Origin of the sequence: Pseudomonas syringae CC1557 (assembly GCF_000452705.1) — a bacterium.
Taxonomy (GTDB): domain Bacteria; phylum Pseudomonadota; class Gammaproteobacteria; order Pseudomonadales; family Pseudomonadaceae; genus Aquipseudomonas; species Aquipseudomonas syringae_F.
Window position 1 is genome coordinate 5,319,214 of record NZ_CP007014.1, and the last position, 230,686, is coordinate 5,549,899.

A 230,686-nucleotide genomic window follows, 5' to 3' on the forward strand; every position below is an offset into this window, starting at 1 on the left:
CACGTAGACCAGGCTTTGGCGGCATGCATCTGGGCGATCTGATCCGGGCCGGTGAGACGCTTGTGGAAGGCCGTGAGAATATCGTCGCGCTCATCGAGCGGGATCGGCGCGAGGTAATCCTGCCAGTAATCCGGGAACAGGCGGCTGGCACCGGCTTGATAAAACCAGTCGATTTCCTGCTGACGGGCGAGAAATACGCCGCGCAGGATCAGCGCATGCACGCGATCCGGATGGGTCTGGGCGTAGGCCAGCGCCAGCGTCGAACCCCACGAACCGCCGAACAGCACCCATTTGTCGATACCCAGATGCTCACGAATCGCTTCAAGGTCTTCGACCAACTTCCAGGTGGTGTTGTTTTCCAGGCTGGCGTGCGGCGTCGAGCGACCGCAACCGCGCTGGTCGAAGGTGACAATGCGGTATAGATTCGGATCGAAATAGCAGCGGCTGTTTGCATCACACCCGGAACCCGGACCACCGTGGATGAATACCACTGGCAGACCTTCAGGCGAGCCGCTTTCGTCGACGTAGAGCACATGCGGTTGTTCCACGGCCAGATCGTGCCGGGCGTAGGGTTTGATCTGCGGGTACAAAGTCTGCATAAGTGCTCCATAAGTCCGGTTAAGAGGCTTCTGATGTCCTGCCAACGGGCATCATAAACCCGAAACGAAGAATCAGCATGCTGCACGTCATTGATTAACATGGAACAATCAATGCAAGCGTTTTGCCAATTTGCCAGGTTCGCGAACCAGAACAGTCAGGCTGGGTCGAAGCGTGAGTCGTAAGCCGATTTATTTCTCTTTTTACAGGAAATAACTGACGACACGCCTACAGTCTAAGAATCCCATATCCCATTCGTCAGACTACTTGAGGTTGTATCGATGTCTCAGGAACCACTTGTTCGTGACGCTGACGTGGCTGCATTCCGCGCCGCTGTGCTCGCCAAACTCACCTATTCGGTGGGCAAGGACCCCGACCATGCGTTTGAGCATGACTGGTTTGAAGCCACCGCCCTTGCCGCGCGCGACCACATGGTCGAGCACTGGATGGATCACACGCGACAGATCTACCGCAAGGTGCAGAAACGGGTTTACTACCTGTCGCTGGAATTCCTGATCGGCCGGCTGTTATACGACAGCCTGAGCAACCTCGGGTTGCTCGAAGTCGCTCGTGAAGCACTCACCGAGCTGGGCGTCGATATTGAACGCATCCGCTTGCTGGAACCGGATGCAGCCTTGGGTAACGGCGGCCTGGGTCGCCTGGCGGCGTGCTTCATGGAAAGCATGTCGACCCTCGGTGTTGCAGCTCACGGTTACGGCATTCGTTACGAGCACGGCCTGTTCCGTCAGGGCATCGTCGATGGCTGGCAGCAAGAGCAGACCGAGAACTGGCTGGACTTCGGCAACCCATGGGAATTCGAACGCCCTGAGGTGGTGTATTCCATCGGTTTCGGCGGCAGCGTCGACACCATCACGTCGGAATCCGGTGAGCCGCGCCATGCATGGCGTCCGGGCGAAACCGTCCGCGCCATCGCCTACGACACCCCCGTAGTGGGCTGGCGCGGCAAGAGCGTGAACACCTTGCGCCTGTGGCGTGCCCGTGCAGTCGAAGATCTGCACCTGGAGCGCTTCAACGCAGGTGACCACTTTGGCGCGGTCGCCGAAGTGGTGCGCGCCGAAAGCATTTCCCGCGTGCTCTATCCCAACGATGCGACCGAAGCGGGCCAGGAACTGCGCCTGCGTCAGGAATACTTCTTTGTTTCCGCATCGCTGCAGGACCTGCTGCGTCGCCACCTGAACCAGCATGCGACGCTGACCGATCTGGCTGATCACGCTGCGATCCAGATGAACGATACGCACCCTTCGATCGCCGTGGCCGAACTGATGCGTCAGTTGATCGACAACCACAACATTGCGTGGGACACCGCCTGGAAAATCACCGTCGGCACCCTCGGCTATACCAACCACACGCTGCTGCCGGAAGCGCTGGAGACCTGGTCGGTCGGCCTGATGGAACGGATGCTGCCGCGCCACATGCAGATCATCTACCTGATCAACGCGCAACATATCGATACGCTGCGCGCCAAAGGGGTCGACGACGTCAACGTACTGCGTTCGGTGTCGTTGATCGAAGAAGACAATGGCCGCCGCGTGCGCATGGGCAACCTGGCGTTCCTCGGCTCGCACAGCGTCAACGGTGTGTCGGCGTTGCACACCCAGTTGATGCGCAAGACCGTGTTCGCCGAGCTGCACAAGATCTATCCGGACCGGATCAACAACAAGACCAACGGCATCACCTTCCGCCGCTGGCTGTTTCAGGCCAATCCGAAGCTCACCGAGATGCTCGTCGAGGCGCTGGGTGAAGATGTACTGGATAACGCCGAGACTCGGCTGAAGGAGCTTGAGCCGTTCGCCGAGAAGTCCTCGTTCCGCAGGCAGATGGCTGATCAGCGCCTGCACAGCAAGCGTGCACTGGCAGCGATCATTCACGAACGCCTGGGTATTGCCGTCAATCCGGCGGCGATGTTCGACGTTCAGGTCAAGCGTATCCACGAATACAAGCGCCAGTTGCTGAACCTGTTCCATACCGTGGCGCTGTATCAGGCCATTCGTGCCGAGCCAGGTACGGACTGGGTGCCGCGTGTGAAGATCTTCGCGGGCAAGGCGGCGGCCAGCTATCACTCAGCCAAGCTGATCATCAAGCTGACCAACGACATCGCGCGGACCGTGAACAGCGACCCCACAGTACGTGGCCTGCTGAAAGTCGTGTTCATGCCCAACTACAACGTCAGCCTGGCGGAAAGCATCATTCCGGCAGCCGACCTTTCCGAGCAGATTTCCACTGCCGGCCTGGAAGCTTCCGGCACCAGCAACATGAAGTTCGGCCTCAACGGCGCGCTGACCATCGGCACGCTGGACGGTGCCAACGTGGAAATGAGCGAGCAGGTCGGGCTGGAACACATGTTCATCTTCGGCATGACCTCGCAACAGGTCGAAGCCCGCAAGCAGGCCGGCGACTTCAGCGCGCATGCCGACGTGGCGGCTTCGGGACGCCTGAATGATGTATTGCAGGCGATTCGCGGCGGGGTGTTCTCGCCGGATGATCCGAACCGTTATGTCGGACTGGTCGATCAGCTGCTGGCGTATGACCGCTTCCTGGTCTGCGCTGACTTCGATTCGTACTGGGCAGCCCAAGCCAAGGTCGAAGAACGCTGGCACGACTCCAAGGAATGGTGGCGCTCGGCGGTACTCAACACTGCGCGCATGGGCTGGTTCTCTTCGGACCGGACCATTCGTGAGTACGCCGGGGATATCTGGAAGGCGCTGGACTGACGTTAAAGCTTGAAATACGACAGTTCCGTAGTGTGGGAGCGAGCCGGGCGACGCCCGGCTTGCTCCCACTCGGATGTGTCTTGAGCTGAAAGTTTGATTACAGCGCTCATGGCGCTGAATCTCGTTACCACTCCTGGACTGCCCCCCCCGAAAGGCGTCCAGAACTCCCGTGTCTGCGGGCCGCATAAAACATACAAACGATCTCAGCCCGCCTCTATATACTGCCCTCGATAAACCTTCACACACCGAAAAGGATGTCGTCGCGTGCTCTGGATTTGTCTGTTGGTGGGCGGTGCGCTGCTGGGCTACTCGTTGAGTTATGACGAGTGGACGGGCACGTTGATTGGCGCGGTCATGGGCTGGGCTGTCTGGGCAGGCATTCGTGTACGCCTGCTTGGCAGGCAATCTGCCGATCAGTTGCAGCAACTGCTCGCCACCCGCACATCCCTTGATGCTCTTCAGCAGCGCCTGAGCGTGCTCGAACGTCAGTCCGCGCCCGGTGTGCCGCCCGCTCAGGACAACGCGCCGCTGCCGCTGGATGCCGTCATTCTCGCAGCGCCAACCGAAGGCCCCGAGCTGATCTGGGACCTGCCCGACGACACGCCGCAGTCCGCACCGACCGTTGAGCCCGTCATACCGGCCCGCCCATCATTACCTTCTGCACAGCCCAATCTGCTGGACACTGCCATCAACCGCGCCAAAGACTGGTTACTGGGCGGCAATACCGTATTGCGGGTCGGCGTGGTCTTGCTGTTTCTCGGGCTGGCTTTTCTGCTGCGTTACGCCACCGAAGGGATGGTGGTGCCGATTGAGGCTCGCTACGCCGGAGTTGCCGCCAGTGCGTTGGCGTTGCTGGGGCTGGGCTGGTGGCTGCGACTGCGCAACGGGTCTTATGCGCTGATCCTGCAAGGCGCGGGTATCGGCGTCTTGTACCTGACCGTGTTTGCGGCGATGAAACTGCACGCACTGCTGGACCCGGCACCGGGCTTTGCCTTGCTGGTGGCCATCACCACCTTTTCGACCATTCTCGCGCTGACCCAGAACTCGCTGGCACTGGCCTGCGCCGGCGCGCTCGGCGGGTTCGCGGCACCGCTTCTGGCCTCGACCGGACAAGGCAGCCACGTTTCGCTGTTCAGTTATTTCGCCCTGCTCAACGCAGGCATCATCGCCATCGCGTGGTTCAAGGCCTGGCGCATTCTCAACCTGATCGGCTTCTTCGGCACGTTCGGCATCGGCTTCGCCTGGGGCATCAGGGCCTACACGCCCGAGCTGTTCTGGAGCACCGAACCGTTCTTGATTCTGTTCTTCCTGATGTACTTGGCCATCGGCCTGCTGTTCGCCCGCCGCACGCTGCTTGAAATCGCCGCGCCGCCGCCAGACGAGACCCGAGAAACCCTGCTGCGTTGGTCCGCACGTCAGGGCGATTATGTCGACGGCACGCTGCTGTTCGGTACGCCTATCGTCGGTTTCGGCATTCAATACGCACTGGTCGAGCACCTGGAACTGGGTGCCGCATTCAGCGCGCTCGTGCTGGGCCTGATCTACATGGGGCTGGCGCGTTGGCTGACACTGCGCACGCCCGGTCGTACCGTGTTGCTGATGGAAACCTGTCTGGCGCTGGGCGTGGTGTTTGCCACCCTGGCGATCCCGCTGGGCCTCGGTTCGCAATGGACGACCAGCGCCTGGGCCGTGGAAGGCGCGGCGGTGTTCTGGCTGGGCTTGCGTCAGCGGCGCAGGCTGGCACAGGTTTTCGGCCTGCTGTTGCAACTGGGCGCCAGCGCGATTCTGCTCAGCGACGTGGGTGCCGACAGCTCGGCGCAGGCCTTTTCCAGCGACTACTGGACGCCGATGATTCTGGCTATTGCAGCGCTGATCAGTGCCTGGTGCGTGTTCCGCTTCAACTCCCTGACACTTATCGATCCCAAACTCGCCAGAACACTGTTGGTCATCTGGGGCGCATTCTGGTGGATGGTTTCGCTGGTCATTGCGGTCGATCTGCACGCGCCAGCGCCTGACCAGACGTCTGCTCTGCTGATCGCTTCCGCCCTCAGCGTGGCGCTCTGGGCAGCAATTGCCGGACGCTTGCGCTGGACGGATCTCGCCACGCTGTGCAGCGTAATGACCCCCGTCTGCGCGCCCTTGCTGCTGATCTCGCTCGACAAGCATGACAACCCGGCGGCCAGCGGCGGCTGGCTGGCCTGGAGCACGGTATTCATTGTGCATCTGCTGACCCTGCGCCACCTGGGGAACCTGCAGCCCATTCTGGCAAAACGTGTCGCTCACACTGCTGGCTGCCTGCTGTTCCTCTGTGTGCTGGCGCTGGAGCTGCGCTTCGGCCTGCTGCAAATGTCCGAGTACTACAACGCATGGCGCTGGCTGGGCTGGGCGATACTCCCAAGCCTGTTCCTGCTGGCGATGAGTTCCGGCAGAGAGTGGCCGTGGCCCGTGAAAGCCTGCCCTGAGGCTTATCATGTCGGGGCTGCCGCGCCGTTGGCGATCCTGATGCTGGCGTGGTTCTGGCTGGCGAACATCTTCAGCGATGGCGCGGCCGATCCGCTGCCTTATGTACCGCTGCTTAACCCGCTGGAAATTGGCCTGCTGCTGTCCCTGGCGGGCATATGCCTGTGGATGCGCAAGTACCTGAAACGTCAACGCAACCGCACCTTGCTGCTGGCCGGGGCTTCGCTGTTCGCACTGGTCACCGCCATGGTCATGCGCACCGCCCATCACTGGGCCGATGTGCCGTGGTACAGCGAGGCTCTGCTGGCGTCGATGCGCGTTCAGGCGGGGTTGTCGATCGTCTGGACGCTGATGGCGCTGGCCCTGATGATCGGCGGCCATGTGCGCGCCAACCGCGAGTTGTGGCTGGGCGGCGCAGCATTGATCGGGGTGGTGGTCATCAAGCTGTTCTTCGTCGAACTGAGCAATCGCGGCGGCATGGAGCGCATCGTCTCGTTCATCGGCGTTGGCATTTTGCTACTGGTGGTGGGATATTTCGCACCCTTGCCACCGAAACGTCCTGCGCATAACGTTGAAGCAGACAGTGTCGAAGACCCTGGCCCCGGCCCGAGCGCCGCACCCGACACCCCATGAGGAAGCCGTTCTTGAGTCATCCTGTCATGAAAATCGCCGTGTTTGGCCTTGCCCTGTGTGCGGCGATAACCGCCGGCGCTCAAGACAAACCGGCTGATTTTGCCAGCCAGACGCCACTGACGCTCAGCGGCGAAGGGCCGTGGTATCGCATCGAATTGCCGCTTGCCGTGCAGTTGAATGCGCAACAGGTCGATCTCGGTGACGTGCGCGTGTTCAATGCCGAGGGTCAGCCGCAGGCCTACGCGATCACTCCGCGCCAGCCTGCACGTGAGCAGGAACCCGCGCCGATCGAGGTCAAAGGGTTCGCGCTGTACAGCACTCAGGAAACAGGCGACGCAGTGCCCGTCATTCGCATCGAACGTTCCAGCAACGGCAGCGTGATCGAGGTCCAGCCGCAAAGCGATATCGAAGCTGGCGAAGAAGTATTGCGTGGCTGGCTGCTGGACACCAGCGCCATCAAAGCACCGCTGGAACAGTTGATCATCGACTGGAGCACGGAGCGTGAAGGCTTCCAGCACTTCAGCATCGAGGCCAGCGATGACTTGCAGCACTGGCGCGACTGGGGCGAGGGGCAAGTGGCGCGCCTGTCGTTTGCCGACGAAGTGGTCGAGCAGCGTGAAGTCGGCCTGCCCGGTCAAAGCGCGCGCTATCTGCGCCTGCTATGGCGTGCGCCCCACAGCGCTCCGTTGTTGATCTCCGCACATCTGCTGAGCGCCAGCAGCAACATTCCAACACCGCCACTGACCTGGTCGCCACCGGTCAAGGGCACCGTCGAGAGCGCCAATGAATACGTCTGGCAGTTACCGGCAGGCTTGCCGATAGCACGCGTGAAAGTCGACATTGCCCAGCCCAACAGCCTCGCTCCAGCCGTTCTTTATGGCCGTGTCGATGCCAGACAACCCTGGCAACCTATCAGCAGCGGCCTGTTGTATCGCTTGTCGCAGAACAACAGCGATGTCTTGCAGGATCAACTGCAACTGTCCGGGCGTGTTGTTCAACAGCTCAAGCTGGTGGTGGATGACCGGGGCGGCGGTCTGGGCAGCGAGGCTCCGCAGTTGAGCGTGGCCGTGCCTGCAACCGAAGTGGTGTTTCTGGCGCGCGGCAACGGGCCGTTCACGCTGGCGGTCGGCAACCCGACGGTCAAGGCGGCGAACCTGTCGCTGGCGACCCTTATTCCCGATTTCAGCCCGGAAAAACTCGCTGTGATCGGCACTGCGCAACCCGCCACGGCCTCCGTCGTCAACATGACGGCGGCACCGGCAGTGGCAGAGCAGAGCGTCGACTTCAAACGCCTGGGGCTGTGGGCGATTCTGCTGGTGGGCGTGCTGTTTCTGGGCTGGATGGCAGCCAGCACCTTGCGTGCGTCGAAACGCTGAAAGGCACGGCTCATCAGGGTCGGTTTGCCCGACATCTGAACTGAAACAGTCATCAGCCAGTCTGATAGCAGTATTACGTCGCCACTCGCGTTAAACTGCGCGGGTTTTCATACCCCCTATTTTCGGAGCTATCCATGTCCCGCGTCACACTGAGTCGTTACTTGATTGAGCAGACCCGCAGCAACAACACCCCTGCCGATCTGCGCTTCCTGATCGAAGTTGTGGCACGCGCATGCAAGGAAATCAGCCACGCCGTCTCCAAAGGCGCGCTGGGCGGTGTGCTGGGCAGCATGGGCACCGAAAACGTACAGGGCGAAGTGCAGAAAAAGCTCGACGTGATCTCCAACGAGATTCTGCTCGAAGCCAACGAATGGGGCGGTCACCTGGCCGGTATGGCGTCCGAAGAAATGGACAATGCCTACCAGATTCCGGGCAAATACCCGAAGGGCGCGTACCTGCTGGTGTTCGACCCGCTGGACGGCTCGTCGAACATCGACATCAACGCACCGGTCGGCACCATCTTCTCGGTCCTGCGCTGCCCTAACCAGTACCTGACCCAGAACGAGCCGCTGAACGAAAAAGCCTTCATGCAGCCCGGCACCGAGCAGGTGGCTGCCGGTTATGCGATCTACGGCCCGCAGACCATGCTGGTGCTGACCCTGGGTGACGGCGTCAAAGGCTTCACGCTGGACCGTGAAATGGGCAGCTTCGTGCTGACTCACGAAGACATCAAAATCCCTGAGGCCACTCAGGAATTCGCCATCAACATGTCCAACCAGCGTCACTGGGAAGCGCCGGTGCAGCGCTACGTGAACGAGTTGCTGGCCGGTGAAGACGGTCCGCTGAAGAAGAATTACAACATGCGTTGGGTTGCTGCGATGGTCGGCGACGTGCATCGCATCCTGACCCGTGGTGGCCTGTTCATGTACCCGCGCGACAGCCGCGAGCCATCCAAGCCGGGCAAGCTGCGCTTGATGTACGAAGCCAATCCTATGTCGTTCCTGGTCGAGCAGGCCGGCGGTGCTTCGACCGATGGCCATCAGCGCATTCTCGACATCCAGCCGGACGGCCTGCACCAGCGTGTGGCGGTGTATCTGGGTTCGAAACAGGAAGTCGAGCGCGTCACGGCGTATCACAAAGAGTAATCGCGCCAAGCGGCGATTCGGCTCAGTCGAATCGCCAACACGCCTGGAATGCTCGACAGAGGAGCATTCCGGCGACGCCAACAGCGCAAGGCTGCGGGCCACGCAACTGCTACAGCGCACAAATCCTTTCCCGCTCCGGGAACCAGATCCCCGTTTTCTCTTCTAAGCTTGCGGTAATGCGCCAGCGCCAGACTGCATCAGCTTGCACTGCGACGCGACCCCCTTCCGTTCAGGAGCTACACCCATGTCCTTGCGCTCTCTCGCGTTACTGTCGTTCTGCGTGCTGCTGGCTGCCTGCAGCAAGATCACTCAGGAAAACTATTCGAAGATTTCCGCCGGTATGCCGAAGGCTCAGGTCGAGTCCTTGCTGGGCAGTCCGACGGAGTGTTCCGGCGCACTGGGGATGTCCAGTTGCACATGGGGCGACCAGAACACCTTTATCAGCGTGCAGTACGCGGCGGACAAGGTCGTGCTGTTCTCGGGTCAGGGTCTGAAATAACCCATGATCAAGCTACTGGTTCGTTTTGGAATTTTTGTCATGGCCAGCTTTCTGGCCATTGGTTTTGCCCACTCGGCTGACAATCTGGAGCCGAAGACGGTTGATGGCGTTGACCTCAAGCAGTATCAGGGCACCTGGTACGAGATCGCCCGTTTACCGATGTTCTTCCAGCGCAAATGCGCCCAGTCCGAAGCGCTTTACACGCTCAAGGACGACGGCAAAATGGCAGTCACCAACCGCTGCCGCACCCTCGAAGGCAAGTGGGAAGAAGCCACCGGCACCGCCTCGCCACAGGTTCCGGGCAAGACCGACAAGTTGTGGGTAGTGTTCGATAACTGGTTCTCGCGTCTGTTGCCGGGCGTAGCCAAGGGTGATTACTGGATTCTGGACGTCAGCGAAGGCTACCGCACGGCGGTGGTCGGCAACCCGGATCGCAAATACCTGTGGCTGCTGTCGCGCACACCTGTCGTGTCTCAGGCAGACAGGGAAAACATGCTGAGCAAAGCACGCCAGCAGGGCTATGACACCACCCGCCTGATCTGGCGCGAGGATGACTCGAAGATCGGCAAGGGCGAGAAGTAAGCGGGTTTGCTGCCGGTTACCGGCAGTTCGCGAACAAGTTCGCTCCTACGGCCTTCGGCCAGAATCAAAAGCACGTGTGTATGATTATCGCGCCCATGCTCCGCGTGGGCATGCCGTTCCGGACGCTCCGCGTCCGCTCTTGCATCAGCCCAGCAATTCCCTCAGTACCTGTGCAAACGCTCGACTGCTCTGCTCTTCTGCGGCATGCCTTCCTTCGCGGATGACCCAGCGTCCATTCACCGCGACGTCGCGAATCTGCCGGTCGCTGCCGGCGAATAGCCAGCGGTTGAGAATGGCGTCGCCGGACGCCATGGCGATGTACGGGTCGTTGCCATCCAGCACCAGCCAGTCGGCGCGCAGCCCCACTTGCAGTTTGCCGATCGGCTGGCCCAGCGCCTGTGCGCCACCGGCCAGCGCGGCGTCGTACAAGGTGCGGCCAACCATGGGCTGATCACTCCGGTACAACCGGTTGCGGCGTTGATCACGCAGACGCTGCCCGTACTCCAGCCAGCGCAGTTCTTCGACCACGCTGAGCGAAACGTGGCTGTCAGAACCGATCCCCCAGCGCCCTCCCTGCGCGATGTAATCCACCGCAGGAAAGATTCCGTCCCCCAGATTCGCTTCGGTGGTCAGGCACAAACCCGCCACTGCGCCGCTCTGCGCCATCAACTGCACTTCATCCGCATCAGCATGGGTCGCGTGGACCAGACACCAGCGGTTATCCACAGGAGTGTTTTCATACAGCCATTGCAGTGGACGCCGACCGCTCCAGCTCAAACAGTCATCGACTTCCTTTTGCTGCTCGGCAATATGGATGTGTACCGGACACTGCGCATCGCTGGCCGCAAGCACGTCACTGATCTGCTGCGGAGTGACCGCGCGCAAGGAGTGAAAGCACAGGCCAAGCTGCTGAGCTGGCTGCGCCGCCAGAACCGGTCGCAGACGAGCCTGCAACTCCAGATAACTGTCGGTGCTGTGGATGAACCGGCGCTGGCCCTCGTTCGGCGCCAGCCCGCCAAACCCGGAGTGGCTGTAAAGCACTGGCAGCAAGGTCAGACCGATACCCGTCGCGCTTGCCGCCTGGCTGATCTGCACGGCCAGCTCGGCAGGGTCTGCGTAGGGCGTGCCGTCCAGGTCCTGATGCACGTAGTGAAACTCGGCCACCGAGGTGTAACCGCCCTTGAGCAACTCGATGTACAGCTGACGCGCGATCACACCCAGTTGCTGCGGACTGATACGCCCGACAAGGCGATACATCAAATCACGCCAGGTCCAGAAGCTATCGTTGGGATTACCCGCTACTTCAGCCAGCCCAGCCATCGCCCGCTGGAACGCATGAGAGTGCAGATTCGGCATGCCAGGCAACAACGGCCCGCTGACCACTTCGGCACCCTGCCGGTCTGCATTGGCTTCAACGCGGGTCAAGACCCCTTCCTGGCTGACCTCCAGACGCACATTGCTGGCCCAGCCGTCAGGGAGTAACGCGCGCTCGGCAAAGAAGGCTGACATTGACTTCACACCTCATCACTGTAATTTGTATATACATATACAGACGTTCAAGCGACCGGTAAACCGTCTGCGCTTGCCGTGTACCGGGTTAATGGTTAGCGTTGGCGCGTTGCTGTATCTGAACCCTCTCGAACAAGGACTCACCCGTGTCGACTCCGCCCGCCGCTTCTTCCTTGGCAGCCCAGATGGGCGACAGTCCCGCACCCTTGTACGCCCGCGTCAAACACATGATCGCGCTGCAGATTCAGAACGGCACCTGGCCGCCGCACCACCGTGTGCCATCGGAAAGCGAGCTGGTGACGCAACTGGGCTTCAGCCGCATGACCATCAACCGGGCGCTGCGTGAACTGACCGCCGAAGGTCTGTTGGTGCGCATGCAGGGCGTCGGCACGTTCGTCGCTGAACCGAAGAGCCAGTCGGCGCTGTTCGAGGTGCATAACATCGCCGACGAGATCGCCGCTCGCGGCCATCGTCATACCTGCAAGGTGATGGTGCTCAAAGAGGAAGCCGCAGGCTCGGAGCGCGCTCTGGCGCTGGACATGCGTGAAGGCCAGAAGGTGTTTCATTCGCTGATCGTGCATTTCGAGAATGACATTCCGGTGCAGATCGAAGACCGTTTTGTGAATGCCCAGGTCGCGCCGGATTACCTCAAGCAAGACTTCACCCTGCAGACGCCATACGCCTATCTGTCAAAAGTCGCACCGCTGACCGAGGGCGAGCACGTGGTTGAAGCGATTCTCGCCGAAGCCGATGAATGCCGGCTGTTGCAGATTGACGCTGGCGAGCCCTGCCTGCTGATTCGCCGACGCACATGGTCCGGTCGCCAGCCAGTGACGGCAGCACGTCTGATCCACCCCGGCTCCCGTCATCGCCTGGAAGGACGCTTTAGCAAATGATTAAAACCCACATTCTGCATGCTGCTGATTATCCGCGCATGCCGTGGAAGAACGGCGGCGGCAGTACTGAAGAAATTGCGCGCGATGCAGGCCAGAACCTGGACGGTTTCGGCTGGCGTCTGTCGATTGCCGACATTGAAACTTCGGGTGGTTTCTCGGTGTTTGCCGGGTACCAGCGCATCATCACAGTGCTGCAGGGTGCGGGCATGACCCTGACGGTGGATGGCATCCCCAGTCGCCCACTGTTACCTTCCGATCCGTTTGCCTTCAGCGGCGATAGCGAAGTCAGCTGTAGCCTGCTCGACGGGCCGATTCGCGACTTCAACCTGATCTACGCTCCACACCGTTATACTGCGCGCCTGCACTGGATCGATGTAAGCCAGACGCAACGGCTGTTCAGTTCAGCCAGCACCTTTGTGGTGTTCAGCATGGCCGAACAGGTGGCGATCCGTGTGCAAGGTCAGGAGCGGGAAGTCCTCGGCAAACACGATTGCGCTCTGGTCGATAACACCGGAGGCCTGCTGGAGATCGAACTGCAAGCACCCCGCGTCAGTCGTTGCTGCCTGATCGAGCTCGCGGTCACAGGCCAGTAACCCGCTGCCTGGCACCCCAACAAAAACAGCTTTCCGCTTCAAGGACGACCATGACTCAAGTTCCACCCCGGGAAACGCCTCGCGCTATCGCCATTCTCGCCAGCTTTCTCGCCTCTGAATCAGCGGGCGGCATCATACTGATGGCGGCGGCGCTGGCCGCGTTGATCGTCGCCAACTCACCACTTTCTGCCGGCTACTTCTCGATTCTGCACAGCGTCTGGCTGGGCCTGTCGGTCGAGCTTTGGATCAACGACGGGCTGATGGCGATCTTCTTCCTGATGGTCGGCCTGGAGATCAAACGCGAAGTGCTGGCCGGTGGCCTGGCAACCTGGGGTCAGCGTGCCCTGCCCGGCTTTGCCGCGGCAGGAGGGATGCTGGTGCCGGCGTTGATCTACATCGCAATCAACTGGGGTAACCCGCAGACGATCAGTGGCTGGGCAATCCCGGCAGCGACCGACATCGCGTTCGCCCTCGGGGTCCTGTCGCTGCTGGGCAATCGCGTGCCAACGTCGCTGAAAGTCTTTCTGGCCGCGCTGGCGATCCTCGACGATCTGGGGGCCGTGACCATCATCGCCTTCTTCTACAGCTCCGGCCTGAACCTGCCGATGCTCGCTGCCGCCTTCGTGACCCTCGCCGTGCTGATCGCGCTGAACCGTTTGAATGTGCGCCGTCTACTGCCCTACCTGTTGCTCGGCGCGCTGTTATGGTTCTTCGTCCTGCAATCCGGTGTCCACGCGACGCTGGCCGGTGTGGCGCTGGCGTTGTGCATCCCGCTGGGCAAGCCCGAAGAGGAAGCCCGCTCGCCGCTGCTGTTTCTCGAAGAAAAAATGCATTACTGGGTGGCCTTCGCGGTAGTGCCGATCTTCGGCTTTGCCAATGCGGGCGTGTCGCTGTCCGGCATTACCCTGGGCAACCTGGTCGATCCGGTGCCGCTGGGTGTGGCGCTGGGGCTGTTCGTCGGCAAGCAGATCGGCGTCTTCCTCGCCGCCGTTCTGGCGATTCGTGCCGGGCTGGCGACCTTGCCGGAAGGCAGTAACTGGGTGCAGCTGTACGGCGTGGCGATCCTGTGCGGCATCGGTTTCACGATGAGCCTGTTCATCGGCAACCTGGCATTTCCCGGCGCGCAACACCTGATCGATGAAGTCAAAGTCGGTGTGCTGATCGGCTCGGGCCTCGCCGCGATTGGCGGAATCGTGCTGCTGCGCAGCCGTTTCAGTCGGCCCTGAAAAAATATTTTCAAATCACTGCATCCAGATCGGTTCCTCGCGGGTAGTACAGTCAGCAGCCACTTCGAGTTGCTGAGCGCGGTCTAACTTTCTGGAGATTTCTGCATGAACGCAAAACGCTTGCTCTGCCTTGCTGGTACTACCCTGGCTTTCACTTGCCTGTCGTCCGTTGCCATGGCTCAGACCGACCTTCCCGAAAGCGTCCGTGTGCCGGCCGGTAACAAGGTCAGCATGCAGACCACCGGAGTGGGCGAGATCACCTACGAGTGCCGCGCCAAAGCCAGCATGCCCAACGAAATGGAATGGGCGTTCGTCGGCCCCAAAGCCGTGCTCAATGACAAGAGCGGCAAACAGGTCGGCACCTACTACGGCCCGCCTGCCACTTGGGAAGCCAAAGACGGCTCCAAGCTGACCGGCACTCAGGTTGCCGTGGCCCCTTCGAGCGCTGGCAACCTGCCTTATCAACTGGTCAAGGCCAACCCGGCTGAAGGCAAGGGCGCGATGACCGGCGTGACGTACATTCAGCGTGTAGCCCTGAAAGGCGGCGTGGCCCCGGCCAAAGCCTGCGCAGAAAGCAACAAGGGCGCCAAGGAAGTGGTCAAGTACCAGGCTGACTACCTGTTCTGGACCGCGAGCTGATCGCCACTATTAAGCAGGTGACCGCGCAAGCAGTGAGCTATGCTGCTGCGCGGGAGCCTCGTGATATCAGCGAGGCAGCAGTCTTCCATTGATGGCGGATCATCTTGTCTTCGCACGAATCTCTCTTTGATTACGAAGCTACGTTGCAGGCCTGCGCTCGCGGTGAGAAGCAGGCCCTGCAACGTCTTTATCAACAGGAAAGCGCGCGGTTGCTTGGCGTTGCCCAGCGCCTGGTGCGTGACAGCGCATTGGCCGAGGACATCGTGCACGACGCCTTCCTGAAGATCTGGACCCACGCGGCCAGCTTCGACGCCTCACGCGGCTCGGCACGTGGCTGGATCTTCAGCGTGACCCGGCACCTGGCGCTGAACACGTTGCGCAACACGGCCCGCGAAGTGCGTGTCGACGATGATGACAACGAAGATCACCACCCCCCGGCGACGCTGGAAGGCTGGCAGGAAGTCGGGGATGCCTTCGATTGGCGGGTCAATCCAGGACGGATTACTGCATGCATGGAGCAACTGGAACCGGTAAGACGAAACTGCGTTTTTCACGCTTACGTGGACGGCTATTCGCATCAGGAAATCGCGCAGAAAATCGGCGCGCCATTGGGTACGGTCAAAGCCTGGATCAAGCGCAGCCTGACGGCTTTGCGGGAGTGCATGGGATGAACCGGCCTTTAGACGACAACATTCATGAGCTGGCGGGCGAGTATGTACTCGGCACCCTGTCGGCGCAGGAACGGCTCGACGTTCAGCGTCGCCTGTCCCGCGAGCCCGACTTGCAGGCCGCCATCGACGCCTGGGAGCAGCGCCTGTTGCCCCTGACCGAATTGGCCGAACCGGTCACGCCATCGCCCGGCCTGTGGGAGCGCATCGAACGCAACCTGCTGGAGATGACCGCACCCGCTAAACCGGCACACCGGCAGCGCGTGCGCTGGTGGGACAATCTGTCGGTCTGGCGTGGGCTGGCCGGGGCCGGACTGGCCGCATCGCTGGTGCTGGGCATGACCTTGCTGACCCGCGCACCTGCGCAGCCTGCCTACCTGGTGGTGCTGGTCGGGCCGCAGGACAAGTCGCCGGGCTGGGTGGTGCAGGCCAGCAATTCGCAGGAACTGCAGCTCATTCCGCTGGGCGTGGTTGAAGTGCCGGCAGACAAGGCGCTGGAGTTCTGGACCAAGGGTGACGACTGGCAAGGTCCGGTTTCGCTCGGGCTGGTCAAACCGGGGCAAAGCCTCAATATCCCGCTGGACAAACTGCCACCGCTACAAGCCAATCAGTTGTTCGAGCTGACCCTGGAAAAATCCACCGGCTCGCCAATCGGCAAACCGACCGGCCCGATTCAGTTCATCGGGCGGGCGGTGAAAGTGATCTGACCCTCAGACCGATATCACTTTTTGGAGCAGTGGTCCTGCTGTAAAAGGTTGGCCTGAGTCAGGTTGCAATCTGCCGGTACGCTGCGCGTCAGCCAGACATTCCCGCCGATGGTCGAGCCCTTGCCAATGGTGATGCGGCCCAGAATGGTCGCTCCGGCATAGATCACCACGTCGTCTTCGACGATCGGATGCCGTGCATGACCCTTCTGCAACTGACCGTCCTCGTCCGAGGGGAAACGCTTGGCGCCAAGCGTCACGGCCTGATAGATACGCACTCGCTCACCGATGATCGCCGTTTCGCCAATCACCACGCCCGTCCCGTGGTCGATAAAGAAGCTCTTGCCGATCTGCGCGCCGGGGTGAATATCGATGCCGGTCGCCGAGTGGGCAATTTCCGAGCTGATGCGCGCCAGCAGCGGTAAACCGGCCCGATACAGGTGGTGCGCCAGACGATGATGGATCACCGCCAGAATGCCTGGGTAGCAGAGCAGCACTTCATCGACACTGCGCGCCGCCGGATCGCCGTGGTAGGCGGCCAGTACGTCGCTGTCCAGCAACAGACGAATGCCCGGCAATGCCGTGGCGAAATCCTGAATAAGCTCAAGCGCACGTGCGTCGATGCCCTTCAGGTCAACACCCTGCTGATGGGCCACATAGCGCAACTCAAGCCGGGCCTGGGCCAGCAGCGCGTTGAGCGCTACATCCAGGGTGTGGCCGACATAGAAGTCCTCGCTTTCTTCGCGCAGGTCGACCGGCCCCAGCCGCATCGGAAACAGCGCGCCGCTCAGGGCTTCGAGAATATCGCCCATTGCCGCACGCGATGGCAGCTCACGCCCGCCGTGTTCACCACTGACGCGCCGGTTGCGCGCCCGCCAGTCTTCCCGCGCAGCGCGCAACTGGCTGACGATCCGCTGCAACTGCCAATGGCTGGAACGGCCGTCGGCGGAGGCTTCTGGAATATCGCTCACGCTGATCTCTCCTTGATGCAAAGGGTGTCGACCGACATTGACGGCCGTTGATATCTTCACTCTACGGCAAACATTCAAGCGCAAAGAACAACAATTTATAGAGGAGCAGGCTGATCAGGTCATCAGCACAGAGAAGTTGCCGTGTAGGAAACGTCTGCCTATAGTCCGGTGACTCTTTACACGGCCTATTTATCACCATGATCAAACATCAGCTCGCTCGCTTCAATCGCCTGGACCTGATCAGTGCGCCGACGGCTCTGGAGAAACTCGAACGCCTGTCGGCCTGGGCAGACCGCGATATCTACATCAAGCGCGATGACACCACGACACTGGCGCTGGGCGGCAACAAGGTCCGCAAGCTTGAATACCTGGCCGCCGACGCGCTGGCCCAGGGTGCCGACACGCTGATTACTGCCGGTGCCATCCAGTCCAACCATGTGCGCCAGACTGCTGCGCTGGCTGCGCGGCTGGGCATGGGTTGCGTGGCGCTGCTGGAAAACCCCCTCGGCACCGAAGACCCCAACTACCTGCACAACGGCAACCGCCTGCTACTGGAACTGTTCGATGCCAAGGTAGAACTGGTCGAAAACCTCAACAACGCCGACGAACAACTGCACGCACTGGCTGCACGTCTGCGCTCCAGTGGCAAAAATCCTTATCTGGTACCGATTGGCGGCTCCAGCCCGATCGGCGCCTTGGGCTATGTGCGCGCCGGGCTGGAACTGGCCGAGCAGATCAAGCAGACAGGCATCGATTTCGCCGCCGTCGTTCTGGCGTCCGGCAGCGCTGGCACGCACAGCGGTCTGGCGTTGGCGCTGGCCCATGAGCTGCCGCAACTGCCGGTCATCGGCGTTACAGTGTCGCGCAGTGAAGAAGCCCAGTTACCCAAGGTGCAAGGCTTGGCCGAGCGCACCGCAGAGCTCCTGAACGTCGCGCTGCCGGAGAGCTTCAAAGTCGAGTTATGGGATGAATATTTCGCGCCACGCTACGGCGAGCCGAACGCCGGAACGCTGTCTGCGATAAAACTGGTGGCAAGCCATGAAGGTCTGTTGCTCGACCCGGTTTACACGGGCAAAGCCATGTCCGGCCTGCTGGATGGCATCGGGCGTCAACGCTTCAATGACGGGCCACTGATATTCCTGCACACCGGTGGCGCGCCAGCACTGTTTGCCTATCCGGATGCGTTCAATAATTAAACATTTCGTTATGCCAAAGTCGGGCAAAAGTTGCTTTTTTAGTTATTTTTCTTCATAAGCAGATGACGATATAGTCGCGCCCGGCAGCGTGCATCAATTGCCGTAACTGCTTGAAAAAAAAGCTGATCAATCAGCACCAAGTCGCTTCGGTCGGGTCAGAAATGATCAGACACCTCCATACCAACAGGGGCTCGCATGAACATTTCCGCTATTCGTCGCACGTTTCTCTTCTCGGCACTGGGCTTGATGCTCGGTTCCGGTATCGCTGGACAAGCCATGGCTGGCGAGCAACTGCAGAAAATCAAGGATAGCGGCACACTGAACGTGGGCCTTGAAGGCACTTATCCACCGTTCAGCTTCGTGGACGAAAGCGGCAAGCTCACCGGCTTTGAAGTCGAGCTCTCCGAAGCGCTGGCCAAGGAGCTGGGCGTGAAAGCCAAGGTGCAACCGTCCAAATGGGACGGCATTCTGGCTGCCCTGGACTCCAAACGACTCGACGTGGTGATCAACCAGGTCACGATCTCCGACGAGCGCAAGAAAAAGTATGACTTCTCCGAGCCCTACACCGTTTCCGGTATTCAGGCACTGACGCTGAAGAAAAACGCAGACACCATCAAAACCGCTCAGGACCTGACCGGCAAGAAGGTCGGCGTGGGTCTGGGCACCAACTACGAGCAATGGCTCAAGGCAAACGTACCGGGTGCGGTCGTAAAAACGTACGAAGATGATCCGACCAAAATTCAAGACCTGAGCGTAGGCCGTATCGACGCAATCCTCGTTGACCGACTGGCAGCCCTGGAAATCGCAGCCAAGACCAAAGGCAAGCTGGCGCCCGCTGGCGATGCGTTCTCCCGTCAAGAGTCAGGCATAGCCTTGCGCAAGGGCGAGCCAGAATTGCAGGCTGCGCTCAACAAGGCCCTCGACAAGCTGCGCGCCGATGGCACGCTGGAAAAGCTGTCGAAGAAGTACTTCAACGCTGACGTCACCAAATGATCGAAGAGAGCCTGCAGCTCGCGCTGGACTCTGCGCCCTTTCTGCTCAAGGGCGCGTATTACACGGTATTCCTCAGCCTGGGCGGTATGTTCTTCGGGTTGGTGCTGGGCTTCGGCCTGGCGCTGATGCGGCTGTCGCGTTTCAAGCCGGTGAACTGGCTGGCGCGGATCTACGTGTCGTTCTTTCGCGGCACGCCGTTGCTGGTGCAACTGTTCCTGATCTATTACGGCCTGCCGGAACTGGGCATCGAGCTTGATCCGCTCACCGCAGCACTGATCGGCTTTTCGCTGAACATGGCTGCTTACGCTTGCGAAATCCTGCGCGCCGCTATCGGTTCCATCGAGCGCGGCCAGTGGGAAGCGGCCGCCAGCATCGGTATGACCCGCTGGCAGACCATGCGCCGCGCGATTCTGCCTCAAGCAGCTCGCACCGCGTTGCCACCGCTGGGCAACAGCTTCATTTCGCTGGTCAAGGATACCGCGCTGGCAGCTACCATCCAGGTGCCCGAGCTGTTCCGCCAGGCGCAGTTGATCACCGCACGAACCTTCGAAATTTTCACCATGTACCTGGCCGCCGCACTGATCTACTGGATCCTTGCCACTGCGCTTTCGTACCTGCAAAACAGGCTCGAAGCGAGGGTCAACCGGCATGATCTGGAGTCCTGACGCATGATCGTGGTTGAAAAACTCACCAAGGAATTCAAAGGCAATCAGGTGCTCAAGGGCATCGATCTGCGCATCGAGGCCGGCGAAGTCGTCGCCATCATCGGCCCCAGTGGCTCGGGCAAGACCACCTTGTTGCGCTGCCTGAACCTGCTGGAAACGCCCACCAGCGGCAGGATCAAGGTGGGAGACATCGAGATTGACGGCACACGCTCAATCAATCAGCAGCAGGGCCTGATTCGTCAGTTGCGTCAGCAGGTCGGGTTCGTGTTTCAGAACTTCAACCTGTTTCCGCATCGCACTGCGCTGGAGAACGTGATCGAAGGCCCGCTGGTGGTCAAGAAAGTCGCTCGCGAAACCGCAGAGGCGCTGGGTCGGCAATTACTGGCCAAGGTCGGCCTGACCGGCAAGGAAGACGCCTACCCCCGTCGCCTTTCCGGCGGCCAGCAGCAGCGTGTAGCGATTGCCCGGGCGCTGGCGATGGAGCCGCAGGTCATTCTGTTCGACGAACCGACGTCAGCGCTGGACCCTGAGCTGGTCGGCGAAGTGTTGACCACCATCCGCGCACTGGCAGAAGAAAACCGCACCCTGGTGATTGTCACCCACGAGATGAGCTTTGCACGAGAGGTCGCCAACCGGGTGATCTTCATCGACAAGGGGGTGATCGTGGAGCAGGGCGAAGCCAAGGCACTGTTCGCCAACCCACAGGAAGAGCGGACCAGGCAGTTTCTGGAACGCACCCGGAACTGATCCCGTATTCCTCTTGCAAAAAGCAGCCCCGATTCATCGGTGCTGCTTTTTTCTTACCCATCAGAAGGATTGATCGCTCAGGATCCTTGCTGAATTCCCGCGAAACTTTCAGAAAACTCATCGACAGCATGGGCGTCATGGTGTCCGGATGACCCGTGCCCGGAAGTTGACCCACCTGCCGGAATGCAGCCTGCTCAGGTCTTTTCGCGATGAGCGAAGTCCCGTCACTCATGACGCTTTGCAGTAGGACAGCAGTTTGTCTGTCAGTAAACAGTTCTAAGCATAATGTGTAGGAAGTATCCGTTTTTTCAGTAAAACACCGTTAAGCCACCCCTCTATATTGACAAGCGTACGCAAAGCACATTAGCTCACTATAAGCACTCACTTTACACACCGCTGAAACTTCAAGATTAAAACTCTAACAGTTTGTAATGTTTGCCATGACTTGAACATCCAAGGCACTTGTCTCGCGGCCTGAATCGGGCTTTATTTTATTTAACATGGCAACTTATGACGATTCTTTACTTGAATTATCGATTATCAGGAGCACCTGAACATGAGCCACACAACCTGCAAAAACGCCCCCTCCGAACTGCTGCCCCCTTCCATACCGCAGGCCAGCCGGCACGGCATTGGCGTACGTAACGCATCCAACCTCATGGTCCATATAGAACCGTACCGCGATATGGACGAAGGCGATCTTATTGAACTCTTCTGGGACGGCTGTTACGTGGCGTCGAAAATATTAACGGTATCCGACATCAGCAACGCTATTGTCCTACGCGTGCCAGAAAGTTTTCTTCAAAATGGTAAAGCGCGAACTTACTACCGGATCATGAAAATTGGCGGAATACCTGTAACCTCGCCATGCCGCAAACTATGGGTCAAATTGAATGCACCTGGCGGCGGACTGGTCAGCGTCAATGCAGAAGAGAATCAGGGCCTGGCGCCGCTGCATGTAGCGCCTTCGGTAGTGCGTTGCGGATTGTCCCGAAGGCATCTGGATGGGGGTTTGCCAATGGCCATCGAGCCCTACCTGAACATGGCCGCCCATGACGAGATAACAGTGCGTTGGGGTGATGTGCGCATGGACCTGCCGCCACTGACTGCCGAAGACGTGGGTGAACCTGTCGATCTGGTCATACCTCCGGCGCTGATCGTGGAAGGCGGTGGCGAGCAGCAACTGGAAGTGACTTACTGCATTATCGATCGGGTCGGAAACAACTCACTGTGGGCGCCCCCACGGGAAATAAGAATCCAGCCGCTGGGCGACGCGAGCCTCTGAATACATCAGCCACGTAAAACCAGACGCTGAATCGGCGGAGGGTGAATGCCGTCTATGCTTATTCCAAAAAGCACGTTTGAAAAACGTTGATACACGCTTAGGGTATATATACCGGACCACCGGACATCGTGATTTTCCCAGCCGCATTCACTGCGGTCTATTTCTACGAGGTTCCGATGGTCCCTTTCACAACCACCCCTGTGGATAAGCCCAGGGCTGCATCGATTGCCGGTGAGCGACGCGAGTCTGATCCAGCGAACGTAAAGGCCCACACCGTCACGGCTTCACAAGAGCCAGACGTTGCTCCCCGACTGTTACCGGCCACGGTGTTGCAAAACGATGCCGAGGCCATTGCAGCCGCTCATCAACTGGCGGCAGCAGCGCGGTCCAACGCCGCCAACCGTGATCAGCAACGTGCATTGCCATGGGCTGAAATCGAACTGTTTACCCGTAGCGGTCTGGGCAGCATTTCCATCCCGCGTGCCTATGGCGGCCCCCAGGTGTCATTCGTCACGGTGGCAGATGTCTTCAGGATCATCTCCGCGGCCGACCCGGCGCTGGGTCAGATCCCGCAAAACCAGTTCGGCATTCTGCACCTGTTGCAAAGCAGTGCCACCGAGCAGCAGAAACGAACATTGTTCCAGAGCGTGCTGGACGGCTGGCGGATCGGCAATGCCGGACCTGAACGCGGCACCAAAAACACCCTGGAACTCAAGGCGCGAATCACCACCGACGGCGACCGCCTGATCATCAACGGCCAGAAGTTTTACTCCACCGGCGCACTGTTTGCGCACTGGGTTGCGGTCAAGGCGCTGGATGACCAGGGCCGGCAGATCATGGCCTTCGTCAAACGCGGCACTCCAGGGCTGCGCATTGTCGACGACTGGTCAGGCTTCGGGCAGCGCACCACCGCGAGCGGCACCGTATTGCTCGACAACGTGCCGGTGGACGCCGGTCACGTGGTGGACAACTGGCGCCTGGCGCTGACGCCGAACATTCAGGGCGCTGTGTCGCAACTGATTCAGGCGGCGATTGATGCGGGTATTGCACGCGGCGCCATCGATGATGCGATTGCCTTCGTTCGCGAGAAGTCCCGGCCGTGGATCGATGCCAACGTCGAGCGCGCCAGCGACGACCTGTACGTGATCGCCGACATCGGCAAGCTGAAGCTCGAACTGCACGCCGCCGAAGCCCTGTTGCGAAAAGCGGGTCAGGAACTGGACGAGATAAACGCAACGCCCATCGATGAACAATCGGCAGCCCGCGCATCAATCGCTGTGGCGCGCGCCAAGGTGTTGACCACTGAAATATCCCTGCTGGCCAGCGAAAAGCTCTTCGAACTGGCAGGCAGCCGCGCCACCCTGGCCGAGTTCAACCTCGACCGCCACTGGCGTAACGCCCGCGTTCACACCTTGCATGACCCGGTGCGCTGGAAATACCACGCGGTCGGCACGTGGCATTTGAACGGCACCCTGCCCGCTCGCCATTCCTGGATCTGAACCAGACCACTGGAGCACACTTTTCATGAGTTTTAACCCACACGCACGCGACCACGCTGCGCTGATTAGCAGTGATGCTCAGGCCCTGCACGTGGCGAGCGAGCTGGCGCGGCACTTCAAGACCGAAAGCGCCCTGCGCGACCGCGAGCGCCGCCTGCCTCATGCCGAACTCGACCTGTTCAGCGAATCCGGTTTATGGGGCATTAGCGTCCCGAAAGCCTTTGGCGGCGCAGGTGTTTCAAACGTGACGCTGGCCAGGGTTATCCAGCTGATTTCCGAAGCCGACGGCTCGCTGGGACAAATTCCGCAAAACCATTTTTACGCCCTTGAAGTGCTGCGCGTGAACGGCAGCCCGCAGCAGCAGGCGCGGCTGTATGCCGAAGCGCTCGCTGGTCGGCGCTTCGGTAACGCGCTGGCTGAACTGGGGACCAAAACCGCGCACGACCGCACCACTCGCCTGACACGGGACGGTGACGGCTATCGCATCAACGGCCGCAAGTTCTATGCGACCGGCGCGCTGTACGCACAGCGCATCCCCACGTCGGTGATTGACGACGCTGGCGTGCAGCAACTGGTGTTCGTGCAGCACGACAGCGAAGGGCTGAAGGTTATCGATGACTGGAGCGGCTTTGGCCAGCGCACCACTGGCAGCGGCTCGGTGGTCTTCGACAACGTATACGTCGGCGCCAACGACGTAGTGCCGTTTCAGAGTGCCTTCGAACGCCCGACCACTGTGGGCCCGTTGGCGCAGATTCTCCATGCGGCCATCGACACCGGGATTGCCCGCGCAGCGTTTGAGGACGCTCTGATCTTCGTCCGCACCCGCACCCGGCCATGGATCGATTCAGGCATCGAGAAAGCCGTTGATGACCCGCTGACGCTGCACAGCTTCGGCAGGCTCGGTATTCGCCTGCACGCTGCCGAAGCGCTGCTGGAACGCGCCGGTGAGTTTCTCGACGTCGCTCAGGCCGACAGCAGCGCCGATAATGTGGCTGCGGCCTCCATCGCCGTCGCCGAAGCCCGCGCCATCAGTACAGAAATCTCTCTGGCGGCGGGCAGCACGCTGTTCGAACTGGCGGGTAGCCAGGCCACCCTCGCCGAACACGGGCTGGATCGTCACTGGCGCAACGCTCGCGTGCACACACTGCACGACCCGGTACGCTGGAAGTTTCACGCCATCGGCAATTACTACCTGAATGACACCCGTCCTCCGTTGCGGGGGACAATCTGATGGCGCGCAAAAAGATCCTGCTCAATGCGTTCAACATGAACTGCATCGGCCATATCAATCATGGTCTGTGGACCCACCCGCGTGACACCTCGACGCAATTCAACAGCCTGGAATACTGGACTGACCTGGCGAAACTGCTGGAACGCGGGCTGTTCGACGGCCTGTTCATTGCCGACATCGTGGGCGTGTATGACGTCTATCAGAACTCGGTGGACGTCACGCTCAAGGAGGCCATCCAGTTACCGGTCAATGATCCGCTGCTGCTGGTTTCCGCCATGGCCGGTGTGACCCGGCACCTGGGGTTCGGTCTGACCGCCAACCTGACCTACGACGCGCCTTATCTGTTTGCCCGGCGCATGTCGACGCTCGACCATCTCAGCCGTGGCCGGGTGGGCTGGAACATTGTTACCGGTTATCTGGACAGCGCGGCACGGGCCATGGGCCTGAGTGAGCAGAACGAACACGACCGCCGTTACGATCAGGCCGATGAGTACCTGGAAGTACTGTACAAACTCTGGGAAGGCAGCTGGGAAGACGGCGCGGTCATTAACGACCGCGAACAGCGTATCTATGCCCAGCCTGGCAAGGTCCACAAGGTCCGGCACAAGGGCGAGTTCTATCAGGTCGAGGGCTATCACCTGTGCGAACCGTCGCCACAGCGCACGCCAGTGCTGTTTCAGGCTGGCAGCTCTGAGCGCGGCCTGCAGTTTGCCGGGCAGAACGCTGAGTGTGTGTTTATAAGCGGTCAGAACAAGACAGCAACCCGCGAGCAGGTGGACAAGGTTCGCGCCAGCGCAGTGCAGGCCGGGCGCAAATCGGATGACATCAAGGTCTTCATGGGCCTCAACGTAATTGTCGCGGCCACTGAAGCGCTGGCTCGCGAGAAGCACGCTGAATACCGCCGTTACGCCAGCGCCGAAGCGGGCGTGGCGCATTTCGCGGCGTCGACCGGCATAGATTTCGCCGACTACGAGCTGGACGAGCCCATTCAGTACGTGAAGAGCAACGCCATTCAATCGGCGACCAAAAACCTGAAAAACAACGACTGGACACGCCAGAAACTGCTTGATCAGCACGCACTCGGCGGCCGCTACATCACGCTGATAGGCTCCCCTGAACAGATCGCCGACGAGCTGGAATCGTGGATCGAGGAAACCGGTCTGGACGGCTTCAACCTGACCCGCATCGTGACACCGGAAAGTTACGAAGACTTTATCGATCTGGTGATACCGGAGCTGCAACGCCGCGGCTCATACAAGACCGCTTACGAAGACGGCACCTTGCGCAAAAAGCTGTTCCCGGAGGGCACGGATCGTTTGCCAGAACGGCATGCGGGGGCCGCTTTCAGAGCCTGACGCTCAGGCACCGCAGAATCAAGAGCGGACGCAGAGCGTCCAGAACGGCATTACCACGCAGAGCGTGGGAACGAGAATCAAAGGACCGCATCATGAGCAAAACCCTCGCTGCACTGGCCCTCGGCCTGTTGACCCTGGCCGCTCACGCCGCCGATGCGCCCTTGAAAGTCGGCACCACAGCAGCCTTCGCCATACCGCTTGAAGCTGCTGTCGAAGAAGCCGGCAAACAGGGCCTGAAGGTGGAGCTGGTCGAGTTTACCGACTGGATCGCGCCCAACGTCAGCCTTGCTGCGGGCGACATCGACGTGAACTACTTTCAGCACATTCCATTCCTGACCAACGCCAACGAGGCCGCCGGTTTCGGGCTGGTGCCTTACGCGCCAGGCATCATCAACAACGTCGGGCTGTACTCGAAAAAGTACAAAAGCTTCGACGAGCTACCGAGCGGAGCCACTGTGGCTATCGCCAATGACCCGATCAACAGCGGGCGCGGTCTGCAACTGCTGGCCAAGGCCGGGCTAATTACCCTAAAACCGGGCGTCGGCTACAAGGCCACCGAAGAAGACATCACCGCCAACCCGAAGAAACTCAAACTCATTCAGGTCGAAGCCGTGCAACTGGTGCGCGCTTATGAGGATGCCGATCTGGTGCAGGGCTACCCTGCCTACATCCGCCTGGCGAAGACCTTCCCTGCCGACTCGGCGATTCTGTTCGACGGCATGGATCACCCGGAGTACGTGATTCAGTTCGTGATCAAGCCTGATCACAAGGACGATCCACGCCTGGCCAAATTCGTCGACATCTACCAGCATTCGCCAGTAGTCCGCGCAGCGCTGGACAAGGTCAATGGCAAGCTCTACCAGGTGGGGTGGAAAGAATGACCGCCACCGCGCAACGGCACATTGATATCGCTGGCGCAGGTCAGTTGGCGCAACAGGCCGAGCTGCACCCGGAGTTGAACCGTGCCCATGTGCGCTTCATCAATCTGGGCAAGACCTACCATGGCAAGCAGGGCCCCGTTGAAGCCCTGAGCGGTATCGACATGGTCGTTCAGCGAGGCGAAATCTTCGGCATCATTGGCCGCAGTGGCGCGGGCAAATCCTCGCTGATTCGCACCATCAACCGCCTGGAACACCCCAGCAGCGGCCGGGTGCTGATCGATCAGGTGGACATCGGTGAGTTCAATGAAGACAAGCTGGTGGAGCTGCGCCGACGCATCGGCATGATCTTTCAGCACTTTAACCTGATGTCGGCGAAGACCGTCTGGCAGAACGTCGAGCTGCCGCTCAAGGTGGCTGGCGTGCCCAGGGAGCAGCGTGCGCGCAAGGTCGCACAGTTGCTGGAACTGGTGGGTTTACAGGACAAGCACAAAGCGTATCCGGCGCAATTGTCCGGCGGGCAGAAACAGCGTGTCGGCATCGCCCGCGCACTGGTTCACGACCCGGCGATTCTGCTGTGTGATGAGGCGACCTCAGCGCTGGACCCGGAGACTACTCAGTCTATCCTCGGGCTGCTGCGCGAGATCAATCAGCGCCTAGGCCTGACCATCGTGTTGATCACTCACGAAATGGCGGTCATCCGTGACATCTGCCACCGCGTGGTGGTGCTGGAGCAAGGCCGGGTCGTCGAGCAAGGGCCGGTCTGGCAAGTGTTCGGCGACCCGCAGCACGAGGTCAGCAAAACCTTGCTTGCGCCACTGCAACCCGGGCTGCCGAAAGAATGGGCCGAGCGTCTGAGCGATCAGCCTGAGCGACCGGATGCGGCTATTTTGCTGGATGTGCATTTCACCGGTGTGAGCAGCGAAGGGCCGGATCTGGCTGCGCTGTTTGCAGCGCTTGGCGGCAAGGTGCAATTGCTGCAGGGCGGTGTCGAGCGGATTCAGGAACGGGCCATCGGGCATTTGATTCTGTCGATTGCAGGCTCGCCACACAGTCGTGACGAGCTGCTGGCTCGCGCTCGCACCCTGGCACCACGCTTAGAGGTAGTGGGTTATGTGGTTTGATCGCTTGTTGCAAGGCACCCTCGACACCTTTCTGATGGTCGGTGTTTCGTCATTGATCGCACTGCTGCTGGGTATTCCGCTGGCAGTGATTCTGGTCACCAGCTCCAAAGGCGGCATCTACGAGGCAGCGGGGATCAATCGGGTGCTGGGCGCCTTTGTGAACCTGTTCCGCTCCATCCCGTTTCTGATCCTGATGGTGGCGCTGATTCCGTTCACCCGGATGATCGTCGGCACCACGTATGGCGTGTGGGCCGCCGTCGTACCGCTGACCATCGCCGCCACGCCGTTCTTTGCGCGAATCGCCGAAGTCAGCCTGCGTGAGGTCGATCACGGGCTGGTCGAAGCCGCGCAGGCGATGGGCTGTCGGCGCTGGCACATCATCTGGCATGTGCTGCTGCCGGAAGCGCGGCCGGGCATTGTCGGCGGCTTCACGATCACGCTGGTGACCATGATCAACTCATCGGCCATGGCTGGTGCGATTGGTGCAGGCGGGCTGGGCGACATTGCCTATCGCTATGGCTATCAGCGCTTCGACACGCAGGTGATGCTGACCGTGATCGTGTTACTGGTGGCGGTCGTGGCGCTGGTGCAGCTGGGCGGTGATCGACTGGCGCGCAGTTTCGACAGACGCTGAGCAGCCGAAGCGGTCCGAGGGTATATTGGCGGTCTTCCTTTACCGGACCGCCTTTGATGAAACTCGACCCTCAGACCCTTGCGCAGATCACCTCCGCCACCCTCGGCAATTACAACAGCGTGGCCGAAGATTTTCGCGAAGGCACCCGCGACCACGACGTCAGCCAGAACATCGACGCGCTGCTGCGTCATATCGAAGGACCGGCGCCGTGGCAGATTCTGGATTTCGGCTGCGGGCCGGGGCGCGACCTGAAAACGTTTACCGCGCTGGGCCATGTGGCGGTCGGGCTCGACGGCTCCGAACGTTTTGCCGAGATGGCCCGTGCTGAAACCGGCTGCGAAGTCTTTCAGCAAAACTTCCTTGAGCTCGATCTGCCGCAAGGCCGCTTTGATGGCATCTTCGCCAACGCCGTACTGTTTCACATCCCGAAACAAGAGCTGCCACGCGTGCTGCGCCAGTTGCACGCCGCGCTTAAACCGGGCGGCGTGCTGTTCAGCTCCAACCCGCGTGGTGAGAATCAGGAAGGCTGGAACGGCGAGCGTTACGGCGCTTATCACGACCTGCAAGCCTGGCGCGAATTACTGACCGAAGCCGGCTTTGTCGAACTGGAGCACTACTATCGTCCCGCAGGATTGCCAAGGGACCAGCAGCCGTGGCTGGCGAGTGTCTGGCGGGTCATACACCGACCTGACTGATGATTATCGTGCCAATGCGCTGCGTTGGCATGCCGTTCAGGACGCTCTGCGTCCCTTTTGCGACGCAGAGCGTCGAGAAATGCATCCCCACGCGGAGCGTGGGGACGATAATCAAAAGCGGAGCTTGGGGACGATAATCAATGCGCAGGCTGCGCGTTTTCATCCTCGTTCTTGTCTTCGGCTTCCTGACGCTGTTCGTCGGTCGGTTCCTTGATGCGATACCAGGCCACATACAGCGCGGGCAAGAACAGCAAGGTCAGCAGCGTGGCGATGATGATGCCGCCGATCATGGCGTAGGCCATCGGCCCCCAGAACACTTCACGGGCGATTGGAATCATGCCCAGGCTGGCCGCTGCCGCCGTCAATAGAATCGGACGACGGCGATGCTCGGTGGCTTCGACCACGGCGTCCCAAGGCAGATAACCACTGCGCTCATAAGCATCGATCTGGGTCACCAGAATCACCGAGTTGCGGATAATGATGCCGATCAGTGCCAGTACGCCGAGAATCGCCACAAACCCCAGTGGTGTTCCGGTCGGAATCAGCGCCAGCACCACGCCAATCAACCCCAGCGGCGCAACGCTGGCCACCAGAAACATCTTCTGCACGCTGTGCAACTGAATCATCAGGAACGTCGCCATGAGGAACAGCATCAGCGGTGCAACGCTGGCAATCGGCCCCTGCGCCTTGCTGCTTTCTTCGACCGTACCGCCGGTTGCAACCTTGTAGCCGACCGGCAGGCCTGCGGCAAACTTGTCGATTTCCGGTTGCAGCTGCTTGACCAGATCAGTCGGCTGAATCGCGTCGCGGACGGCGCCTTTAACGGTGATGGTCGGCTTGCGATCGCGGCGCCAGACCAATGGCTGCTCCAGCTCGTAACCGACGGTAGCGAACGCCAGTAGCGGAATCGACGTACCGGTCGGAGTGACGATTTGCAGGTTCTGCAGGGTTTCCGGTGTGCCGCGCTCAGCGTCCTCGGCACGCCCGACCACGTTGATCAGATAGATATCATCACGCACCTGAGTCACGGTAGAGCCGCTGACCACGCTGTTCATCAGCTTGGCGACGTCCTCGGACGACAGCCCCAGCTGCCTGGCCTTGTCCTGATTGATGTCGATGCGCAGGACCTTGCCCGGCTCGTTCCAGTCGTAGATCACTTCGCCCACATGCGGGTTGTGATCGAGCAGCGTGGCCAGTTCGATGGCGTGCTGGCGCACCTTGTCGATGTTCTCGCCGCTGACGCGATACTGCAACGGACGACCCACCGGCGGGCCCATTTCCAGCGCCTGCACATACGACCCGATGCCGACGAAGTCATCACGCAGGCGTTTCTGCAGTCTGGCAGTCAATGCACCCCGTTCTTCCAGGCCTTTGCTGACGATGACCAACTGAGCGTAGAACGGATTTTCCAGCTGCTGATCGAGTGGCAGGTAGAAACGCAACGCGCCCTGGCCGATGTAGGTGCTCCAGCGCTCAATGTCCGGATCGTCCTTGAGGCTCGCTTCAAAACGATCCACCACTTTGCGCGTTTCATTGATCGAAGCGTTCTGCGGCAGGTTCAGGTCGACCAGAATTTCCGGACGGTCCGAGGACGGGAAGAACTGGTTCTGCACAAACTGCATGCAGAACAGCGACGCGGCGAACAACCCTACCGTGATGGCAATCGCCAGCCAGCGATTACGCATGGCCCAGAGCATGCTGCCGTTGAATGCCCGGCCTACGCGGCCCGGTTCTTCGGATTTCGGCTTGATGTTGGCGCTCAGAATATGCACGCCGATCACCGGCGCAAACAAAACGGCAACCACCCACGACACCAGCATCGCCACGGCAATCACGGCGAACAGCGTGAATGTGTACTCCCCCGCCGAGCTGTTGTTCAAACCTATCGGCACAAAGCCGGCCACTGTCACCAGCGTACCGGTGAGCATCGGGAATGCTGTCGAGGTGTAGGCGTACGTCGCGGCCTGCTCTTTGGTTTCCCCCATTTCAAGCCGCGTGACCATCATTTCCACGGTAATCATGGCGTCATCCACCAGCAGGCCGAGGGCAATGATCAGCGCGCCGAGGGAAATCCGTTGCATGGTGATGCCGCTGTATTCCATGAACACAAACACCATCGCCAGCACCAGCGGAATCGAACACGCGACCACCAGCCCTGCGCGAAACCCGAGGCTGACGAAGCTGACCAACAGCACAATAATCACCGCCTCGAACAACGCGCTGGTGAAGCCGCCCACGGCTTTGTTCACCACCTCGGCCTGATCCGAGACCTTGTGCACGCCAATGCCGACTGGCAGCTCCGCCGTCGTAGCGTCCATACGCTCATGCAGCGCCTTGCCGAACGACTGGATATTGCCGCCCTTCTGCATCGCGATGGCCAGGCCGATCGCCGGTTTGCCATCGAAGCGGAACAGCGGCTTGGGCGGATCGGTGTAGCCACGGGTTATGTCAGCAATATCGCTCAGACGGTAAAAACGGTCATTGATGCGCAGATTGACTGCAGCCAGATCCTTCTCGGAGGCGAACTGGCCGGAGGTACGTACCGAGATCCGCTCCGGCCCGGCTTCGATCACCCCGGCAGGCGTCACCGCGTTTTGCGATTGCAGGCTTTGCACCACCTGGCTCTGATCGATGCCCAATGCCGCGAGTTTGCGTGTCGAGAAGTTCAGGTACACCACTTCGTCCTGCTGACCGATCATCTCGACCTTGCCCAGGCCGGGCACTTCGCGGATGTCGGCGCGAACCTTCTCGACGTAGTCACGCAACTGACGCATCGAGAAACCGTCTGCGGTAAACGCATAGATCGAGCCGTACACATCGCCGAACTCGTCGTTGAACGACGGACCTTGCAGCCCCTGCGGAAACTGGCCACGGATGTCATCGACCTTCTTGCGCACCTGGTACCAGATTTCCGGTATCGCCTTGGCGCTGGTGGTGTCACGCAGGTACACAAAGACCGTGGACTCGCCCGGGCGGGTATAGCTCTTCACGTAGTCCAGCGAGTCCAGCTCTTCGAGCTTTTTCTCGATGCGGTCGGTGACCTGTTCCAGAGTCTCGTCCACCGTCGCGCCCGGCCAGCGGGTCTGGATGATCATGGTCTTGATGGTGAAGGACGGGTCTTCTTCGCGCCCCAGCTTCATGTAGGAGAACACGCCCATCAACAGGGCAACGAACATCAGGTACCAGACAAACGACTGATGCTTGATGGCCCACTCGGACAGATTGAAATTCCCTTTCATCGCGGGCTTTCCTCATCGACTTTGACTTTCTGGCCCGGCTTGAGGCTGTTGACGCCCGCGCGCACCACTTTCTCACCCGCTTTGACGCCGTCCGCCAGCAAAAAGCTGTTGCTGTCACGACTGGTAATATTCACGGTTCGGGGGCTGACCGTCTGGCTTTGCGAGTCGACGATCCATATCTGGTGTTTGCCATCGACTTCCTGCAAGGCACTGATCGGTAGACGCATGCGCGGCGTAATAGTCGAGCTGAGTGTCACACTGATGGCCGTGCCCAGCCGGAACGCCGATGGCGTTTGCGCCAGCGACAGACGCGCCCGGCGAGTACGCGTGGTGCGGTCGGCCTGAGGTTCGATTTCGCGGATGGTCGCGGTCGTGTTCACTTGCGGGTTCAACTGGCTGGCAACGGTGAAACGCACGTCGGCGGGCAGCTGCTCAGCGAGGGCGGCGGGCAGATCGATCACCGCTTCCTTGATGTCGGGACGCGCCAGGGTCACGACTTCCTGCCCGGCTGTCACCACTTGCCCGGCTTCGACTTTCCATTCGGTCACCACGGCATCGTTATCGCTGCGCAGCTCGCTGTAGCTCAATTGATCACGCGCCTGCTGAGCGGCAGCCTTGGCCTGCTCCTGCGACGAGCTGGCGGTCTTCAGATCGGTCAGTGCAATGTCCAGTTGCGCCTGGGCACCGACGCCGCGATCGAACAGCTCCTGCTGGCGGCGGGCATTGGCCTGGGCATTGATCAACTGCGCCTGAACATTGGCCAGGTCGCCCTGCCGGGCACGCACGGTGTTCTGCTGATCGGTCGGATCGAGGGTTGCGAGCAAATCGCCTTTCTTGACTTCAGCGCCTACGTCAACGTCGCGGCGGGCGATGCGCCCTGCCACCCGAAAGCCCAGCACACTTTGATAACGCGCCTGAATATTGCCGGCAAAACGCCCGAAATCCTGATTCGACTCGGGTCGGGCTTCGACGAAGACGACCGGGCGCACCGGTTCGGGAGGTGTTTCATCCTTGCCGCAGCCACTCAATAGAAAGCCGCTCAACAGAAGGCCGCCCAGCGGCAGGCATGACAGACGCTTCATGGCTGCACCTGCGCGTTCTGAGGTTGCGGTTGCTCGGCAATTTCGACCTGCATGTCCGGGTGTAACAACTGTCCGCCTGCCACCACGACTTTCTCTCCACCTTTGAGCCCGTCGCCGATGATGACTTTGGCGGTCAGGTAACGGGTGACAGTGACCTTGCGCAGATTGACCTTGCCCTGCTCGTCCACCACCCACACCGCAGGCTTACCCAACTGCTCGCCCAGGTCCTTGGTCAGTGCCGCCCACGGCAGCTCTACACTGGCGTTGGCCGGTGCGCTCAGCGCCACACTGACCACCGAACCCAGGTCCATGCCTTCAGGCAGCGGGTCCAGGGCAATCTTGACCTGCAAGGTGCCGGTTTGCGCCGACACCGCCGGGGTGACTTCGCGCACTTTGCCGTTGACCTTGATAGTCGGGTTATCGAGCAATGTGACCTGCACTGCCTGATCGGTGGGCGGCTTGACGAACAGCGACTCGTAAACATTGAACACGGCATCGCGATCACCGTCGCGCGCCAGATCAAAAATCGGCATGGTGGCCTGCACCACTTGCCCGACCTCAGCCTGACGCGCGGTGATAACACCCGGTGCGTCAGCGACCAGTGCGGTATAACCCAGCTGTTCACGGGCATTGGCCAATTGCGCTTGCGCTGCCTTCAATGAACTTTCGCTGCCGCGCAAGGCGGCCTGTGCAGAGTCATATTCGCTGCGACTGGTATAACCTTTGGGCAGCAGCTTTTGCTGACGAACGAACGCAGCGCGGGACTGGCTCACGCGGGCCTGTTCGGCAGCCACAGCGGCCGCAGCCGAGTCGACATTGATCTGCAGATCCTTGGGATCGAGCCGGGCCAGCACTTGCCGTGCAGTCACCCGGTCACCTACATCTACATTGCGCTGAATGATCTTGCCATTGACCCGAAATGAAAGACGGGTCTGCACGCGTGCCTGAACATCGCCGGTCAGGGCAACGCTGGCAGCAAAGTCGGCGCTTTTTACCGTTTGAACATAGACCCGAGGCAGCTCGGGCTCAGCCGGTTTTTCCTCGCCACAGCCCGCCAGCGCCAACAAGGCAGCGGCCAGACCGAACGTAACCAGTCTTGAAATACGAACGGGCATGCAGACTCCTTGTGCGGCTGCCGGGTACGGGCGTGATCAGGGCGAGAGAATAGCGCGACTATGCGACTGTGTGCGAGAGGGAGGGTTCATTGGGGCGTTCATAACGCATTCATGAATACCCGGATGCGAGTTTGCCGTCGTACACCTATGACCAGCCTGAGCATGAGCCTGGACGAGCGAGGGGATACCCGGTTTCTCAGGATCGGACGCAGAGCGTCCAGACATGCGTACCCACGCGGAGCATGGGTACGATGAAGATCCTGAGATCCCCTGTTGTTCCTCATGCTCTGCGCAGGAATGCCCTTAGTAAGGCTCCGCGTCACCTTCACACTGAAAGGATCAACTGCCCTCGGTGCCCTGCGCTTCCTCGAAGAAATAATCCTTCCAGCTCGCGGCCTTGTTTTTCAGCACGCCCAGTTCATGCAGTTTTTCGGCGTAGATGAAGGTGCGCTGCGGGGTGATGGTGAAATCGATTTCCGGGTCGGAGACGATTTTCTCTACCAGCGGCAACGGCAGTTTCGATTGCTCGACGCGAATGTAGGTCTGCGCGGCAGCCGGTTTGTCGGCCTTGATAATCTTCTCGGCTTCGGCCAGTGCGTCGTAGAACGCCTTGTAGGTCTTGGGGTTTTCGTCGTGGAATTTCTCGGTGGTGTAGAGCACGTTGAACGTCGCCTGGCCACCCAATACGTCATAGGAACTGAGCACTTTGTGCACGTTGGGGTTTTCCAGCGCCTGGTACTGAAACGGCGGGCTGGAGAAGTGCGAGTTGATTTCCGAGCCGCCGGCCAACAATGCAGCGGTCGCATCCGGGTGCGCGAGGCTGACTGAGATGTTGTCGAATTTTTTGTAGTTGTCATTACCGAACACTTTGGCAGTCTCGATCTGCAAGGTGCGCGACTGGAAACCGACACCGGCAGCAGGCACGGCGATGCGGTCCTTGTCGGTGAAGTCCTTGAGGGTTTTCACATTGGGATTATTGGTCAGCAAATAGTTGGGCATCGAGCCCAGCGAAGCGATGGCCTTGACGTTCTGCTTACCCTTGGTGCGGTCCCAGACGGTCAGCATCGGCGGCACGCCTGCTGACACCACGTCCAGCGCACCGGCCAGCAGCGCCTCGTTCATCGCAGTGGCGCCGGAGATGCTGTTCCAGTCGACCTTGATGTCCAGACCCTGCTCCTTGCCGTGCTTCTCGATCAGTTTCTGATCACGTACCACGTCGAGAATCAGATAACCGATGCCGAATTGCTGGGCGATGCTGATCTTGCCTTCAGCCTGAGCGCCGCCGCTGAGCAGCGCACCAAACAGGCCAAGTGTCGCGGCCAGTACAGTTAACGCCGGACGATGAAGTGAAGTTGTCATGGGGCTCTCATCCTGATGATTCAAAAGAAGACGGTATTTCAACGCTGCATGCCCCAGCGCTTGACGGTCAGGCGCTCGATGTTGGCGAACAGCAGGTTCTCGACCAGCAGGCCGATGAGGATCACCGCTGCCAGGCCTGCGAAAACCTTGTCGGTGTACAGCTCGTTACGATTCTGGAAGATGTACCAGCCCAGACCGCCCTTGCCGGACGATGCGCCAAACACCAGCTCGGCGGCGATAAGCGTCCGCCAGGCAAAGGCCCAGCCGATTTTAAGACCGGCGAGGATCGATGGCAGCGCAGCGGGAATCAGAATGTGCCAGACGAAGCGCAGGCCTTTGAGGCCATAGTTGCGGCCCGCCATGCGCTGGGTTTCCGAGACCCCCAGAAAGCCCGCGTAGGTATTGAGCGCCAGCGCCCAGAGCACCGAGTGCACCAGCACGAAGATCAGACTGTTCTGCCCAAGCCCGAACCACAAAAGCGCCAGCGGCAACAAGGCAATGGCCGGCAGCGGGTTGAACATGGCCGTCAAGGTGCCGAGCAGGTCGCGGCCCAGTTGGGTGGACACGGCCAGCGTGGTCAGGGCGAACGCCAGCACGATGCCGATCAGGTAGCCCTGAATCAGCACAGTCAGGGAAATCCACACCTTGCCCGGCAACTCACCGGAAATCAGCCCGTCATAAAAAGCCGCGGTCGTTTGCAAAAAGCTCGGCAACAGCAAGTCATTGTTCTGCAGACGTGCGGCCAGTTCCCAGATCACCGCCAGGGCGATCATGATCACGCTTTTGCGCACCCAGCTCAGTTGCCAGATGCGCTGCGCCAGCGGCAGCTCGCGGGTCAGATCTTCCTGAGTGAAAGGCTCCAGCGTGACTTCGTATTCTTCGCGAGCGGGAGGTGCGAGGCTCATGATTCGGGTTTCCCGGTAATCGTGTAGACAGGACGCGGAGCGTCCTGAACGGCATTACCACGCGGAGCGTCCTGAACAGCATTACCACGCGGTCAAAAACGTGTACTAGTGCGACCAGTCAATACGCGATCCGGATGTCCTGAAAATTCAGATCCTGCTCGACCGCTCCGGCCTCGCCTTCGTCGAATAACAGGCGATGAATGCGCTGCGCGGTTTGCTGAAAGCCGACGCCGCCGAGGCTTTTCAGGTCGTATTGATGGCTGTTGATTTCGGCCCTTACACGCCCTGGATGCGGCGACAGCAGCAAAATGCGATTGCCCACCACCAGCGCTTCCTCGATGGAATGCGTGACGAACAGCAGCGTGAAGCGCACCTCTTCCCACAGCTCCAGCAGTTCTTCCTGCATCTTGCGGCGGGTCAGCGCATCCAGCGCGGCGAACGGCTCATCCATCAGCAGGATTTTCGGCTGCATGGCGAGCGCTCTGGCAATCGCCACGCGGGCTTTCATGCCACCAGACAAGGTGTGCGGGTAGGCATCGGCAAACGCGCTGAGGCCAACCTTTTCCAGGTAATAACGTGCGCGCTCCAGCGCTTCGGGACGCTTCAACGTGCGTGACGCCAGCAGCGGAAACATGACGTTCTCGATCACGGTTTTCCACGGCGGCAACTGATCGAACTCCTGAAACACCACGATGCGGTCCGGGCCTGGTTCGGTGACCTGATTACCCGCCAGACGAATCTCGCCCTCACTGGGCTGGATGAATCCGGCAACCGCTTTCAGCAACGTCGACTTGCCGCAGCCGGACGGGCCGAGCAGCACAAAACGATCAGACGGATCGACCTCGAAACTGACCTGATGCGTGGCCCGCACCACACGTTCCGGCGTGCGGTATTCAAGGCTGACGCCACGCACGTGCAGCAAGGCTTCAGGGGTGGGCTGAACAGCCGGTAGCGGTTGGGCGTTCGTGCTGGCCGTGTGGCCTTGCGCGACAGCATTCATGGACGACTCTCCTGAATCAAAATGGCGCGGTGCCTTGAATGGTCGTGCGATGCAGTTTGCGTCGCAGATGGGCCGGGCAGCCGGCGGCCAGGTGGATCAGGGAGCGGTTGTCCCAGAACACCATATCGTTGGCTTGCCATTGGTGCCGGTAGATGTGCTCGGGCTTCACGCTGTGGGCATACAGCTCGTTGAGTATCTGGCGACTTTCATCTTCCGGCAGACCGAGAATGCGCGTGGTGAAACCCTCGCTGACAAACAGCGCCTTGCGACCTGTTTCAGGATGGGTGCGCACAATCGGGTGACTGACTTCGACCACTTGTGCGAGCTGTTCCGCAGTCAGGGTCGGGCGCCAGTTGGCGGCGTTATGGCCTTCGGCGTAGCGCGCGGTATAGCTGTGAACCGCAGAGCGCCCTTCCACCGCATCACGCAGGTGTTGTGGCAATGTATCCCACGCCTTATGCATGTCGGCGAACAGCGTATCGCCGCCTTCACTCGGCAACTCCTGGGCGTACAACATCGAGCCCAGGCTCGGCAGCTCCTTGTAAGACAGGTCCGAATGCCAGTATTTACCGGCATCGCCCAGGCCCACGGGCTTATCGTTTTCGACGATATTGGAAACGATCAGGATTTCCGGGTGGTCCGCCAACAGAAACTGCTTGAGCACATGGATCTGCAAGACTCCGAAACGGCGACTGAAATCGACCTGCTGTTGCGGGGTGATGTGCTGATCACGAAACACCACAACGTGGTGGTCCAGATGCGCCTGATGCACGCGGGCAAAATCGGTATCGTTCAGCGGCCTGGACAGATCCAGCCCAACGATTTCAGCGCCCACCTTGTCGGTGAATGGACGCACATCAAAGGATTGCGAAGCGATGTGAGTGGACGATGAAGCGAGGGAGGCTGCTGGCATGAGAACTCCGACTCCAGAACAGGCAAGACTGAAAGACAGAACTGTATAGGTATAAGAAACAGAATTTAAATACCGTTGGGGAATATCGATAGCGCGGAATATTTCATAGCTCTGTTGTGGACCTTCAGCCACCACAAATGTGTCACAGCAGTTACATCCAAGTGTAAGACCTGCTTGCTAGGGTCGGCGCCTTATCCAAATCGAGTGAAGGCGCACGCTATGCGATCCAGTAAACCGGTTGCCCATGTAATGGTGTCTTCATTGATACTTTCACTGCTTGCCGTATCGGTTCAGGCAGCGAGCCGCGCAGGTGACGACAGAATCAACGGTGTCGATCTGCTGTCCGGGTTCGACACGCTGTGGACGACCGGCGCGACCTGGGACACCGGTACGCCGACCGCGCTGGGTCAGAGCCTGCTGAGGCGCAACCTGCAAATCGTGGTCGACCGCGCCAACTCCCGCACACTGGCTCAGGAAACAGCCGCCTACTTCGATGACCGACGTGACCAGAGCTACAGCGCCATCAGCGGCCTGGGCTCGTTGAGTGCTGCTTATAAGGCTGGCGCAGGTGCCTTCACGACCATCACGCAATTCGACGACAGCAACAAAACCGTCAAATACGACGACAAGGGGAATGGCGCAGGCAGTTCCTCTTCGGCACTGGGCAAGGTGGTCGATCTGGTCGGCGCGGTGCGCAACGATGCGTCCACCACGCCTGCAAAATCCCACTATTTGTACCCGCGCCCATGGCGCCAGAGCCTGGACGGTCAGAGCCTGGCGTTCGTGGTTGCGCCATCCCTGCGCCCGGCCGAAAGCACCACACCTGCCAGCGACTCGGGTTTTCCCAGCGGGCACACCAACGCCGCCTACCTTTCTGCCTACTCATTGGCCTATGCGATCCCCGAACGGTTCAGCGAGTTGATGCTGCGCGCCTCGGAAATCGGCGACAACCGAATCGAAGCTGGCATGCACTCGCCGTTCGACGTGATGGGAGGCCGTATTACTGCGACCTATTTCGCCATCGACAACCTGTCCAACCCGGCCAACGCCCAACTGCGCGCCGATGCTCGCGCACAGGCGCTGGCCTATTTCACCGCTCAGTGTGGCGGTGACGTCAACAACTGCATGACGGCCATTGACCCAGCCACCGACCGCACTTCCCAGCACGCGCAGGACAAGGCGCTGTTCACCTCACGCATGACCTATGGCTTCGATCCGGTGGGCCCGACTAACCTGGCCCCGGTCGTGCCGACCAACGCCGAAGTGTTGCTGGAAACCCGCTTCCCGTATCTGGACGCCAGCCAGCGCCGCGAGATTCTGGCGACCACCGAGATTTCGTCCGGCTATGCGGTGATCGATCAGTCAGGCGGTTATGGCCGCCTGAACCTGTACGCCGCAGGCGATGGTTATGCGGCGTTCAATTCCAACGTCACCGTCAACATGAACGCCAGCCTCGGCGGCTATAACGCCATCGACGCCTGGCGCAACGACATCAGCGGCAGCGGTGCGCTGATCAAGAACGGTACGGGTAACCTGATACTGACCGGCAACAACACCTACTCGGGCGGCACGGTGATCAACGGTGGCGTTCTGACCGGTCATGCTCAGGCGTTCGGCAGCGGGACGATCACCGACAACGCAACGCTGGTGGTCGATCAGTCAACCAACGACACCCTCGCCAACGCGCTGGCAGGCAACGGTGCGTTGATCAAACGTGGTGTCGGCTCGCTGAACCTGACCGGTAACAACAGCCTGTCCGGCGCAACGACTGTGCAAGCGGGCCGGCTGGCGGTAAACGGCAACCTGGGCAACTCCATCGTCAGCGTGCAGCAAGGTGCAACGCTGGGTGGCAATGGCACCGTCGGCGGCATCAATGTCGCTCAGGGAGGTGTGGTTGCGCCGGGCAACTCGGTGGGACAATTGAACGTCAACGGTGATGTGAACCTTGCTCAGGGCTCGGTCTATCAAGTGGAATCGGATGCCAACGGCAATGCCGACCGTATCGTCGCCAGCGGTCGTGCGACCATCAATAACAGCACGCTGTCGCTTGTCGAAGGCGGCAACTGGCTGGCCGCCAGTCGTTACTCGATCCTTTCCGCAGCCGGGGGCGTCAGCGGTGCGTTTGCCGCCGTGCAAACCAACTTCGCGTTCCTCACCCCGACGCTGAACTACACCGCGACCGATGTCGGGCTGACACTGGACCGTAACGCACAGACCTTCGCCAGCCTGGCGACTACCGACAATGCCAGAGCCGTTGCGCAAGGCCTGGACAGCGCAGGTGCACGCAATGCGCTCTGGCGTCAGGTGGTGCAGGATGACACGTCGACCGCACAGGCCACGTTCAAGGCCCTGTCCAATGAGCTGCATGCGTCGACGCAGTCCGCGCTGATCGAAGACAGCCGTCTGGTGCGCAACGCCATGAACGATCGCTTGCAACAGGCGCAGTCCGCCCAGGCATTCGGCAGCTCGACCCAAACCCTGGCTGGCGATGCTTCGCGTGGCGTGGTCTGGACTCAGGCCATCGGCGCGACCGGCAAAACCGAAAGCACCCGTGATGTATCGGGCCTCAACACTCATACCAGCGGCTTGCTGTTCGGCGCTGACGTGCCACTCGACGATACCTGGCGCGTGGGCGCGCTGGCTGGTTTCAGCAACAGCAGCTTCGACCTGCGCCATGCGTCCGGTTCCACTGACAGCGACAACTACCATCTGGGCGTCTATGCCGGCGCCAAGTGGGGCCAACTGGGCCTGCGTCTCGGCGCGGTACACACCTGGCACGAGCTGACGGCCAAGCGCACGCTGGATCTGCCGGGTTCTTCCGAGAATTTCAAAGAGGATTACAAAGCGGCGACCAATCAGGTGTTTGGCGAACTGGGTTACGCCATAGAGCTGGGCAACGCGCAGCTTGAACCCTTTGCCAACCTCGCGCATGTGCGACTGGACACCGATGCCTTCGATGAGAACAGCAACGCGATCAGGCTGGAGAACAAGTCTCAGGACAATAACATCACCTTCAGCACCCTCGGTTTGCGTGCTGCCACTCGCTTGAACGCCGGCAGCGTCGCGATCAAACCCAACGCAACACTGGGCTGGCGTCGTGCCTACGGCGACGTGACGCCAGAGAGCCGCGCAGCCTTCAGCGGCGGCGACACCTTCGAACTGTCCGGCGCACCGATTGCACGCAGCGCAGCCGTCATCGGCGCAGGGGTTGACCTGGGGTTGAGCGATACGCTGAGCGTCGGGGTGAGTTACAACGGACAGGTGAGCAGCGATGCGTCGGATCAGACGTTGAACGCCAGGGTGACATTGGCGTTTTAAGGCTGGGATAACGGTGCAGGTGTGACGCGGAGCTTCAAGAACGGCGTTCCCACTGTAGCGTGAGGAACGATCATCCCGATTATCGTACGACGCTCCGCGTCGTATGCCGTTCGGGACGCTCTGCGTCCGGTTTTGAATCTGTGACGCAGAGCGTCATCCAGGGCGCTCCCACGCTGGAGCGTGAGGAACGATCATCCAGGCTATCGTGCGACGCGAGCATCCCTGCGCAAACGCATAGGGATGCTCGTCGATCCAGCAATCAGAACGCTGGCAGTACCGCGCCTTCGTACTTCTTGTTGATGAAGTCTTTGACTTGCTGGCTGGTCAGCGCTTTCGAAAGTTTCTCGATGGCGTCGGTGTGGGCGTTGTCTTCGCGGGTGACGAGGAAGTTAACGTACGGCGAATCCGGGCCTTCGATGATCAGCGCGTCTTTCTTCGGATTGAGCTTGGCTTCCAGCGCGTAGTTGGTGTTGATCAGAGCGAGGTCGACCTGGCTCAGAGCACGTGGCAGAACGGCCGATTCCAGTTCGCGGAATTTGAAGTTATGCGGGTTGGCAGCAATGTCTTTCGGCGTCGACAAGGCATTGGTCTTGTCCTTGAGCGTGATCAGACCATTTTTGTCCAACAGGATCAGCGCACGGCCTGCGTTGCTGCCTTCGTTTGGAATCGCGATGGTTGCGCCTTCAGGCAGATCTTTCACGCTCTTGTATTTCTTGGAGTAGCCGCCGAACGGTTCGACGTGTACGCCAACGCCGGTCACAAGGTTGGTGCCCTTGCCCTTGTTGAAGCCATCCAGGTAAGGCTTGGTCTGGAAGTAGTTGGCATCCAGACGCTTTTCATTCAACTGGACATTGGGCTGTACGTAGTCAGTGAAGACCTTGATCTCCAGGTCCACGCCTTCCTTGGCCAGGGTTGGCTTGATCAGTTCAAGGATTTCCGCATGGGGCACAGGCGTCGCGCCGACCACCAGCTTTTCGCCTGCGTGAGCCAGGCCAATCGAGAACGCAGCCGCCAGAGCGGTCATCAGAAACGTCTTTTTCATGCGGTGTCCTTAGGGAAAATCCGGGAGCGTCATCAGAAAATGACGCCTTGTTATTCAATGATTTGCCGCAGATCCATTGAGCGCTGCGACATCATGCTGACATTACCTAGTTTTTATATGCCAAGAAAATACTTTTTAATCGAGTACTTATATCTTTTTATCTCAGCCCTTTATACAGGGCTTTGCGCCAGCTGCACCGTCACGGTTTCCAGCAATTGCCGCAGCGCACCAAGCTGTTCGCGGTCACCGTTGCTGATCAACAGCTTTGCCTGACGCTCGATCAGGGTCAGGGGGCTGGCGACGTCCGGCAAGTTGATGTGTTCGGCCTGAATCTCGTCTCCACTGCTGACCAGCAGCGCAAAGTGAATGACGTTTTCCAGTTCGCGGGTATTGCCCGGCCAGCTGTGTGCTTCGAGTGTGCGTTGCGCGGATTCGCTGATCAGTTGCACCGGCAGGTTCAAGCGCTGGCTGTAGATGCCCACGAAATATTCAGCCAGCGGCAGGATGTTGCCCGGTTGCTCGCGCAACGCGGGCAGGTCAAGTCGCCCTTCGCTGAGATAGTGATAAAGCCGCTCGTGGAATTTCCCGGCGGCCACTGCCTGCGCCAGATCAATGCTGGTAGCGGCGACCAGACGCACGTCGACCGGGCTGGGCTGATGCGCGCCAACCCGGGTGACTTCGTGATTTTCCAGCGCAGCCAGCAGCTTGACCTGAATCGGCAGCGGCAAATCACCGATTTCGTCGAGGTACAAGGTGCCGCCATTCGCCGAGCCAAACCAGCCTGCGCGGCTGCTGATCGTTCCACTGTGCGCCCCGGCGGCGTAGCCAAACAATTCTGCGTCGGCGTAAGTCGGGCTGATGGCACCGCAATTCACTGAAACGAACAAACCCGAGCGATCACTGCCGCGATGGATGTGCCGCGCCAGCAACTCCTTGCCGGTCCCGGACTCGCCACGGATAAGTACCGGTAATGAACGGGGTGCCAATTGTTCCATCTCCTCACGCAACCGGCGTGAACGTGGATCAATGAACACCAATGCCTTGGCGCGAATGCTGAGGGGGCTTTTTTCCGCATCGGGAAAGGTCAGCAGCGGCTGACCGAAGGTTTCTTGAAGGCTCATGACACACTCCCGCCTGAGCCCTTGCGACGGCTCAAGCGTTAAAAAGACAGGACCCTGAGGGCCCGATAAAAAAGTAATCCGGTCATGCGCGACGACGTGCGTGCTGTTCCAGACGGCTTTGTAGCCGGTACAGGTAGGCGAACCCCTGCTCCCAGCGCTGATGACCGGATTTGACGTTGATATGCCCGGCCTGGCTTAAGAACCCCAGTTCGGCACCCCAGTGACGTGCCATCTCCATGGCGCGCTGGGAGCTGACCGCAGGGTCGTTGTCGGAGCTGACGATCTGTGTCGGAAACGGCAGCAGGTCGGTAGGGATGGGGGCGAAATTACGTAACGCCGGTGGGCAATTCGGACGCTCGACATCGGCAGGCGCAACCAGCAAAGCACCCTGCACCTGGCGCAGGGTTTCCAGCGGAGCCAACTGCGCCCAATGCGCAACCGTCACGCAACCCAGGCTGTGAGCGATCAGGATGACTGGCGTGTCGTGCTCGGCGATGGTGCGCTGCAACTCTCCCACCCAGTCTTCACGGCGGGGCTTGAGCCAGTCGGCCTGCTCCACGCGGACACTATTGGGCAGGCTGTTTTGCCAGTGGGTCTGCCAATGATCGTCAGGAGACCCTTGCCAGCCTGGCACGATCAGATACCGGATCGACTCGTTATGCATGGATTCGCCTCCTGCATGTATGCGTTCATGAGGCGAGTATAGGGAGTGAAGCTATATTCGCTAAGGAATAAGAAGCTATTTATTAATTCCCAAAACGAATATGTCACAACAAGAATATGAAAAGACGGGCGAAAAAAAAGGACCGCACCCTGCCTTCAAGGAACGGCCCTAACATAATCACTTTCAGGGCAAAGACTAACCGCGTTTCATGACAGGTATGCGACGCGCCTTATGTCGCCGGGACAGAACCGATGCCTGGCTCACCCGCCTTCAGCAGTGTCGGCTCTTCTGTTTGCGGGACTTCGCGGGCGACGTTCCACACCACAATCGCGGCGATCAGATCGAAGATAGCCAACACCACGAACAACGGGCTGTAGCCGATTTTAGTGACCATCACGCCAAACACCATGGTGAACGCTGCCGCACCGAAGAAGCCGAACATCCCGCCCATGCCAGTGGCCGTGGCGACTTCGTTCTTACCGAACGAGTCCGAAGTGATCGAGTACAGCGCGCCCGACAGGGTCTGGTGAGCGAAGCCGCCCACGCACAACAATGCAATCGCGGTGTAAGGGCTTTCGACCAGTCCGATGCAGGCCGGTCCGATCATGCACGAGCAGCCAAACAGCATGACCATCTTGCGCGAAGTGAACAGCGAAACCTTGCAGTACTTGTGGAACAGCGGGCTGAGGTAGCCACCCAGCACACAGCCGATGTCCGCTGCCAGAAACGGCAGCCAGGCGAACATCGCCACTTCCTTGATGTTCATGTGACGCTCAGTCATCAAGTACAGCGGAATCCACGCATTAAAGGTTTGCCAGGCGGGTTCGGAAAGAATGCGCGCCGAGGCAATCGCGTAGAAATTGCGGTTTTTGAACAGCCGCTTCCAGCTGCCTTTTTGAGCAGGCGCATCCTTGAGGCGGGATTCCTGGCCGCTGAGAATGTAGTCGCGTTCTTCATCGCCAAGACGCTTCTGGTCACGCGGATGCTTGTACAGCAGCAACCACAGCCCACTCCACACAATGCCAAGACCACCGACAATCAGAAATGCCAGCTCCCAGCCGCTTTGCAGGATCGCCCAGACCACCAGTGGCGGCGCGAGCAATGCGCCGAATGACGAGCCGATGTTGAACCAGCCAATCGCGACCGAGCGCTCCTTGGCCGGAAACCATTCGGTGGTCGCCTTGACGCCCGCCGGCAGGCCCGCCGCTTCGGTCAGGCCGAGCATGCCGCGGAAGATCGCCAGGCTCTGCCAGCCTGTGGCGAACGCTGCGGCGGCACAGGCAGCCGACCAGGCGATAGCGAAAATCGCAAAACCCATCTTGGTGCCGATGGCATCAATGATGTAGCCCGCCACCGGTTGCATGATCGCGTAGCACACCTGCCAGGCGACGACGATGTGCGCGTACTGCTCGGTAGAAATGCTCAACTCGCTCATGAGCGTGGGCGCTGCGACGGACAGCGTGTTGCGTGCGAGGTAGTTGACGACCAGGCCGGCCGTGACCAGCCCGACCATCCACCACCGGATACCTTTCACTTTCATCTCTTCACCCTGTTTATTTTTAGATTGGCGATGAGCGTCCCGCGGCCAGAACCGTGAGGCGGCTGATTATGTAACTTTAGATTTCAATTTTTTGACAGCAATATATCGGCGTATTTCGCTGCTTTTCGTGCCTGTAAGCCAACTTACGAGACGAATAGGATTTTTCGCAGGCGCGGATGAGGGGATTTCTCATGAGTTTGTCACTCTTTGAATTATTTTTATGGTTGTAATTTTTTAAGAGTCTTATGTTGTCGTACAACATAGCGCATTTATAGTCATTTGAGATACGAGTGTCAAATGCCAAAACGGCTGATAGCGCTTGCATGTAGGCTTCAGCGACAACCTGACGCTGGATTTCGAATTCACCCGTCATACGACGACTCAATAAAGTCGCGCTTTCCCTACGGCATTTCTTGGGTGTCCTTTATGGACCGACGAGCAAACCCACCGCCGCCGGAACGACCGCAACCTGCGAAGAATCACGAATTGCATCAGGGGGCTTGCACAATTGTCACAAATGCTTTCATTCTCTGAGGGCGCGTCAGGCAAGGGAATGCCCTTTGATGCCCGGTCGGCAGAGCGCCGACGCTGAACGACAACCCATTCCAGGAAGGGTGCTCATATGCCTGAGCCAAGTAGTCTCGCCAGCTGGACGCGCGCCCTGCGCAAGCAACTCGATGCGCTCGGCGCGGACAGCAATGCGCTGTGCCAGAGCGCAGGCATCGACCCTTGCCTGCTCGATGATCCGGCCGCGCAATTCCCGTCAGCCAGCACTGCCCTGCTCTGGGAGCTGGCCATTCAAACCAGCCTCGATCCAACCCTGGGGCTGCGTGTATCGCGGTTTGTCAGCCCGACCACGTTTCACGCACTGGGCTACACGCTGGTGGCCAGCGGCTCATTACGCGAGGTATTCGAGCGCATCGTGCGTTACCACTCGGTTGCCGAGGACTCGCTGGAACTGGATTTCAGAGCCGCCGGAGAGCGCTACGAGTTTAGGTTCAGCGCGCCGAAATCGTGTCCGTCACCCATCCATGAGTTGCTGGACGCATTCGCCGCGATCTACGTGCGCACTTGTCGCAACCGTCTGGGCAGAGGGTACGCACCCTTGGCGGTGCATTTGCAACGGCCAGCGCCGGAGAACCCGCAGCCCTGGCAGGATTTGTTTCGCTCCTCGCTGAATTTTTCAGCAGCGGAAAACATGCTGGAATTTGACGCTGATGATTTCGACGGCCACCTGGACGAAGGCCAGATCCAGTTGATCGAGCACAACACCAGCGGCGATCCGTTGCCTTCGCTGATCTGGGAGCAACGCGTGCGCTCGGCCATCGAAACCCTGCTGCCGGATGGCGAACCCACTGCAGAGAGTATTGCCGAAGCCCTGCACCTGAGCCCCCGCAGCCTGGAGCGGCACTTGGCCGATGAAGGGTGTTGTTATGACCTGCTGCTCAATCAATGCCGTCAGAACCTGGCACTGCTGCACATGAGCGAGCCGCAAACCTCATTGAGCGAGGTTGCCTGGTTGCTGGGTTTTGGCGATACCGACAGCCTGAGCCGCGCCTTCAAACGTTGGACCGGGCTGACGCCGGAGCAGTACCGGAACGGGCTGGCGCGGTGAAAGAAGTCGCTCATCGTTATAAAAATCTTACTGACTCTCGTGCCAATGCTCCGCGTTGGCATGCATTGAGTGACGCTCCGCGTCACAAATCTGCAGCCTGGCGCCGTATCAGGCGCAAATGGGTCTCAGGCTTCAGTGCTGTCGGTATCTCGGGCCGGGTTGAGTAATGCGCCATGGCTGCAATGTGACGCAGAGCGTCACGAAATGCATTACCACGCAGCGTGGGAACGAGAGTGACTATCGTGCGACGCTACGCGTCGGTCTTGAGCAGGCGTAATACCGCTGGGCTGTAGATCAATGCTCTAACAAGCATCAATCCGCGCCAGCTCCGGTAAATCACCGGACAGTCCCAACGCTTCGCGCACGAACAGGGCTTTGGCTTCCGGCAGTTGGTTGACTACTTTCAGACCGGTATTGCGCAGCCAGCGCAGTGGCAGCGGATTGGCCTGGAACAGGCGTTCGAAACCTTCCATCGCCGCCATCAGCGTCAGGTTGTGCGGCATGCGACGTCGCTCGTAGCGACCCAGCACGCGCGCATCCGACCAGCGCTCGCCACGCTGGGCAGCGTGGGTCAGCACCTCGGCCAGCACAGCAGCATCCAGAAAACCGAGGTTCACGCCCTGCCCGGCCAGCGGGTGGATGGTGTGCGCGGCATCGCCAATCAGCGCCAGCCCTTTGGCCACGTAACGCTTGGCATGGCGCTGACGCAGCGGCACGCACAGGCGGGGGTCGGCAGTCAGTATCTGGCCGAGTCTGCCCTCTAGTGCGCTTTCCAGTTCGCGACAGAACAGCTCGTCGTCCAGCAGCATCAAACGCTCGGCTTCAGTGGGTGTAACCGACCAGACGATGGAGCACCAGTGTTCACCCTCACGGTCCAGCGGCAGAAACGCCAATGGGCCGTCGTCGGTAAAGCGCTGCCAGGCGGTTTTCTTGTGCGACTCGGCTGTGCGCACGCTGGTGATGATCGCGTGGTGCTTATAATCCCACTCTCGTGTCGGTGTTTCCGTCAGACGGCGCACAGCGGAATTCGCACCATCAGCCGCAATCACAAGTGGCGCACGCAGCAAGCGGCCGTCCGCCAGGGTCAGCAGCCAGTCATCACCTGAATGGCGCATCTGCTCAAGCCGTGAATTGGCCAACAGGCCAATATCACTGTCGTGCAGACGGTCGAGGAGCGCGTCCTGCACCACACGATTTTCGACAATGTGCCCCAATACGTTGGCGTGCACGCTGGAGGCCGAAAAGTGAATCTCCCCGGTGCCGCTACCGTCCCAGACATGCATGTGCGCATACGGGCTGATGCGCCGGGCCGCGATGCCCTCCCACGCGCCCAGGCGTTGCAGAATACGTTGGCTGGCGGCCGACAGCGCACTGACTCGCGGCTCGAAATTCGACTGCGGGTCGAAGGGTTTGACGCTCAACGGCCCACCGTCAACGACCAGCACCTCAAGGCCACTGCCCTGCAAGGCCAGTGCAAGGGCGCTGCCGACCATTCCGGCTCCGACAATCAGCACATCCGCGCGTGTTTCCATGCTCAAACCGTTCTCGCTTGCGGCCGAAGCCAATGGGTTAAAGTGCTTGCGTCATACATCGGTGCGAGTTCCCAGCCCCATCGCCTGGCGGGCAAACCAGCGTTTGGCGGCCGGCAACAGATCAAGGCCCAGCAGCCCCAGATTACGCCCTGTGGCCACTGCCGACTGGGTGCTGCCGAACAGGCGCGTTACCTTGTCGGAGAAACCAACGGTCAACTGCTGATCCAGAAACTGACGTTCGCGATAACGCTGCAGGGTCGACAGATCACCCAGCGGCGCATCACTGTCGAGCAGCGTCTCTGCCAGCGCATCGGCGTCACGCAGCGACAGGTTGAAGCCCTGACCGGCAATCGGGTGCAGGCTGTGCGCCGCATTGCCCAGGATCACCAGATGCGAGCGCACCTGCTCCTCGGCTTCAACCAGCGCCAGCGGATACACATGCCGCGCCCCGACCTGACGCAGCGTGCCCAGGCGATAGCCAAACACACCTTGCAGCTCTTCAAGGAAACTGCGGTCATCGAGTTCGGCGAGTCGCTGGGTGTCATTGCCCGGACGGGTCCAGACCAGCGCGCAGCGGTTGTCAGGCAATGGCAACAAGGCCATCGGGCCATCATCGGTAAAACGCTCGAACGCCTGCCCGCAATGGGCTTCGCTTGGCGTGATATTGGCGATCAACGCGCTTTGATCGTAAGGCGTCTGGCGCACGCCGATACCCAACTGCTCACGCAGACTGGAACGACCGCCGTCGGCGAGTATTGCCAGATCACACTCCAGTTCGGTTTCATCATTCAACGTCAGGCGGTAGCCATCAGGCAGCGGCTGCATCTGCTTGACCTCTGCCGGCACGCGCCAACTGACCACGTCCCGATCCAGACCGGCCCAGAGCGCCTGGCCTACCCAGGCGTTTTCCACGACATAACCGAGCGCCGGCACGCCCTCTTCAATCGCGGAAAGACGAGTCGCGCCGAAGCGACCACGGTCCGAGACCTGAATCTGCAGGATCGGCTCGGCGCGGCGCGCGATCTGCTGCCAGACGCCGAGCCGTTCATAGATCCGCCGCGCGCCAAACGATAACGCCGAGGAGCGTGCGTCATAACTGGGCTGCCAGGTTTCGCCCGGTGCAAAAGGCTCGATCAGTACGATTTTCCAGCCTCGCGCCTTCGCACCGGCCTGTAGCGCAAGCGCGAGACTTGCGCCTACCAGCCCCCCGCCAACGATTGCGATATTAAAACGGCTCATGCGGTTTGCACCTGTGCGTCAGCCATCAGCGCCTCGATCTCGGCGACGGTCTTGGGCACGCCGCCAGAGAGGATTTCACAGCCCCGCCTGGTTACCACCACGTCATCCTCGATTCGCACACCAATACCTCGCCATTTCTTCGCGACGTCCAGATTGTCGGGGGATATGTAAATCCCGGGTTCAACGGTCAGCGTCATGCCGACCTCCAATACTCGCCACTCGCCGCCGACCTTGTATTCGCCGACGTCGTGGACGTCCATGCCCAGCCAGTGTCCGGCGCGGTGCATGTAAAAAGCCTTGTAGGCCTCGGCCTGGATTAACTCATCGACATCGCCTTGCAGCAGGCCAAGCTCGACCAGCCCGGCGGTAATAACCTGGACCGTCGCTTCGTGCGCCTGGTTCCAGTGTTTGTCCGGGCCGATGGCTTCAAAAGCCGCGTACTGCGATTTGAGCACCAGCTCATAGATGGCTTTTTGCTCGGGTGAAAACCTGCCATTTACCGGAAAGGTGCGGGTGATGTCGCTGGCATAGCAGTCGATTTCACAGCCCGCGTCGATCAGTACCAGATCGCCATCCTTGAGCACTGCGTCATTCTGTTGGTAATGCAGGATGCAGCCATTGCGGCCCGAGGCGACGATAGAGCCGTAGGCAGGCATCTTCGACCCGCCTCTGCGGAATTCATAATCCAGTTCGGCTTCCAGGCTGAACTCATGCAGGCCAGCGCGACAGGCCTGCATCGCACGCACATGGGCACGCGCGGATATCTCCGCCGCGCCGCGCATGACTTTGATTTCCGCCGCTGACTTGTAAAGGCGCATGTCGTGCAGCAAGTGATCCAGTGCCACGAACTCCTTCGGCGGCTGCGCGCCAAGGTGCGCCTTGGAGCGAATCACGTTGATCCAGTCCATCAGGTGCCGGTCGAACTCGGGGTTACTGCCCATCGCAGAATACACCCGGTCTCGACCTTCGATCAGGCCCGGCAGGATGTCGTCGATGTCACTGATCGGGAATGCGTCGTCCGCGCCAAAGTCGCGAATCGCACCTTCCTGCCCGGCACGCAAGCCATCCCATAGTTCGCGTTGGGGATCGCGCTCGCGGCAGAACAGGACGTACTCGCCATACTCGCGCCCTGGAATCAGCACCACCACCGCTTCCGGTTCCGGAAAGCCGCTCAGGTACTGGAAGTCGCTGTCCTGACGGTAGACGTGCTCGACATCCCGATTACGAATAGCCACCGCAGCGGCGGGCAGAATCGCAATGCTGTTGGGCTCCATCTGAGCCATCAGCGCCTTGCGGCGGCGGGCGTATTCGGACTTCGGGATCTGAATCATTGGCAGCTTGAGTCCTGATGGAGTCTGCCGGCGTGGGCTGTATCAGCCAGCGCCGGTGTCACAGTGGCCGCTATCGGTCAGTGCAGGGAGGGCTTGGGTTCCGGCGCGGAAGGTTCGTTGAACTCGGTGAAGAGCAGCAACGGCGCTACGCGCATGTACTCCATGACTTCCATGTAATCGGTCTCGCCGTCTTCGGACTCTTCCAGTGCATCCTGAACCTGAGCAATGGCAGCCAGATCCTCGAGAACGGCTTTGGCTTCGCTTCCGAGGACCTTGTCGCCAATCGCCAGACCGAAGCCTGACAGGAAACCCTGGCACCACTGGCCCAGTGCAGCGGCACGCTCGGTCAGCGGCTCGTCGTCGCCCGGCAGCAACAGCACAACCGTCATGTCGTCGCCAGTAAGTTCGCCTTTGACCATCTCTTGCAGGCCGACAAGCGCTGCGCGAATGTTATCCTGCGGCTCGGTTTCGAGCAGCACCGAGGCGTCGGCGAACCAGCCTTCGTTGTCGAAACCGGCACCGGCGCAACTGCGGCCAAGCAGCAAACCATGCAGCTCGGCGGGTGATACCTGGTGACCGCCACTGTTGAGCAGGGCGGCGAATGCTTTGTACGGAGAATTCTGAATGGGCATGTGCTGGTCGCCAAACGGCGCAATGTCTAGAATGAAGGCCTTGTATCCTAGACTATCCGCGCGACAAGATCACCCGGACGGCGGTTCGAGCTTGAGCAAGAGCATCGCTCCCCCTGCCATTCATCAGAAAGTACTCAGTGGAAAACAATGGAAGACACCGACCTGCAAGCGCTGATGAAACGTGTAGAGCTGCTCCTGAAGTATGCCGAGCAACTTAAAGGCGAAAAAGCACTCCTATTAGCTCAGGAAAAGTCCTGGCGCGAGGAACGCGCCCAACTCATTGAAAAAAACGAAATCGCCCGGCAGAAGGTCGAGTCAATGATTTCGCGCCTCAAAGCCCTGGAGCAAGAATCATGAGCAATGGCAACAGCGTTACCGTTCAGATCCTCGACAAGGAATATTCGATCATTTGCCCTCAGGAAGAGCGCACCAACCTGGTCAGCGCTGCCCGCTACCTGGATGGCAAGATGCGTGAAATCCGCAGCAGCGGCAAAGTTATCGGGGCTGATCGCATTGCCGTTATGGCCGCCCTGAACATTACTCACGACCTGCTGCACAAGGAGCATGTGCCCGACGTACAGGCCAGCGGCTCGACCCGTGAACAGGTGCGTGATCTGCTCGACAAGGTCGATCTGGTGCTGGCGACAGACACCCCCGGCACACCGGATTCAACTCGGGGCTGATTATTGCGGGGCATTTCTGTATACTTGCGCCGCTCCCTGGAGTGCTTGCCAGTCGGTCATGTCCCTGAGCCGATACGCACAACCACGGGGGTTGCACGTTGGGGTTGGTGTGCATGTCCGCTCGACGGAAAGCCTTAAAACCTCCTGCAATCTCCACCTTGAACTTTCGGGTTCAAGGGCTACACCGACAGCGGTTCGTCGGGGAGTCCTAATTCAATACCTTGCCAGACAAGCCTGTCTGGCAATCACGATCCAGCTCTGGTTTCAACCTCTCGGATCAGCCTGCATGACCTTTCTCTCATGATCAGCGCTCTATCGCTCACACGCCCGCAACTTCGTCGCCAACTGCGCATTGCGCGCAGGTCGCTGAGCCATGCCCAGCAGCGTCAGGCTGCCCGCGGCATTTATCGCCAATTGGCCCAGCACCCGCTGTTTCGACGCGCAAAACATGTTTCGCTGTACCTGCCGATGGACGGTGAGATCGACCCACGCCTGCTATTGCGCGAAGCGCAGCGGCGCGGCAAGGCGACCTACCTGCCAGTCCTCAATGCATGGCCACGCACACGCATGGTGTTCCAGCGCGTAAGTCCAGGCGAGAAATTCATCCCCAATCGCTTTCGCATCCCCGAGCCGCGCATCAACCGTGCGAAACAGCGCAAAATCTGGGCCCTTGATCTGGTTCTGATGCCGCTGGTAGGGTTCGATGACCAGGGCGGTCGCCTGGGCATGGGCGGCGGTTTCTATGACCGCAGCCTGGCTTACCTGGCGCGCAGAAAAACCTGGCGCAAGCCTGTTTTATTAGGGCTGGCTCATGAGTGTCAGAAGGTGGATAAACTGGCGCAAGCAAGCTGGGATGTGCCGATGCAAGGCACACTATCGGATAAAGGCTGGTATTTGAGTAAAGATACCTGACTGACCAGAACTGAAGAGCGCACTCTGATCGCTGGAAGTCTTCAACGATCAGAGCAGAAGCAGGGCTTAATGCCTGCCGGGGACTTTCTGTTGCTGCTGGGTGATTTCGACGGGGGCATCTTCCTTGCTGGTCCACAAACTCTGCGCATAACCGGTTGTCACGACACCCAAGCCAAACAGAATAACCAGAATCCAGAGTAAATCAGGCTTGCGCTTCAATGACTGCCCTCCTTAGGCAAATCAATACGATGCCCACAGCGGTCATTTGAAAAACCGTGCAGTATCGTGGAACTTTAAAGGGCGGCATTTTGCGGTAACGTGAACCAGTACGCAAATACTGGCACAAGCCGACTGTCGGTTTGTCATACAACTTTTAGCCCTACGGCAAACTTTATGTCTTTGGAGCACACGCAATGGCCTACTGGCTGATGAAGTCCGAGCCTGACGAATTCTCGATCAGCGACCTGCGACGACTGGGCAAAGCCCGCTGGGACGGCGTGCGCAATTATCAGGCGCGCAACTTCCTCAGGGACATGGCTGTAGGGGACGAATTCTTTTTCTATCACTCCAGTTGCCCTGAACCGGGCATCGCCGGCATTGGCAAAATCGCCAAGGCGGCTTATCCAGACCCCACTGCCCTGGACCCGGAGAGCCACTATCACGACGCCAAGGCCAGCGCGGATAAAAACCCATGGAGTGCCATCGACATCGAGTTCGTGGATATCTTCAAGAAGGTACTGGGGCTGGGTTATCTGAAACAGCAAAGCCAACTGGAACAACTGCCGCTGGTGCAAAAAGGCAGCCGACTGTCCGTCATGCCAGTGACCGCCGAACAGTGGTCGGCAATCCTGGCACTGCGCTGATCCGTTTTACTGGACGATAAAGTTGTTGAACAGCAAGTCTTCGACCACCGGCTTGCCTTCTTCGTCGTTCATGACGCGCTGAACCTGCTTGAGCGCTTCCTGACGAATATTTTCTTTTGCTTCAGCACTGCTCATCGAATCGACCGTCTGCTGGGTAAACAGCGCGACCAGTTGATTACGAATCAGTGCGTCGTGGCGTTTGACCGCAGCTTCGGCATCGGCACCGGTGACGCGCAGCGCAATATCAGCTTTGTAGACGCGGAGTTTCGGGCCGCCATCCAGCGCGTAATTACCCACGAACGGAGGCGTCAGCGAAACATACGCCGCTTTCGGAGGGCCGCCTTCTTCCTTGGCCTCTTCCTCTGCCATGGCGGGCAACGACAAGGCCAGCAATATCATCAGAATCCACGCTTTCACAGTCCACTCCTTAATACGGTTTGCCACGTAGCTTACAGCTTATGTGTGCTTATCAGGCAGGGCCATTCTTGTTGACCCGATGACCCACTTAACTGACTTTATCGGCCATTACCGGAAAAGGAATAGCCCGATGAAAGCCCTGCTTTGTAAAGCCTTTGGTCCTGCCGATACATTGGTGCTTGAAGACGTCCCCAGCCCGGAGATCAAACACAACGAAATCCTGCTCGACGTCCACGCAGCAGGGGTCAACTTCCCGGACACGCTGATCATCGAAGGCAAGTACCAGTTCAAACCGCCCTTCCCCTTCTCACCGGGTGGCGAGGCGGCAGGCGTGATATCGGCGGTCGGAGAGAAAGTCACTCACTTGAAACCCGGCGACCGGGTCATGGCCCTCACCGGTTGGGGCAGCTTCGCCGAGCAGGTCGCCGTGCCACACTACAATGTGCTGCCGATCCCGGAACGCATGGACTTCACCACCGCCGCCGCGTTCAGCATGACCTACGGCACCTCCATGCACGCGCTCAAACAGCGCGCCAACCTGCAACCTGGCGAAACCCTGCTGGTGCTCGGTGCATCCGGCGGCGTCGGCCTGGCCGCCGTCGAAATCGGCAAAGCCCTCGGTGCCCGCGTCATTGCCGCCGCCAGCAGTGCTGAAAAACTGCAAGTCGCCAGAAACGCAGGCGCAGACGAACTCATCAACTACAGCGAAACCAGCGTCAAGGACGAAATCAAACGCCTCACCAACGGCAACGGTGCCGACGTGATCTACGACCCGGTCGGCGGCGACCTCTTCGACCAGGCCATCCGCGCCATCGCCTGGAACGGCCGCCTGCTGGTCGTCGGCTTCGCCAGCGGCCGCATCCCCGACCTGCCCGTCAATCTCGCCCTGCTCAAAGGTGCCTCGGTGGTCGGCGTATTCTGGGGCTCGTTTGCGCAGAGACAACCGCAGGACAATGCGGCGAACTTCAAGCAGTTGTTTGCGTGGTTTGAGGAGGGGAAGTTGAAGCCGTTGGTGTCGACGGTTTATCCGCTGGAGCGAGCTGGGGAGGCGATTGATTTGTTGGGTGGGCGCAGGGCTGTGGGGAAAGTGGTGGTCATTTTGAAGCCGGCCTAAGGAACCTCTGGAAAAGACTTCCAAATTCGGCAGATTCTCTGACCTCCATCACCGAGATACATGATGAGGCAGATGACCTTCACCAACGCCGAGTACGGTTGGTAAACGCAAGCAAACCCGTAAAAGTCGTTTCCTAACGCCTCCAAATGCACCCGCACTGCCCGACTTCCCTAAGTATCGGAGGAACGATGATAACGACACTTATTAGTCGGTGCTCGACCTGTGTGCTTGCGCGTTGATTTATCAACTATATATACGAACTCTCAAGGCCATTTCCCATGACGCTTAGGCAGGAGGTATAGCAAACTGAGTAAACCAGATTAGCGCTACGAAGATCACAATCTGAGCCGTCCATGGAATGAACAGCAACCACCTCATTTTCCTAGGAAAATCTTGCGCCTCCTTCATATCCATAATTCCACGTTTTTTGCCCAAACCAGGAATCATTAGAAATATATAGATCATGCCGCATCGTACAATTTTGCCGGGCAAGCCTGCTTCACTATAGGTGGCTTTGTTATCTGTTATGAGCTTGCAGTTCGGTAAATATGATTCAAAAATGTGCGTGTAGTTGCGTGCTATGTAGGCTGACGCGAGAATGATGATGACCATAGCGGCGTACAGAAAAACCCCAACCAGGCCAGGCTCGATACTGATCAATTTCTGATCTCGCTCATTAAGAATTTCCCTTTGTGCGCTTTATGAAAGGGGTGGCGTACCCCTTCGATCTTGTAGTTATCGAGTGCTAATTCTCGACTCAGAAAAATACTAAGCGCCATCATCACTGTAAATAAAGAAAATTCACGACTGTAGGGATTATCAAAAATTTTTTATACAACACAGGAAATTTCTCAACTTCTTTGGCATCAAGCCCCCTCTTATGGCGCTTAGCTTTGGCACTATCAGTACCACTGAAATAGCGCCGCCGCGCATGACTTTTCCGTAAGCGCTCCACAAACCCCATCTAACCAAAGACGACGGTGCGTCTAGGAATGCAAACGAGGCGTACAGTTCCACGGCAGCAAGGCTTCGTAATCTTCAACCGAGGTCGCCAGTGGTAGCCGTTCTAATGCGTGGCGCAGCCACGCATAGGGCTCCTGGCCGTTGGCTTTAGCCGTCTCGACCAAGCTGTAGAGTTGAGCACTGGCCTTGGCACCCTTGGGGGTATCGCTGAATAGCCAGTTCTTGCGTCCGATCACAAACGGTCTGATCGCACGCTCTGCCGCATTGTTGTCGATGGGCAAAAATCCAGCTTCGGTATAGCGCAGCAGCTTTTGCCAGTTGCTGGCTAGATAACTGATCGCCTTACCCAGCGCATTTTGCGCCGTGACGTGAGGCAGCGTTTTCTCCATCCAGGTGTGCAACTGAGTCAGCACCGGTACGCTGTTTTGCTGGCTAGATAACTGATCGCCTTACCCAGCGCATTTTGCGCCGTGACGTGAGGCAGCGTTTTCTCCATCCAGGTGTGCAACTGAGTCAGCACCGGTACGCTGTTTTGCTGGCGAGCTTCATAACGCTGCTCATCGCTGCCTTCTTTCAACGCCCGCTCGATACCGTAAAGCTTGTTGATCAAATTCAGGGCAACATCAGCCCGCCCGGTTTTGCCCTTGGGCTGCACTTTTTGTGCTTCTACGAACTTGCGACGAGCATGCGCCCAACAACCCAAGCGCTCGACACCGGCTTGCGCTCCAAGCGCGTTGTAACCGGCGTAATCATCAGTCATCAAGTAGCCACGATAGCCTTCTAGCAGGCGCGTCGGTACCTCCTGCGCACGGCTGGTTGAGTAGTCGAAAAGAACAACAGGCTGATTAGGCGGGCCTCCAGTTTGTACCCACATCCAGGATTGACTGGCGGGCTCTCGATCAGGCTCTTTATTAACCTGCACTCGCGTCTCATCGCAGTGGATGACACGACTTTCCAGCAGTCGATCCCGCATCAAGTTGAGCAAGGGTTGCAGATGCTCGCCGCACTGAATCACCCAGCGCGCCAACGTTTGTCGAGGAATATCCATGCCGTGGCGGCCCAACACTTTTTCAAAGCGGTGAAGCGGTAAACCATCTACATATTTAGTGGTAAGCAGCATCGCCAAAACGCTAGGGCTGGCCATGCTCTTCTCGATCACTTGCGCAGGTTTATCAGCAGTGACCGGGGCTGTTTCGCAGTCGCGGCAGGCATAGACTTTTCGGATGTGTTTGATCACGCGGATCTGCATCGGCACGATTTCAAGCTGCTCGCTGACTTCTTCGCCAATGGTGTGTTTGCGGCAGCCACAAACGCAGGTCAGTTCGTGCTCATGCAGTTCGTGGATGACTTCGACGCGGGGTAAATCGGCAGGCAAAGGTTTGCGCTTGCCACGGCGCCTGGTCGGAGCAACGACCTCTTCATCTGAAGCTTCGTCCACAGGCTCGATGACGCTTTCTACTTCATTGAAGAGGGCCAGTTGCGGCGTTGCCGCATCAGCTGTTTGCTCGGACTTACGTCCGAACAAACGCTGAAGCAGGAGGGCATTCTGTTCTTGTAGCCGAATAATCTTTCCCTTATCCAACTGACGCTCGTCGAACATCTGCCCAAGCAGTTGCTTGAGCAGAACGGGATCATCTGGAAGGTTTTCGGGCACGGAATTCATGCCCTGGATTATACCGAATCAGGCTACGAATCGCGGCGTCAAAACTTGATGAGGACGGTTGCGCCAGAGGTCAAAGCCATCGAGCATCCAGTTGAGTTCCTGAACCGTCAGGACAATCGCTTCGTCGGTGGCGTCTGGCGATGTTTTGAATCGTTCGGACTCCAGACGCTTGAGCCAAAGGCAAAAGCCATTGCGCTCCCAGTACAAGATCTTCACGCGGTTGCGTGGCTTGTTGAGGAAGACGAAAAGTACTGGATCAAAGACGGCGACCTTGATGTCCAGTTCGACCAATGCCGCCAGACCGTCGATAGACTTTCGGAAGTCCACAGGCTTGGGGTACAGATACACTTTTTCGACTTTGGCATCGGGTCGCATCATGGCGAGCTGGCTCCTGAGGGAATCGGGATCACAGCTTCCGGGATCAGCTAAGCACTTTGAATGTGGGGTTTATGGAGCGCTTACACTTTTCCGAGCAGGCCCCACCTGACCATGCCTCTCTGATGGTCCGTACAGAAGAGCAGTAGGGTGTTTGCTCTTCTACAGCATTAAAAATGCTTGTTCGCAACAATTTCGGTAGTAACGTAACTTATTGTTATGAGTATAAAAAGCGCTAAAAATATCAGCCTTATGGACTCTGTCCATCTTTATTTCATTAGCGCTCAAGGATGTAGCGCAAAGCCTGAAGTAGTATCAATGCGATAAACAATGCTGCTGAAGTGATTGCCGGAATTACAAGGAGCTTTTTGTAATGATTTGGAAGGTTTTTTATTTCGCGTGCGTCAACGAAACCTCTTCGGGCACTAAGTTGAGGCATCATTAAAATCATAGCGATTACGCCGCCTCGCATTATTTTGCCGAGCAGGCCGCCGCCAGAATATGCTTCTTTGACAGTTGTTATGTAGGAGCAGTTTGGTAAATATGCCTCTATAGTTTCAACATGCTTGTGTGCTATTACAGCAATAACGATGCTTGTTAAGAGCAATGGTATCAATATGGCCCCGCCGATCAGACCTATCATAGTGTCTGTCATTTCGATATAGCTCCATAAAGAATCTCGCCAAATTTTTCACCCGCCGACTCACCTAGTTCGCCACCTGCCCATCCTCCAACTGCACCTCCGACAACGCCACATGCCAAAGCACCTGGACCCGTCGTTATACCCAAAATAAAAGCACAACCTCCCACAGCCGCATAGCCTGCGAGATAACCACCTGCACTTGCTCCGCCGATACTACCCATCAATGAGCTCCCTTCAACATACTTCGCTTTTCGACACTGCTCCTCACGCCCTAGCGTACAGGCGTTACGAATCTCAATTGCAGTTGAACCTACCTCAAGCGCAGTCCCAATATACGTTCCCCTCTTGATCCATTTAGAGGCTTTAGCCACGCCAGATACCTTGTCAGCATATCCTGCGATTTCTCCGGTATGCATATAGCTGTTGGTTGAAAGTCCAAGCAGTCTTTTGATTGAACCTTCGTTGCGCAGCCCGGATCCATACGCCAGGAAATTATTCAGCAGTTTATCAAGCTTCATGAACAGTTCTGTTCGTTTGGCGTAGAACGCGTCTCGTTGCGTCATCGTGCCTGACCCCATGTGTTCCCGGTAGAGTTTTTCGATATCCTGAAGCGATTTCTTGATCTCGTCCATGTGTTTGGCCCAGCCGTCACTCGTAGCGCCTATACCCATGGATGTATAGGAAATCGCCTGCTTAAGCAGCTCAAAATTATCAAGGAAGAAATCATCCGCCTCTACGCCGTTTGTCAACAACGCTGTATGTACCTCCGCAGCCTTTGCCATCAGGAAAGCTTCCTGAGCGGTAGACAAGGGGGTGGAGGCGTCACCGACGATGACCAGCTCGCCGGCGAGGACAACGCTGCCTGAAATGTGAGAGTTCAGTGCGACGAACTTGGCCTTGGAGTTGTTTGGCAGCGCGAGATTGGCTTTCAAAGAGTCGAAGGTCTGTGTTCTGACATTGATGAAGGAGCGTGCTTCGGCCATGGTCGTGCCTCACGAGTACTTTTTATTATTGATCCGGTCCCATCCGCCAGCCACGTTACCGCCGGCCGTGCCGTCGACACGTTTTTGCAAGGTGTAGGTGGTTTTTATCCGGCCGTAGTTGAGCTGAACGATTTCGATGGGTATGCCGGAACTCGCACTCTGTGTGTAGTCGGCGATGATGACTTCTTCGAGCACCACTTCGTAGTATTTGAGTTTGTCGGTGCCTGCGCGACACAGCACCAGCTTCACTTCCTTGAGGTGCTGGCCTGCGCAACTGGCTTCCATGAGCTTGCAGCTGGCACTGTCGAGGTATTTGGTAAAGGTGAAGTTGGTCATGGTGGTGCGACCGGATGAAGCACCGCCCGAGGAACTGGCGGTAGCGGAGGTGCTTTGGCTGACGCCGAAGTTATAACCAGTGATTTCAATCCATTTGCTGTACTTCTCGTCTAGCGCCTCGCCGGGGATATCTGCTATCTGAATAAAAGCGTCGAAAGCCATGCGTACCTTTCCTTGGTAATCAGTGGTGTATCGTAGTTTTTTGCGATAAGCGGCTATGACAACAAATTTTTCTGCTGGTTTCAAGGCGTGGAGGCACGCTTGAAACGCAATGTCTAATTTTGTGTTTAATACTTAAACGCGTTAGATAAAATAATGTATTGAGTCGGCGGGCGAGTATTCTTGCCTCGGCCAGCCACACCCATGCCTCGCGCTTGTCGCAAAAAGACGGCCGTGGTGCATTATCAGCTGCAGAGCCTCTCATTCCAGGCATAAGTCCGCTCTACCACCCACCGCTTGGGCATGACCACAAATCCAGCTTGAACAGGCTCCACGGAAAATAGGTCGACTTGTTCCGAGTAGCATTGCCCTCCGCTCCTGTTGTTCGACCTACGGATAACTTGAATATCGATCTCGCGTATTTAACTCATGCGTCGTGTTGCCTGACGTATCACAGGACGTTGAAAACTCGATCAGGATATTGAAAGACTCTATCGAGTTGGCGATCACAGACTTTTCGAATGCAATCACCGCTCACGGAGCGCTCGACATGAGTCAGCTTGAAGCGATTCAACATATGAGCGCCACTCACCGATTTCTCCCGACAAAGCCTGGACCAAGGCAATGATGCTTTGGTCCAGGCACTGTGCACCAAGTGAACTGACGCGAGCGTTATAAACAGACCAGACCACTACAGCGCCTTCCTTACACTTTCCGGCAAATAATCCACGTACCTGCGCATCGGATTTTTGGCATTGGGCGACGATGTTCGGCGTCGCCTCCAGCAGTTCAAGAACGAGGGCCTGACGCTCGTCCAGGGTGAAAAATTGCTCTATGACCGGACCGCTCGACAGGTACAGCTCTGTCCGCATAAGCGCGTCCGGCTTGACGCCCTTGCGCCATCTGGCGCCCACAGTTTTGCCTGCGGAGACTGAAACTCGCTCAAAAGCCGGGAGATCACCTCAAATGTGGGAGCGAGCGAGCTCGCGAAAGGGCCGATACATTTTTCAACGGCAGGAAGAATAAACACGAAAATTCTCATTTTTATATTGGCTCATCGTCTCGGCGCCCCCCTTTGGCGCAATGATGACGATGGTATGAGGCGCCCAGCGAGGCCGTAAGTACACGACTTCCGAGACACCCGTAGGACCCATCCCAAACCCGCTACACCTCTAAAAACATCTGCTCAATGTTCATAAAAGAACAACGATTCTTCCCGTTTTCCTACGAAAAATCAGCCGAGAGGCACTGCTTTTTTCTGTAATGAAAATGTAATATTCGCATTCGCAAAAAAAATAATAATCAGGAGCATCTCCATGTTTGGTTTTTTCCGCCCCGCCAGGCACCAGACACCCCTTCCCGAAGAAAAAATCGACAACACCTATCGCCGTCTGCGTTGGCAGATCTTCGCCGGTATCTTTATCGGTTATGCCGGTTACTACCTGCTGCGCAAGAATTTCTCGCTGGCAATGCCGTACCTGATCGACGAGGGGTACACGCGTGGCCAGCTCGGCGTGGCGATGTCGGCCATCGCAATTGCCTATGGTTTGTCGAAATTCCTCATGGGCATCGTTTCGGACCGCTCCAACCCGCGTTATTTTCTGCCGTTCGGCCTGCTGGTCTCTGCGGGGATCATGTTTGTCTTCGGTTTTGCGCACTGGGCGACCTCCAGCGTCACGATCATGTTTGTGCTGCTGTTCATCAACGGCTGGGCGCAGGGCATGGGCTGGCCACCGAGCGGGCGGACGATGGTCCACTGGTGGTCGCAGAAAGAGCGCGGCGGTGTGGTGTCGGTGTGGAATGTGGCGCACAACGTCGGCGGCGGCCTGATCGGTCCGCTGTTTCTGCTCGGCATGGGCTGGACCAACGACTGGCATGCGGCGTTCTACGTACCGGCTGCAGTGGCGCTGCTGGTGGCGGTATTTGCGTTTGTCATGATGCGCGACACGCCGCAATCCGTGGGCCTGCCGCCTATCGAGCATTACAAGAACGATTACCCGGAAGGCTACGACGCGAGTCACGAAGAAGAATTCAGCGCCAGGGAAATCTTCGTCAAGTATGTGCTGCGCAACAAGTTTCTCTGGTACATCGCCATGGCCAATGTGTTCGTTTACCTACTGCGCTACGGCGTGCTGGACTGGGCACCCACTTATCTGAAAGAGGCCAAGCACTTTTCGGTTGATAAGACCTCGTGGGCTTACTTTCTGTACGAGTGGGCGGGCATTCCGGGCACGCTGCTGTGCGGCTGGATGTCGGACAAGATATTCAAGGGCAATCGCGGCCTGACCGGCATGGTGTTCATGTTTCTGGTGACCATCGCCACGCTGGTGTACTGGCTGAATCCTGAAGGCAACCCGACCGTCGACATGATCGCGCTGGTCTCCATCGGCTTCCTGATCTACGGCCCGGTAATGCTGATCGGCTTGCAGGCGCTGGAACTCGCGCCGAAGAAAGCTGCGGGTACGGCAGCAGGTTTCACCGGTCTGTTCGGTTATCTGGGCGGTTCGGTCGCAGCCAGTGCGGCGATGGGCTACACGGTTGACCACTTCGGCTGGGATGGCGGATTTGTGCTACTGATCGGTGCGTGCATTCTGGCGATGGCGTTTCTGGCGCCGACACTGCGCCACAAACAGGTCGCCAGCACGTCTCGCGACAGCAAGCACTAATAACGGAGCCCTGTCAGGCGGTCTCTGACTTGCAGCGTTTGAGCCGCGCCTCCAGATTCAGGTCTGGCATGGCGTGGCTACGCAGGGCCTTGGCGGTCTGCTCCACGTACTCACGGGTAGTGCCATAACGCCCGCTGGCGGTGGCCAGCACATGGCTGAGCACGCTGTCCGGCAGATTGCCCGCGTAGCTGGGCAGATGCCGCTCCAGGACAAATCCCAACGCCTGCACTTTTCTGCCATCTTCAAGACGGCAATTGAGCCAGTGCGGTCGATACGAGGGATAAGGCATTTCGCGCTCCCACAGGGCCAGCAGCGACGTTTCCAGGCATTCGTCCGGCAGACGATAAGCAAAACCGGTGCATGAGCCACCGCGATCCAGGCCGAATACCAGACCCGGTACTTCCGGTGTACCGCGATGTTCGTGGGACCACAGGTAAAGCCCGCGGTGATAACCGTGCACGCGCGCGCGCTGGCTCTCTACGGCGGTGCACTCGGGCCGCCAGATCAGTGAGCCGTAGGCGAACAGCCACACCGGGCCGCCCTTGTGGCGACGCATGGTGGCGCCCATGGATGCGAGCAGTTGCTCGCGGGTAAGCTGCGGGCCCATATCGATAACGGGCGGATACGTCAGGCCAAGGCCGTCGTGCACCGCCGCGGCCAACTCGTTGACTGGATTGTCCATTTGCCTCCCTGACAGGCTGACTGTCAGTCTTTACCGAGCCCCGCTGACTCGCTCGTGGGTGAGCGGCATCAGGGTGTCGTGGTTCGGTTCTATCTGCAGGCCACAGGCCTGTGTTGCCAAAAAACGTCTGGCGAGCCAATGACATCGCCGAAAACCATAAGCAGTTAAAGCAATTTACACTCCATTTGTGTTGCCGTCAGTCCGGCATCATGGACGCGGGGCATAGGCGAATACATCAGCGCGCATCTGATGGGCGTCCATGCCGGCACTGACCAGGGCGTCCAGCGTTCCGTAAATCATCGCAGGCGATCCGCTGGCGTAGACGTGTACCGCCGACAGGTCCTTGATGTCTTCGCAGACAGCTTCATGCAGCAGGCCGCAGCGCCCTTCCCAGCCGCACACATCGCTGACCACCTTGTGCAGGAACAGGTTGGGAAGTTTCGCCCATTCATCCCAGTGGCTGACCTGATAAAAATCATCAGGCTTGCGCACGCCCCAGTACAGATGCACCGGGTACTTGAAGCCCTCGGCGCGGCAGTGCTCGATCAGGCTGTTCATCTGCGCCATGCCGGTGCCTGCGGCAATCAGCACCAGCGGGCCTTCAGGCAGTTCGGCCAGATGGGTATCGCCAAACGGCAGCTCGACCCGCGCCATTTTGTTGCGCTGCAACTGTTTGATCAGGCTGCGTGCGCTGTCTTCGCGAGCCAGCACATGCAGTTCCAGATCGCGGCCCGTGTGCGGCGCCGAAGCAATGGAGAACGCTGATTTCTCGCCATTCTCGCGCTCGATCATCAGGTACTGTCCGGCGTGATAACGCGGCGCCTTGCCTGCTGGCGCGCGCAGGCCAACCCGCCAGACATCACCACCCACCTCGACGCACTCGCTCACCTGGCAGGCGAAACTGCGCACCGGCAACTCGCCTCTGGCCAGCACGCCATCCCACAGCACGACGCAATCTTCGAGCGGCTCGGCCACGCAGGTATGAATCTCGCCGTGATCGAGCACCTGCCCCGACTGCATCACCCGACCCTCTACCAGCAAGGCCGAGCAGACATGGCAATTGCCGTTGCGACAGCTCTGCGGGCATTCGTAGCCAAGGCGCTGTGCGGCATCGAGAATCCGCTCGCCCGGCAGGGTTTCCAGCACCGCACCTGACGGCTGCAAAGTGACACGCATCAATCTATTCCCAACTGCGTCCAGATCTCGTCCACCCGGCGGGTAGTGGCTTCGTCCTTGACGATCGCCCTGCCCCATTCACGCGTGGTCTCGCCTGGCCATTTGTTAGTGGCATCCAGACCCATTTTTGATCCCAATCCGGAAACCGGAGAAGCAAAGTCCAGGTAATCGATGGGCGTGTTGTCGATCATGACCGTGTCGCGCTTGGGGTCCATACGGGTGGTGATGGCCCAGATCACGTCGTTCCAGTCACGCGCATTGATGTCGTCGTCGGTCACGATCACGAACTTGGTGTACATGAACTGGCGCAGGAACGACCAGACACCCAGCATCACGCGCTTGGCATGACCGGGGTACTGTTTCTTGATGGTCACCACCGCCATGCGGTACGAACATCCCTCGGGCGGCAGGTAGAAATCGACGATTTCCGGAAACTGCTTTTGCAGGATCGGCACAAACACTTCGTTCAGCGCGACGCCCAGAATCGCCGGTTCATCCGGCGGACGGCCGGTGTAGGTGCTGTGGTAGATCGGCTTGATGCGATGGGTGATCCGCTCGACGGTCAGGACCGGAAAGCTGTCGACTTCGTTGTAATAGCCGGTGTGGTCGCCGTAAGGCCCCTCATTGGCCATTTCGCCCGGATGGATCACACCCTCCAGCACGATCTCGGCGCTGGCAGGCACTTGCAGGTTACTGCCACGGCATTTGATCAGCTCGGTGCGCGAACCGCGCAGCAGCCCGGCGAACGCGTATTCGGAGAGGCTGTCCGGCACCGGGGTAACGGCACCCAGAATGGTCGCCGGGTCAGCGCCCAGCGCCACAGCAACCGGATAAGGCTCGCCTGGATGCTTGGCGCACCAGTCACGGAAGTCCAGCGCGCCGCCACGATGGCTGAGCCAGCGCATGATGATCTTGTTGCGGCCGATCACCTGCTGGCGGTAGATGCCGAGGTTCTGACGCTCTTTGTTCGGGCCTTTGGTCACCGTCAGGCCCCAGGTGATCAGCGGCGCGACATCGCCCGGCCAGCAGGTCTGCACCGGCAGCATGCCGAGGTCGACGTCATCCCCCTCAATGACGACCTCCTGACACGGCGCGTCCTTGACGACCTTGGGCGCCATGGCAATGACCTTGCGGAAGATCGGCAGTTTGGACCAGGCATCTTTCAGACCCTTGGGTGGCTCGGGCTCTTTGAGAAACGCCAGCAACTTACCGATTTCGCGCAGCTCACTGACCGCCTCGGCGCCCATGCCCATGGCAACGCGTTCGGGCGTGCCGAACAGGTTGCCAAGCACCGGAATATCAAAGCCGATCGGTTTTTCGAACAGCAGGGCCGGGCCTTTGGCGCACAAGGTACGGTCACAGATTTCAGTCATTTCCAGCACAGGCGAGATCGGCATCTGAATGCGTTTCAACTCTCCGCGCTGCTCAAGCTGCTGCACGAAATCCCTTAGATCTTTGAATTTCATTAACCCGGCCATTTATCCAAATAGACGCACATCCTACCTGCTCCGGCCCTTCAAGGCAGCTAATCCGCGGCGCGCAGGCAAAAAAAAGGCGCCCCGAAGGACGCCTTTTTTTGAGTCAGCCTGCCTGTTACTTACGTTTCATGGACAGGAAGAACTCGTCGTTGGTCTTGGTCTGCTTGAGCTTGTCGATCAGGAACTCGATAGCCGCGACTTCGTCCATCGGGTGCAGCAGCTTGCGCAGGATCCACATGCGCTGCAACTCGTCATCAGCGGTCAACAGCTCTTCACGGCGTGTGCCGGAGCGGTTGATGTTGATGGCCGGGAACACGCGCTTTTCTGCAATCTTGCGATCCAGAGGCAGCTCCATGTTGCCGGTACCCTTGAACTCTTCGTAGATGACTTCATCCATCTTCGAACCGGTTTCAACCAGTGCGGTGGCGATGATGGTCAGCGAGCCGCCTTCTTCGATGTTTCGCGCAGCACCGAAGAAACGCTTTGGTTTCTCGAGGGCGTGAGCATCGACACCACCGGTCAGTACCTTGCCGGAGCTAGGGATGACGGTGTTGTAGGCGCGAGCCAGACGGGTAATGGAGTCGAGCAGGATCACGACGTCTTTCTTGTGCTCGACCAGGCGCTTGGCCTTCTCGATCACCATTTCGGCAACCTGTACGTGACGGGTTGGCGGTTCGTCGAACGTAGAGGCAACCACTTCGCCGCGCACGGTGCGCTGCATTTCGGTTACTTCTTCCGGACGCTCATCGATCAGCAGAACGATCAGATGCACTTCCGGGTTGTTACGCGTGATGTTCGACGCGATGTTCTGCAGCATGATGGTCTTGCCCGCCTTCGGCGGAGCAACGATCAGACCACGCTGACCTTTACCGATCGGCGCACACAGATCGATCACACGACCGGTCAGGTCTTCGGTGGAACCGTTACCGGCCTCCATCTTCATGCGGATCGTCGGGAACAGCGGCGTCAGGTTTTCGAACAGAATCTTGTTCTTGGCGTTTTCCGGACGGTCGTAGTTGATCGTGTCGACCTTGAGCAGAGCGAAATAACGCTCACCTTCTTTCGGCGGACGGATCTTGCCAACGATGGTGTCGCCGGTACGCAGGTTGAAACGGCGGATCTGGCTGGGGGAGACATAGATGTCATCCGGGCCGGCCAGGTAGGACGCATCTGCAGAGCGCAGAAAACCGAAGCCGTCCTGGAGAATCTCCAGCACGCCATCACCGGATATTTCCTCGCCACTTTTCGAGTGCCGTTTCAGCAGGGAGAAAATGACGTCCTGCTTGCGCGAGCGGGCCATATTTTCTATGCCGGCCTGTTCGGCCATTTCGAGCAATTCGGTAATCGGCTTTTGCTTGAGTTCAGTCAGGTTCATATGGGGAATGACGTAATCATGTATGGAGGGGGAAATTAAGCTTTTGGCTTAATGAGGCCGCGCCGCAAAGAAGGCGACAGGATCGCGTACAAATCGAAAGGAGAGCGTCGGCGACGGCTAGCAGGGGGCAACGGAGAAGCCGTTGCGGGGCCGAATGTACCACCTGATTTTCCGGGCGTCTAGTACGACACTCGAAAAAAACCCCGCATTTTGCGGGGCTTTGAAACGCCTCAGATGTTGGCGTCGAGGAATGCAGCCAGCTGCGACTTCGACAGAGCGCCCACTTTGGTCGCTTCAACATTGCCATTCTTGAACAGCATCAGCGTAGGAATACCGCGCACGCCATGCTTGGCAGGGGTTTCCTGATTTTCATCAATGTTCAGCTTGGCGATCGTCAGCTTGCCTTCGTAGGTAGTGGCGATTTCGTCCAGTACCGGGGCAATCATCTTGCACGGGCCACACCATTCAGCCCAGTAGTCAACAAGCACAGGACCCTGAGCCTTGAGTACTTCAGCTTCGAAGGTGGCGTCGGTGACGTGTTTGATCAGGTCGTTGCTCATGGAAGTCTCCGAGGTCGTAGGCTAAAAACGACGCCCATCATAGCGGTCCTGCTGTCATTCAGGAAGCAAAGCTTCATTGAGTCTGGCTATCGCGCGGCATGACTGCGGTTATGGCCGACGCTCAGTTCGAGGGTGATACGAAGACGATGCCGGTACGCAGGGCTGCGCCACGTATGTGTTCCTGCATGGCCTTTTGCGCCGGGCCTGAGGCATGTCGGGCCAGGGCACGGAGAATCTTGCGGTGCTCCTGCCAGGTTTCCATGACCCGAGCCGCGCGTATAAACGGCATTTTCTGGCTTTCGAGGAAGATATCCGCGCCTGCCGTCACAATCCCGAGCATCGCCTGATTGCCGCTGGCGACCAGGATATGCCGGTGAAACTCGAAATCCAGCCGGGCGGCCGCTTCGAAGTCTCCGGCGCGCAACTCCAGGCGCATCGCTTCGACGTTGTCCTCCAGCACGTCGCGCTCGTCGGCCGTCAGTGTCACGGCCGCCAATCCTGCAGCGAAGCCTTCCAGTGCGTAGCGCAACTGAAAAGTGTCAGCGGGAGAGACCTGAGCCTCGAAAGGCCAGGAAAATCCGCCCGTGCGCTGTTCTGGTTCAGAAATGGACTGGACGAACACACCCTTGCCCGGCTGTACGCTGACCACGCCCAAAGCGCTGAGCGACGACAAGGCCTCACGCAACGATGCGCGACTGACACCCAGCAGAACCGCCAGATCGCGTTGCGACGGCAGGCTTTCGCCGGGTTTGTACCCTTGTTCGGCAATCAATTTGCGAATGGCCCGGAGGGCTGATTCAGGTACTGCGAGTGAAGTGTGTGGCATCACTGTTCAGGCCAGTCAGTCCAGTAAAAAGCCCTTTTATCCCCATCTCGAAAATTCGGCAAGCGACGCCCAGCGCTGGGGCGGCAAGGCTTTAAAGCGCACCAAAGCAGGGCGCGCGGCGCTTTTACTGGTCAGACCAGTAAGACCATAAATGCTCTGCAAACGTTGATTCATGGCAGGTAACGTCCGGATGGCATGCGCTGTGCACTGGAGAGGCAAGCCAATATCTTTCGTTCCGCCCGGAGATTTCATATGACCAAGCGTTACAGCGCTCTGCTTACTGCCTTGTTTGCCAGTCTGATGCTGAGCCAAACGCCCGCGCATGCCAACGGCCTGGACGACGTCATGGCGCGCGGCACCTTGAAGGTTGCCGTGCCACAGGACTTCCCGCCGTTCGGCTCGGTCGGCCCGGACATGAAGCCGCGCGGTCTGGACATCGATACCGCACAGCTGCTGGCCGACAGATTGAAGGTCAAGCTGGAACTGACACCGGTCAACAGCACCAACCGCATCCCGTTCCTGACCACTGGCAAGGTTGATCTGGTGATCTCCAGCCTCGGCAAAAACCCGGACCGCGAGAAAGTCATCGATTTCTCCCGCGCCTATGCTCCGTTTTACCTGGCGGTATTCGGCCCGCCTGATTCTCCGGTCAAGGACGTCGCCGACTTGAAAGGCAAAACCATCAGCGTGACCCGTGGCGCGATCGAAGACATCGAGCTGTCGGCCGTTGCACCTGAAGGCACCACCATCAAGCGCTTTGAAGACAACAATTCGACCATCGCGGCCTACCTCGCCGGCCAGACCGATCTGATCGCCAGCGGCAACGTGGTGATGGTCGCCATCAGTGAGCGCAACCCCAAGCGCATCCCGGCGCTGAAAGTGAAACTCAAGGACTCGCCGGTCTACGTCGGCGTGAACAAGGAGCAGCCTGAACTGCTCGGCAAGGTCAACGAGATTCTGAACGCAGCCAAGGCTGACGGTACGCTGGAGAAAGCATCCCAGACCTGGCTGAAGCAACCGCTGCCTGCCGATCTCTGATTACTGCTTTTCGGTCACAGGATTCACCCATGGCTTATCACTTCGACTTCACACCGGTCCTGCAAAACCTCGACGTGCTGTTGCGCGGGGCTTTGTTCACGCTGGAACTGACCGCCATCGGCACCCTCCTGGGTGTCAGCCTCGGCATTGTCGGAGCTGTCGTGAGGGCCTGGAAGATCCAGCCCTTTGCGACGATCTTCGCCATTTACGTCGAGCTGATCCGCAACACACCGTTTCTGGTCCAGCTGTTCTTTATCTTCTTCGGCCTGCCGTCACTGGGCGTGCAGATCACGGAGTGGCAGGCGGCTGTGCTGGCGATGGTCGTCAACCTGGGGGCTTACTCGACCGAAATCGTGCGCGCGGGCATTCAGGCGATCCCCAAGGGTCAGCTTGAAGCGTCGGCCGCGTTGGCGATGAATCGTTACGAAGCCTTTCGCTACGTGGTGCTGGTGCCGGCACTGGGCAAGGTCTGGCCGGCGCTGAGCAGCCAGATCATCATCGTGATGCTGGGTTCGGCGGTCTGTTCGCAGATTGCCACCGAAGAGCTGAGTTTCTTTGCCAACTTCATTCAATCGCGCAACTTCCGGTCATTCGAAACCTACATCGTGACCACCCTGATCTACCTGGCCATGGCGCTGCTGATCCGTCAGTTGCTGGCCTGGATCGGACGACGTTACATAGCGAGGAGCCGCTGATGGATTTCACCCTCTGGGACATCGTGCGCAACCTGCTCGTCGGCCTGCAATGGACCGTGGCCCTGTCGCTGGTGGCGTTTATCGGCGGCGGGCTGATCGGTTTGCTGGTCATGGTCATGCGCACCTCGGAAAAGTCCGGGCCACGCGTGATCGCCAAGTTTTATATAGAGCTATTTCAGGGCACGCCGCTGTTGATGCAGTTGTTTCTGGTGTTCTTCGGTGTAGCCCTGATGGGCATGAACATTTCGCCATGGGCCGCCGCAGCGCTGGCCTTGACCTTGTTCACCAGCGCTTACCTCGCGGAAATCTGGCGCGGCTGCGTGGAGTCGATTTCCCTGGGCCAGTGGGAAGCGTCCGCCAGCCTGGCGATGACACCGCTTGAGCAGATGCGTTACGTGATCCTGCCTCAGGCGCTGCGCATCGCCATTGCACCGACCGTTGGTTTTTCCGTTCAGGTGGTCAAAGGCACTGCGGTAACCTCGATCATCGGCTTCACCGAGCTGACCAAGACCGGCAGCATGCTGGCCAACGCCACGTTCGAACCTTTCATGGTCTATGGCTTTGTTGCCCTGGGCTACTTCATCCTTTGCTATCCCTTGTCGCTGTGCGCGCGCTATCTGGAAAGGAGACTGCATGCCTCTGCTTAGAATTTCCGCCCTGCATAAATACTATGGCGATCACCACGTACTGAAGGGCATCGATCTCTCGGTCGAAGAAGGCCAGGTAGTGGCGATCATCGGCCGCAGTGGTTCGGGCAAGAGCACCCTGCTGCGCACGCTCAACGGGCTGGAGTCGATCAACGATGGCGTGATTGAAGTCGACGGCGAGTATCTGGACGCCGCACGCGCCGATCTGCGCACGCTGCGGCAGAAGGTCGGCATGGTGTTTCAGCAGTTCAACCTGTTCCCGCACCTGAGCGTGGGCGAGAACGTGATGCTCGCGCCGCAGGTCGTGCAGAAGGTGCCAAAGGCTGAAGCAGCCAAGCTGGCGAGAAAGATGTTGGAACGCGTCGGGCTGGGTGAGAAATTCGATGCCTTCCCGGATCGCCTGTCTGGCGGCCAGCAACAACGTGTGGCCATTGCCCGCGCGCTGGCCATGTCGCCCAGGGTCCTGCTGTGTGACGAAATCACCTCGGCGCTGGACCCTGAGCTGGTCAACGAAGTGCTCAGCGTGGTTCGGCAACTGGCGGCAGACGGCATGACCCTGATCATGGTGACCCACGAAATGCGCTTCGCCCGTGAAGTGGGCGACAAACTGGTATTCATGCACCAAGGCAAGGTGCACGAAGTGGGCGACCCGAAAGAACTTTTCGCCAACCCGAAAACCCCGGAACTGGCAAACTTCATCGGCACAGCAGAGCAAGCCTGACGCTGGACGCAGAGCGTCCGGAACGTCATGCCCACGCGGAGCATGGGCGCGATAGTTACAGGGTGATCATTCCTCACGCTCCGCGCGGTCATGTACTTCGTGACGCTCTGCGCCACATAGCATTGATAGCCATGCGCCACGTCCAAGAGTAATACCGGGTATTTCCGGTGCCTGAACAGCTTCGCGTTGGCGGCAGGCATGGATCGTGGCACGATGGTGCGGTTATCGAACTGGATTTTCTGATCATGCCGCACACCACACCCAAGAATCTTTCACTGATCGCTGCTATCGACCTGGGCTCAAACAGCTTCCATATGGTTGTCGCGAAAGCCAATCAGGGCGAAATCCGTATTCTTGAGCGCCTTGGCGAAAAGGTGCAGTTGGCCGCCGGCATCGATGAAGAGCGCCAGCTGTCTGAAGAATCCATGCAGCGCGGTCTCGACTGCCTGAAACGCTTTGCCCAGTTGATCAATGGCCTGCCGCACGGTGCCGTGCGCATCGTCGGCACCAACGCCCTGCGCGAAGCACGTAATCGCAATGAATTCATTCACCGCGCCGAAGAAATCCTCGGCCATCCGGTGGAAGTGATTTCCGGCCGTGAAGAAGCGCGCCTTATCTACCTGGGTGTCTCCCATACACTGGCCGATACGCCGGGCAAGCGTCTGGTCGCCGACATCGGTGGCGGCAGTACCGAGTTCATCATCGGCCAGCGCTTCGAGCCGCTGCTGCGCGAAAGCCTGCAGATGGGCTGCGTGAGCTTCACCCAGCGCTACTTCCGTGACGGCAAGGTGACACCCGCGCGTTACGCCCAGGCCTACACGGCGGCGCGCCTCGAAATCATGAGCATCGAACACGCGCTGCATCGCCTCAAGTGGGATGAGGCGATTGGCTCATCGGGCACCATCCGCGCTATCGGTGTGGCGCTCAAGGCCAATGGCTATGGCGCAGGCGAGGTCAATGCCGAAGGGCTGGCCTGGCTCAAGCGCAAACTGTTCAAACTGGGTGACGTCGAAAAAATCGACTTCGACGGCATCAAACCTGACCGCCGCGCGATTTTCCCGGCAGGTCTGGCGATTCTGGAAGCCATCTTCGACGCGCTTGAACTCAAACGCATGGACCACTGCGAAGGCGCGCTGCGCGAAGGTGTGCTGTATGACCTGATGGGGCGCCATCATCACGAAGACGTGCGTGAGCGCACCCTCAGCTCGTTGATGGAGCGTTATCACGTCGACCTGGAACAGGCCGCACGCGTCGAAGCCAAGGCGCTGCATGCGCTGGAGCAGGTTGCCGAGAGCTGGGAGTTGCAGCACGAGAGCTACGCCGAGCTGCTGAGCTGGGCAGCCAAGGTGCACGAGATCGGGCTGGACATCGCCCACTACCATTATCACAAGCACGGCGCCTATCTGATCGAGCACTCGGACCTTGCCGGATTCTCACGCGAAGACCAGCAAATGCTCGCCCTGCTGGTGCGCGGTCATCGCCGGAATATTCCCAAGGACAAGTTCGCCGACTTCGGCGCGGAAGGCATCAAGCTGATTCGCCTGTGCGTACTGTTGCGCTTTGCGATTCTGTTTCACCACATTCGTGGCACCCAGGAGATGCCACGCGTGGTGTTGCGTGCCGACGGTCCGAGCCTCGATGCCGAGTTCCCGGAAGGCTGGCTGGAAAACAACCAGCTGACTCAGGCCGACTTCGCGCTGGAAGCGGAGTGGCTGGCCCGAGTCGGGATCATCTTCAGCGTACGCTGAGGACCGGGTTGCTCAGGCGCTCCAGCAGGGTCGCCTGGGCGCTTCGAGGGTTCTGATTGCCAGTCGGCGTGCTGCGCACGTAACGCCCGTCTGACTGCAACAGCCAGCTGTGGGTGTTGTCGGTCAGGTAGCTTTCCAGCTCCTTCTTCACGCGCAGAATCAACTTCTTGCCTTCCACCGGGAAGCAGGTCTCGACACGCTTGTCGAGGTTGCGCTCCATCCAGTCAGCGCTCGACAGGAACATCTGCTCGTCGCCGCCGTTGAGGAAGTAGAACACCCGCGTGTGCTCCAGGAAGCGGCCGATGATCGAGCGCACATGAATGTTGTGCGAGACCCCGGCAATCCCCGGACGCAAGCAGCACATGCCGCGCACCACCAGGTCGATACGCACACCGGACTGACTGGCCTTGTACAGCGCACGGATGACTTTCGGGTCGGTCAACGAGTTGAACTTGGCGATGATGTGCGCAGGCTTGCCGTCGAGCGCGAACTGCGTCTCGCGGGCAATCATGTCGAGCATGCCCTTCTTCAGCGTGAACGGTGCATGCAGCAGCTTCTTCATGCGCAGGGTCTTGCCCATGCCGATCAACTGGCTGAACAGTTTGCCGACGTCTTCGCACAAGGCGTCATCGGACGTCAGCAAGCTGTAGTCGGTGTACAACCGCGCATTGCCAGCGTGATAGTTACCGGTCCCGAGGTGCGCGTAACGCACGATCTCGCCCGCCTCGCGGCGCAGGATCAGCATCATCTTGGCGTGGGTCTTGAAGCCGACCACCCCGTAGATCACCACCGCGCCCGCAGCTTGCAGACGACTGGCCAGTTGCAGGTTCGACTCTTCGTCGAAACGCGCACGCAACTCGATCACCACCGTGACTTCCTTGCCGTTACGCGCAGCATCCACCAGCGCGTCGACAATTTCCGAGTTGGCACCGCTGCGATACAGCGTCTGGCGCACGGCGAGGACGTGCGGGTCTTTCGCCGCCTGACGCAGCAGATCCACCACCGGCGTAAATGACTCGAATGGATGCAGCAGCAAAATGTCCTGCTTGCTGATTACGCTGAACACGTTTTCGCTGTTCTGCAGCAGCTTGGGGATGGCTGGCGTGAACGGCGGGTATTGCAGTTCCGGATGGCTGTCCAGACCGGTAATGCTGAACAGACGCGTCAGGTTGACCGGGCCATTGACCTGATACAGCTCGGACTCGTTCAGGTTGAACTGCTTGAGCAGGTAATCCGACAAGTGTTTCGGGCAGGTATCAGCCACTTCCAGGCGTACCGCATCGCCGTAACGACGTGAAAACAGCTCGCCACGCAGGGCACGCGCCAGGTCTTCCACGTCTTCCGAATCCAGCGCCAGGTCAGCGTTTCGGGTCAGGCGGAACTGATAGCAGCCCTTGACCTTCATGCCCTGGAACAAGTCATCGGCGTGTGCGTGGATCATCGACGACAGGAACACGAAGTTATCGCCAGGCCCGCAGACGTCTTCCGGCACCTTGATCACGCGGGGCAGCAGGCGCGGCGCAGGAATGATCGCAAGACCGGAGTCGCGGCCGAAGGCATCGACACCTTCCAGCTCGACAATGAAGTTCAGGCTCTTGTTGACCAGCAACGGGAACGGGTGCGTCGGGTCCAGCCCGATCGGTGTGATGATCGGTGCGATCTCGTCACGGAAATAGCGACGCACCCAGGCCTTGAGCTTGGCGGTCCAGTGGCGACGACGAATGAAGCGCACCTGATGCTTTTCAAGCTCAGGCAGCAGAATGTCGTTGAGGATCGCGTACTGACGATCCACATGACCGTGAACCAGCTCGCTGATCCTGGCCAGTGCCTGATGCGGTTGCAAGCCATCGGCACCGGCCTGCTCACGGGCAAAGGTGATCTGCTTCTTCAGACCGGCGACACGAATCTCGAAGAACTCATCGAGGTTGCTGGAGAAGATCAGCAGAAACTTCAGCCGCTCCAGCAACGGGTAGGACTCATCGAGCGCCTGTTCCAATACCCGGATATTGAACTGCAACTGGGACAGTTCGCGGTGGATATACAGGCTACTGTCGTCCAGGTTCGGAGCGACGAGGGCGGGCACCACAGCGGCAGGCGCCTCGATGGCCGGGATTACTTCGATATCAGGTTCAACCACGGGTGTTGCCTCCTGAACATCGACTTCAACAGCGGCTTCGATGAGAGCTTCGGTATTCATGAGTGTTCCTGTGAGGCTATTGCCCCTTCAACAGTTGAGCGGCACGAACGGCAAAATAAGTGAGAATGCCGTCGGCACCTGCGCGTTTGAAGGCAGTGAGGGATTCGAGAATCACCCCTTCACTCAGCCAACCATTCTGGATTGCTGCCATGTGCATCGCGTATTCACCGCTGACCTGATAGACAAAGGTCGGCACCTTGAATTCATCCTTGACCCTGTGAAGGATGTCCAGATAGGGCATGCCGGGTTTGACCATCACCATGTCAGCGCCTTCAGCAAGGTCGGCCGCCACTTCGTGCAGCGCCTCGTTGCTGTTGGCCGGGTCCATTTGATAGGACGCCTTGTTGGCCTTGCCCAGGTTCAATGAAGAACCCACCGCATCGCGGAACGGGCCGTAATAGGCGCTGGCGTACTTGGCCGAGTAGGCCATGATTCGAACGTTGACATGCCCTGCCAGCTCCAGAGACTCGCGGATGGCCTGGATACGGCCGTCCATCATGTCTGACGGCGCGATGACCTGAGCACCTGCATCGGCGTGGGACAACGCCTGCCTGACCAGTGCGTCGACAGTGATGTCGTTCTGCACGTAGCCTTCTTCATCGAGAATGCCGTCCTGGCCGTGGGTGGTGAAAGGGTCCAGCGCCACATCAGTGATGACGCCCAGCTCCGGAAAGCGGTCACGCAGGGCGCGGGTGGCACGCTGCGCAATGCCGTCCGGGTTCCAGGCTTCGGCACCGTCCAGAGATTTCTTTTCCGGCGGGGTCACCGGGAACAGCGCCAGCGCAGGAATACCCAACGCGACCCAGTTTTCAGCTTCCTTGAGCAGCAGATCGACGCTCAGACGCTCGACGCCGGGCATCGATGCGATGGATTCACGACGGTTTTCACCATCGAGTACAAATACGGGGAGAATCAGATCGTCAACGGTGACCACGTTTTCACGCACCAGCCGACGAGAAAAGTCGTCGCGGCGATTACGGCGCAGACGAGTGAGAGGAAACAGGCGGTTTGCGGGGGTAAAGCTCACGGCGAGACTCCTGAGCCCGCTTACGCGGGCAAGCGCGACAGTTATAAGCCGCCATTATGACCAATGTGTGACAGTCATGGTTCGACCTGCGACTGCACGTCGCGGGCATGGCCCTTATGGGGATGCGACCATTGTGGTTGCAAGAATCTTTAACGTCGAGACACATATCGACACTTTCATCCTTGCCGTCGGCGCGTTAGGCTGCGCGTTCACTTCGCCAGCATCCAGACAATGCTCCAGAATTTCTTGAACGAATTCGGCTACTTTGCCCTCTTCCTCGGCACCTTTTTTGAAGGCGAGACCATTCTGGTTCTTGCTGGATTCCTGGCGTTCCGTGGCTATATGGACCTCAACATCGTCATCATCGTCGCCTTTTTTGGCAGCTATGCGGGCGACCAGTTGTGGTATTTCATGGGGCGCAAACACGGTCGCAAGCTCCTGGCGCGCAAGCCTCGCTGGCAACTCATGGGCGACAAGGCCCTCAGGCTGGTGCGCAAGCACCCGGATATCTGGGTGCTCGGCTTCCGCTTCGTCTATGGCTTGAGAACCGTCATGCCGGTAGCCATCGGCCTGTCCGGCTACCCCCCAGGTCGCTACTTGCTGCTGAACGGCATCGGCGCAGCGGTCTGGGCCGCAGCGCTGGGCTCGGCGGCCTACCATTTCGGCGCGATCCTTGAAGGCCTGTTGGGCAATATCAAGAAATACGAGCTGTGGGTGCTGGGCGCTCTCATTCTGCTTGGCCTGTGTCTGTGGATACGCCGACGCGTCAAGAATGCTCGTATCGCTCGTGAAGCACGCGAAGAAAAGGGTCGTTACTGCGCCTCGGCAGCGGCATCCGATCTGGATGAGCCGATTGCAGTGCCTGTCGACCCAGTCAAAAAGTCCGACGAGTAAACCTGGCTTGTCAGGCACCCGGGTGAGTGCATCCAGCCTCACCCGCAGCAACACCCTCGCTGTCCCACCTCGCCCATACCGCCTGTCAGGCCCCTGATAGTTTGCAGGCCACCTACAGCGACGCATACTGTACTGTACAAATAAACAGTATATGAGTGCATCCACATGTCCAGCCCTTCCCCGATCCGCGGTCGCGGTACTGCCAGCAATCCGCACAATCGCTTCGCGCCCAGCCAGTCTGTCGCAGAAGATGACGGCTGGTATCAGGAAGTCCCGCTGACGCAGGGCACTCAGGTCACCCATGAGACGGCCAAGAGCATCATTACCCGCAACAGCTCGCCGGATATCCCCTTTGATCGGTCGATCAACCCTTATCGCGGTTGCGAACATGGCTGCATCTATTGTTTCGCCAGACCCAGCCACGCCTACTGGGACATGTCGCCTGGGCTGGATTTCGAAACAAAACTGATCGCCAAGACCAACGCAGCGGCCCTACTGGAGCAACAACTCTCCAAGCCTGGCTACCGCTGCGCGCCTGTCACGCTGGGGGCCAACACCGACCCTTATCAGCCCATCGAACGTGAATACCGGATCACCCGCGCCACGCTTGAGGTTCTGCTGCGCTATCGTCACCCGGTGAGCATCATTACCAAAGGCTCACTGATCCTGCGCGACCTGGATCTGCTCGCGGAAATGGCCAAACTACGGCTGGTCTCGGTATACATCAGCCTGACGACACTGGATGACGAGCTCAAGTGCATCCTTGAGCCGAGAGCCGCAGCGCCCAAGGCGCGCCTGCGGGCGATTCGGGTGCTGCGTAATGCGGGTGTGCCGGTTGGCGTGTTGTGCGCCCCAGTGATCCCGATGATCAATGACCACGAACTGGAAGCGCTGCTCAGCGAAGCAAAGGCCGCAGGGGCATTGAGCGCGAGTTACGTGATGCTGCGCCTGCCGCTGGAAGTCGCGCCGCTGTTCGACGAGTGGTTGAAGACGCATTACCCGCAACGGGCAGAGCATGTGCTGAGCCTGATTCGGCAGAGCCGTGGTGGCGCACTTTATGACAGCGAATTTGGTTCGCGTATGCGGGGCGAAGGCCCGTTTGCCGACCTGCTGGCACAACGCTACGCTATTGCGGTCAAACGTCTGGGTTTGAATCGACGCGAGAGTTTCAAACTGGATTGCGAGGCCTTTTGTCGCCCCGGCGGGCAAATGTCATTGCTGTGACGAACTTGGTACCATCGTGCAAACCCGCATTCCAGAGCCATCGCATTCAGTTTCACTTAAGCTTGGGCAATTAGTCTGTAACCCTGAGTGTCACCAGTAATAGCGCTCAAGGGATTTGTTCGTGATTCCTTTTAGGGGGATCACATCCGGCTCTGGTCAACCAGGCACGAGAAATCCACATCAATCCGTCAGAGAGGATGAACAGATGAGAGACACGGACAACCAGCATTCGGCTACGTCGGCAGACACAGACAGCCATTTGAGTAGCGCCGACGTAGCGTTGAAGCAGATCGTCGATGGCTTTGTACATTTTCGTAATGAGGTCTTCCCACAGCAGGAAGAACTGTTCAAAAAACTGGCGAATGCCCAGTCGCCTCGGGCCATGTTCATTACCTGCGCCGACTCGCGCATCGTGCCCGAACTGATCACCCAAAGCTCGCCCGGCGACCTGTTCGTCACGCGGAACGTGGGCAACGTTGTTCCACCGTATGGCCAAATGAACGGTGGCGTGTCCACCGCACTGGAATACGCAGTGGTCGCGCTGGGCGTACAGCACATTATCGTTTGCGGCCACTCCGATTGCGGCGCAATGCGGGCCGTGCTCAACCCGGACAGCCTGGACAAGATGCCGACGGTAAAAGCCTGGCTGCGTCATGCCGAGGTCGCCCGCACGGTGGTCGAGCAAAACTGCAATTGCACCGGCGAGCTGGAAACCATGCAGGTCCTGACTCAGGAAAACGTGATTTCCCAGCTGCAACACTTGCGCACCCACCCTTCGGTTGCCGCGAAGATGGCCAGCGGCCAGCTGTTCATTCACGGCTGGGTCTACAGCATCGAGACCAGCGAAATTCTGGCCTACGACGCCGAACGTGACAGCTTCGTGCCGCTCGACGGCAAGGGTCCGACACCGATGGCTTCCCCGAAAGCACGCTTTTCAGTCGACTGATATTCGTCCCGACTGACGGCAAGCCCTTCCTGATCAGATGATGGCGGTTGCGCAGGATGCGCGCCGCCCGCCTTGCCTCGCCTGAAGAATTACGGAGAAGCACCATGGGAATCACCGAATTGAAATCCGTTTTACCACGGGAGCTACTGGCTTCCGTGGTCGTTTTCCTGGTCGCCCTGCCCCTCTGCATGGGTATTGCGATTGCGTCTGGCATGCCTCCGGCCAAAGGTCTGATCACTGGCATCATCGGCGGTCTGGTCGTCGGCTGGATAGCCGGTTCGCCATTGCAGGTCAGTGGCCCGGCCGCAGGTCTTGCGGTGCTGGTGTTTGAAGTCGTTCGCGAGCATGGCATGGCGATGCTTGGCCCGATCCTGCTGCTGGCAGGGCTGCTTCAGTTGCTGGCCGGTCGCTTCAAGCTCGGCTGCTGGTTCCGGGTAACAGCACCGGCGGTGGTCTACGGCATGCTGGCGGGTATCGGCGTGCTGATTGTGCTTTCCCAGGCGCATGTGATGTTCGACAGCGGGCCCAAACCCTCCGGGCTGGACAACCTGATCGGCTTCCCCAACACACTGATTCAGGCGTTCGGACCAGGCACCGGCATGCAAGCCGGTATGCTCGGCCTGGGCACCATGCTGATCATGTGGGGCTGGGAGAAACTCCGCCCTCAGTCGCTGCGTTTCGTACCTGGCGCGCTGCTGGGTGTAGGTATTGCTACCGGCATCAGCCTGTTTCTGGCCTTGCAGGTCAAACGCGTGCAAGTGCCTGACAATCTGGCCGACGCCATCGACTGGCTGCGTCCGGCAGACCTGATGAACCTGGCTGACCCGGCGATTCTGGTGGCTGCTATCGTTGTGGCCTTCATTGCCAGCGCTGAAACGCTGCTTTCCGCGTCAGCGGTAGACCGGATGCACAGCGGCGAACGTTCGGACTTCGACAAGGAGCTGAGCGCTCAAGGTGTGGGCAACATGCTCTGCGGCCTGCTCGGTGCGTTGCCGATGACCGGCGTTATCGTGCGCAGCTCGGCCAATGTTCAGGCCGGTGCCAAAACCCGCTTCTCGACAATCTTCCACGGCCTCTGGCTGCTGGCTTTCGTATTGCTGCTGTCGAGCGTGCTGCAGAGCATTCCGGTTGCGAGCCTGGCGGGCGTGCTGGTCTACACCGGCTTGAAACTGGTCGATCTCAAGGCGTTTCGTGGTCTGGGCCGTTATGGCCGGATGCCGATGTTCACCTACGCGGCCACCGCCATGGCGATCATCTTCACCGACCTGTTGACGGGTGTGCTGGTTGGCTTTGGCATGACCCTGGTCAAGCTGGCATTCAAGGCTTCGCGCCTGAAGATCAATGTGGTAGAGCTGGCGAGCGAGAAAGAGTACGAACTGCGCCTGGTCGGTGCTGCGACCTTCCTCAAGGTGCCGGCGCTGACTCAGGCACTGGGCACAATCCCCCAAGGCAGCACGGTGCATGTGCCGTTGGGCTATCTGTCCTACATCGACCACTCCTGTCTGGAGCTGCTGGAAGAGTGGGGGCGCTCCAACGCTGCCCACGGCACCCGGCTGATCATCGAGCCGCGCGGTTTGAAGCGTCGTCTCGAAGGGCGGGTCTACACGACAACGGGCATAGGTTCAGGCGCAACCTGACAGTCGCACACTCGAGGTGATGGGGGTCGGATGGGTCTTCGCGAAGCAGCGGAGTGTCATACGGCTCCTTCCCTTGCTGGCGAAGACAGTGAATCGGGCATTCGGGTCAAACCGCGGGACGTTCCAGTTCCAGACCCACGCCCAATTGACGTGACAGACATGGCCAGCGCTTCCAGGCCGCTCCCGTGTCAGGGCTACTCAGTTTCTCTCGGTAAATCTCGACCGAATCCAACGCAAAGCTCTCGTCATCAAGCAGTTGATCGACCGCATGATGCACCGCTGCGTCCAGCTCATTGGCAAATTGCTCACCGATCAACTGATGGGCGATCACGCTGGCAACCGTGGTATTGGACGGAATCAGCGGCTGACCAAAATGCTTGATGTACAGGTCATTCACTTCCTCGACCAGCCTGTGCGCCAGATAAGCCTCGTCCAGCAAGCTCTCCAGCCCTTCATGCCCTTCCATGATCGCGGGTGGAACGGCGAAAAAGTGCTCGGCAATCTTTAATACCGGTTTTATCTGACCCTCGATCCCGGCCTCGACGGCAACCTCATGAGCAGCCTCCAGCAGCTCAGGTACCAGATCGATATAAGCGCTAACAAAACGCGTCAGTACGTCCTTTGCATCGACATCCGGCAAGTGGATGGCGGGATGCAGGTGTGGCAGCTTCTGTTCCAGTTGTTGCAGCAGGTGGCCGGTTTCGGCTTCATGTTGATGGGCTCGTTGTATCTGCTCGCGCAACGCGGCGGTGTTCATGGCGGTGAGCACTCCTGAGGGCAGTAAACCCCGTGGTTTGTTTAGTGAGATTCATACGTTAGCTGGCTTGACTAAAGGGCTAAGACGCTTTTGTCATAACCGATTCATATTTATATGGATCGGCTATATCAGACACCTGTTTGCTCATTTTTTGACCCTATGACTGTGGTCGACAAGCAATAACGACTGACAGGCCCCTGCAAAGTACCCAGCCTTTTCGTAAGCAGACTACTCTGATGCCGACCAGCCCCTTCGCGGCACGCTGCCAGACGTAAAAGTGAGCCATCCATGACCCAGCCCGTTCCGCCCAGGCGGCTCGTTATCCGTTTGATGCTCCTGCTGGCATTCATGTTCGCCTGCGGCTTCGCGCTGGCACCGCTCAAGGATCTGCTGAGCTGGGCCGTGAGCGGACACGACAAAGCCGGCGATGCTTACGAGCAGGCGCAACAGGTTGATACGTCGCGTGAGATCGAGGTGCAGTTCACGTCCAGCAACGCAGCGGGTATGGCTTGGGCGTTCTACCCTCGTGCGGAACGGATGCAGGTGCATCCCGGTGCGGTCAACGAGATGATCTTCATCGCGCAGAACCCTACCGACAAGCCAATGAGAGCCCAGGCTGTACCGGGGATTTCACCGGGGAAGGCAGCGTCCTGGTTTCACAAGACCGAATGTTTCTGCTTCACCCAGCAAACGCTGCAGCCGGGCGAGCGTATCGAGATGCCGGTGCGCTTCATCGTGGATCGCGACCTTCCCGAAGACGTCACCCACCTGACGCTGGCGTATACCCTGTTTGATGTGACGCAGCGCTAGGCCTCGTCCCGGATATGGGACATCATTGCCGGACCCTACCCTCGCATTGAAACCATGACCCGAATCCAGAAGACCGTTTTCATCGCCGCCGGCATTGTGGCGCTCCTGCTCGGCCTGATCGCCAGCCAGTTGCTGCCCGGCCGCGCGCCGCAGGATCAGGCGGCGCTCAATAACGCGGGCATCATCCTGTTGCCGCAAAGCCGCACCCTGCCGGCACTGAGCATGATTGACCAGAATGGCGAGGCGCTGGCCCTCGACGGACTCAAGAACAAATGGACACTGATGTTCTTTGGCTACACCTTCTGCCCGGACATCTGCCCTACGACACTCGCGCAGATCAAGCAGATCAGAAGAGAGCTGCCCAAAGACGCTGCCGAGCGGATGCGCGTGGTACTGGTCAGCGTTGACCCCAACCGCGACACGCCGCAGCAGCTCAAACAGTACCTGGGGTATTTCGACAAAACCTTCATCGGCCTGACCGCCCCCGTGCCTGAACTACAGAAACTGGCCAGCGCGGTCAGCATCCCGTTCATTCCAGCGGACACCAGCAAACCAAACTATTTCGTCGACCACAGCGGCAACCTGGCCCTGATCGGCCCGGACGGCACCCAGCGAGGCTTCATCCGCGCCCCGCTGAACAACCAGAAGCTGGTCAGAGAGCTGCCGGGATTGCTGGAGAGGGATTAGGGCCCATCAGATTCCTGTGACCACCAACCACGAAATGCAGGAGCGAACTTGTTCGCGAAGGCGGTAGTCCAGGCGCAGCAGATGCACCGAGTGTTGGGCTATCGTTCCGCACGCTCCGGCGTGGGAATGCAGTTCGTGACGCTCTGCGTCACACATCCAGGCCGCGCTTCCTGAAGGGCGCTACCACGCAGAGCGTGGGAGCGATAGGGGGCATGTCAACACGCTTATCGTTCCGCACGCTCCTGCGTGGGAACGCATTTCTCGACGCTCCGCGTCGCAAAAGCAGCGCGATCAGGTCAGAACGCAGGCACCACGGCGCCTTTGTATTTCTCGGCCAGGAAGGTTTTCACTTCCGGGCTTTGCAGCGCTGCGACCAGCTTTTTCATCGCGTCCGAATCCTTGTTGTCCGGGCGGGCAACCAGAATGTTCGCGTAAGGCGAATCAGGACCTTCGATGATCAGCGCATCCTTGGTCGGATCAAGCCCGGCGCTGAGGGCATAGTTGGTGTTGATCAATGCCAGATCGACCTGTGTCAGCACGCGTGGCAGCGTGGCGGCTTCCAGCTCGCGGAATTTCAGGTTTTTCGGATTGTTGATAACGTCCGAAGGCTTCGAGAGGATATTGGTCGGGTCCGTCAGCGTAATCAGACCCGCCTTCTGCAGCAGCAACAGGGCACGACCTTCATTGGTCGCGTCATTCGGCAACGCGACATTGGCGCCATCCGGCAGCTCTGCAAGGGTCTTGGTTTTGTCCGAATAGGCGCCGAACGGCTCTACGTGAACCTTGGCCACGGCCACCAGATCGGTGCCCTTGCCCTTGTTGTACTCATCCAGGTACGGCTGATGCTGAAAGAAGTTCGCGTCCATACGCTTCTGGGCGACTTGGGCGTTCGGCTGAATATAGTCATTGAACACCTTGATGTTCAGGTCTACGCCTTCTTTCGCCAGGGTCGGTTTGACGAATTCGAGGATCTCGGCGTGCGGCACGGCGGAGGCCGCGACGGTCAGGGTTTCGTTGGCCTGCGCGGACAGCGCGGTCACAGCGGCAAATATGGCCAATAGCTTTTTCATGCAACAACTCCTTATGGCCCGCCAGTGGCGGGCCGATGCCTGCTGATTCAATCAACGATGAGTGAAATGCGCGACCAGTCTGTCGCCGATGGTCTGGAGTATCTGCACCAGCACCAGCAACAATACGACCGTCACAAACATCACATCGTTCTGGAAACGCTGATAACCATAACGAATCGCCAGATCACCCAGCCCGCCAGCACCTACCGCGCCGGCCATGGCCGTGAACGACACCAGCGCAATCGCCGTCACGGTAATCGCCGCCAGAATGCCGGGCCGCGCCTCCGGTAGCAGTGCCTTGATGATGATCTGCCGGGTAGTGGCACCCATGGCCTGCGTGGCTTCGATGATGCCGCGATCGACCTCACGCAGTGCAGTCTCTACCAGACGGGCAAAGAACGGCGTGGCGCCTGCGATCAGTGGCGGCAAGGTGCCGAGAATCCCCAGCGACGTACCGGTGATGATTTCGGTCAGCGGCATCATCACGATCAGCAAAATGATGAACGGCAGCGCGCGCAGCATGTTCACAATCAACCCGACCGTGGCGTACAGCTGCTTGTGCTCCAGCAATTGGCGTGGCGAGGTCAGAAACATCAGCACGCCCAGCGGCAGGCCGAACAGGATGGTGAAGCCCAGCGAAACACTGAGCATGATCAACGTGTCCCCGGTAGCAACCCAGATTTCGTACCAGTCGACGTTGGCGAACAGGTTCAGAAAAGCGTCCATCAGCGCAGCACCTCCATATGAACATCGGCGGCGGTGAAATGAGCAAAGGCGGCTTCCATGTCACCGCCGGTGATCGCCAGCGTCAGTTGCCCGTATGGAGTGTCCTTGATGCGGTCGATGCGACCCGCGAGGATGCTGTAGTCAACACCGGTTTCCCGGGCCACAGTGCCCAGCAGCGGCGCGTAAGTCGCCTCGCCCTGAAAAGTCAGACGCACGATACGGCCCTGCACGTGGGCGAAATCGTCACGTTGCTCGTTTTCATCGATCTGGTCGTCTTCCTGCACAAAGCGCTTGGTCGTGGCGTGTTCGGGGTGCAGAAACACGTCGGCGACGTTGCCCTGCTCGACGATCACACCGGCGTCCATGACCGCCACCCGATCACAGACGCGACGAATCACGTCCATCTCGTGAGTGATGAGGACAATGGTCAGGTTAAGCTCACGGTTGATCTCGGCCAGCAATTGCAGGACCGACGCAGTGGTCTGCGGGTCCAGTGCGCTGGTGGCTTCGTCGCAGAGCAGGATTTTCGGTTTGGTCGCCAGGGCGCGGGCAATGCCGACGCGCTGCTTTTGACCACCAGACAATTGTGACGGGTACTTTCTGGCGTGATCGGAAAGCCCGACCCGTGCCAGCAACTCGGCCACCCGCTGATCGATCTGCTGGCGCGACATGTCGCCCGCGAGGGTCAGTGGCATGGCCACGTTATCGGCTACGGTTTTCGACGCGAGCAGGTTGAAGTGCTGGAAGATCATCCCGACCTGCTGGCGAAAGCGCCGCAAGCCCGTGGCGTCAAGCGCCGTGACATCTTCACCGTCAACCACGATCTGTCCGCCGCTAGGGGTTTCGAGACGGTTGATCAGCCGCAGCAGCGTGCTTTTGCCAGCCCCGGAATGACCAATGATGCCGAACACCTGGCCGTCGTCGACGCGCAGGCTTGTAGGGTGCAATGCCGGTATTTCCCGGCCTGCCACCCGATAGGTTTTGTGGACGTTATGGAACTCGATCACGGAGCGAACCTTGTGGGGGCGCGTTAAAGAATCAGCGCAGTGGATCATGCTCCACTTGCTTCGTTACCTCGGCCAGATTGAACCGGGCGCGCATTTTAGCCTGTCCGGACCACAGTGCTTAGCATTTATTTGCAGGCAGACCTGTGTAATGGGCATAACCCGACCGTTGGGGCGAAAGCCGTCGAATCGGACTGAACGGCTGATTCTGTCACCGGTCACTTTCTCGATACCGTGATTTCCCGCTTGCGTCAGGGAAGTCAAATTCAGCGAACCCAACTCAATGATTGGGTCGAGATAAGGAGTTGTTTCTGATGGCTAGCGAGAAAAAACCACCCATTACCCCAACACCCAAAAGCGAAATGGCAGGCACCGACACACTTGATCGGGGCAATACCAACGCCAAGCTGGACAGCCTTGAGCAGTTTCGCTCGGATGCCACCAGCCAGGCGCTGCGCACCAACCACGGCGTCAAGATTGCCGACAACCAGAACACCCTGAAAGTCGGCAGCCGCGGCCCGTCGCTGCTGGAAGACTTCATCATGCGTGAAAAGATCACGCACTTTGACCATGAGCGCATTCCAGAGCGCATCGTCCATGCTCGCGGCACCGCAGCACATGGTTACTTCCAGACTTATGAAGACCAGGGCGCGCTGAGTAAAGCAGGCTTCCTGCGTGATCCGGGCAAGAAGACCCCGGTTTTCGTGCGTTTCTCCACCGTACAGGGCCCACGCGGCTCAGGCGACACCGTGCGTGACGTGCGTGGTTTTGCGGTCAAGTTCTACACCGACGAAGGCAACTTCGACCTGGTGGGCAACAACATGCCGGTCTTCTTCATTCAGGATGCCATCAAGTTTCCTGACTTCGTGCACGCGGTGAAGCCTGAACCGCACAACGAAATCCCTACCGGCGGCTCGGCTCACGACACGTTCTGGGACTTCGTCTCCCTGGTGCCGGAATCCGCGCACATGGTGCTGTGGACCATGTCCGACCGTGCAATCCCGAAAAGCCTGCGCACCATGCAAGGCTTCGGTATCCACACGTTCCGCCTGATCAACACCGAAGGCAAATCCACGTTCGTCAAATTCCACTGGAAGCCCAAGTTCGGCGTGTGCTCGCTGGTTTGGGACGAAGCGCAGAAGCTGGCCGGCAAGGACACCGACTTCCACCGCCGTGACCTGTGGGAGTCCATCGAGATGGGCGACTACCCGGAATGGGAACTGGGCGTGCAGATCGTCGCCGAGGAAGACGAGCACAAGTTCGACTTCGACCTGCTCGATCCGACCAAGATCATCCCGGAAGAGCTGGTGCCGGTTACACCATTGGGCAAGATGGTGCTGAACCGCAACCCGGACAATTACTTCGCCGAGACCGAGCAGGTTGCCTTCTGCCCTGGCCATATCGTGCCGGGTATCGACTTCTCCAACGATCCGTTGCTGCAAGGCCGCCTGTTCTCCTACACCGACACGCAGATCAGCCGCCTTGGTGGTCCGAACTTCCACGAGATCCCGATCAACCGTCCGATTGCGCCGAACCACAATGGTCAGCGCGACGCACAGCATCGCACCACCATCGACAAGGGCCGTGCTTCCTACGAGCCGAACTCGATTGATGGCGGCTGGCCGAAAGAAACGCCGGCAGCTGCGGTAGACGGCGGCTTCGAGACGTACCCTGAGCGCGTCGAAGCGCACAAGGTTCGTGAGCGCAGCGAGTCGTTCGGCGATCATTTCTCCCAGGCCACCCTGTTCTTCCAGAGCATGAGCCATCACGAGAAAGAGCACATCATCGCGGCATACAGCTTCGAGCTGGGCAAGGTCGAGCGCGAGTACATCCGTGCCCGTCAGGTCAACGAGATTCTGGCCAACATCGATCTGGAACTGGCAAGCCGTGTGGCGGCCAACCTGGGTCTGCCGGCACCGACCGCAGGCACCGTGCCGGTGCGTGAGACATCGGTCAAAGAATCTCCAGCGCTGAGCCAGGTCAACCTGCTGTCGGGTGACATTGTTTCGCGCAAAGTAGCCATTCTTGTGGCCAATGGCGTGGACGGCAAAGCGGTCGAAGCCATGAAAGCTGCACTGACGGCCAAAGGCGCACACGCCAAGGTGCTAGGCCCGACGTCTGCACCGGTCAAGACGGCTGATGGCAAAAGCCTGCCGGTAGATGCTTCAGCTGAAGGCTTGCCTTCGGTAGCGTTCGACGCAGTGTTCGTGCCGGGCGGCGCTGATTCAGTGAAAGCGTTGAGCACTGATGGCGTTGCGTTGCACTTCATTCTGGAAGCCTACAAGCACCTCAAGGCCATCTCCGTTGCCGGGGAAGCCAAAGACTTGCTGAGCTTGCTGCGCCTTGAAGAAGACGCCGGGTTGCTGGTGGTGTCCGACAGCAAATCGTTCGAAGCCTTCTTCGACGCGATAGCACAACACCGTGTCTGGGACCGTGAAGTGAAAGCCAAGGCTGTTCCAGCTTGATCTGACGCTACTTGTCTATCGTTCCCACGTCAGCGTGGGAACGCCTTTCTGGACGCCCTGGGTCCGCTTCCAACAGCGTGGCTCAGGGCTTGGCAGGCGTCAGGATGATGTGGGCTTTTTCATTGCGCTCGATTTCGCGACGCAATTGCAGTTCAAAATCCGGATTTGCCTTGATTACCCGTTTGGTCAGCAATGTGGCCAGCCACGGGTAATCTTCGGTGCGCGGCACCACCAGCAGCACGTCACAGTTGAACGCTACGGTATCCGCTGCAATGTCATCCAGTTGGCGACGCAATGCAGGCATATCACCGATTTTCAGGTCGATTGTGGTACTCGGTGCAGACGGATCAACCAGCTTGGCCACTCTTCTCGCCTCAGCCTCTCTCAATTCCGCTTCAGCTTTTTCCAGCTCTGCCTTGCGTGCATGGGCAATCGCACCATTGACGCCGCTGGTCAGCGCTGGCGCTTTGGGCATCAGTGCGCGAGCGCGACTCAATGCGCTGGCCGCAGCGTTCATGTCACCCTTCTGCAGGCTGATCTGGCTGCGGCTCAGGTAGGCTTCTGCGAGACGACGCTGGAGAGGCTCAAGCCGGGCGTCGTCGGCATTCGCTGCTTGCAACGCCGCCAGTTGATCCTCGGCAGTTGCCAGTTCATTGCCGGCGATGTTCTGTTCCAACTGCGCAAAGGCATCAGGCTGAGCCTCGGACGCAGGCGTCTGGACCGTTGGCGCGCTCTGACAGGCACCCAACAGGATGGAAAATGCGACAAGCAGCAGATAGCGTGGGGCGAACGGCTTCATTCCTGCGATTCTCTAGTTTGCGCAAAAAACGAGCAAGTCTACACCGCTCGCCTGGGTAGAACAAAGCTGAGCAAGAACAACGCCGCAGCGGATACCACTATAGACGGTCCGGCCGGTGTGTCCTTGAACCATGACAATGATAGCCCGATACACACCGCAGTCACGCCCAGCAGGCTTGCGCCGACCGCCATCTGCTCCGGTGAACGGGCGTGACGCTGTGCCGCAGCGGCCGGAATGATCAACAGCGATGTAATCAGCAAAACACCGACAATTTTCATCGCCACCGCGATCACGACCGCGATCAACAGCATCAGCGCCATGCGCAGTGCAGCGACCGGCAGGCCTTCGACGCGGGCCAATTCCTCATGCACGGTCATGGCCAGCAGCGGCCGCCACAACGCAACGATGGTCACCAGCACCAATGAGCTGCCGCCGAGAATCCAGGCAAGATCGGCCGGGCTGATCGCCAGCAGATCACCGAACAGATAAGCCATCAGGTCGATTCGCACTTCGTGCATGAAGCTGAGCACGACCAGCCCGAGCGACAGCGTGCTCGGTGCCAGAATCCCCAGCAGTGTGTCCGAAGCCAATGGCTGACGCTGTTGCAGGGTGACCAGCAACACCGCCAGCAGCAGGCAGCCGCAGGTCACGGCAATGGTCGGGCTGACGTCCAGCAAAAAGCCCAGCGCCACGCCGAGCAGTGCGGCGTGGGACAGTGTGTCGCCGAAATACGCCATGCGACGCCAGACCACAAAGGACCCGAGCGGACCGGCCACCAGGGCCAGCGCAACGCCTGCGAGCAAGGCATACAGTAGAAAATCAGCCATGCTTGCAGCTGTCTCCGTGAACGTGAGTGTGAGGGGCAGCCGGTGTATCGTTCACCACGGCGCCATGCAGATCGTGGGCATGGTCATGGTTGTGGTGATAGATCGCCAGACTCTGCGCATTCTTGCCGAACAGTTCGACGAACGCCGGATCATGGCTGACCTGCTCGGGATGGCCAGAGCAGCAGACATGGCGATTCAGGCACACCACCTGATCGGTTGTGCTCATCACCAGATGCAGATCGTGGGACACCATCAATACCCCGCACTGGTGACGGTCGCGCAGACGCGTGATCAGGCTGTACAACTCGGCCTGCCCGGCCACGTCGACGCCCTGTACCGGCTCGTCGAGCACCAGAAGTTCAGGCTTGCGCAACAGGGCGCGGGCCAGCAAGACGCGCTGCATTTCGCCACCGGAAATACCCTGCAACGGGCTGTCGATGACTTTTTCAGCGCCGACTTCTTCCAGCGCAGATTGCGCGGCAGCCCGATCTACGCCCGGCACCAGACGCAAAAAGCGCAGCACCGACAGCGGCAAAGTCTGGTCTACGTGCAGTTTTTGCGGCATGTAGCCGACGCGCAGCCTGGGTTTGCGCCATACCGTGCCTGAATCGGGCTTGAGCAGCCCCAGCACCGCACGCACCAGGGTAGTTTTGCCTGCACCATTGGGGCCGATCAGCGTGACGATTTCGCCGGGACGGACGCTGAGCTGAATGTTATCCAGCACACTTTGCCCCGACAGCGTGACGGCAACCTGCTCCAGGCGTATCAATGCATCCGTCATCAGGCGGCCTTGCAGCCAGCGCACACGCCGACGATCTCGACGGTCTGGCCTTCAACCGCAAAGCCGACTCCGGTGGCAGCATCGACCACAGACGCGCTGATAGCCGGATGTTGCAACTCGATAGCGGCATGACACACACGGCAGATCAGAAACTGGCCCTGATGCGCGTGGGTCGGGTGATTGCAGCCGGTAAAGGCGTTGAGCGAGGCGATCCGATGGACCAGGCCGTTTTCCAGCAGGAAATCCAGTGCACGGTAGACGGTTGGCGGCGCGGCGCGGCGGCCATCCTCTTCACTGAGCACCGCCAGAATGTCGTACGCACCCAGCGGTTTGTGGCTTTGCCAGACCAGTTCCAGCACGCGGCGGCGCAATGTGGTCAGGCGCAGCCCCTGTTTTGTGCACAGCGCATCGGCTTCGGCGAGGGCCGAATGCACGCAATGGGAGTGATCATGGGGGCGACTGGCCAGGGGAGTATTGGGCATGAGCAGCGACGATATTGGCTAGAGACGTTATTATGTTACCTGTTCCTGGCTTATATGAGTGATTCGAGTGCGCCGTCTTTTCAATCTTGTTGCTGTTCTGTGGATCAGTCTGTTGTTCATCGCCCCGGCTCAGGCCGAGGTCAACGTGTTGACCAGTATCAAGCCATTGCAGCTGATTGCGGCGGCTGTACAGGATGGCGTCGGTAAGCCCGAAGTGCTTTTACCGCCCGGCGCTTCACCGCATAACTATGCGCTACGCCCATCCGACGTGCGGCGTGTGCGGGAAGTAGCGTTGTTCTACTGGATCGGCCCGGACATGGAAGCCTTCCTGCCGCGAGTCCTGCAAGGCCGCAAGTTGCCGGCGGTTGCCGTGCAATCCCTGCCCGGCATGCACTTGCGCCATTTCGGTGAAGACAACGCCTCCCATGATGACCACGGTCATGACGACGATGCAGACGAACATGATCACAATCATCAGCCTGGCAGCCTGGACTCGCATCTGTGGCTGTCGACCGTCAATGCGCGAGTAATTGCAGCAAAAATGGCGGCTGATCTGAGCGCTGCGGACCCGGCCAATGCGACTCGCTACGCCAGTAACGCCGAAGCGTTCAGCAAGCGTCTGGATGCGCTGGACGCCCGAATCAAGGGTCGTGTCAGCGCTGTTGCAGGCAAACCTTTCTTCGTGTTCCACGAGGCGTTCGATTATTTCGAAGAAGCTTACGGGCTCAAGCACGCCGGGGTATTCGCCATCGCCGCCGAGATCCAGCCCGGTGCGCAGCATGTGGCCGCCATGCGGGAACGCCTGAAAGCTGCGGGCAAGACCTGCGTATTCAGCGAGCCACCTTTGCGCCCGCGCCTGGCAGACACCCTGAGCGCCGGGCTGCCGGTCAAACTGGCCGAACTGGATGCGCTGGGTGGTTACATTCCGCCAACCGCGCAAGGTTACGAGCAGGTATTGCAGAGACTGGCTGATGATCTGACGGGCTGCCTGAGCAGTATTTGATAGCACAGGCACTTTTCGTCCTGACTATTGTGCCAACGCGAAGCATTGGCACAATAGTCAACGAGGAAGCGCGAGCCGCACGCCCAAAGGCATCAGTCAGAGCGCAAACGGCAGTGCGATGCGCGCTTCCTGGCGCTGGGCCAGGCGCTGTTCGAACTCCACGGGATCGTGAATCAGCACGTCTTGCCCGGCGAAGGTTTCGGCGGCGATCAGGCGTGACAGCCAGAAACGCACGCAGGCGATGCGCAGCATAGTGTCCCAGAGCTTCGATTCCGCAGCCGTGAAGGGCCGCAGGCCTGCATAAGCGCCCAGCAAGGCGCGGGCGCGGACGGCGTCAAGCTCGCCGTTTTCGCGGGAACACCAGTCGTTGAGGGCAATCGCCAGGTCATACAGCATCGGGCCGGAGCAGGCATTGTAAAAGTCGATCAGCCCGGTAAGGTGTGTGCCTTCAAACAGCACGTTGTCGCGAAACAGGTCAGCATGCAGGTTGGCACGCGGCAACGCCATGATCTGCGGCTTGAGGTCTTCGATTTCCTGAAGGCTTTCTGCAAGCAATGCCCGCTGGGTCTCGCCCAGGTGCGACAGAAAATTCCGCCCCTCGCTCAACATCCAGTCCAGCCCGCGATCAGTCTTGCGCTCGACTATCTGCTCGCATGTCGCCAAATGCAGATTGGCCAGCAACTCGCCAATCTGTACGCAATGTTGGGTATTCGGCTCACTGATGTGCTTGCCCGGCAGGCGCGGCTGCAGAAGCGCCGGTTTGCCTGCCAGCTCGCGCAGCGCCTGACCGTCGGTGGTACGCAGTGCATAAGGCACCGGAAGATCGGCCTCATGCAGCACATCAAGCAGCTCGATGAAGAACGGCATTTCCTGAACAGGACCGCGCTCTACCAGGGTCAGGACGAACTCGCCCTGCTCCAGGCTGATGAAGTAATTGGTGTTTTCACTGCCAGCGGCAATGCCCTGAAAGTCAAGCAGACGGCCGAGCCCGTAAGGGGCGAGAAATGTTTCCAGCTCGGGCCGAGCCAGCGGGGTAAAAACGGACATATCAGGACTGCCAACCATTAAAGTGAATGTAGGGTGCTACCGGATAACAACTACCAGCTGAATATTTCCCACTGCGGGATCAGCATGTCCGGTTGATCCGAACGGATGAAGTTGGGGCTTGTACCATCGGCGCGCACCAGAAAATAGGGTTTGCCGTGTTTCGGAGTAATTTTGACCGCATACAAAAAACCATTCTGACGGTATTCCTGAATGGTTCTGTCACCGTCGGTGCGGATAGTAACGTCCGGCGCCGCCGAGGGTGAGTCCTCTGCTGCAACCGCGAGCAAAGGGCAAAGCGCCAACAGGCCGGTCAATAAGAGTCGATTTACCTTGCGCATGATAACCTTGTCCCTTTGTCGTCAATGGTCCGCGCATTCTAGCGCCGCACCCGCCGAAAAGGTTGATTCTGCTCATGACCCAAGCGCCGCTCGTCCTGGTAGACGGTTCTTCTTACCTCTACCGTGCCTTCCACGCACTGCCCCCCCTGACCACGTCCAAAGGGCTGCCGACCGGCGCCGTCAAAGGCGTGCTGAACATGCTCAAAAGCCTGCGCCGCCAGTATCCGGACAGCCCGCTCGCGGTGGTTTTCGACGCCAAGGGCGGGACGTTCCGTGACGCGTTGTACACCGACTATAAAGCCAACCGGCCCAGCATGCCGGACGATCTGCGTGTGCAGGTCGATCTGCTGCATGCCTGCGTCAAAGGCATGGGCTATCCATTCCTGTGCGTGGAAGGCGTCGAAGCGGATGACGTGATCGGCACCCTGGCGCGCAGCAGCGCGGCGGCGGATCGGCCAGTGGTCATTTCCACTGGCGACAAGGACATGGCGCAGTTGGTCGACGGGCATATCACCCTGGTCAACACCATGACCGGCAGCGTGCTCGACGTGGCGGGCGTGAAAGAGAAATTCGGCGTCGGCCCGGAGCACATCATCGATTACCTCGCGCTGATGGGCGACAAGGTTGACAACATTCCCGGCGTGCCGGGCGTCGGTGAGAAAACTGCCGTCGGCCTGCTGGTCGGTGTCGGCGGCGGGATAAAGGAGCTTTACGACAACCTCGACAAGGTCGCGACCCTGCCAATCCGTGGCGCCAAGACCCTGGCCGCCAAGCTCGAAGAACACCGCGAGATGGCTTTCCTGTCCTACGAACTGGCAACCATCAAGATCGACGTGCCTCTGGACATCGAGCTGGATCAGTTGCACTGCGGCGAGCCGGACCGCGACACGCTGATGGAGCTGTACGCCGAGCTGGAATTCAAGAGCTGGATCGAAGACCTGCAACGCGACGCCAAGCGTGCCGGACAGGAACTGGCGGTTGAAGAACCGACAGTCGCAGCAAAGGAAGCGGCCTATGAAGTCATCCTTGAACAAGCCCAGTTCGATGCCTGGCTGAAAAAGCTTCAGGCGGCGCCGCTTTTTGCTTTCGTCACCCAGAGCAACGGCACCGACGCCCAGCGTGCACAACTGGTCGGTTTGTCTTTCGCCATCCAGACCCACGAAGCGGCTTATATCCCGCTGACTCACTCGTACATGGGCGTGCCCCAGCAGCTGGACCGCGACACGGTGCTCAAGACGCTCAAACCGTTGCTGGAAGACCCGGGCAAGATCAAGGTCGGCCAGCACGCCAAATTCGCCATCAACCTGCTTGCCAACTGCGCGGTCGATGGCGATCAGACGCAGGGCATCGATTTGCAGGGCGTCAGGTTCGACACCATTCTGGAATCCTACGTTCTCGATTCCACTGCAACGCGTCACGACCGCGACAGTCTGGTGGCCAAGTACCTGACGCACACGCCGATAAACTTTCAGGACATCGCCGGCAAAGGTGCCAAACAGCTGACCTTCGACCAGATTGCCCTGGAGCAGGCGGGCAACTATGCCGCTGAAGAAGCCGATCTGACCCTGCGCCTGCATGAAGTCTTCGACGCGCGTCTGGCGGCAATCCCGACCTTGCAGCCGGTGCTCAACGATATCGAAATGCCGCTGGTGCCCGTACTGGCCCGTATCGAGCGCCAGGGCGCGCTGGTCGACGCCAACCTGCTGGGCATCCAGAGCGTTGAACTGGGCGACAAGATGACCGCACTGGAGCGCGAAGCCTTCGCCATTGCCGGTGAAGAGTTCAACCTCGGCTCGCCCAAGCAGCTCGGGGTGATTCTCTATGAAAAACTCGGCATGCCGATCCTCAGCAAAACCGCCACCGGCCAGCCGTCGACTGCCGAAGCGGTGCTGGCCGAACTGGCCGAGCAGGATTTCCCGCTGCCCAAGGTGCTGATGCAGTACCGCTCGATGAGCAAGCTCAAGAGTACGTACACCGACCGTCTGCCCGAGCAGATCAACCCGCGCACCGGACGCATCCATACCTCTTACCATCAGGCGGTAGCGGTGACAGGCCGTTTGTCCTCCAGTGATCCGAACCTGCAGAACATCCCGATTCGTACCGCTGAAGGCCGACGCATCCGCCAGGCGTTCGTGGCGCCCAAGGGTTACAAACTGCTGGCAGCGGACTATTCGCAGATCGAACTGCGGATCATGGCGCATCTGGCGAAGGACGAAGGCTTGCTGCACGCGTTCCGCAACGATCTGGACGTGCACCGGGCGACGGCGGCGGAAGTCTTCGGCGTCGAGCTGGACGGCGTCACTAATGACATGCGGCGCAGCGCCAAGGCGATCAACTTCGGCCTGATCTACGGCATGAGCGCGTTCGGCCTGGCCAAACAGATCGGTGTCGACCGCAAGCAATCACAGGCCTACGTAGACCGGTACTTCGCTCGCTACCCCGGCGTACTCGACTACATGGAGCGCACCCGCGCCCAGGCCGCCGAGCAGGGCTTTGTCGAAACCATCTTCGGTCGCCGCCTGTACCTGCCCGACATCAACGCCAAGAACCCGTCCCTGCGCAAGGGCGCGGAGCGCATGGCGATCAACGCGCCAATGCAAGGCACCGCCGCAGACATCATCAAAAAAGCGATGGTGGCGGTGAACGGCTGGCTGGATGAGTCGGGGCTGGATGCGCGCGTCATCCTGCAGGTACACGATGAACTGGTGCTGGAAGTGCGCGAAGACCTGGTTGATCAGATCAGCGAACAGATCCGTCCGCACATGAGCGGGGCAGCAGAATTGGCCGTGCCACTGCTGGTGGAAGTGGGTGTGGGCAACAATTGGGACGAGGCACATTGAGTGAAAAAGGGCGAATTTGTAAGCAGATTCGCCAAATACTGTAGGAAAGGTGAACTTTTCTTCATTGCTGGAACTTAACCATTTGGACAGGAGTCAGAGTTTCCGATTGATTGAAAAATCCATCGTGCTCCTATGTTGTGTTAAGTGTTGGCATATATCCGGACCCCACCCTAAGGTCTGGACCTTAAGCCCCGGAACTTCCTTCTCCCCATGCGAAGTCCGGGGTCTTTTTTTGCCTGCGATTTACTCGGCAGGCGCCTTGTCTTCCAGTTCCATCCAGTCGGCCAGTACGGTATAGGCCTCTTCCAGCCCCATGCGCTTGGGGGCCGAGAACAACTGAATGCTGACGGCGTCGCCCCAGCCCTTGCGGATATCGGCCTGCACCTTGAGCAGCGTGTTCTTGGCTGCGCCATAGGTCAGTTTGTCGGCCTTGGTCAGCAGAATGTGCATCGGCATGTTGCTGGCTATCGCCCAATCCAGCATCAACAGGTCGAAGTCGGTCATTGGATGACGGATGTCCATCATCAGAATCAGCCCTTTCAGACTTTCGCGACTGCCCAGGTAAGCTTCCAGGTGACGCTGCCAGTGCAGCTTCAGCGGGATGGGGACTTTCGCATAGCCGTAGCCCGGCAGGTCGACCAGACGACGATCCTCGTCCAGGCCGAAGAAGTTCAGCAACTGGGTACGCCCCGGCGTTTTGGAGGTACGCGCCAGACTGGCGTGTGTCAGGGTGTTCAGCGCGCTCGACTTGCCAGCGTTGGAGCGGCCGGCAAATGCGACCTCAAAACCTTCGTCATCGGGGCATTGGTCGACCTTGGCGGCGCTGAGCATGAACGTGGCCTGTTGGCACAGACCGAGAATAGGGTTTTTGAGTTGCATGTGATTTCCGGTGAAGGCCTTGCCTGCAAAGGGTGCGGCAAGAAGTTTCGGTTTCGTGTGGAAGCGTGAGCCTATGATGACACACCTGCAACCCGGCCCACACTCACACCGTGTCGGGCCGCTCTGTCTGGCGTACTGGAACATTCAGACATGACCTGCTTCACTCCTTCAGCAAAAAGGCCTTCCAAGGCCACCCATTTTTATAACCTCAGCGTTACACTAACGAACTCAGGCTTTCGCGTTCGGTCGAAACACCGTCGCTTGAAGGCGACTCAATCTGCTCAGGAGTAAAGCATGCGTAATCTGATCATCAGCGCCGCGCTGGTTGCCGCCAGTCTGTTCGGTATGTCCGCCCAGGCCGCCGAGCCTATCGAAGCCGGCAAACAATACGTCGAGCTGAAAAGCGCTGTGCCTGTAGCCGAGCCTGGCAAGATCGAAGTAATCGAGCTGTTCTGGTATGGCTGCCCGCATTGCTACGCGTTTGAGCCAACCATCAATCCGTGGGTTGAAAAACTTCCGTCCGATGTGCACTTCGTACGTATCCCTGCCATGTTCGGCGGTCCTTGGGATGCCCACGGCCAACTGTTCATCACCCTCGACACCATGGGTGTAGAGCACAAGGTCCACGCTGCGGTATTCGAGGCCATCCAGAAAGGCGGCAAGCGTCTGACCGACAAGAACGACATGGCCGATTTCGTCGCCACTCAGGGCGTGAACAAGGACGACTTCCTCAAGACCTTCGATTCCTTCGCAGTGAAGGGCAAGATCGCGCAGTACAAGGAACTGGCCAAGAAGTACGAAGTGACTGGCGTTCCAACCATGATCGTCAATGGCAAATACCGCTTTGACCTGGGTTCTGCCGGCGGTCCGGAACAGACCCTGGAAGTTGCCAACCAGTTGATTGCCAAAGAGCGGGCGGCTGCCACAGCCGCCAAGTAAGCGCACGTCATGCGCCGCTGGGGCAAAGGCAGCCCGCGTATCGTTGGCCTGCATGATCCGCAGGTCAACGAACATCATCTGCTGCAAAACGGCTTGCCGGAAGACGGCAGGCTGCGTTTGCTCAGTTTCAATATCCAGGTGGGTATAAGTACCCAACGCTACCATCACTACCTGACGCGCAGCTGGCAGCACTTGCTGCCGCACGGTGGGCGAGCAGGCAACCTGCAGAAAATCGGCGAGCTGATCAACGATTTCGATCTGGTGGCGCTTCAGGAAGTGGACGGCGGGAGCGTGCGCTCCGGCTTCGTCAATCAGGTCGAGCATCTTGCCCAGCTGGGCGGTTTCCCGTACTGGTATCAACAGCTCAATCGCAACCTCGGGCGCCTTGCGCAGCACAGCAATGGCGTGCTGAGCCGTTTGCGGCCGACCAAGATCGAGGACCACCCACTGCCCGGCCCGGCCGGGCGCGGTGCAATTCTCGTGCGCTTCGGCGAAGGAGAGGACGCGCTGGTAGTGGTCATGATGCACCTGGCCCTCGGCACGCGGACCCGAACCCGACAGCTCGCCTATATTCGCGAACTGATCGGCGGCTACCGCCATCAGGTACTCATGGGCGACATGAACACCCACGCCAATGACCTGCTTGAGCACTCGCCGCTAAGGGATCTCGGGCTTCTGGCCCCGCAGATAGAGGCGACCTTTCCAAGCTGGCGGCCACAACGCTGCCTCGATCACATTTTGCTCAGCCCGACCCTGACGCTCGAACGCGTGCAGGTGCTGGCGCAACCCATTTCCGATCACCTGCCTGTCGCTGTCGAGATTCGCCTGCCTGACTCACTGCGGGGTGACTCACTGCCTGTGCCCTCTGGTGGAAGCCTTGCATGAGCGACGACGCGGAGCGTTGGAAAGAGAAATACCTCAAAGGGATCGAGCAACAGGACAAGCTCGAAAAGCGCTGGGATGCGCGGCTCGACTTGCTGCGTCGCGGTTTGGTACGCAGCAGCCTGGCGGCGGAGGGCTCTGACCGGGCTGTCGACGAATGCATGAAGGAAATGCGCGAAATCGTCCGCACCGACGACATGGACGCGGGCCTCGCAGCCCTGATCCCGCGCCTTGAAAAAGCGGTACTGGATTCCGAGCATCGCCGTGAAGTCCGCGCCGGGCAGATCAGCTCGGCACTGACCGCACTGGTCACCCAGCTCCAGGCATTGCCGCTGCCACGCGAAGTGCGCAAACCACTCAAGCGCTTTGCCAAGGACCTTGAAGAGCGGGCGTCTCACGCACGCGAGCTGCCCGTGCTGCTCAGTGAGCTGAGCGGGCTGCAAGGCCAGGCCCTGACCCAGATTGAAAAACCCGAAGAAGGGCCCCGCCAAGGGCTGCTGCAACGCCTGTTCGGCTCGCGAGAGACGCACAGCGATGAGCATACTCCTGAAACGGCTGCGCCCGAAGCTGCTCCGGCCGAGATACCACCGCCCGTGCACGAGCAGCGCGACAACGCGTATGAACCGCCCGAACCCGCTGCCGAGGCAGATACGCCGCCAGCGCCGATAGCACCGATAGCACCAAGGCCAACGCTGGCGCCGACACCAGTAGTGCCCCCTGAAGAGAAGACTGATCCGGTTATCGAACCCGCCCCGGCACCAGAGCCAGCTCCAGAAGTCGATACAGTCGCAGCCACCGCGTCGGTGGAAGCTGCACCTTCAGTGGCTACTACGCCTGCCACGCCGATCACCGCAGACATCGTTCCAGAGCCAACGCCCGAACACGCTTACCTCTACGTCGAGCCTGTCGACATCACCGATATGGCGGCCCCCATACCGAGCGTGCCCTATCAGCAAAGACCGGCACCGGTCGTCGTCGCAGCAGAACAAGCAGAAGAAGAGCCCGATACCGAAGCTGAAACTACAGAAGGCGACGACGGTTATGCGCTGCCCTCCTCCCCGGAGCCGAGTTACAGCTCGGTCGCTGCACACATTGAAGAAACCCTGCTGGGCTTGCTCAACGACCTGACGTTGTCCGAGCATTTTCGTCCGCAGGTCGAGGATATGCAGTTACGTCTGAAACACGGGCTTAACTGGTACGAACTGCTGCCGATCCTCGACGATCTGGCGGTTTTGATGCTGGCGATCAATAACGGCGGTCAGCAGGAATTCGGCAGCTATCTCAAGCAGCTCAATGAGCGACTCGAATCTTTCCAGAGCCATTTGCAGGCTGCCAGCGAGGATCACGCCGAAGACCAGTCCGCGGTTCGCGATTTGAACGAGCAATTGCGCGAACAAGTGGGCGGGCTGCAAAGCAGCGTTCAGGATGCTTCCGACCTGACCAGCCTCAAGCAGGTACTGGATAACCGGCTCGAAGGCTTGCTCAGCACCATGGATAACTACCAGCGCAAGCGCGACAACCGCGAGCAGGAGGTCGCATCGCGCCTGCAAAGCCTGTCGGCCCGAGTGGCAAGCATGGAGCAGGAGGCATTGGGTTTCAGGACCCACCTGGAAGAGCAGCGACAGAAGGCGCTGGTTGATCCGCTCACCGAACTGCCCAACCGGGCTGCATGGGGCGAACGCCTTGAGCATGAGATGGCGCAGTGGCAGCAGGAAAAGAACAGCCTGCTGGTGTGCATTCTCGACCTCGACCACTTCAAGCGCATCAACGATGGCTACGGGCATCTGGCTGGCGACAAAGTGCTTAAAATTGTCGCCAACGTCTTCAAAAAGCGCCTGCGCCCGGGTGATTTCCTCGCCCGCTTCGGTGGCGAAGAATTTGTCATGTTGCTGCCTGCAACACTTCCAGAAGCCGGATTGATACTGGTCAACGAACTGCGCGCCGCCGTCGAGATGTGCCCGTTTCACTTCAAGGGTGAGCGAGTAACGATCACCGTCTCAATAGGGATGACTGCCTTCCGCGCGGGCGAACGCCCTGATACCGCTATAAAGCGCGCCGACCAGGCACTCTACAAAGCCAAGGAAAATGGCAGGAACCGGTTAGAGCAGGGCTAGCTGAAACATTTTAACCTGAACAAATGTTTCAGCCTGAAGCTATTCGCCGCCGTTTTGTTATGATGTTGCATTCCCTGCGGACGCTGCCAATCCAATGAAGCTGTATTTCTCTGCCTTCCTGTTACTTGTCCTGACGGCCTGCTCAAGCGGTCCGAAGCTGGATACCAGCCATCCGTCCGTGAATTTCGACGGTCGGATTCAGTACGTCGTGATGCACTACACCTCGACTTCACTGGAACGCTCCCTCCAGTTGTTGACCCATGGCGAGGTCAGCAGTCATTACCTGATCGGGGATGACCCCCAGGCCACGATCTACAAACTGGTCGATGAAAGTGCCCGAGCCTGGCACGCGGGTGAAAGCGAATGGGAAGGCCGCACATGGCTTAACTCCAGCTCCATCGGCATTGAAATCGTCAATCCAGGCTTCAAGGACACGCCGACCGGTCGCCTGTGGTATCCGTACACCGAGGCACAGGTCAAGTCGATCACCGTACTGCTCAAGGACATCGTCAAACGCAACAGGATCGACCCCAAACACATCATTGGGCACAGCGACATTGCGCCGCTGCGCAAGCAGGACCCGGGTCCGCTGTTCCCGTGGAAGCGTCTCGCAGCTGAAGGACTCGGCATCTGGCCAGACGAACGCCAGGTTGCCCAGCGTCAGGCGCTGCTGGCCGTCAACCTGCCGAGCATCACCTGGTTCCAGCAGCAACTGGCGCGCCTGGGCTACACCACCCCGCAGACCGGCGAGCTGGACGTCGCAACACGCCAGGTACTGGCAGCCTTCCAGATGCACTACCGCCCTGCGCGCTTCGACGGCGAACCCGACGCCCAAAGCGCGGCCATTTTGCAGGTGCTTAATCACTCGAATTGATCGGCTTGGAGCCGGGCGCTCAATCATCTGATGAGGGCTTGGCAATCAAGCCCTCAAAGCGGCAACGCCATATAAAACTGCGTGCCCTGCCCCGGCCTTGAGTAAACGCCCATACGCCCGCCGTGCAACTGGACAATCTCCTTGCACAGCGCCAGCCCGAGCCCGGCGCCGCCTTTTTTGCGACCGACCTGCACGAAAGGCTCGAAGATGCGCCCTTGCTGGCCGTAGGCGATACCCTCGCCGTTATCCTCGACACTGATAATCGCGCGCTCGCCGTGACGCCGCGCCTGCAAGCGGATCAGTCCCTTCGGCGGTGTATGACGCAAGGCGTTGTCCAGCAGGTTGTCGAGTACCCGCTCGAGTTGCGACTGGTCGGCGTGCAGACGCGGCATGGGCTCCGGCACATCCAGCATCAACACAATGTCCTGTTCCAGAGCTTGATCTTCGAATCGGGCCTTGGCCTCTTCCAGCAGAGTCTCGATAGAGCACGGGGCCAGTTTGAGTTTTTGCAGGCCGTTCTGGTAACGAGAGAAATTCAGCAGGTCATTGATGAGCTGCATCAAGCGCTGCATCTCTTCGGTGACGGTATTCAGCAGATCGGCTTCGCGGGACTCCGGCGCGAAATGCAGCCGCTCCTGCAACAGGCCGAACGCCATGTGCATACCGGTGACCGGCGTGCGCAGCTCGTGTGAGGCGCGCAGTACGAACTCACTGCGCACACGTTCGAACGCTCGCTGCTCGGTAACGTCATGCAGCACCATGACCGCACCCAGAATATGCCCCTTGGTATGGCTAACCGGCGTCATGCTGTAGGTCAGCAAGCGAGACTCGCCCTCTATTTCGATGGCCAGATCTTCCGGCGCACGCTCCAGGGTCCCGCCGCGCAGCACCAGGTGCAGTTGCTCATCCAGCTCGGGACGTCCCAGCGCTTCACCCAGACTCTGGCCCAGACGGCTCTCGTCCCAACCGAGTTGCCGCTGCGCCACAGGATTCATGTGCTCCAGATGCCCTTGCCGGTCAATCATCAACAGGCCGTCGTCGATACTATCGAGAACCGCTTGCAGACGCTGCTGCCCGGCCAGCAGCTCGTCAACGTTGGTCGCCTGATGCTGGCGCAGGGCCTCGGCCATGATGCCGAAGCGCCGGGTCAGCAAATTCATCTCGGCAGCCGAGGAAATAGGCAGCATTACCTCGTAATCACCCTCGCCTATTCGGTCGGCCGCCTTGGCCAGCGCCTCGATCGGTGCGCCGAAACGTCGGGCAATACCGTGCGCGGTCACAAAGCCGATGCACAGCACCGCCAACCCGACGAGCCCAAGCAGGCCAGCGATCCACAGCGCACGATCCCGAGAATTGATCTCGGCATTGCTAATGTTTTCGAGGGCAGTGCGATGCACACTCAACAGCCCGTTACGCAGAGTGTCGAAGCTCTCGCTCAACTGCGGCGTGCCGCGTATGCCCCGCGGGTCATTACCATAAAGCTTCCAAGCCTTCATGAAGCCCTGGTAATCACCCTTGGTCTTCTCGAAACCGCTGCGCACTTCCTGCTGGGTGTCCTGCATCGAGCCCTGTTCCAGCAGCTCTTCAAACTGACGCTGGATTTTTTCCAGTTCAGGCTCATCACGCTGGGCGCCTGTCATCAGTACCAATTGATCGCCGAGGTTCTGGCGCAGCTTCAAACCCAGATCCAGAATGGCAAAGTTGTGCTGAATCAGCGACTCCTGAGTCCGGGCCATCTGCATGACACTGACGAGCCCCAGCAGCAGGCCGAGCAAAGCGACCGTGATCAGGGCCGAAATACTCAGAAAAAGGCGGGTGCGCAACTTCATGGCCAGTTTCATTTGAGGTCATTCACAGGTTGTACTGTTTACGTTTGCGGTAAAGAGTAGAAGCGTCGATACCCAGTGTTTTCGCGGCCTGATCAAGTGTTTCACTGGTAGCGAGCACCGCGCCGATGTGGGCTTTTTCCAGCTCGTCCAGACTCAACGCTGCACCTACACGCGGCGCGTTGTTCACCGGTTGCTCCGCCATGCCCAGGTGGCTGACCTCCACACGCTCTTGCGGGCAAATGATGCTCGCGCGCTCGATAACGTTACGCAGTTCGCGGATATTGCCGGGCCAACGGTAGTTGAGCAGCGCCGCACGCGCTTCGTCGCTGAAACCGCGCGCTGGACGGGCATAGTCCTTGACGAAACGCGCCAGAAAACGATCCGCCAGGGTCAGAATGTCTTCGCTGCGCTCACGCAGGGCCGGCAGATGCAGGGTGATGACGTTCAGACGGTACAGCAAATCCTCGCGGAAACGCCCACTGCGCACCATGTCCTCCAGATTGAGGTTGGTTGCCGCCAGAATGCGAACATCGGCACGGCGGGTGACCGGGTCACCAACGCGCTCGTACTCCTTGTCCTGAATGAAGCGCAGCAGCTTGGGCTGCAACGTTAACGGGAAATCGCCGATCTCGTCGAGGAACAGCGTGCCGCCATCCGCCTGATTGACCCGGCCCAGCGTGCTTTCACTGGCGCCGGTAAACGCTCCGCGGCTGTGACCGAACAGTTCGCTTTCCATCAATTCGGCGGTGAGCGACGGGCAGTTGATCGTGACGCAGGACTTCTTGGCGCGCTTGCTCCAGCCGTGAATCGCGCGGGCCAGCTCACCTTTACCTGTACCGGACTCACCCAGAATGAGGATGTTGGCATCGGTCACCGCAACCTGACGGGCGGTTTCCAGAATGGCCATCATCGATGGACTGTGGGAATCCAGACCGTCCTTGGGTTTACGCACCTCGCCTTCCAGCGCTTCCAGACGCGCCGAAAGCTGTCGCACTTCCAGTTGCTTGGCGGTAGCCAGGCGCAGTTGATCAGGGCTGCACGGTTTTACCAGATAGTCGGCTGCGCCAGCCTGAATGGCATCGACGGCGGTGTCGACGGCCGAATGCGCGGTCACGATGACCACGCGCATCCACGGCGCCTGAATGCGCATCTGCGCCAGCACATCAAGGCCATTGTCCTCACCCAGACGCAGGTCCAGGAAGCACAGATCAAACACCTGACGCTGCATAAGCGTGTCGGCCTGCGCTGCGCTGTTGGCAGTGGCGACACTGTAGCCTTCGTCTTCCAAGCAGTACCGGAAGGTGCGGAGGATGGCGGACTCGTCGTCCACAAGGAGAATACGGCCCTGATTCTCAGTGGCTGCTTCCATTTTTCCTACGCTCCTTAATGAATTGTCTCAGTTAGTCTCGGAATCATCGGGCAAGTTGCATGGTCAATTCTGATTGATTCTGCGGCATTCGTGGTAGCTATCTGTTCGTTTAATGCCGAATAGCCCGATTAGCCCGTGTTTATGCCGCTTAAACCGTCTGCCCGGAGACGAAATTCACTCCAAAAGGAACGCCCACATGTTTTCAATGAAAAAGATCGCTCTGATCACTGCCGCCGCCGCAATGCTTGGCAGCGGCCCCGTGCTCGCCCAGCCTGACCTGCCCACTCAACTCGCCGAAGCGCGGCAGGAAGGGTCGATCTGGACTGCCTTCGCACTGAACAAGCATCTGAGCCCTTTCAAGATCGATGTGGATGTCGAGCAAGGCACAGCCATCCTGAAGGGTAAGGTCGAAAGTGAAGTCGATCGCGAACTGGCGGAGCGCATTGCGCTGGACGTCAAAGGCATTGAAAAAGTCGATAACCAGTTACAGGTCGATGCCTCGGTCGCCAGCGACGCCGGCACTCGAACCGACATGGCTCAACGCTTCGACGACGCCACGCTGGTCGCAACGGTGAAATCCAAACTGCTGTGGAGCAGTGTCACCGAAGGTTTGAATATCGATGTCGACAGCAAGGACGGCGTCATCACCCTCAAGGGCCGTGCGCAAAGCCCTGAAGCCAAGGAGCTTGCGGGAAGCCTTGCCAGCAATACCGATGGCGTGGTCAGCGTCAACAACCTGATCAGCCTGAGCGCAGCCGACTCCATAGCCTCCAAGGCTCAGCCGCAGTCGCTGACACCCACTGAAGAGATGAGTGACGCATGGATCACCAGCAAGGTGAAGGCGAGCCTGATCTACAGCCGGACTCTGGACGGTTTGAATATCAAGGTGGATACCAAGGCGGGAGTGGTCAGCCTGAACGGCGTGGTCGCCAACTTTGCCGAGAAGGAACTGGCGGTTGAAATTGCGAAAAACATCCGCGGTGTCAAAGGCGTAAACGGCGATGCTCTGAAGGTCATGGCACGTAGCGCAGGCTGAACCTGACGGCATTCAGCGCATGAGGCCTCGTGCAGAACGCACGATTACAAATGTGTAATCGTGCAGCTTGCTGGTAGGACCCGCCTGTAAAACTTTATAACCTGTTGATTTTATTGGCTTTAATATCGTGTAAAAACTTGGCATGCAGTCTGCAATATCTCCTGCAACGAGGTCGGTATATGGCGACCCACAAGATCGTACGACTACGGGTCAGGGGAGTTTGCAGATGAACATCCAGCGAGTTGCACAATTGCGTATTTCTCCCCTGCACATCCAGCAAGGTCTTTTCCTGCTGCTGGCCCTGTTGGTCACCCTGATCGCCATTCAACAATACCAGCGCTGGGATCAAACCAGCCAGGCAGCTCAAGCCAGTCAGCAATTCTTTCACAGCAGCAATGTTTCTTACCGCAGCGTTAGCTCGCCAGTGGTCAAAGAAGCATCGTCGAGCCTTCGCCCTGTCGATGGCATCGTCTCTGTGGATGAAGCCGCGCCGCAGCAAAAATGGGTTTTCTGACCCGACTAGAAAAAAAGCAGCACCCTTAGATCATTAAATAAAACGGCATTAAAGGAGTATCACCATGTTGAGTTGGGCTATCACGTTTCTGATCATCGCCATCATCGCTGCAGTACTGGGCTTTGGCGGTATCGCTGGTACGGCTACTGGTATCGCCAAGATCCTGTTCGTCGTCTTCCTGGTGATGTTCGTTGTGTCGTTCTTCTTCGGTCGTCGCGGTCGAGGCTAAAGATGCACACGTCATTTCGCACACTGGCCGCCGCCCTGCTGTTGGGCGGCAGTGCCATGGCCACGGCTGCCAACGATGGGCAGTCCAGGGTCAATGAGCTTCTGAGTTCGTCCCCTGAGTACCGCACTACCTGGACGAAAGTCGTCAAGAAGGAAGAGCGGTTGCCGGATTGGGTTCTCAACCTGTCCGGTGCCTCCGAGCAGCAAATGACGGCGGTCACCGAGGACGGTGACAAGTATCTGGTGGGACCGCTTTGCGAAACCGCCGATACGTGCAAGAGCAAGCGTCTGATCGTGGCTGTCAGCCTCGACAAGGAAGACGCCTACGCCATGCTGGTTGAAGTGCCTGCAGGTCTTCCCGCAGATAAGTCACCTACCCGTCACGCGACTTACCGCTATCTGGGTGAGCCTGACGAGGGCATGAAGGGTCTGCTGCAAGAGCAATTGCGCAAAGACCCGAACTGGTATTGATCCAGCAGGGAAGGTGTCGGCTCTGCGAGCCGCTACCTTCCTGATCTGTGCAGCCTGAGGAAGGTTTGCACATGACCATGGGGCCGGGATGCGTTGACCGATAAGATCGGCGTGACCTAGGGGTACAGGGAGTACCTCCGTAAAGGGCCGGGTCAGGCAAGTTGCCGTGCAAGGCCATGAGTGTTTTCCGACCTGTCGGAATCTCTTACTGGCTGATGCACGGCGCTTTATATTCTGGTCAAACCCGCCTTCAAGTCGCATCCCTCGGCAGCATCAGCCCTAACGGCAGACGTACCCGCGCCTCAAGCCCACCCCCTGATCTGTTTCTCAGCTCGACATTGCCACCGTGCATCGCAGCAATGCGCTTGACGATGGCCAGCCCAAGCCCGGTGCCCTTGCCGCTGCGAGCCCGGTCGCCGCGGATGAACGGGTTGAAGATCGTGTCCAGCTCCGAAGGGTCGATACCTGCCCCTCGGTCCAGCACGCTGAGCACGACGTAAGGCGCGTTTCTGTCGCCCGACACGTAAGCCGCCACTTCGATGCCGTTGCCCGCATGATGCCGCGCGTTGCCTATCAGATTGGTCAACAAGCGCTTCATCGATACTCTACGCAGCGGGAAAGGCGGAATCGGCTCGAGACACAATCGGATGCTGTCTTCATCATTGTTGAACGGTGCAACGACATCGCGCACCAGATCGCCCAGATCGACTTCCTCAATCTCTTCGTCGCGACCATCGCGTATGAACGCCAGGAACTGATCAAGAATAGCGTCCATGTCCTCGATGTCGCGCACCATGCCTTCGGAAAACTCGTTGTCGTTCATCAGTTCCAGCGACAGACGCAAACGAGTCAATGGCGTTCGCAGATCATGCGAGACCCCCGCCAGCATCAGCTCGCGCTCCTGCCCGGCCTGCTCGACATCCTCGGCCATCTGATTGAAGGCTCGATAGACCTCGGTCATCTCGCTGGGCGTATCACTGACCGGCAAACGCACGCTGCGCCCCTGACCCAGTTGCCGAGCGGCGAAGACCAGGCGTTTGAGTGGCTGATTCAGCTGACGGACGAAAATCCAGGCGGACGCGGTAGACAGCAAACCAATCGCCAGGAACCAGCCCAGCACGCTCCAGATCTTCTGACCGCGCAAGGGGTGCGGATAAAGCGGTACTTTCAGCCAGCCATCCCCAAGGCTGGGCGCTCGCACCCACAGCGCGGGCGGCGCATGCACGCGCAGACGAACCTCGGTGTCGGCGCCCAGCTCGGCCTGCATCTGGCGCTGATAAATCTCGCTGTATGGCCAGTGCTGCTCCCCTTCCGGCACGCCACCGCCCACGACACGAATCAGACCGGCCGCCTCGGCAATCGCGTCGCGATCGTTTTCATCGGCTGCCCAGTAAGCGCGCAGGGTGAGCGCGACGCCATGGCTGTACTGCCTGTCGACCAGCACGTCTTCGTTCATCAGCAGGTAGACCAGGGTCAGGGCCTTGGAAAACAGCACGACGATAAGCACCAGCCAGAGCGTGCGGGAGAAAAAGCTTTGCGGAAACCAGAGCGGAGTCTTCATAACAGCAGCCATACACTTTGCAAGGCGAGCCAGGCTCGCAGGTTTGCCGAACGCGGGCGAGACCCGATGGACGAACGCAAAAAACCAGAACGTCGATAACCTGTTGGAAGGTTATCGACGTAACTGGCAGGAATGACGGATTTCAGTGCTGACAACGCGTTGTCAGCGATTTCCGGCGCCATCTGGAACGAATACATAACCCACACCCCAGACAGTCTGGATGTAACGGGGCTTGGACGGGTCCGGCTCGATCAGACGACGCAGACGGGAAATCTGCACGTCGATGGAGCGCTCCAGAGCATCCCACTCCCGGCCACGGGCCAGATTCATCAGTTTGTCTCGGGTCAACGGCTCGCGAGCGTGCATCACCAGCGCCTTGAGCACCGCAAACTCGCCTGTGGTGAGCATGTGGACTTCTTCGCCACGTTTAAGCTCGCGGGTCGCCAGGGACAACACGTAATCGCCGAAGCTCACCGACTCGTCTTCACTGCCGGGCGCACCGGGTACAGGCGCAGCCTGACGACGCAATACAGCCTTGACCCGAGCCATCAACTCGTCCGGGTTGAACGGTTTGGCCAGGTAGTCGTCGGCACCCAGTTCGAGCCCCTTGATACGGCTCAGCTCATCGCCCTTGGCGGTCAGCATGATGATGGGCACCTGATTGTTCGCGGCACGCAGCCGGCGGCAAGCGGAAAGACCGTCTTCCCCCGGCAGCATCAAGTCCAGCACCACAAGGTTGAACACCTCACGGGCCAGCAATCGGTCCATTTGCTCCACGTTCGCCACAGCGCGGGCACGGTAGCCCTTGCTGGTGAAAAAACGTTCAAGGAGACTGCTTAACCCCGGATCATCATCGACAATCAGGATTTTTTCGCCTTCAGCATTTTGTGCGGTGCTGCTCATCGGATGCTCCTCTGATCTCGGGGCGCATTATGGCTTAGCTGCGGTGATGCGCACCGTGTGCATTGTTAGCAGATTTTACTGGGGGCGACACTTGCGCATGCATTTGCGCTGAAAAAAGACCACGTTTGTCGGCCAATCCCCTAATCCTTCTTCGCCGGGTATAATGCGCCGCCCTCAAAGTCAGGCAACGCCGGACTTGCAGCAGTCCGCCAGCATTGAAGATAAACACTGCCGGACGAACGTCAGGCAAGGCAATTCGTATACAGCCCAGTTTTTTGCTCACAACTCCAGGTGGTCTTATGGACAGCATCAACAGCCGCATCGCCGAAGAACTCGGTGTACGCCCACAACAGGTCGCCGCGGCCGTAGCACTACTGGATGAAGGCTCGACCGTGCCCTTCATTTCCCGTTATCGCAAGGAAGTGACCGGCAGCCTTGATGACACGCAACTGCGCCATCTGGAAGAACGCCTGCGCTATCTGCGCGAACTGGACGACCGGCGCGTCAGCATCCTTGCCAGCATCGAAGAGCAAGGCAAGCTGACCCCGGAACTCGCTCGCGATATCAAGCTGGCCGACACCAAGACCCGTCTTGAAGACTTGTACCTTCCTTATAAGCAGAAACGCCGCACCAAGGGTCAGATCGCCCTTGAGGCAGGCCTCGGCGAGCTGGCCGACGGCCTGTTCAACGACCCGGGCCTGAACCCGGAAACCGAAGCGGCACGCTTTGTCGACGCCGAAAAAGGCGTGGCCGACGTGAAAGCCGCGCTGGAAGGTGCCAAGTACATTCTGATGGAGCGCTTCGCCGAAGACGCTGCCCTGCTCGACAAGCTGCGCAGCTTCCTCAAGCAGGAAGCGGTGATCAGCGCACGCGTGGTGCCGGGCAAGGAAGAAGAAGGCGCCAAGTTCCGCGACTATTTCGAACACGACGAGCCGCTCAAGAGCATGCCATCGCACCGCGCCCTGGCGATTTTCCGCGGCCGCAATGAAGGCTTTCTCAGCAGCGCGCTGAAAGTCGGCGAAGAACTGCCGGGCGCCATGCACCCATGCGAGCTGATGATTGGCGAACGCTTCGGTATCCAGAACCAAAGCCGCCCGGCTGACAAGTGGCTGGCCGAAGTGGTGCGCTGGACCTGGAAGGTCAAGCTGTACAGCCATCTGGAAACCGATCTGCTGGGTGAACTGCGTGAAGGCGCGGAAACCGAAGCGATCAACGTGTTTGCCCACAACCTGCACGACCTGCTGCTCGCTGCCCCGGCCGGCCAGCGCGCCACGCTGGGCCTCGACCCTGGCCTGCGTACTGGCTGCAAGGTCGCCGTAGTGGATGCCACCGGCAAGCTGCTCGACTACGCCACGGTCTATCCGCATGTGCCGAAGAATCAGTGGGACCAGACCATCGCCGTGCTGGCGGCCCTGTGTGCCAAGCATGCGGTCGACCTGATCGCCATCGGCAACGGTACTGCCAGCCGTGAAACCGACAAACTGGCCGCAGATCTGATCAAAAAATACCCGGGCCTGAAAATGACCAAAGTCATGGTGTCCGAAGCCGGTGCATCGGTTTACTCGGCGTCGGAGCTGGCTGCCAAGGAGTTTCCAGAGCTGGACGTGTCGATCCGTGGCGCGGTATCGATTGCCCGTCGCTTACAGGATCCGCTGGCCGAGCTGGTGAAAATCGATCCGAAATCCATTGGTGTCGGTCAGTACCAGCATGACGTTTCGCAATTGAAACTGGCTCGCGGTCTGGACGCTGTGGTTGAAGACTGTGTGAACGCCGTGGGCGTGGACGTGAATACCGCTTCGGTTGCCCTGCTGGCACGGATTTCCGGCCTCAACACCACGCTGGCGCAGAACATCGTGGCGCATCGTGATGAAAACGGTGCGTTCAAGACCCGCGCTTCACTGAAGAAAGTCAGCCGTCTGGGCGAAAAAACCTTCGAGCAGGCCGCAGGCTTTCTGCGCGTCATGAATGGCGACAACCCGCTGGACTCCTCGGCTGTTCACCCGGAAGCCTACCCGCTGGTGCAGCGGATTGCGGCTGAAACCGACCGCGATATCCGCTCGCTGATCGGCGACGCCAGCTTTCTCAAGCGTCTGGACCCTAAGAAATTCACCGACGAGACCTTTGGTCTGCCGACCGTGACCGACATTCTGCAAGAACTGGAAAAACCGGGGCGTGACCCGCGTCCGGAGTTCAAGACCGCCGAGTTCCAGGACGGCGTCGAAGACCTGAAGGATCTGCAACTGGGCATGATCCTCGAAGGCGTCGTCACCAACGTCACCAACTTCGGTGCGTTCGTCGACATCGGCGTGCACCAGGACGGTCTGGTGCACATCTCGGCGCTGTCCGAGAAGTTCATCAAGGACCCGCGTGAAGCGGTCAAGGCCGGTGACGTGGTGAAAGTGAAGGTCATGGAAGTCGACATCCCACGCAAACGCGTCGGCCTGTCGATGCGCATGAGCGACACGCCTGGCGAGAAAATCGACGGTGCTCGCGGCGCACGCCCAGGCTCTTCGCAGCGCCAGCAGAGCAGCGCACCGCGCAAGGAAACCAGCGCACCCGCCCCGGCCAACAACGCCATGGCTTCGCTGTTTGCCAACGCCAAACAACTGAAGAAGCGCTGATGGACATCCCGGAAGATCTGACCCACAGCGCCTATTTCAAGATGCTTGGCTGCGAGCTGCGGCGTCTGGACGAAGGCGTGGCCGAGGTCGCATTGCCGCTGGAAGCGCACCTGCGCAATCGCGGCAACGTGATGCACGGCGGGGCAATCTTCAGCCTGGTCGATATCGCCATGGGGCTGGCCTGTTCCAGCTCCCACGGTTTCGACCAGCGCAGCGTGACCATCGAGTGCAAGATCAACTACGTGCGTGGGGTGTCCGAGGGCGAGGTTGTGTGCATCGCCAAGGTGCTGCATGCGGGCCGCAGAACGCTGGTCGTCGAGGCGGAAGTCGTCCAGGGCGACAAGCTCGTTGCAAAAGCCCAGGGCACATTTGCAGTTCTCTAAACGTCTATAAAGGCTGATAAACGCAATCGCTTTGAACAGAACCTAGCCCTATCGACATCATTTGAGTTAATTTCGGCACCATTAGCGTGGTGCCGAGTCCATTTGGGAGGTACGACGAAGAGCAGCGATTGTGAACGGGCGTTACAGATCCAACCAGGCGACCACGCCAGTTCCTTTCTTCACCCTTGTAGACCGTCAAGTCCACCCCCATATCGGGGCGACCGATGCGTGAAGGATTACACCTTGAGCGAACTTTTAAACCGCCGTCTTGCCCTGCTCGGCGAGCGCAACAACCTCTCTTTGCTGGAGCAATGCCTGCACGGTATAGAGCGAGAGTGTCTGCGCGTCACTGCAACGGCAGAACTGGCCTGCACGCCTCATCCACAAGCTCTGGGTGCCGCACTGACCAACGGCCAGGTCACCACCGATTATTCCGAATCGCTGCTGGAGTTCATTACGCCAGCGCTGAAGAACCCGGCCGAAACCCTCGACAGCCTCGACAAGATCCATCGCTTCGCCTACAGCAAGCTGGACAACGAGTTGCTGTGGAGCCCGTCGATGCCCTGCCCGCTGCCCGACGAAGAGCACATCCCGATCGCGTATTACGGCACGTCGAACATCGGCAAGCTCAAGTACGTGTATCGCAAGGGTCTGGCACTGCGTTACGGCAAGACCATGCAATGTATTGCCGGTATTCACTACAATTTCTCGCTGCCGGAAGACGCCTGGGCGTTGCTCAAGGGGACCGAAGACTTTGCTGGCGACGCGCGTGAGTACCAGTCGCACTCCTATATTGCGCTGATCCGTAATTTCCGCCGTTACAGCTGGCTGCTGATGTACCTGTTCGGCGCTTCACCGGCTCTGGACGCGGGTTTTCTGCGCGGCCGCGAGCATCAACTGGAGCAACATTTCGACGCCGACACGTTGTATCTGCCCTACGCCACCAGCCTGCGCATGAGCGATCTGGGTTATCAGAGCGATGCCCAGGCCGACCTGACGCCGTGCTACAACGATCTGGTCAGTTACACCGACAGCCTGCGCAAAGCCGTGGCCACGCCTTATCAGCCTTACGTCGACGTCGGCACTCATGACCGGAACGGCGAATGGATTCAGCTCAACACCAATGTGTTGCAGATTGAAAACGAGTACTACTCCAATATCCGCCCGAAGCGCGTGACCTATAGCGGCGAACGCCCTATTCAGGCGCTGGTGGCGCGTGGCGTGCAGTACGTTGAAGTACGCTGCCTGGACATCAACCCGTTCCTGCCTACCGGTATCAGCCTGGAGCAGTCGCGCTTCATCGACGCGTTTGTACTGTATTGCGCGCTTGAAGAAAGCCCGCAACTGGCTGGCCACGAATGCTCGAATGCCAGTTCGAACTTCCTGGCCGTGGTCAAGGAAGGCCGCCGTCCGGGCCTGAACCTGATGCGCGATAACAGCCCGGTCGAGCTCAAGGCCTGGGCCACTGAGCTGCTTGAGAAAATCACCCCGATTGCCAGGCTGCTCGATCAGGCGCAGGGCATCGACGAGCACATCAAGTCGATTGCCGTGCAACAAGCCAAGATCGACGACACAGCCCTGACACCGTCAGCTCAGGTCCTGGCGAGCATGAAAGCGCATAACGAGGGCTTTACCGCGTTCTCCCTGCGCCAGAGCCAGGTCCACGCCGAATACTTCCGCACCCACCCGCTGAGCGCCGAAGAACAGGCACACTTCGAAGCCCTGGCCAAAACCTCCATCGAGGAACAGGCCGAGCTGGAAGCAACGGAAGAAGTGGTGGATTTCGACACGTTTGTCGGGTCGTATCAGGCCAGTATTCTGTCGATCAGTAACTGATCAGGATGTGACGCAGAGCGTCACGAACTGCATTCCCACGCTGAGTGAGGAACGATCGGTGTATGAGCCGGGGCGCGAGGAACTATAGGTGGTCTGGAGAACACCTATCGTTCCACCGCTCCGCGTGGGCACGCCTTTCTGGACGCTCCGCGTCGGCGCTTGAGCTTAAATCGCCTTTTCGAAGATCTTCGAATTTCTCTGGAAGTTGTACAACGACGCACGCGCACTCGGCAGGCGGTCGACGCTGCTCGGCTCGAAACCGCGCTCGCGGAACCAGTGAGCGGTGCGAGTGGTGAGGACGAACAGGGTTTTGAGACCCAGCGCGCGGGCACGGCTTTCGATGCGCTCCAGCAACTCGTCACCACGACCGCCGTGACGGTACTCGGGGTTGACCGCCAGACACGCCAGCTCGCCCGCCTCTGAATCGGCAATCGGATACAGCGCCGCACAGGCAATGATCAAGCCTTCCCGCTCAACCACGCTGAACTGGGTAATCTCGCGCTCCAGCACTTCGCGGGAGCGGCGTACCAGGATGCCCTGCTCTTCCAGCGGTGTGATCAGGTCCATCAAACCACCGACGTCCTCGATAGCCGCTTCACGGACCAGTTCGAACTGCTCCTGCGCCACCAGCGTACCGCCACCGTCGCGGGTAAACAGCTCGGTCAGCAGCGCGCCGTTCTCGGCATAGCTGACGATATGGCTGCGCGCCACGCCACCGCGACAGGCTTCGGCTGCCGCATCCAGCAATTCCGCCTGATAGTTGCCACCCAGACGCTGCAAGTGCGCAGGCACCTGCTGTGGACGCAGCTCGCGCACCAGCCGGCCCTGCTCGTCCAGCAACCCGGTTTCAGCGCCGAACAGCAGCAATTTATCGGCGGCCAGATCAATGGCCGCACGGGTAGCGACGTCTTCGCAGGCCAGATTGAAAATCTCGCCGGTCGGCGAATAGCCCAGCGGCGACAGCAGCACGATATGACGCTCATCCAGCAGGCGGTTGATGCCCTTGCGGTCGACCCGACGGACTTCGCCGGTGTGCTGATAATCGACGCCTTCCAGTACGCCGATAGGCCGTGCAGTGACCACGTTGCCACTGGTCACCCGCAGGCGTGAGCCCTGCATTGGCGAAGCGGCCATGTCCATCGACAGGCGCGCTTCAATAGAGATGCGCAACTGGCCGACGGCATCGATCACGCATTCCAGGGTTTCGGTGTCGGTGATCCGCAGGTCACGGTGGTAACGCGGGGTAATCCCGCGCTGGGCCAGACGGCTTTCGATCTGTGGGCGCGAGCCGTGTACCAGCACCAGGCGCACGCCCAGGCTGTGCAGCAACACCAGATCGTGGACGATATTGCCGAAATTGGGATGCTCTACGCCATCGCCGGGCAGCATGACGACGAAGGTGCAATCGCGGTGGGCATTGATGTAAGGGGACGCGTGGCGAAGCCAGTTGACGTATTCGGGCATGACAACAAGAGCCTGTAGATAAAATGGACGAAAAGAAAAAGCACGCACAACGGTGTGGTGGTTATCGTCGGAACAGGCTTGGCAACACGCGCAGTCTCCTTTTGTTCAACCTATGTGGAACCTGACTCACTGAGGCGTCAGGCAATAATGTTCGATCAGCTGGCGTAACAGACGCACTGTAGGGTCCAGACGTGACATTTCGAGGTATTCCCCCGGCTGATGCGCGCAGGCAATATCACCCGGGCCGAGCACCAGTGTTTCACAACCAAGGCGCTGAAGATAAGGCGCTTCGGTGCCGAACGCTACTGCGGCGGCGGTATGACCGGTCAGTCGTTCAGCTACACGGACCAGCTCTGCATCGGCCACCTGTTCGAACGGCGCGCACTCGGGAAACAGTGGAGCGTAGTCGATCTGCACCTGATGCAACTCGGCGAGCGGTTGCAGCTTTTGCCGGATGGCGGCACGCAGCACGTCCGGATCCATACCCGGCAGCGGGCGCAGGTCGAACTCCAGCGAGCACTGGCCGCAGATGCGGTTCGGATTGTCGCCGCCATGAATGCAGCCCAGGTTGAGGGTCGGTTGCGGCACGCTGAATTGCGGGTTGCGGTATTCGGCCTGCCACTCTTTGCGCAGGCCCTTGAGCTCGCTGATCGCGTCGTGCATGGCTTCCAGAGCGCTGTGCCCGAGGCTGGGATCTGACGAGTGGCCGCTGCGCCCGAGAATATGGATGCGCTCCATCATCACGCCCTTGTGCATGCGGATCGGCTTGAGCCCGGTCGGCTCGCCGATCACCGCCGCACGGCCCAGCGGGCGGCCAGCCTCTGCCAGCGCACGGGCGCCGGCCATCGAACTTTCTTCATCGCAGGTCGCAAGGATCAGCAGCGGCTGCTTGAACGGCTGGTCGAGCAGACCGCGCACCGCCTCGATGACCAGTGCAAAGAAGCCCTTCATGTCGCAGCTGCCCAGCCCGACCCAGCGGCCATCGACTTCGGTCAGTTTCAGCGGGTCGGTTTTCCACAGCGCTTCGTCGAACGGCACGGTATCGCTGTGCCCCGCCAGCACCAAGCCGCCGGGGCCGGTGCCGAAAGTCGCCAGCAGGTTGAACTTGCCGGGCGAAACCTGCTGAATGTCGCAGGCAAAACCCAGATCGCCAAGCCACCCGGCCAGCAGGTCGATGACAGGCCGATTGGTCTGGTCCAGAGAAGGCTGAGTACAGCTCACCGATGGCGCAGCGATCAAGGCTGCAAACTGGTCTTTCATGGACGGCAACGGCATGGACGTTTCCTGTAATCAAGACAAAACAGGGCTCATCATAGGGCCATAGCAACCCAGGAATAAACCGTTTCGGGTCATGTCCTGTACACTGCCGCCCTCAGCAGCCGTTCAGCCATGGGCTGCGCTCCCGTTATCAGCATCAGCGTTTGGATTCCCCCGGCCATGCAAAAAGAAACAGAAATCAAACTCCGCGTCAGCCGCGAGACCCTCGCTGCACTGCGCGAACATCCGTTGCTCAAGAAGCGCAACAAAAGTGGCTGGGAGCGCCTGGAACTGTCGAACCAGTATTTCGATACCCCGGAGCGCGAGCTGGCACATGCCAAGGTCGCGCTGCGCATTCGTCGCGACGGTGATCAGATCATCCAGACCATGAAGACACGCGGGCAAAGCGTGGCTGGGCTGTCCGAGCGCAATGAATACAACTGGGACCTGACCAAGGCCAAGCTGGACCTGAAGAAGCTCGAAGGCGATTGCTGGCCCGAACAACTGGCCGGGCTGGACAAGAAAACCATCAAGCCGCTGTTCACCACTGATTTTGTGCGTGAAAAAGCCGAAATCGCCTGGGGTCGCGGCAAGACCAAGGTCGTGATCGAGGCCGCGCTGGACCTGGGCCAGGTCGTAGCGGGCAAGCAGAAGGAAGAAATCTGCGAGCTGGAACTGGAGCTGCGCGAAGGTGATCCTGCCGCCCTGCTGGAACTGGCGGCCGAGCTGGCTGCAACGTTGCCATTGATGCCGTGCGACATCAGCAAGGCCGAGCGCGGCTATCGCCTGCTCGACGCCAGCAGCTACTCCCTGAGCCTGCCTGCACCCACCCTGAACGCAGAAACGCCGCTGGACGACGCCTACTCGGCGCTGGCCTGGCATCTGCTGGGCAGCAGCCAGCGTCTGGCCGAGCAATACCGTTTCAATGGCCACTGGCGACTGCTGCAGGACTGGGTCGAAATGCTCGCTGAGCTGCGCGCGCTGACCAGCAGTCTCGGTCAGGCCGCACCGCGCAGTTCGTCGGCGCAACTGCGTACCGCATTGGATGCCCTGCTGGAAGACTGGCGCCCGCTGGTTCAGGCCGGTCAGGAAGATGGTGATGTTCGTGGCGCGGCTCACGAGCAGTTTCTTGAAGAGTTGCAGGACACCCGCTGGGGCGAGTTCTCGCTGAACACCTCACGCTGGTTGCTGGCACGCAGCTGGACGGCCGAGCGCAACACGCGCGGTAACCGCCAGGGCGCTGCGCTGTTGAGCAGCTGGCTGCCTCGCCTGCTGGGTGAAGAAGCGACCTCCCTGCAACTGAGCCGCTATCAGCAGCAGCCGGAAGACCTTGCCGAGCAACTGCCACGCATCGAGCGCATCCAGGCCTGGCTGCACTGGGCACGTGGCGCGCTGGACCTGCCGGAGCTGGATCGCCTGTACGGCGAACTGCGCAAACTGGAAGAGCTGGCGCATCTGGACATCAGCGACGAAGTCCTCGACGCCCGCGTTCAGCAAGCGATCACCGTGTTCCAGAGCCGCGCGTGGAAGACCTTGTTGCGTTTGTAACAGCCTTCAAACCACGACGATTATGGTGCCCACGCTCCGCGCTCGACGTTATACATAAGCCCTGAAGAACCTGGAAAACGGGCCTTTCAGGCTTCTGTCCGCAAGGCGTAGGAGCGACGGGGCGGCGATCCTACGCCCTGCGGCCAGAAGCAAAAGCGTACTTGTGTATAACGATGAGCGCAGCGCGTGGGAACGAGAGGCATGGCAGCAATCGAGCGACACCTCCCCCTCCCGGCTGAATCAATTTAGCTGCTACAGTAATTCCCGGTCGCACAGAAGGCGCAACGCTGCCACGCTGGGCGACTACTCTTGCTCATCGTCTGTTGATCAATAGTCTCAAGGAGCGCCCATGGCAGCCCTGGCCCCCTCTTCACAGGATCGCTGGCTCGATCTGAACGATGTGCTGCGTGATCTGGTCGCCGCAGGCTTTCTCGGTCAGGACGACTCGGAAACGGCGCTCATCCAGCGCCGCAGTGCGGTGAACATTCAGCTGCACCCTCTCGAATTTCTTGCGTCGTTGCAGTTCGACGACCTGAAACGGCCTGGCAAAAAACTCGACCTGGAAACCCTCACCGCTTGGCTGGCGAAGGCCTGTGACCAGCCCTACATGCGCATCGACCCGCTGAAGATCAATGTAGCGGCGGTCACGCCATTGATGTCCTACGCCTTCGCCCAGCGCCACAAGATTCTCGCCGTGGCGGTGGATCGCGAATCGGTCACCATCGCCAGCGCCCAGCCTTACGTCAGCTCGTGGGAAGCCGACCTCGCCCACGTGCTCAAGCTTCAGGTAAAACGCGTCGTCGCCAACCCGACAGACATCCAGCGCATGGCGATGGAGTTTTTCCGGTTGGCGAAGTCGGTCAGCGGTGCCAACGCGTCTGAACAGAAAATGAGCAACATGGGCAACTTCGAACAGTTGCTCAAGCTCGGCGCCAGCGATCAGGAACCCGACGCCAACGACGCGCACATCGTCAATATCGTCGATTGGCTGTTCCAGTACGCGTTCCAGCAACGTGCCAGCGACATTCACATCGAGCCGCGTCGCGAACAGGGCACTGTGCGCTTCCGCATCGATGGCGTGCTGCACAACGTCTATCAGTTTCCGGCGCAGGTCATCATGGCGATTGTCAGCCGCCTGAAAAGCCTGGGGCGGATGAACGTCGCTGAAAAGCGCAAGCCGCAGGACGGCCGCGTCAAGACCACTACCCCTGAAAACCGCGAAGTGGAATTACGCTTGTCGACCTTGCCGACGGCGTTCGGCGAGAAGATGGTGATGCGGATTTTCGATCCTGAGGTGCTACTCAAGGATTTCGATCAACTGGGTTTTTCCAGCGATGATTTGCGGCGCTGGCAGGAAATGACCCGCCAGCCCAACGGCATCATTCTGGTCACCGGCCCGACCGGTTCGGGCAAGACCACTACGCTGTACACCACCCTCAAGAAGCTGGCGACCTCGGAGGTCAACCTCTGCACCATCGAGGACCCGATCGAAATGGTCGAGCCTGCCTTCAACCAGATGCAGGTGCAGCACAATATCGAGCTGAGCTTTGCGGCAGGCGTGCGCGCATTGATGCGACAGGACCCGGATATCATCATGATCGGCGAGATTCGCGACCTGGAGACAGCCGAAATGGCGATCCAGGCCGCATTGACCGGCCACTTGGTGCTTTCGACGCTGCACACCAACGATGCACCCAGCGCAATCAGCCGGATGCTGGAGTTGGGCGTGCCGCATTACCTGCTCAAAGCCACCATCCTCGGCGTCATGGCCCAGCGTCTGGTGCGCACCCTGTGTCCGCACTGCAAGGCACCAATCAACCTGAACGAAACCGACTGGCAAACCCTCACCCGTCCGTGGCAAGCCCCCGTACCGCCCGGCGCTCATCAGGCGGTAGGCTGTGTGGAATGCCGTGATACCGGTTATCGGGGCCGGGCCGGGGTCTACGAGATCATGGTCATGTCGGACAACATCAAAGCCTTGATCTCCGCAGACCTCGACCTCAATGCCATGCGGCGCCAGGCGTTCAAGGAGGGCATGCGCAGCTTGCGCCTGTCCGGCGCCCAGAAAGTCTCGGCCGGGCTGACTACACTGGAAGAAGTGCTGCGGGTTACGCCACAGAGCGAGCAGCGCTAGACACGTAGAAGGCGGTATTGCCGCAGCCCGCCAGCTAAAGTGAACCACTTAGTTCACATTGATTGAACTAGTTCATGGCTTTGGCTATCCAACCCCTCAGAACAACCACAGTCGGAGTATCTCACCATGCGTCTCAAGTTTGCTGTCGCCACCGTAGCCTTGCTTTCCATCCCGATGGGTTCAGCGATGGCTGACACCTTCTGGCGTAACGTGCTGTCCTCGGGCGCTACCACCGGCTCGACTTACCTCACCTTCAAGGATCACAAGCTGATCGTTGCCGCTCAGGATGATGCCGGCAGCTATGTCGCCAGCAACGGCGACATTCGTGGTCCGTTTCTGGAAGCAGCTATCCAGCAGGTGCGTAAAGACAATCCTGGCTTGAAAGCAACCGACATGGAACTGGCCAACGCAATCCTGGACAAGAACCTGGTTGCTGAAAGTCAGTAAGTGTCAGGCATAAAAAATGCCGCTCGATGAGCGGCATTTTTTTCGCCCGGTGATTACTCGCCGATGGCGCTTTTGTAACCTGCGGAGTCCAGCAGTTTAGCCAGATCAGCGTCAGCGTCAGTCGGCTTCAACTTGAAGATCCAGGCGCTGTAAGGCTCGCTGTTGAGCGACTCCGGCGAATCACCCAGTGCTTCGTTGACTTCGACCACTTCGCCCGCCACTGGCGAGTAGATGTCCGAGGCAGCCTTGACCGACTCGACAACACCGGCAGCATCACCTGCGGCGAACACCTTGCCGATTTCCGGCAGTTCAACGAAAACCACATCGCCCAGCGCTTCCTGTGCGTGGTCCGAGATGCCGACAGTCACGGTGCCATCGGCCTCAAGACGCGCCCATTCATGACTTTCGGCGAAACGCAGCTCGGCGGGAATATTGCTCATTTAGTCATCCTCAACATCGATCGGGTCAGCGGAAAACCCGCCATAGGTTAGATCAGGGCTTTGCCATGTCGCACGAACGCGGGCTGCACCACCCGCACCGGATACCACTTGCCGCGGATTTCCACCTCGGCCCGGTCGGCAGTCGCCATCGGAACACGCGCCAGCGCAATGGATTTGCTCAACGTAGGAGAGAAACTACCACTGGTGATCTCACCTTCGCCAATTTCTGCGATTCTTACCACCTGCTGAGCCCGCAACACGCCGCGCTCTTCGAGCACCAGACCGACCAGTTTGAAGGCGACCCCTTCGGCTCGTTCGCGCTCCAGAGCCTTGCGGCCTATGAAGTCACGGTCGGCAGGCTCCCAGGCAATGCTCCAGGCAATGTTCGACACCAGCGGTGAAACGCCCTCGCCGATGTCCTGACCATACAGGTTCATGCCCGCTTCAAGGCGCAACGTGTCACGAGCACCCAGGCCGATGGGGGAAATACCCGCGCCGACCAGCTCATTGAAAAAGCTCGGCGCCTGTTCGGCAGGCAGCATGATTTCCAGGCCGTCTTCGCCGGTATAGCCAGTACGTGCGATGAACCAGTCGGCATCGTCCCGACCTTCGAACGGTTTGAGCTCGGTGATCAGCCTGGCGCGCGAACTGGAAACCAGCTCGGCAATCCGTGCCCGGGAGCGTGGCCCCTGGATGGCCAGAATCGCCATCTCGCTGCGCTCGTTCAGTTGCACATCGAAGTCGCCCAGTTGCGACTTCATCCAGGCAAGATCCTTGAAACCGTTCGCGGCGTTGACCACCAGACGATAACCTTCAGCGGTCAGGTAGACGATCATGTCGTCGATGATTCCGCCCGCCTCATCCAGCATGGCGCTGTAGAGCGCCCGGCCCGGTGTAGTAAGCCGGTCGACATCATTGGCCAGCAAGTAACGCAGCCAGGCATTGGCCTGACGACCGACCACGTCGATCACATTCATGTGCGAGACATCAAAGACCCCACAGTCGCGACGCACCTGATGGTGCTCCTCAACCTGCGATCCATAATGCAACGGCATGTCCCAGCCACCAAAATCGACCATCTTCGCGCCAAGGGCGAGGTGCAGGTCGAACAGGGGGGTACGCTGTCCCATGGGTTTCTCCTTCCGGGCGTGGCGAGGGTGCGGGTGCGGGCAGAAAAAGTCGGCAAGCCCCCAATGGACCGGGGTTTGCAGCACGTTTACAACTGGCCGAATAATCTGACAGACCGCACCGATTGCGGCGCATTGTAGCCGCAAGGTGTGGACCCCGCACCTAACCAATGTGACGAGCAGAGCGCCGAATCAACCCGATGACGGGCAATAATCCTACAAGTACCAGCGTCAAAGCCGGCAGCGCAGCGCGCGCCCACTCGCCCTCGCTGGTCATTTCGAAGATCCGTACGGCGAGCGTATCCCAGCCAAACGGGCGCATCAGCAGGGTTGCAGGCATCTCTTTGAGTACATCGACAAACACCAGCAACGCGGCGCTCAGGGCTCCGGGCACCAGAAGCGGCAGGTACACGTTAAGAAACAACTTGGGGCCGCTGACGCCCAGACTGCGTGCGGCCTCGGGCAATGAAGGTCGAATGCGCGACAGGCTGTGCTCCAGCGGACCGAAGGCGACTGCGATGAAACGTACAAGGTAAGCCAGCAGCAGCGCTGAGAGGCTGCCCAGCAACAAGGGCTTGCCTGCCCCGCCCAGCCAGCCGGACAGCGGGATCACCAGTTCCCGGTCCAGATAACTGAAGGCCAGCATGATCGAGACCGCCAGCACTGAACCCGGCAGCGCATAGCCCAGGTTGGCGAGGCTGACCCCGGAGCGAATCGCGGGCGTCGGTGCCATGCGTCGGGCAAAGGCCAGAATCAATGCCACGCTGACAGTGATCAGGGCGGCGATACTGCCCAGATAAAGGGTATGCAGGATCAGACCGACGTAACGCTCATCCAGATCGAACCGGCCACGTTGCCAGACCCAGATGATCAATTGCAGCACCGGTACGATGAAGGCGCAGAGAAACACCAGACCACACCAGGCACTGGCACCCCATGCCTTGAAGCCGCGCAGCGGGTAGAGCGCCTGGCCTCGGGGGCGTTCGTTGGTCGGGCGACTTGCGCCTCGGGCACGGCGCTCGCCGTACAACAGGATCAGCACCGCCAACAGCAGCAGGCTTGCCAGTTGCGCGGCGCTGGAGAGGCTGAAAAAGCCGTACCAGGTTTTGTAGATGGCGGTGGTGAAGGTGTCGAAGTTGAACACCGAGACTGCACCGAAGTCCGCCAGGGTTTCCATCAGCGCCAAGGCCACACCCGCACCGATGGCCGGGCGCGCCATCGGCAGTGCCACTCGCCAGAACGCCTGCAAAGGGCTTTGCCCCAATACGCGTGCGGCTTCCATCAGGCCCTTGCCCTGCGCCAGAAAAGCCGTGCGTGCCAGCAGGTAGACGTAAGGATAGAAAACCAGCACCAGCACAATGATCACCCCGCCCGTGGAGCGCACACGCGGCAGGCGCAGGCCAGCGCCGAACCAGTCACGCATCAGGCTCTGCACCGGGCCGGAAAAATCCAGCAGGCCGACGAAGACGAACGCCAGCACATAGGCGGGAATGGCAAACGGCAGCATCAGCGCCCAGTCCAGCCAGCGCCGACCGGGAAATTCGCACAGGCTGGTCAGCCACGCCAGACTCACTCCCAGCAGCGTCACACCCACGCCCACACCGAGCAGCAGAATCAAGGTATTGCCCAGCAGGCGTGGCATCTGGGTGTCGAGCAGGTGAGACCAGATCTGCCCGTCAATCGTCCCCCACGAGAGCAGCAGAACGCTCAGCGGCAGCAACACCAGCGCAGCGATGGCGAAGACCAGGGGATACCAGCGACGTTGGACAGGATGGGCCAAGGGATTCTCGAAATGAGGGGTTATACGTCTCTAAGTCATGCATTCATGCGGCACAGCCCGCTCAAGATCGGACGCGGAGCGTCCAGAACGGCGCTCCCACGCTGGAGCGTGGGAGCGATAATTAATAGAGCCAAGCGTTGGGTATTAAATCAATTCCAGCCCGCGCGATCCATCATGCGGATGGCTTCTGCCTGGCGCTTGCCTGCCACTTCGACCGGCAGGGTATCGGCCTTGAACGGCCCCCAGCTTGCCACTTCCTCCGAGGGTGCCACCTTCGGGTTGGCCGGGAACTCCTGGTTGACGCTGGAAAAAATCGTCTGCGCCTCAGGACCGGTCATCCACTCGACCAGCGCCTTCGCAGCTTCCGGGTGCGGGGCATACTTTGTCAGCCCAATACCCGACAGGTTGACGTGTACGCCACGATCAGACTGGTTCGGCCAGAACAGTTTTACCGCCAGGTCAGGGTTCTGCTTGTGCAGCCGGCCGTAGTAGTACGTGTTGACGATGCCGACGTCGCACTGCCCGGCATTGATCGCCTCAAGCACTGCGATGTCATCGGAAAAAACGTCCGTGGACAGGTTGTTGACCCAGCCCTTGAGAATCTTCTCGGACGCTTCAGCACCGTGGGTTTCGATCAGTGTGGCGGTCAGCGACTGGTTATAGACCTTCTTTGCGGTACGCAGGCACAGGCGCCCTTCCCAGTTCTTGTCGGCCAGCGCTTCGTAGGTGGTCAACTCCGCCGGTTTTACCCGATCCGTCGAATAGGCAATGGTCCGTGCGCGCAGGCTCAGGCCGGTCCAGCCGTGAGTGGACGAGCGATATTGCGCAGGAATATTGGCTTCGATCACCGGCGAGGTGAACGGCTGCAGGATGCCCATTTGCTCGGCCTGCCAAAGGTTGCCGGCATCGACCGTCAGCAGCAGGTCGGCAGTCGCATTCTCGCCCTCGGCCTTGATGCGCTGCATCAAGGGCGCTTCCTTGTCGGTGATGAATTTGATCTTCACACCGGTCTTGGCCGTATAGGCATCAAACACCGGTTTGATCAGTTCGTCTATCCGGGAGGAATACACCACCACCTCGTCGGCGGCCTGAGCGGTGCCGCCCAGCAAAGTCAGTGTCAGAGCAGCCAGAAGACGCTTGCTTGCCTGCATCGGGGTATCTCGCGTTCGCAAATGAGGCGAAATGGTAGTGAATCCCATTTGCTATCTCAATCGAAGCGCAAACAGAGCAGTTACCGAATGTTTCCAGGCTTCATCAATCAGGCGCTCAGCAAACCGCCTTCGCCTTGGAAAAGTTTGCGATCTTGCGCAATTTCTCGACGTCGAACACTTCCAGTTGCCCTATGCCCAAGCGTATGACCTTGCGCTCGTGCAGGTCCTCAAGCACTTCCAGCAAGGCTGAAAGCGAGAGGCCTTGCAGCGAGCTGATTTCATCGAGCGTGATCAGGCGCCGCGCATGGCTCAACGGGCCATACCCCTCACTCAGCACCAGCAGCCGCCATGCAACCCGTGAACGGGGCGGTAACTGCCGCAGCTTTTCGGGATTTTGCAGCGGCAAGCCGAGCTTCTGGCTCAGCAGCGCCGCGAACGATCGCCAGTACTCCGGGTGCTGGTCGAGCAGCGACGCGAGGAATGACTGCGGCACATGCAAAAAGATCGTCTGCTCCAGCGAGCAGACCTCGAACCGGCGCGGCATGCCGTCAAACAGCGAGACCTCGCCGAACCAGTAAGGCCGCCGGATCGGCTCATGCCGAGGCCCCAGCCGCTGAACATGCGCGCCGCCAATGCGCACATTGCCTTCCAGCAGCGCGTAAAGACCGCACGGCGCAGCGCCTTTTTCGAACAGCATCTTGCCGGGCGTCTTGCGGATCTGGCGAGCTGCATGCAGCACGCTATCCTGCAACGCGGCAGGCAAATGGGAAAACCAGTAGTCGGATAGCAACGATGACCGCCACAGCACTCCGTTTGTCATTTTTGCTCCCTTTTATTGCGGGCATTCGTATTGCAAAGGCGATACGGTAGCTAAAACCGCTTATCGTCGCAGGCAGCATCATGAAAACCCTTGTCGATCATCTCAGTCAATACGCGTCCTATCATCGTGATTCGCGCAATATCGTGACGCACTTCGTGGGTATCCCGTTAATTGTGCTCGCGGTGGCGGTGCTGCTGTCGCGTCCGGGCTGGAACATCGGCGGGTTGTGGTGCTCGCCTGCGGCAGTGGTGACGCTGGCGTCGACGGTCTTTTACCTGAAACTCGACCGTGCGCTGGGCGTGGTGATGGCGGCGTTGCTGGTGCTGTGCGTCTGGGCTGGCGCGCTTCTGGCGCAGCAGGCCACCCTGGTCTGGCTGAGTGCGGGGGTCGGGTTGTTCGTGGTCGGCTGGGTGATCCAGTTCATCGGCCATTACTACGAAGGCCGCAAACCGGCGTTTATCGATGACGTGACCGGCCTGATCATCGGCCCGCTGTTCGTAGTCGCCGAACTGGCGTTCCTGATGGGCCTGCGCAAACCCCTGCAGCACGCCATCGAAGAACGCTCAGGCCCGGTAGGGCGACATGTGCGCAAAGCGGTGGTTTAGCACCGCTACGTGAAATCGGACGCAGAGCGTCCAGAACGGCATTCCCACGCTGGAGCGTGAGGAACGATAGGTGGCCGGAAAAACGCTTATCGTGCCGACGCTCCCTCGCTCCAGCGCACACGCTCACCCCCTCAAAGCTTCTGCCAGACCTTCGGTTTGAAGAATAGTGTCTCGCCCTTGGCAAGGCCCACCAGGCTGTCGTGGTCTTTCACCACTTCGGCTTCGATCAGTTCGTTCTGCCCTTCCACTTTCAACGTAACCCGCGTGGTCGCACCCAGCGGGCGGATGTCGCGGACTTCGGCGGCGTGGTGGTCTTCGATTTCCTGACGTGACAACGACACTTCGTGCGGGCGGAACAGCACATGGCCTTCGTCACCCAGGCTCAGGCGGTTGGAGTCGCCAAGGAAGTGGTAGACGAAGTCGTTGGATGGGTTCTCGTACACTTCGCCCGGCGAGCCAATCTGCTCGATCACACCCTTGTTCATGACCACGATGCGGTCGGCCACTTCCATGGCTTCTTCCTGATCGTGGGTCACGAAAACCGACGTCAGGTTGATGTCTTCGTGCAAGCGCGCCAGCCAGCGACGCAGCTCCTTGCGGACCTTGGCGTCCAGCGCACCGAACGGCTCGTCCAGCAACAGCACTTTGGGCTCGACCGCCAACGCACGGGCCAGCGCGATTCGCTGACGCTGACCACCCGACAGTTGCTCGGGATAACGGTCGGCCAGCCAGTCCAGCTGCACCATGTTCAGCAGTTCGTGGACCTTTTCGGCGATCCGCGTTTCAGTCGGGCGCTCGCGCTTGGGCTTCATGCGCAGGCCGAAGGCGACGTTGTCGAACACCGTCATGTGGCGGAACAGCGCGTAATGCTGAAACACGAACCCGACGTTGCGATCACGCACGTCATGGCCGGAAACGTCTTCACCATGAAACACGATGCTGCCGTCGTCCGGAGTTTCCAGACCGGCAATAATGCGCAGCAGAGTGGTCTTGCCGCAGCCTGAAGGCCCCAGCAAAGCCACCAGCTCGCCACTCTGGATGTCCAGACTGATGTTGTTGAGCGCCTTGAAAGCGTTGAAATTCTTGCTGACGTTACGGACTTCGATCGACATGATTATTCCTCCGCCGCGTTGTGGCGCAGACGGTTAATGCGGGATTCGCTCCACTGCTTGAGCAGCAGGATGAACAGCGCCAGGATCAGCAACAGGCTCGCCACGGCGAAGGCCGCAACGTGGTTGTACTCGTTGTAGAGAATTTCGACGTGCAGCGGCAGGGTGTTGGTAACGCCGCGAATGTGCCCGGACACCACCGACACCGCGCCAAACTCGCCCATCGCCCGTGCGGTACACAGCACCACGCCGTAGATCAGGCCCCATTTGATGTTCGGCACCGTGACGTGCCAGAACATCTGCCAGCCATTGGCGCCCAGCAGGCGTGCAGCCTCTTCTTCCTGAGTGCCCTGCTCCTGCATCAGCGGGATCAGCTCACGCGCCACGAACGGCACGGTGACGAATATGGTCGCCAGCACAATGCCCGGCAGGGCAAAGACGATCTGGATGTCGTGATCCTGCAACCACGGACCGAACAGGCCCTGCGCGCCAAACATCAGCACGTAGACCAGACCGGCGATGACTGGCGACACCGAGAACGGCAGGTCGATCAGCGTGACCAGAATGCTCTTGCCACGGAACGAGTACTTGCTCACGCACCACGCCGCACTGACGCCGAACACCAGGTTGAGCGGCACAGAAATCAGCACCGCAATCACCGTCAGCTTGAGGGCTGACAAGGCGTCCGGCTCGAGGATCGCAGTGAAGAATGCACCCAGACCGTTCTTCAAGCCCTGGGACACCACGATGAACAGCGGCAAGCCCAGAAACAGCACGAACACCAGCCAGCACAGGCCGATCAGGATACGTCGCGACACCGCGCTGCCACGACGGGCGGCGTTGGCGGAGGCGGCTGAAACAGATGAATAGGACATATTCTGCGCCTCCTCAGGATGGGGTTTCGATGCGCCGCTGCAACAGATTGATCAGCAGCAGCAGAATGAAGGAAACCACCAGCATCATCACGCCGATAGCGGTCGCGCCGGTGTAATCGTACTGGTCAAGCTTGACCATGATCAGCAGCGGCAGGATTTCGGTTTTCATCGGCATATTGCCGGCGATGAAGATCACCGAACCGTACTCGCCCACGCCTCGGGCAAACGCCAGGGCGAAACCGGTCAGCCAGGCGGGCAACAACGCCGGAACGAGAATATGGCGGAACACCTGCAACGGACGCGCGCCCAGACAGGCTGCGGCTTCTTCGACTTCACGGGGAATGTCAGCCAGCACGGGCTGCACGGTGCGCACCACGAACGGCAGCGTGACGAAGGTCAGCGCCAGGGTGATGCCTAACGGGGTGTAGGCGATCTTGAAGCCAAGGTCTGCAGCGAACTGCCCGACCCAGCCATTGGGCGCGTACAGCGCGGTCAGGGCGATACCGGCCACGGCAGTCGGCAGGGCAAACGGCAGATCGATCATCGCATCGATGATCTTGCGGCCGGGGAAGGTGTAACGCACCAGCACCCAGGCCAGCAGCGTGCCGATCACACCATTGATCAGAGCTGCATAAAAGGCGGTGCCGAAACTCAGCTTGAGTGCCGCGATCACGCGAGGCGCCGTGATGATGGTCCAGAACTGATCCCAGGTGAGCTGCGCGGCATGCACGAACATGGCGGCCAGCGGTATTAGCACAATCAGACTGAGGTACACCAAGGTGTAGCCCAGCGTCAGCCCGAAGCCGGGTATGACGGGGGAGATACGACGCGACATAGAAGTCCCTGGTTTCACTTGCACGAAGCCCGGAGGTTAATCCGGGCTGCTTGACCCAACCTGCGGTGCCACTTGCACAGCACCGCTATTCGGTTTATTGCGCTTGGTAAATCTGGTCGAACACGCCGCCATCATTGAAGAACTTCGGCTGCGCAGTCTTCCAGCCACCAAAGTCTTTGTCGATAGTCACCAGATCGAGTTTCGGAAACTGCTTCTCGTATTTGGCAGCGATTTCCTTGTCACGTGGACGATAGAAGTTTTTTGCGGCGATTTCCTGACCTTCCTTGCTGTACAGGTGCTTGAGGTACTCGGTCGCGATTTCAGTGTTGCCCTTCTTCTCGGCATTCTTGTCGACCACGGCCACTGGCGGCTCGGCGAGAATCGACAGCGAAGGCACGATGATGTCGAACTTGTCCTTGCCGCCATCTTCTTTCAGCGCGAGGAACGCTTCGTTTTCCCAGGCCAGCAAGACATCGCCCTGGCCGTTGTTGACGAAGGTAATCGTCGAACCCCGAGCACCGGTGTCCAGAATCGGCACATGTTTGAACAAGGTCTGTACGTATTCCTTGGCCTTGGCTTCGTCACCGCCGCCGGCTTTCAGGCCATAGGCCCAGGCGGCCAGGAAGTTCCAGCGCGCACCGCCGGAGGTCTTCGGGTTAGGGGTGATCACCGAAACGCCTTCCTTGGTGAGATCGCCCCAGTCCTTGATGCCTTTCGGGTTGCCCTTGCGGACCAGAAACACGATGGTCGAGGTGTAAGGCGTGCTCGCGTCCGGCAGGCGGGTCTGCCAGTTTTCAGGCAGGGTCTTGCCAAGTTTGGCGATTTCGTCGATGTCACCAGCCAGCGCCAGCGTCACCACGTCGGCACGCAGGCCGTCGATCACGCCACGCGCCTGCTTGCCCGAACCACCGTGAGACTGCTTGATCTCAACCTTGTCGTCCGGATGGGCTTTCTTCCAGTAATTGACGAATTCTGCGTTGTAATCCTGATACAGCTCGCGTGTCGGATCGTAAGACACGTTGAGCAGTTCGTAATCCTTGGCAACAGCCGAACCTGCGAAAACAGCACTGGCGATGGCGGCCAGCGCGAAGCGGCGAATGGACATAGATGAAGCTCCTGGAAATTCTGTGTGTCGGCTTTTTGAATTCTTCTTGGCGCGTCAGAACGGCATCCGTGCTGGCGAGCTGCTTGTCTTCAGCGGTGCTTCAGGAGTCAGGATGACGCCCTCCGGTTGACCAGTCGGGTTGCAACGTCAGCTTTGCTTGGCGGGGTTCTGCAAGCGGAATTTTTCCTTGCGCTCGATCTGCACCACCTGTGCGTTGTGCACAGTGATTTCGACGGCGCCAAACCGCAGGTCACGCAACGCACTCTGTATCTCACGCAGAATGGCTGCTTCGTCCTGACCGTCAACACTACGTAGAGATGCGCTCATTATCTTATTCCTTGAAAGGTGAGAAACCTGCCGTCGTGACTGGGTCGATGGCTGTGGAGATGGCGCAATCATAGTGAGGCGGAGATATTCTTAAAAAGACTATTTAAGAATGCAGATATAACCAAAAGAAATTTAGCGCGCCGGTATACGGTCAGGCTGTATTGCACATCCTGACTCGTATCATTCGTTCGGGTAGCGGGCTAGTTGAATGCGGGCGCGTGAGCCCAGTCGATTGCCTGGGCCGGCATTGGGCGGGCGAACCAGTAGCCCTGGCCCAACTGGCAACCATTGCTCAGCAGAAATGACGCCTGGCTGGCGTGTTCGATACCTTCTGCCAGCACGCGCATGCCCAGGCTGGAGGCCAGCGCGATGACCGTCCGGACAATCGCGATATCATCATCGTCACCCGGCAGCCCGGCAACGAAGCCTTGATCGATCTTCAGTTTCTGTACCGGCATGCTCTTGAGCCGCAAGAGTGACGAGTAGCCCGTGCCGAAATCGTCGATGGCGAGGCTCAGGCCCAGTTCACGCAGCCGATGCAATTGTTCGATGGCCTGCTCGGGGTCCTCCATGACCGCGCTTTCAGTGACTTCCAGCTCAAGAAACGTCGGATCAAGCCCGGTATCGTTCAGCACCTGTGCCACTTGCCGATCCAGATCGCCCCGGCTGAACAGACGGCTGGACACGTTGACCGCAACGGACGCAATCGCAACGCCGGCCGCCAGCCAGGCCTGCATTTGCCGGCAGGCGGTATTCAGCACCCAGGCGTCGATATCGACGATCAGCCCGTTCTGCTCGGCGATGGGGATGAAATCGCCCGGCGACACCATGCCGCGCGTCGGGTGCTGCCAGCGCACCAGCGCCTCGACAGCGCAAATGCGCCCGGTCACCAGGTCGTGAACCGGCTGGTAGAACACTCGTAGCTCTTCCTGCTCGATTGCCTGACGCAGTTCACTGGCCAGTTGCACCCTTTGTCGGGCTTGGGCGGTCAGTTCTTCGGTATACAGCGCAAAGCCTTCACGGCCGTCACTCTTGGCCTTGAACAGCGCCGAGTCGGCATTGCGCAACAACTGTTCGGCGGTCAGTGCGTCACCGGGAAACAGGCTGATGCCGATGCTCGCAGTGACAAACAGCTGATGCCCGGCAATGGCGTACGGCGCCTTGAAAGCGTTGATCACCTGCTGCGCAAGGGCGGCAGCATGAACCATCTGTGTACAGTTTTTGACCAGCAGCGCAAACTCATCGCCGCCCAGGCGCGAGACCGTCAGGTTGCTGTTGGCCAGCCCCTTGAGGCGTTCGGCAACTGCCTTGAGTACCTCGTCGCCGATGTTATGGCCAAGGCTGTCGTTGATGTTTCTGAAGTTATCCAGATCCAACAGCAACAACGCACAGCCGCGCCTGCTGGAGCGTGCCGAGGTCAGCGCCTGGCTGATACGGTCGGTCAACAGCAGACGGTTCGGCAATTCGGTCAGCGCGTCGTAGTGTGCCAGTTGCGCCAGTTCCTGCTCGGAGCGCTTGATGGCCGTGATGTCGGAAAACACCGCCACGTAGTGCCTGGCTTTCCCGTCTTCCCCCTTGATGCTGCGGATGGTTTGCCACTGCGGGTAGATCTCGCCGCTTTTGCGCCGATTCCAGATCTCGCCGCTCCACTGACCGGCACTCAGCAGCGAGTGGTACATCTGCCGATAAAACTCGGGGCCATGCCGACCGGACTTGAACTTGCTGGGGTTGAAGCCCAGGACCTCTTCGGCCTGATAGCCGGTGATGTCGACAAAGGCGCGATTGACGTGGACGATACGCCCTGCGGCATCACTGACCAGCACACCTTCACGCGTGCTGTCGAATACCACCGCCGCGAGCAGCAGCCGGTCATAATCCTGCTGTTGCCGCTCAAACAGTGCCTCGCCGCCGACGATGCACTTCAATTTGTCACGTGCAATGAAGATCATGACGGCGCTGAGCAGCGCCCAGCTGCAACCGATCATCTGGTGCCCGAAGACCAGTTGCGCCGGGTCTTCGACCAAAAAAGGCAGCAGATAATGGCCGGTCACGAACCACAGAATCGACAGCAGCCCATACAGGACGGCGGTTCGCAGTGCGCCACGGGAATAATCGGACATAAAAAACCAAGCCTGACGAAAGGTTTGGATTATAAAGCAAGAAACATCCTGCGACGCTTATCTGCAAGGGTGACTGGTTTTCTGTGCAATGTCAGTGATAATGCCACTGTAAATTTTTTCTTCACCGGTAATTTCTACGAGGGCCAAACAGCCTATGTGGTACAACGGTTTGCTCGACCTCTCCGTCTGGCAGGTAATAGCAGTCACGCTGGTAATGACCCACGTGACGATTATTGGCGTCACGGTCTATCTGCACCGCTATTCAGCGCACCGCTCGCTTGAACTCAATGCGGGGCTGAAGCACTTTTTCCGTTTCTGGCTGTGGCTGACCACTGCCCAGAACACCCGCGAGTGGACAGCCATCCACCGCAAACATCACGCGAAATGCGAAACCGTCGACGACCCGCACAGCCCGGTCATCAAAGGCCTGTCCACGGTTCTGCGCAAAGGTGCGGAGCTGTATCGCGAAGAAGCACAAAATCAGGACACCCTGCGCATCTACGGCAAAAACTGCCCGGAAGACTGGATCGAGCGCAATCTGTACTCGCGCTACAAGCTGCTGGGTATCGCCCTGATGGCGGTGATCGATGTGGCGCTGTTCGGCGCCCTCGGCATCACGGTCTGGGCTGTGCAGATGATTTGGATTCCGTTCTGGGCGGCAGGTGTGGTCAACGGCCTTGGCCATGCAGTCGGCTATCGCAATTTCGAATGCCGTGACGCAGCGACCAATCTGGTGCCATGGGGCATCGTGATCGGCGGCGAAGAGCTGCACAACAATCACCACACCTACCCCAACTCGGCCAAGCTTTCCGTCAAGCCGTGGGAATTCGACATGGGCTGGGCGTGGATCAAGGTATTCAGCTTCCTGCGTCTGGCCAAGGTCCAGCGGGTTGCGCCTATCGCCCACCGCGTCGAAGGCAAGGGCAGCATGGACATGGACACCGCCATGGCGATCCTCAACAACCGGTTTCAGATCATGGCGCAGTACCGCAAGCTGGTGATCGCGCCACTGGTTGCCCAGGAGCTGGGCAAGGCTGACGAATCGGTGCGCCATCAGTTCCGTCGTGCCAAACGGCTGCTGTCGCGTGAGACCAGCCTGCTCGATGACAAGCACCACGTGCGTATCCAAACCATGCTGGAACACAGCCACGCGCTGAAGGTGATCTATGAAAAACGCCTCGCGTTGCAGCAGATTTGGGCCAAGACCAGCAGCAATGGTCACGACATGTTGTCAGCCATGAAAGAGTGGATTCACGAAGCCGAAGCCAGTGGCATTCAGTCCCTGCGCGACTTCGCTGACCAGCTGAAAACCTACTCGCTGCGCCCTGCGCACGCCTGATACCGTTGATCGGCGCGCCCCTCCTGGGCGCGTCCGTTTTTGAACTTCCCCCCGCTCAGCCTATCTCATCAACTTTCCCGGGAACTATGGGAAAGGGTTTGGCAGTGCCGCCAATGCTTGAGATGCATGCTCATGGAAAAGCAGTCCCCTATCGCCTCATCCGGCGCACCGATCACAGATATGCCTGCAACCGCAGAAACCCTGTTAGCCCTGATGCACGCTCAGGCCGAAGTTGCACGCCTGAGCGAGCGCGAACAATTGTTCAGCTCTTTGCTGGTGAGTGTGAACGCTGTTCTGTGGGCGTTTGACTGGGAAACCCAGCATATGGTCTACGTCAGCCCGGCCTACGAGCGCATCTTCGGGCGGTCGGCGGGTTTGCTGCTGGCCGACTACGGCGAGTGGCGTGACAGCATCTACCCGGACGATCTCAACTACGCCGAACGCAGCCTGAGCGAAGTCATCGAGAAAGGCGCCATTGAAGATCGCGAGTACCGGATTATTCGTGCCGACGGCGAAGTCCGCTGGCTCAGCGACAAATGCTTCCTGAGCCATCGCGCCGACGCTAGTCAGCGCTTGATAGTAGTGGGCATCGCCGAAGACATCACCGAGAAGAAGCACCTCGAAGATGAACTGCAACGCTTGGCAACCACCGACGTACTGACCCAGAGCAGCAACCGCCGTCACTTCTTCGAATGCGCCCAGCGCGAGTTCGAACTGGCGCGTCTGAACGGCACACCGCTGGCCTTTCTGTTGCTCGATATCGATGACTTCAAACTGGTGAACGACACCTACGGCCACCAGGAAGGCGATACGGTCTTGCAGCGTATCGCGGAGAGCGGCCGTTCGGCATTGAGGCGGGGTGATCTGTTCGGGCGCATTGGTGGCGAAGAATTCGCTGCGGTGTTCCCCGGCTGCGCACCGGAAATGGCCATGCAGATTGCCGAACGCCTGCAACGCGAGATCCAGCGTCAGAACTTCCAGGCCAGTGGCGTCACGTTCAGTATTACTGCCAGCCAGGGCCTGACCAATCTTGGCCCGGACGACCAAAGCCTCGAATCGCTCTACGGCCGCGCCGACGCCGCGATGTATCAAGCCAAACGCCAAGGCAAGAACCAGATCGTACTGGCTTGAAATGCTTTCCCTGATGAGGAAGAGCCCAGAACCCAAAGCCTGTGCTCAGCGTCATACACAAATCCAACTGCACTAACCCAGGAAAACGGGCCCCGGATCGCGATAGCTCTCGCCCCGCGCATAGTAGCGAAAGTGTTCTCCCGGACGCCTCTCGTTCCTTACGCTCCGCGTTGGCACGAGAGTCAGTCAGTTTTTTACTTCTCGGGGGAACCCTGAACAGCGCCGGCCGGGTCCTCAATCTCAGCAGGCTCTTCGGCTGGCGATTCAGGTGTCATATCGAGCAGGTCGGGCCCGCCTTCCTCCTCTGCCGCCTGAGCAGCATCAGGCTCGACCGCAACCGGCCTCAGCAGACTCGGATCGGTCACACCGGTCAGCTTCTTGCGCAGCCGCTGCAAATCACCCACGCTCAGCTTCAACAGCTTGGCCGACTTGGTCTTGACCAGCTCAGTGACACTCTCCTCCTCGCCTAACCGCGCCATCTGCCCCGCCAGGTTCATCGTCAGTACTTCGCGCGTGTAGATGCCGGTGTTGTACTGATACACCGCAGCGATCAACTCACGCAGTTCCAGCGGCAAGCGCCAGCGGGTGCGCAACGCCGAACCGAATGCGGCGGAATACTGCTCCAGAGCGTGTTTGATGACCTGCTCGTTCAGCTCGCCACCGGCCAGCAGCCATTCCTGCAGGCAACCCAATACCGCCAGATCGCCCAGCGATTGCAGCAGCCCGGCGCAAAAACAGCGCTCCACATCCAGTTCCAGCATGCCGCCCAGAATGCGCGCGTAGTCGGCGGTGCGCTGCGACATGGCCCACAGCTCACTGGCCTGCGCCAGCAACGCATCGTCGGTGAGTACAGCCATGCGTTTTTTGGCCAGCCCCGAAGCAATGTTTGCGCCCTGCACCGGCCCCAGAACGGCCAAAGCCCCGGCCAGCGACTGAATCGGCTTGCCCAGATGCTGGGCAGCGCTGTTAGCGGCGGCAACCAAAACGGCGGTGATGTGCGGATCATTGCGCAGCTCCTGTTCCAGCAACACTGGATCAGTGCCGCCCGGCGTCTGACTGAGCTTTATCGCCGTCGCGACATCGACGTACAGCGGCGCACCGTCCGCAATATCACGACGCTTGTCGAGAAACGCAGTCAGGGTCAGCCCAGGCGCCAGCGCTGGCACCTCGCCCGGAGCCGGAGCGCGATGCTCCAGCAGCAGCCCTTCCAGGCGATGGCGCAAACCCTCGGTGTTCAGCGGCTTGGTCAGGTAGGCGGTCGGTGCCAGCGGCACGACCTCGCGTACGCTGGCGCTGTCGTTGCGGTTGCTTAGCAGAATGAAAGGGATGGCGGGCTGACGACGCAGGTTGCGAACACCGCGCAGCAGGCTCAGCCCATCAATACCCGGCAGCTCGCGCGAGGCGATGACCAGATCAGGAAGATGCTTCTTCATCCACTCGACAGCCTGCTTGCCATCGGTGCACATCTCCAGTTCGACATCCGCACGCACACCCAGCACCAGATCACTCAGCGTCTCGCGGACCCAAGGGTCAGACTCAGCAATCAATACGCGAGGAACCGCGGGCAAAACTACAGCAGTCATCATGACTCTCCGATGTCGATGCGCTCACCTTAGCCAATGCAATCGTCCGTACATAGCCAAAACAGCGAAATACCTTGCTCCAGACGAAAAAAAACCCGTCGAAACGGGCTTTTTTTGTCTGTTTGGTCACAAATTAATCAATTCGTGACTTCACACTTTTCAGACGATTTCAGCAAAACATTCGTCGAGAATCGCCAGACCACGGTTCAGCAATTCATCTTCGGCGGTCAGCGGTACAAGCACCCGCAACACGTTGCCGTAAGTGCCGCACGACAGCAGGATCAGCCCCTTGTCACGCGCTTTCGCCACGACCTGCGCGACCGCTGCAGCGTTAGGCTTGTGCGAGTCGCCGTCTTCGAACAGCTCGACAGCGATCATCGCGCCCAGCGCACGCACTTCACCGATGACCGGGTACTTGGCCTGCATCGCCTTGAGCGACGTCACCAGGTGTTCGCCGAGTGCCTTGCAGCGCTCCAGCAGATGCTCTTCTTCAAAGATATCCAGAACCGCCAGTGCCGCCGCACAGGCTACCGGGCTGCCGGCATAGGTGCCGCCCAGGCCACCGGGTGCGATGGCGTCCATGTACTCGGCCTTGCCGCATACGCCCGCCAGCGGGAAACCGCCAGCAATGGACTTGGCAAACGTGGTCAGGTCGGCAGCAACGCCCATCTGCTCCATGGCGAAGAAGGTGCCAGTACGGCCAGCGCCAGTCTGCACTTCATCAGCGATCAGCAGGATGCCGTGCTTGTCGCACAGCTCGCGCAGACGCTTCATGAACGCCTTCGGCGCCACGTAGAAACCACCCTCGCCCTGCACCGGCTCGATGATGATTGCAGCGATGTCCTTTGGCTCGGCATCGTTCTTGAAGATGCGCTCGATGCTGGCGATGGAATCGTCAACGCTCACGCCATGCAGCTCGCATGGGTACAGCGCGCGGAAGATACCGCCCGGCATCAAGCCCATGCCAGCCGAGTAAGGCACCACCTTGCCAGTCAGACCGAGGGTCATCATGGTCCGGCCGTGGTAAGCGCCGGTGAATGCAATCACACCGGCACGGCCAGTGGCCGCACGGGCGATCTTCACGGCGTTTTCCACCGCTTCGGAACCGGTGGTCACCAGCAGGGTTTTCTTCTCGAAATCACCCGGGACCTTGGCGTTGACCTTTTCGCACAGCTCGACGTATGGCTCGTAAGCCAGCACCTGGAAGCAGGTGTGGGTCAGCTTGGTCAGCTGCTCTTGCACCGCTGCAACGATTTTCGGGTGCAGGTGGCCAGTGTTCAGCACAGCAATGCCGCCGGCGAAGTCAATGAATTCACGACCTTCTACGTCGGTCACAGTCGCGTTCTTCGCCGAAGCAGCGAAGATCGGGTGGATCTGCCCAACGCCGCGCGGGACGGCAGCATGGCGGCGTTGCATCAGGGAGTCGTTAGTCTTGCTCATGTATTCCTCATTCGCCGCTCATCGGTCGGCGTGGCTCAAGGATCAAGCGGGCTGGATCAACTGCGGCAGCATACGATGATCGACTGCTGCAGCCTTCAGGCCACCAAGAAACTGCTGTGCTGCAAAAAGCCGATGACACGTCGCTCTCGCGCGCCATCGGCTGCAATACCCCTGCGTCAGTCAGACCAATTCGATCAAACCGACAGGCAGAGGTATTTGATTTCCAGATAATCTTCGATGCCGTACTTGGAGCCTTCACGGCCCAGACCCGAAGACTTGATACCGCCGAACGGTGCCAGTTCGTTGGAGATCAGGCCGGTGTTTATACCCACCATGCCATATTCCAGCGCCTCGGCAACCCGGAACACGCGGCTCATGTTCTGCGCATAGAAGTACGACGCCAGACCGAACTCGGTGTCGTTGGCCAGCGCAATCGCCTCAGCCTCATCCTTGAAGCGGAACAGCGGTGCCAGCGGGCCAAAGGTTTCTTCCCTGGCGACGGCTGCATCTTTCGACACATTGACCAGAATGGTAGGTTCGAAGAAAGAACCTTCCAGACTGTTGCCGCCGGTCAGCACGGTCGCGCCTTTGCTGACCGCATCGGCGATGTGTTCCTTGACCTTGGCCACCGCCTTGTCGTCGATCAGCGGGCCGGTGGTGATGCCGTCTTCCAGACCGTTACCGATCTTCAGCTTGCCGACCGCCGCCTTGAGCTTCTCGGCGAACGCGTCATACACCGCGTCCTGCACATAGATGCGGTTGGCGCAGACGCAGGTCTGGCCGTTGTTGCGGTACTTGGAGATCATCGCGCCTTCGACCGCCTTGTCGAGATCGGCATCGTCGAACACGATGAAAGGCGCGTTACCGCCCAACTCCAGCGACACTTTCTTGATGTCCTTGGCGCATTCAGCCATCAACTGGCGACCAATCTCGGTCGAGCCCGTGAACGACAACTTACGCACAATCGGGTTGCCGGTCAGTTCGCTGCCGATATCGCCAGCGCTGCCAGTCACGACGCTGAACACACCGGCCGGAATACCCGCACGCTCGGCCAATTCAGCCAGCGCCAGTGCCGAAAATGGCGTTTGCGACGCAGGCTTGAGCACCATGGTGCAACCCGCAGCCAACGCAGGACCGGCCTTGCGGGTGATCATCGCTGCCGGGAAATTCCACGGCGTAATCGCCGCCGTCACACCGATCGGCTGCTTGAGCACGATCAGGCGCTTGTCCGGCTGGTGACCAGGAATCACATCGCCATAGACGCGCTTGGCTTCTTCAGCGAACCACTCGATAAACGACGCCGCATAGGTAATCTCGCCCTTGGCCTCGGCCAGTGGCTTGCCCTGCTCCAGAGTCATCAGCAGCCCCAGGTCGTCCTGGTTCTCGATCATCAGTTCGAACCAACGACGCAGCTTGTTGCCACGCTCTTTCGCCGTCAGCGCACGCCAGGCTGGCAGCGCCTTGTCAGCCGCCTCGATCGCCCGACGCGTCTCGGCCGCGCCCATTTTCGGCACAGTGCCGAGGATTTCGTTGGTCGCAGGGTTATTGACCTTGATCGACTGACCACCGTCCGCGTCCAGCCACTGACCGTTGATGTAGGCTTGCTGGCGGAACAGAGTGGAATCTTTAAGCTGCATGTCGGGCCTCCTAAAAAGCACCGCACGAAGGCGGAGCTAACAATTGAATATCGATGCACCCCGTTTGGAAGCCATCGTCAGGAAAACATTCCATCGGGTTCCAGCGATGCGCAACGCATAAAAGCAGGAAGACCGAACAAGAGCGTTTGAAATCTCAAACGAATCCTAGGCATTGCGGGGGCAAAGGACAATAGCCCGTTCGAAAAAAAGAACGGCTGAACATTCGACTGTTTTTTTGCATCCGCGCTAAGCTGGGTTACGCCGGTGAAGTCACCCAGCCTGACTGACACGGATTTTTGTAGATTCTTAATGCGGTTACTGACGACTCGAAGGCAAAAATGACGCAATCCCAGAGTTTCACGATACTGCTCTTCTCCTACGGCACCTTGCAGGACAAGGCTGTACAGCTGGCCAACTTCGGCCGGGAACTGACCGGCCAGGCCGATCAGATGATCGGCTACAAGCAGTCTTACGTTGAAATCACCGATCCGCAGGTGCTTGCCGAGAGCGGCAAGACGCATCACCCGATCATCAGCCCCAGTGCGGACCTGAACGACACCGTATCAGGCGCTGTTTACCAGATAACCCCGCAAGAACTGGCAGCGGCAGACGCCTATGAAGTTTCAGACTACAAGCGCATCGCCGTAGGGCTCGCCTCAGGCCTGACCGCTTGGGTCTACGTCGAGGCATGACCGTAAAGGGTTTGCGGACCGGCGCTTAGGCTAATTGTCCGGGCGCAGGCCTTTTCAAATGCAATCGGTTTATCAGGCTGCCCTGCCCTTCAACGTGAACAGGCTCAACCCCAGGCCAATGAACGACGCGCCAAAGACCCGGTTCACGTTCTGGCGCCTGCGGGCTGACGTGAGGTGGCGCTTGAGCGTCTGTGCCAGCAACACATAAAAGACATGAGCGACCACAGAACAACCGGCGAAGGTCACGATCAACACGCCCGTCTGCTCCACCTGAAAGGTGCCGGGCTGGATGAATTGCGGTAGAAACGCGATAAAAAACAGAATCGCCTTGGGGTTGGTCAGCGCCACCGAGATGCCTTTGAAAAACAGGCTCCCTGTCGATACCGCTTTGGGCTCGGTCGCCAGCGCATCAAACGCGCTGCTTGCGCTACGCCACTGTTTGATCCCCAGATAAACCAGATACCCCGCACCCGCGAGTTTCAGGACCAGAAACGCACTGGACGACGCCACCAGAACCGCCCCCAGCCCGGCCGTTACCGCCGTGGCAACCACGATCAGCCCCAAAGCGTTGCCGAGCGAACCGACCATCGCACGAGCCGGACCGTGGCTGATTGAATTCGACAGCGCCATGATCACCGCTGGGCCCGGTGTGAGCGTGACAAACAAGGCGATCATCGCGAAGCTGAGCCACTGCTGTATTGATTCCATTTTTTACTCTCCATGGGGCGCAGGTGTTAACCCACGTCTGTAGCGCTATCGATAATCCGGAAGCGTGAACGCCTGTACAGCCGGAGTCAGCGCCTTGGCCGTACGCCTGACAATAAACGGGGTTGCAACAATCCGCTGCACGGCGCGAAGAATCTTCACCCCCGCACGACTTTGCGGATGAACCAGACGCGGAACAAGCTTCGGCACACTCTGCGACTTCTTCACCACCGGGCGCAGAACGTACTCATACGCGGTGAGGGCCTCTGCAATCGTGTCGGTTTTGGTGAGTTCGCCCGCCAGCACATACGCGCCAATCAGCGACAACGAAGCACCGACACCGCCCAGCGGCGTCACACACCACGCCGCATCACCCAGCAACACCACAGGGCCATTCGACCAGCGATCCATCTTCACCTGGCGCAGGTCATCGAACCAGAAGTCCTCCGCGACCTCCATCCCGGCCAGCAGACGAGGCACCTCCCATCCAGCGCCCTCGAAAGACGCCCGCAGAAAAGCCTTTTGCTCTTCAACGCTGCCGCCGACCGCAAGGTGCTTCTGACCCTGCACATTGAAAAACGCCCGCGTCGTACCGCGGTTATCCGGACGAACGCCGGCACTTCGACCACCCACCGCGTTATACCAACGCGCAGTCTGGCTATCCGTAGGTGCGCGAGGCACGGTAAAAAAAGCGCTCGCCAGATCCATCCTGCGCGGCCGATTCTCACCGGGGAACACCAGCTCCCGCGTACGCGAACCGACACCTTCGGCAATGATCAACAAATCAAAACGCTCCTCGCTACCGCTCTCGAACGTGACACTCACACCCGCATCATCGTGCTCGACCGAAACGATCCGATCACCAAAACGATAGAACGCATCAGCAGACGACGCCTCATACAGCAGACGCGCAAGGTCACCGCGCAACACCTCAAGCTCAGCCGTCGGACCGTCGCCCTCCAGACCGGACAGATCAATGCGCGCCGCCGTGCGGTTGTCCTCATCGACCCACGCGATCCCCGTCTCGCCGGTATTAAGGTTCTTCACCGCCTGCTCAAGCCCCATCAGACGCAGCACTTCACGCGCAGCACCCCGCACATCCACATTCTGCCCGCCATCGCGAAAGGCAGGCGCCTGCTCGATAACCGTGACATCGCAGTTACGCTGCGTCAGCCACCACGCGGCAGCACAGCCCGCGATGCTGGCCCCGCTGACAAGAACGCGACACGGGCTGCGCTCGATGCTTTTGAACTGATTGATAAGAGGCCCTCGGTGAGAACGATCCGGGTGAGTGGTATGGGGTGCATCATGCACCCGAAGCGGACGGGCTGAAAGCCGGGTGTGGGTTTAGGTGTGGTGCTTTGAACGCCAGTTTATGTAACGCGATGAGACGCGGACAGGCGTGGGCCAATGGGGGCGGCTAATCGTATTTGCGTCACGCACCGCCCGCAACTGGACGCCCCGTACCCATGTGAGTATCATGGCGCCCGCGCTGCACCAGTAGCTCAGCTGGATAGAGTACTGCCCTCCGAAGGCAGGGGTCGTGGGTTCGAATCCCGCCTGGTGCACCATATTGAAATCTGGACATGTCCTGAATAATGGACAGTCTACGAAGAACTCCGAAAGCCCGCCTTGTGCGGGCTTTGTTGTTTCTGGCTTTTGGTATTCCCGCAAAGCATCGGAATCTATCGCGGTCGACTTCGGTGTCGAACCAGTAATTATTCGTTTCACCAGTTGGTCTCGCAATCCAAGCGGCACTGACTGGCGCTGATTCATGATAAAAAGCAGGGCCGACGCCTTATTCAGTAACAGGTATCGGGCGATCTGAAGATCGATTGCATGGAGCAGCCATAGTGACCTACCCGAAGCGCCGCCCCTCTCCAAGGGCTCCCATCCCACGCACGTCTCTCCTCGACCGGATACCCAAGAGACGCCAGCCCTTCTATGCCGTGGTGCTCGCTGTATTCGGTTTGGTGGGAGCTTGCGGTATGAGTAGAGGACTCTACCTGGCGTTGGTGAGCGGGCAAATCGAAATGTTTACCGGACCCAAGGGACACCGCATCAAGGAGATCGTCCTTTACGAAATCGAACCTATGCGCTTTGGCTGGAACGTAGCTGGGGCGGTGTTCATGATTCTTGTTTTGGCCGGAACGGCAGTAGCGATGTTGCGCTGGCTGGCTAGAAGGGACGGATAGTGTGCTATGGCCCATTAACAGCCAGTGAGGAAAGTCAACTTTCGACCCAAAGGAGACTTTTATTCCCTGCGTCGCCTCTACAGACTACTCTTCGGTATATGAATTGCTAGATTTTTAATATGAATAGAGGGAGATGAGGGATGGAGGACGAGGTATTTAGTATTTGGACGTCTCACGAGGCATTCTATATTCAGTCGATGCTCTTCAATACGAACTCTGCCTTACAATCGTGCAGCATTGCAGAAGAGATCATCCAGAACATTTCAGTTGGGGAGATTGATCCGCAAGAGCAGAAGGACTTATTACTGGACTGCTTGCAGAACGTCGTCAACCAGTCTGGAGCTATATCGCGATACTTCTCCCCGTCGCGTGATGGTGTGAAGGGAACCGACAAGAAGACAACTCACAGAGATCGCGGACAGTATCTGTCAAGGGTCTTTGGTGTGAAGGACGACAGCCCACTGATGAATAGGGCGTTAAGAAATTCGATTGAGCACTTTGACGAGCGGCTTGATCTTTATATTCAAGAGGGGATAGTCGGATACATCTTTCCGAGCCTTATTCTTCCTGAGCCTCAAGACTCGGATTTACCCCATCACATCTTCAGGGCTTACTATTGGAAGGAAGGCATTTTTCAAGTGTTAGGTGAGCGATATGAGATCCAGCCAATTGTTGATGAGGTAGCCAGAGTTCATGATCTGTTGGTTAAATTTGACCGTAATGGCGGAGTCTTCCGCTCTTAAAAAGGGGCTTTACCAGACTGTGTGAAAACACATTGATGAAGGTACAAGCAAACGCCCCGACTTGTTCGGGGCGTTTTGTTTTGTATTGGCAGCATACGAAAAAATGACCGCTCAGCCCATCAAAGCCATCAGATAGCGCACACCGAGCACTTTAATCGCTCGTTTCAGGTTATAGGCATTCAGCGCCAAGGCCATTTCAGCTTTTGTCCCCTCCAGTTGTCGCAGCAAGAAACGGCCATTACCAAATAGCCATTGCTTGAGGTTGCCGAAGGGGTGCTCAACGATGGATCTTCGGTTGGCCATCATCTCAGGATGCGCCTGCATTCTTTGCTCCATCCGCTCGAAAGCCTCTTCATGGGCATGTCGTGAGACATAACGGCGCTGGGCTCGAGTGCATTGCGTTTTCAGCGCGCAGTTGGCGCAGTCATCGACCTCAGCCTGATAGATCCGATCACCTTTGTTGTGCTGTTTTAGCGTTAACCATTTGCCTGCCGGACACTGGAAACGATCGTGTCCGGCCTCATAGATAAAATCTTTTCGCTCAAAGACCTGCTCTTCCTGACTGCCAGGGTTTTTCGAACGATTGGGCGGTACATAGGCCGTAATCGAAGCATCCTCGCAGGCCTGAAACTGCTTGCCATTGGAGTAGCCGGCATCGGCAGTGACCGTCAGATCATCTTGCTGTAACTCTGCTTTGGCGGCCTTGGCCATCGGCTCCAGTTGCTTTCGGGCATCGCTTTCATGGGTATTGAACTGCTCGATGCCCATCGAACGCATCAGTGCCTGCCAACTCTGATTATCCTGTTGTCGAGCCTCAAGCTGTGCCAGGGCTGCTTTGATTGCGCTGCGATCAATTGAATCTGTGGTTTCAGCCTTGTCGGCCTCATCCAGCTCGGCCAGATACTGAGCGATGCGCTTATCCAGTTTTTTTTCCTGGCGCTTGAGCTGCTTCAAATTCACATGACGCTGTGAGGATGCGACCGCCTGAAACTTGCTGCCGTAGATGGCCACCAACTCACCGGCGATCAAGCCTGCCGTGCGACAAAATCGAACGAAACCACGGCAGGTCGCGATGAAGGTGGGTTTCTTGTTCTTGCGAAAATCGGCGATGGTCTTGAAGTCGGGCTTGAGCCGGTTGATCAGCCACATCACTTCGATGTTGCGCTGACACTCGGCTTCAAGACGTCGCGATGAGCGAATCCGCTGAAAATAGCCGTAGAGGTAGAGTTTTAGCTGATCGGCGGGATCATAAGCAGGGCGCCCCGTGCTTTTTGGAATCGCTTTATCGAAGCCCAGTTGCACCAGATCGAGCTTGGCAACGTACAGGTCAATGACACGAACGCGGTGATCCTCGGGGATCAACTCTTCCAGCGAGACCGGGAATAGGCTGGTCTGGCTGCGGGACATCACCTTGGATGTAGGCCATAACGAAAAATGCTCTGTATATTTCGATACGGAGCATTTTCTTTGAGCGCTGCGCAGATTGCTAGGTCTTCACACAGTCTGAGACGGGCCCTTTTTGGTGTAGACGCTTTACTGGAAATACACAGTATTTCTAGCCCATTGCATCAAGATAATGCTCCATAGGATGCGCGGCTCTCTACCTATCTAGTCACAGTCTGCTCTCGGCCAGAAGTAGTCAATGAGCATCGCCTGTCAACAGAACTACTAAACGAGTTGGTGATCGGTGACACACTGAGCATTGAGGTAATTGTTGACGAGATTTTTTTGAGGCCTGCCCGACGCCGTGTACCTACGCTAGGCGCTTTAATAAGCTGGCTTTGGCGAGGCGGCACGTGATCAGTTCAAAATATCAATGACAGCCGTGGCTTCGAAGGTGATTTCTTCAAACTTCAGGGAGTGTACCCTGCTTTAGACACCTCCCGAGTCGCCCATGCGTCAATCAGTTCGCGCGCTCGCGCATTGATGGCTGAGTTTATAGGCCGTTGTCGATTGCATCCAGCTATGAAAGCGCTTGTGTCTATTTTAGCTGCCTGCTACGTTTGGCCTAAGCAGGGAATCATCAGGCGGGAAGCCAACGTTACGCCCCCCTCTGAAAATGTGAGCAGCTAAAACACTAATGTCAGAGGAGAACGGCTACATGGAAGGCTTTCATGATCCTATTAGGCATTTAAAATATCTTCGACAATCTTTGTCACAAGATAATGAATCAATCGGCTTTTTTTTGTCTGCGGGATGTCCTCTCTCGGTAAGTATGCCAACAGATGAATGGCCATTAATTCCTGACGTAGCAAACCTTACAAAGTTTATTAACAGCCAGTTGGTGGAAGACGTTCAATATAAAATTCTTTTGGCTGAGCTGATTAAGGCAGAACGAAACTCTGAAAACATAGAAGATACACTAAGTTTCTTAAGAAGTCTCTTAACTGTATCCAAAGGCGGAGACGTTAGAGGTTTAAGTGAGGCTAATCTTTTAGACCTTGAGAAAAAAATCTGCAAGATTATTGTTAAAAAAATTGATGTATTACTTCCAAGCCAAGACACTCCATATCATCAGCTGTGTAAATGGATACGCTCTATAGACAGAAAAAACCCCGTCGAAATATTTACTACGAATTACGACTTGCTAATGGAACAGTCACTTGAGGATCTTGAAGTTGAGTATTTCGATGGGTTCGTGGGTGCCCGTAGATCGTTTTTTGACTTGCGAGCTCTAGAAGATAATCTAATACCCGTTCATTGGTCTAGACTTTGGAAAATTCACGGCTCAATCAACTGGTACAAGGAAGAAGTATCTGGCCAGAAGAAAGTCTATCGATCTTCGGAGATAAAGGAGGACGCATCCCACCTGATTTATCCTTCGCACTTGAAGTATGAAGAAAGCCGGAAGATGCCTTATCTTGCACTCATAGACCAACTAAATAGATTTATTCGTAAAAAGTCGTCATTGCTCATAATGTCAGGCTACTCATTTAATGATGGCCACTTAAATGACACCATAATAAACGCTCTAAAAGCAAACCCTACAGCGATGGTGCTGGCACTGATGTATGGAAATTTCGAAGATCAACTTCCTGACGGTTTAGCGAAAGAAAAGTACCCTGAAGCATATCGATTAGCAAAAAACCAGCACAATCTAAATATTTGGACATTCAATAAGGCCATTATTGGCACGAACCCAGGGCGGTGGTCCCTATTTCCTGAAAACGACGATACTGACCTAGATATCAGAGCATTCATTACTTCTACCAAGATTAATGACACATCAGGCAAGACAGAGAACATTATCAAACTTGGTGACTTTGCTGTATTTACGAGCTTTTTGAAAAGGATAATCGGCTCAGCATCAGGGGCAAATTAATGGCTAGCAAAGAAACCTACTTGGGCGATGTCCAAGATGTAAATGGGACGGCGGTTAGTATTTCATTATCCAAGCAGTCATTAACAGGCTTCATTTATATCGACGGCCAAGGATATAGGGTCGGACAGATTGGTAGTTTTGTAAGAATACCCATAGGTTTTTCTGATTTATTCGGAATTGTCAGTCAAGTAGGTGCAAGCGCTGTACCAGAAAATAAAAATATAATCGACGATCAAAGTAATAGATGGATGAGAATTCAGCTTGTCGGTGAGGGTCAACGAAATGGTTCATTTCAACGAGGTCTATCACAGTACCCCACCATTGGGGATGAGGTTCATTTAGTATCCGAAAAGGAACTAAAAACAATTTATGGCCGTCCAGATCGACCATACTTCGTTAAGTTAGGTCATATCTCAAACGCTGAATCTATACCGGCCCTGATTGACATTAATAAGCTTGTCACTCGTCACTCCGCCATCGTTGGTACGACAGGATCTGGTAAGTCCACAACGGTGGCAAGCATTATGAATGCGTTGTCCGACACTGAGAAATATCCTTCTTCGCGAATTATTATGCTCGACTTACATGGGGAGTATGGTTCTGCCCTTAAAGACAAGGCTGATATCTTCAAAATAAACTCATTTAAGCCGTCTAAACTCGCAGAAAGCGAGCTGCAAATTCCATTCTGGGCGTTAAATTTTGATGAGCTATGCGAAATTAGCTTCGGCGAGTTCAGCAACGAGAAAGAAAAAAACGTTGTTATGGAGCGAGTTCATAAACTTAAAGCCGAGTCGATTGCTAAATATCCAAGAACTGGCGCGTCCCTTGATTCGGTTAGTGTTGACTCCCCTATTCCTTTTAGTATTCACCATCTGTGGTACGACCTTTTCATTGAGACATTTGCAACTTACTACAAAGGCCGTACAGGAAAACCGATGGATAATCTTGCCTTTGAACTTGACCCAGCTGGCAATGAGCTAAGAGGAAATCCCGCTGCTGGGATACCTCCAATATTCAAGAATATCGTTACTGAGGCAAACGAGGAGAAAATCAACTATTTGCCAGGCTCATTGAACATCGGGAAAAATGTTTTGCTGCTCGGAACAAAACTTCGAATACCTAGGTATGACTTTATATTTCGTCCCGGCGATTGGATGCCGGAAGCAGACGGTTCAGTAGTGACTGATCTAGACAAATTACTTGAAAGCTGGATTGGCAGAAAATCGATATCTATCTTAGATTTATCTGGTGTCCCCCCAGATATATTGCAAACCACAATAGGGGCGGTACTAAGGATACTATATGAAGCTCTTTTTTGGGCAAGAAACCTATCTCAGGGAGGCAGACACCGTCCTTTATTAATTGTCATGGAGGAAGCGCATATATATCTCAATGACAGTTTCAAGGGCATGGCTTCTAAAATTGTACAACGAATAGTAAAAGAGGGGCGAAAATACGGTATAGGCGCAATGATCGTCAGCCAACGTCCGTCTGAAATAGACCCTACAATTCTCTCTCAGTGCGGTACTTTTTTTGCTCTTAGATTGACTAATTCGACAGATCGCGCGCACATCACCTCTGCACTTTCAGACAATCTAGACGGGTTGACTAGTATGCTGCCCATCTTAAGGACAGGGGAGGCGATTATCTTAGGCGAAGCGGTAAAGCTTCCTATGAGGACCTCTATTCTAGCTCCGCCGAAAAATCGACGACCAGATAGCCAAGATCCTATAGTTTACGATGAATTTCCTATCGATGAATCTCTTTCTCCCGGTGGATGGGGAATACAAATGGAGGGCAGTCCTAACTATGAAGAACTAGTAGAAACATGGCGAGCTCAGAACCCCCGTATTGATAAGATAAAACCTTAGGAGTAATTATGGAACGAAGCCCGGTATCATCTTCAAACGTAGAGTCTGTAGGCTATGACGAAGACAGTGAAACTTTAGAGGTGGAGTTTAAAAATGGTACGCTTTACCAATACTTCGATGTACCACAAAGTGCCTTCAATGGGTTGGTAAATGCCGACTCGGTTGGAGGTTATCTAGCCGAAAATATTAAAGGTGTGTATAGATATTCTCGCGTTTGAATAAGAATCAAAATGGAGTGGAGTTCTCGTCTGGCTATGTGAACAAGTACGGGGACATCCACTCTAACGATGAGCTTTAGCTACGCCCAAGCAAAAATACTCGTTTTTCGTCCTTGGACCCTCTGATTCAACGCTTCACGGCGGGCATTGAGCTTAGCGTCGCTGCGCCTAACATAAGCAATATGCGGGCGCTGTGAATCGCCCTTCATTTTGTACGCGGCGATTGCCTGCTTTTGGCCGATAGCTGCCGCTCACGATGAGCGTAATTGGCCACAAGAAGGTCTTCCTCCTAGTCAACCACCATGGGAGGCGAATTGGCCTGCGTCATGACTCGAGAGCGACTGATTACAAGGAAGTTTCTTTTAACTTATAGATCAATGAATTGCGGGTTTTTTTATTACGTACCTACGTCCTAGACGCTGTGAACTGCGTAAGATCTTGGGCCATTATTACGTGGTACAAAAGAGCGCTGAAAAAGAGGGAAAGCCCCGCCAAAGGGCTACGTTCGGCCAAAAGCCTATGGCTATGAGGGTTGGTGGGTTCACGTGATTCGCTAATGCCCCTTCTTTTCAGTTACTCACTGGGAGCTCTGCGAGCTATACTTTCTTCTGATCTTTGCACCACTGATCCACAATCAATAATAACTGCCGGTGAACTGGGCGTGTTAAGAACATCTATCCGAGAATAAAGCTATAGTGAAACTTGATCATGGTTTACTTCCAGATCCCTATTTACTTTAAACTACTTTTTTATTATTTTTCTAGGACGGTTAAAAATGACGGAAATTAACACGCCGGAACTGATTCAACAATATAGAGAAATAAAGCCAAAGCTTGAGCGGCTGAGGGTGAATCTTTTAGCAGCCTTGGAAGATATGATTGATCAAAAAAAAGTACCTATCTTTGCAATAGAGTCCAGAGTTAAGGACGAAGAATCTCTTCTCGAAAAAATCGTGAGAAAAGGACACGACACTAAGATTGAGAATATCGATGACCTTTGTGGCATTCGAGTGATCTGCTACTATCAAACTGATATAGATATAGTTTGCAGATTAATAGACGACGAGTTTCATATAGTCTCTAAACAAGATAAGCAGGACGAATTAGACGACAATAAGTTTGGCTACAGATCTTTTCATTATGTGGTGACGTTAAAGGATGATTGGCTAGCCCATCGTTCAGCCAGGGGCTTAGATGGACTCAGAGCAGAGATCCAGGTCAGAACTATGCTTATGCATACGTGGTCTGCCATCAGCCATAAATTGCTATACAAAAGAGTATCAGATGTTCCCTCGCAGCTGCGTCGAAAACTTAATCGTTTGAGCGCGTTGATTGAATTGGCGGATGAGCAGTTTGATGCTATCAAAGGCATGAAAATCGAATACAAAAATGATTTTTCTAGATTCAATCAAGACTTGAGTCACCTGAGTGAGCTGAATTCTGATAGTTTGCTTGCTTTGCGCGATAGATATTTTAGCGAACGAAACTACAATGATGACGATATTCCTAGTTTGTTAGAGGATATAAGGGGCGCTGGGTTTGATCTGAAAACCCTGGTTGAAAACATTGAATACACAAGTTCGGTATTGAATGAGATGGAAAGAGATGAGGCGGAAGGCGCATACGCTGAACTGCCTATGTGGGGTTTTTCAGGTGTTATCAGGACGATTTTAGATCTTACGAACGATAAGTACTTTCACGAGCGAGAACATACATTGCCAGATTATGTTCTAGCCTCTAGAAATAAATATAGACAGGTCTTAAACTTGGCGGACGCAGACAAATAATCCAGCAATGTGCTGAGCCATCCTTACGGCATTTAATATTTTACCGAGACATCGTAGTGGTCGCGGACTGAAACATCTTTACATATCAGGGCACCGTGACCGCCGGTTTGGGGCGATTACTGCCGATCGATACCTGTAGGCCACGTCGAGCGTAGCAGCGTTTTGACGTACCAATAACGGGACATTCGTTAAATGCCTCCCCACAGAAAAGCCCGCCTTGGCGCGCATGCTGGACGCCAGAGGGTGGGGGGGCTGACATACCACGGATAAGGCCGGTGTGTAGTGGTCAACTGATCCCGGACACGACATTAAGGTTTTTCTCGTACTGAGCGGGTGCCAGTCCATCATTGAACTGGTGTGGCCGAATCCAGTTATAACGATGCATAAGATAATGGCTTATATGCCGCTGAGCCTTTTGGGCCGTCATGTAGCCCACGGGCGGTATCTACTCAGTTTTCAAACTGCGGAATACACGTTCCATCGGCGAGTTGTCGTAGCAATTACCCCGACGACTCATGCTCTGGCGCATGCGGTATCGCCAAAGCCGCTGGCGAAACTGTCGGCTCCCATATTGGGAGCCCCTATCTGAGTGAAACAGCAGGCCTTGAGGCTTGCGGCGTTGCTCATAAGCCATGTCCAGCGCCTTGATCACCTGGTCCGTGTCCGGTTTGTTTGAAAACGCCCAGCCCACCACCCGACGCGCATAAAGATCCATAACCTCCGTCAGGTAATGCCATTTTCCTTGCGCCCAGATGTAGGTGATGTCGCCACACCAGACCTGATTGGGCGCGGGTACATTGAACTCTCGATTCAAGATGTTCGGAATGTCAGGTCGCTCCACTGTTGCTTTTTTATAAGCATGCGAGCCCGGTTGCTTGCTGATCAATCCCAGTTCCCGCATCAGGCCACGCACCTTGAACCGACCGATTTGCTCGCCATCTTCTTGCATCATCGACACGATACTGCGGCTGCCGGCAGCGCTTCGACTTTGCCTGAACAATTCAGTGACTCGGCTGAGTAAACGAACCCGCTCGGCGTCTGGAGCCCGACGCCGCTGGCAATGGTTGTAGTAGCACGAGCGAGGTGTCTCGAACACCTCGCACAGCAATTCGATCGGCTCATGGGCACCTAGCTGATCGATCAGCGCAAGCGCTCGTGTTCTTCCGACATCAAGAGCGCGGTAGCCTAATGAGATGGTCACCCCCACACCCTCAGAGGGCTAAGCTTTAGCAGGGTGCTTTATTTTCGGAGGACATCATCATGAGCGAGCCAGCGCTGATAGGTATTGATCTCGGTAAACATACATTCCATCTGCACGGCCAGGATAAGTCAGGCCGGGAGGTATTTCGCAAAAAATGTTCACGGGCGCAAATGATGCAATTTTTCGCCAGCTCGCAGAGCTGTGTCGTGGCAATGGAGGCCTGTGCTGGGTCGCACTGTGTTGCTCGTCAGTTGGCGGCAATTGGACACACGGCCAAGCTGATTTCCCCGCAGTTCGTTAAGCCCTTCGTCAAGGGCAACAAAAACGACTTTGTCGACGCTGAGGCGATTTGCGAAGCCGCTTCTCGTCCTTCGATGCGTTTCGTTACGCCCAAGACTGAATCCCAGCAAACCCTTTCTGTACTCCATCGGATGCGCGAATCGTTGGTGCGTGATCGCACCAGAACCGCTAATCAGATGCACGGTTTTCTATTGGAATTTGGCGTCAGCCTGCCCAGAGGTTTGGCCATCATGAAGCGTCTGGCGGTTGTTTTGGCTGAGCATGAACTTCCCGTTCGTCTGACGGTGCTGCTGCAGCGTTTGCACAATCACCTCATCTATCTGGATGAGCAAATCAAGGCAATGGATAAAGAGCTGGCATGCCAAGTGGCCGATGATGATCTGGGTAGCCGTTTGCTGAGCATTCCATGTGTAGGCCCGATCACCGCCAGCCTGCTAGCTGTGGAGATGGGAGATGGTAAGCAGTATCGATGCAGCCGGGACTTTGCCGCATCAGTGGGGTTGGTACCCAAGCAATACAGCACCGGCGGCAAGGCCAACTTACTGGGGATCAGTAAACGCGGCGACAAGCACCTTCGACAGTTGCTCGTGCAATGTTCCAGGGTCTACATGCAGAGACTCGATCACCAGAAAGGAGCCTTGGCCGACTGGGTTCGGTCATTGCTTAGTCGACGCCACTCCAATGTTGTGGCCTGTGCCTTGGCTAACAAGCTGGCGCGAATCGCTCGGGCGATAGCCGCGCACCATACGCAGTACGAAGCAGGGCCAGGCGCCTGAGCGCATGATTCGGCAGTTGTTGCTGTACCACGACTTACCTTTCAGGTTTTGCGATAGCTGAATAGTGGATGACGTAAACGGCCTATCGGCCTGACGAAGAACCTGTTTTAAAAATTGGCTCAGCAAGAAGCCGTTAGCCTTTTCAGGATCGTTAGGCGCGACTCTCATCATGGCGCGGGGTGAATCATCCAATAGACGCCGGATAGATTTAAGCAAGCCAACTACTTCGCCCATGAATCAGCATTGCAAAAAAGGGGGTGACCACAGATTTTTAAAATGGATTTCTCCCGCTCAAGACGAGCGATCCGCGCTTCCAGCTCCTGAATTTTCTGCTGCTCGGGCGTCAGGGCTTTGCTCTGAGGCGTTACGCCATTGCGCTCCTGCTGGAGCTGGCTCACCCAGCGACGCAGCGCAGACTCGACCACCCCTAGCGAGCGGGAGGCCTCAATGTGGCTATAGCCCTGATCGAGCACGAGGGCTGCGGCCTCACGTTTGAATTCAGCAGAGAATGTACGGCGTTGTTTGGTCATCAGACACCTCTATCTGGCGATATTCTCGCCTAAATGAGTGTTCGGAATCATTAGACCACTACATTACACCGCGTTTGAAGGGTCTGGCCCCCGCCCCCCTATGAAGTGAGCCCCATCAGCGAATGGAATCCGGCATAAGTCGGGGGACCCTGAGGACTTCCGTTGCATACGGGGTAGGAAACCCGCGCATCGTCAGTAGCCGACGTTTCCTCAGCTTAGTGAACTGGTGAACTAGGTGAACTCACCCAAACGGATGGTGAACCGAGGTCCATTCCTTCAGCCTCGGATCTGTATGCGTCCGGCAATGCCAGCTATACGAAAACTCATGAGCTCAGTCCCATAAAGGCTGCATGCCAGGTCTGGTATAACCCCAAACACGTGGCACTCCATCCTCTAGAGAAAAGGGCAGATTGTGCTTTCTTAGCATAGAGAGTAGCCAATCGAAGGAATCCGCTCTGAGTTCGATCCACTCAATTTCTGCCACCGGATGGATGTGGTAATGCCATTCTCCATCCCATTCTGTGCAGTAATCGCTTGGAGCTAAAGTGCTATGCAATCTGAACTCTGGCTTCATGTGCGGGGCATCAATCATTGCGTTGATCAGCTCAGCCCATCTGGTGTTGTTCATTACAGGAAAAATGGCACCGGTAGTCAGCAGCCGCCGAATTTTCGCTTTTGTAATCTCTTCGGGTTCAGGCAGTTGATGCATAAAATTCGCGCAATGGTGTGAAGTGCTCAGTTTAACCCAACACACCTTGGAGTGATTAAACGAGCACCTATCCATACGGTCATCACGGATAAAAGCGAGCGGCTAAGCGGCAATCTGATCCTAGCGGACGATAAAAGCATATTTTTACTTGTCGGAACAAAGGTCATTAAGCTGGATGGCAGTTCGGGCCGGTGATCCAGCAAACGGAGCTGACCGTCAAACAGCCACCTGATGAGCCCAAAAAGTAGACCGCGAGCACGACCAGTAGCCGGGACCTTGTATGCCCACGTGTATGCCTACGAAAACCGAAGACTGGTAGACCCAAAGAATCCGGCTTACAGCCTCCAGTTCAAACGACGCCTGGATATTGAAATATGGACATGTCCTGAATAATGGACAGTCTACGAAGAACTCCGAAAGCCGGCCTTGTGCGGGCTTCGTTGTTTCTGGCTTTTGGTGCTGGATGAGATCGTTATGTGCGCTCCGCACGTCATCGGCGAGAAGATGCTCGCCCGATGGCACCGCCAGCACCGCTGCTCAGGTGAGCACAGTGCATATGATCACAGGGCGAAGCCGGGTATTAGTTTGGACCTACCAGGCATAATCGGTGCATTCCGTTTTGACTCCGAGTTATCGGATGCTAATCAACGATCATGGCTAGGAAAAGAGTAATCATTCGGAAAAAGTTGTATTTATTTTCATACACAATTCGAAACACCTCATCCCCCTGAATCCGAACCTCTCAGACAATACAACCGGGCACGTTGTCGCACCCTAAAAAATGGCTTGCGGTTGTGATGAATCGTTTCATCTGGCATAAAAGGCTGGCTTCGGGCTCTAAAATCTAGAAAAACATAGATGAATGGGTCGACGATAGCTGCTCCAATGTCTGACCCCGCGCGTCAAATAATCAAGCCAGTTTTGCTCGCTGCCCGAAGCGGATGCCTGTGCTATCCAGTCTGCCTTTCAACCTCATCGAGGCCATTCATACGGCGCGCCCAAACGTCGTGCATCAAAAAGGACCGGAAAATTGAGCAATCAATCCACTCCGAACACTCCACTCGTTAGATTCTGCGAAAAAGTTGGTATTCCCTATCCCATGTTCTGGGGTTTTGTCGGCCTGTTGATCTTCATGATCGGCGATGGCGTAGAACTCGGATACCTCTCGCCCTTCCTCAGTGAACGCGGCATGCCCGGCGACGAGATCGCCATGATCTTCACCATTTACGGCGTCACGGTAGGTATTTCATCGTGGCTCGCCGGCGCGCTCTCCAATATCTGGGGCCCGAAACGGGTGATGTTCCTGGGATTGATGATCTGGAGCGTGTTCGAAGTGCTCTTCCTGGTCTACGGCCTGCAGGAATTGAGCTACTCCATGATTCTGCTGACCTATGGTTTGCGCGGTTTCGGTTATCCGCTCTTCGCCTATGGTTTCCTGGTCTGGATCGCGGCTTCCACGCCGTCCCGCAAGATGGGCATGGCCGTGGGCTGGTTCTGGGTGGCTTACGCCGCGGGCCTGCCAATGCTGGGCTCGCTGGTGGCGAGCATCGCTATTCCGCTGATCGGCGCAATGCAGACCTTCTGGCTGTCCTTCGCCCTGGTGGTCATCGGTGGTGTGATTGGTCTGGTCGGGATGCGCGAAGCTCATGGCATGCGGCGACTGGCACCGGAAGGCGAGCGTCCGCTGGTGTCGATGGCCAAGAACATCACCATCATGTGGACCCGTCCTAAAGTGTCGTTGGCCGGTATCGTCCGCATCATCAACACCTCGTCGATGTTTGGCTTTCTGGTGGTCATGCCAGGGTTCTTCATGGACACCGTCGGCTTCACTCTGGAAGAATGGCTGCGCCTGCTGACCATCGTTTTTGTGTTCAACATCATCGGCAACCTGGGCTCCAGCGTCATCAGCACCAAGATCGGTTATCGCAACACGATCCTGTGGTTTGGCGCAGTGGGTAGCACGATCAGCACGCCGCTGTTCTTCTTCATGCCGCAGGCGTTTCCAAACGACTTCCTGATCGCCTCGATCTTCGGCGCCTTCTACGGCCTGACCCTGGCGTGCTTCGTGCCGCTATCGGCGTTGGCCCCTGCTTTGGCACCGAACAACAAAGCGGCTGCCTTGTCGGTGTTGAGCCTGGGTGCAGGCGCGTCGACGTGGGTTGGCCCGGCTGTTGTTGCGATCTTCAATGAAAGTTACGGCATTGAAGGCGTGGTCTGGGCGTTCTGCGGGTTGTACGCACTGAGTGCTGTACTGACCGCATTCCTGAAAGATCCGGAGCCGGTGCACGACCCGATTCTGATCAAGATCAAGCGTCGGATCAAAGTGTTCGCGCCGCGTCTGGATTATCGTTGGGCTCACGCGGAGGATCCGAAGCAAGGGCAAAGCTGATTTAGCGCCCCAAGCTGTGTAGGAAAGAGCCGCCGCAGACTGCACACGCACTCTGCGGCGGTTTCGTTTTATTTCAGTGATTCACGCTTGGGCACACTATTGAAATCTAGATGTGTCTTGGACAGCGGACAGTCTACGAAGAACTTCGGAAACCCGCATGTCCTAGCCCTGAAAGTCGTTTTTGCCACAAATCCCACACTCTCAAGCGTGCCGGGAATGGTCGAAATGGCAACAATCAGGGATCGCGGCCCAGCCGTTACCTAAGGACAGTAGGAAACGCAGATCCCTAGTAAGGGCTATCCAGCCCAGCGCAAAACCTTCGAAACCAAATCCGATGCCCAAGCCTGGACACGCATGATCGAAAGCGAAATCGACCGAGGCATCTTTGTCTCTCAAGTCGAGGCTGAACGCACCGCCTTTCATCAACTCATTGATCGCTACATCTCCGAGATTGCTCCGAAGCAAAAAGGCGCGTATTCGGAAATAAAACACCTGGAAGCGCTATAGCGTCATCCGCTGGCGGCAAGCATCGTTGCCACCCTCACCTCTTCAGATTTCGCCCGCTACCGTGACGAGCGCCTGAAGATCCGCAAGGGCAATAGGGTGAAGCGTGAGCTGGCTTTGTTGCAGTGCGTGATCGAAGTCGCTCGCCGCGAGTGGGGAATTCACCTTGCGGAGAATCCGGTCAGGATGGTCAGCCAACATTACTGAATGCCCAACCTATGATTACCCCGACAACCATTACCACGAGCAATTTAATGCGATCACGAAGCTTACGCCGCTGCTTGTTAACGCGTTCCTGAGGGAGCTCGACGTGGTTGGAGAAGCCGGTGTGCAAGACCGCGTCGTTTTCCAGAATCAACGCGTAACGGTTTTGCTCTGCATAAATGCCCGCCAGCTTCTTTTCGCCGCTGTGTGCGGCATAGGGGGCATGTTCTTTATAGTCAGCCAGGCGCCGCAGGCCAGGATTGAATGAAAAACCCTGCCACTCGGGCTTGTGCGAGCCCAGCTTGTAGAAGGCGATGCCCTGCACCACCTCCCGGGCATTGAGGTACAGGTAAGGGCTGTGTACCCGAAGATCATGGTTGTAGCTGCGCAGCCAGACTTGCAAAGCCTGAGGGTCGTTTTCCAGCAGAGTCATTGACTCTTCGACGAAGCCTGGGCGGTAGAAATCCCAGTCGTCCTCGCAGTGGAATACCCAGGATGTCTGGATCAGCGCATAAGCGGCATCCACTGAACGCATCTGCCCCAATTTGGGGTTGTTGATGATGAAGCGGGTGAACGGGCGCCAGTGCTCGGGGATGCAAGCTTCAACCTGGGCATCCCCGGAGTCTTCGGTAATCAGCACGGCGCGAATCGGTGCAGAGTTGAACTGGTCAAACGTTTCAAGCGTGCGCTTCAACAGGTCGAACCGTCCGCAACTGGTGACCACCAGCGTTATATCGCTACTTTCGCTGAACTGCATCATGTGTACTCAATAATTGAAATTTCAAAGGCGATTACAGCCCCAACCGAGAGATCACGCGGCCTAGCCAGCTCATCACCGGCTTGGCCTGCATGCTGGGTACGTCTCGATACAGGACGATGTTGTGCATGTCGACAAAACCCAACGGAGCAAATCCGGTTCAGGGTATGGCAGTACTTTTCGCCAGCGGGCAAGCCAAAGGCGAAAGGTGCACGTGTCATCGCGGTTGCCTCCGGTAAGCATGAGAGGCTGCTTCGCGACTTGCGGTTCTATGTGAACTCTGAGGTTCGTCTGGCCGGGTTGTGCGTCCCACTTGCCTCCGATCGCAAGCCATCTGCGCACCGTTCTGCAGGACGGTTTGCGCTCTCTTCCGTACGCGCGATTCTAAGCTCCGTGACGGCAATGCCCAGAAGGATTAGCGCCGCCCCAACAAGTCTTTCAGGGGGCAAACGATCTCCGGCGAGAAGATAACCAAAAACCCCACTAAACACAGGTTCGCAAATAAGTATTAGGGCGACCTTTTCAGGGGCAAGCACAGCCTGAGCGCGATTTTGAATGGCATAAGCCAAGGCCGTAGCGAACAGCGCCAGCGAAAGGATGGTAACTGTCGTAGGGAGCGCGCTGGGGAAAGAAAACTGGTTACCGGCCAAGCTCCATATCAAAGAAAGCGAGCCAACCAGCCCTAGCTGGATTGAAGTTGATGCCATGGAAATGGCAGGTGTTGTGAACGTTGAGACAATCACGATGTGTAATGCGAAGCATGCCGCACATCCCAAAATCAGTAGATCACCGTAGTGCAGCGCGAATCCGTCAAGGCTGAGTAAGCCGAGCCCAAATACGGCAATCACTGTTCCTGCAGCCTGTTTAGGACTTGGGCGTCCTCTGCCCATGAGATAAACAAACAATGGAGTGAAAACTGTGCACAAGCCTGTGATGAACCCGGCATTGGAAGGCGTTGTGAGGGCCGTCCCTGAAGTCTGCAGTGAGAACGCGGCAAAGAGGACTATTCCGGCAAATACCGCATTCGCCCAGTCACGCGGCTTCAGATGTCGAAATGAGCGGATTGAAAATGGAAGGAGCGCTAAAGCCGCTAAGGTAAACATCCATGCGTTCAGCGTGGATGGAGCCATGATTGCCAACGTTTCGTGCTTAGCTACAAAGCTCCAGCCCCAGACAGCTGTGACCAGTAAAAGCGCGATAGGCCAAAAGGTTCGGTATGACATAGCTGTCCCCAAGGAAGACATTTATACCGAATGCCTTACCAAGAACTGTATGTCAGCGGTACCCAGAAAAACCTAGAATAATTTAGTGAGAAGGCATTGGCAATCATGAACGCCTTGGCTGGTGAGTGAACTCGGAGCCTCAAATCTCTACGAGGGCGATCAACAAGCATTGCCTTGCCAATGACCATTTGCAGATCCTTTTTGTAGACTTACCGTTCACCCATTATCGAGGTGGAGCGAGATCTCAATCTATCCTTTTGGGCGTATTTGCCTGAGCCATGCAGGTGATTTCGGCAGACGCTTACGGTACGTAAACATCCATATATCCTTGTAGCGAAGTGGTATAAAACAAGTGAAGGCGCCGAGTACGCCAGTGAGGAAGATGCTCGCTGGATATTCCGTCACCAAGGATCGAGTGCTGTTTCTACGATGGGCGCTTATGGCGTGGGAAAGTCGCAGGACGAGAGAATCTCCGCCCCTCCAGCGCGGCAACAGGGTAGTTTCCAGGAAGATAAAAGGTAATCGCCACCTCTGCCCCGAGATGGCGATCACCTGCCAGGCCCAACGCTATTTGTATGATGCGATCTTGGCGCTGCAGAGGACGAGGATCAGTGACGCAGAGGTGAAGAGCAAAGAGAAGCTTAGGGACGTAGCATGAGCGATAAATCCAATCGCAGCCGGCCCCATCAGTATGCCCAGGTAGCCGATCGCATTGATGATTGCCAGAGCTTGAGCGACGGGCATAACAGTCTGATGCCCGGCCTTGGAGCAAAATATCGGAACGAGATTCGAGATCCCTAATCCGACGAGTACGAACCCCAAAACCGAAACTATCCAATGGTCGATGCCCACCGCCAACGCCATGCCGCCCATTGCCAATACACTTCCTAGCAGTAGCACTGCTCGCGATCCGATCTTGCTTACGATCCAATCGCCTAACAGTCTCCCTACTGCCATGGTCACGGAAAACGCGGCGTAACCGATGCCCGCAATATTAGGCTCCATGTCCCGGTTCGAAGTCAGATAGACGGCACTCCAGTCGAGCATTGAACCTTCAACCAGAAAAGCGATGAAGCACAGCGCTCCCAGTAGCAACACCAGTTTGGTTGGCTTCATTTTGGCTGGCGCTCCCTCCAGCTCCGCGAACGGGAGCATGTGACGACCAAAAGACAAGAGCGCCACGCCCAATCCGAGAGCCAATATAAAGATTGACTGTACGGGATTGAGGCCGAGCCAGAGCAGCAAGCTTATCGTGCCCGCGCTGAAAATATTTCCGACGCTGAATAGCCCATGAAAGCCAGACATCATCTGCTTGCCGTGGTGGCGCTCAACAAGCGAGCCTTGAAGGTTCATGTTTACATCGGCTGTAGCGATGGCGGCCCCAAACAGAAGCAAAAAAGCCAAGAGCACCCAATATGAAGTGGCAGTTGCCAGGCCAACCAACCCAGCAGCGGTGAAAGCGCTTGCAAGATAGACAGTACTTCTGCAGCCAATTCGATTCGCTAAACGGGCAACAAACGGCATCATGCACATTGCTCCGGTCCCAAGGCCCAGGAGTAGCAGACCAAGTTCCGCCTCACCTATCTGCGCCCTTTCCTTGGCAAATGGAACCAAAGGTGCCCATGCGCCCATACCACATCCCGCCAGGAAGAATGCATATCTGGAAGCAGATAGCGTATGGGTAGTAAAAAAAGCTTGTTCCGTACTATTCATCAATAAAGCCTGTAGCTTGCAAACGGGCACCATGCCTGTGAAGACGGATCATGTCCATTAAGCCATGCCAACTGGATCCCCCCCCTCCGCTAGATCAGGTGCCCTCATCTCCATCGGACGGACGCGGGAGCCGGACAGTCTCCCCAGTGCCAGAACATCGCGCAAGGGACGATCCGCTCAGAAGACCTTTGCCCGATAACCCGTTCTTCAATCTGCTCGGCTACACCGGTTCTCATTATCCTTCGATCAGTCTCCATGAGCTGAAGCGCTTGAGCCTTGTCTTCCAAACTCAAGATTCGTTTTGCCGATGTAGAACTCTGGAGGCTTGCCAATTGGACCCATTCGATAGCGCTCAGGAGGAGTTTGCTACTGTGAGTCCTCTGTTTGACTCAGGCATTGGCTGAAGAAGATCCAGGGTCGCAAGCACATTGAAACGGGTTGCCCGTCGTCAAGAAAATTGGCCTCTCCCTTCTCGGGAGAGTTCAGGTATCGAGCGGAAAGAATAGCTAGACGTTATTGAGCAAGTTGGCCATATTATTTTCCGAATAGGCCAACGCCTCATCCCTCATCAGAGGCTCTACAAGACAATATGTCTAGCATTGCAATCAACGATCCGACTATCTCTTGGGACGTCGACAGCGTCTCGCGGCCCGTTGTCGCCTTGAGTGCCACATCGGTGACAAAGGACTGGGAAAATGCGAAGCATCAACACCGCAAGGCGCAGCTGATTTACTCCCTGCGCGGCATTCTCAATTGCGAAATTGACGACGGTGTCTGGATTGTCCCGCCGCAGTGCGCCGTATGGATACCGGGAGGCTTACCGCACGCGGCGCAGGGGTCGGGGGAAACGGAATGCTATTGCCTGTTCGTTGAGCCAGATGCCGCACCGCAACTTCCGAAAACCTGCTGTACGATTTCGGTGTCGCCATTGCTACGTGAGTTGATCCTGAAGGTGGCCGGTTTTCCTGAGTTATACGCGCAGGGTGGACGAGAGGACCGGTTGATTGCCGCATTGCTCGATGAGTTGGTGGCAGCACCGGTGGAAGACTTGCATCTGCCCATGCCGATTGATCCGCGATTGCGCCACCTCGTAGAAATGATGCTGGCCGACCCCACGGACAAGACCTCGAAGGCCGATTGGGCTACTCGAATTGGTATGAGCGAGCGAAGCATGAGCCGTCTTTTGCTGCATGAAATTGGAATGAGCTTTGGGCGCTGGCGTCGGCAGATGCACGTGATCCTTGCGTTGCAACGTTTGACCAAGGGTGAAAGTGTGCAAACGGTGGCATTAGAGCTGGGGTACGAAAACGCCAGCGGGTTCGTGACCATGTTCCGCAAGGCAGTGGGCAAGCCTCCGGCACGATACCTATCGGATCGCATCAGAGGCGCGGAGCTTGCCTGCGTGCCCAGCATCATGCTTCCCAATGAAGTATCACTCTGACAGATCAAACTACCTTGGCTGGGGCCATCGACTGCCGTCCATCCCCTGTGATTCTTCCTTGCGAAGTTGCCGACATTTAGCCCCCCCCTAGCGAGGGTTAAGACTGACGCCTCATGAGCAGAGTCTTCCTTCAATGCCAGCGACTGCTGGTGTACATGCAACGCCGGGTTTTCAATAAAAACCACGCGCGCGCCACAATAGCCTCACGCTTGGCCTGAATGAATAACAATCTGGCCTGGTTTCGCCATCGCGCCCCTCTGTCTCTATTGTTAAATACAACATCTAAATACAAATGAGTATTATTGATGTTTGTCATCACAACTGCTGGGAAGTCCCGTTGGCCAATTGACATGCGCGCAGAGCCCGGCGGTTATACCCATCTGAATGGGCCGTCCACAGGCGCAATCAGGAGCACGCCCCGCACTGTGCTGGGCTCGGCAGTTGCAGCGGCAGTTCTCATCAGCGCGCAGGGCGCATTCGCCGCCGATCCAGGGCAGATTCAAAGCAAGGTCGGGGGGAAGCCTCAAGAGGAGATAGCCTTGCCGGCCATCAGCGTAACGGGCCGCATGGATACGACGACCACCGAAGGTACCGGCTCCTACACCACAGGCGAGACAGCGGCGGCGACCCACCTGCCGCTGTCGCTGCGGGAAACACCACAGTCGATGACGGTAATCACCCGCCAGCGCATGGACGACCAGCAATTGAATTCGGTACAGGACGTGCTGAACAACACCACGGGCGTCTCGTCTTACCAGTCCGACAGCGACCGGACGAGTTTCTACTCGCGTGGTTTCTTGATCAACAACGTTCAGTACGACGGCATACCCACCGTCGTCGGCGACATCGTCAACGGGAGCGGCATCAGCTCCCTCGATACCGCGTTCTATGATCGTGTCGAGGTCGTGCGCGGCGCTTCCGGCTTGCTGACCGGTACGGGCAATCCCTCGGCCGCCGTCAACCTGGTGCGCAAACGACCGACCCGCGAATTCTCGGCGTCCGCGTCACTCGGTGCGGGGAGCTGGGATACCCACCGAGAAATGGCCGACGTATCGACTCCATTGACCGAGGACGGCCGCATCCGCGCCCGCATGGTCGGGACGTCCCAGGAGGGAAACTCGTACATTGATGGCTACAAGCCGCAGAGACAGGCGTTCTACGGCATCATTGAGGCAGATCTGACACCCGATACGACGGTGAGTCTGGGCTATGACTATCAGAACATCACGCCGAAGGGCTCCACTTGGGGAGGCATGCCTCTGTGGTTCAGCGACGGCACGCAGGCGCAGTATTCACGCTCCAAGAACTACGCGCAGAACTGGAGCCATTGGGATAACACTCTCAAGACGGCGTTTGCCGAGATCGAGCACCGCTTCGACAACGGCTGGAACCTCCGCGCCGTCGCTAACCAATACCGCACGCAATACGATGCCGAACTACTCGGTCTGATCGGTCGCCCTGACCGCGCCACGGGACTGGGGTCCTTTCCCAACGGGGCTTATCCGGTAGCACTGGCGTTCGGAGGTCGCAGCCGGCAGAACACCGTCGACGTGATGGCGAGCGGCCCCTTCGAACTGCTGGGCCGCCAGCACGACCTGGTGGTGGGGGCCACGAGCTCGCGCCGCACGGCCGGCCAGAATGCCGCTCCGTTCTCTCTAGGCTTTGCGCCGGTCAATGTCTATGAATTGAGCCCAGCCTATCCTCGCCCTGACTTCGATGCCATGGCGTCGATACCGACCCGCACCCAAATCAAACAGAGCGGCGTCTATAGCGCAGCCCGTTTTTCGCTGGCTGAGCCTCTGAAACTCATTGTCGGCGGCCGGTTCAGTAACTATGAAATTGACGACGCCGCCGGCGGCTCATCATTGCACTACAAAAAGAGCAGTGAATTCACCCCATACGCCGGCTTGATCTACGAGATCGACACCACCTATTCGGCCTACGTGAGCTACACGGGCATCTTCAATCCGCAAACCGACTATCGCGACAGCAAGGGCAACGTGCTCACGCCGTCAAAGGGAAAAACCAAGGAAATCGGGCTCAAAGGCGCTTACCTGGACGGGCGTCTGAATGCGTCGGTGGCCTTGTTCCATACCGAGCTGGACAACGCTGCACAGATGATCGCAGGAACCTATACGCCAGCGGGGGCCCAGGCCTATATGGGTTCGGATGGGACAAAGTCGCGTGGGATCGAGCTGGACTTGCAGGGCGAGCTGGCGCGTGGCTGGAACATCTACACAGGTATCGCCCACTTCACGGCGCAGGATGGCGATGGCGTGCGCTTGAATTCGCAAATACCGCGCACCACGGCCCAGCTTTTCACTACCTACCAGTTGCCTGAAGCATGGAGCAAGTTGACGCTGGGCGGAGGCGTCAAATGGCAAAGTCGCTTCTATCAGTCTCCCGGCACCGGAATAAGCACCCTAGGCGGGGAGCAGGATTCTTATGCCTTGGTATCACTGTTGGGGCGCTACGCCATCACGAAGCAGATCACCGCGGCAGTCAATGTCAACAACGTGCTCGACAAGAAGTACGCGTTGCAGAAGGGCGATTTTGACACCGTAGGGTATGGCGCACCCCGCAACTTGGTAGTGACGCTGGATTATAAGTATTAATGACCCGCAGGCGGACGCTTCACCCGTTAAAAGCCCCCAAACCTAGAACAGCCCATTGATTATCGAGAACGCTCCTATGTCTTTTCAGACTACCTTGCACCCCACCGAAGTGCTGGCCATGAACAACCCAAACAGAGTCGCCTTGTTGTGGCTGACCGCCGCCGCGGGTGCCGTACTTTTTGTAGCCCTCCAGGTATTCTCCTACGTGAACGACTTTGTGAGAGCGCATGGAGTAACGCCTGCAATTACGTTCGAGCCCTACATGCTGTGGATCTCTTCCGCGTTCTATGGTTGTTGGATCGTCACGGTGCTCGTCGCACTGATCGGAACCCATAAGGCCCAGTGGGTTGCCCTGGTCCTAGGCAGCCTGCTTGTCGTGCTGAATACCCTCGGGGGAATCTCCGACGGGTTGCGCGACGGTTGGCATATTGCCTTTTCGGCAGTGTTCTTCATCACCCTGCCCGGCGTGTTCGCTATTACGGCCACCTGGCGTGACATCAAAAGCACGGGAGCCGACCATGTTGATTAATAGTTCTGACTTCCCTTTTGTCTGGATTAACTTTACGCAAGAATCCGGACACGACCACCAGAAGGACTTCGCAGAATTCGAGGCCAATTTGCAGCGCGAGGAACTCTTCGTGCTCTTGACCGATACTGTGCCTGCTGAAGACCATGAGCACTCGCCGGAAGAAAAGAGACGTACCGCGCTATGGATGAAAAAGCACAAGGTTGAATTGCGAAAGTGGATTTTGGCAATGATCATGATCGAACCCAACTCGGTTAAACGTCTTGGCTTCAAGGCGTTAGCGGTCGTTTTTGCCAAGTTCTGGGGCTACCCTTTGCTTCTAGCTGCTACGCGTGATGAGGCCATGGAGATGGCAAGAGAACTGCTCGCAAAGGCTGGAAACTCATCTCACTGATGGCCCACGCCGGCTTCCCAAGTCCCGTAAAACTCTGCCGCCGCGCACTGTCGCGGCGAGCTACTGACCTGCACGTCGCTTGAAAAGCGCCTGTTTAAATCCGAGTCAGAATACCTTTGCGATGATTCAAGACTTCATCTCAGACGCGTACTTGGTGGATGCACTGTCGGGCGATGGTGTAAGAGCAGACACACATCGTTACCAACCGCTAAAAGGTTTAGCATCCAGCCGACCTCCCGATGTGAAGTTTTCTGCATGACTGCCTTCTACCTCAAGTTACTCATCACCCCCGCGCTCATGCTGGCCATTTCATTGGCCGCCAGGCGCTGGGGTACTGGTGTGGCGGGGCTTCTTTCCGGGCTGCCGATGACTTCGGCGCTGGTCATGCTGTTTCTCAGCCTTGAGCAGGGCACGGTATTCGCGTCGATGGCGGTGCCCGGGGCATTGGCCGGGCTGGCGGCGATTCAGGCGACTTATCTGTTTTATTTCCTGGTCACTCGACGCGTTTCAGCGCTGACGGGATGCGTCCTGGCGTTGGCGGTGTATGGCGCAACGGCCTTTTTGATGAACCTGTCGGGATCACTGGCGCTGTCGATCATTTTCACGCTGCTGATGGTTACGTTGATCATCATTGCTACCTCGAAGCAGACTCCGCCGGATGTAACGTCATACGTTGCGCTGCCGCGCTGGGTCATTCCGATGCGCATGTTGACGGCCACGCTTCTGCTGCTGGCGATTACCGCAAGTGCTACCTGGCTCGGGCCTGTGGTCAGTGGGCTGCTGGCGCCGATCCCGGTGATCGCCTGGCCGCTGGCCGTGTTCGTCCACGTTCAAGGCGGGCGCTATGAACTGGCGGCGATAATCCGCGGCAATGCGATTGGCGCTGTCGGGGTGGTGAGTTTTTACCTGACCCTCAGGTATTCCATATTGCAATGGGGCGCGCTTCTGTCTATCACGACTGCTGTTTTGCTGGCTGTCGTGGTGACAGCTGTGTTGGCGCGGTTGTTGGCGAAGCGGTAATGCCCCCTTGATTCACATCAGTCAGCTACAAGCGCTGACGATCAAAGCAATTAAAGCGGCAATGGCGCACATCGGAAGCCAACCGGCCCTTCGGAAAATAGGCTGAACTTGTATAAGGTGCCCCTATCTCAATAAATACGCGCACCTATTTATAAGGAAACACAATGTCTAAACTCGCAGAATACCGTCAGCTGGAAAAGCACCTCGCCGAGCAACTCCAGGCACTTGAGGCCATGAAAGGTGATCAAGGCCTGAAGAAAGAAATCGAGTTCGAAACGAAGCTGCGCAAGCTGCTTGAGCACTATGGCTTCAGCCTGAAAAACATTATCAATCTGCTGGAACCACAGGGCCCGGCGAGCCGCCAGACTTCTGAAAAACCTGCGGGCAAACGCAAACCTCGCGAACTCAAGGTGTACAAAAACCCCCACACCGGTGAAGTGATCGAAACCAAAGGCGGCAATCACAAGGTTTTGAAGGAGTGGAAAGCAGAACACGGTTCTGACGTTGTTGAGGGTTGGCTGAAAAAGTAACGCCGCCTCGGCTAAAGAGGGCCCAAACGGGCCCTTTTGCACGGAGGCGTTCGACCTGGAGTCACCAAACTCCTTGTCAACTCACCGCCTTCCTCGCAACTCTTAGTTTGCTTTCAGACCGCACAGCATCTTGCGGCAGCGCCTACGCAGGATCACCCGGTAGGTCGCGCTGCGAAGCGAACAGCACAGGCAGTGAATCCAGGAAGTTATAGCTTTCAGGCTCTCTGATATTCAGGCTTCGCCCCCCATCATCTTCGTCCCGAATCAGCGCATTGCCGCTCTCCAGTTGACAGACCAGCCACTCGACAAACGCTTCCATCGAGAGAGCCAGCACGAACCTCTCATCTTCGTCTCGGCCAAAGTTGATCACTTGCCCCGAGGTCCCACGCTGTTCGGGGTCTAAATCTACTCCCAGGTAGTTACCGCCGTAATCATGCGCAAACGGGACCCAGTATTGGTTGGCATAGACTTCCTTGATGGCACCGGGCATTGCAGATTTGCAGAAGGCGCTGGCTTCCTTCATATCCTCAGGGGAGTATTCATCAACAATCTGCTTCCATGACTCCCAGTGGTTCCCCGCTTGTGTCAGCGACAGGAACGTGAGCCCGAAGCATGACTACCGGGAACATCAGCATCCGCCTGATGGACTAAATTGAATCAATTCTGCGGCTGCCCACCAGGAATAAAATCAATGCATATTCTTCACATTGCCAGTTCTCCACGCGGGGAGCGCTCAGCGTCCCTGAAACTGGCCTCGCGCTATCTTGAGACCTTGAACTCGCTTCATCCCGACGCCAGCGTAGATGTCCTGGACGTCTGGACGACCGATCTGTTGCCCTTCGATGGCCCGGCCTTGAATGCCAAGTACGCGGACCTCCAAGGCTTGCAAATGAGCGCGGAGCAACAGGCTGTGTGGAAGCAGATCCATGCATTGGGCGAGCGCTTCCACCGAGCCGACGTCATCCTTTTCAGCGTGCCGATGTGGAACTTCGGTATTCCGTATCGCCTTAAGCATTTGATTGACGCAGTGTCCCAACGCGGCGTGCTGTTCGAGTTCGATGCCCAAGGCATGCGGGGTCTGCTTAAAGGCAAGAAGGTGGTGGTGTTTGCCACACGCGGGGTAGCGCTTGGGGAAGACTTCCCTGTTGAAGCGTACGATCATCAGGTCGCGTACCTCAGAACCTGGGCACGGATGGTAGGTATTACCGCCGTTGACGCGGTGCTGTCAGAAGCAACGCTCGCGGACTCTGCGACGGCAGACGCCCATTTTACCGCAGCGCTGGCCGAAGCCTCGAAGCTGGCTGCCGACCTGGTGTAAAACGAGCGCGCCTGATCAAAAGCTGAAAGTGTTCTTCTACATCCATAGGCAGTGGGTGGGTGCTCATCTTTGCGTCACTTGCTTAGGCATGCGTCTGCTTTCCAGAGCAGAGAACCCCTACCTGTCTGCGAGGTAGACGCTACTGCTTTTGGACAGACGCTGCTCATTACGGGGCCAGTTGCAGTGCGCCCGGCCGAGGTGTCTTGACGTCACTTTCCAGGTAAGCGGCTTGTTCAGTAAACGGACAATGCGAATGTCATCATCCGTCCCATAAAAAGCCGTCGTCACACCACGAATCGGTTAACCAGTTGATTCAGGTTAACCGCCAGTTTGGACATTTCGCCGCACGCACTTGCCGTCTGGCTGGCACCCGCAGCACTCTGTGTTGCCAGCTCGCGAATACTGACCAGATTGCGGTCAACCTCACGAGCAACATGTGACTGTTCTTCAGAAGCCGTCGCGATCATGAGGTTACGTTCGTTAATCTGAATAATGGCCGACGCTATTTGATCCAGCGAGGTACTGGCCTCCTGGGCGACGCCAAGCGATTCGTTCGCCAGGTCTCGGCTCGTGTTCATCGCCTTTACGGCCAGGTCAGAGTCGTTCTGAATGGCAGCAATCATCTGCTCGATTTCCTGGGTCGACACCTGAGTGCGATGAGCCAAAGCCCTTACCTCGTCAGCAACCACCGCAAATCCACGTCCTTGCTCGCCAGCACGTGCAGCCTCGATAGCGGCGTTCAAGGCCAACAGATTGGTTTGTTCTGCAATCGCCCGAATCACCTCGACAACTTTAGTGATGCTCTGGGCACGATCTGACAACCCTTGAATCTGTTCGCTCGTGTTTTCAACATTACCGTTCAGCTTTTGAATGGACTTCAATGTCTGAGCTACTCGCGCCAAACCTACCTCGGTATAGCCTTGGGTACGCTTTGACTCTTCGGAAGCTGACTCCGCGTTACGAGCGACCTCATCAACCGCCGCGCTCATTTCTGTGACCGCTGTGGCTGCTTGATTGACCTCGTCATTTTGGGCGACAAGACCCCGGCTCGACTCCTCAGTGACCGCTGTCATCTCTTCTGACGCAGAGGCCAGTTGGGTGGACGAATCGGATATCTGCAGGATGGTAGTGCGCAGGTTTGTCTGCATCTGCGCGAGTGCTTTCAACAGTCGCCCGGCTTCATCAGTCCCGCTGACCAATACCTCCCTGGAGAGGTCACTGGCCGCAATCCGCTCTGCGACAGACAGGGCATCGTTAATCGGAGAGGTAATACTTTTCGTCAGCAATAATGCCAATCCAACTGTCAAGATGACCACACCCGCTATAAGGCCGACAACAAGCCAAAGGCCATTGTCATAGAGATCGGTCGCGGTTTGCCCGGCCCGCGCTGCGCCTCTATCGTTGTAGGAGGCCAAATCCTTGATCTGCTGCTCCATGTTATTCGTCAGGGGGCGGATATTGGTACTGACCAGATTGACCGCTGCGGCCATGTCACCCTGCCTCATCAACGGTTCGAGAAGATCCAATTGTCTGGAATAGGCATCGGCACTGGTTTTTACCGGTGTGTAAAACGAACGCTCTTCATCGCTCGCTATGAGGGGCTCATAATTCGTCACCGCATCGGTGAACGCCTTGCGGTAGCCAGCGAAGCTTTCAATATTCTTTTGAATGGATTGGGGGTCAGCAAGGCCGCGCTGTGTTTCGAGTCTCAGGCGAAGGGTCGCATTGTTCATCAGCGCCGTTTGACGGATGCTGGCCATCCAGTTGAGTTCGACGTCTTTTTCGGAGTCCCGCAGCTTGCCCATTTGCACGACTGCGAATGCGCCGAGCACAAAAACCAAAGCGATTATCAACGCGAAAAACAGGGCGGCTCGTGGAGCTACATTGAGGTTTCTGAGGCGCATACGAGATTCCTGTTTTTCAAAGGACGGTTGACATACTTAACAGGCTATCGACCCAGCGCTGAAACTTTAAGCCTTGCGTGGAATAGCATCGGGCTTGGTAGAAACAGTGAGTCCCACTGTATGCGCACGGGCGCCCTTGGTCGCCTCTGATTGCCGGCCCGATTATGAATCAGCAGGCATGGCACAAACGCTAACCGTTGAAATAGCGCCGCAAGTCTGCAATGACGCCCGAACCGCCTGGCTGCCACCCCAGGCGCTCGCGGGTCTTGTTACTCAAGCTGCTCATATCCTTACCCACAAACCCCGACAACCAGCCAAAACTCGCAGCAGCCTCATGCGCGGACACCGAAACCACAGGCACACCCAGTCCTTCTCCAATAGCCTCGGCAATCACGCGAAACGCAATACCCGACTCGGCCGTCGCATGGTAGCGAGCCCCCGGCTGGTGTTTCTCCAGTGCAAGGCGATACAGGCGCGCGGTATCTTCCAGGTGAGCAGCGGACCACTGATTGAGGCCTTCATCGATATAGGCCGAGACGCCTTTTTCCCGCGCTTGATTGATGACTTCGGTCACCAGACCTTGCCTGACCGGGTTGTGAATCTGCGACAGCCGCATGACGACCACGTTGACTCCGCGTTGCAACAGCGCCTGCCCGGCCAGTTCGGAGGCAACTCGGGGATTGGGGTGGTTGGGGTCGAAGTGATCTTCGTCAGCGGCGCGGCCCGGTGCTGATGAGCCCATCGCGGTGCTGGAGGTGATAATCAGCGGGCGCTCGGAACCCTCCAGTACTGAGCCCAGGGCTGCAATGGCACGTGAATCCTTCTGGCAGTTGGCGACGAAGTTGGCGAAGTCGTGATCGAACGCGGTATGAATCACTGCGTCGCATTGCTCGGCACCACTTTGGAGGCTGGGCAGTTCTTCGATGTTGCCGCGATGGGGTTCTGCGCCTATCGCCATTAGCGCACGAGCACCGGCTTCCGAGCGTGTCAGCCCCAGTACCTGGTGGCCTGCGTGAATAAGTTCTCGGGCTACTTGAGCGCCAATAAAGCCTGTTGATCCGGTAAGAAATACGCGCATGGTTAAATCTCTCTTTGCTGAAGCCAGCAGAGTGCGCGTAACGTTTATCCGTTAAAAGACGTGACGTTATCAGGGTATAAGAACCAACAGGATCATCATGGCAAACTCGCTGGGAACGTATTTGAAGGATTGCCGGGCACGTCTCGACCCTGCAAGCCTGGGGCTTTCCAACACGCGTCGACGCACTCCGGGTTTGCGTCGAGAGGAAGTAGCGCAGCGTGCCAACATCAGCGCTACCTGGTACACGTGGCTGGAACAAGGGCGTGGTGGCGCACCGTCCGCCCAAGTCCTGGACAGGATCGCGCAAAGTCTGTTGATGACCGAACCCGAGCGGGAACACCTGTTCATGCTCGCCTTCGGTCATCTTCCCGAGGTTGTCTACTCTGCGCCCGAAGGTGTGTCGCCGCGCTTGCAACGCATTCTGGATACCCTCGCGTTCAGTCCTGCGTTCATCAAAACCGCTACGTGGGATGTTCTGGCCTGGAACGACGCTGCGGCAGCGGTATTCACCGACTACAGCCTGCTACCGGTGGAACAGCGCAACATTCTGCGCCTGATGTTTTGCAACCCCGGCACACGTGCAAAACAGGATGACTGGCAGGCTGTGGCGCGCTTTATCGTCGCCGCATTCAGGGCAGACGCTACACGTGCCGGAGCTTCCTCGGAACTCAGCGAACTTGCCGACGAGCTGTGCATTCTGAGCGCTGATTTTGCTGCGCTGTGGCGTGACAACGATGTGCGTCTGCAAGGCGAAGGAACCAAGCGTTTGCGGCACCCGGTTCACGGGCTCATCGAGCTGGAGTATTCGGGCTTTGCCGTAGATGGCCGGCCGGATCTGTCGATGATTGTGTATAACCCGGTTACCCCTGATGACGCGCAGCGGGTTCGGGCGCTTGTGGAGGAGCATTTGGCTGCAGCGCTTTGACGAGTCCATGATCAAGTGGCGCATTCTTTTGCGACTGCGACGCAGAGCGTCGAGAACTGCATTCCCGCGCTGGAGCGCAGGGAACGATAATCTCAACTATCGTGCGACGCTCTGCGTCGGCATGCCGTTCTGGACGCTCTGCGTCCGCGTTTGCTTCTGCGGTCGTGGCGCAGACTTGTAACGCGGAGCGTCAGCGAAGGAATTCCCTGGATAATCATCAAAATTGCCTGCCCACCACTTGCCCTGAACGCCCAAAAGATCGAACCCCCACCCCATCAAGTACTCGAAAGTTCGTGACCTCAAAACTCAACCCTTTCCTGTCCATCTGGCAACGCCGTATTTGAAGCCTATGGACCTTGCCAGAGGGGCAACCCGAATTCAAAAAGAGTAACCCTATGAGACCTCAAACCTCGTTCATTTTCGACCTGGACGGCACGCTGACCGACAGCGTTTACCAAAACGTTGCCGCCTGGAAAGAAGCACTGGATGCAGAAGGTATCCCGCTCGCGATGTGGCGTATTCACCGCAAGATCGGCATGAGCGGCGGGCTGATGTTGAAGTCGTTGTCGCGTGAAACCGGCTTGAGCATCACCGAAGCGCAAGCCGAGCGGCTCAGTGAGAAGCATGCTCAAGCATACGAGCGGCTACAGGGGCAGATCATTGCGCTGCCCGGCGCGGTCGAGCTGCTTGAAACGCTCGACAAGGAAAACCTCAAGTGGTGCATCGCCACCAGCGGCGGGATTGATACGGCGACGATCAATCTGAAAGCGCTGAAACTGGATATCAACAAGATCAACATTGTTACGCGCGATGACGTGAGCTACGGCAAACCGGACCCTGATCTGTTCCTCGCGGCAGCGCAGAAAATAGGCGCTCCGATTGATGAGTGCCTGGTGATCGGCGATGCGATCTGGGACATGCTGGCGGCGCGTCGCTGCAAGGCAACCAGCGTCGGTCTGCTCTCGGGCGGCTATGACATCGGCGAGCTTGAGCGGGCGGGTGCCTTGAGGGTGTATGAAGATCCGCTGGATTTGCTGAACCACCTGGACGAGATTGCTTCTCGCCCTTGAAAATCGGGTTCGCCCTTCCCAACCTGTGTGAGCAGCTCAACGTTCCCTGCATGAACACATTTGAGCTGTTACACCGCCTCAGCGCCAGGTGTGAACTCTCTCAGCCAGGCGAAACACCACCGCCCTCATCGGCTACGCTGCCCGTGTCGTCGGGATCCGCTTCCGATTCACCCTCGTCATAAGCCTCATCCTTTTCAGTACGTTTCTTCACTTCATCGCCCGTTTTCGAACTGACACCAGGTTTGTTCGAATTCATGGCCAGGACCGGGTCGGCTTCGCGATCGTATTGGCCGAGTTCCGGGCTGGAAGGGTCTTCTTTCGGTACGTGATTGGTGAGTATGGGATCGGTCGTCATGTCAGCCACCTTTTGGTTTGCCAAAGAATGTGGACGTGGCGTGGAGCTGAGGGTTCGATTCAATTGATGAGCGTGGCGCTGCTCATCCGCCAAACGAGGCGTATTGCAGCGGCAGGCCGGTGGTGAATTTGATCTGTTCCATGGCGAAGCTGGAGCTTACGTCGCTGATGCCGGGGATGCTGATCAGTTGTTTGTACACAGCGTCGTACCCGGCAATGTCAGCCACGACGATGCGTAGCATATAGTCGGTATCGCCGGCCATCCGATAGCACTCGACCACTTCGGGCAGGTCGCCGACTGCGGCATGGAACTCTTCAAGCCAGGCGGCGTTGTGTTGATTGGTGCGGATGGCGGCGAAGACGCTGACCGATACGTTCAGGCGCTGAGGATTAAGCAACGCGACGCGACGATCGATGATGCCGGCTTCTTCCAGTTTCTGGATTCGTCGCCAGCAGGCGGTGCTGCCCAGCCCGATGCGTTCGGCGATGTCGGCGACCGAGCGGGTGCAGTCGGTTTGCAGAATGTCGAGGATTGCCCGGTCGAACTTGTCCATTAGCTATTTCCTGATTTAGTCGCCCTACACTGATCGTTCTGGCTCAGATTAACTGCCTGACACAGCATCCTAGAATTTTTAATCGTATAAAACCAAGAAAAAGCGAATAATTTTCCGAATTAAATTTTGATACCCGCGCAAAAATCAAAAAAATTCGCCTCGTGCATCAGTAACCTTTCAGGCAATCGGCCTTGCAAGGCCAGCCCCTGATTCTGACTCGATGACAAAGCGAATTGCCCATGACCACTTCTACGCTCTACCTGGATTACGCCGCTACCACGCCTGTCGATGAACAGGTCATCGAAGCCATGGTTGCCTGCATGGGCCGTGAAGGTCATTTCGGTAATCCGGCATCCAGCGGGCATGGTTATGGGCAGGTCGCGCGTCAGGCTGTCGAGCAGGCGCGACGTCAGGTGGCTGATGCAGTAGGCGCACCTGTCGATACGATCGTCTGGACCTCCGGCGCGACCGAGTCCAACAACCTGGCGATCAAGGGCATTGCCCATGATGCCAACGCGCAACGTCGACACATTATTACTAGCGTGCTGGAACACAAGGCGGTCCTCGACACCGTCAGCACACTGGAGGGTCAGGGCTTTCCTGTCACCTGGTTGAAGCCGGACGCGCAAGGGCTGATCCAGCCGCAGGCCGTTCAGGAAGCTTTGCGTGAAGACACCTTGCTGGTGTCGTTGATGCTAGTGAACAACGAACTGGGCACGCTGACCGATATCGCTCGCATTGGTGAGCTGGTGCGTGAACATGGGGCGTTGTTTCATGTGGACGCTGCGCAGGCGGTCGGCAAGGTGAAGGTTGATCTGGCCAGTCTGGCTGTCGATCTGATGTCGTTCTCGGCGCACAAGGCATACGGCCCCAAGGGCATCGGCGCACTGTATGTGGGCCCGCGTGCTCATTCACTGTTGCAAGCGCAGATCCATGGCGGCGGACACGAAGGCGGCTTTCGTTCGGGAACGCTGGCAACGCATCAGATCGTCGGCATGGGCACGGCCTTTGCGCTGGCGATCAGCAAGGCCGACGCCGAAAACCAGCGCATCGAGGAACTGAGCAGTCATTTGCGCGAAGGCCTGCTGGCCCTGCCGGACGTGCACCTCAACGGTTGTCCTGAGCAGCGCATACCGCACACCCTGAATCTGTGCATCACCCGCAGCGGTTTCAGCAGTTCGCAGGTGTCACACAGCCTGGCGTTGTCCTCGACGTCCGCGTGCAACTCGGCGAGCAATGCGCCTTCACATGTGCTGCTGGCGCTCGGGCTGGATTCCGCGAAAGCGCTCTCCAGCGTCCGCGTCAGCCTGGGCCGCTACACCACGCAGGCCGATGTCGAACGCGCCATCGAGGTGTTCAGCAAGGCGCTCAGCGCGCCTGCTGCGTTCTGGTAACCCGTACTTTCGCAATCAGAAAAGGCAACAACGGAGCGATGTCGCTATATTGGCATCACCTGGCGGCCGCCCGGTGATGCTTACGGACTAGGTTTTAACTCTAAAGGAATAAGTCATGCCCGTTGCTCCTTCAATCAGGTGTATTTTCCTGGCGCTTTTGACGACCGCTATCAGCCCCCTTGGTTTTGCCAAGATGTATACCGACTCCGACAAAAATGACGCTTACTCTCCCTACACCCTTTACATGGAGCACTGTAAAAAAACGCAAGAGCAAGTGGATTTTCTGGAGGCTCAAAAAGGCCCACTGGGCCCAAAAGAAGTTATCAACTCGCTCACTATTACTTCCTACTCACTCAGCGCTGAAGACTACACCCCCAGCGAGATGGGGGTGAGCGCAGAGGAGCTTGCGCGCTGCAATGCCACGTACGCTAAAGCGGATAAGTTATGGAAGCAGGCCAAAGCCACCCTGGCGGCGGCTCAAGCCATTGAAGACAAGAAGCAAAAGAAAGCCGACTTGATCGCTCACCAGAACTTGCCTGAATACAAACAGGCGAGATCGTTGGGGTTCAAGGACGTAGGCAATATCACGTTTCTGAAAATGTATGACGACATGGTCGGTGATGCCGAGCTGAAGTCAACACTGATCAACGTTGACCAGCAATGCGGAAAGTATCTCCGGGCCACCCAGTACGTGGAGCCGTACGTCATTTATACGACGGCCGCGAGGTTCAACGGCCCATGTGGGTCAGTGAAAAAATTCGCGATCAAAGGGACTCGCGGCGTGAACAGCGGTGACTGGATCAACCCCGACGCCCAATTCAGGTACATCGGCTGGCAAAAAATCCTGGCACCCAACGGGTTTCAGATCCGGCTACAAGCGCTGGAACAGCTCTGAGCATCGCAGCAGTCCAGAGCGCTCTGAAAAAGTAGCGCCCTTCACCAGAGCCAGCCATCGCTGGCTCTCATCCTATCCCCCATCGCTTCAAGTCAATGCCGCGAAGGCCGAATACCGCGCGGCTGGGGTCTTTAGCTTCGATTACATGAAAATGTACCCCTCAAGATACAAAAAGACACAAATTGGCACAGTTCTTTCTAGTGGAACGGTCGTGCCATAAACCAATGGTGCTCGCAGCATTCAAGGGGGGCTTACACGCACCAACGTGCAGTCCACGAATGCCAAAACGTTCATAAACAGTGCAGGCGCCCGATCACGAGTCTCGCGCCTCACCAGGAAAGGAATCTCGCTGTGCCAAATGAGTACCGTTGCAAACCCGTGCTGCACCGACGACCTGCCTTCGCGCGATCGGTTGACGTCGACCAGACCTGTCTGGTTGCTTCATCCTGCGTCGTGCCGGTTGGCGACTGTCTGAAAACCCGGCACTTTTTTACGTAAAACCTTCGCGCCATTCTTTGGATGTTCTGATTGATTAATCAGGGCCCGGATACCTGCGCGCGCAAACAAGAGTTTTGCCTGAAAGCCACACCAACTAACAGGCAACGACTGCCGGACCTTTTTATCGGATTAGTTTCTCCAGACCCTCTTCCTTCGATGGTTATTTATTTCAATACCTTTATCGATCACACACGCCGGGAGTGTCTGTACTTGAGCGAATAACTTACTCATGCACCAACTTGATCATCGACATGCTTTATTGGTGCATCCAGAAAACTGACCAACAGGTCATGCTTTTCCAATTCGTCTGAATCAGCAGAGGGGATACATTCATCTGTCGATTTATTTCAAATGTCCGTCATATAAACAGCTTTTAACCAGCCGAACGCTGCAATCGATAAATAGTTACAGGAATGCGACATGTACACTGAATAAGCGCTGAGCGCTTGGGCCTTCTGGCACAGCGGTTGCAATGTATCCACTCAGGAACATGACTGTGCGTACGCGTACACGACGATAAGAAAACAAGGATCAGCAATGCGAACGCCCTAGTTAAGAACTCGTTTCCCTGTTTGAGCCTGTGTCTGCGCACAGGCTTAATGGTGTCATGCACCTGACTAACGTGCGGATATCCAACAGTCGAATATTCATAAAATATTCGAACGGACTTTTATTGCCCTTCACCTACCCGAGGGAGCGTTAATGAATGATGCGGTAATAATGAAAGCGGTTCCCTCCCCCTCGCCCGATGACACTTCGACGGCGTGGCAGGGCATTCCTTTCAGTGCCAATACGTCACGCCCGGGCGGCCTCAATAAGCCGCAAGTAATGGTGTTGATTGCTGCGTCGGTACTTATCCACGGTGTGATCTGGTGGTACATGCAAACAGCGCAGCCCGAGCTGCCGGAAGTTGCACCACAAGTTCCGGAAATGACCATTGAACTGACCAGCCCAACACCGCCTGCGCCAGAACCGCCGCCGCCCGAGCCACCACCTCCGCCACCTCCCCCGCCGCCGCCACCCGAGCCGGAACAGCCGGTCGAGGACCCGGACGCCGTGGAGCCGCCACCCAAGCCGGTGGAAAAGCCCAAGGTCGAGAAGCCCAAACCGGTCAAGAAAGTCGAGCCTGTGAAAAAGCCGACGCCGCCTGCGCCAACGCCTGTCGCCGCGCCGAGCCCGCCTGCGCCGCCAACACCTGCGCCTGCACCTCCGGCACCTGCTGCGCCACCGGCTCCGGCCAAGGAAAGCGCGGCTGTATCAGGGCTCGCCAGCCTGGGCAACCCGCCACCGGAATATCCGGGGCTGGCCCTTCGTCGCAGCTGGGAAGGCCGCGTGGTGCTGCGCATCAAGGTGCTGCCCAACGGTCGCGCAGGCGCTGTCGAGGTGACCAAATCCAGCGGCAAACCGGTACTGGACGAAGCGGCTGTGGAAGCCGTGCGCAACTGGAAGTTTATCCCGGCCAAGCGTGGCGATACGCCGATTGAAGGCTTCGCTACGCAGACCATCGACTTCAAGCTGCCGGAATGATCCGGCGCATGACAACCGACAATTCATTTAAAGCTGGTGAGGTTTAAACCATGAACGCATCGCTCTCTTCCATGATCGTCCCGGCCGTGCTCTGGGCATTGATTGTGTTTTCCATACTGAGTTGGGCACTGTTGCTGATCAAGTCGGCGCAGTACGTCCGTCAGAAGTCCCAGAACAAACAGTTCACCAAGGCGTTCTGGAGCGCGCCGGACCTGCTCACCGCTGCCGAGCACTCGGCGCAATACCCCGGCGCCCTGGCGCGTATTGCCAACAGCGGCTTTGAGGCGATGGCGGTCGATGACTCGCCGCGTACCACGCAGCAACTGGCGCACACCATCAACCGCTCGGACCGTCTGGAACGCAACCTGCGTCAGCAGATACAAAAAGAACGTCGCGCACTGGAAAGTGGCCAGGCGATTCTCGCCAGTATCGGCAGCACCGCGCCCTTCATTGGTCTGTTCGGTACGGTCTGGGGGATCATGGAAGCACTACAGAGCATCGGCGTGACCGGCTCGGCCAGCCTTGAAGCAGTCGCCGGCCCCATCGGTCACGCACTGGTCGCCACTGGCGTGGGTATCGCCGTCGCAGTGCCTGCGGTGCTGATCTACAACTTCTTTCTGCGCCGCCTCAAGCTCGCCGTGGCCGACATGGATGACTTCGCCCACGACTTCGATGCGCTCGCCCAGCGCAGCGCCTTTGCCGTCACGCGTCAGCCTATCGCCAGCAAGAACGGCCATGCCGTTCGGGAGGCCAGCTAATGTCGTTCTCCACTCAAGACAGCGATGAAGTACTCAGCGAAATGAACGTCACGCCGCTGGTCGACGTGATGCTCGTGCTGCTGGTGGTGTTCATCGTCACCACCCCGCTGATGACCAATGCCATCAAGGTCAATCTGCCCAAGACCGACGCGGTCGCGCCTGCCGAGAAGAAGAACCCGGTGGTGGTCAGCGTTGATCAGGACGGCAAGTTCTACCTCGCCAAATCGGAGATCGCCCCGGAGCTGCTGGAAAAAAGCCTGCAGGACGAAAAGGCCAAGGACCCGGAAATCCGCGTTCAGTTACAGGCCGACACGGCCGTGAACTATGGCCAGGTGGCCAAGGCCATGGCGTCCATCGAACGCTCCGGTATTACCAAGATATCTGTCATGACGGCGAAATGACTCGAATGTGATCTGAGGGCTTCGCCGCGCGAAGCCGTCTGACCCGACTCCCGTGAATGCGGTCGTCCGTGGGCTGAAAAGCCCCTGGAGGGGAGCGGCTTGCTGGAAAAAGAGAAGTGGAATACCCGCTCGGCACAACCGCGTCGGGAACAGAGGGCTCACAAGGCCATTTCAATAAATGTCTGGATCAAGTCGGAACTAACCATGCTGATGAATCTTCCCGGTTGCACCCTCAAACCACTGGCCCTTGCGGTCCGGCGTCATCCACGTGCCCTGCTCTGTGCATTGGCCATGGGCATGAGCGGTGCTCAGGCGGCAGACGCCGTCGATGCGGACACCAGCGGCTCGGCCGTGTCCTCCAGTGCAGCGGTTGTGCCTGCCACGACTCAATTGCAACGTGTCGAAGTGACCGGTTCGGCGATCCGCCGGGTCGATGCCGAAACCGCAGTGCCGATTACCATCCTGCGCGCCGATGACCTGAAGAAACAGGGCGTGACCACTACTCAGGAAATGGTCCAGCGCATCACCGGCAGCCAGTCGATCCAGAACAGTGCAGGCTCGATCGGCGCCAGCACCGGCGGCGCGTCCTTTGCCGACATGCGCGGCATTGGCGCGAACAAGACGCTGGTCCTGCTCAACGGCCGTCGTCTGGCCAATAACGCGATCTCGGGTGTGGGCACGCCCAACGGCAGCGCCATCGACCTGAACATGATTCCGTTCGCCGCCATCGACCGCGTCGAAGTGCTGCGTGACGGCGCGTCGGCGCTGTACGGCACCGACGCCATCGGCGGCGTGATCAACTTCATCACCAAGAAATCGCTGACCGACGGCACCCTGACCCTGGGTGGCGACACCCCGACCGCCAGCGGTGGCGGGGCCAGCAAGGACATGAGCGGCAGTTGGGGCTTTGGTGATCTGGAGCAGGACCGCTTCAACGTCATGGGCGTGTTCAACTACAACAAGCAGCAGAATCTGGACGCCAACGACCGTTCGTTTACGCGGGATTACCAGCCAGGACGCGGACTCAACCAGACGTCCGGCACCGCCTACCCGGCCAACTATTATCAGGGCGACAACTCGGGCAACCCGTTGGGCAGAAACTGCGGCGGAGCTAACCTGATCGCCAGCAACGGCATCTGCCGTTTCAGCACCCGCGAATACATCGACCTGATTCCGCAGACCGAGAAAACCTCGTTCTTCGGCAAGGCCACCGGCAAGCTGGCCGACGATCATAACGTCAGCCTCGAATACTTCTGGGCCCGCAACAACAACCACACCGGCATTGGTCCTGCGCCGCTCACAGGTCTGTCGCTGGACGCTTCATCGCCCTTCTATCCCGGCAACGGCATTACCCCGGCACCGACCGACTTCACCCTCGACCCGACGCAACCGGTCAGCACCGCCTGGCGCGAAACGGCAGCGGGCGCACGAGGCTCAAGTGACCAGAACACCAGCCAGCGCTTTCTGCTGAATTTCGACGGTCTGGTAGGTGGCTGGGACTACAACGTCGGCGCTTCGTACAACCAGAACAAGGTGCTGTCGTCGGTGACCAGCGGCTTTGTCAGTGACTCGGCGATGCTGAATGGCCTTGCCAATGGCGTCCTCAACCCGTTCGGCCCGCAAACGGCACAAGGGCAGGCGTTGATCGATGCCAACGAATACCACGGCCAATACTCCAGCGCTGTAGGCCGGGTGGCCGGTCTGGATGCGCGTATCAGCCGGGAAGTCGGCGACTGGTTCGGCGCGGGCCCATCCGGCCTGGCGCTTGGCGGTGAGTACCGCAAGGAGAAGATGCATCAGGACTTCGACCCCTTCGTCAACGACATCAGCAGCCTGGGTCTCGATGCCGCTGGCAGCGTATCCGGTGAGCGTAGCGTGAAGGCTGAATATGCCGAGTTGAACGTGCCGGTACTGGACAGCCTTGAGCTGACAGCCGCTGTTCGCCATGACAAATACAGCGACTTCGGCAGCACCACCAACCCGAAATATTCGTTCCGCTATCAGCCGTTCAAGCAACTGGTGGTCCGTGGTGCCTACAGCGAAGGCTTCCGTGCGCCGTCGCTGTATGAACTGTATGCACCTCGCAGCCTGAGCTACACCCAGGGCTATTACAACGACCCGGTACTGTGTGCGGGTGGCACCGTGCAACCTGGCGGCAACGCCGGTCGCGATTGCGCGCAACAGTTCCTCAACAACAGCGGTGGCAACACTGAGCTGGCTCCGGAAAAAGCCCGCAACGTGACCCTTGGCTTTGTCTACCAGCCAGTCAGCAACCTGTCGATGGGGCTGGATTTCTGGTGGATTCACATCTCCAACCAGATTCAGTCGTTCCCCGAGTCGACGGTGTTCGATGACCCGAACACCTACGCCGACCGTTACGTTCGCGCCGCCGATGGCTCGATTGCCAACATCGTGACCGGCAATGCCAACCTGGGCATCGTCAAGACCAGCGGTGTCGATGTATCCCTCGACTATCGCTTTCCGAACACGCCATACGGCCAGTTCGGTCTGGGCATGACCGGCACTTACGTCAACCGTTATGACTTCCAGAACATCATCGACGGCCCGTACACCGACAAAGTGGGCGACTTCCAGGGCGACGGCGTGATCTCGCGCTGGAAACACGTGCTGACCGGCACCTGGTCGTTGGGCGATACCCGCGCATCCCTCAGCAACCGCTTCACCAGCGGCTACAACGACTATGACCGCACCACCAACGCCCGCGTCGCGTCGTATACGCTGTGGGACATGTCGGTCGGCCACACCTTCGACAAGGTGCTGGATGTCGATGCCGGTGTGCGCAACCTGTTTGATCGCAACCCGCCATTCACCAACCAGGCCTACAACTTCCAGTCCGGCTATGACCCTCGTTACGCCGACCCACTGGGCCGCACCCTGTTCGCACGCGCGACTTACCACTTCTGAGTGTGACGACGCGGCCCACACCACGCTCCGTGGGCCACGTCAGATTGCGAGCTCGCCCCCTCCGGCCCTGGTTTCATCCACCTTCCCCGGCCGGGGGCTTTTTCGCGACTCATCGTCATTCAGTGCGTACGAGGAAAGCCCCACCATGTTGCGTCATACCCGTTTTCTGCCACGCCTGATTCTGGGTGTTGCGCTGTGCAGTTGCTGGCAGGCCGCGCAGGCCGCGCCGACTTACGCCTTGACTGTCTATGGCGAGGCACCGAAATACCCGGCTGGCTTTCAGCACTTCAACTACGTCAACCCGAACGCCCCAAAAGGTGGCTCGCTGACGCGCTCGGCGGAAGAAATAGGCCAGTTCAACTACCTCAACCCTTACGTCGATCAGGGTATCAATGTGCGGGAGGTCGATAGCTGGGTGTACTCACCCTTGGCCTATCGCTCACTGGATGAGCCGTACACCGTTTATGGATTGATCGCGGAAAAAATGGAGGTGGACCCGGACGGTCTGTGGGTTCGTTTTTTCCTCAACCCCAAAGCGCGTTTCGAGGACGGCAAACCCGTCACTGCAGAAGACGTGCGCTACACCTTCGAGCTGATGACCACCAAGGCCAGCTTCAGCTATCGCCCCATGTTCGCCGACGTCAAAGCGGTGACCATAGAGGCGCCGCTACAGATTCGCTTCGACTTCAAGAACAACCTAAACCGCATGCTGGCGCTGGATATCGCCAGCCTGCACATCCTGCCGGAACACTGGTGGAAGACTCGCGACTTCGCCAACGGCGGCGGTTTCGAGCCGCCGCTGGGCAACGGGCCGTACCGGGTCGCCAAGGTCGACGCAGGGCGCAGCGTAACCTTCGAACGAATCAAGGACTGGTGGGGCAAGGACCTGCCAGTCAGCCGCGGCCTGTACAACTTCGACACCCTGGCCGTGAACTACTACGGCGACACGGAAATTGCCCGCCAGTTGCTCCAGGCCGGGACGTTTGATTACAACCGCGAGTATTCCTCTTCCGGCTTCGTGGTCGGTTACAGCGGCCCGGCGATTGACGATGGGCGTCTGCAAAAACGCATCACCGCCCAGCAACGTCCGGTGCCGGCGCAGGGCTTTGTGTTCAATCTGGACAAGCCGGTTTTCAAGGATCGGCGTGTTCGTGAAGCGCTGTCGCTGCTGTGGGATTTCGATTGGATTAATCGACGGGTCATGCGCAATTTCTACGTGCGCCAACAGAGTTACTTCCCGAAAAGCGACATGGCCGCCACCGAACTGCCTACGCCAGCCGAGCTGAAAATTCTTGAGCCATTGCGCGGTCAGGTGCCGGACGAGGTGTTCACGAAGGTCTATCAGCCGCCCAGGACCGACGGCAGCGGTTACATCCGCGACAAACAATTACAGGCCCTCAAACTGCTGGCCGAAGCCGGCTGGCACCCGAAAGACAACAAGCTGGTCAATGCTGCTGGCGAGCCGATGGTGTTCAGTTTTCTCGATGGCCAAGGCGGTTTCGAACGTCTGATTCTGCCCTTCAAACGCACCCTGGCGCAGATCGGCATCACCCTGGATTTCCTGCGTATCGATTCGGCGCAGTACATCAACCGGCTCAACGCCCGCGACTACGACATGATCGTGGTCAACCTGCCAAAGAACGGCAATCCCATCATTTCTCCCGGCCGTGAACTGTACAACCTGTTCGGCTCGCAGAGCGCCACCGAAGTCGGCAGCTCAAACGCGATGGTGCTGCGCAACCCGGCGGTTGACACGCTGATCGACGGGCTGGTGAGCGCCAACACCCGCAACGACATGGTGGTCTATGCCAAGGCGCTGGATCGGGTCCTGCAATGGGGCTACTACATGATTCCCAACTACTACTCCAAAGGCATACCGCTGGTGTTCGCCAACCGCTTCGGCATGCCTGACGTCGCGCCTATCTACGACGTAGGAATGGAAAGCTGGTGGCAGATAAGCCCGACGCCGCTGACCAACGCGCAGGCCGCTGCGCTCACCGGCAAGACCACCGCTGCGAAGGAGCATTGAGATGCTGGCTTACGTGATTCGACGCCTGCTGCTGATCATCCCCACGCTGCTGGCGATTCTGATTGTGAACTTCCTGATCGTGCAGGCCGCGCCCGGTGGCCCGGTCGAACAGGCCATCGCCCGCATTCAGGGTTTCAGCCCCAACGGGGTCGGTGGCGGCGGTGGTGAAGTGGCCGCGACCGGCACCGCCAGCCGCAGCACACGCGGGCTGGACCCGGCGCTGATCGAGCAGATCAAGGAGCATTACGGTTTCGACAAACCGATGCACGAACGGCTCTGGCTGATGCTCAAGAACTACGCGCAACTGGACTTCGGCACCAGCTTCTTTCGTGGCGCGCCGGTCACCGAACTGATTGCGCAGAAGCTGCCGGTGTCGCTGTCACTCGGGCTCTGGGCGACCTTGATCACTTACCTGATCTCCATCCCGCTGGGCATTCGCAAGGCAGTGCGGCATGGCAGCGCGTTCGATGTGTGGAGCAGCACGCTGGTGATCATCGGCTATGCCACGCCCGCGTTCCTGTTCGCCATTCTGCTGATCGTGGTCTTCGCCGGGGGCAGCTACCTGAGCTGGTTTCCGGCGCAGGGTTTGTTCTCGGAAAACTTCGACAGCCTGAGCACCTGGGGCAAAGTGAAAGACTACCTGTGGCACCTGGTGCTGCCGGTCAGTTCGCTGGTGATCGGCGGGTTCGCCACGCTGACCATCCTCACCAAGAACAGCTTCCTCAACGAGATCAGCCGCCAGTACGTAGTCACGGCGCGGGCCAAGGGCCTGACCGAGCATCGCGTGCTGTACGGCCATGTGTTTCGCAACGCGATGTTGCTGGTGATCGCCGGTATTCCGCAGGCGCTGATCGAGGTGTTCTTCGCCGGCTCGCTGCTGATCGAAACCATCTTCGGCCTCGATGGCTTGGGACGCATGAGTTATGAAGCGGCCGTCTCGCGTGACTACCCCATCGTGTTCGGCACGCTGTTCCTGTTCACGCTGTTCGGCCTGCTGATCAAACTCATCGGTGACCTGTGCTACACGCTGGTCGACCCGCGCATCGATTTTTCCGCGAGGAGCGCCTGATGTTCGAGTTTTCTCCCCAGACCCAGCGCCGCTTCGATCTATTCAAGGCCAACCGGCGTGGATGGTGGTCGTTGTGGATCTTCGTTGGCTTGCTGCTGGTGTGCCTGTGTGGCGAGTTGATCGCCAACGACAAACCGTTGCTGATCAGCTACGACGGCCAGATGTATTACCCGGTGTTGCACACCTACATGGAAACCGACTTCGGCGGCGAACTGCCCTTCGAACCGGACTATTCCAGCGACTACGTGCGCAAGCTGATCGCCGCGAAGAACGGCTGGATGCTGTTCGCGCCCATCCCGTTCAGCTACGACACCATCAACTATGATCTGGACGCGCCGTCACCCAGCCCGCCTGACGCGATCAACTGGCTGGGCACCGACGAACAGGCTCGCGATGTACTCGCACGGGTGCTGTTCGGGGCGCGGATTTCGATCCTGTTCGCGTTGCTGCTGACAGTGATCAGTACCGTGATCGGCGTCTGCGCCGGAGCGGTTCAGGGTTACTACGGCGGCATGACCGACCTGATCGGCCAGCGCATTCAGGAAATCTGGTCGGGTTTGCCGGTGCTGTACCTGCTGATCATTCTGTCCGGTTTTGTATCGCCGAATTTCTGGTGGCTGCTGGGGATCATGGCGCTGTTTTCCTGGCTGTCACTGGTGGACGTGGTGCGTGCCGAGTTCCTGCGCGGACGCAATCTGGAGTACGTCAAAGCCGCTCGCGCGCTGGGCCTGACCGATGCTGCGTTGATGTGGCGACACATCCTGCCCAACGCAATGACCAGCACCCTGACCTACCTGCCGTTCATCATCACCGGCGCCATCGCCACGCTCACCGCGCTGGATTTTCTCGGTTTCGGCATGCCGGCGGGCAGCGCTTCGCTGGGTGAACTGATCGGCGAAGCCAAGCGCAATCTGCAAGCGCCCTGGCTGGGCCTGACCGCGTTCGTGGTGCTGGCCCTGATCCTTTCGCTACTGGTGTTCATCGGCGAAGCCTGCCGCGACGCGTTTGATCCTAGGAGCTGACATGCAAGACAATCTGATTGAAATTCGCGACCTGCGGGTCGCCTTCAACGGCAACGAAGTGGTGCATGGCGTCAGCCTCGATATCCGCCGTGGCGAATGCCTGGCGCTGGTGGGCGAATCCGGCTCGGGAAAATCGGTGACCGCGCATTCGATCCTGCGTTTGCTGCCCACGAAAAACGTCAGCACTCAGGGTTCGATTCGTTACGACGGGCTGGATCTGGTGAAGGCCAGCGACAAACAGCTGCGCAGCCTGCGCGGCAACCGGGTGGCGATGATTTTTCAGGAACCCATGAGTTCGTTGAACCCGCTGCACACCGTTGAAAAACAGATTGGCGAAATCCTTGTCACCCACAAGGGCCTGAAGGGCAAGGCTGCACGGAGCAGAACGCTGGAGCTGCTGGAGCTGGTCGGCATCCGCGATCCTTTGTCCCGTCTTAAAGCGTACCCGCATCAACTTTCGGGCGGGCAGCGCCAGCGCATCATGATTGCCATGGCACTGGCCAATGAGCCCGACCTGCTGATCGCCGACGAGCCGACCACGGCGCTGGATGTGACCGTGCAGGTAAAGATTCTGGAGTTGCTCAAGTCCCTGCAACAGCGGCTGAACATGTCGCTGTTGCTGATCAGCCACGACCTCAATCTGGTGCGCCGTATTGCGCAGCGGGTGTGCGTGATGCGCGAAGGCGAAATCGTCGAGCAGGCCGATTGCCAGACGCTGTTCGACAGCCCGCAGCATCCTTACAGCCGCTTGCTGATCAACGCCGAACCGGACGGCGAGCCGGTGCCGTCCACGCACAGCAACACGCTGCTGTCGGTGCAGGACCTGAAGGTCTGGTTCCCGCTGGGCAAGGCCTGGTTCAAGCGCGAGCAGCAGTATGTGAAAGCCGTGGACGGGGTCAGTTTCGAGTTGCTCAAGGGCAAGACGCTGGGGATTGTCGGCGAGTCGGGTTCGGGCAAGTCGACGCTGGGTCAGGCGATTTTGCGGCTCATCGATTCAGAGGGCAGCATTCGTTTCGGCACCAAGGAACTGAGCCTGCACAGCCAGCACCTGATGCGCCCGTTGCGCCGCCAGTTGCAGGTGGTGTTCCAGGACCCGTTCGGCAGCCTCAGCCCGCGCATGACCGTGGAGCAGATCATCGCCGAAGGGCTGGTGACGCATCACATCGGCACGCCCAAAGAGCGTGAGCAGACGGTGATTCGGGCCCTGCAGGAAGTAGGGCTCGACCCCTCGACCCGGCATCGTTACCCGCATGAGTTTTCCGGCGGCCAACGCCAGCGTATTTCCATCGCTCGCGCCTTGGTGCTTGAACCGGATCTGATCCTGCTGGACGAGCCAACCTCCGCCCTCGACCGCACGGTGCAAAAGCAGATCGTGGCGTTACTGCGCGACCTGCAAATACGCCATGGCCTGACCTATCTGTTTATCAGCCACGACCTGGCGGTGGTCCATGCGCTGGCCCATGACCTGATCGTGATCAAGGATGGCAAAGTGGTCGAACAAGGTCCGTCCCGCGAAATCTTCGCCGCGCCGCAGCAGGCCTACACTCAGGAACTGCTGCGCTCGTCAGGGCTGGTGTTTGCCTGAGCCCGGGTTCGAAAGCTACGAGTGAAAGCTCTGGCCCAACGCTTCCAGACGTATGGCCAGCGGCGACAGGCTCTGGCTGCTGGTCGCCAGCACACCGATATTGGCAGCGGTGTGCTCGGCGATGGTCTGCACCGAGCGCAACTGATCGGCGATTTCGCGGCTGGCGGTGGCCTGTTGTTCGGTGGTCGTGGCGATCAGGCCGTTGAGCTGGGTGATATGACCAATGCCTTCACCCACCGAGCGCAGGGATTCCGACGCACGCTGGCTATTTTCCACACACCGGCCGACACCTTGCAGGCTGTCGCTCATGGCCGTGGCGGCCTGGCGACTGCCGCTTTGCAGGTCTTCGATAATGGTCTTGATTTCCTTGGTGGACGCCGCCGTGCGCTGCGCCAGACTGCGCACCTCGTCCGCCACCACCGCAAAGCCCCGGCCCTGCTCACCCGCCCGCGCAGCTTCGATTGCCGCGTTGAGTGCCAGCAGGTTGGTCTGCTCGGCAATACTGCCGATCACGTCCAGCACCTTGCCGATCTGTTCTGACTGATTGGCAAGCGCCTGCACCGTGACATCGGTGGTGTTGATACGCGCGGCAAGCTGGGTGATTTCGCTCTGCGCACGGTCGACGCTGTCCCGCCCGTGGGCGACCTGCTCGCTGGCATCACCGGCACGCTGCACCGCTTGCGCAACGTGGCTGGAGATGTCGTTCATGGCATCTCCCATGCGCTGCATGGCGTCGGTCATGCGAGCGATCTCGCTCAACTGATGCTGCGCACCGGTTTCCAGCGTGCCGCTGGCCTTGGCGAGGTCATGACCCAGTTCGCCAAGCCCGCGTGTGTCGCGCACCACACTGTCGACAAGGCCGGTAATCTGCGCCAGAAACTGCTCGAACCGCTGCGCCAGCGGCACGCGCTTGGCCGAACGCTCGCTGGTCTGGCTGTCCGGGGAGAACTTGTTGGTGGTGGCCAGCATACGGTCGAGCATGTCCTGATTCTCGACCGCCTCGGCCTGATTCTGCACGGCCAGGTAAACCAGAATCGCGCTTTCAACAACCACATACACCGCATGCACAAGCACCATGCTCCAGCCGAAACCGTGGTGCATGACGTAAACCGGGAAACCGGAATGCTGCAGGGCATGAAAACCGATGTGGTGAATGGCGATGGTGACGGCAGCGACCAGAACCGGCAGCCAGTCGCGGTAGAAGGTCAGCACCGCCAGCAAGACGAAGATGCCGAAGTGTATCTCGACCTGCCCGTGTGTCTGATTGATATGCAACGCGGCCATGACCATCAGCCCGACGCCAACGCAGCAGCGCATCATCCGGGTGCCACCAATGGCGCGATACAGCGCGCTCAGCACCACAGCGGTGCCGCCACCGACCACGACAGCCTGGGTGAACGTATCAAACCAGAACGCCAGCCCCAGCGCGTACACAAACAATAACCAGATCAGACCCAGCATGATCCGGTCAGCCTTGCGGTAATGTTCCAGAAACCGAGGGGCTACGCGCATCTAACACATCCTTTTGAAGTGCATTACGACAGGGAAGCCTTGTCGGTGTCCGGTATTCACGAGCAAAAGCCCGGCCAAAGCGCAGCCCAGATGGTAGCCCTCCGCCATGAATTCAGAAACAGATTATTTGCGCAGCGTTGAGGCGCGATGGCCACTCTGAATTGGACAAGCGGCGTGGCGCAGATATGTGACGCGCAGCGTTACCCAAGGCATTCCGACGCTGGAGCGTGAGGAACGATGTGCTCTCTGACGATCGATCCCACGCCAGAGTGGTAACGCAGTTATGGAAGCTCTGCGTCCGATCTTGATCAGCGTTTCAATGCCGCAGCAGTTTGCGCAGCGGCACGCCGTCTTTCATGACCGGGGATTTGATAACGATATAGCTGAAGTACTTGGAGATGCCGATGTTCTTGTCCAGCAACTCTTCGATCACTTCCTGGTAATGCTGAATGCTGCGGGTCATGAAGCGCACCAGGTAGTCGTAGCCGCCGCTGATCAGATGGCACTCCAGCACTTCGTCCACATGGCGAATATTCGCTTCGAATTTGGCGAAGTCTTCACGCTTGTGGTCGCTCAGGGAGATTTCCGTGAACACAGTGACCGATTCGGTAATTTTTGCGAGATTGAGGTGCGCCTTGTAGCTGGAAATGTAGCCTGCGGATTCCAGGCGTTTGACGCGTTGCAGGCAAGGGCTCGCGGAAAGTCCGACGGCATCGGCCAGGCTGACGTTGGTCATGCGTCCGTCTTTCTGGAGTTCTACCAGGATATTGATATCAATCCGATCCAGTTTGACCAAGCCTTCCATTACCTACCTCATGTATTGCCATTCACGGTGCCTACCTTCTAGCAAAATCAGCGCCGTAAAGACAGCTGATGCTGAGCAACCAGATCCGCCATGCTGCTGATGCAGATGTCTGCCGTGCAGGGCTGACGGTGCTGTTCACGGCCGCGACGGATCAGGCACAGCCCACCATTCGCCAGCGCCGAGGCCGGAGGACGGGAGACCCGCAGGGTTTCGCGCGGGTCCACGTCCATCCCGGCAAGCCAGCGTGGATCGTCCAGCGGGTGCGTGGTCAACGACAGCAGGCTGTCGGGCTCAAGGCCAAGGCGCTCGCACAGCAGACCGCGATCCTGCAGGTCACGGTCTGCATACACCAGCAACCGATAGAACTTGCGCAGGTAAAGCATCGCGCCGGGGGCATCCTCGAACAGCGTCCAGTTCGGCACTGAACGAGCAAAGGTCATGCCCTCCTCCCAACTGGCCTTGATGCCCAGGCGTTCTGCCAACTGCCGGTGTGCAAAGCACAGCAGACCGCTGAACCCCAGCTCGTCGAAGCGCGGATACAGCGTGCGGATGACGTCATTGAATTCGGTCAGTATCTGGTCTTTGTCAGGCGTGTTCAGGCCGTTATCCAGCAACGGCTGCAAGGCCGACCAGATGCCCGAGTCACGATCCACCAGAACTTCATCACAATCGATCAGCAGTGCGCGGTAATCAATAAGCCCCATGGCAGGCAACGTCTCCATTCCGTGATCCCAGCACCCGTGATCGCGGCGTCTGGCGACAACCGCGACCCCGTCTGGGCTTAGCTGGATTTCAATACTCGTGCCAAAGCAGCATCGAGAATGGTCAGCGCTTCGTCGATCTGCTGTTCGGTGGTCACCAGCGGTGCCAGGAAGCGCAGCACGTTGCGGTACACGCCGCACTTGATGACCAGCAGGCCGCCGATACGCGCCTGATCGATGACCTTCTGATTGAGGTCGGCGTCCGGGCTGCGGGCTGCATCATCCTTGACCATTTCCATGGCCAGCATGAAGCCGGTGCCACGTACGTCGCCGATGCAGCTGTAACGCTCTTTGAGCTTGAGCAGACCGGCCCGCAGGTGTTCACCCAGCTGTTCGCCACGCGCCAGCAGATTGTCCTGCTCGTAAGTGTCGATCACCGCCAGCGCAGCGGCGCAAGACAGCGCATTGCCGCCGTAGGTGCCACCCAGGCCGCCCGGAAGCGGTGCATCCATGATCTCGGCACGCCCGACCACACCCGACAGCGGCATGCCGCCCGCGAGGCTCTTGGCCACGGTCACCAAATCAGGCTGGATGCCCGAGTGCTCGAAGCCGAACCATTTGCCAGTACGCCCGAAACCGGACTGGATTTCATCGGCAATCAGCACGATGCCGTGTTGTTCGGTCAGGGCACGCAGGGCCTTCATGAACTCGACCGGCGCGGTCAGGAAGCCGCCATCACCCTGAACAGGCTCGATGAGGATTGCCGCCACGCGATCCGGCGCGACCTGGGTAGCCAGCAATTCATGCAGCGCCGCGAGAGCGACTTCGGTGGTCACACCGCGGTATTCGTTGGGGTACGGGGTGTGGAACACTTCCGGCGCCATCGGGCCGAAATTCTGTTTGTACGGCTGGCTCATGCCGGTCAGCGTGGTGCCCAGCAGCGTGCGGCCGTGGAAGCCACCGCGAAACGAGATGATCGCCGGGCGATTGGTATGAGCGCGGGCAATTTTTACCGCATTCTCCACGGCTTCAGCACCCGAGGTGAACAGCACCGCCTTGTGATCGATGCCGCTCTGACCGGCGATCATCTGGCTCAGGCGCTTGGCCAGATCGACATAGGGCTGATAGGAGACCACCTGAAAGCAGGCATGGGTGACTTTGGTCAGTTGCGCCTGGATGGCCGCGACCACGTTCGGGTGGTTGTGGCCGATGTTCAGCACGCCGATACCGCCGACGAAATCCAGATAGCGCTTGCCATCGACATCCCACATTTCAGAACCCTGCGCACGGTCGATGACCAGAGGATGGGCCGTGACGATGCCACGCGGCACGAACTGTTCACGCTGACGGAGCAGATGAGGGGTTTCGTCGACTTTGCTGTTCATGGCTATACCTATCATGGGCCGAGCAGCCGGCGGGTGGCTGCGATGCTGTTCAGGTTAAGCGTTCAGCGAAATGATCTACGCCGAACTTGCCCCTCCAGATATCCAGATCGACTGTTTTTTGCCCACCAAACGGCAGATTCCGTCAGGCCTGCGAAGCACCACGCAATCTGCCGGACAACGCTGCTTTTCAGGCGTTTCACCGCCCTGTAAACACTTGTTTCGACAGATCATGCTTTCGACTTGCGGCATGATGGGGGCCCTCTTTCACGCTCAGGAAATGCCCATGCCCGCCCTGCTCTACAAAGCCGACCCCGCACGCGCCGAACGCTGGCGCGTCCTGTTTGCCGAGCACGCGCCGGACATCGAATGGCGGGTGTGGCCGGACATCGGTGATCCGGCAGACATCCATTATCTGGGCGCCTGGCTGGCCCCGGATGATCTGCAAGAACTGTTGCCCAATCTGAAAGTGCTGTTTGCCCTGTCCGCAGGTGTCGATCAACTGGACTTGAGCCGTATTCCGCAATCCCTGCCTGTGGTTCGCCTGCTGGACCCCGGCATCAGTCACGGGATGTGCGAGTACGCGTCATTCGCCGTGCTGAGCCTGCACCGGGAAATGCTGCGTTATCGTCAGCAGCAGATAGAGAGCGTCTGGAAGGCACATCCGTTGATACCGGCGAATAAGCGTCGAGTGGGCGTGATGGGGCTGGGGTTGCAGGCGCAGCATATTCTGTCGAGTCTCAAGCCCTTTGGCTTCGAGCTATCAGGCTGGGCACGCAGCGCGCATCGAATCGACGCTGTCGAGTGCTACTCGGGAGAGGAACAACTGGATGCGTTTCTGGGGCAGTGCGAAATTCTGCTGTGCGTGCTGCCATTGACAGGGCAGACCGAAGGCATCCTCAATCGCTCGCTGTTCGAACGCTTGCCCAAAGGTGCGGCACTCATCAACATGGGGCGTGGCGGGCATCTGATAGAAGAAGACCTGATCGAGGCACTGGACAGCGGCCAGTTGAGCGCCGCAGTGCTGGATGTCTTGCAGCAGGAGCCAGCACCTGCTGATCATCCGTTCTGGAAGCACCCGAAGATCCTGCTGACCCCACATGTCGCGGCCATGACTCAGCCGGAAAGCGCTTTCCCAGGCCTGCTCGACAACATCCGTCGCTTTGAGCGCGGCGAAGCCATGCAGGGCCAGGTGGATCGCGGCCAGGGTTATTGAGGGTTGTGAATCGGCACTGCCGGATCGTTCCCCATTGCAGGGAACGATCCTCGATTGATCAGCCGATCAACTCAGCGCAGCAGCACCTACACGCTCGCCCTTGCGGCGGCGCGAGACAATCAGACCGGCACCGATCACCAGCAAGCTGAGCACGCCGGTGGCGATGATTTCGATACGGTGCTCTTCCTGGATCAGCATGATCGTCAGCACTGCCACGATGAACGCGATGACTGCCCAGGTCAGCCATGGGAACAGCCACATCTTGAAGTCGATGGCCTCACGCGCCGCAATACGCTTCTGGCGCATACGCAGCTGCGAAACGGCAATCACCAGATACACCAACAGCGCGATGGCGCCCGAGCTGGCGAGCAGGAAGTCGAACACTGCCGCCGGTGCGATGTAGTTGGCGAATACGGTCAGGAACGCCGCTGCAGTCGACATGATCACCGCCCAGTAAGGCGTGCCGCCCTTGCTGGTGCGCTTGGACAATGCGGGTGCATCACCGCGCTTGCCCAGCGAAAACAGCATGCGCGACGCGGTGTACAGCGCCGAGTTCAGGCAACTGGTCACTGCCACCAACACCACCAGATCTACAATCAGCTTGGCATTAGGAATACCCATCGCGTCGAGAACAGTCTGATACGAACCCACTTCGGCCAGGCGCGGATCGTTCCAAGGTACGAGCGACACCACGATGAAGATCGAAACCAGATAGAACAGGAAGATCCGCCAGATCACCGAGTTGGTGGCCTTGGTAATCTGCTGGCCGGGGTTCTTGGATTCAGCTGCTGCAATGGTCACGATTTCCGTGCCCATGAACGAAAACATGGTGGTCAGCATCGCCGCCAGCACCGCGCCCATGCCGTTGGGCAGGAAGCCACCGGTGTCGAACAGATGGCTGACGCCGCTGACGTTACTGGTTGGCAGCAGGCCAAAGATCGCCGCGATACCCAGCACCACAAAGGCAATAATCGCCACCACCTTGATCAGCGCGAACCAGAACTCGAATTCACCGTAGTTTTTCACGCTGAACAAGTTGGTCGCCGTCAGCAGCAAGGTGATGACCAGCGTGAACATCCAGATCGCGATGTCAGGGAACCAGGCGTGGAGGATGGTTGCAGCGGCGTTGGCTTCCAGCGGAATCACCAATACCCAGAACCACCAGTACAACCAACCGATGGTGAAGCCGGCCCAGTGACCGATAGCGCGGTCGGCATAGGTCGAAAACGAACCGGTGTCCGGCGAGGCCACGGCCATTTCGGCCAACATGCGCATCACCAGCACCACCAGCGTACCGGCAGCGGCGTAAGCCAGCAGCACGGCAGGCCCGGCTTCGGCAATCGCGTGGCCGGAGCCGACAAACAAACCGGCGCCAATCACGCCAGCAATCGACAGCATCGTAATGTGTCGAGGTTTCAGCCCTTGTTCGAGCTCGGAAGAGTTAGCGGTACTGCTCATAAAACCACCTGTGCAAGACGAGCGAGGCACACCGGAGCGTTACGTAAAAAGAAACCTACGGTGCCGTTCTTTATATTTGACGCAAGAATTGCGCCAAAATATTTCGAAAACGACGTCGCTTAGAGAATATGAGGCCTGTGGCTGGACCCGTGATGCGTGCAAGACGATGGCTTTTATACGCAGTCTGTAGGATTTGTTACCAAACGCCTCAGATTCGTCTATACGCACGCACCAAAAACGCCCCAAACCTTCCGCCAAGCGCAAACATGGTGCAGAAATCAGACCGCCGCTCAGCAAATGCTACTTCCAACATCAAACCAAAGCTGGCAGAATCGCGCCTTTTTCGCGCACGTCCCTGTTTTACAGGGCACCGTGCTTACCTTCTTGCGACGGTCCGTTGCCAAGATGAGACACCCCATCGAGCGCCTCCACGCTGGACGCGAGACATCGATGGTTGTCCTTTAGCTGTGCTAGCTTGGCGTTCGCTGGCAGCCAGCGCGCACACTTCACTGAGGACCTCACATGGCCGAGGCCACGCCCGCCCTGGAAATCCGCAACCTGCACAAGCGCTACGATCAGCTTGAGGTGCTCAAAGGCATCTCGCTGACGGCTCGTGAAGGCGACGTCATATCGATTCTCGGCTCATCAGGTTCCGGCAAGTCCACGCTGCTGCGCTGCATCAACCTGCTGGAAAACCCGCATCAGGGTCAGATTCTGCTGGCCGGTGAAGAACTGAAACTCAAGGCGGCGCGCAACGGCGAACTGATTGCTGCCGATAACCGGCAGATCAATCGCCTGCGCAGCGAAATCGGCTTTGTGTTTCAGAACTTCAACCTGTGGCCGCACATGAGCGTGCTCGATAACATCATCGAAGCCCCGCGTCGCGTTCTCGGCCAGAGCAAGGCCGAAGCCATTGAAGTCGCCGAAGCACTGCTGGCCAAGGTCGGTATCGCGGACAAACGTCATGCCTACCCGGCGCAACTGTCTGGCGGTCAGCAACAACGTGCCGCCATTGCGCGCACGCTGGCCATGCAGCCCAAGGTTATCCTGTTCGACGAGCCGACCTCGGCACTCGACCCGGAGATGGTCCAGGAAGTGCTTGGTGTCATTCGGGCGCTGGCCGAAGAAGGCCGGACCATGCTACTGGTGACCCACGAAATGAATTTTGCACGTCAGGTATCAAGTGAAGTGGTGTTTTTGCATCAGGGAATGGTCGAAGAACAGGGCACACCGCAGCAAGTATTTGATAACCCGCTGTCGGCACGCTGCAAACAATTCATGTCGAGTCACTGCTAACGGAGCAACACCCCATGCAGATGTATAAAAAGATCTTGCTGATCGCTGCAGCCTCACTGGCGTTCAGCGGCAGTGTCTTCGCCGAAAAAATGAAAATGGGCATCGAAGGCGCTTACCCGCCTTTCAATAACAAGGATGCGAGTGGCCAGGTCGTCGGTTTTGATCGCGAGATCGGCGATGCCCTGTGCGCGAAGATGAAAGTCGAGTGCGAAGTGGTGACGTCCGACTGGGACGGCATTATTCCGGCCCTCAATGCGCAGAAGTTCGACTTCCTGATTTCGTCGCTGTCGATCACCGAAGAGCGCCAGCAGGTGGTTGATTTCACCAACCCGTACTACTCGAACAAGCTGCAATTCCTGGCACCCAAAACCTCTTCTGTCGATGTCTCGTCCATTGATAAAGCCAAGGAAAGCCTTGCTGGCAAATCAGTCGGCGCACAGCGTTCAACGCTGGCCAGCACCTGGCTGGAAGACAAGCTCGGCATCATGGACGCCAAACTCTACGACACACAGGAAAACGCGTTCCTCGACCTGTTGTCCGGGCGCGTCGACGTCATGCTGGCCGACAAATACGTCAGCTACGAATGGCTGAAGAGCGAAGCCGGCCAGAACTTCGAGTTCAAGGGCGAGCCTGTCGTGCAGAACGACAAGATCGGCATCGCTGTACGCAAAGGCGATGACGCATTGCGCGAGCGTCTGAACGTAGCCCTGAAAGAAATCATCGCTGACGGCACCTATAAAAAGATCAACGACAAGTATTTCCCTTTCAGCATTCTCTGATTCACCTGATCACGTCGCCGCCGCTTCCCGTTGAAGCGCGGCGACCGGTCCTGACAAAGCCTGCCCATGAACATTGATCTCCACGGATTCGGCCCGGCCCTTGCGGCTGGCGCGCTGATGACTGTCCAGCTTGCACTCTCGGCGCTGTGCCTGGGTCTGATACTCGGACTGCTCGGCGCCCTGGCCAAGACCTCGCCCTACAAACCTTTGCAATGGCTGGGCGGTACTTACTCGACGCTGGTGCGCGGCATTCCCGAATTGCTTTGGGTGCTGCTGATCTACTTCGGCACCGTCAATGGCATGCGCGCACTGGGCGAGCTGTTCGGCATTCCCAACCTGGCATTGAGTGCCTTCGCCGCCGGGGTTATTGCCCTCGGGATTTGCTTTGGCGCCTACGCCACCGAGGTGTTTCGCGGCGCTATCCTCGCCATCCCCAAAGGTCACCGCGAAGCCGGGCTGGCGCTGGGCATGTCGCGCTCGCGCATCCTCTTCAAACTGGTCCTGCCGCAGATGTGGCGTATCGCCCTGCCCGGTCTCGGCAACCTGTTCATGATTTTGATGAAGGACACCGCGCTGGTCTCGGTGATCGGCCTGGAAGAAATCATGCGTCACGCGCAAATCGCCGTCAGCTTCACCAAACAGGCGTTCACGTTCTATATGGTCGCCGCCATCATGTACCTGAGCCTGACCGTACTGGCCATGATCGGCATGTACTTCCTCGAAAAACGCGCCGGTCGCGGCTTCCTGAGGAGCGCGTCATGAACTGGGAAGTGATCATCAAGTGGCTGCCACGTCTGGCACAGGGTGCGACCCTGACCCTGGAGCTGGTGGCCATCGCCGTCATCGCCGGGCTGATCCTCGCCATCCCGATGGGCATCGCCCGCGCCTCACGGCACTGGCCGGTACGCGCCTTGCCTTACGCTTACATCTTTTTCTTTCGCGGCACGCCGCTGCTGGTGCAACTGTTTCTGGTCTATTACGGCCTGGCGCAGTTCGATGCGGTGCGTCAAAGCTGGCTGTGGCCGTATCTGCGCGACCCGTTCTGGTGTGCGGTCATCACAATGACCCTGCACACCGCCGCCTACATCGCGGAAATCCTGCGTGGCGCGATTCAGGCCGTGCCGGTGGGTGAAGTCGAGGCGGCGCGGGCGCTGGGCATGTCGAAATGGAAGGCGCTGTTCTACATCGTCCTGCCACGTGCCACGCGCCTCGGCCTGCCCGCCTACAGCAACGAAGTGATCCTGATGCTCAAGGCCAGCGCCCTGGCCAGCACCGTGACCCTACTGGAGCTGACCGGCATGGCGCGCACGATCATCGCCCGCACCTACCTGCCGGTGGAAATCTTCTTTGCGGCGGGCATGTTCTATCTGGTCATGACGTTCGTGCTGGTGCAGGGCTTTCGTCTGCTGGAAAAGCTATTGCGCGTAGACGCAAGCCAGGGACGCTGATATGAAGGGTGCTGGCATCCCTCCAGCCAACACCCCGTCACGCGAAACCACCGATATGCCCTCAGATACATGCTTGCAGGATGAACACCTTGGCAGCCACTTCGGTGCGCTGGACAGCTTCCTGTTCGCGCATCAGGCGCTATGGCGACCCAAACCGTTCACTCACCTGCATCTGCCGTGGGAAACCAAATACCCGGAGTTGGCACACTGGCTGCGGCATCGCACGCTGGAACAGGCCGAGGCCGCGCACAATCATCCGGAACAGCTCGACGCACCCTTCCCCTTCACGCAACTGACCGCCGAAGCCGTCGCGTTGAGCCATGTCGCAGAGCTGCCTGTCTTTCCTCTGCCGCCCGTCGATGTGCGGATGAGCGTCGATGTGCCTGGCCGCAAGTGGCAACAGATCGAAGCCTTCGCCAGCCATCTCGACATGCGTGACAGCGCAACTCACTGGCTGGACTGGTGCGCGGGCAAAGGCCACCTGGGCCGACGCCTGACCGAACGCGGCCAGAGCCTCACCTGCCTGGAACACGACCCGGCGCTGATCGAAGCCGGTTTGAGCCTCAGCGCCCGACAGGGCATCGAGGCCAGCCATGTACGCCAGGACGTGATGGCTGATGACACCTGGCGCTGTCTGCACGCGCACCACACGCCCGTCGCGCTGCATGCCTGCGGCGACCTGCACATCCAATTGATGGAACTGGCCAGCCAGACCGGCTGCGAGCACATCGCAATCGCGCCGTGCTGTTACAACCGCACCCGACATGACACCTATCAGCCGCTGTCCAGCGAGGGCAAAGCCTCGGGGCTGAAGCTGTCGCGAGACGAACTCGGCCTTCCGCTCAGCGAAACCGTAACGGCAGGTGCACGCGTGCGCCGTCAACGCGACACTTCGATGGCCCGGCGTCTGGGCTTTGACCTGCTACAGCGCAACCTGCGTGGCATCGACGATTACCTGCCCACGCCTTCGCTGCCAACGTCCTGGCTGGACGTGCCTTACGCCGACTATTGCGGCCATCTTGCCAACCTGAAGAATCTGCCGCCACCGGGCAAACAAGACTGGGTTTCTGTGGAAGCCGCAGGCTGGAAAAGACTGGCTGAAGTGCGCAATCTGGAACTGCTGCGAAACCTGTTTCGACGCCCACTGGAAGTCTGGCTGGTGCTGGATCGTGCGATGTATGTGCAAGAGCAGGGTTATGACGTTCGTGTTGGTACTTTTTGCGACAGCCAGCTTACCCCTCGCAACCTGCTGATTCTGGCTCGAAAGTTGTGACCTGAATCCGTTGAGCAACCTGTGGATAAGTCTGTTGATGAAAATGTGGATGAGTGCGTTAAAGCTTGGCGCGCCAGTTAATCAGACCCCTGATTTTTTCCCGCCAACCTTCCCTTAACCCGCAAAAACAGTACTTTGCGACACAATGCGGGTGACTGCACACATCCAGTCACGCAGGCAAATCTTTATAGTGCAATTGTGCATAAAGATTTGGTAAAGGCTCTAGCGCAGGCTTTTTGTGCGGCAGAAATTGTATGTGGGAGCGAACCGGGCGATGCTTCGCTTACTCGCGAAGAAGCCGGTAGAGCGCTGGCACAAGAATCAGTTGAATCCGGGTATAAAACCGAGCGCCTTGCGTCGCATTCGGCGAACGCGCAAAGCCCCGCTAAAACTGATCATCCTTCAACCGGGCGAACGGCACACTGCGGTTCGCCAGCTTGCGCAACGTCAGCTTGTAGGCACTGGACTTGATCTGACTGCCCATCGGGGTCTCTTCCAGCAAGATACGCCCCGACGCAAAGGCACAGCCTGTATTCAGCATCTTGTACTTGAGCAGGTACAGCCCCGGGTTCATCTTACTGAACGTAAACACCGCCCCGGCCGGAACATACGCATGCCGAAAGTCCTTGCGCCCCACCGCATCCGTGACCTTGGCGTACACCGCTGACTCGCCAGCCGTGTTATCCACCGTGATCTGCGACCAGCCGCCGTCCTTGAGCACCGGCATGTCCTTCACATAACCCGGCTTGTCAGGCCATGGCGCCCCCATCGGGTCCAGCGCTGGCACCTCACACTCGGACGCCACTGGCTCAACCGGCTTTGCGGGGCTTGTCACAGGCTCTTCAACCGGAACAGCAGGTGCAGGCTTGACCCGCGTCTGCGCAACCGGGACCGGTTCTGCCGGTACAAACGACTTGCTTGCCCCGGGGTCGTAACCCATCCACGCCCCGCCCGCACAAAACACCACAGACAGCAGCGCCCAGCGCCACGCACCGCGGCGATGCTTTTCAGTGGACGGTGATCGAGGGGAAGAAGCCTTGGCAGCCATTCCAGGCTGAACGGTACGCTGAGGCGCAGCAGGCGACTGAGGCGCAGCAGGCGACTGAGCCGCAGCCGAACCATAAACATGCACCGCCTGCCCTTTTGCGGCCTGCGCCTGCCTGCGACGAGCTGCGTCTACACGAGCCTTATGCTCGTCAGAAGCGAGTTGCGCATCATAGGCCGCACGCTTTCCGGCATCCGCCAGCACATCATGGGACGCATTGACGACGCCCATCATCTGCGACGCGTACGGATCGGAATTCCTGTCCGGGTGCAGCTTCTGCGCCAGCTTGCGATAAGCCTTCTTGATCTGCTCAGGAGAGGCATCGCGAGCAACACTCAGCAGCTCGTAATGCGTGGGTGTTCTCTGCATTGCACTTGCTGTCCATGGCCGACTGCCATTTTTGATACAACTGTATCGGCCATCAAACACCGAACTCCAATGCGAATGCCACGCAAACCGAAAAACCGGAACCACTGCACAAGAAAAATGCCCGAATCCACAGGATTCGGGCATTTCTTTAAACATCGATGGAGCGTTCGTGAGCGTCCAGACGCACATTCATGCGATTCAGACAGCAATCCTCAGCCTCACCTTGCGCAAGACCCGACGGGTCAGACGCGATGCAAATTTACGTCAACACACCCTTCAGTGAATGACCAGCCTGCGGCAGACAACACCCCAAGCCCGGTTACGATCCATCGTGCCACTCATGAGACAGTCCTTTGTCTACTGGCTGAAAAGCTAACGGCCTGTGCTGCTGACTCAGTAGCCAGGGCCGTTGAGAACAATCCTAGGGAAAGCCCCAATCCAGCGCAACCACCCAAAAACGCCGGGGCCTGCAGCGGTTGTTCCGATGCGCCAGATCGCCATCTGCGCTGGACGCACCGGTCCGCGTGACCAGGTTAAAAATCCGCAGCACCTCAATGCCCGAACCTCCACACCCGAAAGCCGAAAGCACCACGCAAAACAGCAGCGCTCACACGCACTACACAGACCATTTCCCCAAAACCAAGGGAAACGTCCTGCACCACAGCCCGCCCACATCCCACTCGAAGCGCTAACGAACAATTTTTTTCAACTGAATCAGGCAGCTAGGCTTTACAAGCGCATCAGACCCTATATACTCGCAGCCCATTACGCCGGTATAGCTCAGTTGGTAGAGCAACTGACTTGTAATCAGTAGGTCCCGGGTTCGACTCCTGGTGCCGGCACCATATAAATCAAGGGCTTGCAGCGATGCAGGCCCTTGTTTTTTGCGGTACACGTAACAAGCCACGTAACAAGCACGCTGCGCCCAGCATATTCAGGGAAGACTTTTATGGATTGGATGCAGTTTGTAGCGGCCCTTGTTGAGTCTCTTGCCTGGCCTGCAGTTGCAGTGGTGATGGTAGCTTTGCTTAGAAAGCCGATCGCAAAGCTCATTCCGCAGATCAGGACGTTCAAATATAAGGATCTGCACGTCGATCTCGGTGAAAAGCTGGAGGAGGTTAAGGAGGCGGTCAAGAAGGACGCGGTAGACGCCCAGAACCCTATTCCTAGCTCCCCTCCACTAGCTGCTCAACCAGATGTTCTATCGCTGGCGCGGCTCGACCCTCGTGCAGCCATTCTCTCATCGTGGTTAGACGTGGAAAGGGCGCTGCGAGCGTTAGCCTTGAAAGCTGGTATTCCCTTCGGTGCCACACCGTTGTCGACGGCAAGCGAGCTGCATGCCGCAGATGTGATAGATGAATTTACATTCAAAACACTGCGAGACCTTCGGCGTATCCGAAACGAAGCCGCTCATATCACTACGCGAGATATCTCGTATGAAGAGGCGGTGAGCATGGCGGAGATGTGCCAATGGCTTGCACACCGGTTACGGAACGACGCGGACGGTTCACCGGCCTGACCTGCCCCTCATAGGAGGCTATTCCTAAAATTCGAAGGGGGTCAGAAAAAAGGTAATATTAGTAATACGGCTCGCGAAAAATGGCTGCAGCCCTTGCAGGCCGTGGCTTTCAGCGTTTCCGGGCAAAGGTAATATTGAAGCGATACAAAGGCGATAATATTACCTTTTACTAAAGCTATATTTTCATTTCCTAAAACCCAATGAATCCGGGGGTTTCAGGAAAATATTACCTTTCATATCGCTTCATATTACCTTTCGATGTAATACGCGCAGCCCAGTAAAACCGTGGCCTCCAGCCTAGGTTCGCGGGTCATATAGCTAATATCGCTCTTTTTGAAAACATCCTCCCATACCTGAGATTCGATCTCATTTAAAATGCCCTTTTTCGAAAACCTGACTGCAAGGCATGAAGGCCTGTAGATCGTCACCAGCGCGTGCAATCGTGTGCAACCTCCAAAGGCCCCTGAATGCGGCTACAACTCCCGGTCTGCTTGAGTTGTAGAGGTTGGATCTGATCTGGCCGCCGATGCCCTGGTGCGCAGCTTTGAGACCGGTGTCGATTTGGAAAACCACCCCATTCCTCGGTTTTACAATTTTTCGCCCAAGCAGGCCGAGCCTTCGAGGTTTGCCCCCATCTGCCCAGCCCTGTCGCTCGCAGTGCAAGGCGCTGACATTTTTCTGCATAAGTTTGCACACTGTGCAATTGCCGCTCCCCTGCGCAACCCCACGGCTGGCCTAGGCTGGAGTATTGCTTTCATCGCATCTGGGTTTGCACAAAAAACGGACGCAGAGCCCGTCGGCGGGAGGGGGATAAGTGATTTTTTAGCGCAAATTTTTTTCCACACCGCGCTTTGCATGCTAGAAATGCATACTCAACAAATCCCATTGAGAGGACCTTCATGAAATTCACCAACCCTGAGAAGCTGATAGTCTTTATGCTAGCTGAGATCTCTGAAAAACTTCAGATCGAGAGTATTGATTCAGATCTTATAAAAAGCGCGATAGTCACAGAAAACACTTGGGCCATAGATTGGGAGATGCCTGGGATCGTAGGCGGAGAGGCCGAGAATTTGCCAGAAGACGTGGTAAAGGTGGTGAGTTATCTAGAAATGTGGGAAAGGCTTGAGGAAGCTTTCGCCAACTTTAATGATGCGCAAATAGCGACATTCGGCGCGCACGCCAATACCTCTATACGCAGTCTAAAATTCCCTGGATTCGACGGAAATAACGAGGCTGAACTGCTATCAATTACCCGGATGCTTGTTGAGCAAATGGGACGCTTCTCACGATTTCTAGGGCGCGACCTGAACTCTCATTTTAGCGCCTCTGAGCACTACGAAAACATGTACTCACGTTATTCCCAAATCCAAGAAAGATCTAAAGGATTTTTAGCTTTACTTAGCCCTGAAGATGTCGCATATATTCTGCGAACCCCTCAAGAATAAATAAATCTGCAACGGAGTGCTGTATGGAAAATTTAAGATCAGTGCCAACAGACGTTTGGAATAGGATTGAGGGGCACGATTACAGGTCAAAGTTTTTTGTGGATTGCTATATTGAAAAGCTGAGAATGCAAACACCGCCTTTTCATCAGGCCCGCTTGATGAACGTATTCAGCGCCTGTGAGGAAATGCTTCGGTATCTCCAAGAATATGTCGATAACGACAAAAACGGCGCTTACGTTGAGTCAGCCCTGGATGAAATCAAGCGTTGTTTTCTGGCAGATTCTGTAGCGGCGGAACTATTCAAGGATCATCATCAGTTCATCAGGGACGTCAGTGGCAACACTTTCAGCACCACGATCTGCCAAAAGCTAGCAGTAATTTGCAAATCGATATTAAATACCCTAAGTGATTATAGACAGACACTAAAGACCGAGTTACGTGAAACAGTAGTGCAAGAGGGAGTGACAGGCGCTGAACTCAGAACCATACAAAAAATTGACAGCTTGACCGGCCTCTATATTACAGACCTATTAAACAGAGGCTATTCCCCAACATACCTCTTCAATCGTTCTGACTATCTAGCATACGCCAGCCACTACGGGGGAAAGAATTTTAAAGATCAGTTCGACTCGGTAGTAGCAAAATTAACTGCGGAAGACCTCGAATTCCAAGTTTACTACGCAATTTCTGCTACAAAACGAAAATCACTTCCTGAAGCACATAGCTCGCTTAGTTTTGTGACGGCACTCCCCGCTCTCACTTCTCGTGAGAACATAGACAAACTGAACAAAGATTTTAATACTAACTTATATTGCAGATTTACTGTGCGAGCGCAAGACTACATCAGCGCCGCACTGCATGCCAAAGAAAATTTAGCCGTATTTCTGGATACCTTCTTACCATTTGATCCAAAATCCGACGTCAAGATCTCGGGCTGCGCCTTGGTAATTCACCCCTCTACAATTCACAATCATCAACACTGTGTCAATGTTCGCCTACTCGGCAAACTTATGATCAACAACAGTGGTGTAGATACAAACAACCACGCTATGAATCTGGATCATCTTATAGCAGCACTGGATGATTCGTCATCGGACCAGCTCAGTAGGTCTCTAAGACATTTACGACTCGCTAGGGAGACTCCTTCGCTCGAACAGAAAATGCTGAATCTATGGATCAGCCTAGAAGCTCTTTTCTTAGTGGCAGATGGTACGATCATAGGCGGAATTATGGACTGCGTTCCTCAAATTTACGCGGTCCAAGGCCTCGTTCGTCGGCTGAGATATATGAAAGCGTTGCTTATAGCAAATCGCACTGCAATTCCTACACTAGCGCAGACAGCGATGTCTACCGAGCTAACTAGGTTCACGAAAAACATCAACGACAATCAAATGTTCGTGCTATTCAAAAATGACGACGCTTGCAACGAGCTATACGAATCAGTCGCCGGCAAAGAACATTTGAGATTCAGAATCCTCACGCTCCGGACTGAGTTCACGAACAACAAATCCATACACGCCAGACTCGAATCGACCCAAAAAGACGTCAACCTGCAACTGAGAAGAATTTATTTTTACAGAAACAAGATCGCACATACTGGGCACTTTCAGAATGTGAAACCACAACTAATTATGCATTTGACTGACTATCTTTATATGATATTTAGTTGCCTATCCGACGCAGCACTACTAGCTCGCAACAACCAGAAATACTCAATTGCAGAACTTATAATGTCAGCTCGCATGGGCGCTGATAAGGTCATCGCGGCCTCCAAGCATACCAGCAGTCAAATCTTGAGTTATTCGGGAATAGAACTTAAGCCTATCATGTAGGGACGAATCAAAGCGCTGCAGACAAAGAAAACGACACACTGCGCAAGTTTATTGGCACTTGTACGCGAACTGTTCTCAAAATCCAGCACCCAGACTAAATGCCTCGACGGGTCGGCCGAGTCCGACATTGCCTACCCGTCTCTAACCCTAAGGTAGGGCGACGGGAGCCTGATTACTTCATGATCAGACGCTCCACAAGCCTGAAAAAATGCTCCTACATCGTTATGGGCTTGAGTTTCCATAAGAGCAGGCCCGCGTTCGCTGCGCCGGTTGTAAACGCTGCCGCGTTGCCTGGCACAGGCGACGAACCGTGAACATGGCCCGCGATCTGGGTGTTCATCTGCTGCAGCAGATCCAGCGTGTCGCACAAGATCTGGAAGATGTTGACGTTTTCGGACCCTACCCAGCTTTTGGGTGCCTGGAAGCGCTGGCTCTCTTCGGCGAGGCTCTGACGCAGCCCTTCGATACGCTCTTGCATGTCGCCGCCGACCGTTGCGTTGTGCTTCTGCCCGACCACGAGGTTCAGATCTCGGCCAGTGGCCTGGTGCAGGTCGTCGACCGCTACCAAGCTCGCGGATCCGCCTGACAGCAGCTTGAGCGCGCCCAGCGCCTCGATCTTCTTCACGCCTCCTACCGACTCGGTCGAATGGTCATCCACCGTCCTGGTGTGGCTCTGTAAGCGCTCGGCGTTGGTCATCGCGTCGACCTCGCGTTCGATCGCCTGATCTTGGATCTTGCCGTCGGTCTTGCGCAACCAGTTGCCGTCCGCGTCGACGCGTTGTTGCACCGCATCGCTGTGCTGCCACACCTGGTCGCCCTTGGGGACCTTTGGCAGTGTTAGGCCGTGCGGCAGGATGGTCTGGATGTAGGGCTTATGTGGCAGGCCATAGGCAAAGCACACCACCACGCTGGTGCCCTCCTCCGGAAAGGCAAAGAATCCCATCTCATCCCCACCAACCGGCATGGGCAGCGGCACACCGGCCAGTACCGGCAGCGCTGTGTCGATCTCACCATCTGGACCCATCACCTGCAGGTCGACCGAGAAGCGCGGTCGGAAGTCATCACACAGCCCGGCGCTGGCCGGCGCATCCGCCACGGCTACAACCTTGGCGAAGCGCGGCAAGTGATAGCCGCCGGTGAGTTCAGGGAATTGCCGCTCTACGCTGCGCTTGATTGCGTCGTCCATTTGATAGCCATCTGTGTGCCGGCCAGCGTCACGTTCGTGATCCGCTCGCCTTGGTTGATTGATACGCCTGGTCGCAAGCCTGGCAAGGCCGCGATCATTGCGCTTTGGCTGCCTTGGTAACCGTCGAAAAGGTTAACCGGCGCCTGCAACGGCGACCGAGCGCCGAAGAAACTGTCAGCCCAGGCACCGACGTAGATCTCGCCGTCACCCTGTTGCTGCCAGATAAAATTCTTGATGCCGAACACCCGCGCCATGCTGCCCAGCGCCTGATAACCAGCGCCCAAGTTGTAGAAGAACGGCGTCTTGACGCGTGCGTAGGCCTGATCCGGAACCCGGAAACGCAGGCCAGTCTTGCTATCGATATCAGCCAGCACAGCGCGCAGATCCACGTGGCGCAGGTTGATGGGCAACGGGTTGGCCAGCACCGCGGCTAACTCACGACACAGCACCACCTGCTCGATGCAGTTGGTGGCGGTGCAGCGCTCGACATAGCCAATGAAATGACGCTGCAGGACCGCTTCGTTGTAGCCGATATCGAAGGTGACCAAACCTTTGACGGTGGGACCTGCACACCCCGGCGGACAAGCGGGACGCCAGCGGGCACCGGGACGGGGCCATGATGGACGTGTACGACCTCAGTGTTCCGCTGGTCAATGCCCCTCAGACGTAACGATGGCCTGATGAAGCTTTGGGCTTTAATCCAAGACCGTACTCAGCGGTGGGACATGCGCTCTCGACCTGGTGGCCAGTAGACGCAAAAAAAAGCCCATGAGCGCGGGCCTTTCTGTGGTGGGTCAATTGAACATAGGCCGTGTTATGGGTACTTCAGAACACGCTCTGATGAGCGAGGGGCCGCATTCGATCCAAAGAGGACGCCATGGAAAGCATAGTCCTCGTTCCTTGAGTGGGGAAAGTCACGGTATAAAGCGCCACGGTTCTGCTTGATAAAAATAAGTTTTTGCAGCGGAAACTTAGTGTGAGTTACTCGGTCCGTATAAATAGTAGCATTTTGCACTTTTATAATTTTGCCCGATGCCCAAATCGCGAAAAATTTATCAAGGAGTCTGAGAAACTAAAGTATTCGTAAGCTCTTATTTTTTGACAGAAAATAAACTCTCGTGTTCGGTCGCACGGCCTACTGACTTTGCTTGTGGTTTTGATTCCTTTTTGAACGGAGCTTTCATGAAACTTAAGGTTTTTCTATTGGGTTCGATTCTTCTTGTTGCGCCCTTGTATCAGGCGTTGGCCGACAGTTGCAGTAAGAATTTGTCTGGCGGCTACAGTTGCAGATACGATGATGGAACGACCTCTATAAGCAGCGCTAATGCTATGGGTGGGCAAGATACTCATTATAGCGATGGTCGCACCTCGAACAGCAGCGCTAATCTTTCAGGCGGGCAAAATACCCGCTACAGCGATGGCACGACGTCGAGAAGCACCGCTAACGTTTTTCACGGACAAGATACAGCCAACAGTGATGGCAGTTCGTCGCAAAGCAGCGAGAATCTTCTTGGCGGACAAGACACTCGTTACAGCGATGGTCGTACGTCGAGAGGCACACCCAATGCATTTGGCGGGCAAGAGACTAGCTATCACAAGTAAGGAGTGACGTATACCGTTTCAGCGTCGCATCCACCTATACCATTGTTTGCAAAAAAGCCCGCCGAGGCGGGCTTTTCGGTAAGACGGATTGGACATGGAACGCGTTATTCGATGGTGTCGCAGGCGAAGGTCTCAATTTGACTGACGTTGTCTTCAAACACCTCCTCCAGTTAATTAAGGACGTTTCTTTTTCGTGTCTATGCGTCAGACGCCTCCATTCCTGACGAGGCTGAACAGAACTTCGTACCGTCAATTCCCGAGCTGGTCTGATAGAGCATCAGCACTTGTTACGCGCTTACTCGAAACATCTTGAACAGATGGCCCGGTCAGCCTCCCCCTAAAGCTCCCCCCACCCCCGTCGATACCCTCCTTACACCCCGCAATCATGGATCGATGAAATGGTTATCTCACTCACCCCCGGCAACAACACCTCTCCCACCATCACTCTGCCCAACTCTGGCGTGACACTCACTCCGAAGCCGCTCACCGATGCGCAAAAAGAAGCGCTGAAGAATGCTGCCGCCAACACGCCCGCCGTGGTTTACCACCCCAGTACTGAAGTGCCTGCCACGACAGAGCCGATGGTGGCTATCGATACCTGGGTAGGCCGCTCGCAGTCGCCTGACTTCCCTAAAATGGTGGCGCAGCACACGTCTTCGACGGAGGCGTTGAAGACTTCGTATGACGCGTTCAAATCGACGCTGGCGTCGGTCTACCCCGATCTGGCCAGCAAGAAGTTCGGCTTCACGATTGAGGCGGACGGCAACTTGAAGGCGACCAACAGTGCTGGCGAGTTGAGCGCTGCGGACACCAAGCAGTTGAACACGCTGTTGAACGCGTCGAGCGGGCTGAAAGCGGCAGCGGCTACTTATCGGGAGACGGCCATTGATCTGGTCGATTCCGATTCGCCCTGGAGTGGCAGTTATCTGGGTCGTTACAACCTGACCAAAGAGAACTTCGCCAGCTCGCTGGATCTGGGCGCGTTGTTTATTCCCAAGACGTCGACACCGTCCAAGGAACAGTCGGATGGCATGTTCTTCAATCAGCTGGCCTACAAGGGTGTGCTGCACACTCAGGAAACGGAGGCGGCCATGCTGGCTGCGCGTGCGGCGGAGAAGGCTGCCCCTGCGGGTTGATGCCGACCAGTCAGCAAATCGGCAGACGTTGCGGGCGGATGTAGTAATTATCAAACTCGCCGCTCTCAACGAGCTGAAACCCATGGCGAAGATAGAAACGATTCGAGTCGCTTCCCTTGAGCGCTCCCACGCGCACGGCTGATGATGTCGCATCCGCTTGCGCAAACACCTGACAAAGCACAGCCGAACCTATGCCCTGCCCTTGCGCACTCGGCATGATGTACAGGTGATCCAGCAGCAGGCCATCGTCAATTGGCTTGATCACCACGAAACCAACCCTGTTGCCGGAAACCTCGATGTAACGTGTATGCGGTGCAGAAAACCCTTCACGAAAACGCTCGCGTGCACGTACAGGATCAAACCTTCCGATACGTTCAAGACTTTCGCGCATGGCTTCGATACGCATTGCCACCAGCGTCTCGAAGTCTTCGGGCTGGACTGTTGTCAGCGTAACCGCAGGATTATCTTTGTGGGGCTGCAACATTCAACGGCTCCAGTGTCGCGCTATCGAGATCACGCTTTGGTAACGATAAATGCCCCGCCGACGTCCGGGTCATATCAGTAGGTTTGGCATAGGGCTCCATTGTTCAGCCCCAACAGGATGAACGGCCCCTGCACCACGGATTTACGCCGAACCGAGTGCCCTGAATCAAGGTCTATCCTGCATCTTTTAAACATCGGTAACCCTAGTGCCCAGAATCATTACGGATCAGACACCTCAGAAAGTGGCGGATGAGCAGCAGGTCAAATTATTTGGCTCGCCCAAGGAAAGGCTGGATTTCTATCGACGCGAGATTCATTACGAAACCACCAACCTGTCCAACCGTACCAACGCGTATCTGTCGGCACAGTCGTTTCTGGTTATTGCCTATGCCTCGTCGATGGCGAACGTGAATACTGAATGGGGCGCGATGTTCACGTTGGTGGTGCCGCCGATGCTGGCGTTACTGGGCCTGCTCTGCACCCTGTTCGCCTGGCCAGGCATTCGGGCGGCGTGCGACATCATTCAGCACTGGCATCACAAGCAGGCGCAGTTGCTACGCAGCGAGCCTGCCATCGGTCTGACCTATGACGACTCGCCACTGTTCAGCGACTGGGAGTCCAGCGAAACCGGGCCGAAAAAATCCTTGCTGTTCTCCAAGCGCAGTCCTTGGCTGTTCAGCTTTTTCTGGATATTCCTCGGCGGTTTCGCAGTGTTTGTGCAGTTGATTGCGGATTGAAGGCTCGGATCTATAGAGATGAGGTTAATACGCAGACATGAGGTCTGGCATCACAGGCTGCGTTGTACTCTCATGACCAGAAATCCGGCGACACGTCACCTTCCCCATGTTTTTTCAGCCATTCTGAAAAAGCGTTTAACACTATTCCCTCCAGCAAGCATTCAGTCCGCAGCCATAAACGTGCAAGCTCTCCTGCACTCGTCGGGCCGGATTGACGCCGCTTGCTAATCGCAGTAAATATGCACTCGAGGGAATATCTGATTTATGGCTTGGGATGTCGAATACACGGACGAATTCGAGGATTGGTGGGTCGCCCTCAGCGAGAACACTCAGGAGGATATTGACTCGCATGTGCGGCTGCTGGAGGAACGGGGGCCACACTTGGAATACCCGTTCTCTAGTGGGTTGCATGGTACGCGACACAGTCACATGCGCGAGCTACGCGTGCAAAGCGCAGCGAAGCCCATCAGGATTTTTTACGCATTTGATCCTACACGTACCGCAATCCTCCTGATAGGCGGGGACAAGACAGGAGATAAGCGATTTTATGAACGGATGCTGGCTGTCGCAGATCGTCTTTACGACGATCACCTTGCCGCACAGCAAAACGAAAACAGGTAGCCATCATGGCCGGAAAAAAATTTTCAGCGCTACGTGAAAAGATGTCGCCCGAAGCTCAGGCTCGTGGGCAGGAAAAATTCGAGCAGTTACGCGATGAACTGGACCTTGCCGAGCTCCGCCGTGCGAGGATGCTCTCTCAGGAGTCCCTTGCCCAGCTTTTGCAGGTAAGCCAAGGCAGCGTGGCGAAGATGGAGAAGCGGACTGATATGTATATCAGTACCGTCAGACGCTTTATCGAAGCCATGGGTGGCGAACTAATCGTAACTGCACGGTTCCCGGATCACGCAATACGTATCACCCAGTTTTCCGATCTCGGAAAACCGAAAGATTGATCAGGACAGCAGCCTGAAGCGTGCCCAATAAGAATGCCCCGGCCAAAAACCGGGGCATTCTCGTTATTGCCTATCCTCTCACCCCATCAAAAAACGTTGATAGGGTAATCGACGAAGATGCGGGTCTCGTTGCCTTCGCTGTTGTAGGCCTGTGCGTCGTCTGACACGCGCAGGAACGAGTTGCGCAGGCGGACCGAGAGGTTTTTGGCAGGGCCGCTCTGGACCACGTAGCTCAGTTGGCTGAAGATTTCGCGTTCGGTGCCGTCGCCGCTGCCAGCGGTGCCGTCGTCGATGTTGTCACCGCGCACGTAGGCGACCTTGTAGCTCAGGCAGGGCAGGACCAGCCCGGACAGGTCGATGCCATAGGCCGCCTGCCACGAGCGCTCGTCCTTGCCGTTGAAGTCGGACCAGTAGGAGTTGGCGAGGTAGATGGTGTTGCCGCCATCGCCGAAACCGCCGTCGTTGCGATAACCGCCGTAGGCGTAGCCCATGTCACCGGTACTGCGCTGGTGCGCCAGGGTGAAGGTGTGGATGCCCGTGGCCCAGGTTGCGGCCAAGCTCCATATCTTGTTGTCACGCGCATCACTGGTGGTGAAGTCTTTATCCAGTTTGGTCTTGTAGCCGTTGAAGTCGAGGGTCAGCGACTGGTCTTGCGGCAGGGCAAAAACGTAGTTCAGGTTCACGTATTGCTTTTTGAGCACGTCTTCGTTGTCGGAGGCGTAGAACGCGGCGCTGAATTCATCGGTGAATTTGTAGCTGCCACCGTAGACGTTGATGCTTTTCAGGTCGCCGCTGTCGCGGCCTTCAGCGCTCTTGCGCGCTTCCTGCGTGAAACGCCCTGCAACCAGTTCAAGCCCGTCGATCTCTTTGGAGGTGATCATCGTGCCGGTGTAGCTTTCCGGCAACAGCCGGGAGTTGTCATAGCTCAGCACCGGCAATTGCGGCATCTGCTCGCCGTACTTGATGACGGTATTGGAGAAGCGCGCTTTTACCGCTGCGCCTGCACGGGACAGATCATCGGCTGCTGCGCCGCTGTCGCCCTGCTTGAAGAAGTCGATGCCGCCATTGCCGCTGCGGCCCTTGCCGCCGTCCAGGCGAACGCCGTACAGCGCAAAGGCATCGACGCCCACGCCGACCGTGCCCTGCGTGAAACCGGAGGCGAACGTGCCCATGAAAGCCTGGCCCCATTCGGACTTGTCTTCACGGTTATTCTTGTAGTCGCGGTTGATGTACGCATTGCGCAGGTTGACGTTCAGACTGCTGTCTTCGACGAAACCCTTTGAATCTGCCTGTCCCTGGGCCATGGCCTGACTGGCGCTGATGATGCCCAAAGCGAGCATACCCATACGTTTGTTGAGCATCCTGTCTTCCTTTTCTGCTAATTGACATGCGCTGTGGCGGCGGCCTGATGGCCGTCCTGGCTTCCAGCCCCTGAACAAGCGGTGTGGAGAGCCGCACGAAGTCATCGCAGTGGACTACGGATGCACGTACAAGGAGTGAAGCCACAGGCAGTGGGGCGCGAATCCTATTCCCGGCGCCTGGGGGTGTCAAACGCGTAAATGGCCGGGCCGCAGCCTGGTGTATTGCTTAATCTGTCAGCACGCAAAGCAGCGCTTCAAGTTCGGCGTCGTTGAACAAGCCGGCCGGGTAGCGCTGCAACAGCATGGCGCGCACGTCTGGTCTGGGTTTCGCGGGCCGGGTCATCTTTAACCAATCCGCCAGCAACTGGCGGGCCTCGTTACTGGGAGAAGCAGACAAACCACGAACTGACTGCGGGCTTATCAATGCGTTCATAACGAAAACCTCTTGATTCATGAGGGGCTGAATCTACTGATGCCATGTGACAGTCAAGCTAATAAAACGGTTTTCCGCCAATCTGATTTACTGTCACCGCGGATAAATCTGACGAGAAAGTTATACAGTAACGTATAAAAAAGCCCATCAGATGATGGGCTTAGTAGAGCAAGATCGAGACCAATTAGTTACTGCCAGATACTACTAGTCACGAAGCATTACGCCTTGTAAGGGGCAGGCTGCTGCTGCGTGAGGCAGTGAATATTGCCACCGCCGAGCAGCAATTCCCGACCCGGAACCATCACCACCTCATGCTCCGGAAACAGCTTTTGCAGGATTTCCCGGGCGACTCCGTCCATCGGATCGTCAAAGCCTGGCGCAATAACGCCGCCATTGACGATCAGAAAGTTCACGTAGGATCCGGCCAGACGCACCGATGGATTGCGTTCCTGACTGCCATGCACCTGATCGACGCCGGCACATTCTTCTTCTGTCGCAAACAATGGACCGGGAATCGGCATTTTATGAACGATAAACGAGCGACCCTGTGCATCCTGGGTGTTTTCGAAAATACTCATCGCCGCATGGCAACGCGAGTAGTTGGGGTCTTCGGGATCATCGGTCCAGGCCAGTAACACTTCACCCGGGCGGATATAGCAGCAAAAGTTATCCACATGCCCGTCGGTTTCGTCGTTGAACAGACCATCCGGTAGCCAGATGATTTTATCCACAGCCAAATAGTCGCTGAGCACCGTTTCGATCTGCTCGCGGTTCAGGTGAGGATTGCGATTACGATTGAGCAGACACTCTTCAGTGGTGATCAGTGTGCCCTCGCCATCAACGTGGATCGAGCCGCCTTCCAGCACGAAGCCTTCTGTGGCGTAGCGCGGGCAGCGCTCGATTTCCAGCACCTTGCTGCCCACTTGCGAGTCAAGATTCCACGGCGCATACAGCCCGCCGTCGAAGCCGCCCCAGGCATTGAATTCCCAGTTCACGCCACGCATTTCACCACGGTCGTTGATGACAAAGGTCGGGCCACTGTCGCGCACCCAGGCATCGTTGCTGCTCATTTCAACAACACGGATGTTCGGCATGTCCAGACGCGCCCGAGCGTTGTCGTACTGCCCTGCAGACACCGCCACAGTCACCGGCTCGAAGCGGGCGATGGCCTTGGCCACTGCTACGTGTGCGGCCTGCGCGGGCTTGCCGCCCAGGCGCCAGTTGTCCGGGCGCTCGGGCCAGATCATCCAGATCTTGGTCTGCGGCGCCCATTCGGCTGGCATGTGGAAACCATCGGCGCGTGGCGTGCTGTTGAGCGTGGTCATGGCGATCAGGACTCCAGCGAACCGTCGAGGGTCTTGACTGCGCCGTACAGGTTCGGACGGCGATCACGGAACGTGCCCCAGGCGCTGCGGATGTGCTCCAGCTCGTCCAGGTCGAAGCTGTGCACCAGCACGCCTTCCTCGGTTTCGTTGAGTTCAGCGACCTTTTCACCAAACTGGTTGGCAATGAACGACGAGCCGTAGAAGGTGATGTCGTAGCCGTCCTGCTCTTCGTTGCCGATACGGTTGCTGGCGATCAGCGGCATCAGGTTTGCGCCGGCATGGCCTTGTTGCACACGCTGCCAGTGGTCGCGCGAGCTGATGGTCTTGTCATGCGGCTCGCTGCCGATGGCGGTCGGGTAGAAAAGGATTTCTGCGCCCTGCAACGCCATGCTGCGCGCGCACTCCGGAAACCACTGATCCCAGCAGATGCCTACGCCGATTTTCGCGTAACGGGTCTGCCACACCTTGAAGCCGGTATCGCCCGGGTTGAAGTAGTACTTTTCGTGGTAGCCAGGGCCGTCCGGGATGTGGCTCTTGCGGTAGATGCCCAGGTTGCTGCCATCTGCATCGATGATCGCGATGGTGTTGAAACGCGCACGGCCAGCCAGCTCGAAGAAGCTGATGGGCAGTACGACTTGCAGCTCTTTGGCGATCTTCTGGAAATGCTTGATCGCGACGTTGGATTCAAGCGTCGTCGCCAACTGCAGATAGTCCGCGTTCGGCTTCTGGCAGAAGTACGGGGTTTCGAACAGCTCCTGAATCAGGATGATCTGTGCGCCCTTGGCGGCAGCTTCACGTACCAGCTTTTCAGCGGTCTCGATGTTGGCTTCCAGGTCCCAGGAACAGGCCATCTGGGTAGCAGCGACAGAAACGATACGGCTCATGAAAATATCTCCAGGGGCGGATGCAAAGGGCTTAACACCATAGCAGACGAGCGATGACGATTATGAAGGCCTTTATAGCGGATAAAAATCGACTTTAAAAGCTGATAATTTTAATTACGTGCAATTAATGGAATTTTTTACCGATATTAATCTGTTTATAGTTCATATCGGCGCCAGTTCGCAAACCGAGTGTGACGCAGAGCGTCAGGAACGATGAGCATGCGAAAGAACACCTATCGTACCCATGCTCTGGTATGGGTACGTCGTTCTGGACGCTCTGCGTCCGCTCTCAGATGCAACGCTATTCCAGCTCACCCAGCACCTTCGACACGTTATCGACAAAAAAATCCACGCTCTGCCGGGTGGTGCACATCGGGGGTTTGATTTTGAGGATGTTCAGGTGGTCGCCGGTGGGCTGCATGAAGATGCCCAGTTCGCGCAAGCGCTCGCACAACTGGGCGGTTTCTTCGCTGGCCGGTTCGAGGGTATCGCGGTCGCGCACCAGTTCCATGCCCAGGTAGAAGCCCATGCCATGCACCGCGCCCACCAGCGGATGTTTATCGGCAAGCGCCTGCAAGCGCGCCTTGAAGTGGTCGCCCACAAGCCGGGCGTTATCCCAGAGCTTTTCTTCTTCCATGACATCCAGAACCGCCATACCGATCCGGCAACTGACCGGGCTGCCGCCGGAGGACGAGAAGAAATAGCCCTCGGCTTCCAGCGCCTCGGCGATCTCACGCCGGGTGATGACCGCGCCCAGCGGATGGCCGTTACCCATGCCTTTGGCCATGCTGATGATGTCGGGCACAACGCCCTGCTCCTCGAAGCCCCAGAAGTAATGACCGAGACGACCATAACCCACCTGTACTTCATCGGCGATGCACACGCCGCCAGCCGCGCGGACCTTCTGATAAACCTGTGGCAGATAACCCGCCGGCAAGCAAATCCCGCCCGCGTTGCCATATACCGGCTCGCAGATGAAGCCCGCCACTTGCCGCTGTTGCCCGGCCAGCGTTGCCAGCACCTGATCGACACTGCGCACGTACTCCGGGGCACTGTCCGCACCACGAAACGGCCCGCGATACGTGTTGGGCGCGGTGACCGGATGCACCCAGTCCGGGCGGGTACTGAGCGCCTGCGGGTTGTCGGCAATCGAGGTGGAGATCGCATCGGTCGCCACCGACCAGCCGTGATAGGCCTCCAGCACGCTGAGCATGTCGCGCCCGCCGCTGTAGGCCCACGCCAGCCGGATGGCCAGATCATTGGCCTCGGTGCCGCTGTTGACCAGAAACACCCGGTCCATGCCGTCAGGTGCCAGTTCGAGCAGACGCTCGGAAAACTCGGCAATCGACGCGTAATGAAAGCGCGAGTTGGTGTTGAGCAACGACCACTGCCGAGCCGCTTCGTGGGCCATGCGCGGATCAGACTGTGTAAAAACGCTTTGCCAAAACTGAAGTGCGCGCTTCTACGTTAAATCTGAAATTTGTCGGTATGTGAGCAGATACAGATTTTGCGCAGGGACGCGATTTTCAGGTCGTTTTTAGATGCCTATCTCGCCGAAAATCGTTTTTACACAGTCTGGGATGACCGTGGCCGAGAACGGCGACGTTGTTGAGCATGTCCAGGTACGAGCGGCCGTGCATGTCGATCAGGTGATTGCGCCAGCCACGCTCGATCTGCGGCGGCGCGTGATAATAGTGCTTCTGTGAGCGGGCGAAACTGGCATCACGGCGGGCCAGCAACACGCCGGCGTCTTCAAGCGCTGGCGCGTCGCAGTCAAAGCCGAGCAAGGTAGAAGGCGATGGACAGAAGCTGCGCCAGGCTGCGGCCCAGGATGGCGTGGTGAACAGTGGCGGGCTGAGGTCTGGCGCCGTACACAGCTGCAACAACAGTGAACCGCCCCCCTGCCCGATCAGCGTGCCTGCCTGAACCTGATCAGACAGCGCAGCATCCGGCAGCACGCCCCACAGTTTCAAAATGATTCCTTCACCCACCAGCGACAATCCGGCGTCGGCCGTCAGGCGTATCGTGCCGTGGAACGGCGCATGCAATGCTGTCTCGGCAGGCACGTGCAGTTCGACGTGCAAGGCAAATGTTTCGGGCTCCTTCGCGCAGTCAGGCAACGTGCGTGACAGCCGGTATTCACCGAAACGGCTGGCTGCCAGCCCGTCGTCTCCGGTCGCTTCCGAAAGCAGGTATTCATCGATCCCGCTCTGCTCCCAGTTGCCCGCGACGAAATGCTCACTGAGCACGCCCAGATCGACCAGTGTCGGCTTGAGCCCTTGCAGACCGGGTAGCAAAGACTGGTAAACAGGCTGAACGACAGACGGCAAATCCACCCCCACGGCCTGCAGGATCGCTGCTTCCATCAACGCCATCGGCACCGACGTGGCCACGTCGAAGATGTTCCATTCGCCCGCCAGATTGGCCTGAATGTAAGTGTTGTCAGTCTCGACACTTGCCTGTTGCTCGCTGCTGAGCACCAGCACGGCGGAGCGCGCGACGATCAGTGGCCAGAGAGCCTGCAGCTCTTCAGTTTTCAGCGGGTTGAGCGCCTGATAGGCACGAATCGCCGGCAGGATGTACAGCGGGTCGCCTTCGGCATGGTGCAACAGCGCGGCGCAGGTGACCGACAGGTCGGCGACTCGCCAGGTGCGGACCAGATCACCGAAATCGATCAGCCCCTGCATTTGCCATTGGCGACGACTGTCACGCAGCCAAACCACGTTGTGCTCGGTGATATCCAGATGCACGGCCTGCATCGGCAGTGCCGGAATCAATGGCAGCAGACGGCGATGGGCCTGCTCTGCCGCTTCGATCACGCAGGCACGGGTGTCGACATCCTTGAGCACCGGCAATAAATGCCTGACCAACGCATGGGCATGGCGCGGGTCCCATTGCAGAGTGCGCTCCAGGCCGGGATGCTCGAAATCGGCCAACACCAGATCGACCCGGGCACACAGCTCGCCCAGCCCGACCAGGACCTCATGGCTCAGATGCCCGGCATGCCCCAGCGATTGCCCGTCGATAAATTCCAGCAAGCGCATATGCACCGCCTGCCCATCGACTTCGATGGACAACAACTGCTCGGTGTCATTGGCACGGATCACGCCAGGCATGCTGACCGCACCGTGGCGGGTCAGATGTTGCAGCGCCGCGTGCTGGGCATTCAGTTCGGCAGTCGAATAGGCCCCGTGGCAGATTTTAAGGACAGAGCGCCGCGTGTCGGTTTGCAGCAGAAAATTTCGATCCTGCTGGCTGCCCAACGCGCTTAACGTGCCGCTCAACCCGTAATGTTGCATGAGCAATTGCTGCGCCTGATCAACACTGACGGCGGGGCAAGGCAGGCTGGAGCGGCGGATGAGCATGGCGAGTGGCATCATGACCTCTGTTCGGTAAGGCCCCGAGGCCTTGGATAGCGCGTGATGGGTAATCGGACAACTATAGGGCATTGGCGTCCATCACTGATCCGATCAGGCAATTCCGTGTCGATAAAACAACGGCAGTTTTATTCGACGCCTCACTCGGGTTTAATTGTCTGATCCTGCCATACGTGATCAAGCAGCTATGCTGCACTACTCTAAAAACTTCAAGAAGGTCAGTTCATGCGAATACTCGTTACCGGGGGCGCAGGTTTCATCGGTTCTGCACTGATCCGTCACCTGATCAACAACACCGCACATGAAGTGCTGAACTTCGATAAATTGACCTACGCAGGCAATCTCGAATCGTTGCAGTCCATTGCGACCAACACGCGCTATGAGTTCGTGCAGGCCGATATCTGTGATCAGGCCAGCGTCAGCGCGACCCTCGAGCGCTTTGCACCGCACGCGATCATGCACCTGGCGGCGGAATCCCACGTCGACCGCTCCATCGATGGCCCTGCGGAATTCGTCCAGACCAATATCGTCGGTACTTACAGCCTGCTGGAAGCCACCCGCGCTTACTGGCTGAAGTTGCCGGAAGCCGAACGTCAGGCGTTCCGTTTTCACCATATTTCCACCGACGAAGTGTATGGCGACCTGCACGGCGTCGATGACCTGTTCACCGAAACCACGCCGTATGCGCCCAGCTCGCCGTACTCGGCAAGCAAGGCTGCTTCCGATCATTTGGTTCGCGCCTGGCATCGCACTTACGGTCTGCCGGTGGTGGTGACCAACTGTTCCAACAACTATGGCCCGTTCCACTTCCCCGAGAAGCTGATCCCGCTGGTGATTCTCAACGCGCTCGCAGGCAAGCCGCTGCCGGTGTACGGCAATGGCCTGCAAGTGCGCGACTGGCTGTATGTCGAAGATCACGCGCGGGCGCTGCTTAAAGTGGTCACCGAAGGTCAGGTCGGCGAGACCTATAACATTGGCGGCCATAACGAGCAGAAGAACATCGACGTGGTGCGCGGTATCTGCACGCTGCTCGATGAACTGGCCCCGCAACATCCGGCGGGCGTTCAGCACTACAGCGACCTGATTACTTACGTAGTCGACCGGCCGGGCCACGATCAGCGTTACGCAATCGATGCCGACAAGATCGATAAAGAACTTGGCTGGACGCCTGAAGAAACGTTCGAGTCCGGGCTGCGCAAGACGGTGCAGTGGTATCTGGATAACCTGGACTGGTGCCGCAGGGTTCAGGACGGCAGTTATCAGGGCGAGCGACTGGGTTTTAGCGAAAACAAAGACCTGATTGCTTGATTGCCGCCTTCTCGACATCCGCACAGCAGTGCAAACTGTCGACCGCCAGAACTTTTGCTATTGAGATGACAGGGGAAGCCACGTGAATGTAGTCGCCACACAATTGCCGGAAGTTCTTATTCTGGAACCCAGGGTTTTCGGTGATGAACGGGGCTTCTTCTATGAAAGCTTCAACGCGAAGGCTTTTCAGGAAGCGACTGGCCTGACCCGAGAGTTCGTGCAGGACAACCACTCGCGCTCGCAACAAGGCGTGCTGCGCGGCCTGCATTACCAGATCGAAAACGCCCAGGGCAAACTGGTGCGAGTGACCGTCGGCAAGGTGCTCGACGTGGCAGTGGACATCCGCCGCAGCTCGCCGAACTTCGGTCAGTGGGTCGCCGTTGAGCTGTCCGCGGAAAATGCCCGCCAGCTATGGGTTCCGGAAGGCTTTGCCCATGGCTTCGTGGTGCTGAGCGAACATGCCGAGTTTCTGTACAAGACCACCGACTACTACACGCCTTCGGCCGAGCGCTGCATTGCCTGGAACGACCCGGACCTGGCCATTGACTGGCAGTTCGACGGTCAACCCAGCCTGTCGGCCAAGGATCAGCAAGGCAAGCACCTGAAAGAAGCCGACCTGTTTCCTTGAGTGCCTGACGAGTCGGCGGCGGGCATAATACGCGCCTGATGCCCACGTCAGGATCGACCGGGTGTTTCTGTTGCCTGTTGCGACTCGTCGCCAGCAGGGATCGTCAACCCTTCGGCGACGGCCAATCGATGACCATGACCCCCACTCTGCCGCCCCGCCCCCGCTGGCGCAGCCTTGCCCTGCTTGCGCTGTGCCTGGCACCACTGCTGTGGCCGCTGGAACATCTGGCCGAGCGCTACTACCGCAATGTGCTGGCCAACCAGAACCGTCAGACCCTCGACCTTTACGTCGCCAACCTGCTGGGCACCTTGCACCGCTACGAAACCCTGCCGCAGATTCTCGGCGACCTGCCCGCGTTGCGCGGCGCACTGGCAGCGCCTAAAAACAGCACAACACTGGAAAACGCCAATCGTCTGCTCAGCGACATCACACGTCAGACCGGTGCGGATGTCATGTACCTGATGGACGCGAACGGCCTGACCCTGGCCGCCTCAAATTCGGAGCAGAAAGACAGCTTCATCGGCCGCAACTTCTCTTTCCGCCCGTATTTCATCGATGCGCTGGCAGGCCGGACCGGGCGGTTCTTCGGCCTGGGCACCACCTCGGTCAAGCGTGGTTACTTCTTTGCCGGGCCCGTACACGACGGTGATCGGGTCATCGGCGTGCTGGTGGTCAAAGTCGACCTGGACCACACCGAAACCCTGTGGGGCAAGACGCCCGAACAACTGCTGTTGACCGACCAGAACGGCGTGGTGATTCTGACGTCCAACCCCGACTGGCGCTTTCGGGCGACCCGTGACCTGTCGGATGACGAGAAAAAGGCCATCATTGCGATCCAGCCCTATCCGACCCGCGATCCACGCCCGCTGAAAATCGATGAGAATGCCTGGCTGACCCAGAGCCAGGCCATTGATGAAACCGGCTGGAACGTGAACATTCTGGCCCCCCGCGCACTGGTCGATCGCCCGGTGCGTACCGTGGTGGCGATTGGCGGCGCGGCACTGCTGGTGCTGATGCTGCTGTTGGGCCTGATGATGCAGCGTCGTCGCCATTATCTGGATCGTATCGCCTTCGAAGCCAAGGCGCGCCGCGAACTGGAGATGCGCGTGATCGAGCGTACCAGCGATCTTGAAGGCCTCAACAGCCGTCTGCGCCAGGAAGTGCTGGAGCGCGAACAGGCGCAGCAGGAACTGGTGCAGGCTCAGGATGAACTGGTCCAGACCAGTAAGCTCACAGCGCTGGGCACCATGTCGGCGAGCATCAGTCATGAACTGAATCAGCCGTTGGCCGCGATCCGCAGCTACGCGGAGAACGCCGAAGTGCTGCTTGATCATCAGCGCACCGAAGAAGCACGCGGCAACCTCAAGCTGATTAGTGAACTGACTGGGCGCATGGCCTCGATCATCGCGCACCTGCGGGCCTTTGCCCGGCGTGATCGCCACGCGCCGGAAAGTGTCGCGCTGCAACCGGCGCTCGACGATGCGCTGGCGTTGCTGGCCAAGCGGCGGCGTGCCATGGAGGTCGAGCTGATCCGCGATATGCCCGACGCGACGCTGTGGGTGCAGGCAGGTGAGACCCGCTTGCGCCAAGTGCTGGGCAACCTGCTGGCCAACGCGCTCGATGCCCTCACCGAAAAAGGCCCGCCGCGCAGGTTGTGGATAAGTGCCGAGCACACCACCGAAGGCGTCAACCTGTACATTCGTGACAACGGCCCCGGCTTTTCCCAGGAAGCGCTGGCGCGAGCCCGCGAGCCGTTTTTCACTACCAAGACCCGCACGCAGGGCCTTGGCTTGGGTCTGGCCATCTGCGATACGCTGATGCGTGCCCTGGGCGGCGAATTGCTGTTCGCCAACCATCCCAGCGGCGGTGCGCTGCTGACCCTGCGCCTGCGCGCAGGCGCTTCCGGGGCCAACCTTCAACCGCCAGAGGACCTTTCCGCATGAGTTCGGACATAGCCATCGACAGCCAGATCCAGGTGGTGCTGATCGACGACGATTCGCACCTGCGCCAGGCATTGCGCCAGACCCTTGATCTGGCGGGCCTGAACGTCCTGTCGCTGCCCGAAGCCACGGGCCTGGCCGAGCGCATCGGCCGCGACTGGCCGGGCGTGGTAGTCAGCGATATCCGTATGCAGGGCATGGACGGGCTGGAGCTGCTCGATCAACTCCACGAGCAGGACCCTGACCTGCCGGTGCTGTTGATCACTGGCCATGGTGATGTACCACTGGCGGTCAAAGCCATGCGCGCCGGTGCCTACGACTTTCTGGAAAAGCCCTTCGCCAGTGATGCCATGCTTGAGAGCGTGCGTCGCGCCCTGGCATTACGCCGACTGGTGCTGGATAACCGCAGCCTGCGTCTGGCGCTGAGCGATCGCCAGCAACTGAGCGCCCGTTTGATCGGTCAATCAACGCCGATCCTGCGATTGCGCGAACAGATCGGCGCACTGGCCGGGACCCGCGCCGACGTACTGATTCTGGGTGAAACCGGCGCAGGCAAAGAAGTCGTCGCCCGAGCGTTGCATGACTTGTCCAACCGCCGCACCGGCCCGTTCGTGGCGATCAACGCCGGAGCGCTGGCTGAATCGGTGGTTGAAAGCGAGCTGTTCGGCCACGAGCCTGGCGCTTTTACCGGCGCGCAGAAGCGGCGCATCGGTAAGTTCGAGTTTGCCAACGGCGGCACGTTGTTTCTTGATGAAATCGAAAGCATGAGCCTGGATGTGCAGGTCAAGCTGCTGCGTCTGCTGCAAGAGCGCGTGGTCGAGCGGATGGGCAGCAATCAGCAGATCCCGCTGGACATCCGCGTCATTGCGGCGACCAAGGAAGACTTGCGTCAGGCGGCCGATCAGGGTCGCTTCCGGGCGGACTTGTACTACCGGCTGAACGTGGCCTCGCTGCGTATTCCGCCACTGCGCGAGCGCGGTGAAGACGCGCTTATGCTGTTCGAGCATTACGCCGACGCTGCCAGCATGCGTCATGGCATTCCCAAGCATGAGCTCAAGCCGGGCCAGCGGGCGCTGTTGTTGCGGCATAGCTGGCCGGGTAACGTCCGAGAACTGCAAAACGCCGCCGAACGCTTCGCGCTGGGTCTGGAACTGGAGCTGGAAGGCGGTGATGCCGAGCAGGCACCGCCGCCGTGTGGTGGCTTGAGTGATCAGGTAGAAAGCTTTGAGCGAGCCTTGATCGCCGCCGAACTGGCCCGTCCGCACAGCTCGGTGCGTAGCCTGGCCGAAGCACTGGGCGTGCCACGCAAGACCCTTCACGACAAATTGCGCAAGCACGGTTTGAATTTTGGTGACAGCAGCGGAGCATCCGATGACACCGATTGAGCCAGAAGAGAACGCGGCCCAC

General features: G+C 58.1%; 197 protein-coding genes, 2 tRNA genes, 1 other RNA gene and 12 pseudogenes (2 of these 212 running past the window's edge). 115 read left to right on the top strand and 97 right to left on the bottom strand.

Annotated elements, in window-relative coordinates; genetic code table 11:
• A protein-coding gene (gene pip, locus N018_RS23415) for a prolyl aminopeptidase (protein WP_025390870.1) crosses the window boundary here: on the bottom strand, positions 1-599 show its 5' portion. The gene continues 373 nt to the left of window position 1, outside the view; the window shows 599 of its 972 coding nt (coding positions 1-599); it begins with the start codon at positions 597-599; its stop codon lies beyond the left edge, outside the window.
• A 279-nt stretch (positions 600-878) separates the two neighbouring features.
• Here pip and N018_RS23420 point away from each other — a divergent pair, with 279 nt between their 5' ends.
• The 6 genes from N018_RS23420 (at position 879) to N018_RS23445 (ending at position 10,024) form a co-directional block, all read left to right on the top strand.
• Complete coding sequence (locus N018_RS23420; RefSeq protein WP_024645007.1) at positions 879-3,329, top strand: glycogen/starch/alpha-glucan phosphorylase; 2,451 nt, start codon at positions 879-881, stop codon at positions 3,327-3,329.
• 264 nt (positions 3,330-3,593) lie between these two features.
• Positions 3,594-6,422: a DUF2339 domain-containing protein gene (locus N018_RS23425; protein ID WP_025390871.1), complete on the top strand. Its 2,829-nt coding sequence runs from the start codon at positions 3,594-3,596 to the stop codon at positions 6,420-6,422.
• Positions 6,423-6,448: 26 nt separating this feature from the next.
• A complete protein-coding gene (locus N018_RS23430; protein ID WP_024645005.1) occupies positions 6,449-7,798 on the top strand; it encodes a DUF3999 domain-containing protein in 1,350 nt (449 codons plus the stop codon).
• Positions 7,799-7,932: 134 nt separating this feature from the next.
• Positions 7,933-8,943: a class 1 fructose-bisphosphatase gene (locus N018_RS23435; protein WP_024645004.1), complete on the top strand. Its 1,011-nt coding sequence runs from the start codon at positions 7,933-7,935 to the stop codon at positions 8,941-8,943.
• A 244-nt stretch (positions 8,944-9,187) separates the two neighbouring features.
• Positions 9,188-9,442, top strand: coding sequence for an outer membrane protein assembly factor BamE domain-containing protein (gene bamE, locus N018_RS23440; RefSeq protein WP_024645003.1), 255 nt, complete (start codon positions 9,188-9,190; stop codon positions 9,440-9,442).
• A gap of 3 nt (positions 9,443-9,445) precedes the next feature.
• The gene (locus N018_RS23445; protein WP_024645002.1) at positions 9,446-10,024 is read left to right on the top strand and encodes a lipocalin family protein; all 579 of its coding nucleotides are present in this window, start codon (positions 9,446-9,448) and stop codon (positions 10,022-10,024) included.
• A 144-nt stretch (positions 10,025-10,168) separates the two neighbouring features.
• Here the strand turns inward: N018_RS23445 and N018_RS23450 are convergent, their stop codons facing one another.
• Positions 10,169-11,533: a formimidoylglutamate deiminase gene (locus tag N018_RS23450; protein WP_024645001.1), complete on the bottom strand. Its 1,365-nt coding sequence runs from the start codon at positions 11,531-11,533 to the stop codon at positions 10,169-10,171.
• A 185-nt stretch (positions 11,534-11,718) separates the two neighbouring features.
• Here N018_RS23450 and hutC point away from each other — a divergent pair, with 185 nt between their 5' ends.
• The 6 genes from hutC (at position 11,719) to N018_RS23480 (ending at position 16,262) form a co-directional block, all read left to right on the top strand.
• The gene (hutC, locus tag N018_RS23455) at positions 11,719-12,429 is read left to right on the top strand and encodes a histidine utilization repressor (protein ID WP_195757208.1); all 711 of its coding nucleotides are present in this window, start codon (positions 11,719-11,721) and stop codon (positions 12,427-12,429) included.
• Complete coding sequence (locus N018_RS23460; RefSeq protein ID WP_025390872.1) at positions 12,426-13,022, top strand: HutD/Ves family protein; 597 nt, start codon at positions 12,426-12,428, stop codon at positions 13,020-13,022. The genes hutC and N018_RS23460 overlap by 4 nt, the downstream gene beginning before the upstream one ends.
• A gap of 50 nt (positions 13,023-13,072) precedes the next feature.
• Positions 13,073-14,248 carry a Na+/H+ antiporter NhaA gene (gene nhaA, locus N018_RS23465; protein WP_025390873.1) on the top strand — a complete coding sequence of 392 codons (1,176 nt, stop codon included), beginning with the start codon at positions 13,073-13,075 and terminating at the stop codon, positions 14,246-14,248.
• 105 nt (positions 14,249-14,353) lie between these two features.
• Positions 14,354-14,887, top strand: a complete 534-nt coding sequence (locus N018_RS23470) for a DUF3455 domain-containing protein (RefSeq protein ID WP_025390874.1) — start codon at positions 14,354-14,356, stop codon at positions 14,885-14,887.
• A gap of 104 nt (positions 14,888-14,991) precedes the next feature.
• Complete coding sequence (locus tag N018_RS23475; protein WP_025390875.1) at positions 14,992-15,558, top strand: sigma-70 family RNA polymerase sigma factor; 567 nt, start codon at positions 14,992-14,994, stop codon at positions 15,556-15,558.
• A complete protein-coding gene (locus tag N018_RS23480; RefSeq protein WP_024675468.1) occupies positions 15,555-16,262 on the top strand; it encodes an anti-sigma factor in 708 nt (235 codons plus the stop codon). The genes N018_RS23475 and N018_RS23480 overlap by 4 nt, the downstream gene beginning before the upstream one ends.
• Before the next feature lie 14 nt (positions 16,263-16,276).
• Here the strand turns inward: N018_RS23480 and epsC are convergent, their stop codons facing one another.
• Positions 16,277-17,230, bottom strand: coding sequence for a serine O-acetyltransferase EpsC (gene epsC / locus N018_RS23485; protein WP_025390876.1), 954 nt, complete (start codon positions 17,228-17,230; stop codon positions 16,277-16,279).
• Positions 17,231-17,427: 197 nt separating this feature from the next.
• Here epsC and N018_RS23490 point away from each other — a divergent pair, with 197 nt between their 5' ends.
• The 12 genes from N018_RS23490 (at position 17,428) to N018_RS23545 (ending at position 29,532) form a co-directional block, all read left to right on the top strand.
• Positions 17,428-18,426 (top strand): D-cysteine desulfhydrase, encoded by a 999-nt coding sequence (locus tag N018_RS23490; protein ID WP_025390877.1) that lies wholly within the window; start codon positions 17,428-17,430, stop codon positions 18,424-18,426.
• 195 nt (positions 18,427-18,621) lie between these two features.
• Positions 18,622-19,419 (top strand): cystine ABC transporter substrate-binding protein, encoded by a 798-nt coding sequence (gene tcyJ / locus N018_RS23495; RefSeq protein WP_025390878.1) that lies wholly within the window; start codon positions 18,622-18,624, stop codon positions 19,417-19,419.
• Complete coding sequence (gene tcyL, locus N018_RS23500; protein WP_024644992.1) at positions 19,416-20,084, top strand: cystine ABC transporter permease; 669 nt, start codon at positions 19,416-19,418, stop codon at positions 20,082-20,084. Before tcyJ ends, tcyL begins: the two co-directional genes overlap by 4 nt.
• 3 nt (positions 20,085-20,087) lie before the next feature.
• Positions 20,088-20,831 (top strand): L-cystine ABC transporter ATP-binding protein TcyN, encoded by a 744-nt coding sequence (gene tcyN / locus N018_RS23505; protein ID WP_025390879.1) that lies wholly within the window; start codon positions 20,088-20,090, stop codon positions 20,829-20,831.
• A 556-nt stretch (positions 20,832-21,387) separates the two neighbouring features.
• Positions 21,388-22,116: a hypothetical protein gene (locus N018_RS23510; RefSeq protein WP_025390880.1), complete on the top strand. Its 729-nt coding sequence runs from the start codon at positions 21,388-21,390 to the stop codon at positions 22,114-22,116.
• Positions 22,117-22,292: 176 nt separating this feature from the next.
• Entirely contained in the window at positions 22,293-23,615 is a 1,323-nt protein-coding gene (locus N018_RS23515; protein WP_080274961.1) for an SfnB family sulfur acquisition oxidoreductase, read from the top strand.
• Between the two features lie 25 nt (positions 23,616-23,640).
• Positions 23,641-24,846 (top strand): SfnB family sulfur acquisition oxidoreductase, encoded by a 1,206-nt coding sequence (locus N018_RS23520; RefSeq protein ID WP_025390882.1) that lies wholly within the window; start codon positions 23,641-23,643, stop codon positions 24,844-24,846.
• The gene (locus N018_RS23525) at positions 24,846-26,201 is read left to right on the top strand and encodes an LLM class flavin-dependent oxidoreductase (protein WP_025390883.1); all 1,356 of its coding nucleotides are present in this window, start codon (positions 24,846-24,848) and stop codon (positions 26,199-26,201) included. Before N018_RS23520 ends, N018_RS23525 begins: the two co-directional genes overlap by 1 nt.
• A gap of 92 nt (positions 26,202-26,293) precedes the next feature.
• Entirely contained in the window at positions 26,294-27,082 is a 789-nt protein-coding gene (locus N018_RS23530; RefSeq protein ID WP_025390884.1) for a MetQ/NlpA family ABC transporter substrate-binding protein, read from the top strand.
• Positions 27,079-28,203 carry a methionine ABC transporter ATP-binding protein gene (locus N018_RS23535; protein WP_025390885.1) on the top strand — a complete coding sequence of 375 codons (1,125 nt, stop codon included), beginning with the start codon at positions 27,079-27,081 and terminating at the stop codon, positions 28,201-28,203. Before N018_RS23530 ends, N018_RS23535 begins: the two co-directional genes overlap by 4 nt.
• Positions 28,193-28,837, top strand: coding sequence for a methionine ABC transporter permease (locus N018_RS23540; RefSeq protein ID WP_024644984.1), 645 nt, complete (start codon positions 28,193-28,195; stop codon positions 28,835-28,837). The genes N018_RS23535 and N018_RS23540 overlap by 11 nt, the downstream gene beginning before the upstream one ends.
• Before the next feature lie 56 nt (positions 28,838-28,893).
• Positions 28,894-29,532: a class I SAM-dependent methyltransferase gene (locus N018_RS23545; RefSeq protein WP_025390886.1), complete on the top strand. Its 639-nt coding sequence runs from the start codon at positions 28,894-28,896 to the stop codon at positions 29,530-29,532.
• Between the two features lie 137 nt (positions 29,533-29,669).
• Here the strand turns inward: N018_RS23545 and N018_RS23550 are convergent, their stop codons facing one another.
• The 7 genes from N018_RS23550 to N018_RS23580 all read right to left on the bottom strand — a co-directional run bounded on the left by N018_RS23550 (position 29,670) and on the right by N018_RS23580 (position 39,145).
• Positions 29,670-32,771 (bottom strand): efflux RND transporter permease subunit, encoded by a 3,102-nt coding sequence (locus tag N018_RS23550; RefSeq protein ID WP_025390887.1) that lies wholly within the window; start codon positions 32,769-32,771, stop codon positions 29,670-29,672.
• Complete coding sequence (locus N018_RS23555) at positions 32,768-33,853, bottom strand: efflux RND transporter periplasmic adaptor subunit (RefSeq protein ID WP_025390888.1); 1,086 nt, start codon at positions 33,851-33,853, stop codon at positions 32,768-32,770. Before N018_RS23555 ends, N018_RS23550 begins: the two co-directional genes overlap by 4 nt.
• Entirely contained in the window at positions 33,850-34,968 is a 1,119-nt protein-coding gene (locus tag N018_RS23560; RefSeq protein ID WP_025390889.1) for an efflux RND transporter periplasmic adaptor subunit, read from the bottom strand. The genes N018_RS23555 and N018_RS23560 overlap by 4 nt, the downstream gene beginning before the upstream one ends.
• Positions 34,969-35,307: 339 nt before the next feature.
• Entirely contained in the window at positions 35,308-36,327 is a 1,020-nt protein-coding gene (locus N018_RS23565) for an ABC transporter substrate-binding protein (RefSeq protein ID WP_024643613.1), read from the bottom strand.
• A gap of 38 nt (positions 36,328-36,365) precedes the next feature.
• Positions 36,366-37,232 carry an ABC transporter permease gene (locus N018_RS23570; protein ID WP_024643612.1) on the bottom strand — a complete coding sequence of 289 codons (867 nt, stop codon included), beginning with the start codon at positions 37,230-37,232 and terminating at the stop codon, positions 36,366-36,368.
• A 118-nt stretch (positions 37,233-37,350) separates the two neighbouring features.
• Positions 37,351-38,232: an ABC transporter ATP-binding protein gene (locus N018_RS23575; protein WP_025390890.1), complete on the bottom strand. Its 882-nt coding sequence runs from the start codon at positions 38,230-38,232 to the stop codon at positions 37,351-37,353.
• 16 nt (positions 38,233-38,248) lie between these two features.
• Positions 38,249-39,145 carry a TauD/TfdA dioxygenase family protein gene (locus N018_RS23580; protein ID WP_024643610.1) on the bottom strand — a complete coding sequence of 299 codons (897 nt, stop codon included), beginning with the start codon at positions 39,143-39,145 and terminating at the stop codon, positions 38,249-38,251.
• A gap of 219 nt (positions 39,146-39,364) precedes the next feature.
• On the opposite strand from N018_RS23580, the gene N018_RS23585 reads away from it, so the two are divergent.
• The gene (locus N018_RS23585) at positions 39,365-42,463 is read left to right on the top strand and encodes an autotransporter domain-containing protein (protein ID WP_025390891.1); all 3,099 of its coding nucleotides are present in this window, start codon (positions 39,365-39,367) and stop codon (positions 42,461-42,463) included.
• Between the two features lie 259 nt (positions 42,464-42,722).
• Here N018_RS23585 and N018_RS23590 read toward each other — a convergent pair whose 3' ends face one another.
• The 4 genes from N018_RS23590 to N018_RS23605 form a co-directional block, all read right to left on the bottom strand.
• Positions 42,723-43,505 (bottom strand): MetQ/NlpA family ABC transporter substrate-binding protein, encoded by a 783-nt coding sequence (locus N018_RS23590; protein ID WP_024645169.1) that lies wholly within the window; start codon positions 43,503-43,505, stop codon positions 42,723-42,725.
• A gap of 170 nt (positions 43,506-43,675) precedes the next feature.
• Positions 43,676-44,626 (bottom strand): sigma 54-interacting transcriptional regulator, encoded by a 951-nt coding sequence (locus N018_RS23595; protein ID WP_025390892.1) that lies wholly within the window; start codon positions 44,624-44,626, stop codon positions 43,676-43,678.
• A gap of 82 nt (positions 44,627-44,708) precedes the next feature.
• On the bottom strand, positions 44,709-45,290 hold the full coding sequence (locus N018_RS23600) for an alpha/beta hydrolase (protein WP_024673316.1): 582 nt from the start codon (positions 45,288-45,290) through the stop codon (positions 44,709-44,711).
• Positions 45,291-45,519: 229 nt separating this feature from the next.
• The gene (locus N018_RS23605; protein WP_024645166.1) at positions 45,520-46,803 is read right to left on the bottom strand and encodes an MFS transporter; all 1,284 of its coding nucleotides are present in this window, start codon (positions 46,801-46,803) and stop codon (positions 45,520-45,522) included.
• A gap of 649 nt (positions 46,804-47,452) precedes the next feature.
• Between N018_RS23605 and N018_RS23615 the strand changes: the two genes are divergently transcribed.
• Positions 47,453-48,445, top strand: a complete 993-nt coding sequence (locus N018_RS23615; RefSeq protein ID WP_025390894.1) for an AraC family transcriptional regulator — start codon at positions 47,453-47,455, stop codon at positions 48,443-48,445.
• 302 nt (positions 48,446-48,747) lie between these two features.
• Here N018_RS23615 and N018_RS23620 read toward each other — a convergent pair whose 3' ends face one another.
• From N018_RS23620 to N018_RS23635, 4 genes are all read right to left on the bottom strand, one after another.
• A complete protein-coding gene (locus N018_RS23620) occupies positions 48,748-49,977 on the bottom strand; it encodes a 2-octaprenyl-3-methyl-6-methoxy-1,4-benzoquinol hydroxylase (protein WP_025390895.1) in 1,230 nt (409 codons plus the stop codon).
• Between the two features lie 51 nt (positions 49,978-50,028).
• Positions 50,029-51,216 carry a 2-octaprenyl-6-methoxyphenyl hydroxylase gene (ubiH, locus tag N018_RS23625; protein ID WP_024645163.1) on the bottom strand — a complete coding sequence of 396 codons (1,188 nt, stop codon included), beginning with the start codon at positions 51,214-51,216 and terminating at the stop codon, positions 50,029-50,031.
• Positions 51,213-52,547: a Xaa-Pro aminopeptidase gene (gene pepP / locus N018_RS23630; protein ID WP_024645162.1), complete on the bottom strand. Its 1,335-nt coding sequence runs from the start codon at positions 52,545-52,547 to the stop codon at positions 51,213-51,215. The genes ubiH and pepP overlap by 4 nt, the downstream gene beginning before the upstream one ends.
• Before the next feature lie 77 nt (positions 52,548-52,624).
• A complete protein-coding gene (locus N018_RS23635; protein ID WP_024645161.1) occupies positions 52,625-53,179 on the bottom strand; it encodes a YecA family protein in 555 nt (184 codons plus the stop codon).
• Positions 53,180-53,326: 147 nt separating this feature from the next.
• Here N018_RS23635 and N018_RS23640 point away from each other — a divergent pair, with 147 nt between their 5' ends.
• The 4 genes from N018_RS23640 (at position 53,327) to N018_RS23650 (ending at position 54,774) form a co-directional block, all read left to right on the top strand.
• Positions 53,327-53,536, top strand: coding sequence for a TIGR02449 family protein (locus tag N018_RS23640; protein WP_024645160.1), 210 nt, complete (start codon positions 53,327-53,329; stop codon positions 53,534-53,536).
• A complete protein-coding gene (locus N018_RS23645) occupies positions 53,533-53,862 on the top strand; it encodes a cell division protein ZapA (RefSeq protein WP_024674562.1) in 330 nt (109 codons plus the stop codon). The genes N018_RS23640 and N018_RS23645 overlap by 4 nt, the downstream gene beginning before the upstream one ends.
• A 30-nt stretch (positions 53,863-53,892) precedes the next feature.
• A non-coding RNA gene (gene ssrS / locus N018_RS27000) (6S RNA) lies at positions 53,893-54,071 on the top strand.
• Between the two features lie 91 nt (positions 54,072-54,162).
• On the top strand, positions 54,163-54,774 hold the full coding sequence (locus tag N018_RS23650; RefSeq protein WP_024645158.1) for a 5-formyltetrahydrofolate cyclo-ligase: 612 nt from the start codon (positions 54,163-54,165) through the stop codon (positions 54,772-54,774).
• 66 nt (positions 54,775-54,840) lie between these two features.
• Here the strand turns inward: N018_RS23650 and N018_RS23655 are convergent, their stop codons facing one another.
• On the bottom strand, positions 54,841-54,993 hold the full coding sequence (locus N018_RS23655) for a hypothetical protein (RefSeq protein WP_032606463.1): 153 nt from the start codon (positions 54,991-54,993) through the stop codon (positions 54,841-54,843).
• 194 nt (positions 54,994-55,187) lie between these two features.
• Between N018_RS23655 and N018_RS23660 the strand changes: the two genes are divergently transcribed.
• Positions 55,188-55,637 carry an EVE domain-containing protein gene (locus N018_RS23660; RefSeq protein ID WP_024645157.1) on the top strand — a complete coding sequence of 150 codons (450 nt, stop codon included), beginning with the start codon at positions 55,188-55,190 and terminating at the stop codon, positions 55,635-55,637.
• Positions 55,638-55,643: 6 nt separating this feature from the next.
• On the opposite strand, the gene N018_RS23665 is transcribed toward N018_RS23660, so the two are convergent.
• Positions 55,644-56,054: a flagellar basal body-associated protein FliL gene (locus N018_RS23665; protein ID WP_024645156.1), complete on the bottom strand. Its 411-nt coding sequence runs from the start codon at positions 56,052-56,054 to the stop codon at positions 55,644-55,646.
• 130 nt (positions 56,055-56,184) lie between these two features.
• On the opposite strand from N018_RS23665, the gene N018_RS23670 reads away from it, so the two are divergent.
• Positions 56,185-57,168: an NADPH:quinone oxidoreductase family protein gene (locus tag N018_RS23670; RefSeq protein WP_025390896.1), complete on the top strand. Its 984-nt coding sequence runs from the start codon at positions 56,185-56,187 to the stop codon at positions 57,166-57,168.
• A gap of 285 nt (positions 57,169-57,453) precedes the next feature.
• On the opposite strand, the gene N018_RS23675 is transcribed toward N018_RS23670, so the two are convergent.
• The 9 genes and pseudogenes from N018_RS23675 to N018_RS23710 all read right to left on the bottom strand — a co-directional run.
• Positions 57,454-57,828 carry a hypothetical protein gene (locus N018_RS23675; RefSeq protein WP_025390897.1) on the bottom strand — a complete coding sequence of 125 codons (375 nt, stop codon included), beginning with the start codon at positions 57,826-57,828 and terminating at the stop codon, positions 57,454-57,456.
• A gap of 326 nt (positions 57,829-58,154) precedes the next feature.
• Positions 58,155-58,553, bottom strand: a pseudogene (locus N018_RS23680) (IS66 family transposase); the annotation flags it as partial.
• Between the two features lie 20 nt (positions 58,554-58,573).
• A pseudogene (gene tnpC, locus N018_RS23685) lies at positions 58,574-59,794 on the bottom strand (IS66 family transposase); the annotation flags it as partial.
• An 18-nt stretch (positions 59,795-59,812) separates the two neighbouring features.
• A complete protein-coding gene (tnpB, locus tag N018_RS23690) occupies positions 59,813-60,172 on the bottom strand; it encodes an IS66 family insertion sequence element accessory protein TnpB (RefSeq protein ID WP_024647222.1) in 360 nt (119 codons plus the stop codon).
• Between the two features lie 274 nt (positions 60,173-60,446).
• Positions 60,447-60,824 (bottom strand): hypothetical protein, encoded by a 378-nt coding sequence (locus N018_RS23695; protein WP_025390898.1) that lies wholly within the window; start codon positions 60,822-60,824, stop codon positions 60,447-60,449.
• Positions 60,821-61,795 carry a hypothetical protein gene (locus N018_RS23700; RefSeq protein WP_025390899.1) on the bottom strand — a complete coding sequence of 325 codons (975 nt, stop codon included), beginning with the start codon at positions 61,793-61,795 and terminating at the stop codon, positions 60,821-60,823. Before N018_RS23700 ends, N018_RS23695 begins: the two co-directional genes overlap by 4 nt.
• 9 nt (positions 61,796-61,804) lie before the next feature.
• Entirely contained in the window at positions 61,805-62,293 is a 489-nt protein-coding gene (locus tag N018_RS23705; RefSeq protein WP_025390900.1) for an Hcp family type VI secretion system effector, read from the bottom strand.
• Between the two features lie 154 nt (positions 62,294-62,447).
• A pseudogene (locus N018_RS27005) lies at positions 62,448-62,712 on the bottom strand (IS5/IS1182 family transposase); the annotation flags it as partial.
• A gap of 269 nt (positions 62,713-62,981) precedes the next feature.
• Positions 62,982-63,201: pseudogene (locus N018_RS23710) on the bottom strand (energy transducer TonB); the annotation flags it as partial.
• Positions 63,202-63,606: 405 nt separating this feature from the next.
• On the opposite strand from N018_RS23710, the gene glpT reads away from it, so the two are divergent.
• Complete coding sequence (gene glpT, locus N018_RS23715; RefSeq protein ID WP_025390901.1) at positions 63,607-64,956, top strand: glycerol-3-phosphate transporter; 1,350 nt, start codon at positions 63,607-63,609, stop codon at positions 64,954-64,956.
• A gap of 13 nt (positions 64,957-64,969) precedes the next feature.
• On the opposite strand, the gene N018_RS23720 is transcribed toward glpT, so the two are convergent.
• From N018_RS23720 to N018_RS23745, 6 genes are all read right to left on the bottom strand, one after another.
• On the bottom strand, positions 64,970-65,638 hold the full coding sequence (locus tag N018_RS23720; RefSeq protein ID WP_024645149.1) for a gamma-glutamylcyclotransferase: 669 nt from the start codon (positions 65,636-65,638) through the stop codon (positions 64,970-64,972).
• 207 nt (positions 65,639-65,845) lie between these two features.
• Positions 65,846-66,814, bottom strand: a complete 969-nt coding sequence (locus N018_RS23725; RefSeq protein ID WP_025390902.1) for a CDP-6-deoxy-delta-3,4-glucoseen reductase — start codon at positions 66,812-66,814, stop codon at positions 65,846-65,848.
• Positions 66,814-68,280, bottom strand: coding sequence for a 4-hydroxy-3-polyprenylbenzoate decarboxylase (gene ubiD, locus N018_RS23730; RefSeq protein ID WP_025390903.1), 1,467 nt, complete (start codon positions 68,278-68,280; stop codon positions 66,814-66,816). Before ubiD ends, N018_RS23725 begins: the two co-directional genes overlap by 1 nt.
• A 127-nt stretch (positions 68,281-68,407) precedes the next feature.
• The gene (rho, locus tag N018_RS23735) at positions 68,408-69,667 is read right to left on the bottom strand and encodes a transcription termination factor Rho (protein ID WP_007248148.1); all 1,260 of its coding nucleotides are present in this window, start codon (positions 69,665-69,667) and stop codon (positions 68,408-68,410) included.
• 230 nt (positions 69,668-69,897) lie between these two features.
• Positions 69,898-70,227, bottom strand: a complete 330-nt coding sequence (gene trxA, locus N018_RS23740) for a thioredoxin TrxA (RefSeq protein ID WP_024645146.1) — start codon at positions 70,225-70,227, stop codon at positions 69,898-69,900.
• Between the two features lie 121 nt (positions 70,228-70,348).
• Positions 70,349-71,053, bottom strand: coding sequence for a FadR/GntR family transcriptional regulator (locus tag N018_RS23745; protein ID WP_024645145.1), 705 nt, complete (start codon positions 71,051-71,053; stop codon positions 70,349-70,351).
• 252 nt (positions 71,054-71,305) lie between these two features.
• Here N018_RS23745 and N018_RS23750 point away from each other — a divergent pair, with 252 nt between their 5' ends.
• The 5 genes from N018_RS23750 (at position 71,306) to ppx (ending at position 75,902) form a co-directional block, all read left to right on the top strand.
• Positions 71,306-72,091: a transporter substrate-binding domain-containing protein gene (locus tag N018_RS23750; protein WP_024645144.1), complete on the top strand. Its 786-nt coding sequence runs from the start codon at positions 71,306-71,308 to the stop codon at positions 72,089-72,091.
• Positions 72,092-72,120: 29 nt separating this feature from the next.
• The gene (locus N018_RS23755) at positions 72,121-72,786 is read left to right on the top strand and encodes an amino acid ABC transporter permease (protein WP_024645143.1); all 666 of its coding nucleotides are present in this window, start codon (positions 72,121-72,123) and stop codon (positions 72,784-72,786) included.
• On the top strand, positions 72,783-73,433 hold the full coding sequence (locus tag N018_RS23760) for an amino acid ABC transporter permease (protein ID WP_038401587.1): 651 nt from the start codon (positions 72,783-72,785) through the stop codon (positions 73,431-73,433). The genes N018_RS23755 and N018_RS23760 overlap by 4 nt, the downstream gene beginning before the upstream one ends.
• A complete protein-coding gene (locus tag N018_RS23765; protein ID WP_024645141.1) occupies positions 73,420-74,154 on the top strand; it encodes an amino acid ABC transporter ATP-binding protein in 735 nt (244 codons plus the stop codon). The genes N018_RS23760 and N018_RS23765 overlap by 14 nt, the downstream gene beginning before the upstream one ends.
• A 245-nt stretch (positions 74,155-74,399) precedes the next feature.
• Entirely contained in the window at positions 74,400-75,902 is a 1,503-nt protein-coding gene (gene ppx / locus N018_RS23770; RefSeq protein ID WP_024645140.1) for an exopolyphosphatase, read from the top strand.
• Here the strand turns inward: ppx and ppk1 are convergent.
• Positions 75,889-78,099, bottom strand: a complete 2,211-nt coding sequence (gene ppk1, locus N018_RS23775) for a polyphosphate kinase 1 (protein WP_024645139.1) — start codon at positions 78,097-78,099, stop codon at positions 75,889-75,891. The genes ppx and ppk1 overlap by 14 nt on opposite strands.
• Before the next feature lie 16 nt (positions 78,100-78,115).
• Entirely contained in the window at positions 78,116-79,126 is a 1,011-nt protein-coding gene (hemB, locus tag N018_RS23780; RefSeq protein WP_024645138.1) for a porphobilinogen synthase, read from the bottom strand.
• Positions 79,127-79,357: 231 nt separating this feature from the next.
• Between hemB and N018_RS23785 the strand changes: the two genes are divergently transcribed.
• From N018_RS23785 to N018_RS23800, 4 genes are all read left to right on the top strand, one after another.
• Positions 79,358-80,020, top strand: coding sequence for a DedA family protein (locus N018_RS23785; RefSeq protein WP_024645137.1), 663 nt, complete (start codon positions 79,358-79,360; stop codon positions 80,018-80,020).
• Positions 80,021-80,185: 165 nt separating this feature from the next.
• Positions 80,186-81,244 carry a PA0069 family radical SAM protein gene (locus N018_RS23790; protein WP_024645136.1) on the top strand — a complete coding sequence of 353 codons (1,059 nt, stop codon included), beginning with the start codon at positions 80,186-80,188 and terminating at the stop codon, positions 81,242-81,244.
• Positions 81,245-81,449: 205 nt separating this feature from the next.
• Positions 81,450-82,190, top strand: coding sequence for a carbonic anhydrase (locus tag N018_RS23795; protein ID WP_024645135.1), 741 nt, complete (start codon positions 81,450-81,452; stop codon positions 82,188-82,190).
• Positions 82,191-82,294: 104 nt separating this feature from the next.
• Positions 82,295-83,827, top strand: a complete 1,533-nt coding sequence (locus tag N018_RS23800) for a SulP family inorganic anion transporter (RefSeq protein WP_024645134.1) — start codon at positions 82,295-82,297, stop codon at positions 83,825-83,827.
• A gap of 106 nt (positions 83,828-83,933) precedes the next feature.
• Here N018_RS23800 and N018_RS23805 read toward each other — a convergent pair whose 3' ends face one another.
• Positions 83,934-84,584, bottom strand: coding sequence for a hypothetical protein (locus N018_RS23805; protein WP_024645133.1), 651 nt, complete (start codon positions 84,582-84,584; stop codon positions 83,934-83,936).
• A 288-nt stretch (positions 84,585-84,872) separates the two neighbouring features.
• On the opposite strand from N018_RS23805, the gene N018_RS23810 reads away from it, so the two are divergent.
• Both N018_RS23810 and N018_RS23815 read left to right on the top strand, forming a co-directional pair.
• The gene (locus tag N018_RS23810; protein ID WP_025390905.1) at positions 84,873-85,394 is read left to right on the top strand and encodes a cytochrome c oxidase assembly protein; all 522 of its coding nucleotides are present in this window, start codon (positions 84,873-84,875) and stop codon (positions 85,392-85,394) included.
• A 54-nt stretch (positions 85,395-85,448) separates the two neighbouring features.
• A complete protein-coding gene (locus tag N018_RS23815; RefSeq protein WP_025390906.1) occupies positions 85,449-86,081 on the top strand; it encodes an SCO family protein in 633 nt (210 codons plus the stop codon).
• A 296-nt stretch (positions 86,082-86,377) separates the two neighbouring features.
• Here the strand turns inward: N018_RS23815 and N018_RS23820 are convergent, their stop codons facing one another.
• The 3 genes from N018_RS23820 to N018_RS23830 are packed head-to-tail and all read right to left on the bottom strand — an operon-like array spanning position 86,378 to position 88,884.
• Positions 86,378-87,151: a MetQ/NlpA family ABC transporter substrate-binding protein gene (locus N018_RS23820; RefSeq protein ID WP_024645130.1), complete on the bottom strand. Its 774-nt coding sequence runs from the start codon at positions 87,149-87,151 to the stop codon at positions 86,378-86,380.
• A 51-nt stretch (positions 87,152-87,202) separates the two neighbouring features.
• Positions 87,203-87,877, bottom strand: coding sequence for a methionine ABC transporter permease (locus tag N018_RS23825; RefSeq protein ID WP_007248166.1), 675 nt, complete (start codon positions 87,875-87,877; stop codon positions 87,203-87,205).
• A complete protein-coding gene (locus N018_RS23830; RefSeq protein WP_024645129.1) occupies positions 87,877-88,884 on the bottom strand; it encodes a methionine ABC transporter ATP-binding protein in 1,008 nt (335 codons plus the stop codon). Before N018_RS23830 ends, N018_RS23825 begins: the two co-directional genes overlap by 1 nt.
• A 311-nt stretch (positions 88,885-89,195) precedes the next feature.
• Between N018_RS23830 and katE the strand changes: the two genes are divergently transcribed.
• Complete coding sequence (gene katE, locus N018_RS23835) at positions 89,196-91,346, top strand: catalase HPII (protein WP_025390907.1); 2,151 nt, start codon at positions 89,196-89,198, stop codon at positions 91,344-91,346.
• A gap of 82 nt (positions 91,347-91,428) precedes the next feature.
• Here the strand turns inward: katE and N018_RS23840 are convergent, their stop codons facing one another.
• From N018_RS23840 to N018_RS23855, 4 genes are read right to left on the bottom strand one after another with little or no spacing between them, the layout of a single operon-like run.
• Positions 91,429-92,145, bottom strand: coding sequence for a PA5502 family lipoprotein (locus N018_RS23840; RefSeq protein ID WP_024645127.1), 717 nt, complete (start codon positions 92,143-92,145; stop codon positions 91,429-91,431).
• Positions 92,146-92,183: 38 nt separating this feature from the next.
• Entirely contained in the window at positions 92,184-92,972 is a 789-nt protein-coding gene (gene znuB / locus N018_RS23845; protein WP_024645126.1) for a zinc ABC transporter permease subunit ZnuB, read from the bottom strand.
• A complete protein-coding gene (znuC, locus tag N018_RS23850) occupies positions 92,965-93,753 on the bottom strand; it encodes a zinc ABC transporter ATP-binding protein ZnuC (protein ID WP_024645125.1) in 789 nt (262 codons plus the stop codon). The genes znuB and znuC overlap by 8 nt, the downstream gene beginning before the upstream one ends.
• The gene (locus N018_RS23855; protein WP_025390908.1) at positions 93,753-94,235 is read right to left on the bottom strand and encodes a Fur family transcriptional regulator; all 483 of its coding nucleotides are present in this window, start codon (positions 94,233-94,235) and stop codon (positions 93,753-93,755) included. The genes znuC and N018_RS23855 overlap by 1 nt, the downstream gene beginning before the upstream one ends.
• Before the next feature lie 67 nt (positions 94,236-94,302).
• On the opposite strand from N018_RS23855, the gene znuA reads away from it, so the two are divergent.
• Positions 94,303-95,238, top strand: a complete 936-nt coding sequence (znuA, locus tag N018_RS23860; protein WP_025390909.1) for a zinc ABC transporter substrate-binding protein ZnuA — start codon at positions 94,303-94,305, stop codon at positions 95,236-95,238.
• A gap of 96 nt (positions 95,239-95,334) precedes the next feature.
• On the opposite strand, the gene N018_RS23865 is transcribed toward znuA, so the two are convergent.
• Together N018_RS23865 and N018_RS23870 are read right to left on the bottom strand one after the other, a co-directional pair.
• The gene (locus N018_RS23865; protein ID WP_025390910.1) at positions 95,335-96,285 is read right to left on the bottom strand and encodes a homoserine kinase; all 951 of its coding nucleotides are present in this window, start codon (positions 96,283-96,285) and stop codon (positions 95,335-95,337) included.
• 50 nt (positions 96,286-96,335) lie between these two features.
• The gene (locus N018_RS23870) at positions 96,336-96,623 is read right to left on the bottom strand and encodes a DUF2782 domain-containing protein (protein ID WP_024645121.1); all 288 of its coding nucleotides are present in this window, start codon (positions 96,621-96,623) and stop codon (positions 96,336-96,338) included.
• Between the two features lie 74 nt (positions 96,624-96,697).
• Here N018_RS23870 and polA point away from each other — a divergent pair, with 74 nt between their 5' ends.
• The gene (gene polA, locus N018_RS23875; protein ID WP_025390911.1) at positions 96,698-99,463 is read left to right on the top strand and encodes a DNA polymerase I; all 2,766 of its coding nucleotides are present in this window, start codon (positions 96,698-96,700) and stop codon (positions 99,461-99,463) included.
• Between the two features lie 243 nt (positions 99,464-99,706).
• Here polA and yihA read toward each other — a convergent pair whose 3' ends face one another.
• A complete protein-coding gene (gene yihA, locus N018_RS23880) occupies positions 99,707-100,342 on the bottom strand; it encodes a ribosome biogenesis GTP-binding protein YihA/YsxC (protein ID WP_024645119.1) in 636 nt (211 codons plus the stop codon).
• 294 nt (positions 100,343-100,636) lie between these two features.
• On the opposite strand from yihA, the gene N018_RS23885 reads away from it, so the two are divergent.
• The 4 genes from N018_RS23885 (at position 100,637) to N018_RS23900 (ending at position 105,151) form a co-directional block, all read left to right on the top strand.
• Positions 100,637-101,281, top strand: a complete 645-nt coding sequence (locus tag N018_RS23885; protein WP_024645118.1) for a thiol:disulfide interchange protein DsbA/DsbL — start codon at positions 100,637-100,639, stop codon at positions 101,279-101,281.
• A 9-nt stretch (positions 101,282-101,290) separates the two neighbouring features.
• Positions 101,291-102,166: an endonuclease/exonuclease/phosphatase family protein gene (locus tag N018_RS23890; RefSeq protein ID WP_024645117.1), complete on the top strand. Its 876-nt coding sequence runs from the start codon at positions 101,291-101,293 to the stop codon at positions 102,164-102,166.
• Positions 102,163-104,277 (top strand): GGDEF domain-containing protein, encoded by a 2,115-nt coding sequence (locus N018_RS23895; RefSeq protein WP_025390912.1) that lies wholly within the window; start codon positions 102,163-102,165, stop codon positions 104,275-104,277. Before N018_RS23890 ends, N018_RS23895 begins: the two co-directional genes overlap by 4 nt.
• Before the next feature lie 94 nt (positions 104,278-104,371).
• A complete protein-coding gene (locus tag N018_RS23900) occupies positions 104,372-105,151 on the top strand; it encodes an N-acetylmuramoyl-L-alanine amidase (protein ID WP_024645115.1) in 780 nt (259 codons plus the stop codon).
• A gap of 53 nt (positions 105,152-105,204) precedes the next feature.
• Here N018_RS23900 and N018_RS23905 read toward each other — a convergent pair whose 3' ends face one another.
• Positions 105,205-106,992 carry a KinB sensor domain-containing domain gene (locus N018_RS23905; protein ID WP_025390913.1) on the bottom strand — a complete coding sequence of 596 codons (1,788 nt, stop codon included), beginning with the start codon at positions 106,990-106,992 and terminating at the stop codon, positions 105,205-105,207.
• Positions 106,993-107,002: 10 nt separating this feature from the next.
• Positions 107,003-108,349 (bottom strand): sigma-54-dependent response regulator transcription factor AlgB, encoded by a 1,347-nt coding sequence (gene algB, locus N018_RS23910; RefSeq protein WP_007248187.1) that lies wholly within the window; start codon positions 108,347-108,349, stop codon positions 107,003-107,005.
• A 196-nt stretch (positions 108,350-108,545) separates the two neighbouring features.
• Here algB and N018_RS23915 point away from each other — a divergent pair, with 196 nt between their 5' ends.
• The 4 genes from N018_RS23915 (at position 108,546) to N018_RS23930 (ending at position 110,598) form a co-directional block, all read left to right on the top strand.
• A complete protein-coding gene (locus N018_RS23915; RefSeq protein WP_024645113.1) occupies positions 108,546-109,385 on the top strand; it encodes a BON domain-containing protein in 840 nt (279 codons plus the stop codon).
• Positions 109,386-109,611: 226 nt separating this feature from the next.
• Positions 109,612-109,899 carry a hypothetical protein gene (locus tag N018_RS23920; RefSeq protein ID WP_024645112.1) on the top strand — a complete coding sequence of 96 codons (288 nt, stop codon included), beginning with the start codon at positions 109,612-109,614 and terminating at the stop codon, positions 109,897-109,899.
• 64 nt (positions 109,900-109,963) lie between these two features.
• Positions 109,964-110,128 carry a DUF1328 domain-containing protein gene (locus N018_RS23925; RefSeq protein ID WP_003380232.1) on the top strand — a complete coding sequence of 55 codons (165 nt, stop codon included), beginning with the start codon at positions 109,964-109,966 and terminating at the stop codon, positions 110,126-110,128.
• Positions 110,129-110,130: 2 nt separating this feature from the next.
• Entirely contained in the window at positions 110,131-110,598 is a 468-nt protein-coding gene (locus N018_RS23930) for an inhibitor of vertebrate lysozyme family protein (protein ID WP_024645111.1), read from the top strand.
• Between the two features lie 250 nt (positions 110,599-110,848).
• Here the strand turns inward: N018_RS23930 and N018_RS23935 are convergent, their stop codons facing one another.
• Entirely contained in the window at positions 110,849-112,159 is a 1,311-nt protein-coding gene (locus N018_RS23935) for an ATP-binding protein (RefSeq protein ID WP_024645110.1), read from the bottom strand.
• 162 nt (positions 112,160-112,321) lie between these two features.
• A complete protein-coding gene (ompR, locus tag N018_RS23940) occupies positions 112,322-113,062 on the bottom strand; it encodes an osmolarity response regulator transcription factor OmpR (protein WP_005887962.1) in 741 nt (246 codons plus the stop codon).
• 299 nt (positions 113,063-113,361) lie between these two features.
• Between ompR and N018_RS23945 the strand changes: the two genes are divergently transcribed.
• The 3 genes from N018_RS23945 (at position 113,362) to gshA (ending at position 117,902) form a co-directional block, all read left to right on the top strand.
• Complete coding sequence (locus N018_RS23945; protein ID WP_025390914.1) at positions 113,362-115,683, top strand: Tex family protein; 2,322 nt, start codon at positions 113,362-113,364, stop codon at positions 115,681-115,683.
• Positions 115,683-116,066 carry a PaaI family thioesterase gene (locus N018_RS23950; RefSeq protein WP_024645108.1) on the top strand — a complete coding sequence of 128 codons (384 nt, stop codon included), beginning with the start codon at positions 115,683-115,685 and terminating at the stop codon, positions 116,064-116,066. Before N018_RS23945 ends, N018_RS23950 begins: the two co-directional genes overlap by 1 nt.
• A 243-nt stretch (positions 116,067-116,309) precedes the next feature.
• Positions 116,310-117,902 (top strand): glutamate--cysteine ligase, encoded by a 1,593-nt coding sequence (gshA, locus tag N018_RS23955; protein ID WP_025390915.1) that lies wholly within the window; start codon positions 116,310-116,312, stop codon positions 117,900-117,902.
• Positions 117,903-118,067: 165 nt separating this feature from the next.
• Here gshA and argA read toward each other — a convergent pair whose 3' ends face one another.
• Positions 118,068-119,366 (bottom strand): amino-acid N-acetyltransferase, encoded by a 1,299-nt coding sequence (argA, locus tag N018_RS23960; protein WP_025390916.1) that lies wholly within the window; start codon positions 119,364-119,366, stop codon positions 118,068-118,070.
• A 126-nt stretch (positions 119,367-119,492) separates the two neighbouring features.
• Entirely contained in the window at positions 119,493-120,641 is a 1,149-nt protein-coding gene (gene argE, locus N018_RS23965) for an acetylornithine deacetylase (protein ID WP_024645105.1), read from the bottom strand.
• A 162-nt stretch (positions 120,642-120,803) separates the two neighbouring features.
• Between argE and N018_RS23970 the strand changes: the two genes are divergently transcribed.
• The 3 genes from N018_RS23970 (at position 120,804) to N018_RS23980 (ending at position 124,752) form a co-directional block, all read left to right on the top strand.
• Positions 120,804-122,171, top strand: a complete 1,368-nt coding sequence (locus N018_RS23970; protein WP_024645104.1) for a CYTH domain-containing protein — start codon at positions 120,804-120,806, stop codon at positions 122,169-122,171.
• A gap of 349 nt (positions 122,172-122,520) precedes the next feature.
• Positions 122,521-124,305, top strand: coding sequence for a GspE/PulE family protein (locus N018_RS23975; protein WP_024645103.1), 1,785 nt, complete (start codon positions 122,521-122,523; stop codon positions 124,303-124,305).
• A gap of 126 nt (positions 124,306-124,431) precedes the next feature.
• The gene (locus N018_RS23980; protein ID WP_024645102.1) at positions 124,432-124,752 is read left to right on the top strand and encodes a DUF2388 domain-containing protein; all 321 of its coding nucleotides are present in this window, start codon (positions 124,432-124,434) and stop codon (positions 124,750-124,752) included.
• A gap of 53 nt (positions 124,753-124,805) precedes the next feature.
• On the opposite strand, the gene gcvH is transcribed toward N018_RS23980, so the two are convergent.
• From gcvH to N018_RS24005, 5 genes are all read right to left on the bottom strand, one after another.
• Positions 124,806-125,192, bottom strand: coding sequence for a glycine cleavage system protein GcvH (gcvH, locus tag N018_RS23985; RefSeq protein ID WP_024645101.1), 387 nt, complete (start codon positions 125,190-125,192; stop codon positions 124,806-124,808).
• Positions 125,193-125,239: 47 nt separating this feature from the next.
• Positions 125,240-126,322 carry a glycine cleavage system aminomethyltransferase GcvT gene (gene gcvT, locus N018_RS23990; RefSeq protein ID WP_024645100.1) on the bottom strand — a complete coding sequence of 361 codons (1,083 nt, stop codon included), beginning with the start codon at positions 126,320-126,322 and terminating at the stop codon, positions 125,240-125,242.
• A gap of 160 nt (positions 126,323-126,482) precedes the next feature.
• On the bottom strand, positions 126,483-128,099 hold the full coding sequence (locus N018_RS23995) for an ABC transporter permease (RefSeq protein WP_025390917.1): 1,617 nt from the start codon (positions 128,097-128,099) through the stop codon (positions 126,483-126,485).
• Between the two features lie 149 nt (positions 128,100-128,248).
• A complete protein-coding gene (locus tag N018_RS24000; RefSeq protein WP_025390918.1) occupies positions 128,249-129,250 on the bottom strand; it encodes an extracellular solute-binding protein in 1,002 nt (333 codons plus the stop codon).
• A 115-nt stretch (positions 129,251-129,365) separates the two neighbouring features.
• The gene (locus tag N018_RS24005; protein ID WP_025390919.1) at positions 129,366-130,070 is read right to left on the bottom strand and encodes a Crp/Fnr family transcriptional regulator; all 705 of its coding nucleotides are present in this window, start codon (positions 130,068-130,070) and stop codon (positions 129,366-129,368) included.
• A gap of 80 nt (positions 130,071-130,150) precedes the next feature.
• Between N018_RS24005 and N018_RS24010 the strand changes: the two genes are divergently transcribed.
• Positions 130,151-130,675, top strand: coding sequence for a DUF962 domain-containing protein (locus N018_RS24010; protein ID WP_025390920.1), 525 nt, complete (start codon positions 130,151-130,153; stop codon positions 130,673-130,675).
• A 131-nt stretch (positions 130,676-130,806) separates the two neighbouring features.
• On the opposite strand, the gene N018_RS24015 is transcribed toward N018_RS24010, so the two are convergent.
• The 6 genes from N018_RS24015 to dibA all read right to left on the bottom strand — a co-directional run bounded on the left by N018_RS24015 (position 130,807) and on the right by dibA (position 137,046).
• On the bottom strand, positions 130,807-131,787 hold the full coding sequence (locus N018_RS24015; protein ID WP_025390921.1) for a sulfate/molybdate ABC transporter ATP-binding protein: 981 nt from the start codon (positions 131,785-131,787) through the stop codon (positions 130,807-130,809).
• A 2-nt stretch (positions 131,788-131,789) separates the two neighbouring features.
• Entirely contained in the window at positions 131,790-132,659 is an 870-nt protein-coding gene (gene cysW / locus N018_RS24020; RefSeq protein ID WP_025390922.1) for a sulfate ABC transporter permease subunit CysW, read from the bottom strand.
• Between the two features lie 13 nt (positions 132,660-132,672).
• Positions 132,673-133,494: a sulfate ABC transporter permease subunit CysT gene (cysT, locus tag N018_RS24025; protein WP_003421596.1), complete on the bottom strand. Its 822-nt coding sequence runs from the start codon at positions 133,492-133,494 to the stop codon at positions 132,673-132,675.
• 94 nt (positions 133,495-133,588) lie between these two features.
• Positions 133,589-134,599 (bottom strand): sulfate ABC transporter substrate-binding protein, encoded by a 1,011-nt coding sequence (locus N018_RS24030; RefSeq protein ID WP_024645094.1) that lies wholly within the window; start codon positions 134,597-134,599, stop codon positions 133,589-133,591.
• Positions 134,600-134,746: 147 nt separating this feature from the next.
• Positions 134,747-134,926, bottom strand: a complete 180-nt coding sequence (gene oscA, locus N018_RS24035) for a sulfur starvation response protein OscA (RefSeq protein WP_003318679.1) — start codon at positions 134,924-134,926, stop codon at positions 134,747-134,749.
• Between the two features lie 200 nt (positions 134,927-135,126).
• On the bottom strand, positions 135,127-137,046 hold the full coding sequence (dibA, locus tag N018_RS24040) for a phosphodiesterase DibA (protein ID WP_025390923.1): 1,920 nt from the start codon (positions 137,044-137,046) through the stop codon (positions 135,127-135,129).
• 154 nt (positions 137,047-137,200) lie between these two features.
• Between dibA and desA the strand changes: the two genes are divergently transcribed.
• Positions 137,201-138,385 carry a delta-9 fatty acid desaturase DesA gene (gene desA, locus N018_RS24045; protein ID WP_024645092.1) on the top strand — a complete coding sequence of 395 codons (1,185 nt, stop codon included), beginning with the start codon at positions 137,201-137,203 and terminating at the stop codon, positions 138,383-138,385.
• A 132-nt stretch (positions 138,386-138,517) separates the two neighbouring features.
• The gene (locus tag N018_RS24050) at positions 138,518-139,516 is read left to right on the top strand and encodes a GGDEF domain-containing protein (protein ID WP_024645091.1); all 999 of its coding nucleotides are present in this window, start codon (positions 138,518-138,520) and stop codon (positions 139,514-139,516) included.
• A gap of 194 nt (positions 139,517-139,710) precedes the next feature.
• Here the strand turns inward: N018_RS24050 and N018_RS24055 are convergent, their stop codons facing one another.
• From N018_RS24055 to gabD, 3 genes are all read right to left on the bottom strand, one after another.
• On the bottom strand, positions 139,711-141,102 hold the full coding sequence (locus N018_RS24055; RefSeq protein WP_025390924.1) for an HDOD domain-containing protein: 1,392 nt from the start codon (positions 141,100-141,102) through the stop codon (positions 139,711-139,713).
• 156 nt (positions 141,103-141,258) lie between these two features.
• Complete coding sequence (gene gabT / locus N018_RS24060) at positions 141,259-142,539, bottom strand: 4-aminobutyrate--2-oxoglutarate transaminase (protein WP_025390925.1); 1,281 nt, start codon at positions 142,537-142,539, stop codon at positions 141,259-141,261.
• A gap of 194 nt (positions 142,540-142,733) precedes the next feature.
• Positions 142,734-144,176 (bottom strand): NADP-dependent succinate-semialdehyde dehydrogenase, encoded by a 1,443-nt coding sequence (gene gabD / locus N018_RS24065; protein ID WP_024675265.1) that lies wholly within the window; start codon positions 144,174-144,176, stop codon positions 142,734-142,736.
• A gap of 338 nt (positions 144,177-144,514) precedes the next feature.
• On the opposite strand from gabD, the gene N018_RS24070 reads away from it, so the two are divergent.
• Positions 144,515-144,868, top strand: a complete 354-nt coding sequence (locus tag N018_RS24070) for a gamma-glutamylcyclotransferase family protein (RefSeq protein WP_025390926.1) — start codon at positions 144,515-144,517, stop codon at positions 144,866-144,868.
• A gap of 72 nt (positions 144,869-144,940) precedes the next feature.
• Here N018_RS24070 and N018_RS24075 read toward each other — a convergent pair whose 3' ends face one another.
• Positions 144,941-145,576 carry a LysE family translocator gene (locus N018_RS24075; protein WP_025390927.1) on the bottom strand — a complete coding sequence of 212 codons (636 nt, stop codon included), beginning with the start codon at positions 145,574-145,576 and terminating at the stop codon, positions 144,941-144,943.
• Positions 145,577-145,621: 45 nt separating this feature from the next.
• Positions 145,622-146,887, bottom strand: a complete 1,266-nt coding sequence (locus N018_RS24080; RefSeq protein WP_025390928.1) for an FAD-dependent monooxygenase — start codon at positions 146,885-146,887, stop codon at positions 145,622-145,624.
• Positions 146,888-147,067: 180 nt separating this feature from the next.
• Between N018_RS24080 and N018_RS24085 the strand changes: the two genes are divergently transcribed.
• Positions 147,068-147,144, top strand: a tRNA-Arg gene (locus N018_RS24085).
• Positions 147,145-147,908: 764 nt separating this feature from the next.
• The gene (locus N018_RS24095) at positions 147,909-148,511 is read left to right on the top strand and encodes a hypothetical protein (protein WP_025390930.1); all 603 of its coding nucleotides are present in this window, start codon (positions 147,909-147,911) and stop codon (positions 148,509-148,511) included.
• Positions 148,512-148,622: 111 nt separating this feature from the next.
• On the opposite strand, the pseudogene N018_RS24100 reads toward N018_RS24095, so the two are convergent.
• Positions 148,623-149,937 (bottom strand): annotated as a pseudogene (locus N018_RS24100) (transposase).
• Positions 149,938-150,612: 675 nt separating this feature from the next.
• Between N018_RS24100 and N018_RS24105 the strand changes: the two are divergent.
• The 4 genes from N018_RS24105 to N018_RS24115 all read left to right on the top strand — a co-directional run bounded on the left by N018_RS24105 (position 150,613) and on the right by N018_RS24115 (position 155,708).
• Positions 150,613-151,833, top strand: coding sequence for an SIR2 family protein (locus N018_RS24105; protein WP_025390931.1), 1,221 nt, complete (start codon positions 150,613-150,615; stop codon positions 151,831-151,833).
• On the top strand, positions 151,833-153,704 hold the full coding sequence (locus N018_RS24110; protein ID WP_025390932.1) for an ATP-binding protein: 1,872 nt from the start codon (positions 151,833-151,835) through the stop codon (positions 153,702-153,704). The genes N018_RS24105 and N018_RS24110 overlap by 1 nt, the downstream gene beginning before the upstream one ends.
• Positions 153,705-153,712: 8 nt before the next feature.
• Complete coding sequence (locus tag N018_RS27015; RefSeq protein ID WP_080274897.1) at positions 153,713-153,922, top strand: KTSC domain-containing protein; 210 nt, start codon at positions 153,713-153,715, stop codon at positions 153,920-153,922.
• Positions 153,923-154,697: 775 nt separating this feature from the next.
• Positions 154,698-155,708, top strand: coding sequence for a GTP pyrophosphokinase (locus N018_RS24115; RefSeq protein WP_025390933.1), 1,011 nt, complete (start codon positions 154,698-154,700; stop codon positions 155,706-155,708).
• Between the two features lie 286 nt (positions 155,709-155,994).
• Here the strand turns inward: N018_RS24115 and N018_RS24120 are convergent.
• Positions 155,995-156,894, bottom strand: a pseudogene (locus tag N018_RS24120) (IS3 family transposase); the annotation flags it as partial.
• Positions 156,895-156,968: 74 nt separating this feature from the next.
• Here N018_RS24120 and N018_RS24125 point away from each other — a divergent pair.
• On the top strand, positions 156,969-157,985 hold the full coding sequence (locus tag N018_RS24125) for an IS110 family transposase (RefSeq protein ID WP_025390934.1): 1,017 nt from the start codon (positions 156,969-156,971) through the stop codon (positions 157,983-157,985).
• A gap of 269 nt (positions 157,986-158,254) precedes the next feature.
• On the opposite strand, the pseudogene N018_RS24130 reads toward N018_RS24125, so the two are convergent.
• Both N018_RS24130 and N018_RS24135 read right to left on the bottom strand, forming a co-directional pair.
• Positions 158,255-158,515: pseudogene (locus N018_RS24130) on the bottom strand (transposase); the annotation flags it as partial.
• 331 nt (positions 158,516-158,846) lie between these two features.
• Complete coding sequence (locus N018_RS24135) at positions 158,847-159,224, bottom strand: DUF6678 family protein (RefSeq protein WP_025390936.1); 378 nt, start codon at positions 159,222-159,224, stop codon at positions 158,847-158,849.
• Positions 159,225-160,254: 1,030 nt separating this feature from the next.
• On the opposite strand from N018_RS24135, the gene N018_RS24140 reads away from it, so the two are divergent.
• Together N018_RS24140 and N018_RS28240 are read left to right on the top strand one after the other, a co-directional pair.
• Positions 160,255-161,613 carry an MFS transporter gene (locus N018_RS24140; RefSeq protein WP_025390937.1) on the top strand — a complete coding sequence of 453 codons (1,359 nt, stop codon included), beginning with the start codon at positions 160,255-160,257 and terminating at the stop codon, positions 161,611-161,613.
• A gap of 354 nt (positions 161,614-161,967) precedes the next feature.
• Positions 161,968-162,120: a hypothetical protein gene (locus tag N018_RS28240; protein WP_229631203.1), complete on the top strand. Its 153-nt coding sequence runs from the start codon at positions 161,968-161,970 to the stop codon at positions 162,118-162,120.
• Positions 162,121-162,307: 187 nt separating this feature from the next.
• Here N018_RS28240 and N018_RS24150 read toward each other — a convergent pair whose 3' ends face one another.
• The 3 genes from N018_RS24150 to N018_RS24160 form a co-directional block, all read right to left on the bottom strand.
• Entirely contained in the window at positions 162,308-163,081 is a 774-nt protein-coding gene (locus tag N018_RS24150; RefSeq protein WP_024645069.1) for a glycosyltransferase family 2 protein, read from the bottom strand.
• A gap of 266 nt (positions 163,082-163,347) precedes the next feature.
• Positions 163,348-164,301: a DMT family transporter gene (locus tag N018_RS24155; RefSeq protein ID WP_025390938.1), complete on the bottom strand. Its 954-nt coding sequence runs from the start codon at positions 164,299-164,301 to the stop codon at positions 163,348-163,350.
• A gap of 567 nt (positions 164,302-164,868) precedes the next feature.
• Entirely contained in the window at positions 164,869-166,014 is a 1,146-nt protein-coding gene (locus tag N018_RS24160; protein ID WP_038401914.1) for an MFS transporter, read from the bottom strand.
• Between the two features lie 589 nt (positions 166,015-166,603).
• On the opposite strand from N018_RS24160, the gene N018_RS24165 reads away from it, so the two are divergent.
• The 6 genes from N018_RS24165 (at position 166,604) to N018_RS24190 (ending at position 172,540) form a co-directional block, all read left to right on the top strand.
• On the top strand, positions 166,604-167,455 hold the full coding sequence (locus tag N018_RS24165) for an AraC family transcriptional regulator (protein ID WP_025390940.1): 852 nt from the start codon (positions 166,604-166,606) through the stop codon (positions 167,453-167,455).
• 305 nt (positions 167,456-167,760) lie between these two features.
• Entirely contained in the window at positions 167,761-170,070 is a 2,310-nt protein-coding gene (locus N018_RS24170) for a TonB-dependent siderophore receptor (protein ID WP_025390941.1), read from the top strand.
• A 76-nt stretch (positions 170,071-170,146) separates the two neighbouring features.
• Positions 170,147-170,599, top strand: coding sequence for a hypothetical protein (locus tag N018_RS24175; protein WP_050585960.1), 453 nt, complete (start codon positions 170,147-170,149; stop codon positions 170,597-170,599).
• On the top strand, positions 170,589-170,990 hold the full coding sequence (locus N018_RS24180) for a hypothetical protein (RefSeq protein WP_024645063.1): 402 nt from the start codon (positions 170,589-170,591) through the stop codon (positions 170,988-170,990). The genes N018_RS24175 and N018_RS24180 overlap by 11 nt, the downstream gene beginning before the upstream one ends.
• A gap of 255 nt (positions 170,991-171,245) precedes the next feature.
• Entirely contained in the window at positions 171,246-172,010 is a 765-nt protein-coding gene (locus N018_RS24185) for a hypothetical protein (RefSeq protein WP_025390942.1), read from the top strand.
• A 164-nt stretch (positions 172,011-172,174) separates the two neighbouring features.
• On the top strand, positions 172,175-172,540 hold the full coding sequence (locus N018_RS24190; RefSeq protein WP_025390943.1) for a histone-like nucleoid-structuring protein, MvaT/MvaU family: 366 nt from the start codon (positions 172,175-172,177) through the stop codon (positions 172,538-172,540).
• A 142-nt stretch (positions 172,541-172,682) separates the two neighbouring features.
• Here the strand turns inward: N018_RS24190 and N018_RS24195 are convergent, their stop codons facing one another.
• Positions 172,683-173,135, bottom strand: coding sequence for an SMI1/KNR4 family protein (locus N018_RS24195; RefSeq protein ID WP_080274898.1), 453 nt, complete (start codon positions 173,133-173,135; stop codon positions 172,683-172,685).
• A gap of 96 nt (positions 173,136-173,231) precedes the next feature.
• Between N018_RS24195 and N018_RS24200 the strand changes: the two genes are divergently transcribed.
• Positions 173,232-173,858, top strand: a complete 627-nt coding sequence (locus N018_RS24200; protein WP_025390945.1) for an FMN-dependent NADH-azoreductase — start codon at positions 173,232-173,234, stop codon at positions 173,856-173,858.
• Between the two features lie 284 nt (positions 173,859-174,142).
• Here N018_RS24200 and N018_RS24205 read toward each other — a convergent pair whose 3' ends face one another.
• Together N018_RS24205 and N018_RS24210 are read right to left on the bottom strand one after the other, a co-directional pair.
• Positions 174,143-175,762, bottom strand: coding sequence for a methyl-accepting chemotaxis protein (locus N018_RS24205; protein ID WP_025390946.1), 1,620 nt, complete (start codon positions 175,760-175,762; stop codon positions 174,143-174,145).
• Between the two features lie 190 nt (positions 175,763-175,952).
• A complete protein-coding gene (locus N018_RS24210) occupies positions 175,953-176,840 on the bottom strand; it encodes an SDR family oxidoreductase (RefSeq protein ID WP_025390947.1) in 888 nt (295 codons plus the stop codon).
• Positions 176,841-176,937: 97 nt separating this feature from the next.
• Between N018_RS24210 and N018_RS24215 the strand changes: the two genes are divergently transcribed.
• From N018_RS24215 to N018_RS28745, 3 genes and pseudogenes are all read left to right on the top strand, one after another.
• A complete protein-coding gene (locus N018_RS24215; RefSeq protein ID WP_024645058.1) occupies positions 176,938-177,765 on the top strand; it encodes a helix-turn-helix transcriptional regulator in 828 nt (275 codons plus the stop codon).
• Positions 177,766-178,160: 395 nt separating this feature from the next.
• Positions 178,161-178,835 (top strand): HAD family hydrolase, encoded by a 675-nt coding sequence (locus N018_RS24220; protein WP_024645057.1) that lies wholly within the window; start codon positions 178,161-178,163, stop codon positions 178,833-178,835.
• 8 nt (positions 178,836-178,843) lie between these two features.
• Positions 178,844-179,017: pseudogene (locus tag N018_RS28745) on the top strand (DUF4411 family protein); the annotation flags it as partial.
• On the opposite strand, the gene N018_RS24225 reads toward N018_RS28745, so the two are convergent.
• Positions 178,936-179,190 carry a hypothetical protein gene (locus tag N018_RS24225; RefSeq protein WP_024645056.1) on the bottom strand — a complete coding sequence of 85 codons (255 nt, stop codon included), beginning with the start codon at positions 179,188-179,190 and terminating at the stop codon, positions 178,936-178,938. The pseudogene N018_RS28745 and the gene N018_RS24225 overlap by 82 nt on opposite strands.
• Positions 179,191-179,272: 82 nt before the next feature.
• Positions 179,273-179,743 carry an Lrp/AsnC family transcriptional regulator gene (locus tag N018_RS24230; protein ID WP_024645055.1) on the bottom strand — a complete coding sequence of 157 codons (471 nt, stop codon included), beginning with the start codon at positions 179,741-179,743 and terminating at the stop codon, positions 179,273-179,275.
• 239 nt (positions 179,744-179,982) lie between these two features.
• On the opposite strand from N018_RS24230, the gene N018_RS24235 reads away from it, so the two are divergent.
• From N018_RS24235 to N018_RS24280, 10 genes are all read left to right on the top strand, one after another.
• Positions 179,983-181,137, top strand: coding sequence for a cysteine desulfurase family protein (locus N018_RS24235; RefSeq protein ID WP_024645054.1), 1,155 nt, complete (start codon positions 179,983-179,985; stop codon positions 181,135-181,137).
• A 115-nt stretch (positions 181,138-181,252) separates the two neighbouring features.
• Positions 181,253-182,032 (top strand): hypothetical protein, encoded by a 780-nt coding sequence (locus N018_RS24240; protein WP_024645053.1) that lies wholly within the window; start codon positions 181,253-181,255, stop codon positions 182,030-182,032.
• A gap of 1,200 nt (positions 182,033-183,232) precedes the next feature.
• The gene (locus N018_RS24245) at positions 183,233-184,057 is read left to right on the top strand and encodes an energy transducer TonB (RefSeq protein WP_080265692.1); all 825 of its coding nucleotides are present in this window, start codon (positions 183,233-183,235) and stop codon (positions 184,055-184,057) included.
• A 71-nt stretch (positions 184,058-184,128) separates the two neighbouring features.
• Positions 184,129-184,815: a MotA/TolQ/ExbB proton channel family protein gene (locus tag N018_RS24250; protein ID WP_032632752.1), complete on the top strand. Its 687-nt coding sequence runs from the start codon at positions 184,129-184,131 to the stop codon at positions 184,813-184,815.
• Entirely contained in the window at positions 184,815-185,216 is a 402-nt protein-coding gene (locus N018_RS24255) for an ExbD/TolR family protein (RefSeq protein ID WP_002555939.1), read from the top strand. The genes N018_RS24250 and N018_RS24255 overlap by 1 nt, the downstream gene beginning before the upstream one ends.
• Before the next feature lie 204 nt (positions 185,217-185,420).
• Positions 185,421-188,141, top strand: coding sequence for a TonB-dependent receptor (locus N018_RS24260; protein WP_025390948.1), 2,721 nt, complete (start codon positions 185,421-185,423; stop codon positions 188,139-188,141).
• Between the two features lie 145 nt (positions 188,142-188,286).
• On the top strand, positions 188,287-190,170 hold the full coding sequence (locus N018_RS24265; protein ID WP_025390949.1) for an extracellular solute-binding protein: 1,884 nt from the start codon (positions 188,287-188,289) through the stop codon (positions 190,168-190,170).
• 1 nt (position 190,171) lies between these two features.
• A complete protein-coding gene (locus N018_RS24270) occupies positions 190,172-191,239 on the top strand; it encodes a microcin C ABC transporter permease YejB (protein ID WP_025390950.1) in 1,068 nt (355 codons plus the stop codon).
• On the top strand, positions 191,239-192,261 hold the full coding sequence (locus tag N018_RS24275) for an ABC transporter permease (protein ID WP_025390951.1): 1,023 nt from the start codon (positions 191,239-191,241) through the stop codon (positions 192,259-192,261). Before N018_RS24270 ends, N018_RS24275 begins: the two co-directional genes overlap by 1 nt.
• Position 192,262: 1 nt before the next feature.
• Positions 192,263-193,846: an ABC transporter ATP-binding protein gene (locus N018_RS24280; RefSeq protein ID WP_025390952.1), complete on the top strand. Its 1,584-nt coding sequence runs from the start codon at positions 192,263-192,265 to the stop codon at positions 193,844-193,846.
• Positions 193,847-193,861: 15 nt separating this feature from the next.
• On the opposite strand, the gene N018_RS24285 is transcribed toward N018_RS24280, so the two are convergent.
• The 4 genes from N018_RS24285 to gabT (N018_RS24300) all read right to left on the bottom strand — a co-directional run bounded on the left by N018_RS24285 (position 193,862) and on the right by gabT (N018_RS24300) (position 198,249).
• Positions 193,862-195,358, bottom strand: a complete 1,497-nt coding sequence (locus N018_RS24285; RefSeq protein ID WP_024645045.1) for a methyl-accepting chemotaxis protein — start codon at positions 195,356-195,358, stop codon at positions 193,862-193,864.
• A 316-nt stretch (positions 195,359-195,674) separates the two neighbouring features.
• Positions 195,675-196,163, bottom strand: coding sequence for an Lrp/AsnC family transcriptional regulator (locus N018_RS24290; protein WP_002555947.1), 489 nt, complete (start codon positions 196,161-196,163; stop codon positions 195,675-195,677).
• 47 nt (positions 196,164-196,210) lie between these two features.
• Positions 196,211-196,867 (bottom strand): HAD family hydrolase, encoded by a 657-nt coding sequence (locus N018_RS24295; protein WP_032632751.1) that lies wholly within the window; start codon positions 196,865-196,867, stop codon positions 196,211-196,213.
• 77 nt (positions 196,868-196,944) lie between these two features.
• Positions 196,945-198,249 (bottom strand): 4-aminobutyrate--2-oxoglutarate transaminase, encoded by a 1,305-nt coding sequence (gene gabT / locus N018_RS24300; RefSeq protein ID WP_025390953.1) that lies wholly within the window; start codon positions 198,247-198,249, stop codon positions 196,945-196,947.
• A 283-nt stretch (positions 198,250-198,532) separates the two neighbouring features.
• Between gabT (N018_RS24300) and N018_RS24305 the strand changes: the two genes are divergently transcribed.
• The gene (locus N018_RS24305; protein ID WP_025390954.1) at positions 198,533-199,462 is read left to right on the top strand and encodes a 2-hydroxyacid dehydrogenase; all 930 of its coding nucleotides are present in this window, start codon (positions 198,533-198,535) and stop codon (positions 199,460-199,462) included.
• A 66-nt stretch (positions 199,463-199,528) separates the two neighbouring features.
• On the opposite strand, the gene gabP is transcribed toward N018_RS24305, so the two are convergent.
• Positions 199,529-200,920 (bottom strand): GABA permease, encoded by a 1,392-nt coding sequence (gabP, locus tag N018_RS24310; protein ID WP_024645041.1) that lies wholly within the window; start codon positions 200,918-200,920, stop codon positions 199,529-199,531.
• Positions 200,921-201,442: 522 nt separating this feature from the next.
• On the opposite strand from gabP, the gene N018_RS24315 reads away from it, so the two are divergent.
• The 5 genes from N018_RS24315 (at position 201,443) to N018_RS24335 (ending at position 205,716) form a co-directional block, all read left to right on the top strand.
• The gene (locus N018_RS24315) at positions 201,443-202,216 is read left to right on the top strand and encodes an ABC transporter ATP-binding protein (protein WP_024645040.1); all 774 of its coding nucleotides are present in this window, start codon (positions 201,443-201,445) and stop codon (positions 202,214-202,216) included.
• Between the two features lie 14 nt (positions 202,217-202,230).
• A complete protein-coding gene (locus tag N018_RS24320; RefSeq protein WP_025390955.1) occupies positions 202,231-202,995 on the top strand; it encodes an ABC transporter substrate-binding protein in 765 nt (254 codons plus the stop codon).
• Between the two features lie 66 nt (positions 202,996-203,061).
• A complete protein-coding gene (locus N018_RS24325) occupies positions 203,062-203,757 on the top strand; it encodes an ABC transporter permease (protein WP_024645038.1) in 696 nt (231 codons plus the stop codon).
• Positions 203,754-204,443, top strand: a complete 690-nt coding sequence (locus N018_RS24330) for an ABC transporter permease (RefSeq protein ID WP_025390956.1) — start codon at positions 203,754-203,756, stop codon at positions 204,441-204,443. The genes N018_RS24325 and N018_RS24330 overlap by 4 nt, the downstream gene beginning before the upstream one ends.
• 1 nt (position 204,444) lies before the next feature.
• On the top strand, positions 204,445-205,716 hold the full coding sequence (locus tag N018_RS24335) for a methyltransferase (RefSeq protein ID WP_025390957.1): 1,272 nt from the start codon (positions 204,445-204,447) through the stop codon (positions 205,714-205,716).
• Positions 205,717-206,101: 385 nt separating this feature from the next.
• Here the strand turns inward: N018_RS24335 and N018_RS24340 are convergent, their stop codons facing one another.
• Positions 206,102-207,130, bottom strand: coding sequence for a DnaJ domain-containing protein (locus N018_RS24340; RefSeq protein ID WP_025390958.1), 1,029 nt, complete (start codon positions 207,128-207,130; stop codon positions 206,102-206,104).
• Positions 207,131-207,899: 769 nt separating this feature from the next.
• On the opposite strand from N018_RS24340, the gene N018_RS24345 reads away from it, so the two are divergent.
• The 4 genes from N018_RS24345 to N018_RS24365 all read left to right on the top strand — a co-directional run bounded on the left by N018_RS24345 (position 207,900) and on the right by N018_RS24365 (position 211,926).
• Positions 207,900-207,975, top strand: a tRNA-Thr gene (locus N018_RS24345).
• 104 nt (positions 207,976-208,079) lie between these two features.
• Positions 208,080-208,649, top strand: a complete 570-nt coding sequence (locus N018_RS24350; RefSeq protein ID WP_025390959.1) for a hypothetical protein — start codon at positions 208,080-208,082, stop codon at positions 208,647-208,649.
• 899 nt (positions 208,650-209,548) lie between these two features.
• Positions 209,549-210,094 (top strand): YfbU family protein, encoded by a 546-nt coding sequence (locus tag N018_RS24360; RefSeq protein WP_025390961.1) that lies wholly within the window; start codon positions 209,549-209,551, stop codon positions 210,092-210,094.
• 23 nt (positions 210,095-210,117) lie between these two features.
• Complete coding sequence (locus N018_RS24365) at positions 210,118-211,926, top strand: hypothetical protein (RefSeq protein WP_025390962.1); 1,809 nt, start codon at positions 210,118-210,120, stop codon at positions 211,924-211,926.
• Between the two features lie 214 nt (positions 211,927-212,140).
• Here the strand turns inward: N018_RS24365 and N018_RS27685 are convergent, their stop codons facing one another.
• Both N018_RS27685 and N018_RS24375 read right to left on the bottom strand, forming a co-directional pair.
• Entirely contained in the window at positions 212,141-213,112 is a 972-nt protein-coding gene (locus N018_RS27685; RefSeq protein WP_025390963.1) for a hypothetical protein, read from the bottom strand.
• Positions 213,085-213,681 (bottom strand): annotated as a pseudogene (locus N018_RS24375) (hypothetical protein); the annotation flags it as partial. The gene N018_RS27685 and the pseudogene N018_RS24375, both read right to left, overlap by 28 nt.
• 8 nt (positions 213,682-213,689) lie before the next feature.
• Here N018_RS24375 and N018_RS27840 point away from each other — a divergent pair.
• The 3 genes and pseudogenes from N018_RS27840 to N018_RS24385 all read left to right on the top strand — a co-directional run.
• Positions 213,690-213,782 (top strand): annotated as a pseudogene (locus N018_RS27840) (integrase); the annotation flags it as partial.
• A gap of 512 nt (positions 213,783-214,294) precedes the next feature.
• A complete protein-coding gene (locus N018_RS24380; protein ID WP_080274899.1) occupies positions 214,295-214,714 on the top strand; it encodes a hypothetical protein in 420 nt (139 codons plus the stop codon).
• Positions 214,715-215,112: 398 nt separating this feature from the next.
• On the top strand, positions 215,113-215,850 hold the full coding sequence (locus tag N018_RS24385; RefSeq protein ID WP_025390966.1) for a hypothetical protein: 738 nt from the start codon (positions 215,113-215,115) through the stop codon (positions 215,848-215,850).
• A 10-nt stretch (positions 215,851-215,860) separates the two neighbouring features.
• Here the strand turns inward: N018_RS24385 and N018_RS24390 are convergent, their stop codons facing one another.
• Positions 215,861-216,334, bottom strand: coding sequence for a GNAT family N-acetyltransferase (locus tag N018_RS24390; RefSeq protein WP_025390967.1), 474 nt, complete (start codon positions 216,332-216,334; stop codon positions 215,861-215,863).
• A gap of 241 nt (positions 216,335-216,575) precedes the next feature.
• On the opposite strand from N018_RS24390, the gene N018_RS24395 reads away from it, so the two are divergent.
• From N018_RS24395 to N018_RS24405, 3 genes are all read left to right on the top strand, one after another.
• The gene (locus N018_RS24395) at positions 216,576-217,070 is read left to right on the top strand and encodes a hypothetical protein (RefSeq protein ID WP_025390968.1); all 495 of its coding nucleotides are present in this window, start codon (positions 216,576-216,578) and stop codon (positions 217,068-217,070) included.
• A 264-nt stretch (positions 217,071-217,334) separates the two neighbouring features.
• Positions 217,335-217,691, top strand: a complete 357-nt coding sequence (locus N018_RS24400) for a type II toxin-antitoxin system RelE/ParE family toxin (RefSeq protein ID WP_025390969.1) — start codon at positions 217,335-217,337, stop codon at positions 217,689-217,691.
• Positions 217,692-217,696: 5 nt separating this feature from the next.
• Positions 217,697-218,023: a helix-turn-helix domain-containing protein gene (locus tag N018_RS24405; RefSeq protein ID WP_024672048.1), complete on the top strand. Its 327-nt coding sequence runs from the start codon at positions 217,697-217,699 to the stop codon at positions 218,021-218,023.
• An 86-nt stretch (positions 218,024-218,109) separates the two neighbouring features.
• Here N018_RS24405 and N018_RS24410 read toward each other — a convergent pair whose 3' ends face one another.
• The 6 genes and pseudogenes from N018_RS24410 to N018_RS24435 all read right to left on the bottom strand — a co-directional run.
• On the bottom strand, positions 218,110-219,384 hold the full coding sequence (locus tag N018_RS24410; RefSeq protein ID WP_025390970.1) for an OprD family porin: 1,275 nt from the start codon (positions 219,382-219,384) through the stop codon (positions 218,110-218,112).
• A 226-nt stretch (positions 219,385-219,610) separates the two neighbouring features.
• Positions 219,611-219,817, bottom strand: coding sequence for a hypothetical protein (locus N018_RS24415; protein WP_024646430.1), 207 nt, complete (start codon positions 219,815-219,817; stop codon positions 219,611-219,613).
• 218 nt (positions 219,818-220,035) lie between these two features.
• Entirely contained in the window at positions 220,036-221,142 is a 1,107-nt protein-coding gene (gene aguA / locus N018_RS24420; protein WP_025390971.1) for an agmatine deiminase, read from the bottom strand.
• 5 nt (positions 221,143-221,147) lie between these two features.
• Positions 221,148-222,026: an N-carbamoylputrescine amidase gene (aguB, locus tag N018_RS24425; protein WP_024646432.1), complete on the bottom strand. Its 879-nt coding sequence runs from the start codon at positions 222,024-222,026 to the stop codon at positions 221,148-221,150.
• Between the two features lie 301 nt (positions 222,027-222,327).
• Positions 222,328-223,446 (bottom strand): annotated as a pseudogene (locus tag N018_RS24430) (aminotransferase class III-fold pyridoxal phosphate-dependent enzyme); the annotation flags it as partial.
• A gap of 163 nt (positions 223,447-223,609) precedes the next feature.
• Positions 223,610-225,403: pseudogene (locus N018_RS24435) on the bottom strand (phosphotransferase); the annotation flags it as partial.
• A gap of 225 nt (positions 225,404-225,628) precedes the next feature.
• On the opposite strand from N018_RS24435, the gene rfbB reads away from it, so the two are divergent.
• The 5 genes from rfbB to N018_RS24460 all read left to right on the top strand — a co-directional run.
• A complete protein-coding gene (rfbB, locus tag N018_RS24440) occupies positions 225,629-226,711 on the top strand; it encodes a dTDP-glucose 4,6-dehydratase (protein ID WP_025390972.1) in 1,083 nt (360 codons plus the stop codon).
• An 82-nt stretch (positions 226,712-226,793) separates the two neighbouring features.
• Complete coding sequence (rfbC, locus tag N018_RS24445; RefSeq protein ID WP_024646435.1) at positions 226,794-227,339, top strand: dTDP-4-dehydrorhamnose 3,5-epimerase; 546 nt, start codon at positions 226,794-226,796, stop codon at positions 227,337-227,339.
• A gap of 134 nt (positions 227,340-227,473) precedes the next feature.
• Entirely contained in the window at positions 227,474-229,282 is a 1,809-nt protein-coding gene (locus N018_RS24450) for a sensor histidine kinase (RefSeq protein WP_038401927.1), read from the top strand.
• Positions 229,279-230,664 carry a sigma-54-dependent transcriptional regulator gene (locus tag N018_RS24455; RefSeq protein WP_024646437.1) on the top strand — a complete coding sequence of 462 codons (1,386 nt, stop codon included), beginning with the start codon at positions 229,279-229,281 and terminating at the stop codon, positions 230,662-230,664. Before N018_RS24450 ends, N018_RS24455 begins: the two co-directional genes overlap by 4 nt.
• A protein-coding gene (locus tag N018_RS24460) for a YiiD C-terminal domain-containing protein (RefSeq protein ID WP_025390974.1) crosses the window boundary here: on the top strand, positions 230,651-230,686 show its start. 438 nt of this gene lie beyond the right edge of the window; 36 of the gene's 474 nt are visible here — the first part of the coding sequence; it begins with the start codon at positions 230,651-230,653; its stop codon lies off the right edge, out of view. Before N018_RS24455 ends, N018_RS24460 begins: the two co-directional genes overlap by 14 nt.

What these genes read in the sequence shown, in the direction of transcription:
- N018_RS23515 (WP_080274961.1), top strand. Translation starts at nt 22,293, where the DNA reads ATGGTCCCTTTCACAACCACCCCTGTGGATAAGCCCAGGGCTGCATCG.
- tcyN (WP_025390879.1), top strand. Translation starts at nt 20,088, where the DNA reads ATGATCGTGGTTGAAAAACTCACCAAGGAATTCAAAGGCAATCAGGTG.
- N018_RS24170 (WP_025390941.1), top strand. Translation starts at nt 167,761, where the DNA reads ATGTTTGTCATCACAACTGCTGGGAAGTCCCGTTGGCCAATTGACATG.
- N018_RS24185 (WP_025390942.1), top strand. Translation starts at nt 171,246, where the DNA reads ATGACTGCCTTCTACCTCAAGTTACTCATCACCCCCGCGCTCATGCTG.
- N018_RS23640 (WP_024645160.1), top strand. Translation starts at nt 53,327, where the DNA reads ATGGAAGACACCGACCTGCAAGCGCTGATGAAACGTGTAGAGCTGCTC.
- N018_RS23925 (WP_003380232.1), top strand. Translation starts at nt 109,964, where the DNA reads ATGTTGAGTTGGGCTATCACGTTTCTGATCATCGCCATCATCGCTGCA.
- N018_RS23705 (WP_025390900.1), bottom strand. Translation starts at nt 62,293, where the DNA reads ATGGCTTTCGACGCTTTTATTCAGATAGCAGATATCCCCGGCGAGGCG.
- gabP (WP_024645041.1), bottom strand. Translation starts at nt 200,920, where the DNA reads ATGAGCAGTACCGCTAACTCTTCCGAGCTCGAACAAGGGCTGAAACCT.
- dibA (WP_025390923.1), bottom strand. Translation starts at nt 137,046, where the DNA reads ATGTCCGATTATTCCCGTGGCGCACTGCGAACCGCCGTCCTGTATGGG.
- N018_RS23420 (WP_024645007.1), top strand. Translation starts at nt 879, where the DNA reads ATGTCTCAGGAACCACTTGTTCGTGACGCTGACGTGGCTGCATTCCGC.
- N018_RS24200 (WP_025390945.1), top strand. Translation starts at nt 173,232, where the DNA reads ATGCATATTCTTCACATTGCCAGTTCTCCACGCGGGGAGCGCTCAGCG.
- N018_RS23930 (WP_024645111.1), top strand. Translation starts at nt 110,131, where the DNA reads ATGCACACGTCATTTCGCACACTGGCCGCCGCCCTGCTGTTGGGCGGC.
- trxA (WP_024645146.1), bottom strand. Translation starts at nt 70,227, where the DNA reads ATGAGCAACGACCTGATCAAACACGTCACCGACGCCACCTTCGAAGCT.
- N018_RS24450 (WP_038401927.1), top strand. Translation starts at nt 227,474, where the DNA reads ATGACCCCCACTCTGCCGCCCCGCCCCCGCTGGCGCAGCCTTGCCCTG.
- N018_RS24230 (WP_024645055.1), bottom strand. Translation starts at nt 179,743, where the DNA reads ATGGACAAGTTCGACCGGGCAATCCTCGACATTCTGCAAACCGACTGC.
- aguB (WP_024646432.1), bottom strand. Translation starts at nt 222,026, where the DNA reads ATGAGCCGTATCGTTTCTGTCGCTGCTACCCAGATGGCCTGTTCCTGG.
- N018_RS23840 (WP_024645127.1), bottom strand. Translation starts at nt 92,145, where the DNA reads ATGAAGCCGTTCGCCCCACGCTATCTGCTGCTTGTCGCATTTTCCATC.
- tcyL (WP_024644992.1), top strand. Translation starts at nt 19,416, where the DNA reads ATGATCGAAGAGAGCCTGCAGCTCGCGCTGGACTCTGCGCCCTTTCTG.
- N018_RS23790 (WP_024645136.1), top strand. Translation starts at nt 80,186, where the DNA reads ATGTCCAGCCCTTCCCCGATCCGCGGTCGCGGTACTGCCAGCAATCCG.
- N018_RS23820 (WP_024645130.1), bottom strand. Translation starts at nt 87,151, where the DNA reads ATGAAAAAGCTATTGGCCATATTTGCCGCTGTGACCGCGCTGTCCGCG.
- rho (WP_007248148.1), bottom strand. Translation starts at nt 69,667, where the DNA reads ATGAACCTGACTGAACTCAAGCAAAAGCCGATTACCGAATTGCTCGAA.
- ubiH (WP_024645163.1), bottom strand. Translation starts at nt 51,216, where the DNA reads ATGAGCCGTTTTAATATCGCAATCGTTGGCGGGGGGCTGGTAGGCGCA.
- N018_RS24405 (WP_024672048.1), top strand. Translation starts at nt 217,697, where the DNA reads ATGGCCGGAAAAAAATTTTCAGCGCTACGTGAAAAGATGTCGCCCGAA.
- N018_RS23510 (WP_025390880.1), top strand. Translation starts at nt 21,388, where the DNA reads ATGAGCCACACAACCTGCAAAAACGCCCCCTCCGAACTGCTGCCCCCT.
- N018_RS23490 (WP_025390877.1), top strand. Translation starts at nt 17,428, where the DNA reads ATGATCAAACATCAGCTCGCTCGCTTCAATCGCCTGGACCTGATCAGT.
- N018_RS24305 (WP_025390954.1), top strand. Translation starts at nt 198,533, where the DNA reads ATGCCCGCCCTGCTCTACAAAGCCGACCCCGCACGCGCCGAACGCTGG.
- N018_RS24335 (WP_025390957.1), top strand. Translation starts at nt 204,445, where the DNA reads ATGAAGGGTGCTGGCATCCCTCCAGCCAACACCCCGTCACGCGAAACC.
- N018_RS24110 (WP_025390932.1), top strand. Translation starts at nt 151,833, where the DNA reads ATGGCTAGCAAAGAAACCTACTTGGGCGATGTCCAAGATGTAAATGGG.
- oscA (WP_003318679.1), bottom strand. Translation starts at nt 134,926, where the DNA reads ATGAGCGCATCTCTACGTAGTGTTGACGGTCAGGACGAAGCAGCCATT.
- N018_RS23660 (WP_024645157.1), top strand. Translation starts at nt 55,188, where the DNA reads ATGGCCTACTGGCTGATGAAGTCCGAGCCTGACGAATTCTCGATCAGC.
- N018_RS24455 (WP_024646437.1), top strand. Translation starts at nt 229,279, where the DNA reads ATGAGTTCGGACATAGCCATCGACAGCCAGATCCAGGTGGTGCTGATC.
- N018_RS24255 (WP_002555939.1), top strand. Translation starts at nt 184,815, where the DNA reads ATGTCGTTCTCCACTCAAGACAGCGATGAAGTACTCAGCGAAATGAAC.
- gabD (WP_024675265.1), bottom strand. Translation starts at nt 144,176, where the DNA reads ATGCAGCTTAAAGATTCCACTCTGTTCCGCCAGCAAGCCTACATCAAC.
- N018_RS24325 (WP_024645038.1), top strand. Translation starts at nt 203,062, where the DNA reads ATGAACATTGATCTCCACGGATTCGGCCCGGCCCTTGCGGCTGGCGCG.
- gcvH (WP_024645101.1), bottom strand. Translation starts at nt 125,192, where the DNA reads ATGAGCAATATTCCCGCCGAGCTGCGTTTCGCCGAAAGTCATGAATGG.
- N018_RS24400 (WP_025390969.1), top strand. Translation starts at nt 217,335, where the DNA reads ATGGCTTGGGATGTCGAATACACGGACGAATTCGAGGATTGGTGGGTC.
- N018_RS23435 (WP_024645004.1), top strand. Translation starts at nt 7,933, where the DNA reads ATGTCCCGCGTCACACTGAGTCGTTACTTGATTGAGCAGACCCGCAGC.
- tnpB (WP_024647222.1), bottom strand. Translation starts at nt 60,172, where the DNA reads ATGATGCGACCCGATGCCAAAGTCGAAAAAGTGTATCTGTACCCCAAG.
- N018_RS23555 (WP_025390888.1), bottom strand. Translation starts at nt 33,853, where the DNA reads ATGAAGCGTCTGTCATGCCTGCCGCTGGGCGGCCTTCTGTTGAGCGGC.
- N018_RS24050 (WP_024645091.1), top strand. Translation starts at nt 138,518, where the DNA reads ATGGAAAAGCAGTCCCCTATCGCCTCATCCGGCGCACCGATCACAGAT.
- N018_RS23550 (WP_025390887.1), bottom strand. Translation starts at nt 32,771, where the DNA reads ATGAAAGGGAATTTCAATCTGTCCGAGTGGGCCATCAAGCATCAGTCG.
- gabT (WP_025390953.1), bottom strand. Translation starts at nt 198,249, where the DNA reads ATGAACAGCAAAGTCGACGAAACCCCTCATCTGCTCCGTCAGCGTGAA.
- N018_RS24095 (WP_025390930.1), top strand. Translation starts at nt 147,909, where the DNA reads ATGGAGGACGAGGTATTTAGTATTTGGACGTCTCACGAGGCATTCTAT.
- N018_RS23580 (WP_024643610.1), bottom strand. Translation starts at nt 39,145, where the DNA reads ATGCCAGCAGCCTCCCTCGCTTCATCGTCCACTCACATCGCTTCGCAA.
- N018_RS24105 (WP_025390931.1), top strand. Translation starts at nt 150,613, where the DNA reads ATGGAAGGCTTTCATGATCCTATTAGGCATTTAAAATATCTTCGACAA.
- N018_RS27015 (WP_080274897.1), top strand. Translation starts at nt 153,713, where the DNA reads ATGGAACGAAGCCCGGTATCATCTTCAAACGTAGAGTCTGTAGGCTAT.
- aguA (WP_025390971.1), bottom strand. Translation starts at nt 221,142, where the DNA reads ATGACCACGCTCAACAGCACGCCACGCGCCGATGGTTTCCACATGCCA.
- N018_RS24260 (WP_025390948.1), top strand. Translation starts at nt 185,421, where the DNA reads ATGCTGATGAATCTTCCCGGTTGCACCCTCAAACCACTGGCCCTTGCG.
- N018_RS23920 (WP_024645112.1), top strand. Translation starts at nt 109,612, where the DNA reads ATGAACATCCAGCGAGTTGCACAATTGCGTATTTCTCCCCTGCACATC.
- N018_RS23890 (WP_024645117.1), top strand. Translation starts at nt 101,291, where the DNA reads ATGCGCCGCTGGGGCAAAGGCAGCCCGCGTATCGTTGGCCTGCATGAT.
- N018_RS24015 (WP_025390921.1), bottom strand. Translation starts at nt 131,787, where the DNA reads ATGTCGATCGAAGTCCGTAACGTCAGCAAGAATTTCAACGCTTTCAAG.
- N018_RS23695 (WP_025390898.1), bottom strand. Translation starts at nt 60,824, where the DNA reads ATGACAGACACTATGATAGGTCTGATCGGCGGGGCCATATTGATACCA.
- N018_RS24295 (WP_032632751.1), bottom strand. Translation starts at nt 196,867, where the DNA reads ATGGGGCTTATTGATTACCGCGCACTGCTGATCGATTGTGATGAAGTT.
- N018_RS24220 (WP_024645057.1), top strand. Translation starts at nt 178,161, where the DNA reads ATGAGACCTCAAACCTCGTTCATTTTCGACCTGGACGGCACGCTGACC.
- N018_RS23865 (WP_025390910.1), bottom strand. Translation starts at nt 96,285, where the DNA reads ATGTCCGTTTTTACCCCGCTGGCTCGGCCCGAGCTGGAAACATTTCTC.
- katE (WP_025390907.1), top strand. Translation starts at nt 89,196, where the DNA reads ATGGCTAGCGAGAAAAAACCACCCATTACCCCAACACCCAAAAGCGAA.
- nhaA (WP_025390873.1), top strand. Translation starts at nt 13,073, where the DNA reads ATGACTCAAGTTCCACCCCGGGAAACGCCTCGCGCTATCGCCATTCTC.
- N018_RS23590 (WP_024645169.1), bottom strand. Translation starts at nt 43,505, where the DNA reads ATGAAAAAGACGTTTCTGATGACCGCTCTGGCGGCTGCGTTCTCGATT.
- N018_RS24030 (WP_024645094.1), bottom strand. Translation starts at nt 134,599, where the DNA reads ATGTCCATTCGCCGCTTCGCGCTGGCCGCCATCGCCAGTGCTGTTTTC.
- N018_RS23810 (WP_025390905.1), top strand. Translation starts at nt 84,873, where the DNA reads ATGACCCAGCCCGTTCCGCCCAGGCGGCTCGTTATCCGTTTGATGCTC.
- N018_RS24180 (WP_024645063.1), top strand. Translation starts at nt 170,589, where the DNA reads ATGTTGATTAATAGTTCTGACTTCCCTTTTGTCTGGATTAACTTTACG.
- N018_RS28240 (WP_229631203.1), top strand. Translation starts at nt 161,968, where the DNA reads ATGATCGAAAGCGAAATCGACCGAGGCATCTTTGTCTCTCAAGTCGAG.
- N018_RS24275 (WP_025390951.1), top strand. Translation starts at nt 191,239, where the DNA reads ATGTTCGAGTTTTCTCCCCAGACCCAGCGCCGCTTCGATCTATTCAAG.
- N018_RS23460 (WP_025390872.1), top strand. Translation starts at nt 12,426, where the DNA reads ATGATTAAAACCCACATTCTGCATGCTGCTGATTATCCGCGCATGCCG.
- N018_RS24160 (WP_038401914.1), bottom strand. Translation starts at nt 166,014, where the DNA reads ATGAATAGTACGGAACAAGCTTTTTTTACTACCCATACGCTATCTGCT.
- N018_RS24410 (WP_025390970.1), bottom strand. Translation starts at nt 219,384, where the DNA reads ATGCTCAACAAACGTATGGGTATGCTCGCTTTGGGCATCATCAGCGCC.
- ppk1 (WP_024645139.1), bottom strand. Translation starts at nt 78,099, where the DNA reads ATGAATACCGAAGCTCTCATCGAAGCCGCTGTTGAAGTCGATGTTCAG.
- N018_RS24235 (WP_024645054.1), top strand. Translation starts at nt 179,983, where the DNA reads ATGACCACTTCTACGCTCTACCTGGATTACGCCGCTACCACGCCTGTC.
- N018_RS23535 (WP_025390885.1), top strand. Translation starts at nt 27,079, where the DNA reads ATGACCGCCACCGCGCAACGGCACATTGATATCGCTGGCGCAGGTCAG.
- N018_RS24165 (WP_025390940.1), top strand. Translation starts at nt 166,604, where the DNA reads ATGTCTAGCATTGCAATCAACGATCCGACTATCTCTTGGGACGTCGAC.
- N018_RS23950 (WP_024645108.1), top strand. Translation starts at nt 115,683, where the DNA reads ATGGACATCCCGGAAGATCTGACCCACAGCGCCTATTTCAAGATGCTT.
- N018_RS24320 (WP_025390955.1), top strand. Translation starts at nt 202,231, where the DNA reads ATGCAGATGTATAAAAAGATCTTGCTGATCGCTGCAGCCTCACTGGCG.
- N018_RS23945 (WP_025390914.1), top strand. Translation starts at nt 113,362, where the DNA reads ATGGACAGCATCAACAGCCGCATCGCCGAAGAACTCGGTGTACGCCCA.
- N018_RS23570 (WP_024643612.1), bottom strand. Translation starts at nt 37,232, where the DNA reads ATGAGCCTCGCACCTCCCGCTCGCGAAGAATACGAAGTCACGCTGGAG.
- N018_RS24245 (WP_080265692.1), top strand. Translation starts at nt 183,233, where the DNA reads ATGAATGATGCGGTAATAATGAAAGCGGTTCCCTCCCCCTCGCCCGAT.
- N018_RS24070 (WP_025390926.1), top strand. Translation starts at nt 144,515, where the DNA reads ATGACGCAATCCCAGAGTTTCACGATACTGCTCTTCTCCTACGGCACC.
- N018_RS23545 (WP_025390886.1), top strand. Translation starts at nt 28,894, where the DNA reads ATGAAACTCGACCCTCAGACCCTTGCGCAGATCACCTCCGCCACCCTC.
- N018_RS24350 (WP_025390959.1), top strand. Translation starts at nt 208,080, where the DNA reads ATGGATTGGATGCAGTTTGTAGCGGCCCTTGTTGAGTCTCTTGCCTGG.
- N018_RS23785 (WP_024645137.1), top strand. Translation starts at nt 79,358, where the DNA reads ATGCTCCAGAATTTCTTGAACGAATTCGGCTACTTTGCCCTCTTCCTC.
- N018_RS23885 (WP_024645118.1), top strand. Translation starts at nt 100,637, where the DNA reads ATGCGTAATCTGATCATCAGCGCCGCGCTGGTTGCCGCCAGTCTGTTC.
- N018_RS24340 (WP_025390958.1), bottom strand. Translation starts at nt 207,130, where the DNA reads ATGCAGAGAACACCCACGCATTACGAGCTGCTGAGTGTTGCTCGCGAT.
- N018_RS23975 (WP_024645103.1), top strand. Translation starts at nt 122,521, where the DNA reads ATGGCAGCCCTGGCCCCCTCTTCACAGGATCGCTGGCTCGATCTGAAC.
- N018_RS23970 (WP_024645104.1), top strand. Translation starts at nt 120,804, where the DNA reads ATGCAAAAAGAAACAGAAATCAAACTCCGCGTCAGCCGCGAGACCCTC.
- N018_RS23615 (WP_025390894.1), top strand. Translation starts at nt 47,453, where the DNA reads ATGCCTGAGCCAAGTAGTCTCGCCAGCTGGACGCGCGCCCTGCGCAAG.
- argE (WP_024645105.1), bottom strand. Translation starts at nt 120,641, where the DNA reads ATGCCGTTGCCGTCCATGAAAGACCAGTTTGCAGCCTTGATCGCTGCG.
- N018_RS23795 (WP_024645135.1), top strand. Translation starts at nt 81,450, where the DNA reads ATGAGAGACACGGACAACCAGCATTCGGCTACGTCGGCAGACACAGAC.
- N018_RS23605 (WP_024645166.1), bottom strand. Translation starts at nt 46,803, where the DNA reads ATGGTCGGGCTGGTCACGGCCGGCCTGGTCGTCAACTACCTCGCACGC.
- N018_RS24190 (WP_025390943.1), top strand. Translation starts at nt 172,175, where the DNA reads ATGTCTAAACTCGCAGAATACCGTCAGCTGGAAAAGCACCTCGCCGAG.
- N018_RS23560 (WP_025390889.1), bottom strand. Translation starts at nt 34,968, where the DNA reads ATGCCCGTTCGTATTTCAAGACTGGTTACGTTCGGTCTGGCCGCTGCC.
- N018_RS23530 (WP_025390884.1), top strand. Translation starts at nt 26,294, where the DNA reads ATGAGCAAAACCCTCGCTGCACTGGCCCTCGGCCTGTTGACCCTGGCC.
- N018_RS23765 (WP_024645141.1), top strand. Translation starts at nt 73,420, where the DNA reads ATGCCTCTGCTTAGAATTTCCGCCCTGCATAAATACTATGGCGATCAC.
- N018_RS24005 (WP_025390919.1), bottom strand. Translation starts at nt 130,070, where the DNA reads ATGACAAACGGAGTGCTGTGGCGGTCATCGTTGCTATCCGACTACTGG.
- N018_RS23855 (WP_025390908.1), bottom strand. Translation starts at nt 94,235, where the DNA reads ATGCCCAATACTCCCCTGGCCAGTCGCCCCCATGATCACTCCCATTGC.
- N018_RS23520 (WP_025390882.1), top strand. Translation starts at nt 23,641, where the DNA reads ATGAGTTTTAACCCACACGCACGCGACCACGCTGCGCTGATTAGCAGT.
- N018_RS23600 (WP_024673316.1), bottom strand. Translation starts at nt 45,290, where the DNA reads ATGCATAACGAGTCGATCCGGTATCTGATCGTGCCAGGCTGGCAAGGG.
- rfbB (WP_025390972.1), top strand. Translation starts at nt 225,629, where the DNA reads ATGCGAATACTCGTTACCGGGGGCGCAGGTTTCATCGGTTCTGCACTG.
- N018_RS24225 (WP_024645056.1), bottom strand. Translation starts at nt 179,190, where the DNA reads ATGACGACCGATCCCATACTCACCAATCACGTACCGAAAGAAGACCCT.
- N018_RS24380 (WP_080274899.1), top strand. Translation starts at nt 214,295, where the DNA reads ATGAAACTTAAGGTTTTTCTATTGGGTTCGATTCTTCTTGTTGCGCCC.
- N018_RS24280 (WP_025390952.1), top strand. Translation starts at nt 192,263, where the DNA reads ATGCAAGACAATCTGATTGAAATTCGCGACCTGCGGGTCGCCTTCAAC.
- N018_RS23745 (WP_024645145.1), bottom strand. Translation starts at nt 71,053, where the DNA reads ATGCCACACACTTCACTCGCAGTACCTGAATCAGCCCTCCGGGCCATT.
- N018_RS23935 (WP_024645110.1), bottom strand. Translation starts at nt 112,159, where the DNA reads ATGAAGACTCCGCTCTGGTTTCCGCAAAGCTTTTTCTCCCGCACGCTC.
- N018_RS24415 (WP_024646430.1), bottom strand. Translation starts at nt 219,817, where the DNA reads ATGAACGCATTGATAAGCCCGCAGTCAGTTCGTGGTTTGTCTGCTTCT.
- N018_RS23900 (WP_024645115.1), top strand. Translation starts at nt 104,372, where the DNA reads ATGAAGCTGTATTTCTCTGCCTTCCTGTTACTTGTCCTGACGGCCTGC.
- N018_RS23915 (WP_024645113.1), top strand. Translation starts at nt 108,546, where the DNA reads ATGTTTTCAATGAAAAAGATCGCTCTGATCACTGCCGCCGCCGCAATG.
- N018_RS23450 (WP_024645001.1), bottom strand. Translation starts at nt 11,533, where the DNA reads ATGTCAGCCTTCTTTGCCGAGCGCGCGTTACTCCCTGACGGCTGGGCC.
- ubiD (WP_025390903.1), bottom strand. Translation starts at nt 68,280, where the DNA reads ATGAAATTCAAAGATCTAAGGGATTTCGTGCAGCAGCTTGAGCAGCGC.
- polA (WP_025390911.1), top strand. Translation starts at nt 96,698, where the DNA reads ATGACCCAAGCGCCGCTCGTCCTGGTAGACGGTTCTTCTTACCTCTAC.
- N018_RS23430 (WP_024645005.1), top strand. Translation starts at nt 6,449, where the DNA reads ATGAAAATCGCCGTGTTTGGCCTTGCCCTGTGTGCGGCGATAACCGCC.
- N018_RS23525 (WP_025390883.1), top strand. Translation starts at nt 24,846, where the DNA reads ATGGCGCGCAAAAAGATCCTGCTCAATGCGTTCAACATGAACTGCATC.
- N018_RS24215 (WP_024645058.1), top strand. Translation starts at nt 176,938, where the DNA reads ATGGCAAACTCGCTGGGAACGTATTTGAAGGATTGCCGGGCACGTCTC.
- N018_RS23750 (WP_024645144.1), top strand. Translation starts at nt 71,306, where the DNA reads ATGACCAAGCGTTACAGCGCTCTGCTTACTGCCTTGTTTGCCAGTCTG.
- N018_RS23585 (WP_025390891.1), top strand. Translation starts at nt 39,365, where the DNA reads ATGCGATCCAGTAAACCGGTTGCCCATGTAATGGTGTCTTCATTGATA.
- N018_RS23470 (WP_025390874.1), top strand. Translation starts at nt 14,354, where the DNA reads ATGAACGCAAAACGCTTGCTCTGCCTTGCTGGTACTACCCTGGCTTTC.
- N018_RS24285 (WP_024645045.1), bottom strand. Translation starts at nt 195,358, where the DNA reads ATGCGCGTAGCCCCTCGGTTTCTGGAACATTACCGCAAGGCTGACCGG.
- cysT (WP_003421596.1), bottom strand. Translation starts at nt 133,494, where the DNA reads ATGTCGCGTCGTATCTCCCCCGTCATACCCGGCTTCGGGCTGACGCTG.
- N018_RS23805 (WP_024645133.1), bottom strand. Translation starts at nt 84,584, where the DNA reads ATGAACACCGCCGCGTTGCGCGAGCAGATACAACGAGCCCATCAACAT.
- N018_RS24290 (WP_002555947.1), bottom strand. Translation starts at nt 196,163, where the DNA reads ATGGAAGGCTTGGTCAAACTGGATCGGATTGATATCAATATCCTGGTA.
- gabT (WP_025390925.1), bottom strand. Translation starts at nt 142,539, where the DNA reads ATGAGCAAGACTAACGACTCCCTGATGCAACGCCGCCATGCTGCCGTC.
- N018_RS24210 (WP_025390947.1), bottom strand. Translation starts at nt 176,840, where the DNA reads ATGCGCGTATTTCTTACCGGATCAACAGGCTTTATTGGCGCTCAAGTA.
- yihA (WP_024645119.1), bottom strand. Translation starts at nt 100,342, where the DNA reads ATGCAACTCAAAAACCCTATTCTCGGTCTGTGCCAACAGGCCACGTTC.
- hutC (WP_195757208.1), top strand. Translation starts at nt 11,719, where the DNA reads ATGGGCGACAGTCCCGCACCCTTGTACGCCCGCGTCAAACACATGATC.
- N018_RS23720 (WP_024645149.1), bottom strand. Translation starts at nt 65,638, where the DNA reads ATGGACAATCCAGTCAACGAGTTGGCCGCGGCGGTGCACGACGGCCTT.
- znuB (WP_024645126.1), bottom strand. Translation starts at nt 92,972, where the DNA reads ATGGCTGATTTTCTACTGTATGCCTTGCTCGCAGGCGTTGCGCTGGCC.
- N018_RS24205 (WP_025390946.1), bottom strand. Translation starts at nt 175,762, where the DNA reads ATGCGCCTCAGAAACCTCAATGTAGCTCCACGAGCCGCCCTGTTTTTC.
- N018_RS24000 (WP_025390918.1), bottom strand. Translation starts at nt 129,250, where the DNA reads ATGCAGGCAAGCAAGCGTCTTCTGGCTGCTCTGACACTGACTTTGCTG.
- N018_RS24250 (WP_032632752.1), top strand. Translation starts at nt 184,129, where the DNA reads ATGATCGTCCCGGCCGTGCTCTGGGCATTGATTGTGTTTTCCATACTG.
- desA (WP_024645092.1), top strand. Translation starts at nt 137,201, where the DNA reads ATGTGGTACAACGGTTTGCTCGACCTCTCCGTCTGGCAGGTAATAGCA.
- N018_RS24010 (WP_025390920.1), top strand. Translation starts at nt 130,151, where the DNA reads ATGAAAACCCTTGTCGATCATCTCAGTCAATACGCGTCCTATCATCGT.
- N018_RS23565 (WP_024643613.1), bottom strand. Translation starts at nt 36,327, where the DNA reads ATGACAACTTCACTTCATCGTCCGGCGTTAACTGTACTGGCCGCGACA.
- N018_RS23575 (WP_025390890.1), bottom strand. Translation starts at nt 38,232, where the DNA reads ATGAATGCTGTCGCGCAAGGCCACACGGCCAGCACGAACGCCCAACCG.
- N018_RS24135 (WP_025390936.1), bottom strand. Translation starts at nt 159,224, where the DNA reads ATGCATCAACTGCCTGAACCCGAAGAGATTACAAAAGCGAAAATTCGG.
- N018_RS24115 (WP_025390933.1), top strand. Translation starts at nt 154,698, where the DNA reads ATGACGGAAATTAACACGCCGGAACTGATTCAACAATATAGAGAAATA.
- N018_RS23870 (WP_024645121.1), bottom strand. Translation starts at nt 96,623, where the DNA reads ATGCGCAAGGTAAATCGACTCTTATTGACCGGCCTGTTGGCGCTTTGC.
- ompR (WP_005887962.1), bottom strand. Translation starts at nt 113,062, where the DNA reads ATGAGCAGCACCGCACAAAATGCTGAAGGCGAAAAAATCCTGATTGTC.
- N018_RS24360 (WP_025390961.1), top strand. Translation starts at nt 209,549, where the DNA reads ATGAAATTCACCAACCCTGAGAAGCTGATAGTCTTTATGCTAGCTGAG.
- N018_RS23815 (WP_025390906.1), top strand. Translation starts at nt 85,449, where the DNA reads ATGACCCGAATCCAGAAGACCGTTTTCATCGCCGCCGGCATTGTGGCG.
- glpT (WP_025390901.1), top strand. Translation starts at nt 63,607, where the DNA reads ATGTTTGGTTTTTTCCGCCCCGCCAGGCACCAGACACCCCTTCCCGAA.
- N018_RS24150 (WP_024645069.1), bottom strand. Translation starts at nt 163,081, where the DNA reads ATGATGCAGTTCAGCGAAAGTAGCGATATAACGCTGGTGGTCACCAGT.
- N018_RS23595 (WP_025390892.1), bottom strand. Translation starts at nt 44,626, where the DNA reads ATGAGCCTTCAAGAAACCTTCGGTCAGCCGCTGCTGACCTTTCCCGAT.
- N018_RS23895 (WP_025390912.1), top strand. Translation starts at nt 102,163, where the DNA reads ATGAGCGACGACGCGGAGCGTTGGAAAGAGAAATACCTCAAAGGGATC.
- ppx (WP_024645140.1), top strand. Translation starts at nt 74,400, where the DNA reads ATGCCGCACACCACACCCAAGAATCTTTCACTGATCGCTGCTATCGAC.
- N018_RS24315 (WP_024645040.1), top strand. Translation starts at nt 201,443, where the DNA reads ATGGCCGAGGCCACGCCCGCCCTGGAAATCCGCAACCTGCACAAGCGC.
- N018_RS23800 (WP_024645134.1), top strand. Translation starts at nt 82,295, where the DNA reads ATGGGAATCACCGAATTGAAATCCGTTTTACCACGGGAGCTACTGGCT.
- N018_RS24365 (WP_025390962.1), top strand. Translation starts at nt 210,118, where the DNA reads ATGGAAAATTTAAGATCAGTGCCAACAGACGTTTGGAATAGGATTGAG.
- znuC (WP_024645125.1), bottom strand. Translation starts at nt 93,753, where the DNA reads ATGACGGATGCATTGATACGCCTGGAGCAGGTTGCCGTCACGCTGTCG.
- N018_RS23645 (WP_024674562.1), top strand. Translation starts at nt 53,533, where the DNA reads ATGAGCAATGGCAACAGCGTTACCGTTCAGATCCTCGACAAGGAATAT.
- N018_RS23670 (WP_025390896.1), top strand. Translation starts at nt 56,185, where the DNA reads ATGAAAGCCCTGCTTTGTAAAGCCTTTGGTCCTGCCGATACATTGGTG.
- bamE (WP_024645003.1), top strand. Translation starts at nt 9,188, where the DNA reads ATGTCCTTGCGCTCTCTCGCGTTACTGTCGTTCTGCGTGCTGCTGGCT.
- N018_RS23635 (WP_024645161.1), bottom strand. Translation starts at nt 53,179, where the DNA reads ATGCCCATTCAGAATTCTCCGTACAAAGCATTCGCCGCCCTGCTCAAC.
- N018_RS23725 (WP_025390902.1), bottom strand. Translation starts at nt 66,814, where the DNA reads ATGCGTGTCACTTTGCAGCCGTCAGGTGCGGTGCTGGAAACCCTGCCG.
- N018_RS24265 (WP_025390949.1), top strand. Translation starts at nt 188,287, where the DNA reads ATGTTGCGTCATACCCGTTTTCTGCCACGCCTGATTCTGGGTGTTGCG.
- N018_RS23480 (WP_024675468.1), top strand. Translation starts at nt 15,555, where the DNA reads ATGAACCGGCCTTTAGACGACAACATTCATGAGCTGGCGGGCGAGTAT.
- N018_RS23620 (WP_025390895.1), bottom strand. Translation starts at nt 49,977, where the DNA reads ATGGAAACACGCGCGGATGTGCTGATTGTCGGAGCCGGAATGGTCGGC.
- N018_RS24390 (WP_025390967.1), bottom strand. Translation starts at nt 216,334, where the DNA reads ATGTTGCAGCCCCACAAAGATAATCCTGCGGTTACGCTGACAACAGTC.
- N018_RS23905 (WP_025390913.1), bottom strand. Translation starts at nt 106,992, where the DNA reads ATGAAACTGGCCATGAAGTTGCGCACCCGCCTTTTTCTGAGTATTTCG.
- N018_RS23700 (WP_025390899.1), bottom strand. Translation starts at nt 61,795, where the DNA reads ATGGCCGAAGCACGCTCCTTCATCAATGTCAGAACACAGACCTTCGAC.
- gcvT (WP_024645100.1), bottom strand. Translation starts at nt 126,322, where the DNA reads ATGGGACAGCGTACCCCCCTGTTCGACCTGCACCTCGCCCTTGGCGCG.
- cysW (WP_025390922.1), bottom strand. Translation starts at nt 132,659, where the DNA reads ATGTCCTATTCATCTGTTTCAGCCGCCTCCGCCAACGCCGCCCGTCGT.
- N018_RS24175 (WP_050585960.1), top strand. Translation starts at nt 170,147, where the DNA reads ATGTCTTTTCAGACTACCTTGCACCCCACCGAAGTGCTGGCCATGAAC.
- N018_RS24125 (WP_025390934.1), top strand. Translation starts at nt 156,969, where the DNA reads ATGAGCGAGCCAGCGCTGATAGGTATTGATCTCGGTAAACATACATTC.
- N018_RS27685 (WP_025390963.1), bottom strand. Translation starts at nt 213,112, where the DNA reads ATGGACGACGCAATCAAGCGCAGCGTAGAGCGGCAATTCCCTGAACTC.
- argA (WP_025390916.1), bottom strand. Translation starts at nt 119,366, where the DNA reads ATGCCCGAATACGTCAACTGGCTTCGCCACGCGTCCCCTTACATCAAT.
- tcyJ (WP_025390878.1), top strand. Translation starts at nt 18,622, where the DNA reads ATGAACATTTCCGCTATTCGTCGCACGTTTCTCTTCTCGGCACTGGGC.
- N018_RS23825 (WP_007248166.1), bottom strand. Translation starts at nt 87,877, where the DNA reads ATGGACGCTTTTCTGAACCTGTTCGCCAACGTCGACTGGTACGAAATC.
- pepP (WP_024645162.1), bottom strand. Translation starts at nt 52,547, where the DNA reads ATGATTCAGATCCCGAAGTCCGAATACGCCCGCCGCCGCAAGGCGCTG.
- N018_RS23980 (WP_024645102.1), top strand. Translation starts at nt 124,432, where the DNA reads ATGCGTCTCAAGTTTGCTGTCGCCACCGTAGCCTTGCTTTCCATCCCG.
- N018_RS24330 (WP_025390956.1), top strand. Translation starts at nt 203,754, where the DNA reads ATGAACTGGGAAGTGATCATCAAGTGGCTGCCACGTCTGGCACAGGGT.
- N018_RS24385 (WP_025390966.1), top strand. Translation starts at nt 215,113, where the DNA reads ATGGTTATCTCACTCACCCCCGGCAACAACACCTCTCCCACCATCACT.
- N018_RS23650 (WP_024645158.1), top strand. Translation starts at nt 54,163, where the DNA reads ATGATCAGCGCTCTATCGCTCACACGCCCGCAACTTCGTCGCCAACTG.
- N018_RS24155 (WP_025390938.1), bottom strand. Translation starts at nt 164,301, where the DNA reads ATGTCATACCGAACCTTTTGGCCTATCGCGCTTTTACTGGTCACAGCT.
- N018_RS24240 (WP_024645053.1), top strand. Translation starts at nt 181,253, where the DNA reads ATGCCCGTTGCTCCTTCAATCAGGTGTATTTTCCTGGCGCTTTTGACG.
- N018_RS23540 (WP_024644984.1), top strand. Translation starts at nt 28,193, where the DNA reads ATGTGGTTTGATCGCTTGTTGCAAGGCACCCTCGACACCTTTCTGATG.
- N018_RS24270 (WP_025390950.1), top strand. Translation starts at nt 190,172, where the DNA reads ATGCTGGCTTACGTGATTCGACGCCTGCTGCTGATCATCCCCACGCTG.
- N018_RS24055 (WP_025390924.1), bottom strand. Translation starts at nt 141,102, where the DNA reads ATGATGACTGCTGTAGTTTTGCCCGCGGTTCCTCGCGTATTGATTGCT.
- N018_RS23445 (WP_024645002.1), top strand. Translation starts at nt 9,446, where the DNA reads ATGATCAAGCTACTGGTTCGTTTTGGAATTTTTGTCATGGCCAGCTTT.
- N018_RS23755 (WP_024645143.1), top strand. Translation starts at nt 72,121, where the DNA reads ATGGCTTATCACTTCGACTTCACACCGGTCCTGCAAAACCTCGACGTG.
- algB (WP_007248187.1), bottom strand. Translation starts at nt 108,349, where the DNA reads ATGGAAGCAGCCACTGAGAATCAGGGCCGTATTCTCCTTGTGGACGAC.
- N018_RS24075 (WP_025390927.1), bottom strand. Translation starts at nt 145,576, where the DNA reads ATGGAATCAATACAGCAGTGGCTCAGCTTCGCGATGATCGCCTTGTTT.